Origin of the sequence: Escherichia sp. MOD1-EC6300 (genome assembly GCF_002965045.1) — a bacterium.
Classification (GTDB): domain Bacteria; phylum Pseudomonadota; class Gammaproteobacteria; order Enterobacterales; family Enterobacteriaceae; genus Escherichia; species Escherichia coli_F.
Genome location: NZ_PTRH01000004.1, coordinates 1 through 228392 on the forward strand (window position 1 = coordinate 1; position 228392 = coordinate 228392).

Genomic DNA, 228392 nt, shown 5'->3' on the forward strand with positions numbered 1-228392 from the left:
CCAGTGTCAGAAGAGGTCGTTACCGGAAGACGCCGCGAAACACGCCCTTCGTTCTGCCAGAGCCTGAGCCATTTGAACAGGAGGTTATCATTGATATCGTGTTCCCGGGCGATACGGGCAACAGAGGCTCCTGGTTGCAAAGCCAGTTTAACCATTTGAAGTTTAAAATTATTTGAAAATGATCTGCGGGGTTCTGCGGATAATGTTTTTTGCTCCATAACAGGCATCCACTAGTTTGAAAAGGTGGGCACCTACGTTACCAATACTGGCTTAATGGCTACATACGGCAGTCGGTTTACGCTTACGAAGTTGCGTAGAGAAGGGGTCAATAATTGAGTCAAAAAAGGAACGCGGCCGTCAGATTAAAGCCGCGGGACAAAGTCCATAATTTCCAAGAGTTGTTGAATTTCCCAGCTTTTTTGAAAGCCTTTGTATCATACTAACAAGTAAAAAAGGTTTAAATACCAAAATTAACCTGTATTTTTTATAAGTCTTACCATTGTACGATTTACACAGTTTCTGCTCCTCCTTGTTGATAGTGGAAAGGGTGCATTGTGCACTTGCGTAAACATTTATGACGCGTTGATGTCCATGGTTCACATTTCCTTGTCAGGGGATCGACTTATTTGCGGCGAGGCATCATTCGTAACAGAGTATTATCTTTCTGAATGTAGTGATGAAAGAGTGCTGCGCCAGCGTGAGCTGCGATTAAAAAGTAACCTATATTTGCCCAGGTTTCGTGAATATTTTTTATCAGTGCTTTAATTTCGCTGTTTGGGGTAACAAAGGGAGACACATTGAAAGCAAGGAAACTCCACGATTTTCCACTGTAAGCCATCAAAGCAATCCCCAGCAGAGGAAGTGCAAGGAAGGTTATATAAAGCATGATGTGCATTAGCGAAGCCGCTTTCATTTGCCAGGCAGGTGGCGGTGGCACAATAGAAGGATCACTATAACGGTGTTTTATAATCAGGCGTGAAAACATTAACACCCAAACGAATATACCCGCATTGTAATGTGTTTCTCGCATCAGCAGATAAGTACTACTACCTTTAGGAAACCAGCCACGGAGTTCCATCGCGGCATAGGTTATTGCAACGAAAAGCAGCGTTATCCAATGTAAATAAATTTGAGTTTTTGAGAATCGGTTCATTTTTGTAGCTCCTGTAATTTTTACAGTCAAGCTATCCCACGAACCTTAAAAATTCCTTATACAGATGTGGTTTTAAGAATTTGTTATTTAAAAAATTGATAGTGCACATTGTAACCAGCCAATATAAGCAATGGCGTGAGCACAGGTATCTTTCTCTGTTGGCCGTATTGTGTATGGAATCCGTTATTGGTTAACTCAATGCGGGTTAGCTTATTAATATACAGACACGTCATAGTGATGAGCGTGTCTGTAGCTAGCTTGCGTTCAGTGGCGCTTGTGGATGGACCAGTGGCAGTTATGATGACTTACTAAAGCGGCATCGAGGCGTTATCATGAGAATACTCAATGAGACATCATTTCCTCGACCACTTCTTCGCTACTCAACTGATATGGATAATACGTTGGCCAGTTTTCCATTTCATTTAATAAAGATTGCTGTGAATCATTACCCATAAAAATATGAAAATGAGATGATTTTCGTGGTGCAATTATATGATCGCTAAATTGTATATATTTAGGGGCTTTGCTTTCAGGATCTTTACATTCGAATAAGTAACGAACGCCTTTCTTGCCTGATTTATAGGTGAGTATTTTGTATCCATCGTAATCATATTTACAGGATGTTGTTTCATTATTTCTATGGAATTCAACAATGCCGTCCTCAATGCCAATCATCTCGATATCTGTTGCATAACCTTTGTGATAATAATCTTTAATTTCAGCAAATGTTTTAGTTTTATCTGCATCCGCTTTCTTCTGAAAGACGGGGTCAAGTTTGCCACTTTGCAGTAAAGGATAAACGGATTGCCAGACTCCATCCCAGTCACTGAGCGTTCGGTTTTGTACATTGGCATCATCAAAAACACCATTAGCAGCTTTTTGTTCGACCTCTGTTAAGGGTTTGCCGTGTGAGTGATGACCATGCGAAAAGGCAGGAGCGCTAACAATAAAGACACCTAAAGCAACAGCCAGTTTGTGAAGACGAATCGCCAAAACAGTTTCCTCCAGAGTCATTGTATATGATGTGTAATGTTATATTGTAACGTATGGCAAAATGCAACAACTCTTAGGAGATGAGAGCATAGTTTTCTCAGGTGTACTTATCTATCTTATTGAAATAAAATGAATTATATTGATAATTTGAGGTTGATGACAAACGAAACATAATCTGATGTGATCTGCGTAGGCCGGATAGGGCGCTCGCGCCGCATCCGGCAGGGATAACGCGTACTTTGTCGGCAATATGAAGTTATACAGATAATTTGTTGTGAACCTGCTTGCGTAACCGGTTAAAAAGGGAACGCAACTTCTTATACCGTAAGGCTAAAAGCAGTACAGCCAGCCCAGCGTAGATGAGCGGCTGCGGTGAAATAATCTTCACTGACCACAGATAATGTATTGGGGCCAGGATCGCGACAAGATAGACGAAATTATGCAACTGTTGCCAGTGCTTGCCGAGTTTTCGCTGCATCGCCTGGGTTGAAGTGAACGCTAAAGCAAGCAAAATTACCCAGCTGATAATACCTAACGTTAAATAAGGCCGGGTAATTAACTCCTTACCTAATAACGCCAGATTATTCACGCCCAGCTCCAGCAATGCGTAACTGGTTAAATGCAGTGTCGCCCAGGCAAAGCACCATAAGCCTAACAGGCGGCGAGTGCGTATCAATAACGGCTGTTTTGCGTAGCGTGCCAGAGGTGTGATTAACAAGGTCGCCAGCAAAAATTTCAGTGCAGTGCGACCGGTAAAATGCTGAATATCTTTCACCGGATCGGCACCCAGTCCACCGTGATTGATCGCCCAGACCAGCCAGAGAAACGGCAACAATCCGGCAAGATGCAGGCTAACTTTCAGCCATGTCACCTGTTTTGCTGTCAGACGCATTCAGAAATTCTCCCGCAAATCCAGGCCACGATACAGCGATGCCACCTGGTCGGCGTAACCATTAAACAGTAGCGTTGGCTGGCGCTGAACATCGAGGATGCCGCCTGAACCAATAAATCGTTCGGTAGCCTGTGACCAGCGCGGGTGATCAACATGCGGATTAACGTTGGCGTAAAAACCGTATTCGTCAGGCGCTGCCAGATTCCAGGTGGTTGGCGGACGCTCGCGGGTCAGCTTAATACTGACTATCGATTTAATCCCTTTAAAGCCATATTTCCACGGCACAATCAGTCGTACCGGCGCGCCATTTTGTGGCGGTAACGCCTTGCCATAAACACCCACGGTCATCAGTGTGAGCGGATGCATTGCTTCGTCGAGACGCAATCCTTCGACATAAGGATATTTCAGCCCACCGCCGATAAAGCGGTCCTGCTGGCCTGGCATCTGTTCCGGTGCATAAATTGTTTCGAAAGCGACATACTTCGCATTGCTGGTGGGTTCGGCAAGCGCCAGCAATTTGTGCAGCGGAAAACCAATCCACGGCACCACCATCGACCACGCTTCCACGCAGCGCATACGATAAATACGCTCTTCCAGCGGGAAGCGACGGGTTAAGTCATCATGATCGAGGGTCAATGGTTTTGCCACTTCGCCGCTGATTTTCAGTGTCCATGGATCGGTTTTCAGGCTACCAGCATTAGCGGCGGGATCGGCTTTATCCAGCCCGAATTCATAGAAGTTGTTATAACCGGAAACTTTATCTGCTGGCGTCAGTGGCAGGTTATTTTGCCAGGCGGCAGGCTTGCTGAACTCCAGCGGTTTTCCGGCGGGGGCGGGCGGGCGATCGTTCCCTTTAAACCAGCTAAGCAGATCGGCATGCGCAGCGTGAGGCAAAGAAAGTGCAGCTGCGCTGATGCCCAGTGCTTTTAACACCTGTCGACGCTTCATAAAGAATACCGACTCGGCCGTAACATCTGATTCTTTTAAAAATTGATTCTTTTTCATAAGCCATCACACTTTTTTGTCGTTAGCCAGCAAGAGCCGTTTACTGTTAATCTGTCAGGGAGTGTCCTCCCTAACAGTAGCAGAGATCTGCTTTTACATATTTATGCATTAACTGCCACGATAGGTTGAATACCCATATTGGCTAAGTAATAAAGGCACATGATAATGCTCGTTCACTTTATTAATATGAAATTCAACGGGGATCTCAGGGAAGAAACTTTCAAGATTTTGTTTCTTGAAATAGTCCCCGGTTTTAAATACGACACGGTAATCGCCCGTAGTTGTAGTTTGCTCGGGCCACAGTGCCTTAATTCGTCCATCCTTATCTGTTTTGGCGGTATTAAGTTGTAACCAGCCGTTGTCCGCTTTCTTTTCAAGAGTGACTGTCACGTCGGCAGCGGGTTTTCCGGTTTGCTGGTTCAAAATGTGCACGCTAAGAATGTTTTGTTGTGCGGCATAAACCAAAGAAGGTAATGAAAATGCTGCCGTTACTACGGAGAGTACTAAATAACGCTTTAACATGTTTATATCCTTGTCATGTGAATGAGTTTTGAGGATAGCGAAAAAGCGGCCAGGGTAACCTTACAGCAGCATTACAATTTTGTAATGAACCAGGCTGTTTCTATAACATATGATTTATGGCATATTATTTTCATGAAGATTTTACTTATTGAAGATAATCAAAGGACCCAGGAGTGGGTAACGCAGGGGCTTTCCGAAGCGGGTTATGTCATCGATGCCGTTTCTGATGGCAGAGATGGGCTTTATCTTGCGCTGAAGGATGATTATGCATTGATCATTCTGGATATTATGCTTCCGGGTATGGATGGCTGGCAGATCTTACAAACGTTAAGAACAGCAAAGCAAACCCCTGTTATTTGCCTTACTGCAAGGGATTCTGTCGATGACAGAGTCAGAGGGCTGGACAGTGGGGCAAATGATTATCTGGTAAAACCTTTTTCATTTTCTGAGTTGCTGGCAAGGGTTCGGGCACAATTAAGGCAACATCACGCTTTGAATTCAACATTAGAAATCAGTGGCTTAAGAATGGACTCTGTTAGTCATAGTGTGAGCAGGGACAATATCAGTATTACACTGACGCGCAAGGAGTTTCAGTTACTTTGGCTACTGGCCTCCAGAGCTGGCGAAATTATACCCAGAACGGTTATTGCGAGTGAAATTTGGGGAATCAACTTTGATAGTGATACCAATACGGTGGACGTCGCCATTCGCAGGCTCCGCGCAAAAGTTGATGATCCTTTTCCTGAAAAGCTAATTGCCACAATCCGGGGGATGGGCTATTCATTCGTAGCGGTAAAAAAATAATGAAAAGACTATCTATAACCGTCCGTTTAACCTTGCTTTTTATATTGCTACTGTCTGTTGCTGGCGCCGGAATTGTCTGGACTCTCTATAATGGCCTGGCAAGTGAGTTGAAATGGCGCGATGATACAACACTCATTAACCGGACAGCGCAGATCAAGCAGTTGTTAATTGATGGGGTAAATCCAGATACGTTACCTGTGTACTTTAACCGGATGATGGATGTTAGTCAGGATATCTTGATTATTCATGGTGATAGCATCAATAAAATTGTTAACCGGACAAATGTCAGTGATGGCATGTTAAATAACATACCTGCTAGTGAGACAATCAGCGCAGCTGGCATTTACAGAAGCATTATTAATGATACAGAGATAGATGCTTTACGAATTAATATTGATGAAGTTTCGCCATCATTAACGGTTACTGTGGCTAAATTGGCTTCAGCCAGACATAACATGCTTGAACAGTATAAAATTAATAGCATTATAATTTGCATTGTCGCCATTGTACTTTGCTCAGTATTAAGTCCGCTGTTAATCAGAACGGGATTACGAGAGATCAAAAAGTTGAGTGGTGTAACGGAAGCGCTGAATTATAACGATAGCCGAGAGCCTGTTGAGGTTAGCGCATTACCGAGAGAACTAAAACCTCTTGGGCAGGCGTTGAATAAAATGCATCATGCTTTAGTCAAAGATTTTGAGCGTCTAAGTCAGTTTGCTGACGATCTCGCTCATGAACTTAGAACGCCAATTAATGCATTACTGGGTCAGAATCAGGTTACGCTCAGTCAAACCAGAAGTATCGCTGAATATCAAAAAACAATTGCCGGAAACATTGAAGAGCTGGAAAATATTTCGCGGTTAACAGAGAACATACTGTTTCTTGCCAGGGCAGATAAAAACAATGTTTTGGTGAAACTGGACTCGCTTTCTCTCAATAAGGAAGTCGAAAATTTGTTGGACTATCTTGAATACCTTTCAGACGAGAAAGAGATTTGCTTTAAGGTCGAGTGCAATCAGCAAATCTTTGCGGATAAAATTTTACTACAACGAATGTTATCGAATCTTATTGTTAATGCCATTAGATATTCGCCAGAAAAATCGCGTATTCATATAACCAGTTTTCTTGATACCAACAGCTATCTTAATATTGATATCGCCAGCCCTGGAACGAAAATTAATGAGCCTGAAAAACTCTTCCGTAGATTTTGGCGGGGAGATAATTCGCGTCATTCCGTAGGTCAGGGACTAGGCCTTTCTTTAGTCAAAGCGATTGCCGAATTGCATGGGGGAAGTGCTACGTATCACTATCTCAATAAGCATAATGTGTTCCGGATTACGTTACCGCAAAGAAATTAACATAGGGCTTCAGTACGCCATAAATTAACCGTGAAAAAACGCAGCCACGTCGTGAGTACTAACGCGGCCGCGATTGATTATGCGCTTACATTCAAACGTAACAGGGATTAACCCGCGTAAGCTGCCAGCATTTCTGTTGCTATGGTTACGATCATTTAAACCAACTCCAACCTGACGATCTGAACGATCAGAGTTTGAATATGCAGCACCCAGACTTAAACCGAAGTCGAAGTCGTAGGATGTTGACATACCGAAACCATCACCATTTTCTTTGGAAAGGCTACGGCCATCACCACTACCGGAACCTTCCTGCCCGAATGGTCCACCACTTTCATTATTACCCTGATATTGCAAAGCAAAGTTCAAGCCATCGACCTGACCAAAGAAGCCATTGTTACGGTAGGTTGCAACACCATTAGCACGACCGTTCATGAAGTTGTCAGCGCCAGCATAGGTATCGCCACCAAATTCTGGCAGCATATCGGTCCATGCTTCTACGTCATATACGACACCGTAGTTACGACCATAGTCGAAAGTACCATTCTGACCAAAGCCTAAACCTGCAAATGCCAGACGCGTTGCGGTATTACCCTTGTCGCTTTCAGGACCGTTTGCGCCAATGTTAAATTCCCACTGACCATAACCAGTGAATTGATCAGCGATCTGAGTTTCACCTTTGAAACCGATACGGGCATATGACATGTCGCCATCGCTGCCAGAATCATCAGAGAAGTAGTGCAGACCCACTACTTTTCCGTACAAATCCAGTTTATTACCATCTTTATTATAGACTTCAGCCGCATTTGCTGCGCCAGCAACTAATAACGCCGGGACCAGCATTGCCAGAACTTTTCTTTTCATTATGTATTCCCTTGTGATTATAATCTTCATGAATATATCAATAAGTGCCGTTATCCAAAAAAAAGCACATTTGGATACTATTCTATGAAGTTCATTTTATTTTAAGGATTACATGTAACAAATGTATTTAAAAGATATCAAAATGTTTCTAATCTATTTAATATAATTCAGAATTATGAATTCTAAATATAAATATTCATGAAAATTATAAATGTATATCAATATGTTATGAGTTGAGCGGAAACATAGGGGGTATCAATGATTGTTGCGCCAAACGGCTGGTGTGATCAGGCGCACATTAATGAAGGCATAAAAAAAAGCCGGCATCATGCCGGCCCAAAAAATATAAACAAGACGATAAAAGGCTAATAACGGAAGCATCATGACACAGAATAATAAAAAGGTATAATTGTAATCAGTGCTAATATATTGATTAAATGAATTAATAAAGCCGATATCAAAGATAAATAAAATCGCTCAAAACGATTTTTCCTGTATTCACTGCCGTTGCGCAAAATTTATCTATTTGTTCAAAAAATGATTGAGTCTTGACTGGCTCATCCAATGTGGAAAAATGTGACTTTTATCACATAATAGTACTAAGTCTGAATTTTCCGGGTTATCTCAAAATGGAATACGGTTCGACAAAGATGGAAGAGAGACTCTCTCGCAGCCCTGGCGGCAAACTGGCTTTGTGGGCTTTCTATACATGGTGTGGCTATTTCGTCTGGGCAATGGCGCGTTACATCTGGGTGATGAGCCGGATTCCCGATGCCCCCGTGTCGGGATTTGAAAGCGATTTAGGCTCTACCGCGGGAAAGTGGTTAGGGGCACTGGTCGGATTTTTATTTATGGCTCTGGTCGGGGCATTGTTAGGCAGCATTGCCTGGTACACCCGACCTCGTCCCGCACGTAGCAGACGCTATGAATAAAAACTGCTAAGGTGGCGACTCTTTGGCAACGGAGCGCGTATGGACTTACAACACTGGCAGGCACAGTTCGAAAACTGGTTGAAAAACCATCATCAGCACCAGGACGCGGCCCATGACGTGTGTCATTTTCGCCGCGTCTGGGCTACGGCACAGAAGCTGGCGGCAGATGACGATGTCGATATGCTGGTGATTTTAACCGCCTGTTATTTTCACGATATTGTGAGCCTGGCGAAAAATCATCCGCAAAGGCAGCGTTCTTCAATCCTGGCGGCAGAAGAGACGCGTCGCCTGCTCCGTGAAGAGTTCGAGCAATTTCCGGCGGAGAAAATCGAGGCCGTTTGTCATGCCATTGCCGCTCACAGTTTCAGCGCGCAAATCGCCCCCTTAACAACGGAAGCTAAAATCGTCCAGGATGCGGATCGGCTGGAAGCCCTGGGGGCGATTGGCCTGGCGCGCGTGTTTGCCGTTTCAGGGGCATTGGGCGTGGCGCTGTTTGATGGTGAAGATCCGTTCGCACAGCATCGCCCGCTTGATGATAAACGCTACGCGCTGGATCATTTCCAGACTAAGTTGCTGAAGCTACCGCAAACCATGCAAACCGCAAGAGGCAAGCAGCTGGCGCAGCACAACGCGCATTTTTTAGTCGAGTTTATGGCGAAGCTCAGTGCCGAACTGGCGGGGGAGAATGAAGGTGTCGATCACAAGGTGATAGATGCGTTTTCACCCGCGGGATAAGCGCGTGGCCCTAAATGGCTGTAATTATGTTAACCTGTCGGCCATCTCAGATGGCCGGTTAAATCTATGCAGGAAAATATATCAGTAACCGATTCATACAGCACCGGGAATGCCGCACAGGCAATGCTGGAGAAACTGCTGCAAATTTATGATGTTAAAACGCTGGTGGCGCAGCTTAATGGTGTGGGTGAGAATCACTGGAGCGCGGCAATTTTAAAACGTGCGCTGGCGAATGACTCGGCATGGCACCGTTTAAGTGAGAAAGAGTTCGCCCATCTGCAAACGTTGTTACCCAAACCACCGGCACATCATCCGCATTATGCGTTTCGCTTTATCGATCTATTTGCCGGAATTGGCGGCATCCGTCGCGGTTTTGAATCGATTGGCGGACAATGCGTGTTTACCAGCGAATGGAACAAACATGCGGTACGCACTTATAAAGCCAACCATTATTGCGATCCGGCGACGCATCATTTTAATGAAGATATCCGCGATATCACCCTCAGCCATAAAGAAGGCGTGAGTGATGAGGCGGCGGCGGAACATATTCGTCAACACATTCCTGAACACGATGTTTTACTGGCCGGTTTCCCTTGTCAGCCATTTTCGCTGGCTGGCGTATCGAAAAAGAACTCGCTCGGGCGGGCGCACGGTTTTGCCTGCGATACCCAGGGCACGTTGTTCTTTGATGTGGTGCGCATTATCGACGCGCGTCGTCCGGCGATGTTTGTGCTCGAAAACGTCAAAAACCTGAAAAGTCACGACCAGGGTAAAACGTTCCGCATCATCATGCAGACGCTGGACGAACTGGGCTATGACGTGGCTGATGCAGAAGATAACGGGCCGGACGATCCGAAAATCATCGATGGCAAACATTTCCTGCCGCAGCACCGTGAACGCATCGTGCTGGTGGGTTTTCGTCGCGATCTGAATCTGAAAGCCGATTTTACCCTGCGTGATATCAGCGAATGTTTCCCTGCACAGCGAGTGACGCTGGCGAAGCTGTTGGACCCGATGGTCGAGGCGAAATATATCCTGACGCCGGTGCTGTGGAAGTACCTCTATCGATATGCGAAAAAACATCAGGCGCGCGGTAACGGCTTCGGTTATGGAATGGTTTATCCGAACAATCCGCAAAGCGTCACGCGTACGCTGTCTGCGCGTTATTACAAAGATGGCGCGGAAATTTTAATCGATCGCGGCTGGGATATGGCCAAAGGTGAGAAAGACTTTGACGATCCGCAGAATCAGCAACATCGTCCACGTCGGTTAACGCCTCGGGAATGCGCGCGCTTAATGGGTTTTGAAGCGCCGGGAGAAGCGAAATTCCGCATTCCGGTTTCGGACACTCAGGCCTATCGCCAGTTCGGTAACTCGGTGGTCGTGCCGGTCTTTGCCGCGGTGGCAAAACTGCTTGAGCCAAAAATCAAACAGGCGGTGGCGTTGCGTCAGCAAGAGGCACAACATGGCCGACGTTCACGATAAGGCCACTCGCAGCAAAAATATGCGCGCGATTGCCACGCGTTATACGGCGATAGAGAAGTGCCTCGCCAGTCTGTTAACCGGGCAGGGCCTGGCGTTTCGCGTTCAGGACGCCAGTCTGCCCGGACGTCCGGATTTTGTCGTTGATGAATATTGTTGCGTGATATTTACCCACGGCTGCTTCTGGCACCATCATCACTGCTATCTGTTTAAAGTGCCTGCGACTCGAACCGAGTTCTGGCTGGAGAAGATAGGTAAAAATGTTGAGCGCGATCGCCGCGATATCAGTCGCTTGCAGGAACTCGGCTGGCGCGTATTGATTGTCTGGGAGTGCGCGTTACGTGGGCGCGAGAAGCTGACGGATGAAGCGCTTAGCGAGCGTCTGGAAGAGTGGATCTGCGGCGAAGGTGCCAGCGCGCAGATCGACACGCAGGGGATTCATTTACTCGCTTGATGCGTCCTGAATAACTGGCGTAACTACGGGTTTTGCCGGGAAGAGATATTTTCCCAACGTGACCAGTACCACCGCGAAGACAATTACGCCGAGCGCCAGCCATTCAATCTTCGACAGCGTTTCTCCGCCCAGTCCCGTACCCAGCAAGACCGCGACCACCGGGTTAACGTAGGCGTAACTGGTGGCGAGAGCCGGACTGACGTTGCGGATTAAATACATATAAGCGTTAATGGCGATAATCGAACCAAACAGCGCCAGATAGCCGACCGCAAGGAAGCCTGAAAGGGAAGGGAGCGCCGTCAGTTTTTCACCTGCAATCATCGACGCGATCATTAACACCACGCCTGCCGCCAGCATCTCAATCGCACCCGCCATCATCCCTACAGGTAAGGTAATGCGCGAGCCATAAACCGAGCCAAACGCCCAGCTAATCGAGCCGATTAAAATCAGAATCGCGCCCCACGGATTGCCGCTTAAATTTCCACCGCTATTGAGCATGATGATTCCGGCAAGCCCAATGGCGATACCCACCCATTCCAGTTTGCGCGTTTTAATGCCAAACAGGCGGCTGAAGCACAGGGTAAAGAGGGGCACGGTTGCAACCACTACGGCGGCGATGCCGGAAGGAACATTTTGATGTTCGGCAACCGTCACCATGCCATTACCGACAGCCAGCAATAACAGGCCAATCAGCGCGGCATTGAGCAGAGGACGTAGCGGGGGGAGTTTGTGTCCGCGCAGTAGTAAAAATGCCAGCAATAAAATACCGGCTGCCAGGAATCGAACGCCCGCCATCATTAACGGAGGCCAGCTTTCCACGCCAATCCGAATGACAAAATAGGTTGAGCCCCAAATGATATACAACGCAAACAGCGCGCCAAAAAGCGGTAATAACTGGCGGAAACGCATAATCCCTCACGGTGGAAATAAAAAGGTGGTTCATAGTAAACGTGAAAATCATTCTGCTGGCGAGAGATATAATTGCACTTGATTGTTAAAAAAATGTTAACCTGTGAAGCAAGTATCAGAGCTGCCGTTTTTGCTTCATACTTACACCCTTCAACAATAAAAATGAGAGGGAATGCTTTTGGCCGGGAGTAGTTTACTGACGTTGCTCGATGATATCGCCACACTGCTGGACGATATCTCCGTGATGGGCAAACTGGCGGCGAAGAAAACCGCCGGTGTATTAGGGGATGACTTATCGCTCAATGCGCAACAAGTTTCAGGCGTGCGGGCCAACCGGGAACTTCCCGTGGTCTGGGGCGTGGCGAAAGGATCGCTGATTAATAAAGTGATTCTGGTGCCGCTGGCGCTGATCATCAGTGCGTTTATCCCGTGGGCGATTACGCCTCTGTTGATGATTGGTGGCGCGTTTCTCTGCTTTGAAGGAGTAGAGAAAGTGCTGCATATGCTGGAGGCGCGTAAACATAAAGAAGATCCGGCGCAGAGCCAGCAGCGTCTGGAGAAGCTGGCGGCGCAGGATCCGCTGAAGTTTGAAAAGGACAAAATAAAAGGGGCGATTCGTACCGATTTTATATTGTCTGCCGAAATCGTCGCCATCACGCTGGGGATTGTGGCCGAAGCGCCGTTGCTTAATCAGGTGCTGGTGCTTTCAGGCATCGCGCTGGTAGTGACCGTGGGCGTCTACGGTCTGGTAGGGGTTATCGTTAAGATTGATGACCTGGGGTATTGGCTGGCGGAAAAATCCAGCGCGCTGATGCAGGCATTAGGTAAAGGATTATTGATTATCGCGCCCTGGCTGATGAAAGCGTTATCGATTGTCGGCACGCTGGCGATGTTCCTCGTCGGCGGCGGGATTGTGGTACATGGTATTGCGCCGCTGCATCACGCCATTGAACATTTCGCCGGGCAGCAAAGTGCAGTGGTGGCGATGATATTACCGACTGTTTTAAATCTGATTCTTGGATTTATCATCGGCGGCATCGTGGTGCTGGGAGTGAAAGCCGTAGCGAAAATACGCGGTCAGGCACATTAATACTCGCACAGGCTATTATGCAAAATTCGCCATCTTCAACTAAGGTGAACAAGTTTCACTCGAAAAAAGGAGGCGAGTATGAGCTTTATGGTTAGTGAGGAAGTTACGGTTAAAGAGGGCGGCCCGCGGATGATTGTCACCGGATACTCCAGCGGTATGGTTGAGTGTCGTTGGTATGACGGTTACGGGGTCAAGCGGGAAGCTTTTCATGAAACCGAGCTTGTTCCGGGGGAGGGAAGTCGTCCTGCGGAAGAAGTTTGAAAGGGTATCATTAACACCCGACCGGATGTGGCGCTCACGTCGCATCCGGTCGGGTGTGCCAGTGTCTGCACTGAATTGCCTGATGCGACGCTATCGCGTCTTATCATGCCTACGTTATAAAACTATCGATGTCTGTCGCGTCTTATCATGCCACCATTATAAAATTATCGCTGTTTTGCGGTACGCTATCGCCAGGTTATGCCAGAATCATAAAAAGCAGGTTGGGAGTCGTCAGGGTGCAGCACGAGACAAAAATGGAAAACCAGAGCTGGTTGAAAAAACTCGCACGCCGCCTGGGGCCTGGTCATGTCGTTAATCTCTGCTTTATCGTGGTATTGCTTTTTTCCACCTTGCTCACCTGGCGTGAAGTAGTGGTGCTGGAAGATGCCTATATCTCCAGCCAGCGTAATCATCTGGAAAACGTAGCCAACGCGCTCGATAAGCATTTGCAGTATAACGTCGACAAACTGATCTTTTTGCGTAATGGCATGCGCGAAGCTCTCGTAGCGCCACTGGATTTCACTTCACTGCGTAATGCTGTAACCGAGTTCGAACAGCATCGCGACGAGCACGCCTGGCAAATTGAACTCAACCGACGACGCACCCTGTCAGTCAATGGCGTATCGGATGCATTAGTCAGCGAGGGGAATCTCCTGTCTCGCGAAAATGAAAGCCTCGACAATGAAATTACCGCTGCACTGGAAGTTGGTTACTTGCTGCGACTGGCGCACAACACCTCGTCGATGGTTGAACAGGCGATGTATGTCTCGCGTGCCGGATTTTACGTTTCGACGCAGCCGACCTTATTTACGCGCAATGTACCAACGCGTTATTACGGCTATGTCACCCAACCCTGGTTTATCGGCCATTCGCAACGAGAAAATCGTCACCGCGCGGTACGCTGGTTTACTTCGCAACCGGAACACGCCAGCAATACTGAACCGCAGGTTACCGTCAGTGTTCCAGTAGACAGTAATAACTACTGGTATGGCGTGCTGGGGATGAGTATTCCCGTGCGTACCATGCAGCAATTTTTAAGAAACGCCATCGATAAAAACCTCGATGGTGAGTATCAGCTCTATGACAGTAAGCTGAGATTTTTGACCTCTTCCAATCCTGACCATCCAACAGGGAATATTTTTGATCCTCGTGAACTGGCCTTGCTGGCGCAGGCGATGGAACATGACACGCGGGGCGGCATTCGTATGGACAGTCGCTATGTTAGCTGGGAACGTCTGGACCATTTCGACGGTGTGCTGGTGCGCGTCCATACGTTAAGCGAAGGCGTGCGCGGCGATTTCGGCAGTATCAGCATTGCATTAACCCTGCTGTGGGCGCTCTTTACCACCATGTTACTCATCTCCTGGTATGTGATTCGCCGGATGGTTAGCAACATGTATGTTCTGCAAAGCTCGTTGCAGTGGCAGGCGTGGCACGACACCTTAACGCGTTTATATAACCGTGGCGCACTGTTCGAAAAAGCCCGTCCGCTCGCTAAATTGTATCAGACGCACCAACATCCTTTTTCTGTCATTCAGGTCGATCTTGACCATTTTAAAGCGATTAATGACCGCTTTGGTCATCAGGCGGGCGACCGTGTTCTTTCTCATGCTGCCGGATTAATTAGCAGTTCCTTGCGTGCGCAGGACGTTGCCGGGCGGGTCGGTGGTGAGGAGTTTTGTGTGATTCTGCCAGGCGCGAGTCTGACGGAGGCTGCGGAGGTCGCAGAACGTATTCGCCTGAAGCTAAATGAAAAAGAGATGTTGATCGCCAAGAGTACGACGATACGCATCAGTGCCTCGCTGGGGGTAAGTAGCAGCGAGGAAACCGGTGATTATGATTTTGAACAACTCCAGTCACTGGCTGACCGTCGGCTTTATCTCGCTAAACAGGCCGGGCGTAATCGGGTATGCGCGAGCGATAACGCTTAACGAGCGGAGAAAAAATGGTCCAGCCCTTCACGCCAGCCTTCCGGTCCTTCACGCTGCGTTCGCCAGACGCGGGTCGGATCCTCATCATGCAGATGCACCCCTTCACGGTTTAGCCCTTTCACAATCACCGCGTAATCCATTACCTCCAGTAAGGGCGCATCGTTTGGCCCATCGCCCAGGCCAAGTGTGGTTGGGCGTTTGCCTGATAATTGTTGATAGGTCGCGATAATCCAGTTGGCGGCCTGATCTTTTCCGGCAGAGGCATCCAGGACGTGCCAGAAGCGCGCACCCTGCATAAACTGTAAGCCCAGTTCGTTCAGACGAGCGGTAAATTGTGCCATACGCTCGTCACTGTCGCGCCAGATTAGCGTTACCGACGCCTCATGCAGCTGCGTCAGCGCCGCCTGGCTACGGCTTAATCCCGTCCATTCGGCGATGGTTGCATCGTCGACATCATCGAAAGTCGTGAATTTAAAATGTTCTTTCTCGCGTAGCGTATTTAAAACCTGGCTGATTTCGCCATGGCTAATACCTGAGATGATGCGTGGAAAACCGTCTATATCCTGCCATTGTTCAGCAAGCTGGATCACTGCGCCATTTTCGGCAATCAGCGGTAACCCTTGTAGCCCCAACGTTTTTTGCAAGTACAGCATTTCCGCTGAAGTTTTACTGCTACAGAGAATGACGGGAACATTCGCTTCGCGTAAACGGCTGAGCCAGGGGGCAGCCGGTTGCCAGTCATAACTATGACTGTCCAGCAGGGTGCCATCAAGATCGCTAAAAACCAGTAGTGGTTGTTGAATTGAAAACATGGTCGCGCAGTTCTCCCCTTACCAGGATGATTCTCAAAACAGCACAAATAATCAAAGATGATTTTTTCGGGAGCGATCCCGTTGACGCCAGAGCCACCAAGGGGTGACGCACGTCACATTTCTATTCATAAGTAGCGTTAATCATTCATATCGCGAATATTTTCTTGTCAGCGAAAAAAATTGCGGATAAGGTGATGAACACATCAGATTTCCTGGTGTAACGAATTTTTTAAGTGCTTCTTGCTTAAGCAAGTTTCATCCCGACCCCCTCAGGGTCGGGATTTTTTATTGTGCATTCAACGATTCACTTCAGAGACGCTGAAGTCATGAATATCCAGTTCGAAGGCATCCGCCAATTCACGCCATGTATGATATTCACGTCCATCGACGCTAACGTGTTCAGAATCGTTCTGGCTGCGATGAACTTCGCTTTCGCTAATTTCATTGATCGCCGCCAGCAGGGCATCGACATCGACGCTGACCTCACGTTTTGCGGTATCGCTGTACTCTTTTGCGGTTTTCATCATCTTTCCTCGCAACCGTTACTCTGTTGTTGCCGCCAGTCGTTAAGTCCGCCTGGCATCTCTTAAGTATAGACCGTCGAGAAAATCAGCACTCGCGCGCGCCTGGCGCTGCCAGAAAAACGAAATTGTTCTACACTGGCACAAAGCCACAGGAGGAAAACGATGAAGGTGAATGATCGGGTAACAGTCAAAACGGATGGCGGTCCGCGTCGTCCTGGCGTGGTACTGGCAGTTGAGGAGTTTAGTGAAGGCACAATGTACCTGGTTTCGCTGGAAGACTACCCGCTCGGCATCTGGTTCTTTAATGAAGCAGGGCATCAGGACGGTATCTTTGTGGAGAAAGCAGAGTAATCTTATTCAGCCTGACTGGTGGGAAACCACCAGTCAGAATGTGTTAGCGCATGTTGACAAAAATACCATTAGTCACATTATCCGTCAGTCGGACGACATGGTAGATAACCTGTTTATTATGCGTTTTGATCTTACGTTTAATATTACCTTTATGCGATGAAACGGTCTTGGCTTTGATATTCATTTGGTCAGAGATTTGAATGGTTCCCTGACCTGCCATCCACATTCGCAACATACTCGATTCGGTTCGGCTCAATGATAACGTCGACATATTTAAAAAAGAGGTTATCGTTGTCTCTTTTTTCAGAATATCGCCAAGGATATCGTCGAGAGATTCCGGTTTAATCGATTTAGAACTGATCAATAAATTTTTTCTGACCAATAGATATTCATCAAAATGAACATTGGCAATTGCCATAAAAACGATAAATAACGTATTGGGATGTTGATTAATGATGTGCTTGATGCGCTGACTGTTAGAAGCATCATGGATGAAACAGTCCTCATTAATAAACACCACTGAAGGGCGCTGTGAATCACAAGCTATGGCAAGGTCATCAACGGTTTCAATGTCGTTGATTTCTCTTTTTTTAACCCCTCTACTCAACAGATACCCGGTTAAACCTAGTCGGGTGTAACTACATAAATCCATAATAATCGTTGACATGGCATACCCTCACTCAATGCGTAACGATAATTCCCCTTACCTGAATATTTCATCATGACTAAACGGAACAACATGGGTCACCTAATGCGCCACTCTCGCGATTTTTCAGGCGGACTTACTATCCCGTAAAGTGTTGTATAATTTGCCTGGAATTGTCTTAAAGTAAAGTAAATGTTGCGATATGTGAGTGAGCTTAAAACAAATATTTCGCCACAGGAGTATCCTGGAAGATGTTCGCAGGTATTATTTTTCGGATAATCCTTAGGATAACATGATAAACGTTACGGAATTATATTAATGGCAATTCACTAATAATATCAGCCAGCAAATTAAAAATTTCACTGAATAAATGTTCGCAAAAAGGCGCAATTAACGGCATTAATGCCGCCATTAAAGAGATACCGACAGTCAGAGTTAATGGAAATCCAATAACAAAAATGGATAATTGCGGGGCCATACGATTCAGTAAACCTAATGCCATATTCAGGGTCAGCAGCAGAGTAATGAGCGGTAACGCCAGCATCAGCCCGTTAAGGAAAATCAAACTCCCCGCTTTGGTGAGTGCCAGAAACGCATTGCTGTTCAACGGTTCGCCACCAATTGGCAGGGTGTGAAAGGTATCGACCAGCAGTGAAATCAACCATAAATGACCGTTAAATGTCAGGAACAGCAGTAACGCCAGCATATCCATGATACGCGCTAAAACGGGCATATTGAGATGGCTGGCTGGATCGACAAAAGTCGCAAATGACAGCCCCATTTGCAGACCGATAATTTCGCCAGCGGTTCGCACAGCGGCAAAGGCAAATTGCATGGTAAAACCAAGCGCAACGCCGATCAGGATCTGCTGCACGGCCAGCCACAGAGCAAAGAACGAAAAAACAGGAACATCGTTGGCAGGTAATGATGGGGCAATAGCGAACGTGATCATCATTGCCAGACCCAGTTTTACCCGTTTCGGCACGCTGCGTTCGCTCAGAATTGGCGCGGTAGAAATGAGCGCCAGCACGCGCAGTAACGGCCAGAAGTAGAGGCTTAACCAGGAAAGCCATTGATCGCTTGTCACCTGCATCATTGTACGGGCTACCCGATGATATACGGCAGGTTAGTGAACAAGGTGCGGACGTAATCCAGCAACAGATTGAGCATCCACGGTCCGGCAATAATAATGGCAATAAATACGGCGATGATTTTTGGTATAAACGACAGCGTCATTTCGTTGATCTGTGTGGCGGCCTGCAAAATACTGATGATAAGGCCCGTGACCAGCGCCACCAGCAACAGCGGGGCAGCTAGTGCCAGCGCGACTTTCATCGCTTCAGTCCCCATCATCATGACCGATTCAGGTGTCATTTTGCCTCTCTAGCTGTAAAAGCTCTGCGCCAGCGAACCGACCAGCAATTGCCAACCATCCACCAGTACAAACAGCATCAGTTTAAAGGGCAGAGCAATGGTGGCGGGGGGGACCATCATCATCCCCAATGCCATCAACACGCTGGCAATCACCAGGTCGATAATCAAAAAAGGGATGAAAATCGTGAAGCCTATCTGAAATGCGGTTTTCAACTCGCTGGTCACGTAGGCCGGGAGCAAAATGCGCATCGGCACGGCTTCAGGTCCCTGCAACGGGCCGGTATTCGCCAGTCTGGCAAACAACCCTAAATCCGCCTCACGGGTCTGACGCAGCATAAACTCACGCAGCGGCTGCGCCCCTTTTTCCAGCGCCTCCTGCATTGATATTTTCTCTTCGCTGAATGGCTGGTACGCATCGACATAAATTTTATCGATCACCGGCGACATAATAAAAAAGGTCAAAAACAGCGCCAGTCCCAGCAATACCTGGTTAGGTGGCGCGGAGGGCGTTCCCAGCGCGTTACGCAATAAACCAAAAACAATAATGATGCGGGTGAAACTGGTCATCATTAGTAAAATTGCCGGAATAAACGTCAACGAGGTGATGAACACCAGCGTCTGCACCGGGAGCGACCAGCTTTGTCCACCGCCAGGCAGCGGCTGGCTGGTGATACCCGGCAGTTGCGCGAAGGCGAGGGGCGTAACCAGACAGAGAAGGACAGGTGCGACAGACAACAAACGACGCATCAGGATCTCCCGCTACGCTTAAGCAAGTTTTTCATGACCGACTGAAAATCGGTCTGCGGTATCTCTTCCGTTGGTGCTGAAGGGGGAAGTTTATGCAGCAGATTGATTTGCCCTGCGGTAACGCCGAGCACCAGCCGTGCATCTTCCACATCGACCACCACGACCCGTTCACGCGCGCCCAGCGAAGTACTGGCACTAATTTTCAGACCGTTAACGCCAGTGCGTTTAGGGGCAAATCCCAGCCGTTTTACCAGCCAGGCAGCAGCGAGGATCAGGGCAATAATGGCGATGAGTGCGCCGCTCACCTGCAGCAGTGGCGCAGCAGAAACCGGCGCGGAAGATTGCACAGTAGTGTGGTTATTCATCACTAACGGCTCAGGCGGCGCATTCGCTCAGACGGAGTAATGATATCGGTGATCCGCACGCCATATTTATCGGCAACGACCACCACTTCGCCCTGGGCAATTAAATAACCGTTGATCAGAATATCCAGTGGTTCGCCCGCCAGACCGTCCAGCGCCACGACGGACCCTTGCGTCAGACGCAACAGCTCTTTGATGGTCATCCGCGTACGGCCCAGCTCGACGGTCAGCTTGACCGGAATATCCATTATCAGGTCGATATCCTGCAACGTTCCGCTGACATCACCACCGCCAAATTGCTGGAACACCGCGTCGGCAGCGCTTTTGCTGCTGGTTGATTTTTGTTCGCTCAACGCTTCAGCCCACAGATCGTCCATTGCGCCGTTGTTGTCATCGGCCGGATTATTCATGTCACTCATTTGGGCTGTTCCTCGTTCAGAGAATTTAAAATCGGGTTAATCAAATGTTCTATCCGTAACGCATACTGACCGTTGAGAGTGCCGTACTGACTGGTCAGCACCGGGACGCCGTCAACATGGGCGATGATGCGATCGGGTTTTTCTATCGGCAGGACGTCGCCGGGTTTCAGTTTTAAAATCTGCGACAGGCGTAGCGAGATATCGGCAAAGTTGGCGACCAGCTCCAGCTGTGAATGCTGCACCTGGCGCACCAGGTTATCGCGCCAGTTCTGATCTTCATTACGCGAGTTTTCCAGCGGCGGGTTAACCAACAATTCCCGTAGCGGCTCGATCATGCTGAATGGCAGACAGATATTAAATTCGCCGGTCAGGTTGCCAATCTCCACATGGAACGGCGTGTTAACCACAATGTCGTTCGGCGAGGTGGTGATATTGGTAAATTTCACCTGCATTTCCGAACGCACGTACTCAACTTCCAGCGGATTAATCGCCTTCCAGGCGTCGCTATAGCCTTCAAGCGCCAGCTTTAACATGCGGTTGATGACGCGCTGTTCGGTATGGGTAAACTCGCGACCTTCCACTTTGGTCGGGAAGCGTCCATCGCCGCCAAACAGGTTATCCACGGCGATAAACACCAGACTCGGTGAAAACACCACCAGCCCTGTGCCGCGCAGCGGTTTCAGATGGATAAGGTTCAGGTTGGTCGGCACCGGCAGGTTGCGGGCAAATTCATGGTACGGCTGAATGCGGATGGCCCCGACGGTTATATCCGGGCTACGACGCAGCAGGTTGAACAGCCCCATACGAAAATGGCGGGCAAAGCGCTCATTAATGATTTCCAGCGCCTGCAAACGTTCGCGCACAACCCGTCGTTGGGTATTCGGATCGTACGGACGAATGTCACTTTCGCCGCTAACACTGGCTGTCGGTTCGTCTTTGACTTCGCTGTCACCATTCAACAGCGCATCAATTTCAGCTTGAGAAAGAATACTATCGCCCATGTCGTTATCGCAGAATAAAAGCGGTATACAGCACGTCGGTGACATCCTGTTTCGGTTGCCCGGCAACAAGCGGGGTGGAAAGCGTGGTTTTAATCTCGGCAATCAGGTTTTTCTTGCCTTCTTCTGTCGCCAGTACGGCAGCATCCTGACGCGAAAACAGTAACAGCAAACGGCTACGGACTTCCGGCAAATACTCACTCAGCCGCGAGCGGGTAGCTTCATCTTTCAGGCGCAGGGTTATGCCGATATAAAGCACGCGATCCGCATCGCCCAAATTGACCGTAAAGGTATCCAGCGCATAGAAGACCGGGGAGGGCACGACGCGTTGCTGCGCTTTGTCGTCAGCGGCAACCTGATGCGAATGCCAGTAGCTGTAACCTGCGCTGGCACAGGCCGCGAGGGTAATGAATACCAGAATCGGGATCCAAAGCGATCGCTTGCTTTTCTTGCTTATCGCGTAATCAGTCATGTGTTGCGGTCTTCCTGTGTCGCTACTGCTTATCGGCTAATTATCCTGCGTCTTGAGCGCAACAAAGCGGGGAAAAGACGCGGATTACGGTGCTACCTCTGACGTTAGGCGAAAATATCAACGCTGCTGTTGCCTGTTACACGTACTTGTAAAGAGACGGGAACCGGAAGCGTATCGTCGTCTTCCACCGCCAGAGGTTCATGGTTTGCTGTGCGTTGGCTTTGCTGTTGCTGGGAAGCGGCCTGCTGCTGACCACTAAAGCTTTCGCCACTGATGTTGCTTTGCCCTAACTGAATGCCACTTTCGGCCAGCTGCGTTCGCAGTACCGGAAGCGCTGCTTCCAGGGCGGCGCGTACGTGTTGATGCGGTGAAACCATCTGGATTTGCGCCTGGTTATCATCCACTTTGAGGGAGATTTGCACTTCACCTAAATCCTGCGGGTGCAGACGCAACTCTGCACTTTGTTGCCCCTGGCGGGTGAACAGCGAAATATGCTGGCTTAATGATTGTTGCCATTCGTGAGAACCCAGCGGTGCACTCAACACAGGCGCGGCGACGGTGGGCAGTGGCTGTGTCTGGTGTGGAGTGATTAGCGGGCTGGCGGCAGCGGTCACCGGTGAAGGTGTGCTGATGACTTCCGCTTTACTCTGGGCTTCTGCTACCAGCGGTGTTAATGGCTGAGCTGGCGTGCCGGGGGCATCATCAGGCTGTGCTGTTGTGAGTTGCGCAGAAGTCAGTTTTGTGAAGAGCGTTGGTTTCTCTGCCGGTAACACGGTTGACGGCACATCAGTCACTTTGGGCGTATTGTCAAAACCCGGCAACATCGCAAAAAGGGCGCTCAGGCTTGCGGTGACGTCTTCATTCAGATCATCCGCTTTTTCGTCTTTTGCCGTATTGTTGCCAGCCACCGCAGCCAACGTCATCGTTTGAGCGGTGGTTAATGGTGTTGATGTGGATTGTTCGTCGTTGATGACAGGCGGTGTTTCATCCACAGGGATCAGTAAATCCGCTTGTTGCGCATCGGCAAGAATCTCGCTGACCAGCGGCTCGCCTTTTGTCGTGGGCTTATCTGTTGCCACCAGCAACTGGGGGGCCGCTTTGTCGGTAGTTGTCTCGCCTGCTAATGCTTCGCTCAACAACGCGAGAAAATCTTGTGCAGCATCGCTGGCTTTGCCGCCAGGCAATGTGGTGGTGTCAACGTCGGCGGTAATTAAGGGCGCTAAGCGAATCATTCAGGTTTCCTCATGGCGGCGCGCTGGGCGAACTCATCCATCTTTTTCTGATCGAGGCGGTTTTCTGCAAGCAGTGCCGCCGTGGATTGCCGTTCCTGCAGTGTCTGCCAGGCCTGCAAACGTTGTTTCTTTTCTCGCCAGCTGTTCAGGGCAATGTCAACTTTCTGCGTCCACTGATTAAGTTGCTGGCGATGCTGAGTAATGGCTTTTTCCAGCGTCTGGATAAACTGCTGATAGTTGATCCAGCGGTTGCTGGTCATCCCGGCACTCATATCGCTGTTGAGGTTATTGCGATATTCATTCTGATAATCGATCAGCATTTTGAGCTGTTCTTCCGCCTGCTGACACCCGCGACGCATTTCACCCAGCAGGCGCGCGGCATCCTCTACCTCTTTTTCTGCCAGATCTTTCAGGGTCGCCAGCGCGCCATGTTCTGCCATCTGCCGTTATCTCCTGGGTTATGACACTGTCGGGAAAATACGCTCCAGCCCCTGGAGAGACGCTTCCCAGTCCGCACGTTCAAAAATGCCTTGTTGCAAATAGCCCTCCAGCTGCGGCCACAGGGCGATGGCTTTATCGAGCATCGGATCGCTGCCTTTGGCATACGCGCCGACGCTAACCAGATCGCGGTTACGCTGAAAACTCGACAACAGCTGTTTGAAGGTGCGCACTCGCGCGTAATGTTGCTCACTGATCAACGCCGTCATTGCGCGGCTGATCGACGCTTCAATATCGATAGCCGGATAGTGCCCGGCTTCCGCCAGTCGGCGAGACAGCACAATGTGACCGTCGAGGATTGCCCGCGCAGAGTCGGCAATGGGGTCCTGCTGGTCATCGCCCTCGGTGAGCACGGTATAAAACGCGGTAATCGAGCCGCCGCCGCTAATGCCATTTCCGGCACGCTCGACCAGTGCCGGTAATTTGGCAAACACCGACGGGGGATAACCTTTGGTGGCGGGGGGTTCGCCAATCGCCAGCGCAATTTCACGCTGGGCCATCGCGTAGCGGGTGAGGGAGTCCATAATCAGCAACACATGCTGACCACGATCGCGAAAATCTTCGGCAATGCGCGTGGCATAGGCGGCACCTTGCATTCGCAGAAGCGGAGAGACATCTGCCGGAGCGGCAATCACTACTGAGCGTGCACGCCCTTCGGCACCGAGGATATTCTCAATAAAATCTTTTACTTCGCGCCCTCGTTCACCAATCAAACCCACGACAATGACATCGGCGCGGGTGTAACGGGCCATCATCCCCAGCAGCACACTTTTACCAACGCCGGACCCGGCAAACAGCCCCATACGCTGCCCACGCCCAACGGTAAGCAGGGCATTGATTGGGCGCACGCCAGTGTCCAGCACATGTTCAATCGGTGTACGTTGCAATGGGTTAAATGGTGGGGTAATCAGCGCACCGGTTTCCGTCGTATCGGGGGAGGGGAGGCCATCGAGCGGTTTACCGCTGCCGTCCAGAACGCGACCTAATAACGCCGGACCGAGCGGCAACTGTTTGCCGCTTTGCAGCCCTTCTGCCGAAATGTTTTTGGCATAAACACGCGCGCCGGGCAGGACACCTTCGACTTCCTCCAGCGGCATTAAAAACAGCCGTTGACCGTTAAAGCCAACGACTTCGCTTTCTACTTCGTGCGTTTCGCTGCCGTTCTGGCGCTCAATAACACAGGTTGCGCCGAGCGGCAATTGTAATCCGGTGGCTTCCAGCACCAGCCCGGTAGCGCGAGTTAATCGCCCGTAGCGACGTACCGCAGGCAACTGCGCCATTTTGGCTTCAAAGTTATCCAGCGTGGTTAGCCAGCGAGTCAGGCGCGTGGTCATTACACCACTCCTGGTGCTGCCAGACGGCAGAGTTCTTGCCAGCGAGTGGCGACACTGGCGTCGAGATCGCCTTCATCGGCGGAGACTTTACAGCCGCCAGGATGGAGGGTGGGATCGCCCCGCAAGCGCCAGCCATGCAAACTTAAGGTAGCGCCGAGCATATCATCCACACGTTGCAGATCATCCGGGTGCACGCGCAGCTGTGGTTTACCGCTGAATAACGGTTCTTGCTGCAACAACTGTTGGATCTGTTTGATCAGTGCCGAGTTATCCACTGTTGGCGTCTGACCGATGACCTGACGTGCTGCCTCCAGCGCCATCTGCATCAGGCGCGAAGCAATCACACTATCAAGCGCATCAAGGGTAGTTTGAAATTCGCTGACCAGTTGCTGCATCCGGGCATGAATTGGCGCTTGTTGAGACTTCGCCTCTGCCAGACCTTGCTCCAGCCCCTGGGCCAGTCCTTCCTGATAGCCCTGCTTATGACCTTGCTGGCGACCTTCGGCAATACCCGCCTGATAACCTTGCTCATGGGCCTGCATTTGCAGTTGCGCCAGTTGCTGCTCAAGGCTGGGTTCGGCCTCTTCAATGATGGTTTCTTCCGGCTCGACCATGGGCACAAACTCTGCCTGTGGTGGCGCGAGATCGTCCGGCGTCCAGGTTTTCCACGGCAGATTATCAGACATAGGTATCCTCGCCGCTGCCAATTACCATCTCGCCAGTTTCGGCAAGGCGGCGCACAATCAGCAGAATCGCTTTCTGTTCGTTTTCCACCTGCGACAGACGCACCGGACCACGGTTGGCGAGATCGTCGCGCAGAATATCGGCGGCACGCTGCGACATATTGCGCAGGAATTTCTCGCGCAGTGGCTGCTCGGCCCCTTTCAGCGCGATCAACAGCGATTCGGAATCTACTTCCTGCAACAGACGCTGAATGCTGCGATCGTCGACATCCACCAGATTCTCGAACAGGAACATCTCGTCGATGATTTTCTGCGCCAGTTCGCCGTCGAATTCGCGCACGGCGGTAATAACGGCTTCTTCCTGCTGAGTTTTCATCAGGTTGATAATTTCGGCTGCCGTTCTCACGCCGCCCATTTTGCTGCGCTTGAGATTCTGACCGTCGAGCAAGCCATTCAGTACTTCGGTCAGCTCCGCCAGCGCGGCTGGCTGCACGCCGCCAAAGGTGGCGATACGCAACATCACGTCGTGGCGCAGACGTTCATCGAACAACGCCAGAATATCGGCGGCCTGGGCGCGCTTCAGATGCACCAGAATGGTGGCGATAATTTGCGGATGCTCATCGCGAATCAGATCGGCGGCACTCTGCGGCTCCATAAAGTTGAGCGTTTCAATACCGCTGGCGGTATCGCGAGTTTCGAGAATATCTTCCAGCAGGCTGGCGGCACGTTCTTCACCCAGAGCTTTGACCAATACCGAACGCAGATAATCGTTGGCGTTGATATTCAGTGCGGCAAACTGTTCAGCTTCTTGCTCAAATTCCGCCAGCACATCGGTTAGCTGCTTGTTGGAGATCTGCGTGACGTTCGCCATTGCAGCGCTAAGAGTTTGCACTTCGCGCTGGGAGAGGTGCTTGAACACCTCTGCCGCCCGGTCTTCGCCAATGGTCATCAGCAGGATGACGCTTTTATCGGTGCCTGTCAGGTTACTCATGATCGTTATTTATCCACTGGCGAATGACCAGCGCCACCACGCGCGGATCGTTATCAGACATTTCACGGATACGCTGGCTCATGACTTCTGCCCCCAGACGTTGGTTAGCGCGTCGTTGTTGGAGTTGTTCGTCTTTGCTCAGGCGGACTTCCACCGCATCTTCCACTTCCTCACGGGCCTGCGCCTGTTGCTGTACAGCTTTCATCGCCTCGGCGCGACGTGTTAACTGCGGGCGTACCGCTTTCCGCCACAGCAGCCACGCCACCAGCAGTACCAGCAACCAGCGACCGGCAGCCAGCAACTGATCGATAAACGCTTGCTGTTGCCAGAACGGCAGTTCTCCGCCGCTTTCGTCACTGCTATTGAACGGCGAGTTAACGACATTGAGCGAGTCACCGCGTTTTTCAGAAAAGCCCATCGCCTCGCGGGTCAGATCTTCAATTTGCTTCATCTGTTCGTTGCTGAGAGGCAATGGTTTACCGTCTGGCAAGGTTTTGTAATTCACCACTACCGCGACTGACAGACGTTGCACATCGCCCACGTTCATTTTGGTATGACGAATGGTGCGATCGACTTCGTAGTTACTGGTTTCATTCCGCTGTGTGCTACGCGGCCCGCTATTGCTGGTGGTGCTCGCCTGCTGCTGGCGGTTATTTTGATTTGCCGGAGGCGTGCTGATTGGCGCGTTATTCGCAGGTGCCGGTTGATTCGACAACGCCCCCGGTACGCCGCCCGGATAACCGGAACCGCTTTGCTCGCTCTCATTAAGCTGGCGTGAACGAAGCGCCGCATGAGATTCATCACCGTTAGGGCGATACTGTTCTTCCGTTTGTTCTTTACTGGCGAAGTCCAGCTGCGCCGTGACCTGGGCGTGAATATTACCGTTACCAACAATAGGCGACAGGATTGCTTCAATACGCCGCTGAATACGGCCTTCGACATCGCTGGCATATTTCAACTGAGCATCATTAAGATCGCGCCCGCTGGTATTGGACTGGGTTAACAGATGTCCGCCCTGATCCACCAGCGTGACGTTTCCCGGCGGCAGACCAGCAACGGCGCTGGAAACCAGATGCACAATGGCGCTAATTTGCCCTTCATCGAGTGCGCGGCCGGGTAACAGATTTACCGTCACCGATGCAGAAGGGGATTTTTGTTCACGGACGAATAAAGACGGTTTCGGCATTGCCAGATGTACGCGCGCCCCTTTTACCGGGCCGATAGTTTCGATGGTACGAGAAAGCTCGCCTTCCAGCGCCCGCTGATAATTCACCTGTTCGCTGAACTGGCTGATACCAAACTTTTCCTGATCGAGTAGTTCAAAACCGACCGCGCCGCCTTTGGGCAAACCTTGTTGTGCCAGGCGCAGACGCAGTTCGTGAACTTTATCTGCCGGAACTTCAATAGCGCCGCTGGCTTCGCTGAAGCGGTAAGGAATATTCATTTGCGTCAGTTGGCTGACAATTGCGCCACCATCCTGATCGGAAAGATTGCTGAATAATGTGCGGTAGTCGGGGGCTTTCGCCCACAGGATCAGTGCGACCATGACCGCCACTGCCGCGGAACCGGCAACAATCAATGGAATTTTCGGATTCGCACGCAGGCGATTAAGCCACTCAAGAGATTTTGTCTGGGCTGCAGTCGCATTCATCGCGCACCTCGTGGCTGATGATGGACGGCGTTATTGGCAAAGTGGAACAAGACTCACTCCCGGGTCAGCAAACTCGAAAAATTGACGCTCCCATTATTTGTGCTTTCGTTTTTTTCTATCCGCCAATAAACCCGTTTTTTTGTTGCTATTTAGCGCCTTTGTCTTATTGACTTACTGGTAGGCTTTGCTACCAGAAATTATCCGGGAGACGAAAATGTCAGCGATACAGGGGATTGAAGGGGTTATCAGCCAGTTACAGGCTACGGCGATGAGTGCGCGTGCGCAGGATTCACTGCCGCAACCGTCCATTAGTTTTGCCGGGCAGCTGCACGCCGCGCTCGATCGCATAAGCGATACACAAACAGCCGCCCGCACGGAGGCAGAAAAATTCACCCTCGGTGAACCCGGCGTGGCGTTAAACGATGTGATGACCGATATGCAAAAAGCCTCAGTTTCTATGCAAATGGGGATTCAGGTGCGTAATAAGCTGGTGGCGGCGTATCAGGAAGTGATGTCCATGCAGGTGTAGGTTTTGTAACCTGTTGTTAATTACTTCCAATCTCACCGCTTGGGGCATGGATGGGGCAAACTCACTCAATTTCTGGTTTAAAATGGAAACCTGATTCTGAAAGTTTTCTGCCATCCACGATCCGTATACGCGATAACCCCTCTGAACATCAGAGTGTCTCTTTTAACACTCATCACCACGTCGGATGTTGCTACGACCGCAGACGCAACAGTAACGTTTGAATAATTTAATCTTTGTTGATGTTTTTATTCATATTCCGGGCGATAGATATGAGCGATTTTTGATAGTGGTAATTTTATTGTGTTTTAGAATGCTCCCTGGGCAATATAATTTATTAAACAGGAGTGTAAATGTTTCCATTAAATGATCTTTCGTTAAAAACTCAGTCGGTTCAATTAAATAAAGTCACATCTAATACTGAATCTACGATAAAACAACATGAGTTAGTATCTGATGATGCAATCATAAATGAATTATCAAGTGAGTTAGTCAGTTGTCTTGGAAATGGTAAGTTTACACCAATTAGTGAAGACAGCAAATTATTTAATATGCTGTCAGAATTTAAGTTATTGCACTCAGAATATTTCGAATGGGGTGATTATAGTCTCTGGTTTCAAGATTTCTCGATTTATAATAAGATAGGTTTTATCATGATAGAAAAAAATCAGGGAACTGGTAACCCACCCATTCGGCATAAATTAGAGTTTATATCGACTAATATTGCAGAGTTTCTAGACAACTTTACGAAAATTACAGATTCCAGACTTTGCAAAGGTTTCAGTGACTGGGCTAATTCAGTCAAAGAAGGCGCATCGAATGACTTCAAAAAAAATGTGGATATAGCATTGGTGAGATTGTTTAAATGTGTTGAACTCCACAATAGTAAACTTGACTTAACAGATCTTCACTTGGGGTCTTTGCCACCTCTTCCATCCTGGATTGAGGTGCTTTATCTTCGTCATAATGGCCTTGCCACAATACAGGTTCCCAAATTCTGCAAAGAATTAGAGCTCGATTTCAATAATTATATGGTATTTCCAAAAGTATCCGATGGAATTACCCAGGTCTCCGTAGATAATAATCTGATATCGCGTGTTGACTCATCTCCGTCAAAGGCTATGACAATTTCTATTTATCGCAATAAAATATGGTAAATACCAGCAATGCCTGAGACTACTAAGCTGTTTAATTGTGGCGATAATAAGATAAAAGAAATTCAATACTTCCCAAATCATCTGGAGAAAGCACGTATGGAGTGTGATATTGAGGTTGTCTCTGCGATATATAGCAATAAAGAATTACTTTTTAAAGAATGTAATTCTTTTGAAGAGACATTTTTATATCATGGACTTTGACAGGGATTTGCTATGAAAGATCGCAGCGAAAATATATTGTTACGAATCCCGCTGATTATGATAAATATTCCGATATGGTTAAAAAGTATGTAATAGATGGTGAGGAACTCATAATTAAATATTATATGTAAGTAATTAGGCGCAATTGTGTCACTGGAATAGAGGTTTCTTGTGACACATTTTAGTTCATCAATAATCTCCAGGGTTAACAGACAGGTTGAATTAACGCTGCGCCCTGGTTTTTGACATTACCCACCGCGCGCAATACCGGATGCCAGGAGAACTGCTTTGCTGGCACACAACCACTGACCGCGATTTCTGAGGCTTCTTTACCGCTAATCTCTTGCCGCATCCATTCCTGTGCAGCTTCTGGCGACAGAACCAGCGGGCGGCGGTCATGAATATCTACCAGACCCTGGTCTGCTGCTGCAGTGACAATTAAAAATCCTTCGGCTTCGTCACCGCGCTCAAACGGTGTGCTACCTATCGCGGCCATAAAAACAGGTTGTCCATCAGCGCGATAGATAAAATAAGGCTGTTTTTTGTCGCCTTCTTTTTTCCACTCAAACCAGCCATCGGCAAAACAGATTGCCCGACCATGTTGCCAGAGCGGTTTAAACATACGACTGGTGGCCGCAGTTTCTACGCGGGCGTTAATCAGCGGCGGTTTATCCCACCATCCGGGAGCATATCCCCAGAAAACCGGATCCAGATGAAGGTGTTCATCACGTTCACTGAGCAGAAGAACTTTGGTTCCCGGCGCGACGTTGTATCTGCCAATGGGTTCGGGATCGTAGGGAATATCGCGTTCAATATCTTCCGCGAGAAGCGCAAGGTAATCTTCACGCGTTTGGGATTGGGCAAAGCGTCCACACATAGAAACCTCCTGAGATCATACTGAAAAGAATAGGATAGGGGGCGGGTAAAATCTATGTGTCAGAGGCAACGATGTTCCCGCTGTGGGCCACAGCGGGAATGAGGGATTACTTCTGAATTAAATAACGAATGGTCGGCCCGTCTTGCTGAATATCCAGCACCGTATAGCCGTGATTACGCGCATCCAGTGGAATATTATTGATCGACTGTGGACAGTCGCTCACCACTTCCAGGATTTCCCCTTTTTTTAACTGCGGCATCGCCTCAAGAGTTGCGACTGCCGGATAAGGGCAGGGTTCACCCACCATATCAAGGCGGTAATCAGGAACGATATTTTTCATGCGATCTCCTTAGCAGTCTGCGGTGCCGCACGGCGGAAGAAGCGTTTTTCCCAGCCGATAATCAACATCAGCGCAGTAAACAACAGCAAATATGTCACCAGCAGGCCACCCATCGGGCCAAAGGTTTTCAGCAGGTTGATTTTGTCCCAGTCGGTGGCCAGCGCCGGAGCGAAATCATCCCAGTAATACGCCAGAATCGTCGAGCCGATCACATTGCCCAGACCGACCCACCAGTAGTGCACCTGACCTTCTACCGCGCGGTACATCCAACCGGTTTCGCAGCCGCCTGCCAGCACGATGCCAAAACCAAACAGTAAACCACCAATTACCGCGTTTGGTCCCGCCCACATGATTTTGGGTTCAACACCTAACTGTACGTAACTGAAGATCCCGATGGCACTTACCGCCATACCGATAATGATTGCTTTAGCCATATGGGTACGTCCGGTGATCCACATATCGCGGAACGCCGAAGTAAAGCAGATTTGCGCACGTTCAATCAGTAAACCAAAGCCGACGCCAAACAGCATTGCCAGCCCCAGTTTGGGTTGGTTCATCGCCGTGAGCAGCGCCCAGCCCAGCATACCGAAAAAGACCAGCATCCCGAGACGAAAACGACGCCGCGCCTGATCCGGTTTTTGCGTCAGCGGTGAGGCGGCAGAAACTTTCTGCATTTTCACGGGAATACGGAAGATGGGCAGCAGGGTAAAGCGTGCGCCAAACCATGAACCAATGGCAGTGGCGATGGCAAAGAACCAGGCATGCAGCGAGAACTGAGGAATACCGGTAAAGAACGCCGCCAGGTTACAGCCCATTGCCAGACGCGCGCCAAAACCAGCGATAATACCGCCAATGATGGCCTGCATAATGCGGATACGGCTGCGTGGCATGCGCAGTTTGACATTGTTGGCCCACAGCGCTGCGGCAAAGCAGCCGCCAAACATGCCGAGGATCATCATCCCGTCGATGCGGGTTAATGGCGATCCTTCCAGATGGATAATTTTAAAATAACCCCACTCTTCAGCATGGACGCCAAACAGCTGCAGGAGCTGACCGCCCCAACGGGTAAATTCACCCGTGACAGCCCAAAAGGTGCCAGTAATGCCAAAATAGTAAGTGGAGAGAATACCCGCCGCGATGACCGCAGGGATGGGTGCCCAGAATTTAATCAACCAGGCGTGTTTGAATTGCTGCCATGACATGAATGTAGCCTCTGAACTCAGAAGGTTTGAAACAAGAATCGCGAATCATACATCATGCAAATTTATTTTCGGGGTAATAATTCACAAAAATAATAGTTAGATCAAATTTCTCTCTGAACTTTGAAAGGCTGGCGACATCAGGGCTTTAATGCCACAATCCTCTTTTCTTCTCATGCAGGACGAATGATGAAAAAACTCGCAATTGCAAGCGCGCTCATGTTGCTGGCGGGCTGTGCCGAAGTCGAAAACTATAACAATGTCGTGAAAACCCCCGCGCCGGACTGGCTGGCGGGCTACTGGCAGACCAAAGGGCCGCAACGTGCGCTGGTCAGTCCGGAAGCGATAGGCAGCCTGATTGTCACTAAAGAGGGCGATACCCTGGATTGCCGTCAGTGGCAGCGGGTGATTGCCGTGCCGGGCAAGTTGACATTGATGTCTGATGATCTCACTAACGTTACCGTAAAACGTGAGCTGTACGAGGTTGAGCGTGACGGTAACACCATTGAGTACGATGGTATGACGATGGAGCGTGTGGATCGCCCGACGGCAGAGTGTGCCGCCGCGCTGGATAAAGCGCCGTTACCGACGCCACTGCCGTAATGAAATCTCCCCGGCTTGCCGCCGGGGATGAATTTAAATCACCTCTTCGATAACCCACACGCTGACGCTGCCGCCGTTGCAAAAGAAGGTCGCTTCGCCGTTTTCGTCGGTCACTACGCTCTCTTGCCGATTCCCCAGAAAATCACGCCAGGTTTTATTGCCGTAATTCTCTCCCAGATGAATGGTTTTTTCGCCATCATCCCCGTTCGACATGACCACCACGCAGCCGGGATATTCGTCAGTGCCACTGCGGCTAAAGGCAATGCAGTTCGGATGGTCGAAAAATAACGTCTGTACACCGTGGGCGAAACGCTGACGGGCGAGAATTAACTCATCAAGCTGTTCGATTATTGGCATATCTATCGGATAGGTTTGCCCGTCACCACCGACATCTTCGTAATGCGCACCGTAGAGGTCCGGATAGAACACCGAAGGAACGCCATTTTCCCGCAACAAAATTAGAGCATACGCCAGCGGTTTAAACCACGGTTCGACCGGTGCTTCGAGGGCTTGCAATGGTTGGGTGTCGTGATTGGCAACGAGCGTCACGGCGTGGAAAGGATCGGCTTCCACTAATGTACCCGTGAAAATCTGCGTCATGTCGTAGTCGCGCCCCATGCGCGATGCTTCATGGAATTTCATCTGCAGCGGCGCATCGAACAGCATGGTTTTGCCTTCCACCTGATCAATATACGTTTGCAGTTTATCGACTTCATGCGACCAGTACTCTGCCACAATAAACAGCGGCTTTGGCGCAACTTCCTGTACGTGTTCGATCCACTCTTTATAAAACCACGCCGGAATATGTTTGACCGCATCAAGACGAAAACCGTCGCATTGCGTTTGTTCCATCACCCAGCGCGCCCAGTATTTAATCTCTTCCGTCACGGCATGATTGCGAAAATCGATATTCTCGCCCATCAGATAATCGAAATTACCTAATTCATCATCAACCTGATCGTTCCAGCCTTCGCCGGTGTAGTCGTTAACAATTTTAAATATGCCATCTTCATCAGGGTTTTCGATATGGTCGATACCGCTAAAACATTTGAAATCCCAGATAAACTGCGAGTATTGCCCGGCACGGGCGGGGAAGGTGTAACGCGTCCAGCCTTCACACTCAATGATTTCTTCGTCAATTTGCGTACGGTCATCAGCATTTACACGCTGCACGCGAATAGCTTCTTTTTCATCCGCGCCCATTTTGTGGTTGACTACCACGTCCAACAGCACCGCAATGTCATTACGTTTCAGGGCGTCAATGGCGGCCAGCAGTTGTGCTTTATCGCCATATTTAGTAGGGATGCTGCCTTTCTGATCAAACTCGCCTAAATCAAATAAATCATAGGAGTCGTAGCCGACCGAATACCCGCCCGATGCGCCTTTATAGGCGGGCGGCAACCAGACCATATTGATACCAATATCATTAAAACCGTCGGCGCGCTCGGCCAGTTCAGGCCAGAGCTTACCGCCTTCCGGGTAATACCAGTGAAAACATTGTAACAGCGTGGGATTACGCATTCTTCGACTCCATTCAAGGGGAACATTAGAAGCGTAGCCGTAATCAGATTATTCGCGAGCCATTGGCTCTTTAAGATTCAAAAGAGGTTATCCTGCGGAGCCAGCACAAAGCCACCCTGATCGCCATAGGCACTTAACACCGATTTTTGCACCGATGACTGACCGACCAGTTTCGCCAGTTCATCCATCCGAATCTGTAATAACTGCTTTACCTTGCTTTCGTTGTCGAGAATCAGGCGCAGCATCGGGCGGAGCTGCTCCTGCATCGTGGTGGACGGGGCAACCTCTTCAGTCAGGTGTGCGATCTCCTGCACCGCATTCACATACGCCATTTCGCTGGCGATGAGTTCGTCCCATTGTTCTTCTGTCGCCAGGCGTAACATGAGCTGGCTTTTTTCGACGAGTTGTTGCCAGGCGAAATACAAATGCGGTGCATTGTTCATCAGACTGGGTCCTGAATCAAAGAAGGGGTGAGTAAAGACTCTTTCCAGGCATCGGCAATATTGCGCATTAATGCTTCCACTTCTTCGACTGCGGAGACATCGTTGCGTAAATTGGCTTGCAGCAAGCGCCTGACCATATAGCTATAAAGAGCAATCAAGTTTTGGGTTAGTTCGTCTTTGCTCTCTTCATCAAGACTCACCCGCAGCCCGTTCTCAATGATGTTGATCGCTTTTGACAAAGAGACGCCTTTGCCTTGCTGATTGTTGTCCTGCATAAACAGGCGCGCTCTAACCAGTGCGCTCAGCACTCCATCAAATAGCATGGTGACCAGCTGTTGCTGGCTGGCGCTCATTACGGCGCTTTCGACGCCAATTTGTGCATAGGCCTGGGTGCCTTTTGCCGCGTACATAGTTTCTCCTGAAGATTATTTCGAGTTGCTATTTGAGGTGTCGAACTGCTGTGTCAGATAGCTACTGGTGGAGTTAAGCGAGTTCATTAACACATCTAATTGGGTGAACTGGGCTTTATAGCGCGTCATTAAGGTATCGATACGCTCACTGGCTGCGTTGTACTGGTCGGTCAAATTATTCAGCGTTTTGCTGACGCCATCTTTTGCGGCCTGGATTATCCCGGTGGAAGAGAGCCAACTGGTCAGGTTGCTACTAATGCCGGTAGTTACCCCTGTACTTTTACCGTCACCTATAAACATTTCACCGATGCCTGCGGCATCTTTTTTTAGTGCCGTTTGCAGTTTGTCGGTCGCGATTTCCAGCTTGCCGGTACTGGCATCGCTGGTAATGCCAATCTGTGCCAGCGTTTTATAGTTTGAACTGCTGTGAGTATTGGCGAGCAAGGTTTTAAGCTGAGTCTGGATGGTACGCAGTGTGGAGTCACCAAGTAATGCTCCATTACTGGAGTCCTGACTTTCTGCTCCGGCATCGACAGCGGTGTATTTGGTTAAGCTACTGAATGTATCCTGCAATGTGTTATAGGCATCCACCCATGCTTTGACTACATTTTCAGCTTTGGATGTGTCTTTACTGATGGTCAGTGTCTGATTACCGGTGGTGACGTCATTCAGGTTGAGTGTGATATCTTCCAGCGCGTCGCTGATAGTGTTACTGCTGTTTTCAATCTCAACGTTATTGACTGTCAGTTTGGCGTTTTGCGCGGTGACGCTTTCAATCATGCCATTGCTGCTATCACCCGACGTTCCGTTGTAACCCATAAAACTTTCCAGGGCGCTGTCGCCGCTGACGCTAAGTTTCATAGCGTTATCGTTGCCCGTATCGTTAGCGGTGATGGACAGACGATATTCGCCGTTTCCCACATTGATGATACTGGCGCTGACACCAGCTTTGGCGTTGTTAATGGCATCGCGAATGCCGGAAAGTGACGAGTTAGCCGCGCTGATATCAATCGTGACCGGATCTTTACCGCCGCCTTGCTGGATGGTCAGTACGCTATCGCTGGTGGCGATGGCAGCTTTACTGTCTTTTTGACTAATTTTTGTGGTCAGCGTTTGTGCCTGCGCCAGTTGGCTAACGCTAATGGTGTATTTCCCGGCAATCGCGCTGCCCGTGGTGGTGGCGCTGAAAGCCGATGAACTGCTGGTGGTTGAAGTGGCGGTAAATAAATCGGCTTTATTCAGTGCTGTGTTGGCTGTCTGGAAACTCTCTAGTGCACTTTTCAGCGTCCCGTAGGCGCTCAGTTTCGCGGTGTAAGAGCTTTGCTGTTTTGATATCGGCGTCAGGGTAGATTTTTCTGCCGCCTCCAGACTGTCAAGGATGCTGCTTAAGTCCAGCCCCGACCCAACCCCAAGCGTTGAAATACTAGCCATATAAATTCCTTAATCATGCGACGTATAGAACGAATACCGGGGTTATCGGCGTAAGCGGGGCAAAGTTTACGATTTATTTTTTGGCTTAATGACACGAACAGCAACGAGGAAGGGGAGTATTTCGACCGCTAGAAAAAAATTCTAAAGGTTGTGAGTGACCAGACGATAACAGGGTTGACGGCGACGAAGCCGAAGGGTGGAAGCCCAATACTTAAACCGTAGACTTGAAAACAGGAAAATGAATCATGGCACAAGTCATTAATACCAACAGCCTCTCGCTGATCACTCAAAATAATATCAACAAGAACCAGTCTGCGCTGTCGACTTCTATCGAGCGCCTCTCTTCTGGTCTGCGCATTAACAGCGCTAAAGATGACGCTGCGGGCCAAGCGATTGCTAACCGCTTCACTTCTAACATCAAAGGTCTGACTCAGGCCGCACGTAACGCCAACGACGGTATTTCTCTGGCGCAGACCACTGAAGGCGCACTGTCTGAAATCAACAACAACTTGCAGCGTGTTCGTGAACTGACCGTTCAGGCCACTACCGGTACTAACTCTGATTCTGACCTGTCTTCAATACAGGACGAAATCAAATCCCGTCTCGATGAAATTGACCGCGTATCCGGTCAGACTCAGTTCAACGGCGTTAATGTTCTTTCCAAAGATGGTTCAATGAAAATTCAGGTTGGTGCGAATGATGGTCAAACTATCTCCATCGATCTGAAGAAAATTGATTCTTCAACTTTGGGGCTGAATGGCTTCTCAGTTTCTAAAAACTCTCTTAATGTCAGCAATGCTATCACATCTATCCCGCAAGCCGCTAGCAATGAACCTGTTGATGTTAACTTCGGTGATACTGATGAGTCTGCAGCAATCGCAGCCAAATTGGGGGTTTCCGATACGTCAAGCCTGTCGCTGCACAACATCCTTGATAAAGATGGTAAGGCAACAGCTGATTATGTTGTTCAGTCAGGTAAAGACTTCTATGCTGCTTCTGTTAATGCCGCTTCAGGTAAAGTAACCTTAAACACCATTGATGTTACTTATGATGATTATGCGAACGGTGTTGACGATGCCAAGCAAACAGGTCAGCTGATCAAAGTTTCAGCAGATAAAGACGGCGCAGCTCAAGGTTTTGTCACACTTCAAGGCAAAAACTATTCTGCTGGTGATGCGGCAGACATTCTTAAGAATGGAGCAACAGCTCTTAAGTTAACTGATCTGAATTTAAGTGATGTTACTGATACTAATGGTAAGGTAACCACAACTGCGACTGAGCAATTTGAAGGTGCTTCAACTGAGGATCCGCTGGCGCTTCTGGATAAAGCTATTGCATCAGTCGACAAATTCCGGTCTTCTCTAGGTGCCGTGCAGAACCGTCTCGATTCCGCTATCACCAACCTGAACAACACCACCACCAACCTGTCTGAAGCGCAGTCCCGTATTCAGGACGCCGACTATGCGACCGAAGTGTCCAACATGTCGAAAGCGCAGATCATCCAGCAGGCAGGTAACTCCGTGCTGTCTAAAGCGAACCAGGTACCGCAGCAAGTTCTGTCACTGTTACAAGGCTAATGGCCTTAACCTGCCTGACCCCGCCACCGGCGGGGTTTTTTCTGTCCGCAATTTACCGATAACCCCCAAATAACCCCTCATTTCACCCACTAATCGTCCGATTAAAAACCCTGCAGAAACGGATAATCATGCCGATAACTCATATAACGCAGGGCTGTTTATCGTGAATTCACTCTATACCGCTGAAGGTGTAATGGATAAACACTCGCTGTGGCAGCGTTATATCCCGCTGGTGCGTCACGAAGCATTGCGCCTGCAGGTTCGACTGCCCGCGAGCGTGGAACTTGACGATCTGCTACAGGCGGGCGGCATTGGGTTACTCAATGCCGTCGAACGCTATGACGCCCTACAAGGAACGGCATTTACAACTTACGCAGTGCAGCGTATCCGTGGCGCTATGCTGGATGAACTTCGCAGCCGTGACTGGGTGCCGCGCAGCGTGCGACGCAACGCGCGTGAAGTGGCACAGGCAATAGGGCAACTGGAGCAGGAACTTGGCCGCAACGCCACGGAAACTGAGGTAGCGGAACGTTTAGGGATCGATATTGCCGACTATCGCCAAATGTTGCTCGACACCAATAACAGCCAGCTCTTCTCCTACGATGAGTGGCGCGAAGAGCACGGCGATAGCATCGAACTGGTTACTGATGATCATCAGCGAGAAAATCCGCTACAACAACTGCTGGACAGTAATCTGCGCCAGCGGGTGATGGAAGCCATCGAAACGTTGCCGGAGCGCGAAAAACTGGTATTAACCCTCTATTACCAGGAAGAGCTGAATCTCAAAGAGATTGGCGCGGTGCTGGAGGTCGGGGAATCGCGGGTCAGTCAGTTACACAGCCAGGCCATTAAACGGTTACGCACTAAACTGGGTAAGTTATAACGTCAGTAAATGCCGCACTTTAATTTTGACTACCAGGAGTTCTTAATGATGGTGCAGCACCTGAAAAGACGGCCATTAAGCCGCTATCTTAAAGACTTTAAACACAGCCAGACCCATTGCGCGCATTGCCGTAAATTACTCGACCGCATTACCCTCGTTCGCGACGGCAAAATAGTGAATAAAATCGAGATTTCCCGCCTGGACATGCTGCTTGATGAAAATGGCTGGCAAGTGGAACAAAAATCATGGGCGGCATTGTGCCGATTCTGCGGTGATTTACATTGCAAAACGCAGAGTGATTTTTTCGATATTATCGGCTTTAAGCAATTTCTTTTTGAGCAAACTGAAATGAGCCCTGGTACGGTGCGTGAATATGTCGTTCGTCTGCGCCGTTTGGGGAATCATCTACACGAGCAAAATATTTCCCTCGATCCGCTGCAGGACGGTTTCCTTGATGAAATCCTCGCCCCGTGGCTGCCCACCACCAGCACCAACAATTACCGCATCGCATTACGGAAGTATCAACACTATCAGCGTCAAACGTGTACCGGACTTGTGCAGAAATCCTCCAGCCTGCCTGCTTCTGATATATATTAAATAAGAATAAGATGTAGCGGAGTTGTTTTTGTGTTTACAAACAATGGCTCTACACTGCAAACAGACATAACAACATTCGGGGTAAATATGAAATTAGCACATCTGGGACGTCAGGCATTGATGGGTGTGATGGCCGTAGCGCTGGTTGCGGGCATGAGCGTTAAAAGTTTTGCAGATGAAGGTCTGCTTAATAAAGTTAAAGAGCGCGGCACGCTGCTGGTAGGGCTGGAAGGCACTTATCCGCCGTTCAGTTTTCAGGGAGATGACGGCAAATTAACCGGTTTTGAAGTGGAATTTGCCCAACAGCTGGCAAAACATCTTGGCGTTGAGGCGTCACTAAAACCGACCAAATGGGACGGTATGCTGGCGTCGCTGGACTCTAAACGCATTGATGTGGTGATTAATCAGGTCACCATTTCTGACGAGCGCAAGAAAAAATACGATTTCTCTACCCCTTACACCATTTCCGGTATTCAGGCGCTGGTGAAAAAAGGTAACGAAGGCACCATTAAAACAGCTGCTGATCTGAAAGGCAAAAAAGTGGGTGTCGGTCTGGGCACCAACTATGAAGAGTGGCTGCGGCAGAATGTTCAGGGCGTCGATGTGCGTACCTATGATGATGACCCGACCAAATATCAGGATCTGCGCGTAGGCCGTATCGATGCGATCCTCGTTGATCGTCTGGCGGCGCTGGATCTGGTGAAGAAAACCAACGATACGCTGGCAGTAACCGGTGAAGCATTCTCCCGTCAGGAGTCTGGCGTGGCGCTGCGTAAAGGAAATGAAGACCTGCTGAAAGCGGTGAATGATGCAATTGCGGAAATGCAAAAAGACGGCACTCTGCAAGCTCTTTCCGAAAAATGGTTTGGTGCTGATGTGACCAAATAATCAGCATAATGACAAAAAAGGGCGCTTTCACTAGCGCCTTTTTTATTTACGCGTTTTCAGCGTGCATAATAAGAAAATCACAACAACACACATCGGAGGCTGTTATGCCACTGCATAATTTAACCCGTTTTCCACGGTTGGAGTTTATCGGCGCGCCAACGCCGCTCGAATATCTGCCGCGCTTTTCTGATTATCTTGGACGGGAAATTTTCATCAAACGGGATGACGTCACACCCATGGCAATGGGCGGCAATAAATTACGTAAGCTGGAATTTCTCGCGGCAGATGCTCTGCGTGAAGGTGCCGATACGCTGATTACTGCCGGGGCGATCCAGTCTAACCATGTGCGCCAGACTGCCGCAGTTGCGGCGAAACTCGGTCTGCACTGCGTGGCGCTGCTGGAAAATCCTATTGGCACAACCGCAGAAAACTATTTAACCAACGGCAATCGTTTGTTGCTGGATCTGTTCAATACCCAGATTGAAATGTGCGACGCACTGACCGATCCCAATGCCCAACTGGAAGAGCTGGCGACGCGAGTCGAAGCACAAGGCTTTCGCCCGTATGTCATTCCGGTTGGCGGTTCTAATGCTCTGGGCGCGCTGGGTTATGTGGAGAGTGCGCTGGAAATTGCGCAACAGTGTGAAGGGGCGGTTAATATTTCGTCGGTGGTGGTCGCATCGGGCAGTGCCGGAACTCACGCCGGACTGGCTGTTGGGCTGGAACACCTGATGCCTGAAAGCGAACTGATTGGCGTGACCGTGTCGCGTTCCGTTGCCGATCAATTGCCGAAAGTGGTTAACCTACAACAGGCGATTGCGAAAGAACTGGAGCTGACCGCATCAGCGGAAATTTTACTCTGGGATGACTATTTTGCACCTGGCTACGGCGTGCCGAACGACGAAGGCATGGAAGCAGTGAAATTGCTGGCGCGGCTGGAAGGCATTCTGCTTGATCCTGTGTATACCGGAAAAGCGATGGCGGGTCTGATTGACGGTATCAGTCAGAAACGTTTCAAAGATGAAGGGCCGATTCTGTTTATTCATACCGGCGGTGCGCCTGCGCTGTTCGCCTATCATCCCCACGTTTAGCTCCGGAAACGCTCATGCAAGAAAGTATACAACTGGTTATTGATTCCTTGCCGTTCCTGCTGAAAGGTGCTGGGTATACGCTGCAACTCAGTATCGGCGGCATGTTTTTTGGCTTACTGCTCGGGTTTATTCTCGCGCTGATGCGCCTGTCGCCAATCTGGCCCGTGCGCTGGCTGGCGCGTTTTTATATCTCTATTTTTCGTGGTACGCCGCTCATCGCACAACTGTTTATGATCTATTACGGCCTGCCGCAGTTTGGTATCGAATTAGATCCCATTCCGTCAGCAATGATTGGTCTGTCGTTGAACACTGCCGCCTATGCTGCCGAAACGCTGCGCGCCGCCATTTCTTCTATTGATAAAGGTCAGTGGGAAGCGGCAGCCAGTATTGGTATGACGCCGTGGCAGACCATGCGTCGCGCGATTTTGCCACAGGCGGCGCGTGTGGCGTTGCCGCCGCTGTCGAACAGCTTTATCAGCCTGGTAAAAGATACGTCGCTGGCCGCGACAATCCAGGTGCCGGAGCTGTTCCGTCAGGCGCAGTTGATTACCTCGCGTACGCTGGAGGTGTTCACCATGTATCTGGCGGCTTCGCTCATCTACTGGATCATGGCGACTGTGTTATCGACGTTGCAGAACCATTTTGAGAATCAACTTAATCGCCAGGAGAGAGAACCAAAATGAGTGCCATTGAAGTTAAGAACCTGGTGAAAAAATTCCACGGTCAGACGGTGCTGCACGGTATCGACCTCGAGGTAAAGCCTGGCGAAGTGGTGGCAATTATCGGTCCGAGTGGTTCCGGCAAAACCACGTTGCTACGCAGCATAAATCTGCTGGAACAACCCGAAGCGGGAACGATCACCGTTGGCGATATCACTATTGATACTGCACGTTCATTAAGTCAGCAAAAATCGCTGATTCGCCAGTTGCGTCAGCACGTCGGGTTTGTCTTCCAGAACTTTAATTTGTTTCCGCATCGTACGGTGCTGGAGAACATTATTGAAGGGCCGGTGATCGTCAAAGGCGAACCGAAAGAAGAGGCCACGGCGCGCGCTCGCGAGCTGTTGGCGAAAGTTGGGCTGGCCGGTAAAGAAACCAGCTATCCACGTCGTTTGTCTGGCGGTCAACAGCAGCGTGTTGCGATTGCGCGTGCGCTGGCAATGCGTCCTGAGGTGATTTTGTTTGACGAGCCAACGTCAGCGCTGGATCCAGAGCTGGTGGGCGAAGTCCTGAACACCATCCGTCAGCTGGCGCAGGAAAAGCGCACGATGGTGATTGTGACGCACGAAATGAGCTTTGCCCGGGATGTTGCGGACCGGGCGATTTTTATGGACCAAGGGCGGATAGTCGAGCAGGGGGCAGCAAAAGCGTTATTTGCCGATCCCCAGCAGCCTCGCACCCGCCAGTTCCTCGAGAAGTTTCTGCTGCAATAATAAGAAAAAATCAGCCCCGACGATTCACCTGTCGGGGCGGGACGCTATTTCAAGCGTGATAAAACTGCTTAACAAATCAGCATAACTCATTAATAACATAAGAGAATGTGATGGCTTGCAAAAGTAATTCATTGCCTGAATAATATAAATTATATATAAATCTTATTTATGTGATAGTTTGAATTATCATTATAAATGATACTCACTCTCAGGGGCGTTGCGGTTTACTATGCAGGATACGGATTTTTTCAGCTGGCGTCGCACGATGCTGTTGCGTTTTCAGAGGATGGAGGCCGCAGAAGAGGTCTACCATGAAATAGAGCTTCAGGCTCAGCAGCTGGAGTACGATTACTATTCGTTATGTGTTCGCCACCCGGTACCATTCACGCGACCTAAAGTGGCTTTCTACACCAATTACCCTGAGGCGTGGGTTAGTTATTATCAGGCAAAAAACTTTCTCGCAATTGATCCGGTGCTGAACCCTGAAAACTTTAGTCAGGGCCATCTAATGTGGAATGATGACTTATTCAACGAAGCACAGCCGTTATGGGAAGCCGCGCGCGCACATGGTTTACGCCGCGGTGTCACTCAGTATTTAATGCTGCCAAACCGGGCGCTGGGCTTTTTGTCCTTTTCCCGTTGCAGCGCGCGCGAAATACCCATTCTTAGTGATGAACTGCAATTAAAAATGCAGTTACTGGTGCGCGAAAGTCTGATGGCTCTGATGCGTTTAAATGATGAAATAGTGATGACGCCAGAGATGAATTTCAGCAAGCGCGAAAAAGAAATTCTGAGGTGGACGGCGGAAGGGAAGACATCAGCAGAGATAGCGATGATTTTGTCAATCTCTGAGAATACGGTCAATTTCCATCAGAAAAACATGCAGAAAAAAATCAATGCACCGAATAAGACCCAGGTTGCCTGTTACGCGGCCGCTACTGGCTTAATTTGATCTCTTTTCTTTCTGCGTGTCAGATGCAAAAACCGGCTGAAAGGCACGTTCTCAGCCGGTTTTATATTACTGACGGTAGGCTTGTTTAATTTGCTTAACCGTTTTGGAAAATACTGCAGCCTGGGTTTCGTCTTCGATCAGCGCAAGCTGTTTTTCCATCTTTAACATCACGCGGCCCGCGTCAGCTTGTCCCATCGCCTGCAGCATCAGCGTCAGCATCGCTTTCAGGCAGGAGACTTCATTTGCCAGTTCTTGATTATTCTCGGCAGTAGAAAAATCAGGCGTACTCATTTATTTTCCTCGTCATGTTGCAATGAAAATTTGCGGTGAAAAATGTTAAGGCGGCGGAGTATACCATAAGCTTTGCTAAAAATAGCAGTGGTTGTTTTTTGAGCGTGATATCAACAGTGCTATAAAATACGTTAATATAATGACCAATAAATATTTTTATCATGAATGTTTTTTGCCCGTATTGTTCGGGTTAATTAATGTTACATATTCAGCGGGCTGATTTTCATTTTTGCTGAATAAAGTCAATTTTTGTCACATTTCATCGCCGGGCTTACTGTGAAACGATCCGGTAAGCCGTTGGTGACGGGCGTGACCATAACTGTGGACAATCGAATTGACAAAAACGAGAGAAAAATCGAATACCCACCATTTTTAACGTTTCAAAGTTGCAATAAAAACCGCTAATATACGAATGACTAACTATCAGTAGCGTTATCCCTATTTCTGGAGATATTCCTTTGATCAACGTTCTACTTGTTGATGACCACGAACTGGTGCGCGCAGGGATACGACGCATTCTGGAAGATATAAAGGGTATAAAAGTCGTCGGTGAGGCATCGTGCGGTGAAGACGCCGTTAAGTGGTGCCGGACAAATGCCGTTGACGTGGTGCTAATGGACATGAGTATGCCGGGCATTGGCGGTCTTGAGGCGACGCGTAAAATCGCGCGTTCCACAGCTGATGTCAAAATCATCATGCTTACCGTCCATACAGAAAACCCTTTACCAGCGAAAGTCATGCAGGCCGGTGCTGCGGGCTACCTCAGCAAAGGCGCGGCTCCGCAGGAAGTCGTGAGTGCGATCCGTTCTGTCTATTCAGGGCAGCGTTACATTGCTTCTGATATCGCTCAACAAATGGCGTTAAGCCAGATCGAACCAGAAAAAACAGAAAGCCCATTTGCCAGTTTGTCTGAACGTGAATTGCAGATTATGCTGATGATCACCAAGGGCCAGAAGGTCAATGAGATCTCAGAACAGCTCAATCTCAGTCCGAAAACGGTGAACAGCTACCGCTATCGTATGTTCAGTAAACTAAACATTCATGGCGATGTTGAGCTGACTCACCTGGCAATTCGCCATGGTCTGTGTAATGCGGAGACATTATCAAGTCAGTGAGTGATCAGTTTGACGCAAAAGCGTTTTTAAAAACCGTAACCAGCCAGCCTGGCGTTTATCGCATGTACGATGCTGGTGGTACGGTTATCTATGTCGGCAAAGCGAAAGACCTGAAAAAACGGCTTTCCAGCTATTTCCGTAGCAACCTCGCTTCGCGCAAAACCGAAGCGCTGGTCGCCCAGATCCAGCAAATTGATGTAACGGTTACTCATACAGAAACCGAAGCGCTGTTGCTGGAACACAACTACATCAAACTCTATCAGCCGCGTTACAACGTTTTACTACGCGATGATAAATCTTATCCCTTTATCTTCCTGAGTGGCGATACCCATCCGCGTCTGGCGATGCATCGTGGTGCGAAGCATGCTAAAGGTGAATATTTCGGCCCGTTCCCGAATGGCTATGCCGTACGTGAAACACTGGCGCTACTGCAAAAGATTTTCCCCATTCGCCAGTGCGAAAACAGTGTTTATCGCAATCGCTCGCGTCCGTGTCTGCAATATCAGATAGGACGTTGTCTGGGGCCGTGCGTTGAAGGACTGGTGAGTGAAGAAGAATACGCTCAGCAGGTCGAGTATGTGCGCCTGTTTTTGTCTGGCAAAGATGATCAGGTGCTTACGCAACTGATTAGCCGTATGGAAACTGCCAGCCAGAATCTGGAGTTTGAAGAAGCTGCACGTATTCGCGACCAAATTCAGGCGGTGCGACGCGTCACCGAAAAACAGTTTGTTTCCAATACCGGCGACGACCTTGACGTTATTGGTGTGGCGTTCGATGCGGGCATGGCTTGTGTCCACGTATTGTTCATTCGTCAGGGCAAAGTGCTCGGCAGCCGCAGCTATTTCCCGAAAGTGCCTGGCGGTACGGAACTGAGCGAGGTGGTGGAAACCTTCGTAGGTCAGTTCTATTTACAAGGCAGCCAGATGCGCACCTTACCGGGTGAGATCCTGCTCGATTTTAATCTTAGCGATAAAACGCTGCTCGCCGATTCCCTTTCAGAACTGGCGGGACGCAAGATTAATGTTCAAACCAAACCTCGCGGCGATAGGGCGCGTTATCTGAAACTCGCGCGCACCAATGCGGCGACGGCCTTAACCAGCAAACTTTCGCAGCAATCTACCGTTCACCAGCGACTGACCGCGCTTGCCAGCGTGTTGAAATTGCCGGAAGTGAAGCGGATGGAGTGCTTTGACATCAGCCATACCATGGGCGAACAAACCGTCGCTTCCTGTGTGGTGTTTGATGCTAACGGCCCGCTGCGTGCGGAGTATCGGCGCTATAACATTACTGGCATCACGCCGGGCGATGATTATGCGGCGATGAATCAGGTGCTGCGTCGGCGTTATGGTAAAGCCATTGACGACAGTAAGATCCCGGATGTGATCCTTATCGACGGCGGCAAAGGCCAGCTTGCGCAGGCGAAAAATGTCTTCGCCGAACTGGATGTCTCATGGGATAAAAATCATCCGCTGCTACTTGGCGTTGCCAAAGGAGCAGATCGTAAGGCTGGGCTGGAAACGCTGTTCTTTGAGCCGGAAGGTGAGGGATTCAGTTTGCCGCCAGATTCTCCCGCGCTGCATGTTATCCAGCATATTCGCGATGAATCACACGATCACGCGATTGGCGGGCACCGTAAAAAACGGGCGAAGGTCAAAAATACCAGTTCCCTGGAAACCATTGAAGGCGTCGGGCCAAAACGCCGGCAAATGTTGTTGAAATATATGGGCGGTTTGCAAGGTTTACGTAACGCCAGCGTCGAGGAAATTGCAAAAGTGCCGGGTATTTCGCAAGGTCTGGCAGAAAAGATCTTCTGGTCGTTGAAACATTGATGTCTCTGTAGCAACATAGGGGTAATCTTACTGACAACAGATAGTTACCCGTCATTATGCAATTTAATATCCCTACGTTGCTTACACTGTTCCGTGTCATCCTTATCCCATTCTTTGTATTGGTCTTTTATCTGCCTGTCACCTGGTCGCCGTTTGCCGCCGCGCTCATTTTCTGCGTCGCGGCGGTGACTGACTGGTTCGATGGTTTTCTGGCACGCCGCTGGAACCAGAGTACCCGGTTTGGTGCTTTCCTTGACCCTGTCGCAGATAAAGTTCTCGTGGCTATCGCCATGGTGCTGGTAACCGAGCATTATCACAGCTGGTGGGTGACCTTACCGGCGGCAACGATGATCGCCCGTGAAATTATTATTTCTGCGCTACGCGAATGGATGGCGGAGTTGGGTAAACGCAGTAGCGTGGCTGTCTCCTGGATTGGGAAAGTGAAAACTACGGCCCAGATGGTGGCGTTGGCCTGGCTGCTGTGGCGTCCGAACATTTGGGTTGAGTACGCCGGTATTGCACTTTTCTTTGTGGCTGCGGTACTGACTCTGTGGTCAATGTTGCAATATTTGAGCGCTGCGCGTGCAGATTTGCTTGATCAGTGATCGTTTCGGTGCAATTTTCAGCAAACGATCAAAAGTGGTGAAAAATATCGTTGACTCATCGCGCCAGGTAAGTAGAATGCAACGCATCGAACGGCGGCACTGATTGCCAGACGATAATAAAATCAAGTGATTAACTGATTGCTTGATGAATGCGGGAATAGCTCAGTTGGTAGAGCACGACCTTGCCAAGGTCGGGGTCGCGAGTTCGAGTCTCGTTTCCCGCTCCAGTTTAAAAGGCATCGGCGTCAGCGGATGTCTGGTTGAAAGGCCTGAAGAATTTGGCGCGTTAACAAAGCGGTTATGTAGCGGATTGCAAATCCGTCTAGTCCGGTTCGACTCCGGAACGCGCCTCCACTTTCTTCCCGAGCCCGGATGGTGGAATCGGTAGACACAAGGGATTTAAAATCCCTCGGCGTTCGCGCTGTGCGGGTTCAAGTCCCGCTCCGGGTACCATGGGAAAGATAAGAATAAAATCAAAGCAATAAGCAGTGTCGTGAAACCACCTTCGGGTGGTTTTTTTGTGCCTGCAACTTGTCGTTACACCCTCCTTAATTTTTAATCATCGGCAAAGCCACTCAAAAAGTATCTCTGATACGGACCGGCATGTAAGATAGGTGCTGGCGAGTTGAGATCCACAAGGAAAAGCGTATGAAAACGGGACCGTTAAACGAAAGTGAGTTGGAATGGCTGGACGATATTCTGACCAAATACAACACTGACCACGCCATCCTTGATGTGGCGGAGCTGGACGGTTTATTGACGGCGGTGTTGAGTTCTCCGCAAGAGATTGAACCGGCACAGTGGCTGGTTGCCGTGTGGGGTGGGGCTGACTATGTGCCGCGCTGGGCGTCAGAGAAAGAGATGACGCGCTTTATGAACCTGGCTTTTCAACATATGGCCGATACCGCAGAGCGTCTGAACGAATACCCGGAGCAGTTTGAGCCGTTATTCGGCTTGCGAGAAGTTGATGGCAGCGAGCTGACGATTGTTGAGGAGTGGTGCTTTGGCTATATGCGGGGCGTGGCACTTTCTGACTGGTCAACATTGCCCGATTCGTTAAAACCAGCGCTGGAGGCGATTGCGCTGCACGGTACTGAGGAAAACTTCGAGCGGGTAGAGAAGATGTCGCCAGAAGCGTTTGAAGAGAGCGTAGATGCCATTCGACTGGCGGCGCTTGATCTACATGCGTACTGGATGGCGCATCCGCAGGAAAAAGCTGTTCAGCAACCGATCAAAGCAGAAGAGAAACCGGGGCGTAACGATCCTTGCCCGTGCGGTAGTGGTAAGAAATTTAAGCAGTGCTGCCTGCATTAAGAAGTCAAATTGGGTGTCAGCGTTAATTCTGGCACCCAATAAGGAATTTGAGGCTATCTAATCACCCCACTTCTGGTAACAACCCTGCCGCAATCAAAAATTGCACGCCAATCACAGCAATACCACAGAGAAACACCACCACCAGCGCCGGACGACCACCTTTGACCCGGTAACCCGCTTGAGGATTGTGCTTTCTGCTTTGCCAGGTCAACAGCGAAGGGATAATCAATGCCAGTACCGCCAGCGCCACACCGGCGTAACCCAGCGCCATCACAAATCCTCGTGGATAAAACAGTGCAAACGCCAACGGCGGCAGAAAGGTAATTGCACCAGTTTGCAATCTTCCACCAACGGTATTTGAACGCTGAAACAAATCAGCCAGATAATCAAATAAGCCTAACGCAACGCCGAGAAATGACGTGGCGAGGGCTAAATCAGCAAATAAATGCACTGCCAGCTCAACATGCGGAGAGGCCACCATTTCGCGTAACGCCTGTAGCAGCCCGTTTAATCCGGCATGATTAGTCAGCAATCCCATAAAGGTTGTTGAATCAATGCTGCCAAGCGTCGCCACCTGCCAGAAAATATATGCCACCAGGGGGATCGCACTACCGGTTATAAACACCCAGCGTAGCTTACGAATGTTGCCATCCATATAGCTGACAATACTCGGCACGCTACCGTGAAAACCAAACGACGTAAAAATCACCGGGATTGCAGACAGTGCCAGCCCCTGTTGCAACGGCAGGGTTAAAAGATTCACTTTGTGAATATGCGGTAGCAGCAATACCAGCATCACCACCAGAAAAATAATTTTGGCGCTGAACAGAAAACGGTTAAATAAATCGACCAGCGATGTTCCAACACAAACCACGCCACCGGCAACAAAAGTGAACAACAGCACGCCAGCGGTTGCCGACATTGAAATACCTGTCCAGTCGCTGATGCTGGAGGCCAACAATTCACCGGCACCGCTGATGTATGCCGCAGTCAGAGCATACATTAAGAACATCATACTGAAGCCCGTCAGCCATTGACCGTAGCGTCCCAGATAGCGTTTTGCCAGCGTGCCCAGACCGGTATCTGCCGGAACATGCTGGTACACCTCCAGCAGTAATAGCGCCGTGTAGCACATCAACGCCCAAAGCCCAATCAACAAGATTAACGTAACGCTAAAACCAACACCGGCCGCAGCCAGCGGCATTGCCAGCATGCCTGCGCCAATTGTGGTTCCCGCCACGATAAAAACACTTCCCAGGGTTCTGTTTTTCACGCTTTCTTCTGTCCTGACGATCTTTATGAGTGATATCTGCGGCGCAGGTTAAGGCATAACGGCTGCTTCGTCAAACCGACGTTACATATGGTGTAAATATAAATGTACAATAAAAAGCATTCAGTCCTGCGCTGGCGCAAAGTCTTCATAAGCGGTAATCGCTACGCTAGGCTTTTTTTTGAGGAGGAACGATGGACTCTATTCACGGTCATGAAGTGTTAAATATGATGATTGAATCAGGCGAGCAATATACGCATGCCAGTCTGGAAGCTGCGATTAAAGCGCGTTTTGGTGAACAGGCACGTTTTCACACTTGCTCGGCAGAAGGGATGACATCGGGAGAGCTGGTAGCGTTTCTGGCAGCAAAAGGCAAATTTATACCTTCAGAAGAAGGTTTTTCGACCGATCAGAGTAAGATTTGCCGTCACTGATTTGAAACGGCGGCAGAAACCTGCCGCCGGAGAGCATTAGTTTTGTGTGTCGAGGGTAGAGAGTTCTTTGTCGATAAAATACAGACCTTCGCCGCTTTTGCCTGCCAGGCTTAATTTATCAATAATCGATTTGAACAGTTTCTCTTCTTCATGCTGCTCAGAAACATACCACTGCAGGAAATTAAATGTTGGGTAGTCCTGATTGGTCATTGCAGCATGAGCCAGTTCGTTAATTTTCTGGGTGATTAATTGTTCGTGTTTATAGGTTTCCTGGAATAATTCATCAAGTGAGGAATATTCAGCAAACGGAGATTCAACGGTATTAATACGCGGTAAATTGCCGGTATCAGTCAGGTAATCAAACAGACGCTGCATATGCGTCATCTCTTCCTGGGCGTGACGGCGCAGGAACGCGGCAGCACCTTCGAAGGTATGATAGCTGCACCAGGCGCTCATTTGCTGATAAAGCAGTGAAGAGTACAGTTCCAGGTTCATCTGCTCATTAAGTTTTTCAATCATTTCTGGTTTCAGCATGATAGTGCTCCACAAAGGTTATATTTGTTGCTGTGGCGTCACTATAATTTGTTATTTTATTATTTGCAAAAGGTAAAATATAAACTTCAATTATTAAAAATACGAATGGGAATAAAACGCATTACCGCTATTTCTTTAATCAGCGAAGATCCCCTCGCTGATTAAAATATTTAGAGAAAGACAGGGAAGGCGGAATGATGGCACTGATATGACAAAGTGAATTCCGTATTCAAACATAAGGAACCCGTAAAAAGGCTACAGTTACCTACTGGCTGACCAAAGGGGATCGCGTGGGTATAGCCTTCCTGCTGGCATGCGCGATCGGCGATCCCGCGACTGACATAACGATCGGTATGGGCATGCTGCAAAAAAGCCTGGTCATAAACCAACCGTACAATACCTGTTGCCGCGTCAACTTCGCTCACATGGGCCTGGCGAGTAACCGTACACCCCGCCAGCGTTATTAATGAAAGAGTCAGAATCAGAAGTCTCATGGTCCAGCCAGAAGAGTAAGAGAAAGCACTATTTTACGCGTTACAGCGCTGCGACAATGGCCGGAAAAGACGCCTGGCAGGCGCTATTTCTTGCCATCTGTAGGTGTCAGAAATAGGGGGGCTGTTTTTTGATTATCATTTTTATAACATTAAAGGGGTATTTATGTGATTTGTATCACATAAAGATTGATTTTTGTGATGGTTGTCATATTATAAGCGCAAAGACAATAACACCTGTATAACAAATGGTCGGAGTGCCGCGATGAAACTGCGCAAAATCCTGAAAAGTATGTTCAATAACTATTGCAAGACGTTCAAAGACGTACCGCCAGGCAATATGTTCCGATAACAAAAAACCTGCTCCGGCAGGTTTTTTTGTGTCCTGATGACGGTGGATGTGACTATCGCTGAAGATGTGAAGCCGCTACTATAACGGCTTTCAAAATGCTATCAGGAGTTTACGATGTCCCAGCCGCTGAATGCCGATCAGGAACTGGTTTCTGATGTGGTTGCTTGCCAGTTGGTTATCAAACAAATTCTGGATGTTCTCGATGTAATCGCGCCCGTTGAAGTTCGTGAAAAAATGTCCAGTCAGCTGAAGAATATCGACTTTACTAACCATCCCGCCGCCGCAGACCCGGTCACCATGCGGGCAATCCAAAAAGCCATCGCGCTGATTGAACTCAAGTTTACCCCACAGGGCGAATCCCATTAAAAAACCGCTGCTTCAAAAAGATGAGGCAGCGGTTTCTCAAAAACTTCATCGGCGCAATGCATTAGCGCCGATGTATGATCAATGCAGCTGATGCGACACGACATTCAGAACATGTTGGTCGGTCTGCACTGGGCACATACCCGCAAGTTTCGCACTGCGCACTTCATCAAGAATGGTTTGCAGCAACAGGCCATCATGCTGCTGTTCTTTTTCCAGATCGCGCAGGAAATTGACGGTTGAATCATCATTCAGTTCTTTCGCTTCATCGGCTAACTGTGCCAACGTACTAGAACGTTGCTCGTATTCTTCCATCGTTTTTTGGAACAGTTCTTCCAGAGAGTTCAGTTTTTCACCGGGAACATCAATGGCTTTAACGATGGGGGTAGCGCCGACACTCTTCATAAAGTTAAACATGCGCATCATTTGGGTCACATTACTCTGTGCCTGGGCGCGAAGGAAAGTGGCGGTGCCGTTCAGACTCTGTTCATAACACCAGTTACTCAGGTGAAGGTAGAGATTGGATGCGTAAAACTCGCGGTTCATTTGAGAGTTGAGTTTGAGAAGCATTCCAGCGGTTGCCATACCTAATATCCTTATATCCAGAAGTGGAGAGGTGCAAGATAAATCAAAACACCATAATTACTGTTTGCAGAATAATTCCTTTCTGCCGGTCCGAAATGTGATCGTGGAGTCAATTCTGACGATGATCTGAAATAAGAATAACGTCTGAACGGGTATAAGAAAATGCTTAAATCATCAAGTTTATATATTTTTACATTTCATTGATGAAATCAATGTAACTGCAATGAATTTTAATGATAGTGCTTTTTGTATCTTGTTGATATTAATCAATGAATTTGAATTCATGATGAAGTGATGATTTTATAAAACGTTTTTTCATTTTTGCGAGATGGCTCTCATTATACGTGTTCTGTTAATTAATGAGCACGGTGATAATTAATGGCTAAATGAATGACGCGCATTTCCCACATCTTTGAGTTGCGGTTATTACGCCATTTCAAAAGCTCAACGTCAGGTAATGCGGCCTATTGACTGGTTAAAAAGAAGACATCCCGCATGGGTACCAAAGACAACAAGGATTTCCAGGCTAATCTTATGGATTAATCTGCTGTGCATTCGACAATTTGTCTGACAAATTGGCTTTCCCTTATGTCTTTTCCCGCTAAATTTATGCACGTTCTCACTGTAATTCTGCGATGTGATATTGCTCTCCTATGGAGAATTAATTTCTCGCTAAAACTATGTCAACACAGTCACTTATCTTTTAGTTAAAAGGTAATGCTTTGTTTTCCGATTAATTTAACGAATGTCATTCGTTTTTGCCCTACACAAAACGACACTAAAGCTGGAGAGAACCATGCACAAATTTACTAAAGCCCTGGCAGCCATTGGTCTGGCAGCCGTTATGTCACAATCCGCTATGGCGGAGAACCTGAAGCTCGGTTTCCTGGTGAAGCAACCGGAAGAGCCGTGGTTCCAGACCGAATGGAAGTTTGCCGATAAAGCTGGGAAGGATTTAGGGTTTGAGGTTATTAAGATTGCCGTGCCGGATGGCGAAAAAACATTGAACGCGATCGATAGCCTGGCCGCCAGTGGCGCAAAAGGTTTCGTTATTTGTACTCCGGACCCGAAACTCGGCTCTGCCATCGTGGCGAAAGCGCGTGGCTACGATATGAAAGTCATTGCCGTGGATGACCAGTTTGTTAACGCCAAAGGTAAGCCAATGGATACCGTTCCTCTGGTGATGATGGCGGCGACCAAAATTGGCGAACGTCAGGGCCAGGAACTGTATAAAGAGATGCAGAAACGTGGCTGGGATGTCAAAGAAAGCGCGGTGATGGCGATTACCTCCAACGAACTGGATACGGCTCGTCGCCGTACTACGGGTTCTATGGATGCGCTGAAAGCTGCAGGATTCCCGGAAAAACAAATTTATCAGGTACCTACCAAATCTAACGACATCCCCGGGGCATTTGACGCTGCCAACTCAATGCTGGTTCAACATCCGGAAGTTAAACATTGGCTGATCGTCGGTATGAACGACAGCACCGTGCTGGGCGGCGTACGCGCGACGGAAGGTCAGGGCTTTAAAGCGGCCGATATCATCGGTATCGGTATTAACGGTGTGGATGCGGTGAGCGAACTGTCTAAGGCACAGGCAACCGGCTTCTACGGTTCCCTGTTGCCAAGCCCGGACGTACATGGTTATAAGTCCAGCGAAATGCTTTACAACTGGGTAGCAAAAGGTGTTGAACCGACCAAATTCACCGAAGTTACCGACGTGGTGCTGATCACGCGTGACAACTTTAAAGAAGAACTGGAGAAAAAAGGTTTAGGCGATAAGTAATTTGCCGGAAAAATTCCCCTCTGCATGATGCAGAGGGGGTGTGAACGACCAGTGATTCACGGAGACGTTATGCAACAGTCTACCCCGTATCTCTCATTTCGCGGCATCGGTAAAACGTTTCCCGGCGTTAAGGCGCTGACGGATATTAGTTTTGACTGCTATGCCGGTCAGGTTCATGCGTTGATGGGTGAAAATGGCGCAGGAAAATCAACTCTCTTAAAAATCCTCAGCGGCAACTATGCGCCAACCACGGGTTCTGTAGTGATTAATGGGCAGGAAATGTCCTTTTCCGACACGACCGCAGCACTTAACGCGGGTGTGGCGATTATTTACCAGGAACTGCATCTCGTGCCGGAAATGACCGTCGCGGAAAACATCTATCTCGGCCAGCTGCCGCATAAAGGCGGCATTGTGAATCGCTCATTGCTGAATTATGAGGCGGGTTTACAACTTAAACATCTTGGTATGGATATTGACCCGGACACGCCGCTGAAATATCTCTCCATTGGTCAGTGGCAGATGGTTGAAATCGCCAAGGCGCTGGCGCGTAACGCTAAAATTATCGCCTTTGATGAGCCAACCAGCTCCCTTTCTGCCCGCGAAATCGACAATCTTTTCCGCGTTATTCGTGAACTGCGAAAAGAGGGGCGGGTGATCTTATACGTTTCTCACCGTATGGAAGAAATATTTGCCCTCAGCGATGCCATCACTGTCTTTAAAGATGGACGTTATGTCAAAACCTTTACCGATATGCAGCAGGTTGACCACGACGCGCTGGTGCAGGCGATGGTCGGGCGCGACATTGGCGATATCTACGGCTGGCAACCGCGTAGTTATGGCGAGGAGCGCCTGCGTCTTGATGCTGTGAAAGCACCAGGCGTGCGTACGCCAATAAGTCTGGCGGTTCGCAGTGGTGAAATTGTTGGGCTGTTTGGTCTGGTAGGGGCGGGGCGTAGCGAATTAATGAAAGGCATGTTTGGCGGGACGCAAATCACCGCCGGTCAGGTTTATATCGACCAACAGCCGATCGATATTCGTAAACCGAGCCACGCCATTGCCGCAGGCATGATGCTCTGCCCGGAAGATCGCAAAGCGGAAGGCATTATTCCCGTGCACTCCGTTCGCGACAATATCAACATCAGTGCCAGACGTAAACATGTGCTCGGCGGTTGTGTAATCAACAACGGTTGGGAAGAAAACAATGCCGATCACCACATTCGTTCGCTCAACATCAAAACGCCGGGCGCGGAGCAACTGATCATGAATCTCTCAGGCGGAAATCAGCAAAAAGCCATTCTGGGCCGCTGGTTATCGGAAGAGATGAAGGTCATTTTGCTGGATGAACCTACGCGCGGCATTGATGTTGGCGCTAAGCACGAAATATATAACGTAATTTATGCGCTGGCGGCGCAGGGCGTGGCGGTGCTGTTTGCCTCCAGCGACTTACCTGAAGTCCTCGGCGTTGCCGACCGGATTGTGGTGATGCGGGAGGGTGAAATCGCCGGTGAATTGTTACACGAGAAGGCAGATGAGCGTCAGGCACTGAGCCTTGCGATGCCTAAAGTCAGCCAGGCAGTTGCCTGAGTAAGGAGAGTATGATGTCTTCTGTTTCTACATCGGGTTCTGGCGCACCTAAGTCGTCATTCAGCTTCGGGCGTATCTGGGATCAGTACGGCATGCTGGTTGTGTTTGCGGTGCTTTTTATCGCCTGTGCCATTTTTGTCCCGAACTTTGCCACCTTCATTAATATGAAAGGTTTGGGCCTGGCAATTTCCATGTCGGGGATGGTGGCTTGTGGCATGTTGTTCTGCCTTGCTTCCGGTGACTTTGACCTTTCTGTCGCCTCCGTAATTGCCTGTGCGGGTGTCACCACGGCGGTGGTTATTAACCTGACTGAAAGCCTGTGGATTGGCGTGGCAGCGGGCTTGTTGCTGGGCGTTCTCTGTGGCCTGGTCAATGGCTTTGTTATCGCCAAACTGAAAATAAATGCTCTGATCACGACACTGGCAACGATGCAGATTGTTCGAGGTCTGGCGTACATCATTTCAGACGGTAAAGCGGTCGGTATCGAAGATGAAAGCTTCTTTGCCCTTGGTTACGCTAACTGGTTCGGTCTGCCTGCGCCAATCTGGCTCACCGTCGCGTGTCTGATTATCTTTGGTTTGCTGCTGAATAAAACCACCTTTGGTCGTAATACCCTGGCGATTGGCGGGAACGAAGAGGCTGCGCGTCTGGCGGGTGTACCGGTTGTTCGCACCAAAATTATTATCTTTGTTCTCTCTGGCCTGGTATCTGCGATAGCCGGAATTATTCTGGCTTCACGTATGACTAGTGGGCAGCCAATGACGTCGATTGGTTATGAGCTTATTGTTATCTCCGCCTGCGTTTTAGGTGGCGTTTCTCTGAAAGGTGGCATCGGAAAAATCTCATATGTGGTGGCAGGTATCTTAATTTTAGGCACCGTGGAAAACGCCATGAACCTGCTTAATATTTCTCCTTTCGCGCAGTACGTGGTTCGCGGCTTAATCCTGCTGGCAGCGGTGATCTTCGACCGTTACAAGCAAAAAGCGAAACGCACTGTCTGATGCTTTTTTCCACAACAATTTAACGTTTTTTCCCACCACAGCCAGCCGCCACAACGGTTGGCTGTTCTTCGTTGCAAATGGCGACCCCCGTCACACTGTCTATACTTACATGTCTGTAAAGCGCGTTCTGCGCAAAACAATAAGAAAAGAGAAGGAGGAGAACCGGGTGACAGAACCGTTAACCGAAACCCCTGAACTATCCGCGAAATATGCCTGGTTTTTTGATCTCGATGGAACGCTGGCGGAAATCAAACCGCATCCCGATCAGGTCGTCGTACCTGACAATATTCTGCAAGGACTTCAGCTACTGGCAACCGCAAGTGATGGTGCATTGGCATTGATATCAGGGCGCTCAATGGTGGAGCTGGACGCACTGGCAAAACCTTATCGCTTCCCGTTAGCGGGCGTGCATGGGGCGGAGCGCCGTGACATCAATGGTAAAACGCATATCGTTCATCTGCCGGATGCGATTGCACGTGATATTAACGTGCAACTGCATACGGTCATCGCACAGTATCCCGGTGCGGAGCTGGAGACGAAAGGGATGGCTTTTGCACTGCATTATCGTCAGGCTCCGCAGCATGAAGACGCATTAATGACATTAGCGCAACGTATTACTCAGATCTGGCCACAAATGGCGTTACAGCAGGGAAAGTGTGTTGTCGAGATCAAACCGAGAGGTACCAGTAAAGGTGAGGCGATTGCAGCCTTTATGCAGGAAGCTCCCTTTATCGGGCGAACTCCCGTATTTCTGGGCGATGATTTAACCGATGAATCTGGCTTCGCAGTCGTTAACCGACTGGGCGGAATGTCAGTAAAAATTGGCACAGGCGCAACTCAGGCATCATGGCGACTGGCGGGTGTGCCGGATGTCTGGAGCTGGCTTGAAATGATAACCACCGCATTACAACAAAAAAGAGAAAATAACAGGAGTGATGACTATGAGTCGTTTAGTCGTAGTATCTAACCGGATTGCACCACCAGACGAGCACGCCGCCAGTGCCGGTGGCCTTGCCGTTGGCATACTGGGGGCACTGAAAGCCGCAGGCGGACTGTGGTTTGGCTGGAGTGGTGAAACAGGGAATGAGGATCAGCCGCTAAAAAAGGTGAAAAAAGGTAACATTACGTGGGCCTCTTTTAACCTCAGCGAACAGGACCTTGACGAATACTACAACCAATTCTCCAATGCCGTTCTCTGGCCCGCTTTTCATTATCGGCTCGATCTGGTGCAATTTCAGCGTCCTGCCTGGGACGGCTATCTACGCGTAAATGCGTTGCTGGCAGATAAATTACTGCCGCTGTTACAAGACGATGACATTATCTGGATCCACGATTATCACCTGTTGCCATTTGCGCATGAATTACGCAAACGGGGAGTGAATAATCGCATTGGTTTCTTTCTGCATATTCCTTTCCCGACACCGGAAATCTTCAACGCGCTGCCGACATATGACACCTTGCTTGAACAGCTTTGTGATTATGATTTGCTGGGTTTCCAGACAGAAAACGATCGTCTGGCGTTCCTGGATTGCCTTTCTAACCTGACCCGCGTCACGACACGTAGCGCAAAAAGCCATACAGCCTGGGGCAAAGCGTTTCGAACAGAAGTTTACCCGATTGGCATTGAGCCAAAAGAAATAGCCAAACAGGCTGCCGGGCCACTGCCGCCAAAACTGGCGCAACTTAAAGCGGAACTGAAAAACGTACAAAATATCTTTTCTGTCGAACGGCTGGATTATTCCAAAGGTTTGCCAGAGCGTTTTCTCGCCTATGAAGCGTTGCTGGAAAAATATCCGCAGCATCATGGTAAAATTCGTTATACCCAGATTGCACCAACGTCGCGTGGTGATGTGCAAGCCTATCAGGATATTCGTCATCAGCTCGAAAATGAAGCTGGACGAATTAATGGTAAATACGGGCAATTAGGCTGGACGCCTCTTTATTATTTGAATCAGCATTTTGACCGTAAATTACTGATGAAAATATTCCGCTACTCTGACGTGGGCTTAGTGACGCCACTGCGTGACGGGATGAACCTGGTGGCAAAAGAGTATGTTGCCGCTCAGGACCCAGCCAATCCGGGCGTTCTTGTTCTTTCGCAATTTGCGGGAGCGGCAAACGAGTTAACGTCCGCGTTAATTGTTAACCCCTACGATCGTGACGAAGTTGCAGCTGCGCTGGATCGTGCATTGACTATGTCGCTGGCGGAACGTATTTCCCGTCATGCAGAAATGCTGGACGTTATCGTGAAAAACGATATTAACCACTGGCAGGAGTGCTTCATTAGCGACCTAAAGCAGATAGTTCCGCGAAGCGCGGAAAGCCAGCAGCGCGATAAAGTTGCTACCTTTCCTAAGCTTGCGTAGGAGCGGTTAATCTCCCGTAAGTGGAACTAACAGCACATCGACCTCACTTGAGGCAATCACTCTTTTCGCCGAGCAGGATGCTCGCGAAAAGAAACTGTGATTGTGATTACCGCAAATCACCAAATCGAAATGATATTTGCGACAAACTTCCAGAATATGTTCGCTTAACTCACCGTAGGCAATAAACGTCTTGTCAACGGGATACCCCGCATCCTGAATTAACTTATCAAGAAAGCTTTGCGTTTCTTCCTGCATCACGCTGCGTAAATCTTCAAGCATCGGCGCAGCTAATTGATTGTACATTTCCGGGTCGGAAGCGAGAGTAATTAAACTGATGTGTCCCTTTACTGGCCTGGCGATAGATACCGCTTTTGCCAGCAGTTGCTGACTTTCCGGTGTAACCGCAACAGCGACAAGAATATTGCTATAGCTCATAACCTGTTCCTTATTCTGTGAACTTCAGGTGACATTAAAGCTTTACTCCTAATGGAGAAACGACGCAATCCCAACTCAGTCAAACAGGTAAATATTAGTCTGATTATTAGTAAAGACAATTAATCAATCACTCTCGGTGATCATATGATTTCAACTGTAATTATAAGAAAATAATGTACTGATTCCCCGCATTAAACAAGTGGTTAATATATGCAAAACATTTTATTAACATTAAGTTGATTGTTGCCTTTCTTTGTATTTAATTAGTTTGTTGTGCGGTAAGTGTCTGTTTAAAAATAGCTTATCTGGTATTGCATGAAAGTGATTATTTATAGTAGATGATTATTTACGGTGAGTTATTTTAACTGTGCGCAACATCCCATTTCGATTATTCCTGTTTCATTTTTGCTTGCTAGCGTAGCGAAAAACTTTTTAACAGATTGAAATACACCCAAAACAAAAGTATGACTTATACATTTATGTTAAGTAATTGAGTGTTTTGTGTGATCTGCATCACACATTATTGAAAATCGCAGCCCCCCTCCGTTGTATGTGCGTGTAGTGACGAGTACAGTTGCGTCGATTTAGGAAAAATCTTAGATGAGTGTAAAGACCCCCTTCTATTTGTAAGGACTTATTAAACCAAAAAGGTGGCTCTGCTTATTGCAGCTTATCGCAACTATTCTAATGCTAATTATTTTTTACCGGGGCTTCCCGGCGACATCACGGGGTGCGGTGAAACCGCATAAAAATAAAGTTGGTTATTCTGGGTGGGAATAATGCATACCTCCGAGTTGCTGAAACACATTTATGACATCAACTTGTCATATTTACTACTTGCACAGCGTCTGATTGTTCAGGACAAAGCGTCCGCTATGTTTCGTCTCGGCATAAATGAAGAAATGGCGACAACATTAGCGGCACTGACTCTTCCGCAAATGGTTAAGCTGGCAGAAACCAATCAGCTGGTTTGTCACTTCCGTTTTGACAGCCACCAGACGATTACTCAATTGACGCAAGATTCCCGCGTTGACGATCTCCAGCAAATTCATACCGGCATCATGCTCTCAACACGCTTGCTGAATGATGTTAATCAGCCTGAAGAAGCGCTGCGCAAGAAAAGGGCCTGATCATGAGTGAAAAAAGCATTGTTCAGGAAGCGCGGGATATTCAGCTGGCAATGGAATTGATCACCCTGGGCGCTCGTTTGCAGATGCTGGAAAGCGAAACACAGTTAAGTCGCGGACGCCTGATAAAACTTTATAAAGAACTGCGCGGAAGCCCACCGCCGAAAGGCATGCTGCCATTCTCAACCGACTGGTTTATGACCTGGGAACAAAACGTTCATGCTTCGATGTTCTGTAATGCATGGCAGTTTTTACTGAAAACCGGTTTGTGTAATGGCGTCGATGCGGTGATCAAAGCCTACCGTTTATACCTTGAACAGTGCCCGCAAGCAGAAGAAGGACCGCTGCTGGCATTAACCCGTGCCTGGACATTGGTGCGGTTTGTTGAAAGTGGATTACTGCAACTTTCCAGCTGCAACTGCTGCGGCGGCAATTTTATTACCCACGCTCACCAGCCTGTTGGCAGCTTTGCCTGCAGCTTATGTCAACCGCCATCCCGGGCAGTAAAAAGACGTAAACTTTCCCAGAATCCTGCCGATATTATCCCACAACTGCTGGATGAACAGAGAGTACAGGCTGTTTAACTGATACGATGTGGCGCAACATTCCAGCAGCGGTAACGACGTACCGCTGCTTTTTTTTGCCCCAATCGCGCGTTAACGCCTGACGACTGAACATCCTGTCATGGTCAACAGTGGAAGGATGATGTCGTGCTTATCTTATTAGGTTACCTGGTTGTTCTCGGTACAGTTTTCGGCGGTTATTTGATGACCGGTGGAAGCCTTGGAGCACTCTATCAACCCGCTGAACTGGTGATTATTGCCGGTGCAGGGATTGGGTCGTTTATCGTCGGCAATAATGGCAAAGCGATTAAAGGCACGCTGAAGGCGCTGCCGTTGCTGTTTCGTCGCTCCAAATACACCAAAGCAATGTATATGGATCTGCTGGCTCTGCTTTATCGGTTGATGGCGAAATCGCGGCAGATGGGGATGTTTTCGCTGGAACGTGATATTGAAAATCCCCGTGAGAGCGAGATCTTCGCCAGCTACCCACGCATCCTCGCGGATAGCGTCATGCTTGATTTTATCGTCGATTATCTGCGCCTGATTATCAGCGGTCACATGAACACCTTCGAAATCGAAGCCCTGATGGATGAAGAGATTGAGACGCACGAAAGCGAGGCAGAAGTCCCGGCGAACAGTCTGGCGCTGGTCGGGGACTCACTTCCGGCGTTTGGTATTGTCGCGGCTGTAATGGGGGTCGTTCACGCGTTAGGTTCAGCCGATCGTCCTGCCGCCGAGCTGGGGGCGCTTATCGCACATGCGATGGTGGGGACTTTCCTCGGCATTTTATTGGCTTACGGATTTATTTCCCCATTAGCGAGTGTTTTACGTCAGAAAAGCGCCGAAACCAGCAAAATGATGCAGTGCGTCAAAGTCACACTGCTTTCTAATCTGAACGGTTACGCACCGCCTATCGCCGTTGAGTTTGGTCGCAAAACGCTCTATTCCAGCGAACGTCCGTCGTTTATTGAACTGGAAGAGCATGTGCGTGCGGTGAAAAATCCGCAACAACAGACGACAACCGAGGAAGCATGAAGAATCAAGCGCATCCGATTATTGTCGTCAAACGACGCAAAGCCAAAAGCCACGGGGCAGCACATGGATCGTGGAAGATTGCTTATGCCGACTTTATGACCGCGATGATGGCCTTTTTTCTGGTGATGTGGCTGATCTCCATCTCCAGCCCAAAAGAGTTGATTCAGATTGCGGAGTACTTCCGGACTCCACTGGCGACTGCGGTTACGGGCGGCGATCGCATTTCTAATAGCGAAAGCCCAATTCCCGGCGGTGGCGATGATTACACCCAAAGCCAGGGGGAAGTGAATAAGCAGCCGAACATCGAAGAGTTGAAAAAACGCATGGAGCAAAGTCGATTGCGGAAATTGCGGGGTGATCTCGACCAGTTGATAGAGTCCGATCCGAAACTGCGGGCGTTACGTCCACATCTCAAAATCGATCTGGTCCAGGAAGGTCTACGTATTCAGATCATCGATAGCCAGAATCGCCCGATGTTTAGAACCGGCAGTGCCGATGTCGAACCCTATATGCGCGACATTCTGCGCGCCATCGCGCCTGTACTGAACGGTATTCCCAACCGTATTAGCCTTTCAGGTCATACCGATGATTTTCCCTACGCCAGCGGTGAGAAAGGTTACAGCAACTGGGAGCTTTCTGCCGATCGGGCCAATGCATCCCGCCGCGAACTGATGGTCGGCGGGTTGGATAGCGGCAAAGTATTACGTGTCGTCGGCATGGCGGCAACGATGCGCTTAAGCGATCGCGGACCTGATGATGCCGTCAACCGTCGCATCAGCCTGCTGGTTCTGAACAAACAAGCCGAACAGGCCATTTTGCATGAAAACGCCGAAAGCCAGAATGAGCCAGTAAGCGCCCTGGAAAAACCTGAGGTTGCACCACAGGTCAGTGTTCCCACAATGCCATCAGCCGAACCGAGGTGACAGCGTGAGCATGGATATAAGCGATTTTTATCAGACATTTTTTGATGAAGCGGACGAACTGTTGGCTGATATGGAGCAGCATCTGCTGGTTTTGCAGCCGGAAGCGCCAGATGCCGAACAATTGAATGCCATCTTTCGGGCTGCCCACTCGATCAAAGGAGGGGCAGGAACTTTTGGCTTCAGCGTTTTGCAGGAAACCACGCATCTGATGGAAAACCTGCTCGATGAAGCCAGACGAGGTGAGATGCAACTCAACACCGACATTATCAATCTGTTTTTGGAAACGAAGGACATCATGCAAGAACAGCTCGACGCTTATAAACAGTCGCAAGAGCCGGATGCCGCCAGCTTCGATTATATCTGCCAGGCCTTGCGTCAACTGGCATTAGAAGCGAAAGGCGAACCGCCATCCGCAGTGACCCGATTAAGTGTGGTTGCCAAAAGTGAACCGCAAGATGAGCAGAGTCGCAGTCAGTTGCCGCGACGAATTATCCTTTCGCGCCTGAAGGCCGGCGAAGTCGACCTGCTGGAAGAAGAGCTGGGGCATCTGACAACGTTAACTGACGTGGTGAAAGGGGCGGATTCTCTCTCGGCAATATTACCGGGCGATATCGCCGAAGATGACATCACAGCGGTACTCTGTTTTGTGATTGAAGCCGATCAGATTACCTTTGAAACAGTAGAAGTCTCGCCAAAAATATCCACCCCACCAGTGCTTAAACTGGCAGCCGAACAAGCGCCAACCGGTCGCGTGGAGCGGGAAAAAACGACGCGCAGCAGTGAATCCACCAGCATCCGTGTAGCGGTAGAAAAGGTTGATCAATTAATTAACCTCGTCGGCGAGCTGGTTATCACCCAGTCCATGCTTGCCCAGCGTTCCAGCGAACTGGACCCGGTTAATCATGGTGATTTGATTACCAGCATGGGGCAGTTACAACGTAACGCCCGTGATTTGCAGGAATCAGTGATGTCGATTCGCATGATGCCGATGGAATATGTCTTTAGTCGCTATCCCCGGCTGGTGCGTGATCTGGCGGGAAAACTCGGCAAGCAGGTAGAACTGACGCTGGTGGGCAGTTCCACCGAGCTCGACAAGAGCCTGATAGAACGCATTATCGACCCGCTGACCCACCTGGTACGCAATAGCCTCGATCACGGTATTGAACTGCCAGAAAAACGGCTCGCCGCAGGTAAAAACAGCGTCGGAAATTTAATTCTGTCTGCCGAACATCAGGGCGGCAACATTTGCATTGAAGTGACCGACGATGGGGCGGGGCTAAACCGTGAGCGAATTCTGGCAAAAGCGGCCTCGCAAGGTTTGACTGTCAGCGAAAACATGAGCGACGACGAAGTCGCGATGCTGATATTTGCACCAGGCTTCTCCACGGCAGAGCAGGTCACCGACGTCTCCGGGCGCGGCGTCGGCATGGACGTCGTTAAACGTAATATCCAGGAGATGGGCGGTCATGTCGAAATCCAGTCGAAGCAGGGTACTGGCACTACGATCCGCATTTTACTGCCGCTGACGCTGGCCATCCTCGACGGCATGTCCGTACGCGTTGCGGATGAAGTTTTCATTCTGCCGCTGAATGCTGTTATGGAATCACTGCAACCCCGTGAAGCCGATCTCCATCCACTGGCCGGCGGCGAGCGGGTGCTGGAAGTGCGGGGTGAATATCTGCCCATCGTCGAACTGTGGAAAGTGTTCAACGTCGCGGGCGCGAAAACCGAAGCTACCCAGGGAATTGTGGTGATCTTACAAAGTGGCGGTCGCCGCTACGCCTTGCTGGTGGATCAATTAATTGGTCAACATCAGGTTGTAGTTAAAAACCTTGAAAGTAACTATCGCAAAGTCCCCGGCATTTCTGCTGCGACCATTCTTGGCGACGGCAGCGTGGCACTGATTGTTGATGTCTCCGCCTTGCAGGCGATAAACCGCGAACAACGTATGGCGAACACCGCCGCCTGAATGAGTAAAAAGGTAACAATATGACCGGTATGACGAATGTAACAAAGCTGGCCAGCGAGCCGTCAGGCCAGGAATTTCTGGTATTTACCCTTGGTGATGAAGAGTACGGTATTGATATCCTGAAAGTGCAGGAGATCCGTGGCTACGATCAGGTAACACGGATTGCGAACACGCCAGCGTTTATCAAAGGCGTCACGAATCTGCGCGGCGTTATTGTGCCGATTGTTGACTTACGAATTAAGTTCAGCCAGGTGGATGTGGACTATAACGACAACACGGTAGTTATCGTCCTGAATCTCGGACAGCGGGTGGTCGGCATCGTGGTTGACGGCGTTTCAGACGTGCTTTCATTGACGGCGGAGCAAATTCGTCCGGCACCAGAGTTTGCCGTGACGCTTTCAACAGAATATCTCACTGGACTGGGCGCACTGGGCGACCGTATGTTGATTCTGGTGAACATCGAAAAACTGCTGAACAGCGAAGAGATGGCGCTGTTAGATAGCGCGGCGTCAGAAGTGGCGTAATTCTCCTGATTTCCTCAATTGAAATGAACCCGATGATCTGCGCATCGGGTTTTATTTCAATTTCGCGGCGGGTGGCATCAGCAATAAAGTTTCCCCCTTCCTTGCCGATAACGAGATCAACTTGTTTTCAGGAAGGTGCCTTATGATTAACCGTATCCGCGTAGTCACGCTGTTGGTAATGGTGCTGGGGGTATTCGCACTGTTACAGCTTATTTCCGGCAGTCTGTTTTTTTCTTCCCTTCACCATAGCCAGAAGAGCTTTGTGGTTTCCAATCAATTACGGGAACAGCAGGGCGAGCTGACGTCAACCTGGGATTTAATGCTGCAAACGCGCATTAACCTGAGTCGTTCAGCGGTGCGAATGATGATGGATTCCTCCAATCAACAAAGTAATGCCAAAGTTGAATTGCTCGATAGCGCCAGGAAAACATTGGCCCAGGCCGCGACTCATTATAAAAAATTCAAAAGCATGGCACCGTTACCTGAAATGGTCGCTACCAGTCGTAATATTGATGAAAAATATAAAAACTATTACACAGCGTTAACTGAACTGATTGATTATCTTGATTATGGCAATACTGGAGCTTATTTCGCTCAGCCAACCCAGGGAATGCAAAATGCAATGGGCGAAGCGTTTGCTCAGTACGCCCTCAGCAGTGAAAAACTGTATCGCGATATCGTCACTGACAACGCAGATGATTACCGATTTGCCCAGTGGCAACTGGCGGTTATCGCGCTGGTGGTGGTATTGATTCTGCTGGTGGCGTGGTATGGCATTCGCCGTATGTTGCTTACACCGCTGGCAAAAATTATTGCTCATATTCGCGAAATCGCCGGTGGTAACCTGGCGAATACCCTGACCATTGACGGGCGCAGTGAAATGGGCGACCTGGCGCAGAGCGTTTCACATATGCAACGCTCTTTGACTGACACAGTCACTCATGTCCGCGAAGGTTCAGATGCCATCTATGCCGGTACCCGTGAAATTGCGGCGGGCAACACCGATCTTTCCTCCCGTACTGAACAGCAGGCATCCGCGCTGGAAGAAACTGCCGCCAGCATGGAGCAGCTCACCGCGACAGTGAAGCAAAATGCCGATAACGCCCGCCAGGCCTCGCAACTGGCGCAAAGTGCCTCCGACACCGCCCAGCACGGCGGCAAAGTGGTGGATGGCGTAGTGAAAACGATGCATGAGATCGCCGATAGTTCGAAGAAAATTGCCGACATTATCAGCGTTATCGACGGTATTGCCTTCCAGACTAATATCCTCGCGCTGAATGCCGCGGTTGAAGCCGCGCGAGCGGGTGAACAGGGCCGTGGTTTTGCCGTGGTGGCGGGCGAAGTGCGTAATCTTGCCAGTCGTAGCGCCCAGGCGGCAAAAGAGATCAAAGCTCTCATTGAAGACTCCGTCTCGCGCGTTGATACCGGTTCGGTGCTGGTCGAAAGCGCCGGGGAAACAATGAACAATATCGTCAATGCTGTCACTCGCGTGACTGACATTATGGGCGAGATTGCATCGGCATCGGATGAACAGAGCCGTGGCATCGATCAAGTCGCATTGGCGGTTTCGGAAATGGATCGCGTCACGCAACAGAACGCATCGCTGGTGCAGGAATCAGCTGCCGCCGCAGCTGCGCTGGAAGAACAGGCAAGTCGTTTAACGCAAGCGGTTTCCGCGTTTCGTCTGGCAGCCAGCCCACTCACCAATAAACCGCAAACACCATCCCGTCCTGCTAGTGAGCAACCACCGGCACAGCCACGACTGCGAATTGCTGAACAAGATCCAAACTGGGAAACATTTTGACGAGTATTTACTAACGCGGTCATTGCCGCCTGATGGGGAGCGTTGATGTTTAATCGTATTCGAATTTCGACCACGCTGTTTTTAATTTTGATTCTCTGCGGGATCTTGCAGATTGGCAGTAACGGCATGTCTTTTTGGGCATTTCGCGACGATTTGCAACGACTGAATCAGGTCGAGCAGAGCAATCAGCAACGTGCGGCATTAGCGCAAACTCGGGCGGTAATGTTACAGGCCAGTACCGCGCTGAACAAAGCAGGCACTCTGACAGCGCTTAGCTATCCGGCGGATGACATTAAAACGTTGATGACGACGGCGCGCGCCAGTCTGACGCAATCCACCACGCTGTTTAAAAGTTTTATGGCGATGACTGCGGGCAACGAGCACGTCAGGGCATTGCAAAAAGAGACGGAGAAAAGTTTTGCCCGCTGGCACAACGATCTCGAACATCAGGCGACCTGGCTTGAAAGTAATCAACTTTCGGATTTCCTCACTGCGCCGGTGCAGGGATCACAGAATGCGTTTGACGTTAACTTTGAGGCCTGGCAGCTGGAGATCAACCATGTGCTGGAAGCCGCCAGTGCGCAAAGCCAGCGTAACTATCAGATTTCGGCGCTGGTGTTTATCAGCATGATTATTGTTGCGGCGATCTACATCAGCAGTGCGCTGTGGTGGACGCGCAAGATGATTGTTCAACCACTGGCCATTATCGGTAGCCATTTTGACAGCATTGCTGCGGGTAATCTGGCGCGTCCGATTGCGGTATATGGTCGTAATGAGATCACCGCCATTTTTGCCAGCCTGAAGACCATGCAGCAGGCTTTGCGTGGGACGGTGAGTGATGTGCGTAAGGGAAGCCAGGAGATGCACATTGGGATCGCGGAGATTGTCGCAGGCAATAACGATCTCTCAAGTCGTACCGAACAGCAGGCGGCATCGCTGGCACAAACGGCCGCCAGTATGGAGCAATTAACCGCCACGGTAGGGCAAAACGCCGATAACGCACGACAGGCGTCGGAACTGGCAAAAAATGCCGCGACAACGGCGCAGGCGGGCGGTGTTCAGGTCAGTACCATGACTCACACCATGCAGGAGATCGCCACCAGCTCGCAAAAAATTGGCGACATTATCAGCGTTATCGACGGAATTGCTTTCCAGACCAATATTCTGGCCCTGAATGCGGCAGTGGAAGCGGCTCGCGCCGGAGAGCAGGGGCGTGGTTTTGCGGTAGTGGCAGGTGAAGTGCGCAATCTTGCCAGCCGTAGCGCGCAGGCAGCAAAAGAGATCAAAGGGCTGATCGAAGAGTCAGTCAATCGTGTCCAGCAGGGTTCGAAACTGGTGAATAACGCCGCCGCGACCATGACCGATATTGTCAGTTCGGTGACCCGCGTGAACGACATTATGGGAGAAATTGCTTCGGCCTCGGAAGAACAACGGCGGGGGATTGAGCAGGTTGCGCAGGCTGTCAGCCAGATGGATCAGGTGACACAGCAGAACGCCTCGCTGGTAGAAGAAGCGGCGGTGGCAACGGAACAACTGGCGAATCAGGCCGACCATCTTTCGTCGCGTGTGGCGGTATTTACCCTTGAAGAACATGAAGTAGCACGACATGAGTCGGCGCAGTTACAAATTGCGCCAGTGGTATCCTGAAGTGATTGAGAAGGCGCTATGACTTCATCTCTGCCCTGTGGGCAAACGTCTTTATTGTTACAGATGACCGAGCGCCTGGCGCTTTCCGACGCGCATTTTCGGCGGATAAGTCAATTGATATATCAACGAGCCGGGATCGTTCTGGCTGACCATAAACGCGACATGGTTTACAACCGACTGGTTCGTCGTTTGCGTTCGCTGGGACTGACGGATTTCGGTCATTATCTGAACTTGCTGGAATCTAATCAGCACAGCGGTGAGTGGCAGGCGTTTATCAATTCGCTGACCACGAATCTGACGGCATTTTTCCGTGAGGCACATCATTTCCCTCTGCTCGCGGATCACGCACGTCGCCGTTCTGGCGAGTATCGCGTATGGAGCGCGGCGGCTTCGACCGGCGAAGAGCCGTACAGCATTGCGATGACGCTGGCTGACACATTGGGCACCGCGCCCGGACGCTGGAAAGTGTTTGCCAGTGATATCGACACCGAAGTGCTGGAAAAAGCCAGAAGCGGTATCTATCGCCATGAAGAGTTGAAAAACCTGACGCCGCAGCAACTGCAACGGTATTTCATGCGAGGGACGGGACCGCATGAAGGGCTGGTACGCGTGCGTCAGGAGCTGGCGAACTATGTTGATTTTGCCCCGCTGAATCTACTGGCGAAACAGTACACCGTGCCGGGGCCGTTTGATGCGATCTTCTGTCGTAACGTCATGATCTACTTCGATCAAACTACCCAGCAGGAGATTTTGCGCCGCTTTGTTCCGCTCCTTAAACCCGACGGATTGCTGTTTGCGGGTCACTCTGAAAACTTTAGCCACCTCGAGCGCCGCTTCACGCTGCGTGGTCAGACGGTGTATGCGCTAAGTAAGGATTAACGATGAGCAAAATCAGGGTGTTATCTGTCGATGATTCGGCACTGATGCGCCAGATCATGACAGAAATCATCAACAGCCATAGCGACATGGAAATGGTGGCGACCGCGCCTGATCCGCTGGTCGCGCGTGACTTGATTAAGAAATTCAATCCCGATGTGCTGACGCTGGATGTTGAAATGCCGCGGATGGACGGACTGGATTTCCTCGAAAAATTAATGCGTTTGCGTCCAATGCCCGTTGTGATGGTTTCTTCCCTGACCGGCAAAGGATCAGAAGTCACGCTGCGCGCGCTGGAGCTGGGGGCAATAGATTTTGTCACCAAACCGCAACTGGGTATTCGCGAAGGAATGCTGGCGTACAGCGAAATGATTGCTGAAAAGGTGCGTACAGCAGCAAAGGTGAGCCTTGCAGCACATAAGCCATTGTCGGCACCGACAACGCTGAAGGCAGGGCCGTTGTTGAGTTCTGAAAAACTGATTGCGATTGGTGCTTCAACGGGTGGAACTGAGGCAATTCGTCACGTACTGCAACCGTTGCCGCTTTCCAGCCCGGCACTGTTAATTACCCAGCATATGCCGCCCGGTTTCACCCGCTCTTTTGCCGACAGACTTAATAAGCTTTGCCAGATCGGGGTTAAAGAAGCCGAAGACGGGGAACGTGTTTTGCCGGGGCATGCCTATATTGCGCCGGGCGATCGGCATATGGAGCTGGCGCGTAGTGGCGCAAATTACCAAATCAAAATTCATGATGGCCTGGCGGTTAACCGTCATCGGCCTTCGGTAGATGTGTTGTTCCATTCTGTCGCCAAACAGGCGGGGCGTAATGCGGTTGGGGTGATCCTGACCGGTATGGGCAACGACGGCGCGGCGGGAATGTTGGCGATGCGTCAGGCGGGGGCATGGACCCTGGCGCAAAACGAAGCAAGTTGCGTGGTGTTCGGCATGCCGCGCGAGGCCATCAATATGGGTGGTGTCTGCGAAGTGGTCGATCTTAGCCAGGTAAGCCAGCAAATGTTGGCAAAAATTAGTGCCGGACAGGCGATACGTATTTAAATCAGGAGTGTGAAATGGCGGATAAAGAACTTAAATTTTTGGTTGTGGATGACTTTTCCACCATGCGACGCATAGTGCGTAACCTGCTGAAAGAGCTGGGATTCAATAATGTTGAGGAAGCGGAAGATGGCGTCGACGCTCTCAATAAGTTGCAGGCAGGCGGTTATGGATTTGTTATCTCCGACTGGAACATGCCCAACATGGATGGCCTGGAATTGCTGAAAACGATTCGTGCGGATGGCGCGATGTCGGCATTGCCAGTGTTAATGGTGACTGCAGAAGCGAAGAAAGAGAACATCATTGCTGCGGCGCAAGCGGGGGCCAGTGGCTATGTGGTGAAGCCATTTACCGCCGCGACGCTGGAGGAAAAACTCAACAAAATCTTTGAGAAACTGGGCATGTGAGGATGCGACTATGATGCAACCATCAATCAAACCTGCTGACGAGCATTCAGCTGGCGATATCATTGCGCGCATCGGCAGCCTGACGCGTATGCTGCGCGACAGTTTGCGGGAACTGGGGCTGGATCAGGCCATTGCCGAAGCGGCGGAAGCCATCCCGGATGCGCGCGATCGTTTGTACTATGTTGTGCAGATGACCGCCCAGGCTGCGGAGCGGGCGCTGAACAGTGTTGAGGCGTCACAACCGCATCAGGATCAAATGGAGAAATCAGCAAAAGCGTTAACCCAACGTTGGGATGACTGGTTTGCCGATCCGATTGACCTTGCCGACGCCCGTGAATTGGTAACAGATACGCGACAATTTCTGGCAGATGTACCCGCGCATACCAGCTTTACTAACGCGCAACTGCTGGAAATCATGATGGCGCAGGATTTTCAGGATCTCACCGGGCAGGTCATTAAGCGGATGATGGATGTCATTCAGGAGATCGAACGCCAGTTGCTGATGGTGCTGTTGGAAAACATCCCGGAACAGGAGTCGCGTCCAAAGCGTGAAAATCAGAGTTTGCTTAATGGACCTCAGGTCGATACCAGCAAAGCCGGTGTGGTAGCCAGTCAGGATCAGGTGGACGATTTGTTGGATAGTCTTGGATTTTGATTTGTATTGCCTGATGTGGCGTGACCACGTCATATCAGGCGGTCTGATAAGGCGATGACGCCGCATCCGACAAACGCACACTATGCTTGATGTGTGGCAGCAAAAGCCCTAAATCCCGCCTGTTTTGCCCCTTACTCAAACCATTGAACGCTTTGCGCTCTGGCATCATTTACGCTTAATACTCTTTCCAGGATTGGCGACGTGTCTGACGAGAGCGACGACAAAACAGAAGCCCCCACTCCTCACCGACTAGAAAAAGCGCGGGAAGAGGGGCAAATCCCGCGTTCCCGTGAACTGACCTCACTGCTGATTTTGCTGGTGGGCGTTAGTGTTATCTGGTTTGGCGGTGTGTCGCTGGCCCGTCGATTGTCGGGCATGCTCTCCGCTGGGCTGCATTTTGATCACAGTATTATCAATGACCCGAATCTGATCCTCGGGCAGATTATTCTGCTGATCAGAGAAGCCATGCTGGCGCTGCTGCCACTGATTAGCGGCGTGGTGCTGGTGGCGCTCATTTCTCCGGTCATGCTGGGAGGGCTGGTATTTAGCGGCAAATCCTTGCAGCCGAAGTTTTCCAAACTCAACCCGCTACCGGGCATAAAACGGATGTTCTCGGCACAGACTGGCGCGGAGTTGCTTAAAGCAATTTTGAAAACCATCCTGGTTGGCAGCGTGACGGGGTTTTTTCTCTGGCATCACTGGCCGCAGATGATGCGCTTAATGGCCGAGTCTCCGATTACCGCCATGGGTAATGCGATGGATTTGGTAGGGCTATGCGCACTGCTGGTGGTGCTTGGTGTCATTCCAATGGTGGGATTTGACGTCTTTTTCCAAATCTTCAGCCACCTGAAAAAGCTGCGAATGTCGCGGCAGGATATTCGTGATGAGTTCAAACAAAGCGAAGGCGACCCCCATGTTAAAGGGCGGATCCGTCAGATGCAGCGAGCTGCCGCACGGCGTCGGATGATGGCCGATGTGCCGAAAGCGGATGTCATTGTCAATAACCCGACCCACTATTCGGTAGCGTTGCAGTATGACGAAAACAAAATGAGCGCACCGAAAGTGGTCGCTAAAGGTGCAGGGCTGGTCGCGCTGCGCATTCGTGAAATTGGCGCTGAAAATAACGTCCCGACGCTTGAAGCGCCGCCGCTGGCGCGAGCGCTGTATCGACATGCGGAGATTGGTCAACAAATCCCGGGTCAACTGTACGCCGCGGTGGCGGAAGTGCTGGCCTGGGTCTGGCAACTGAAACGCTGGCGTCTGGCTGGTGGACAGCGCCCTGTACAACCTACTCATCTTCCGGTGCCGGAAGCCCTGGATTTTATTAACGAGAAACCGACCCATGAGTAATCTGGCCGCGATGCTGCGCCTGCCCGCAAACCTGAAATCGACACAATGGCAGATCCTTGCCGGACCGATTTTGATCCTGTTGATCTTGTCGATGATGGTGCTGCCACTGCCCGCATTCATACTCGACCTGTTGTTTACCTTCAATATTGCCTTGTCGATCATGGTGTTGCTGGTGGCGATGTTTACCCAGCGCACGCTTGAGTTTGCTGCGTTTCCGACCATTCTGTTGTTTACCACGCTGTTGCGTCTGGCACTTAACGTGGCTTCAACCCGTATCATTTTAATGGAAGGGCATACCGGCGCAGCGGCGGCAGGGAAGGTGGTTGAAGCGTTCGGTCACTTCCTCGTTGGTGGCAATTTCGCTATCGGTATCGTGGTGTTTGTCATTCTCGTGATCATCAACTTTATGGTCATTACCAAAGGTGCCGGGCGTATCGCAGAAGTGGGTGCGCGCTTTGTTCTCGATGGTATGCCGGGTAAGCAGATGGCGATTGACGCCGACCTTAACGCCGGATTGATTGGTGAAGATGAGGCGAAAAAACGCCGCTCCGAAGTGACTCAGGAAGCCGATTTTTACGGCTCAATGGACGGGGCAAGTAAGTTTGTTCGCGGCGATGCCATCGCCGGGATCCTCATCATGGTCATTAACGTTGTCGGCGGATTGCTGGTCGGTGTGCTGCAACATGGCATGAGCATGGGACATGCGGCGGAAAGTTATACGCTATTGACCATTGGTGACGGTCTGGTAGCACAAATTCCGGCGCTGGTGATTTCTACCGCCGCGGGGGTTATCGTTACGCGCGTCAGCACTGATCAGGATGTTGGCGAACAGATGGTGAATCAGCTTTTCAGTAACCCGAGCGTTATGTTGTTAAGCGCCGCCGTGCTCGGTTTACTCGGCCTGGTGCCTGGAATGCCGAACCTGGTATTTTTGCTGTTCACTGCCGGATTACTGGGGCTGGCCTGGTGGATCCGCGGACGCGAACAAAAAGCGCCTGCCGAACCAAAACCGGTAAAAATGGCAGAGAATAATGCCGTTGTCGAAGCAACGTGGAACGATGTTCAACTGGAAGATTCTCTGGGAATGGAAGTGGGTTATCGCCTGATCCCGATGGTCGATTTTCAGCAGGATGGTGAACTACTGGGTCGTATTCGCAGTATTCGCAAGAAATTTGCTCAGGAAATGGGCTTTCTGCCGCCGGTAGTACACATTCGCGACAATATGGATCTGCAACCTGCCCGCTACCGTATTTTGATGAAAGGCGTGGAGATAGGCAGTGGTGATGCATATCCGGGGCGCTGGTTGGCAATAAACCCAGGTACCGCAGCTGGAACGTTACCAGGAGAGGCGACCGTCGATCCGGCGTTTGGTCTGAATGCTATCTGGATTGAAAGTGCGCTAAAAGAACAGGCGCAGATTCAAGGTTATACCGTGGTTGAGGCCAGCACGGTGGTGGCTACGCATCTTAACCACCTCATAAGCCAGCATGCCGCAGAGCTGTTTGGTCGTCAGGAGGCGCAACAGCTGCTGGATCGTGTCGCTCAGGAGATGCCAAAGCTGACGGAAGATCTCGTTCCTGGCGTCGTCACGCTCACCACACTGCATAAAGTGCTGCAAAATCTCCTCGATGAAAAAGTCCCGATTCGCGATATGCGCACTATTCTCGAAACGCTGGCGGAACATGCGCCCATCCAAAGCGATCCACATGAATTAACCGCCGTCGTGCGCGTGGCGTTAGGACGGGCTATAACCCAGCAGTGGTTTCCTGGCAAAGATGAAGTCCATGTTATTGGCCTCGATACACCGCTGGAACGTTTGTTACTACAGGCCTTGCAGGGTGGGGGCGGACTGGAGCCTGGGCTGGCGGATCGTTTACTGGCACAAACTCAGGAAGCGCTATCCCGTCAGGAGATGCTGGGTGCGCCGCCAGTATTATTGGTGAACCACGCGCTGCGACCATTATTGTCTCGCTTCCTGCGTCGCAGCCTGCCGCAGTTAGTGGTGCTGTCGAATCTGGAACTATCAGATAACCGACATATCCGTATGACGGCGACGATTGGCGGCAAATAATGAGAGCCTTATTAGCAATATTATTGTTTCCGCTGCTGGCGCAAGCCGCCGGGGAGGGGATGTGGCAGGCGAGCAGTGTGGGCGTTACGTTGAATCACCGTGGTGAATCGATGTCGTCAGCGCCTCTTTCTTCGCGACAACCTGCATCAGGATTGATGACGCTGGTTGCGTGGCGTTATCAGCTTATCGGCCCAACTCCCGTAGGGCTGCGGGTTCGCTTGTGTTCACAATCTCGTTGTGTCGAATTAGAGGGGCAGAGCGGAACCACCGTGGCCTTTTCCGGTATACCGGCGGCAGAACCGTTGCGATTTATCTGGGAAGTGCCTGGCGGCGGGCGGTTAATTCCGCCGCTAAAAGTACAACGTAATGAAGTGATTGTGAATTATCGCTGAAGGACAAATAAAAATTACGCGCTCGCGGCATGTTTAATAACTCAGTGAAAAAGGCTCGATGTTTTGTTGCAATTATTTATCAGGAATAGCTTGCAACAAAACATGCCAAAAATATGTGAATTATCCTCTTGTCAAAGGGCTTGGATAAAAATCTTCAGAGTTACGGTATAACTGCAACTGGCGAGTTCGCGTATTGGTCTGTATGATCATACATGAGAGCCATTCTGATTCAGAATAAGGGGCACTTAAATCCTGAACGTCTTCATTTGAAAGGATTAATTCACATTCTTTGTCCCTAAAATCCAGCCAGGCTCGTTGTGATTTTTTAAGCAAGTTAAGTTGTTCGGTATCAGGTTTTTTGACACCTGTGCGTGGTACTTGTTCTATATAACGATAAGCTTCACCATAAGCTTTATTTAATTGCGCATCGACGAGATTGTATTCTTGTCGCAGGCATGATTTGATCACGTTAATGTCAGTATCATCATCTGAATTTTTTTGCCAACAATCTTTGATGGCTGAAATGTCATGGTCATTGACTATAACCGTATCTTCTGCGTAAGCCTGGCAAGAGATAATGCCTAATGTTAATACAAGAAATTTAAACACTGCGGTATTCCTTAAATTCAACCGTTATCGTTTCCCTGGGGCCGGATATTACGCTTCTGGCCTCTTATCCAACAGTGAGAAAACAGTGGCATGTCCATTTTCAGAATACATTTAGATGGCAATAAAAAAGCCTGATCAGGTAACCCTGATCAGGCTTCACTCTCACGAAAAATCGATTACATACGCTCTACTGTCTCAATACCCAGCGTATCCAGGCCCAGCTTCAGCGTCTTCGCCGTCAGTTGTGCCAGTTTCAGACGACTGTTACGCACTTCTTCGTTTTCTGCGCTGAGGATCGGGCAGTGCTCGTAGAAGCCAGAGAACAGACCGGCCAGATCGTACAGGTAAGCACACATCACGTGCGGCGTGCCTTCACGGGCAACCACAGTGAGGGTTTCTTCAAACTGCAGCAGGCGAGCTGCCAGTTGTGCCTCACGATCTTCACGGATGATTACCGGGGCTGCAGCCAGTTGCTCTTCGTCAATTTCTGCTTTACGGAACACGGACAATACACGCGTGTAAGCATACTGCATGTATGGCGCGGTATTACCCTCAAACGCCAGCATGTTGTCCCAGTCGAAGATGTAGTCAGTGGTACGGTTTTTGGAGAGATCTGCGTATTTAACCGCACCAATACCAACCGCATTAGCCAGTTTTTCCAGCTCATCGGCTGGCATATCCGGGTTCTTCTCTGCCACCAGACGGCGTGCGCGTTCCAGGGCTTCATCCAGCAAATCGGCCAGTTTCACCGTACCGCCAGCACGCGTTTTGAACGGTTTGCCGTCTTTGCCCAGCATCATGCCGAACATATGATGTTCCAGCGGTACGGATTCCGGCACATAGCCTGCTTTACGGACGATCGCCCACGCCTGCATCAGGTGTTGATGCTGGCGGGAGTCGATGTAATACAGCACGCGATCGGCATGCAATGTTTCATAACGATATTTTGCACAGGCGATATCAGTGGTGGTGTAGAGATAGCCGCCATCTTTCTTCTGAATGATCACGCCCATCGGTTCGCCTTCCTTGTTTTTGAACTCATCAAGGAATACGACGGTTGCGCCTTCGCTTTCTACAGCCAGACCTTTGGCTTTGAGATCAGCCACGATACCCGGCAGCATCGGGTTGTACAGGCTTTCGCCCATCACGTCATCACGGGTCAGCGTCACGTTCAGACGATCGTAGGTGATCTGGTTCTGCGTCATGGTGATGTCGACCAGTTTGCGCCACATCTCACGGAAGTATTCGTCACCGCTTTGCAGTTTTACCACGTAGTTACGTGCACGCTCAGCGAACGCTTCATCTTCATCGTAATGCTTTTTCGCATCGCGGTAGAAACCTTCAAGATCAGCCAGCTCCATTTCACCGGCATTTTCCTGCTGCTGCTTTTCCAGCCATGCAATCAGCATACCGAACTGAGTGCCCCAGTCGCCGACGTGGTTTGCGCGAATCACTTTGTGACCGAGGAACTCCAGAGTACGCACTGCTGCGTCGCCAATAATGGTAGAGCGCAGGTGACCGACGTGCATCTCTTTCGCCACGTTTGGCGCAGAGTAGTCAACCACAATGGTCTGTTTTTCTGGCGTAGCAACACCGAGACGATCGGACGCCAGCGCCTGCTGAACATGTTCAGCCAGGAATGCCGGATCAAGGAAAATGTTGATAAAGCCTGGTCCGGCGATCTCAACCTTGCTGGCGATACCGTTAAGATCCAGATGAGTCAGCACCTGCTCTGCTAATTGTCGCGGTGCCATACCCAGTTTTTTAGCAACTGCCATCATGCCGTTAGCCTGATAGTCGCCGAACTGAACTTTTGCTGACTGACGAACCTGCGGTTCGCAATCCGCAGGCGCGCCTGCCGCAATCATGGCCTGACGGACTTTTTCTGAGAGAAGAGCCTGAATATTCACCGGAATACCTTACATTGATGAAGCGAGCAAAAATTGCCCGCACCAGTTAGAGAAATTAGGGCGGGAGTATACTGCAAATGGCTGTTTTCGTCAGCAACGTGCGCGTGGCGTATTGCCGTTTTCACCATTGCATCAGAAGTGGCGTGAAATCAGCGGTTGGTTGGCGCAGGGCAACAGGGTAAATTAACGCTTTTACTGAAAGACGAAGAGTGATTATGGCGAACTGGCAATCTATCGACGAGCTGCAGGATATTGCATCGGATTTACCGCGATTTACCCACGCATTAGATGAACTTTCCCGCTGTCTGGGGTTGGATATCACTCCACTGACTGCCGATCACATTTCTTTGCGTTGCCATCAAAACGTTACCGCTGAACGCTGGCGTCATGGGTTTGAACAGTGCGGCGAGCTTTTGTCAGAAAATATGATCAATGGCAGGCCGATTTGTCTGTTTAAATTGCATGAACCGGTACAGGTTGCGCACTGGCAGTTTTCAATTGTAGAGCTACCGTGGCCTGGGGAAAAACGTTACCCGCACGAAGGTTGGGAACATATTGAAATCGTTCTGCCAGGTGATCCTGAAACGTTGAATGCCCGTGCGCTGGCATTGCTTTCTGATGAAGGACTCAGCCTTCCGGGGATCTCAGTTAAAACCAGTTCGCCAAAAGGTGAGCATGAGCGATTACCGAATCCGACGCTGGCGGTCACCGATGGCAAAACGACCATTAAATTTCATCCGTGGTCCATTGAAGAGATCGTTGCCAGCGAGCAGTCGGCGTAATTAAGGAGCAAAAATGGCATTACTGGAAATTTGCTGTTACAGCATGGAATGCGCGCTAACGGCGCAGCAAAACGGCGCAGACAGAGTTGAATTATGCGCAGCCCCAAAAGAGGGGGGCTTAACGCCGTCGTTGGGGGTATTGAAATCCGTGCGCCAGCGGGTGACGATCCCTGTGCATCCAATTATTCGCCCACGCGGTGGTGATTTTTGCTACAGCGACGGTGAGTTTGCCGCCATTCTTGAGGATGTGCGCACAGTCCGCGAATTAGGTTTTCCTGGACTGGTGACGGGCGTTCTCGATGTTGACGGGAATGTCGATATGCCACGAATGGAAAAAATAATGGCTGTTGCCGGTCCGCTGGCAGTGACTTTTCATCGCGCCTTCGATATGTGCGCTAACCCTTTAAATACACTCAATAATCTTGCGGAATTGGGCGTTGCTCGGGTACTGACATCAGGGCAAAAATCAGACGCACTGCAAGGTTTATCAAAAATTATGGAACTTATTGCCCATGGTGATGCTCCAATCATTATGGCCGGAGCAGGAGTCCGTGCAGAAAACCTGCACCACTTCCTCGATGCCGGAGTGCTGGAAGTCCATAGCTCCGCGGGAGCGTGGCAAGCCTCACCAATGCGTTATCGTAATCAAGGATTGTCCATGTCATCAGATGCACACGCGGACGAGTATTCGCGTTATGTCGTAGACGGGGCGGCGGTTGCTGAAATGAAAGGAATCATTGAACGCCGTCAGGCCAAATGATTTTTACCGTTGCATCATGTCGCCCAATATGATGCTTGCTCGTACCAGGCCCCTGCAATTTCAACAGGGGCCTTTTTTTATCCCCGAGAAGTATAAAAAACGAACGATTTCTGTGATCAGTTGAGCGCGTGACAGTGCGCATAGCGTTGTGCTAAAAATTTTTATATATTCATATTAATTATGTAATTTAAATTACTAAAACTGACAAATATATATTCTAAATAACAACTGGGTTATTCCTTAGCAATTAATGATTACATTGTAATAAATCATATTCTTTATCGATTATTTCAGGCAGTGTTGTGCCGAATTATGCAAGCGGTCAATTCGTTGTATATTTAATTATACAATGATTTCGGTGTTCTGGAATTAATTAGAGGAATCTATGCGAGGGAAAAAACGCATTGGGTTATTATTTTTGCTGATAACGGTTGTGGTTGGTGGCGGCGGGTTATTACTGGCGCAAAAAGCCTTACATAAAACGTCGGATACCGCATTTTGCCTTTCCTGCCACTCAATGAGTAAACCTTTTGAGGAATATCAGGGAACTGTCCATTTTTCTAACCAGAAAGGGATACGTGCGGAATGTGCCGATTGCCATATTCCAAAGTCAGGGGTGGATTATTTATTTGCTAAATTAAAAGCTTCTAAAGATATTTATCATGAATTTGTTAGCGGCAAAATAGACAGTGACGATAAGTTCGAAGCGCATCGTCAGGAAATGGCCGAAACAGTATGGAAAGAATTAAAAGCAACTGATTCTGCAACGTGTCGTAGTTGCCATTCTTTTGATGCCATGGATATTGCCTCGCAAAGTGAATCTGCGCAGAAAATGCATAACAAAGCGCTAAAGGACGGCGAAACCTGTATCGATTGTCATAAAGGCATTGCCCATTTTCCACCAGAAATAAAAATGGATGACAACGCGGCGCATGAGCTGGAAAGTCAGGCCGCTACTTCAGTTACCAATGGCGCACATATTTATCCTTTCAAAACTTCTCGCATAGGCGAGCTGGCTACCGTGAATCCTGGTACCGATCTCACCGTCGTTGATGCCAGTGGCAAACAGCCGATCGTTCTGTTGCAGGGTTATCAAATGCAGGGCAGTGAAAACACGCTCTACCTGGCCGCAGGTCAACGGCTGGCGCTGGCCACATTAAGTGAAGAAGGTATCAAGGCGCTAAGGGTAAACGGGAAATGGCAGGCTGATGAATACGGCAATCAATGGCGTCAGGCGTCTTTACAGGGTGTGCTTACCGATCCCGCATTAGCGGACCGTAAACCGCTATGGCAATACGCTGAAAAACTTGACGATACCTATTGTGCTGGTTGCCATGCACCTATCGCCGCTGACCATTACACCGTCAATGCATGGCCGTCCATTGCCAAAGGAATGGGTGCGCGAACCAGCATGAGCGAAAACGAACTGGACATTTTGACGCGGTACTTCCAGTACAACGCCAAAGATATTACCGAGAAACAGTGATCCTCGTTGATCAGGGAGGAAGTTATGACATTAACAAGACGTGAATTTATTAAACACAGCGGTATTGCCGCTGGGGCGCTGGTGGTGACATCGGCTGCACCGTTACCCGCATGGGCAGAAGAGAAGGGCGGCAAAATCCTCACCGCAGGCCGTTGGGGAGCGATGAACGTAGAAGTGAAGGACGGCAAGATTGTTTCTTCAACAGGCGCGCTGGCGAAAACCATACCAAACTCCTTACAGTCTACAGCGGCGGATCAGGTACATACAACGGCGCGTATTCAGCATCCGATGGTGAGAAAAAGCTATCTCGATAATCCACTACAACCGGCGAAAGGTCGTGGCGAAGATACCTATGTACAGGTGAGCTGGGAACAAGCATTAAAACTGATTCATGGGCAACACGATCGTATTCGTAAAGCTAACGGACCATCGGCCATTTTTGCCGGATCTTACGGCTGGCGCTCTTCTGGCGTGTTACATAAAGCGCAAACCTTACTGCAACGTTATATGAATCTTGCGGGCGGTTATTCAGGGCATAGCGGCGATTATTCAACCGGGGCGGCACAGGTAATCATGCCGCACGTGGTGGGTTCCGTGGAGGTGTATGAACAGCAGACCTCCTGGCCACTGATTCTGGAAAACAGTCAGGTGGTGGTGTTGTGGGGGATGAACCCGCTGAATACCTTAAAAATTGCCTGGAGCAGTACCGATGAGCAAGGGCTGGAATACTTCCATCAGCTGAAAAAATCTGGCAAACCAGTGATTGCTATCGACCCTATTCGTTCCGAAACTATTGAGATCTTTGGCGACAATGCTACCTGGATCGCGCCAAATATGGGCACCGACGTGGCGCTGATGTTGGGGATTGCACATACCCTGATGACACTAGGCAAACACGATAAAGTGTTCCTTGAAAAATACACCACCGGGTATCCGCAGTTTGAAGAGTATCTGACAGGTAAGAGCGATAATACGCCGAAGAGCGCGGCCTGGGCGGCGGAAATTAGTGGCGTACCGGAAGCGCAGATAGTCAAACTCGCTGAACTGATGGCGGCAAATCGCACAATGCTGATGGCAGGCTGGGGAATTCAGCGCCAGCAATATGGTGAACAGAAACACTGGATGTTGGTGACTCTGGCGGCGATGTTAGGGCAGATAGGTACACCGGGCGGCGGTTTTGGTTTCTCTTATCATTACTCCAACGGCGGCAACCCGACGCGTGTTGGCGGCGTGCTGCCCGAAATGTCTGCGGCTATAGCCGGACAGGCCAGCGAGGAAGCTGATGATGGCGGAATGACGGCGATTCCTGTCGCCCGTATTGTTGATGCGCTGGAAAATCCTGGCGGCAAATATCAGCATAACGGTAAAGAACAAACGTATCCGAATATCAAAATGATCTGGTGGGCGGGTGGCGGTAACTTTACCCATCACCAGGATACTAATCGTCTGATTAAAGCATGGCAGAAACCGGAGATGATCGTCGTTTCTGAATGCTACTGGACCGCAGCTGCTAAACATGCAGATATCGTATTACCGATCACCACATCGTTTGAGCGCAATGACTTGACGATGACCGGTGATTACAGCAACCAGCATATTGTACCGATGAAGCAGGCTGTCGCTCCGCAATTTGAAGCGCGTAACGATTTTGATGTGTTTGCCGATCTTGCTGAATTACTCAAACCTGGCGGAAAAGAGATCTATACCGAAGGTAGAGATGAAATGGCGTGGCTGAAATTTTTCTATGATGCCGCTCAGAAAGGTGCGCGTGCGCAACGCGTGACTATGCCGATGTTTAATGCTTTCTGGCAGCAAAATAAACTGATCGAAATGCGCCGCAGCGAGAAGAACGAACAGTACGTTCGTTATGCTGATTTCCGCGCCGATCCAGTGAAAAACGCGCTGGGTACGCCAAGCGGCAAAATTGAGATCTACTCTAAAACGCTGGAAAAATTTGGCTATAAGGATTGTCCGGCACACCCAACCTGGCTTGCGCCTGATGAGTGGAAGGGTACCGCCGACGAGAAGCAGTTGCAGCTTCTGACCGCGCATCCGGCACACCGTTTACACAGTCAGCTTAACTATGCTGAGCTGCGTAAAAAATATGCGGTTGCCGATCGTGAACCGATCACTATTCACACCGAAGATGCTGCTCGCTTTGGTATTGCGAATGGCGATCTGGTGCGTGTCTGGAACAAACGTGGTCAGATTCTGACAGGCGCAGTGGTGACTGACGGGATCAAAAAAGGCGTGGTATGCGTGCATGAAGGTGCATGGCCAGATCTGGAAAATGGCTTGTGTAAAAACGGCAGTGCGAACGTGTTAACGGCGGATATCCCCAGCTCTCAGCTGGCAAATGCCTGTGCCGGTAACTCTGCGCTGGTGTATATCGAAAAATATACGGGCAATGCACCGAAGTTAACGGCGTTTGATCAGCCAGCTGTTCAGGCATAAGACGTGAAAAGCGCCCGGAAACGGGCGCTAAATTTTTACGGCTTACGCGCAATCAACACCGCGCGTTTAGGTGCCGGATAACCTTCCACCGTTTTACTCGGATCATGTGGATTAAGAAAATCGGCCAGCGATTCGGTGACCATCCATTCGGTGCGTCGCTGCTCTTCGGTCGTGGTAACGCTCACATCCGCAATGCGGATATCAACAAAACCACACTTCTTCAGCCAGTTTTTCAACGCCAGGGCTGACGGGATGAAATAAACATTACGCATTTGCGCGTAACGATCGCCTGGCACCAGGACGGTATTTTCATCGCCATCAATAACCAGTGTTTCCAGCACCAGTTCACCTTCATTCACCAGTTGATCTTTTAACTGCCAGAGATGCTCCAGCGGTGAACGACGATGATAAAGTACGCCCATCGAAAAGACGGTATCAAAGGCTTTCAGTGCCGGAAGTTGTTCAATACCTAACGGCAGCAGATGCGCGCGCTGATCGTTACCCAGCAGTTTACGCACCGCTTCAAACTGGCAAAGAAACAGTTGCGTAGGGTCGATCCCCACCGCGAGGTGCGCACCTGCGCCAATCATGCGCCACATGTGATAACCGCTGCCGCAGCCGACATCAAGAATGGTGCGCCCGGTTAAATCAGAAAGATGGGGCAGAACACGATCCCATTTCCAGTCAGAACGCCATTCGGTATCGATGTTCACGCCATACAGTGAAAACGGCCCTTTGCGCCACGGCATAAGGTTGCGCATCAGTGTTTCAATGCGCTTAATCTGCCCGGCGCTCAGTGGCTCTTCGCTTTCTGCCGTCACGCTATGTAGTAAATCAAGACGATACGGTTTAATTTCAGGCAGAAATTCCACCGCATTGGACCACTGTTTAAACAGACCGTGCTGCTGTTCGCGCTGCCAGCTGGCAATCTGCGCGGGCAGCGTTTCCAGCCAGTGTGAAAGATGATTTTTGGCAATCAGAGAATAAAAGTTACCAAAGTCGATCATGCAGCGTCCTCTGCTTTTAATGCCACCAGTGAACCAAAGTTAAAGCACTGGAACCATAGCTCGCTATGTTCAAAACCGGCTTGATGCAGGCGAGCTTTATGTGTTTCCACGGAATCGGTCAGCATCACATTTTCCAGCATGCTGCGCTTCTGGCTGATCTCCAGTTCGCTGTAACCGTTGGCACGTTTAAAGTCGTGGTGCATGTTGAACAGCAGTTCACCAACTTTGGCATCTTCGAAACTGAATTTTTCTGAAAGCACCAGCGCGCCGCCCGGATTCAGCCCTTGATAAATTTTATCCAGTAACGCCTGACGTTCTGAAGGTTCCAGGAATTGCAGGGTAAAATTCAGCACAACCATCGATGCGTTTTCAATGGTGATATCGCGAATATCACCTTCAATAACGTCTACTGGCGTAGGGGCTTTATAAGCGTCAATATGACGACGGCAGCGTTCAATCATCGCCGGAGAGTTGTCGATGGCGATAATTTTGCAATTATCATGATGAATATTGCGACGCACAGAGAGCGTCGCCGCGCCCAGAGAACAACCCAGATCGTAAACCTGCGTACCAGGTTGAACGAAGCGTTCGGCTAACATACCAATCATGGAAATAATATTGGAGTAGCCGGGAACGGAACGCTGGATCATATCCGGGAAGACTTCGGCTACCCGTTCATCAAAGGTCCAGTCGCCAAGTCTGGCGATAGGGGCAGAAAATAGCGTGTCGCGGTGAGACATAACGTAAAAATCCGGGAAAAAGAAAGTGGCGTATTGTGCGCTAACGCAGGGAGAAAACCAACTCCCAGGGCATATACCAAAGATTCGCCAGCACCATCAGCAACAGCGCACACCAGGTGGCGCTCATGCCAGAACGTCGCCAGCGGAACAGACGGTGATGAAAACCGTAATAATGCATCAGACGACCAGCAAGCAAAACGATGCCGCAAATATGCACCATCCAGGTTTCGGCGCCATTCATTTCCATAAACAGCATCAACACAATCGCGATGGGAATATACTCCACCGCGTTACCATGAATGCGAATAGCGCTTTGCAGTTCGCTAAAACCGCCGTCACCATAGGCAACGCGGTACTGCATACGCAGGCGAACGACATCAAAAGAGAACTTCATTAATAACAACGCACTTAAAACGGCATACAGCGCGCTTACCATACAAACTCCCTTTAAAATGGCCGATGGCACCTGTCTATGATAGGTGGCAAATTCAGAAAAGAGAAGATTGCTGTGGAATAGCCGGAACTGCTCCGATCTCTGGAAGTGTTTTACGTAAGCCTTCCCACAGGGTATGTACCAGTTCCGGTGCCTGGGCAATATCTGGCGTATGTAAAAAAAGATAAGGCGTAGTGGTCTGATGCCACTGCGCTAATTTTTGTAACCAAACCTGAAACAACTCTCGGTTTTGCGTCATATCATCACTACCGATAAAACGGATCAGCGGATTTGTCGCCGTCAGCACAGCATGTACGGGAACTTTAGGTTTTTTCCGTTGAGCGTCGCGAATAGCTTCACTGTGTGGGCGTGCTGCATGAACCGGGCGGCTGTCTAAAATCACCCGATTAACGCCGCGCTGATGTAAACCGCGATTAAGTGTTTGTTCCTCTTCCCCTTTGGCGAAAAACTGTGGATGGCGGACTTCCACACCATAATTAAACTCGCCGGGAAGAGAGTCGAGAAAATGCCAAAGCGCAGGCAGATCCCGTGGGCCAAATGTGGCAGGCAGTTGCAGCCAGTATTGCCCAATGCGCGGAGCCAGCGGTGACAAGCGAGTCAAAAATTCAGTTACTAAATCATCGCAATGCCGTAATGCTGCCTGATGCGAAATGGTCGCCGGAAACTTAAAACAGAAGCGAAAATTATCTGTGGTCTGCTCACGCCAGCGCAGGACAACCTCGGATTTCGGCAGGGCGTAAAGCGTGGTGTTGCCCTCCACACAGTTAAAGTGGCGGGCATACTCTTCAAGGCTGGTGATCCCCAACCGCACCCATTTAGGATGCGACCATTGCGGCAGACCGATGTAAATCATAATGCGTTGAGGATCTCTTCCACACTGCGCACACGGGCGATGCGTGGGTAGATATGGTTGATGCTGTTATTGTGCTGCTCGGCGCTGGCGGCGCTGCAGGCGTCTTCGGCAATCACCAGATTAAAACCGAGTTCCCAGGCATTGCGGGCGGTGGATTCAACACCGATATTGGTCGAGATCCCACATAATACTATTGTATCGATACCCCGGCGGCGTAATTGCAACTCCAGATCCGTACCGTAAAACGCACCCCATTGACGTTTGATGATTTCGATATCGCTGTCGGTTGCACCTAATGCAGCAGGATGTTGCCACCAGTTTTCGGGCAACACTTTAGCGGGGGAGGGGGCATCAACCGGCTGTTTTAATGCTTCGGCGTAATCGGTAGACCAACCAACGCGCACCAGAAACACGGGCTGACCGTTCGCGCGAAATTTCGCCGCCAGCTTCCCTGCTCGATTAACCACCTCATCGGCAGTATGAGGACCACCGGCAAAAGGTAAGATGCCTTCTTGTAAGTCAATTACCACCAGCGCAGTGGTTTTAGCATTCAGTTCAAGCATGTTGTCTCCTGATAAAACAAAATCGTGCCTTTCACCTTAATGCGATTAGCCGATGGCGGAACGACAAATTTTGTTAATTTTTATGAGTTCGGGCAACACCTTTATAGCAAACTGGCGTAGAGTCTGATTTCAGGCCCGATATAAAGTGGTAACGAGGCGTTCCAGCGCGGGCCAGGCTCTTACGGTGCGGCAGAATTTCCAGTATAATAGCCGCCTTTTTTCATTCAGTTGTGACATACAGCTAACGCTGCGACTTGGTCACCTGCGCAGCAGGGGGCATCCGCCGGCAGCTAAGTTAAGGGATATCTCATGCGTACAGAATATTGTGGACAGCTCCGTTTGTCCCACGTGGGGCAGCAGGTGACTCTGTGTGGTTGGGTCAACCGTCGTCGTGATCTTGGTAGCCTGATCTTCATCGATATGCGCGACCGCGAAGGTATCGTGCAGGTATTTTTCGATCCGGATCGTGCGGACGCGTTAAAGCTGGCCTCTGAACTGCGTAATGAGTTCTGCATTCAGGTCACGGGCACCGTACGTGCGCGTGACGAAAAAAATATCAACCGCGATATGGCGACCGGCGAAATCGAAGTGCTGGCCTCCTCGCTGACCATCATCAACCGCGCAGACGTTCTGCCGCTTGACTCTAACCACGTCAACACCGAAGAAGCGCGACTGAAATACCGCTACCTCGACCTGCGTCGTCCGGAAATGGCTCAGCGCCTGAAAACCCGCGCTAAAATCACCAGCCTGGTGCGCCGTTTTATGGACGACCACGGCTTCCTTGACATCGAAACTCCGATGCTGACCAAAGCCACGCCGGAAGGCGCACGTGACTACCTGGTGCCTTCTCGTGTGCACAAAGGGAAATTCTACGCACTGCCGCAGTCTCCGCAGCTGTTCAAACAGCTGCTGATGATGTCTGGTTTTGACCGCTACTATCAGATTGTAAAATGCTTCCGTGACGAAGACCTGCGTGCTGATCGTCAGCCTGAATTCACCCAGATCGATGTGGAAACCTCTTTCATGACCGCGCCGCAAGTGCGTGAAGTGATGGAAGCGCTGGTACGCCATTTGTGGCTGGAAGTGAAGGGCGTGGATCTGGGCGATTTCCCGGTAATGACCTTTGCAGAAGCAGAACGCCGTTATGGTTCTGATAAACCGGATCTGCGTAACCCGATGGAACTGACTGACGTTGCCGATCTGCTGAAATCCGTTGAGTTCGCGGTATTCGCAGGTCCGGCGAACGATCCGAAAGGCCGCGTTGCTGCTCTGCGTGTTCCGGGTGGCGCATCGCTGACCCGTAAGCAGATCGACGAATACGGTAACTTCGTTAAAATCTACGGCGCGAAAGGTCTGGCGTACATCAAAGTTAACGAACGTGCGAAAGGTCTGGAAGGTATCAACAGCCCGGTAGCGAAGTTCCTCAACGCTGAAATCATCGAAGCCATCCTGGATCGTACTGCCGCGCAAGATGGCGATATGATTTTCTTCGGTGCCGATAACAAGAAAATTGTTGCCGACGCGATGGGCGCATTGCGTCTGAAAGTGGGTAAAGACCTTGGTCTGACCGACGAAAGCAAATGGGCACCGCTGTGGGTTATCGACTTCCCGATGTTTGAAGACGACGGTGAAGGCGGCCTGACGGCAATGCACCATCCGTTCACCTCACCGAAAGACATGACGGCGGCAGAGTTGAAAGCTGCACCGGAAAATGCGGTGGCGAACGCTTACGATATGGTCATCAATGGTTACGAAGTGGGCGGTGGTTCTGTGCGTATCCATAATGGTGATATGCAGCAGACGGTGTTTGGCATTCTGGGGATCAACGAAGAGGAACAGCGCGAGAAATTCGGCTTCCTGCTCGACGCCCTGAAATACGGTACTCCGCCGCACGCAGGTCTGGCATTCGGTCTTGACCGTCTGACCATGCTGCTGACCGGTACCGACAACATCCGTGACGTTATCGCCTTCCCGAAAACCACGGCGGCAGCGTGTCTGATGACCGAAGCGCCAAGCTTTGCTAACCCGACTGCTCTGTCCGAGCTGAGCATTCAGGTTGTGAAGAAGGCAGAGAATAATTGATATGACTTATAAGCGTCCCGTTTCTATTCTGGTGGTTATTTATGCGCAAGATACGAAACGGGTGCTGATGTTACAGCGGCGTGATGATCCCGATTTCTGGCAGTCGGTAACCGGCAGTGTGGAAGAGGGGGAAACCGCGCCGCAAGCCGCCATGCGCGAAGTAAAGGAAGAGGTCACCATTGATGTTGTCGCTGAACAACTGACCTTAATTGACTGTCAGCGCACGGTGGAGTTTGAAATTTTTTCACATTTACGTCATCGCTATGCGCCGGGCGTAACGCGTAATACGGAATCTTGGTTCTGTCTTGCACTCCCGCACGAGCGCCAGATCGTTTTCACTGAACATCTGGCCTACAAGTGGCTTGATGCGCATGCTGCGGCGGCGCTCACTAAGTCATGGAGCAACCGGCAGGCGATTGAACAGTTTGTAATTAACGCTGCCTGAACAGGCAGGGCTACCTGGAGATATTTTTATGGCAGGTCATAGTAAATGGGCCAACACCAGACATCGTAAAGCTGCGCAGGATGCTAAGCGCGGTAAAATCTTCACTAAAATCATTCGTGAGCTGGTAACCGCGGCTAAGTTGGGCGGTGGCGATCCGGATGCTAACCCGCGTCTGCGAGCAGCTATTGATAAAGCACTGTCTAACAACATGACCCGTGACACCCTGAACCGCGCAATTGCCCGTGGTGTGGGTGGTGATGATGATGCAAACATGGAAACCATCATCTACGAAGGTTACGGTCCTGGCGGCACGGCAATCATGATTGAATGTCTGTCTGATAACCGCAACCGTACCGTTGCTGAAGTGCGTCACGCATTCAGCAAATGTGGCGGTAACCTCGGTACTGATGGTTCCGTAGCCTATCTGTTCAGCAAAAAAGGCGTGATCTCCTTTGAGAAAGGCGATGAAGACACCATCATGGAAGCAGCTCTGGAAGCTGGTGCTGAAGATGTTGTGACCTATGATGATGGCGCGATTGACGTCTACACTGCATGGGAGGAAATGGGCAAAGTACGCGACGCTCTGGAAGCTGCAGGTCTGAAAGCAGACAGCGCGGAAGTTTCCATGATCCCGTCCACCAAAGCTGATATGGATGCAGAAACCGCACCGAAACTGATGCGTCTGATCGATATGCTGGAAGATTGCGACGACGTGCAGGAAGTCTACCATAACGGTGAAATCTCTGATGAGGTTGCAGCGACTCTCTGATGAGGCCTGCTAAACAGCAAAACGGAGACGCGTGATGGCTATTATTCTCGGCATTGACCCGGGTTCGCGCGTGACCGGCTATGGCGTCATCCGCCAGGTGGGCAGGCAGCTGTCCTACCTGGGTAGCGGATGTATACGCACCAAAGTAGATGATTTACCGTCTCGTCTTAAGCTCATCTATGCGGGCGTGACGGAAATCATCACCCAGTTCCAGCCTGATTATTTCGCCATTGAACAAGTCTTTATGGCTAAAAATGCCGACTCGGCCCTGAAGCTGGGGCAGGCGCGTGGCGTGGCGATTGTGGCGGCGGTGAATCAGGAATTACCGGTATTTGAATACGCGGCACGTCAGGTAAAACAAACGGTGGTAGGTATTGGTAGTGCCGAAAAAAGCCAGGTGCAGCATATGGTCCGCACTTTGCTGAAACTGCCCGCTAACCCGCAGGCGGACGCCGCCGATGCGCTGGCAATTGCCATCACCCACTGCCACGTTAGTCAGAATGCGATGCAGATGAGCGAATCGCGGCTGAACCTGGCGAGAGGGCGACTGCGTTAAGTTATACCGCCTCGGTCAATTCAGGCTGAGGCGTTCCTACTCCCTCCGCATGAATCAACACCAAACCCGGATGATGCCACAAACTGGCTGGCGTGACGGTTTTACGCTCCCACGGAATCGAACCTAAAAACCAGAATTTCCAGAAAGTGAGTTTTGCATTCGGATTGCTGTTTAGCAGTTCTCCAAACGTCTCAATTTCACCCACCGGGATACATAGCGCCTCTTTATAAATATCAAAAACGAATTTTGAACAGAACTGGCGGGAAGATTCGTATTTAAAACCGGTGTGGTAGAACTTATGCAACCGGGCAGGGACCTTTTCGACAAGAGCAAGTTTCTGCTCTGCGGTTAAACCTCCTGCCAGGCGGCGAACACCGTAGCGTTGATCGGTCGACCGTTCAATAAATCGTGACAAAGTTGTGATTGTGGAGAGCGGAACTCGACTCTCCGCAACCAGGTAATCATCACCGTCATGTCCGATGATTATCCCCACATGGTTGCTCCAGCATTTCGAGGCTGCAGAGATTTGCCCAAACAGGCGAGCACCGATGCAGGTAAAAACAATATCACCGGTTTCATATTTAGCTGGGTAATTTATTTTCACTATATCAATCCATTATTTATATATAAAACAGCATCTATCTTTCGTGATGGTAAAGCATTAGCATTGTATTGTAATAATGACAAGGAATGTTTTATGCGGTTATTTATTAATGTGATAATTATAGTTTCGATCAGTCAATGCGTGAATGTATTTGCTCAAGATAATGTCATTCGCTATCCCTGGCGATATGGACGTATTTCTTTAAATGAGAATAATGAGTTTGTGCCTCAAATTATTCATATGCGTGATGATATCTACGGCGTGGGTGAAGCTGGTGCAAGCCTTAACGATGCGAGAATGGCGCAAAGTGGTGTCACCGTGAGGCTTAGCGTTATACAGCAGGGGCAGGTGGTGAATGCTTTACTGGATTTCTACAATAGCAATAATCAACCTGCTTATATCTTTGAAGGTGGTTTGATGCCTTGCAATAAAGCCTTTGACATCACAACAAGCAACATTGTCCTTGATGGGATGTGTGGAATTTATGATGGGGTCGATGGCTGGCAAGTTATTCCTGCGGGTGATCATTATAAAGAATCATTTTCACTCACTCAGGCTTTTGAATTTCTGCCGGGAAAACATCATTATAAAATTAATGCCGGAAGTTTTATCATCAGAGTGGGGGATGATATTTTTGCAAGAGAGGACGCCGAAAGCATTCTTTTTAATTTGATTAACTGGCGATATGGCTATGTGCTAAAAAGTTATGAAAGGGTGTCGAAGGGGGATTTGATGGCAGGATATTATGCTCTGTATGAATACTCAGGCGCTGACATAATTGATGAGTATGATATTTACTCAAACCAGGTGTCGATTGATCTTAATGGTGACGAGTTAGCACATACGGAGTCCTATCAGTGGCGAATTGATAGCGGAATGATCCCGCAAAAATTCAGCGTTCAGGGACTCGCTGAATGAATCGTCCTCTACCTGCTTGCCAGATACAGAGGCGCGGATGAATTTATCAAGCGTATTCAATCAGCTTTTAATCTCATTTGCTCTTGCCGGGACGTTGATATTAAGCAGCTATCTCATGAAAGCTCACTACCCACGTTTCAGGAAGCCAATTGCGCTCTTTTACTTCTTTTTAGCGATTTATACCAGTTATGCTGCCGTTCAGGAGTATGAGTACCACCGCAATAGCTTGACTACGCTCGCAAAAGTTTCTTCGATTCGTTATACCAGTAATTTTAAGCGTAGCGCCTCGCACTCCTGCAATTTACTGCGGGGAGGAAGGATTGATTGCTCGGGGCTGTATGCCTATGACCTGACCTGGCAGATTGACGGTAAGACCTGGAATTTGCATGTTGAGGACAAGCGTATAAAACCAGGAATCACCATGTGCGTGAAGGTTGTAAAAGATCGCCCCGCCATCGGGAAACCCTGTGAAAACGTGTTTTTCAATATCAGCCCTTTGCCGATTCTGATAGCTATATGGGCAATAAGCGCATTTATATTTGCGGTCTTACTCCTTCACCAACTAAAAAAATGCCGCGAATGGAAGCACGCCAGCAAGGAACGTGGAAAAATTGGCCATTAGAAGTCAAAGAAAGAGTGCGATGTAAGGTGATTCATAGAAAATTTCAGATACCGTGAGCCAAAGGATTATCAGTTCTGAAATGATTTAATATCATCCCTCGCTGGATATCTATCCAGCATTTTTTTATCATACAGCATTATCTTTGATTCATTACGCAGGAGCGTCATGTGATAGGCAGACTCAGAGGCATCATCATTGAAAAACAACCCCCGCTGGTATTAATTGAAGTGGGCGGCGTAGGCTATGAAGTGCATATGCCGATGACCTGTTTTTATGAACTCCCTGAAGCGGGTCAGGAAGCGATCGTTTTCACCCACTTTGTGGTGCGTGAAGACGCGCAACTGCTGTACGGTTTTAACAATAAACAAGAGCGCACGTTGTTCAAAGAGTTGATCAAAACCAACGGCGTTGGGCCTAAACTGGCATTGGCAATCCTCTCCGGAATGTCAGCGCAGCAGTTCGTTAATGCCGTTGAGCGTGAAGAAGTGGGGGCTCTGGTGAAACTGCCGGGTATTGGCAAAAAAACCGCCGAACGCTTGATTGTTGAAATGAAAGACCGATTTAAAGGTTTGCATGGCGATCTCTTTACGCCAGCTGCCGACCTGGTACTCACGTCACCTGCCAGCCCGACGACCGACGATGCTGAACAGGAAGCGGTTGCCGCGCTGGTGGCGCTGGGCTATAAACCACAAGAAGCAAGCCGCATGGTGAGCAAAATCGCTCGCCCTGACGCCAGCAGTGAAACATTAATTCGCGAAGCCCTACGCGCCGCGTTATGAGGTAAAGGATGATTGAAGCAGACCGTCTGATTTCTGCCGGTACCACTTTGCCGGAAGATGTGGCAGATCGCGCCATTCGCCCTAAATTACTGGAAGAGTATGTTGGTCAACCGCAGGTTCGTTCACAGATGGAGATTTTCATCAAAGCAGCGAAACTGCGCGGCGATGCCCTCGATCATCTGTTGATTTTTGGTCCTCCGGGTTTAGGTAAAACTACGCTTGCCAACATTGTCGCCAATGAAATGGGCGTGAATTTACGCACGACTTCCGGTCCAGTACTGGAAAAGGCGGGCGATCTGGCAGCGATGCTCACTAACCTTGAACCGCATGACGTGCTGTTTATTGATGAGATCCACCGTCTTTCACCAGTGGTGGAAGAGGTGTTGTATCCGGCAATGGAAGACTACCAACTGGATATTATGATTGGTGAAGGTCCGGCGGCACGCTCCATTAAAATTGACTTGCCGCCGTTTACTCTGATTGGTGCAACCACGCGCGCAGGTTCGCTGACATCACCGCTGCGCGATCGTTTTGGTATTGTGCAACGTCTGGAGTTTTATCAGGTGCCGGATCTGCAATATATCGTCAGTCGTAGTGCCCGTTTTATGGGGCTTGAGATGAGTGACGATGGCGCGCTGGAAGTTGCTCGCCGGGCGCGTGGTACGCCACGTATTGCCAACCGTCTGCTGCGTCGTGTTCGCGATTTTGCCGAAGTGAAGCACGATGGCACCATCTCGGCGGATATCGCCGCCCAGGCACTGGATATGCTGAATGTTGATGCTGAAGGTTTCGATTATATGGACCGCAAATTGTTGCTGGCGGTAATCGATAAGTTCTTTGGTGGGCCGGTAGGCCTGGATAACCTGGCGGCAGCCATTGGTGAAGAACGTGAAACCATTGAGGATGTACTGGAACCTTATTTGATTCAGCAAGGCTTTTTGCAGCGTACACCGCGCGGGCGTATGGCGACAGTGCGGGCGTGGAACCACTTCGGCATCACGCCACCAGAAATGCCTTAAGTTGAATAAGGCATTCAAGCCGCTTCCGACATTGGCGATAAGCCTGATGCGACGCTGTTCGCGTCTTATCAGGCCTACCAAAAGTAGCGAACCGTAGGTCGGATAAGGCGCTCGCGCCGCATCCGACAAATGTGTTCAGCGACAGATTAGCTGGCCTGCTTTTTCATCATACTGATAATAAATAACAGTGCCGCACATAGCACTACCGACGGACCCGCCGGCGTATCGTAAAATGCGGAAAAGGTTAAACCGCCAGTTACTGCCACCATTCCCACCAAAACAGCGACACCGGCCATCTGTTCCGGCGTGCGGGCAAAGCGACGCGCTGTAGCTGCAGGAATAATCAGCAGCGAAGTAATAATCAACGCGCCGACAAATTTCATCGCTACACCAATCGTCAATGCTGTCACCAACATCAACAACAATTTCACGCGCTGTAATTTCACACCATCAACAAACGCCAGATCCGGGCTAATCGTCATTGACAGCAAATTGCGCCATTGCCAGAACAGAATCGCCACTACGATGACCACGCCAATCGCAATAGAGATGAGATCTTCTGGCGTCACTGCCAGCAAATCACCGAACAGGTAAGCCATCAAATCAACACGAATGTTAGACATCAGACTAACGACCACCAGGCCCAGCGACAGGGCACTGTGCGCCATAATCCCTAATAACGTATCGATCGCCAGCTGTGGGCGCTTCTCCAGCCATACCAGACCGCCCGCCAGCAGCAGCGTAACGGCAATTACCGCATAGAATGGATTCACGTCCAGCAACAAACCAAACGCGACGCCAAGTAATGAGGCATGAGCCAGTGTATCACCGAAATAAGACATACGACGCCAGACCACAAACGAACCCAGCGGACCCGCGGCACAGGCGAGCATGATCCCGGCTAACCAACCAGGAAATAGTAATTCAATCATGAGCGATCATTTCCCCGACGCAGAACAATTCGCCCCTGTAAATCGTGACGATGATTATGATGATGGCGATAGATACCCAGCTGTTCAGCTCCACGAGGACCAAACATTGAAATAAACTCCGGATGCAGGGAAACAACTTCCGGTGTGCCGGAACAACAAATGTGGTGATTCAGGCAAAGCACTTCATCGGTTTTTGCCATTACCAAATGCAGATCGTGAGAGACCATTAAAACGCCACAATCCAGTTCGCGACGCAGTTGGTCAATAAGGTCATACAGCGCTACCTGACCATTTACATCCACGCCCTGAGTGGGTTCATCCAGCACTAATAATTGCGGTCGATTTAACAATGCTCGTGCTAACAATACACGCTGTGTTTCGCCACCCGAGAGCTTTTGCATCGGTGCGTTAATCAGATGCCCGGCCTGGACACGTTTCAGTGCAGGCAAAATATCTTCTTTATGTGTGCCAGGGCGTAAGCGTAAAAATCGATTTACGGTCAGTGGCAATGTGGTGTCGAGATACAGCTTCTGCGGTACGTAGCCGATGCGCAGTTTTCCGTTGCGCTTGATAACCCCTTCATCGGGTGTTACCAGTCCGAGCACTACCCGTACCAGTGTCGACTTACCTGCGCCATTTGGCCCAAGTAAAGTCAAAATTTTTCCAGGTTTAAGTTCCAGCGACACATCAGAGAGGACGCGGCGTTGGCCAAAAGAAACCGAGACATTTTCCAGGGAAACCAGACTTGTCATGTTAATTTTAGTCTTGCAGTAGTCATGAAATGTTATAATATCACACTTCTCATATTCATTACGATGATTGGTCGCATTATGTTACATAAAAAAACGCTTCTTTTCGCAGCATTATCCGCCGCTCTCTGGGGTGGTGCAACACAGGCCGCAGATGCTGCCGTTGTCGCTTCGCTTAAACCCGTTGGGTTCATTGCTTCTGCCATTGCTGATGGGGTAACAGAAACGGAGGTTTTACTACCTGACGGCGCTTCAGAACATGATTATTCACTGCGTCCATCAGATATAAAACGCTTACAGAACGCGGACTTAGTCGTTTGGGTTGGCCCGGAGATGGAAGCGTTCATGCAAAAACCGGTAAGTAAATTACCTGAAGCGAAACAGGTAACGATTGCGCAGCTAGAGAATGTGAAACCGCTGCTGATGAAAAGTATTCACGGCGATGATGATGATCACGACCACGCGGAAAAAAGTGACGAAGATCACCATCACGGCGATTTCAACATGCATCTTTGGCTTTCCCCAGAGATAGCGCGGGCTACAGCGGTTGCAATCCATGGAAAATTAGTGGAACTTATGCCGCAAAGTCGAGCCAAACTTGACGCCAACCTGAAGGATTTTGAGGCACAATTAGCCTCAACCGAAAAGCAGGTTGGTAACGAGCTCGCGCCGCTCAAGGGGAAAGGTTATTTCGTTTTTCACGATGCTTACGGCTATTTCGAAAAACAGTTCGGACTGACACCGCTTGGTCATTTTACCGTTAACCCTGAGATTCAACCTGGCGCGCAGCGTTTACATGAAATAAGAACACAGTTGGTTGAGCAAAAAGCAACCTGCGTTTTTGCTGAGCCACAGTTCAGGCCAGCGGTCGTTGAGAGCGTCGCACGAGGGACATCCGTTCGTATGGGAACGTTGGATCCCCTGGGGACGAATATCAAACTGGGTAAAACAAGCTATTCAGAATTCCTGAATCAATTAGCCAACCAGTATGCGAGCTGCCTGAAAGGAGATTAATGAGGAAGTGATTACGTGCAACAGATAGCCCGCTCTGTCGCCCTGGCGTTTAATAATTTACCGCGACCACACCGCGTTATGTTGGGGTCGCTCACCGTTCTTACTCTGGCCGTCGCTGTCTGGCGGCCCTATGTTTATCACCGCGATACCACGCCAATTGTCAAAACCATTGAGCTGGAACAGAACGAAATTCGTTCGCTCTTACCTGAAGCCAGTGAGCCGATTGATCAAGCTGCACAAGAAGATGAAGCCATTCCCCAGGATGAACTGGATGACAAAATCGCCGGTGAAGCGGGCGTGCATGAATATGTTGTTTCCACTGGCGATACGCTAAGCAGCATTCTCAATCAGTATGGTATTGATATGGGGGATATCACCCAACTGGCTGCTGCTGACAAAGAATTGCGTAACCTGAAAATCGGTCAACAACTTTCCTGGACATTAACCGCGGACGGCGAATTGCAGCGCCTTACCTGGGAAGTATCTCGTCGGGAAACCCGAACCTATGACCGTACTGCCGCTAACGGTTTTAAAATGACCAGCGAAATGCAGCAAGGAGAGTGGGTCAACAATCTGCTGAAAGGTACCGTCGGGGGAAGCTTTGTTGCCAGCGCCAGAAACGCCGGTTTAACCAGCGCCGAAGTGAGCGCAGTGATTAAAGCCATGCAGTGGCAAATGGATTTCCGCAAACTGAAAAAAGGCGATGAATTTGCGGTGTTAATGTCACGAGAAATGCTTGATGGCAAACGTGAGCAAAGCCAACTGCTGGGCGTACGTTTGCGTTCAGAAGGTAAAGATTATTACGCAATCCGCGCTGAAGATGGCAAATTCTACGATCGTAACGGTACTGGTCTGGCGAAAGGATTCTTGCGATTCCCGACGGCGAAACAGTTCCGTATCTCGTCTAACTTTAACCCGCGTCGTACTAATCCGGTGACTGGTCGTGTTGCGCCACACAGAGGTGTTGATTTCGCCATGCCACAGGGTACGCCAGTGCTTTCAGTGGGTGACGGTGAAGTGGTGGTTGCCAAACGCAGTGGCGCAGCAGGTTATTATGTGGCTATTCGTCATGGTCGTAGCTACACCACGCGTTATATGCACTTGCGTAAGATTCTGGTGAAACCAGGACAGAAAGTGAAACGTGGCGACCGTATCGCGCTTTCCGGTAATACTGGGCGTTCAACCGGGCCGCATTTGCACTATGAAGTCTGGATCAACCAGCAGGCCGTAAACCCGTTGACGGCAAAACTGCCGCGTACCGAAGGACTGACTGGATCCGATCGTCGCGAATTCCTGGCGCAGGCCAAAGAGATTGTGCCGCAGCTACGGTTTGATTAATTAACATCCATTCGCAGCCGGTACGCAGTCAGTACCGGCTTTTTTATTTGGTGCGAGGCAAGTTGCGCCGCTACACTATCACCAGATTGATTTTTGCCTTATCCGAAACTGGAAAAGCATGGAAACGAAAAAAAATAATAGCGAATACATTCCTGAGTTTGATAAATCCTTTCGCCATCCTCGCTACTGGGGAGCATGGCTGGGCGTAGCAGCGATGGCGGGTATCGCTTTAACACCGCCAAAGTTCCGCGATCCCATTCTGGCACGGCTGGGACGTTTTGCCGGACGACTGGGAAAAAGCTCACGCCGTCGTGCGTTAATCAATCTGTCGCTCTGCTTTCCAGAACGTAGTGAAGCTGAACGCGAAGCGATTGTTGATGAGATGTTTGCCACTGCGCCGCAAGCGATGGCAATGATGGCTGAGTTGGCAATACGCGGGCCGGAGAAAATTCAGCCGCGCGTTGACTGGCAAGGGCTGGAGATCATCGAAGAGATGCGGCGTAATAACGAGAAAGTGATTTTTCTGGTGCCGCACGGCTGGGCCGTCGATATCCCGGCCATGCTGATGGCCTCGCAAGGGCAGAAAATGGCAGCGATGTTCCATAATCAGGGCAACCCGGTTTTTGATTATGTCTGGAACACGGTGCGTCGTCGCTTTGGCGGTCGTCTGCATGCGAGAAATGATGGTATTAAACCATTCATCCAGTCGATACGTCAGGGCTACTGGGGATATTATTTACCCGATCAGGATCATGGCCCCGAGCACAGTGAGTTTGTTGATTTCTTTGCCACCTATAAAGCGACGTTGCCCGCGATTGGTCGTTTGATGAAAGTGTGTCGTGCGCGCGTTGTACCGCTGTTTCCGATTTATGATGGCAAGACGCATCGTCTGACGATTCAGGTGCGCCCACCGATGGATGATCTGTTAGAGGCGGATGACCATACGATTGCGCGGCGGATGAATGAAGAAGTCGAGATTTTTGTTGGTCCGCGACCAGAACAATACACCTGGATATTAAAATTGCTGAAAACTCGCAAACCGGGCGAAATCCAACCGTATAAGCGCAAAGATCTTTATCCCATCAAATAAAAAAAGCCTCTCGCGAGGAGAGGCTTCCGCCGTGTGATAAGTTCAAGTTTGCTTCAGAAGATTCGAAATCTGTTGAACTATCATTGAACTGTAGGCCGGATGAGGCGTTTTCGCCGCATCCGGCAACGTACTTACTCTACCGTTAAAATACGCGTGGTATTAGTAGAACCCACGGTACTCATCACGTCGCCCTGGGTGACAATCACCAGGTCACCAGACATCAAGTAACCTTTATCGCGCAGCAGATTAACCGCTTCGCTGGCAGCTGCTACGCCGTCATTAGCGCTATCAAAGTGCACCGGCGTAACGCCACGATAGAGAGCAGTCAGATTCAGCGTACGTTCATGGCGCGACATAGCGAAAATCGGCAGACCGGAGCTGATACGGGAGGTCATCAGAGCGGTACGACCCGATTCGGTCATAGTGATGATCGCCGTAACGCCTTTCAGGTGGTTAGCCGCGTACATTGCTGACATGGCGATAGCTTCTTCCACATTGTCGAACTGAACGTCCAGACGGTGTTTAGAAACGTTGATGCTCGGGATTTTTTCAGCACCCAGGCAAACACGCGCCATGGCTGCAACGGTTTCTGAAGGATACTGACCAGCAGCAGTTTCTGCAGACAGCATCACAGCGTCAGTACCATCCAGAACGGCGTTTGCTACGTCCATGACTTCTGCACGCGTCGGCATCGGGTTAGTAATCATTGACTCCATCATCTGGGTCGCAGTGATTACCGCGCGGTTTAGTTGACGTGCACGACGGATCAACGCTTTCTGAATGCCGACCAGTTCCGGGTCGCCAATTTCCACACCGAGGTCGCCGCGAGCAACCATTACCACGTCAGAGGCGAGGATGATGTCATCCATTGCATCCTGGCTGCAAACGGCTTCCGCACGTTCAACCTTGGCAACAATTTTCGCATCACATCCTGCATCGCGTGCCAGCCGACGGGCATAGTTCAGATCTTCGCCGCAGCGTGGGAAGGAGACGGCCAGGTAATCTACGCCAATTAACGCCGCAGTCTTAATGTCTGCTTTGTCTTTTTCGGTCAGCGCTTCAGCCGACAAACCGCCGCCAAGTTTGTTGATACCTTTATTGTTGGAGAGGGGACCACCGACGGTCACTTCGGTGAACACTTTCATGCCCTGAACTTCCAGTACTTTTAACTGAACGCGACCATCGTCCAGCAGCAGGATGTCACCAGGCACGACGTCAGCAGGCAGGCCTTTGTAGTCGATACCGACTTTTTCTTTATCGCCTTCACCTTTACCCAGGTTGGCGTCGAGCAGGAATTTATCCCCAATATTGAGGAAAACTTTGCCTTCTTTAAAGGTGGATACACGGATTTTGGGCCCCTGGAGGTCACCCAGAATAGCCACATGACGCCCCAGTTTTGCGGCAATCTCACGAACTTTATCCGCGCGCATTTTGTGATCTTCAGGAGAGCCGTGAGAAAAGTTCATCCGTACAACGTTTGCACCCGCAGCGATAACTTTCTCAAGGTTATTATCGCGATCTGTTGCTGGGCCTAACGTGGTAACGATTTTTGTTCTGCGAAGCCTTCTGGACATGTAATACTCCGTTGACTGAAACAACCAGGTGTTGCTTGAACATGAAATCCGAATGAAATAACGCCGTTATGGCGATAAAGTAATCTCATTCGGATGTCGTATAAGATTAGAACAGTGACAGTCGTTTTTAGCGATCGTCACTTAAATTAAGTAACTGCTTATCAAAACGCGATTCCTTCAGCGCTTCCTTGACCCGCTTCAAGTTATCTCTGAATTTTGCACCGCGTCGCAAAGTAAAACCTGTTGCCAGCACATCTATCACGGTCAGCTGTGCAAGTCGAGAAACCATGGGCATATAAATGTCAGTATCTTCCGGTACATCGAGGGTAATTGCCAGCGTTGCTTCTCGGGCAAGCGGGGTACCCGCAGAGGTGAGGGCAATCACCATGGCGTCGTTTTCGCGTGCCAACTGCGCCAACTCGACCAGATTTTTTGTTCTTCCAGTGTGAGAAATCAGCACCACCACGTCTCCGTCGCTACAATTCATACAACTCATGCGTTGCAGCACGATATCATCGGAGTACACCACCGGAACATTAAAACGAAAGAACTTATTCATCGCATCGTGGGCAACGGCAGCAGAAGAGCCTAATCCAAAAAACGCGATTTTTTTGGCCTGAGTGAGCAAGTCGACGGCGCGGTTAACGGCAGATTTATCCAGTGAATGACGGACATGATCGAGCGTCGCCATTGCCGACTCAAATATTTTTCCCGTGTATGATTCAACGCTGTCATCTTCATTGACGTTGCGATTAACATAGGGGGTGCCATTCGCCAGACTTTGTGCCAGATGCAGTTTAAAATCAGGAAAACCGCGCGTGTCCATACTGCGACAGAAACGATTCACCGTCGGTTCACTAACATTGGCCTCCAGCGCCAGAGCAGCAATACTCGAATGGATCGCGTTATCGGGCGAAGCCAGAATGACCTCGGCAACTTTGCGCTCTGATTTGCTCAAATGTTCCAGCTGAGACTGGATTTTTTCCAGCATATTCATGATGTAAAGAGACTCACGGGTAATGACGATTTCCGCACTGAAAGAAATCGAAATGCAGTTTTGTCAGATATTACGCCTGTGTGCTGTGTTAATGACAAAAGCAGATAAAAAAGTTGTTATTTTTTTTCATAACATGATCAGTGTCAGATTTTTACCCAATGGAAAACGATGATTTTTTTATCAGTTTTGCCGCACTTTGCGCGCTTTTACCGTAATCGCACGGGTGGATAAGCGTTTACAGTTTTCGCAAGCTCGTAAAAGCAGTACAGTGCACCGTAAGAAAATTACAAGTATACCCTGGCTTAAGTACCGGGTTAGTTAACTTAAGGAGAATGACATGGCGGTAACGCAAACAGCCCAGGCCTGTGACCTGGTCATTTTCGGCGCGAAAGGCGACCTTGCGCGTCGTAAATTGCTGCCTTCCCTGTATCAACTGGAAAAAGCCGGTCAGCTCAACCCGGACACCCGGATTATCGGCGTAGGGCGTGCTGACTGGGATAAAGCGGCATATACCAAAGTTGTCCGCGAGGCACTCGAAACTTTCATGAAAGAAACCATTGATGAAGGTTTATGGGACACCCTGAGTGCACGTCTGGATTTTTGTAATCTCGATGTCAATGACACAGCTGCATTCAGCCGTCTCGGTGCGATGCTGGATCAAAAAAATCGTATCACCATTAACTACTTTGCCATGCCGCCCAGCACTTTTGGTGCAATCTGCAAAGGGCTTGGCGAGGCAAAACTGAATGCTAAACCGGCACGCGTAGTCATGGAGAAACCGCTGGGGACGTCGCTGGCGACCTCGCAGGAAATCAATGATCAGGTTGGCGAATACTTCGAGGAGTGCCAGGTTTACCGTATCGACCACTATCTTGGTAAAGAAACGGTGCTGAACCTGTTGGCGCTGCGTTTTGCTAACTCCCTGTTTGTGAATAACTGGGACAATCGCACCATTGATCATGTTGAGATTACCGTGGCAGAAGAAGTGGGGATCGAAGGGCGCTGGGGCTATTTTGATAAAGCCGGTCAGATGCGCGACATGATCCAGAACCACCTGCTGCAAATTCTTTGCATGATTGCGATGTCTCCGCCGTCTGACCTGAGTGCAGACAGCATCCGCGATGAAAAAGTGAAAGTACTGAAGTCTCTGCGCCGCATTGACCGCTCCAACGTGCGCGAAAAAACCGTACGCGGGCAATATACTGCGGGCTTCGCCCAGGGCAAAAAAGTGCCGGGATATCTGGAAGAAGAGGGCGCGAACAAGAGCAGCAATACGGAAACCTTCGTGGCGATCCGCGTCGATATTGATAACTGGCGCTGGGCCGGTGTGCCATTCTACCTGCGTACTGGTAAACGTCTGCCGACCAAATGTTCTGAAGTTGTGGTCTATTTCAAAACACCTGAACTGAATCTGTTCAAAGAGTCGTGGCAGGATTTGCCTCAGAATAAACTGACTATCCGTCTACAACCTGATGAAGGCGTGGATATCCAGGTACTGAATAAAGTTCCTGGCCTTGACCACAAACATAACCTGCAAATCACCAAGCTGGATCTGAGCTATTCAGAAACCTTTAATCAAACGCATCTGGCAGATGCCTATGAACGTCTGCTGCTGGAAACCATGCGTGGTATTCAGGCACTGTTTGTACGTCGTGATGAAGTAGAAGAAGCCTGGAAATGGGTGGACTCCATTACTGAGGCGTGGGCGATGGACAATGATGCGCCGAAACCCTATCAGGCCGGAACCTGGGGACCGGTTGCCTCGGTGGCGATGATTACTCGTGATGGCCGTTCCTGGAATGAGTTTGAGTAATATCTGCACTCATCCTTTATGGTTATTTTACCGGTAACATGATCTTGCACAGATTGTAGAACAATTTTTACACTTTCAGGCCTCGTGTGGATTCACCCACGAGGCTTTTTTTATTACACTGACTGAAACGTTTTTGCCCTATGAGCTCCGGTTACAGGCGTTTCAGTCATAAATCCTCTGAATGAAACGCGTTGTGAATCATCCTGCTCTGACAACTCAATTTCAGGAGCCTTTATGAATCCACAATTGTTACGCGTAACAAATCGAATCATTGAACGTTCGCGCGAGACTCGCTCTGCTTACCTCGCCCGGATAGAACAAGCGAAAACTTCGACCGTTCATCGTTCGCAGTTGGCATGTGGTAACCTGGCACACGGTTTCGCTGCCTGCCAGCCAGAAGACAAAGCCTCTTTGAAAAGCATGTTGCGTAACAATATCGCCATCATCACTTCCTATAACGACATGCTCTCCGCACACCAGCCTTATGAACACTATCCAGAAATCATTCGTAAAGCCCTGCATGAAGCGAATGCGGTTGGTCAGGTTGCGGGCGGTGTTCCGGCGATGTGTGATGGTGTCACCCAGGGGCAGAATGGAATGGAATTGTCGCTGTTAAGCCGCGAAGTGATTGCGATGTCTGCGGCGGTGGGGCTGTCCCATAACATGTTTGATGGTGCGCTGTTCCTCGGTGTGTGCGACAAGATTGTCCCCGGGCTGACGATGGCAGCCCTGTCGTTTGGGCATTTGCCTGCGGTGTTTGTGCCGTCAGGTCCGATGGCAAGCGGTTTGCCAAATAAAGAAAAAGTGCGTATTCGCCAGCTTTATGCCGAAGGTAAAGTGGACCGCATGGCGCTGCTGGAGTCAGAAGCTGCGTCTTATCATGCGCCGGGAACATGTACTTTCTACGGTACTGCCAACACCAACCAGATGGTGGTGGAGTTTATGGGGATGCAGTTGCCAGGCTCTTCTTTTGTTCATCCGGATTCACCGCTGCGCGATGCTTTGACCGCTGCCGCTGCGCGCCAGGTTACACGCATGACCGGCAATGGTAATGAATGGATGCCGATCGGTAAGATGATCGATGAGAAAGTGGTGGTGAACGGTATCGTTGCACTGCTGGCGACCGGTGGTTCCACTAACCACACCATGCACCTGGTGGCGATGGCGCGCGCGGCTGGTATTCAGATTAACTGGGATGACTTCTCTGACCTTTCTGATGTTGTACCGCTGATGGCACGTCTCTACCCGAACGGTCCGGCCGATATTAACCACTTCCAGGCGGCAGGTGGCGTACCGGTTCTGGTGCGTGAACTGCTCAAAGCAGGCCTGCTGCATGAAGATGTCAATACGGTGGCAGGCTTTGGTCTGTCTCGTTATACCCTTGAACCATGGCTGAATAATGGTGAACTGGACTGGCGGGAAGGGGCGGAAAAATCACTCGACAGCAATGTGATCGCTTCCTTCGAACAACCTTTCTCTCATCATGGTGGGACAAAAGTGTTAAGCGGTAACCTGGGCCGCGCGGTTATGAAAACCTCTGCCGTGCCGGTTGAGAACCAGGTGATTGAAGCGCCTGCGGTTGTTTTTGAAAGCCAGCATGACGTTATGCCGGCCTTTGAAGCGGGTTTGCTGGACCGCGATTGTGTCGTTGTTGTCCGTCATCAGGGGCCAAAAGCGAACGGAATGCCAGAATTACATAAACTCATGCCGCCACTTGGTGTATTATTGGACCGGTGTTTCAAAATTGCGTTAGTTACTGATGGACGACTCTCCGGCGCTTCAGGTAAAGTGCCGTCAGCTATCCACGTAACACCAGAAGCCTACGATGGCGGGCTGCTGGCAAAAGTGCGCGACGGGGACATCATTCGTGTGAATGGACAGACAGGCGAACTGACGCTGCTGGTAGACGAAGCGGAACTGGCTGCTCGCGAACCACACATTCCTGACCTGAGCGCGTCACGCGTGGGAACAGGACGTGAATTATTCAGCGCCTTGCGCGAAAAACTGTCCGGTGCCGAACAGGGCGCAACCTGTATCACTTTTTAAGACGACAAATTTGTAATCAGGCGAGAGAAAACTCTGATGAAAAACTGGAAAACAAGTGCAGAATCAATCCTCACCACCGGCCCGGTTGTACCGGTTATCGTGGTAAAAAAACTGGAACACGCGGTGCCGATGGCAAAAGCGTTGGTTGCTGGTGGGGTGCGCGTTCTGGAAGTGACTCTGCGTACCGAGTGTGCAGTTGACGCTATCCGTGCTATCGCCAAAGAAGTGCCTGAAGCGATTGTGGGTGCCGGTACGGTGCTGAATCCACAGCAGCTGGCAGAAGTCACCGAAGCGGGTGCACAGTTCGCAATTAGCCCGGGTCTGACCGAGCCGCTGCTGAAAGCTGCTACCGAAGGGACTATTCCTCTGATTCCGGGGATCAGCACTGTTTCCGAACTGATGCTGGGTATGGACTACGGTTTGAAAGAGTTCAAATTCTTCCCGGCTGAAGCTAACGGCGGCGTGAAAGCCCTGCAGGCGATCGCGGGTCCGTTCTCCCAAGTCCGTTTCTGCCCGACAGGTGGTATTTCTCCGGCTAACTACCGTGACTACCTGGCGCTGAAAAGCGTGCTCTGCATCGGTGGTTCCTGGCTGGTTCCGGCAGATGCGCTGGAAGCGGGCGATTACGACCGCATTACTAAGCTGGCGCGTGAAGCTGTAGAAGGCGCTAAGCTATAAAAGTCAAAATGCCCGATCGTGAATCGGGCATTTTTGTAGCGTTTTTCGCCGGGGTTAAGCTTGTACTTTTACCTGTGCTGCGGCGTGCTTTGCGCGCTCAATCGCTTCATCAACACTCTCAGCGGTCGCCAGCGCTACACCCAGACGACGGCTGCCATCAATTTCCGGCTTACCAAATAAACGAATCTGCAAACCTGCCCCTACGGCATTCTGCACATTATTAAACGTGACATTCTGACTGGTCAGTTGTGGCAGGATAACGGCAGAAGCTGCAGGGCCATACTGGCGGATCCCGCCAACCGGAAGTCCGAGGAAAGCACGCACATGCAGGGCAAATTCCGAGAGATCCTGAGAAATTAACGTCACCATCCCGGTATCATGTGGGCGAGGGGAGACCTCACTGAAAATCACCTCATCACCACAGACAAACAGCTCGACACCAAACAGCCCATAACCGCCCAGTGCCAGCACCACTTTACGGGCAATCTCTTGCGCACGTTCCAAAGCCAGCTGGCTCATTTGCTGTGGTTGCCAGGATTCACGATAGTCGCCATCTTCCTGGCGATGACCTACCGGTGCACAGAAATGGACGCCATCCACCGCGCTGACGGTTAGCAGGGTAATTTCGAAATCAAACTTAACGACGCCTTCAACAATTACGCGGCCCGCTCCGGCGCGACCGCCTTGCTGAGCGTACTCCCATGCATGAGCAAGTTGCTCTGCAGAACGAATAAACGTCTGCCCCTTGCCGGAGGAACTCATCACCGGTTTAACAATACAGGGGTAGCCAATGGCGGCAACCGCCTCGCGGAAAAGGTTTTCGTTATCGGCAAAACGATAAGTGGAAGTGGGCAGCTGCAGCTCTTCTGCCGCCAGGCGACGGATACCCTCGCGATTCATCGTTAATTTCGTTGCGCGAGCGCAGGGGACAACATTCACTCCTTCCTCTTCAAGTTGGATCAGCATATCGGTGGCAATAGCTTCGATCTCCGGCACGATATAATGCGGTTTTTCCAGTTCAACCACACGACGTAATGCATCACCATCAAGCATATTAATGACATGGGAGCGATGCGCGACATGCATAGCTGGCGCGTCGGTATAGCGATCGACGGCAATCACCTCTACGCCGAGACGCTGACACTCGATGGCCACTTCTTTACCCAGTTCACCGGAGCCTAATAACATCACGCGAGTTGCTGCCGGACGCAGCGCAGTGCCTAATAACGTCATAAAAAATATCCCCTGATTAATTCCGCGCGCAGTATAAACGAAAACGTTTGCGCGTGTCTTTATTGTTGATGTTGATTTCCCAATCTAGAAGAAATATACTGTATAAAATCACAGTTATTATGAGAGGCTGCAAATGGCGGTTGAAGTTAAATACGTAGTCATTCGTGAGGGCGAAGAGAAAATGTCGTTTACCAGCAAAAAGGAAGCCGATGCTTATGACAAAATGCTTGATACGGCGGATCTGCTTGACACCTGGCTGACAAATTCTCCAGTGCAAATGGAAGACGAGCAACGTGAAGCCCTTTCGCTATGGCTGGCAGAACAAAAAGATGTGCTGAGCACCATTCTGAAAACCGGCAAATTACCGTCCCCACAGGTCGTCGGTGCTGAATCCGAAGAGGAAGATGCCTCACACGCGGCCTGAAGCAACTTGCGCTCCTGACAATTTGTACCATGCTTTCTCCTGAATCATTGTGCTATGGAGAAAAACATGAAAAAAAGAGGGGCGTTTTTAGGGCTGTTGTTGGTTTCTGCCTGCGCATCAGTTTTCGCTGCCAATAATGAAACCAGCAAGTCGGTCACTTTCCCAAAGTGTGAAGGTCTGGATGCTGCCGGAATTGCCGCGAGCGTAAAACGTGATTATCAACAAAATCGCGTGGCGCGCTGGGCAGATGATCAAAAAATTGTCGGTCAGGCCGATCCTGTGGCATGGGTCAGTTTGCAGGACATTCAGGGTAAAGATGATAAATGGTCAGTACCGCTAACCGTGCGTGGTAAAAGTGCCGATATTCATTACCAGGTCAGCGTGGACTGCAAAGCGGGAATGGCGGAATATCAGCGGCGTTAATGGCCTCTGATAATTCGATTGACCGTCGGCGGATGCGGCGCGAGTGCCTGGTCCGCCCTACAAGGCACTTCAATCGTAGGCCTGGGAAGACGCAACAGCGTCGCATCGGGCAATCAGCATCAAACAATGCCACTCAAAACGTCAAATTACGTTCACCTAAAATACCCTTATCACCTGATATACAGTGAACACCTTACCTGGCGCGAATTTCTTTGAATAACGGCCTGCCGACCCGCTTATTTGCGCATCTTTTGTCTCGATATACATTTTCTGACATCCTCATCCGCTATGCTACAGGCACTAAAAATGGTTATTGAGGAGCAAATATGGCTAACTGGTTAAATCAACTGCAATCCCTGCTTGGGCAAAGCAGTTCTTCTACCTCCTCGTCTGCGGATCAGGGATTGGGCAAACTTTTAGTGCCTGGCGCATTAGGCGGACTGGCTGGGCTGCTGGTCGCAAATAAATCAGCACGTAAACTTCTTACGAAATATGGCACCAACGCGTTGCTGCTTGGCGGCGGAGCAGTAGCGGGTACGGTGCTGTGGAATAAATACAAAGATAAAATTCGCGCGGCGCATCAGGACGAACCGCAGTTTGGCGCGCAAAGTACGCCGCTGGATGAGCGTACGGCACGTTTGATCCTTGCGCTGGTCTTTGCCGCTAAAAGTGATGGTCATATTGATGCCAGAGAACGTGCGGCAATCGACCAGCAATTGCGTGAAGCCGGCGTGGAAGAGCAGGGGCGTTTACTCATTGAGCAGGCAATCGAACAACCGCTGGATCCACAACGCCTGGCTACCGGGGTCCGCAATGAAGAAGAGGCGCTGGAAATCTATTTCCTGAGCTGCGCGGCTATTGATATTGACCATTTTATGGAACGCAGTTACCTGAATGCACTGGGTGACGCGCTGAAAATCCCCCAGGATGTTCGTGAAGGCATTGAACGAGATCTCGAACAGCAAAAACGTACTTTGGTGGAATAATTCCGCTCTCTGGATAGCCTGAAGTTGACTATTTCGGGCTATCCAGAACCGCACAGCCATTTGAACTGGCTGATCTTCTCTGTCTGCATAACATTCGAAATCCGCGCCATTACCTGTCATCATCTAAGCAATGACTCCCCTGTTTCGCTTGCATCCCCGGTGAGTTTTGCCACCCTTATAAGATGTTTCAACCAGAAAGAACAATAACATGCTACCAAAAGCCGCTCGCATTCCCCACGCCATGACGCTTCATGGCGATACGCGCATCGATAATTACTACTGGCTGCGGGACGATACGCGTTCTCAGCCGGAAGTCCTGGACTACCTGCAGCAAGAAAATAGTTACGGTCATCGGGTGATGGCCTCGCAACAAGCCTTACAGGATCGCATCTTAAAGGAAATCATCGACCGCATTCCGCAAAGAGAAGTTTCTGCTCCCTACATCAAAAATGGCTACCGCTATCGGCATATTTATGAACCAGGCTGTGAATATGCTATCTACCAGCGTCAATCGGCGTTCAGCGAAGAGTGGGATGAGTGGGAAACATTGCTCGATGCCAACAAGCGCGCGGCGCACAGTGAGTTTTATTCGATGGGCGGAATGGCGATTACGCCCGATAACACCATTATGGCACTGGCAGAAGATTTTCTTTCCCGACGCCAGTACGGCATTCGTTTTCGTAATCTGGAAACAGGTAACTGGTATCCGGAACTGCTGGATAACGTTGAACCCAGCTTTGTCTGGGCGAATGACTCCTGGACGTTTTACTACGTACGTAAGCATCCGGTGACGCTGCTGCCTTATCAGGTCTGGCGTCACGCCATCGGTACGCCGGCATCGCACGATAAACTGATTTACGAAGAAAAAGACGATACCTATTACGTCAGCCTGCATAAAACGACGTCGAAGCACTATGTTGTCATTCATCTGGCCAGCGCCACAACCAGTGAAGTTCGCCTGTTGGACGCGGAAATGGCCGATGCTGAGCCGTTTGTTTTTCTGCCACGCCGCAAAGATCACGAATACAGCCTTGATCACTACCAGCAGCGGTTTTATCTGCGTTCCAACCGCAATGGTAAAAACTTTGGCTTATACCGTACCCGTATGCGTGATGAACAACAGTGGGAAGAGTTAATTCCGCCACGCGATAACATTATGCTGGAAGGGTTTACGCTGTTTACCGACTGGCTGGTGGTTGAAGAGCGTCAGCGCGGGTTAACCAGTTTGCGCCAAATCAACCGCAAGACCCGGGAAGTCATTGGCATTGCCTTTGATGATCCGGCCTATGTGACCTGGATTGCCTACAATCCAGAACCTGAAACCGCGCGATTGCGTTATGGTTATTCTTCCATGACCACACCAGATACTTTGTTTGAACTGGATATGGATACCGGTGAGCGTCGTGTATTAAAACAAACGGAAGTTCCCGGTTTTGATGCGGCGAATTACCGCAGTGAACACCTGTGGATAGTCGCCCGTGATGGCGTCGAAGTCCCGGTTTCGCTGGTTTATCATCGCAAACATTTTCGCAAAGGACACAACCCGCTACTGGTGTATGGCTACGGTTCTTACGGCGCAAGTATTGATGCTGATTTCAGTTTTAGCCGCTTGAGTTTGTTGGATCGTGGATTTGTCTACGCCATTGTCCATGTTCGCGGCGGTGGTGAGCTGGGGCAACAATGGTACGAAGACGGAAAATTTCTGAAGAAGAAAAATACGTTTAATGATTATCTTGATGCCTGCGATGCATTGTTAAAACTGGGCTATGGCTCTCCTTCGCTCTGTTATGCGATGGGCGGGAGTGCGGGGGGCATGTTGATGGGCGTTGCAATTAATCAACGCCCGGAATTGTTCCACGGCGTTATCGCCCAGGTACCGTTTGTTGATGTTGTAACAACAATGCTTGATGAATCAATTCCTCTTACCACCGGCGAATTCGAAGAGTGGGGGAATCCGCAGGATCCGCAATATTACGAGTACATGAAAAGCTACAGCCCCTATGACAACGTCACCGCACAGGCTTATCCGCATTTACTGGTAACGACTGGTTTACACGATTCTCAGGTGCAATATTGGGAACCGGCAAAATGGGTCGCTAAATTGCGCGAGCTGAAAACCGATAACCATCTTTTATTGCTCTGTACCGACATGGACTCAGGCCATGGCGGTAAATCTGGTCGCTTTAAATCGTACGAAGGCGTAGCGATGGAATATGCTTTTCTGGTCGCGCTGGCGCAGGGAACATTACCCGCTAAGCCAGCAGATTAAGTATTTTCCAGATAATGCTTCAGTGTTAAACGCAGTTCCGGGCTCATGCTGTCCAGGTTATTAAATAACCAGCGCAGATAGCCCGGATCGCGTTCGGCAACGTCGGAAACCGCTTTGCCACGGTATTTGCCAAAGGTGAAGGTCGTCATCAACGATGGACGTCCGGTGATATCGGCCATCTGTTCTGCCGTCCAGCCGGAGGTGTTCATAATATCGATAAGCAACGCAGCGGTGATATAACAGTCATACAACGCGCGGTGATGATGCAGGCCCGGCGGCGTCTGTACATTGAGCTTCCGTGTTTTATATAACGCCATATTGCTGTACTTGATCCCTGGCCACAGACGACGGGCCAGTTTCATAGTGCAAATCCACTCACCGGGCATCTCAGGCAGTACGCGGCGGTCAAAGCTGGCGTTGTGCGCGACATACCATTCACTACCGTAATAGTGCGGGATCACATCTTCAATCCACGGTTTATCGGCGACCATGGCTTCGGTGATGCGATGAATCGCCATCGCCTGTGGACTAATAGGACGATCGGGGCGCACCAGGTGGCTCATGGGGTTGACGATTTTTCCGTCAATGACATCAACAGAGGCAATCTCAACGATCCCTCCCTGCAAACCGCAGGTTTCTGTATCGATAATGCGCAACATGGCATGCTCCAGGCCGAAAAAGCCTAGCGTAATGGAATGATATCGCCTTGCCAACCCTGTGATGAACGCTGACCGACTAACAATAATGAACCACGATCGGCGCGAACGATGAGACGACCATGTTCATCCCATAGTGCACTGTTACCACGGGCATTTGCCATCAGCACGGCAATTGAGTACTGATGTGAAAAAAATTGTAAGCGGCGGGTAGATGCCAGTAGGTCGGGTTCCCCCAGACATTGCCCTGTCGTAAACAGTGAACAGGTCGGGTCCATATCCATACCTTCCGGTTGTTCATCGACCACCGTGATGGTTCTGGAACGACGGCCCAGACATGCACCATGACTCTGATGGTAGATCCCTGGCGTTTTTCGCCACGGTGCGAACACCGCAATTCCACGAATAAAGCGATCGTTATATTCAACGGGAAGGCCGGCAATGATGGTCATTCGCAAGGTCGTTGCAGCATAACAAAGCGGGTCTAACAGCGAGAGATCGGGTGGGGCAGGAAGGGCACGTCGCGAATAATCACACCCCAGTAAAGAAAGCGATGGAAAAACTAACAGCTGACATTGTTGCCTGGCGGCGGCCCTCACAAACTCCAGATGATGAGCTACCTGTTCGGTCAGTGAGGTTTTACGAGGCTCATATTGCGCTGCTGCAACTTTCCAGAACGACATAATGACTTCCTTTTCAAAATGACTGCAAATTATGGGTGCGGTTTAGAAAATACTCATAATTTAGCAGGCGTTATGTAAGAAAGTGTAACTCTGTATAAGTTTTATTTAAGTTTGGGCTCGTAAGGTAAACGTGACAGATTGACCGAAGCCAAACGGTGGGCGATAAGCCGCTCGCGAAACCAGCTGCGCAAATGTTCAGGCTGTTCACGTTCAACCGCTTCAGCGATCACCGGCATATTGTAGCGTTCTTTAAATGCCACCCCGGCTGCCGCCAAATCGACATTCACTTTATCCATTTCTGTTTGATCCAGTTTAGCCAGATTCTTCAGCATTCTTAATCTCCTCATCATTCGCGGGCAAAAGTTACTAAGAGTGAGCCTGGATGGCAAGCCGGAATTGATGATCCTCGACTCAGACATTAGACAAGGTTATGCTCTGTAAAAAAGTTATTACAAAAAGGAATAGATAATATGACTTCAACTGCACGCTCCCTTCGCTACGCGCTGGCAATCCTGACCACTACGTTGGTGACACCTTCCGTCTGGGCACATGCGCATTTAACGCATCAGTATCCTGCGGCAAACGCGCAAGTGACAGCTGCCCCGCAGGCAATCACTTTAAACTTCTCGGAAGGCGTTGAAACAGGATTCAGTGGTGCAAAAATCACGGGGCCAAAAAACGAAAATATTAAAACATTACCGGCGAAGCGGAATGAGCAGGACCAAAAGCAACTGATTGTTCCACTGGCCGATTCGCTGAAACCCGGAACCTACACCGTTGACTGGCATGTTGTTTCGGTGGACGGGCATAAAACGAAAGGACACTACACCTTTAGCGTGAAATAAATCATGCTGGCGTTTACCTGGATCGCGCTGCGATTTATCCATTTCACCTCGCTGATGCTGGTTTTTGGCTTCGCAATGTACGGTGCCTGGCTGGCCCCCTTAACGATTCGTCGCTTGCTGACGAAGCGTTTTCTGCGTTTACAACAGCACGCTGCCGTCTGGAGTTTGATCAGTGCCACTGCGATGCTCGCCGTTCAGGGCGGGTTGATGGGAACGGGATGGTCAGATGTATTTTCGCCAAACATTTGGCAGGCTGTTTTGCAAACGCAGTTTGGTGGCGTCTGGTTATGGCAAATTGTTCTCGCCCTCGTAACGTTGATCGTCGCCCTTATGCAACCGCGGAATATGCCACGTTTGCTGTTTATGCTCACTACCGCGCAATTTATTCTGCTGGCGGGAGTCGGGCATGCGACGCTGAATGAAGGGGTAACGGCGAAAATCCATCAGACTAATCACGCGATTCACCTGATCTGTGCGGCGGCGTGGTTTGGAGGATTACTTCCGGTGCTCTGGTGTATGCAACTCATCAAAGGCCGTTGGCGACACCAGGCTATTCAGGCGCTGATGCGTTTTTCCTGGTGCGGGCATTTTGCGGTGATCGGCGTACTGGCAAGCGGCGTGCTTAATGCATTGTTGATTACCAGATTTCCCCCCACGCTTACGACTTACTGGGGCCAACTCTTATTGCTCAAAGCCATCCTGGTGATGATTATGGTGGTCATCGCGCTGGCTAATCGTTATGTTCTTGTACCGCGCATGAGGCAGGATGAAGATCGTGCGGCTCCCTGGTTTGTGTGGATGACTAAACTCGAATGGGCGATAGGTGCGGTAGTGCTGGTGATCATCAGCCTGCTTGCGACTCTCGAACCTTTTTGATGGATTACGAAAATGATGAAAAAAAGTATTCTGGCGTTTCTGTTACTCACCAGTTCTGCAGCGGCGCTGGCGGCACCGCAGGTGATTACCGTCAGTCGTTTTGAAGTGGGTAAAGACAAATGGGCATTTAACCGCGAAGAGGTGATGCTGACATGCCGACCGGGCCATGCGTTGTATGTTATTAATCCGAGTACCCTCGTGCAGTATCCTTTGAACGATATCGCACAAAAGGAAGTCGCCAGCGGGAAGACCAATGCCCAGCCCATTTCGGTGATTCAGATTGATGATCCTAACAATCCAGGTGAAAAAATGAGTCTGGCACCGTTTATAGAGCGAGCTGAAAAACTCTGTTAATTACCTAAAATAGCCTTTTGATTTCCAATAAAAAACCGCCTCAGTTCTTTCACCAGAACAGGCGGTTTTTAACATTTAAGCTGATGACCATCACGCTTTTTATTGACCATTTTGCACGCAAACTGGAAAACCTGGCGTCGTCATCTATTCTTAAAGGGCAAGGCAACTAAGCCTGCATTAATGCCAACTTTTAGCGCACGGCTCTCTCCCAAGAGCCATTTCCCTGGACCGAATACAGGAATCGTGTTCGGTCTCTTTTTATCTGTTAAAAGCCAGAAGCATTCCCTTCGCTGACTTTATAGTCAACCATAACACACACTCTACTGTCTGAGTCCAGCGTTTTTTAACATTCTTGTTAAGATTATGTGATCTTTAGCCCGGGAGGAAAATATTGATGAAACAGCCTGCGCCCGTTTATCAGAGAATTGCGGGTCATCAATGGCGACATATCTGGCTTTCAGGCGATATACACGGTTGTCTTGAGCAGTTGCGCCGCAAATTATGGCATTGTCGTTTTGATCCGTGGCGAGATTTACTTATCTCAGTGGGAGACGTTATCGATCGTGGGCCGCAAAGTTTACGTTGCCTGCAGTTACTGGAACAACATTGGGTTCGTGCGGTAAGAGGCAATCATGAACAGATGGCGATGGATGCGCTGGCATCCCAGCAGATGTCTTTGTGGTTGATGAATGGCGGCGACTGGTTTATTGCGCTGGCAGATAATCAACAGAAACAAGCGAAAACGGCGCTGGAAAAATGTCAGTATTTGCCCTTTATTCTTGAAGTACACAGTCGCACCGGCAAACATGTTATTGCCCATGCCGATTATCCGGATGATGTTTATGAATGGCAAAAGGACGTCGATTTGCATCAGGTCTTGTGGAGCCGCTCACGATTACGTGAAGGCCAAAAAGGGCAGGGAATTACAGGTGCTGATCATTTCTGGTTTGGTCATACACCGTTGCGCCATCGCGTGGATATTGGCAACCTGCATTATATTGATACCGGTGCTGTCTTTGGGGGAGAACTGACTCTTGTGCAATTGCAATAATTAAAAATCACCGTACTCCTGTGCAGGTCGCCAGAAACCATCTATAAAATCCTCAATCGGAAAACAACCGCCATGGCGGATCCGTTGATCGCTCATAGAATAAAGACACTGTTGTTCCGTGTTGTAGACATCCACAACAATATCTTCACAACCGCCATCCAGGTAGCAAACAAAAAGTACCAGCGCGAACATTTCATCCCCGAAGTGTGGTGCCGTACCGTTAAGTTTAGGAGAGATTTTACAACGGGGGAATAACCAGGACAAATAACCCGCCATGCCGACGGGTTCTTTTTGGATCAGGCAAGACGCATAATCCAGGCATCAGATTGTTGATCGTAACGGGTACGGTAAAGGACAGAGTGTTCGCCATTTAGCAGGGCAGGGATACTGGTTTCAGCATCCCAGGCATCCAGTTGCATACATAAATCGGGGTCTGATTTACAAGGAATGGTTAACGTTCGATCACCCGGCGATTCGCCGTGTAATTCGCCGTCGTCGATTTCAAAAGCGCCTATGCGCACACTGGTTTTCATCTTCGTGCTCTCCATTTAGCTGCCGGTTGTGGTACGACCAGTCCGATCGCACCATTTTTCAGCCTAGTTGAGGCAGCCGAATGTGCCAGTCAAAAAGTGCGCTTTTTTTGTGCGCTATCAGGCGTTACCTGTAAAAAGTTTCCCGTCCCGCACCAGTTCACGCGGGTAGCTGTTTTTCAGTCGCGAACCAATCCGTTTGGCTAAACCAATCGGCTGATGCTGGAAAGTAACCAATACATCATCCGCTACTGGCGCGGCTTGCGGGTAAACATCGCGCCCGCGATACCATTCTTCCGCTTCCTGCGGTGTCAGTTCAAAAGCGTTCACATTGTCGGGGGAGGCAAGGGCAATAACCGCTTCATGCTGCCAGCGATAACCTTTGTTATGTGTTTCGGCAAGTTTAATCCCCAACCGAGAAAATCGGACTTTACCGATCAAGGCTTCAATGCCCACCGGGAACAACCACAGTTCTTTGTCGCGTTGCCAGAGTCGCAGGTTTCCATCCCAGTTTAAGCCAACACTTGCAGCCGCCTGACGAATTTGACCGGCTTCGCGATCTTTCACCGGGCTAAACGGGAAATTGCCCACTTTGTATTTTGGGGCGGGAAAGACGGGGATCGCCTGAGTTTTACGCAGACGAGCAACGAAGAAGCCTTCGCAGTCGTAAATTTGTGGGAAAACATGCAAAAAGCCTTCTTCGGTCAGCGCCTTATTTGCACCAGGGAAGAGATCGCCAAGCGGTAAAAACTCTACTGCGTCGGGGTAAGTCTCTTTCAGCCACCGGCAGACGGCTTCATTTTCTTCCTGGTTTAAGGTACAGGTCGAGTAAACCAGCGTACCGCCAGGGCGTAATGCATGAAAGGCGCTGTCGATCAGTTCCCGTTGGGTAGCTGCGATTTCCTGATTGCTTTCTGGTGACCAGTTTTTTAGCGCATCGGGATCTTTACGCACCACGCCTTCGCCGGAGCAGGGAGCGTCCAGCAAAATGGCATCGAACATTTCTGGTAATGCCGCACCAAATACACGGCCATCAAAATGCGTGAGCGCAACATTACGGATGCCACAGCGGCTGATATTGGCATGTAACACTTTTACCCGACTGGCGGAAAACTCATTGGCAAGGATCGCCCCTTCGTTATTCATCCGCGCGGCAATTTGCGTCGTTTTGGAGCCGGGCGCGGCAGCGACATCCATCACCCGCTGTGGTGCATTACCGTCAGCAAACAAGGCGGCGACGGGCAACATTGAACTGGCTTCCTGAATATAAAACAGGCCACTTAAATGCTCGGCGGTACTACCCAATGGCAAGGCATCTTCATCGTCGCGTTCAATCCAGAAACCTTCTTCACACCACGGAATTGGCGTAAGCGTCCAGCCATAAGGGGCGGTTAATTGCAGGAAATCAGCAACGGAGATTTTCAGCGTATTAACGCGAATACTGCGGCGCAACGGGCGCTGACAGGCGGCAAGAAAATCATCAAATGAGAGCGTCGAAGGCATTGCTTCGCGCATTTGTGTCAGAAAGGCGTCCGGGAAATAAACGGTGTGTTGGGCCACGAGCATGTACCACTGGCAAAAAAACAGGCACGCAGTTTAGCATAAACGCTCCGGCGCAGGCACGCCGGAGCAGTGGGCATTATTTGGGAAGCGCTGTTCCCCATTCACGCCACTCTTTCGGTTCACTTTCCTGCAACAGGAAGTGCTTGCCTTCCTGGGCTTTCGGTGCCAGCGGCGTACCCGGAGGCGTAGCGAAGGCGATGCCGCCACGGATAAACTGGTTAAAGGTGCCGGTTTTCACGACGCCGCCCGTCAGACCAAAGTCCAGACTGTAACCCGATGCCAACCAGAAGACGGAATTGTTACGCACCAGGTGTTGATAGCGTTTACTGATGCGCATCGCAATCATCACGCGATCTGACAATGTCCCCAGCGTCATTCCGGTAACCGTACCGACTTCCAGACCACGGAACAGCACAGGCGTACCGATGCCTAACGAACCGGCTTCCGGCGCTTCAACAATAATGCTTAAGCCATCCAGGTAACGCGAATCAGTTATGGTGGCCTCTTGTAATTCAAAGTCGCGGCGAGGATTGCCCCGGCCTGGTTCGACGTTGATATACGGCTGGAGGATAGTATCAAGATGCTCAACGCCAGCTGCCGAAATTTGCGGTGTGACCACTGAGAAGCGTGTACCACCGCGTGCAAAGGTCTGGACATATTCCGGATAGAGTACCGCCTTTGCCTGTACTTCATTGCGCGCGGTAATCAGATCCAGCGTCTGGATTTGCCCGATATCAATACCGAGATAGCGAATTGGCATCCCGACCGCCAGTTTTCCGGCATCGAAAGCGTGAAGCGTAATTTGCCCTCCAACCGCACGGGCCGCTGTTTCGGAAGCATACAGAATTCGCTTGTCGCCTTTACGCTGACTGGCGCTGGCACCGCTGAGGTTATCGAAGCTAATAGCTCCCTTTAATGCTCTGGAGAGCGGGGATGCCTGTACAGTCAGACCACTACCATTTAGCTGAACTTTCGCCCCACCTTCTGCCCAGAACACGCTGTTGCTGGTCAGAAGGTTGCTATACTCCGGCTTAATATGCAGATCGATATCAAACGCGTTAGCTCGCGGACGCACAGTAATAACTTCACCAACTTCAAATTTACGGTATAGCACTACCGATCCTGCCTGCACATCCGGCAGCGTCTCTGCACTCAAACTCACGGTTGTGGTGGGTAAATCGCTAAGGCTGTTCTCCAGCGCTTTTTCCAGATTGGCATACAGTGGATAGCTGGCTTTCATCTCGCCTTTATCGCCTGGCAGAATACGTATCCCGCCGTTAATCCATTCTGAGGCGCTGGCACCGAGAAACTCAACGCCATCCAGCCCCACCTTCACGTCGACACGGCTGTTGACGACAAATTTGCTATCGCCTTTTACCAGTTCGCGATGCTGAGGCTCGATGGCGACGGTAAAGGTGACGCCTTTGCTGGTGAGTTTACGATCGATAACCTGGCCTACCTGCACGCCGTGAAGAATGAGCGGCTGACCAGCATCAATGCCGTAACTTTCTGGTGCTGTCAGGGTCAGTGTCAGAACATCCGGCTCTTGTAGCAGGGCTTTTTCGCCAGGAACAACAATAAACTCTTTACGTGGCTCACCGTCGCCCGGCACCAACTCGAAGGTTTTGCCGGTCAGCAAGGCACTGAGATTAGCATCGCTAAGGGATAATTTTGGATTACGTAATTCGATGCGGGTATTTTCCCGTAACAGCGTGACGACGCTGGGATCAACGGTCATTTCCCCAGTGACTTTACCACCAGGATTTAAATCCAGTTTAGTCAGCTGTCCGACTTCCAGCCCCTGATACATTAACGGCGTCGAGTCGGCGGTTAATCCGGCCCCACTCGGCAGTTCCAGTTTTATTATTACGCCACGCTGGCTGTGGGCCAGATCTTCATACAGACCAAAGGTATCTTCCGCCTCGGCAGGTTTCGACTCTTCAGGTGAATCGAAGGCAATCGCACCGTTAACCAGTGCCGCCAGACTTTCCAGTTTCACCTTCGCACCACTGATACTGACGTTGGCATCAACGCCAGAAACGTTCCAGAAACGGCTACCTTTTTTCACCAGATCGGTAAAACGCCGCTCGATCAGGACATCTATCACCACACCTTGTTTATTGGGATTGATGGCATAGTCGTAGACTTTACCCACCGGGATCTTGCGGAAATAGACCAGTGAACCACTGTTCAGTGAACCGAGATCGGGGGCTTGCAGGTGGATCATCAGATCGCCATTATCCAGCCGATATTTCGGTTGGGTATCGAGTGCGACAAAGTGATCCTGCTCTTTACCTTTACCCGGCATCATGCCGATATAGTTACCCCCGACGAGGGCGTCCAGCCCGGAGACACCTGCCAACGAGGCTTTTGGCGTCACCAGCCAGAACTGTGTCTCCTCGCGCAGCGCATCTTTCATATCGGACTTGATGCTGACTTTGACTTCAATCTTACGAAGATCGTCGCTCAGGCTGATATCCTGCACTGTTCCGACCTCAACGCCCTGATAACGAACAGGTGTGCGGCCCGGGACGATACCGTCCGCCGACATAAAGTCGATGGTGACGGTATTACCCCGATCCTGATAACTGTCCCAAATCAGCCAACCGGCAATCATAAGCGCGATGAACGGCAGCAGCCAGAAAGGTGAGATACGGCGTTTATTTTTAATCTGCGCTTCAGTCGTCGAAGCGGGCGTTTCCTGACTCATGTGCATCCCAAAGTAAGCGGCTGTCCAGCCATTCCACAGCAAGAATAGTCAAAATTACCGCTGCGCCGAAATAAAACGCAGCCGGTCCCATAGTAAAAGCGAGGATCTGATCGCGATTAATTAGCGACATGGTTAAAGATATGACAAACAGGTCGAGCATCGACCAGCGACCGATCCAGGTCACCATCCGCAGTAACAGAATGCGTGTGCGTAAACCTTGCTGGCATTTAAAATGAATGCTCAACAGTAAAGTGAACATGACGATCACTTTGGTAAATGGCACCAGAATACTGGCGATAAACACGATTCCGGCGACCGCAATGTTGCTACTTGCCAGCGACATAATCCCGGAAAGAATCGTATCTTCCTGCCGCCCACCATTCAGATAAATGATAGAAATAGGTAACAGGTTGGCAGGTAACAACAACACGATTGATGCTAACAGCGCCGCCCAGCACTTTTGCAGACTATGACGGCGACGCAGGCGTAGCGGGATATGGCAACGCGGGCAGCGACCACGCTGATCGGGATAGCCGGTAAAATGGCATCCCAGGCAGACACGAAGTTTCTCGTCCCTACGCGTAGCGGGGCGCTGTGGATAAAATCGCGCCCACAGTTCCTCGACATTAAGATGTGACAACGTCACCGTGGTCAATATCACTAATGCAACAAAAGAGAACAGACCAATACCCGCCTGAATGTGCGCATAATCCTGCACCTTTATAGAAGCAACGCCAATACCGACCAGATAGATGTCCAGCATCACCCACTCTTTCAATCGCTCAAGCATCAGCAGTACCGGGCGTAGATTCATTCCCAGTCGGTTACCAAACCATAAATAAGCTATGGAGGTCACCAGAATAAGGGGGGCACCAATAACGCAAAAAAAGACCATCGCCCCCGTTATTGCATCGCCCTGTTTGGTCATTTGCCAGATGCCTTGCATGACATTGGCGTCAATACGAATACCTAACAGCCAGATATGCAACAGCGGTTCGCCCCAGGCAAACGGCATCAGCAACAGCATGGTGAATGCCATTGCTGCCAGGCGCGTTAGCGACCAGTCGCGCCCGTCACGAATTTTTGCCTGACAGCGCGGACAATAGGCACTTTGATGAGAGTTTATCTCGGGTAGGCTAAACAGCATGTCACATTGCGGGCAACGTTGGTAATCACCACGCGGCAGTTCCTCGCAAATTGCCCTCACTGTTATCTTTTTTGTCGGCGTAATTTGTGGTGTGTTAAGAGCCATGACGTGCCAAATGTAATAAGAATTAACATTAATCTTAACCCATGATGGGAATGATCTTGAGCATTAACGCATTTAATGCTTATTTTAATAGGCTGGCAGTTCCAGGTAAGACAACCAAGTGATTACATAATGAACAAAACAGAATTTTACGCGGATTTAAACCGTGACTTTAACGCGCTGATGGCGGGAGAAACCAGTTTTCTGGCAACGCTTGCGAACACCAGTGCGTTGTTATATGAGCGTCTCACTGACGTAAACTGGGCAGGTTTTTATTTACTTGAGGACGAGACGTTGGTTCTCGGACCGTTTCAGGGCAAAATTGCTTGTGTACGCATCCCCGTCGGGCGCGGTGTGTGTGGCACTGCAGTTGCCCGTAATGAAGTGCAGCGAATCGAGGATGTTCACGCTTTTGACGGACATATTGCCTGTGATGCAGCAAGTAATTCTGAAATTGTCCTGCCGCTGGTGGTGAAAAATCAGATTATTGGTGTTCTCGATATCGACAGTACCGTCTTTGGTCGCTTTACAGACGAGGACGAGCAGGGCTTACGTCAGCTTGTGGCACAGCTTGAAAAGGTGCTTGCAATGACGGATTACAAAAAATTCTTTGCGAGCGTCGCAGGATAATCAACGGATAACGTAGCATTTACTGATGGCGTCATTATAATGACGCCTGTTCATGCCTGCGCTTGTTGGCTACGTCCGTTGTAATCAGGAAATTTCATGGAAAATCAACCTAAGTTGAATAGCAGTAAAGAAGTAATCGCGTTTCTGGCCGAACGTTTTCCCCACTGTTTCAGTGCGGAAGGTGAAGCGCGTCCGCTGAAAATCGGTATTTTTCAGGATTTGGTCGATCGTGTTGCCGGGGAAATGAACCTGAGCAAAACGCAATTGCGATCCGCTTTACGTCTCTATACCTCGAGCTGGCGTTACCTTTACGGTGTTAAACCCGGCGCAACGCGTGTCGATCTTGACGGCAACCCATGCGGTGAGCTGGACGAGCAACATGTAGAGCATGCTCGCAAGCAGCTTGAAGAAGCGAAAGCACGTGTTCAGGCACAGCGTGCTGAGCAGCAAGCGAAAAAACGCGAAGCTGCCGCAGCTGCTGGTGAGAAAGAAGACGCACCGCGCCGCGAACGCAAGCCACGTCCGACCACGCCACGCCGCAAAGAAGGCGCTGAGCGTAAACCACGTGCGCAAAAGTCGGTAGAGAAAGCGCCAAAAACAGCAAAAGCACCTCGCGAAGAACAGCACACCCCAGTTTCTGACATTTCAGCTCTGACTGTCGGACAAGCCCTGAAGGTGAAAGCGGGTCAAAACGCGATGGATGCCACCGTATTAGAAATCACCAAAGACGGCGTCCGCGTCCAACTGAATTCGGGTATGTCTTTGATTGTGCGCGCAGAACACCTGGTGTTCTGAAACGGAGGCCGGGCCAGGCATGAACATGTTTTTTAGGCTTACCGCGTTAGCTGGCCTGCTTGCAATAGCAGGCCAGACCTTCGCTGTAGAAGATATCACGCGTGCTGATCAAATTCCGGTGTTAAAGGAAGAGACGCAGCATGCGACGGTGAGTGAGCGCGTAACGTCGCGCTTCACCCGTTCTCATTATCGCCAGTTCGACCTCGATCAGGCATTTTCGGCTAAAATCTTTGACCGCTACCTGAATCTGCTCGATTACAGCCACAACGTGCTGCTGGCAAGCGATGTTGAACAGTTCGCGAAAAAGAAAACCGAGTTAGGCGATGAACTTCGTTCAGGCAAACTCGACGTTTTCTACGATCTCTACAATCTGGCGCAAAAGCGCCGTTTTGAACGTTACCAGTACGCTTTGTCGGTACTGGAAAAGCCGATGGATTTTACCGGCAACGACACTTATAACCTTGACCGCAGCAAAGCTCCTTGGCCGAAAAACGAGGCTGAGTTGAACGCGCTGTGGGACAGTAAAGTCAAATTCGACGAGTTAAGTCTTAAGCTGACAGGAAAAACGGATAAAGAAATTCGTGAAACTCTGACTCGCCGCTACAAATTTGCCATTCGTCGTCTGGCGCAAACCAACAGCGAAGATGTTTTCTCGCTGGCAATGACGGCGTTTGCTCGTGAAATAGACCCGCATACCAACTATCTTTCCCCGCGTAATACCGAACAGTTCAACACTGAAATGAGTTTGTCGCTGGAAGGTATTGGCGCAGTGCTGCAAATGGATGATGACTACACCGTTATCAATTCGATGGTGGCAGGTGGCCCGGCAGCGAAGAGTAAAGCTATCAGCGTTGGTGACAAAATTGTCGGTGTTGGTCAAACAGGCAAGCCGATGGTTGACGTGATTGGCTGGCGTCTTGATGACGTGGTTGCCTTAATTAAAGGGCCGAAGGGCAGTAAAGTTCGTCTGGAAATTTTACCTGCTGGTAAAGGGACCAAGACCCGTACTGTAACGTTGACCCGTGAACGTATTCGCCTCGAAGACCGCGCGGTTAAAATGTCGGTGAAGACCGTCGGTAAAGAGAAAGTTGGCGTGCTGGATATTCCTGGCTTCTATGTGGGTTTGACAGATGATGTCAAAGTACAACTGCAGAAACTGGAAAAACAGAATGTCAGCAGTGTGATCATCGACCTGCGTAGCAATGGCGGTGGGGCGTTGACCGAGGCAGTATCGCTTTCAGGCCTGTTTATTCCTGCAGGTCCGATTGTTCAGGTTCGTGATAACAACGGTAAAGTTCGTGAAGACAGCGATACCGACGGTCAGGTCTTCTATAAAGGCCCGCTGGTGGTGCTGGTTGACCGCTTTAGTGCTTCGGCTTCAGAAATCTTTGCTGCGGCAATGCAGGATTACGGTCGTGCGCTGGTTGTGGGTGAACCGACATTTGGTAAAGGCACTGTCCAGCAGTACCGTTCATTGAACCGTATTTACGATCAGATGTTACGTCCTGAATGGCCAGCTTTGGGTTCTGTTCAATACACGATCCAGAAATTCTATCGCGTTAACGGCGGCAGTACGCAACGTAAGGGCGTAACGCCAGACATCATCATGCCGACAGGTAATGAAGAAACGGAAACGGGAGAGAAATTTGAAGATAACGCGCTGCCGTGGGATAGCATTGATGCTGCAACCTATGTGAAATCAGGCGATTTAACGGCCTTTGAACCGGAGTTGCTGAAGGCGCATAATGCGCGTATCGCGAAAGATCCTGAGTTCCAGAACATCATGAAGGATATCGCGCGCTTCAACGCCATGAAGGACAAGCGCAATATCGTTTCTCTGAATTACGCGGTGCGTGAGAAAGAGAATAATGAAGATGATGCGACGCGTCTGGCGCGTTTGAACGAACGCTTTAAACGCGAAGGTAAACCGGAGTTGAAGAAGCTGGATGATCTACCGAAAGATTACCAGGAACCGGATCCTTATCTGGATGAGACGGTGAATATCGCACTCGATTTGGCGAAGCTTGAAAAAGCCAGACCCGCGGAACAACCCGCTCCCGTCAAGTAACATCAATCAGGCACAAGAAATTGTGCCTGATTTTTTAACAGCGGCAAGATGCCGTAAATCAGATGCTACAAAATGTAAAGTTGTGTCTTTCTGGTGACTTACGCACTATCCAGACTTGAAAATAGTCGCGTAACCCATACGATGTGGGTATCGCATATTGCGTTTTGTTAAACTGAGGTAAAAAGAAAATTATGATGCGAATCGCGCTCTTCCTGCTAACGAACCTGGCCGTAATGGTCGTTTTCGGGCTGGTACTGAGCCTGACAGGGATACAGTCGAGCAGCGTTCAGGGGCTGATGATCATGGCCTTGCTGTTCGGTTTTGGTGGTTCCTTCGTTTCGCTTCTGATGTCCAAATGGATGGCATTACGATCTGTTGGCGGGGAAGTGATCGAGCAACCGCGTAACGAAAGGGAACGTTGGCTGGTCAATACTGTAGCAACCCAGGCTCGTCAGGCGGGGATCGCTATGCCGCAAGTGGCTATCTACCATGCGCCGGACATCAACGCTTTTGCAACCGGTGCGCGCCGTGATGCCTCTCTGGTTGCTGTCAGCACCGGTTTGTTGCAGAACATGAGCCCGGATGAAGCTGAGGCGGTAATTGCTCACGAAATCAGTCACATCGCCAATGGTGATATGGTCACCATGACGCTGATTCAGGGCGTGGTGAACACCTTCGTTATCTTTATTTCACGTATTCTGGCGCAGCTGGCTGCTGGCTTCATGGGCGGTAACCGTGACGAAGGTGAAGAGAGCAACGGCAACCCACTGATCTACTTTGCCGTCGCGACGGTGCTGGAACTGGTGTTTGGTATTCTGGCGAGCATTATCACCATGTGGTTCTCGCGTCACCGTGAATTCCACGCCGATGCGGGTTCAGCAAAACTGGTTGGTCGTGAGAAAATGATTGCCGCGCTGCAACGTCTGAAAACCAGCTATGAACCACAAGAAGCAACCAGCATGATGGCTTTCTGTATTAACGGGAAGTCGAAATCGCTCAGTGAGTTGTTCATGACTCACCCGCCGCTGGATAAACGTATTGAAGCTCTGCGTACGGGTGAATACCTGAAGTAATATGAAGTAAATACTAAAAAGCGCGTCCTGATCGACGCGCTTTTTTTATGCCCTGGATCGTGGCTGGGTAATACGTAAGCCACTGACACAGGCAGCAATCACTGCCAGAATAGCCGCAGCCATCAGCGAGACGTGTGTACCATTATCACCAAACTGATTTAGCATCAGCGCCACCAGCGCCGCGCCACTACTCTGACCCAATAGACGAGCCGTCCCTAACATGCCACTGGCCCCACCGCTACGTTCGCGCGGAGCGGAGGTAATAATGGTGTGGTTATTGGGTGACTGGAATAAGCCAAATCCAGCGCCACATAAGATCATCGGCCAGATAATATTGATATCCGCAGGTGACGCGGGCAGCAGAACCAGGGAAAAAAGCCCCGCAGCCATGATGAACAACCCTAAAGCACCCAGCAATCCTGCATGTACGCGTTCAATCAAATAGCCTGCCAGCGGAGCCATCACCATTGTTGCTAACGGCCACGGTGTCAGAAGTAAACCTGTTTCGACTTCACTACGCCCGAGCACGGTTTGCAGGTAAAAGGGCAGGGAAACCATTGCCAGCATTTGTGCGCAGAAAGAGCAAACAGATGTGCAAATAGAAAGCGAAAACAGCGGGATACGCAGTAAATCCACCGGTAGCAGCGGTACGGGAAGAGAAAGCTGGCGGCGAATAAAGAAAATACCAACGACAACCATTACCACCAGTTCCGCGCCAATCAACGTCAGCGATTGCCCCTGAGCGAAACCACTCAATGCAGTAATAAGCAGGCCGAAGGTTAACGCGTTCATCACGGCGCTGGGCAGGTCGAAACGGGGTTTACTGGCACGAGAGCCATTGGGTGGCAGAAAACGCATGGCCAGAAGCAGGGCGATAATACCCAACGGTACGTTGATTAAAAATAACCATTTCCAGGATGCGATGGAGAGGATTGCTGCAGCAATTGTCGGCCCGGCAGCAGAAGAGACGGCAACAATAAACGAGTTTATGCCCATCCCTCTACCCAGAAAACGTTGTGGATAGATCAGGCGGATAAGTGCGGTATTAACGCTCATCAACGCTGCACCGCCGAAACCTTGTATGACACGCGCAAGGGTGAGCATTTGTAGCGAATCAGAAAGGGCGCAGAACAGTGAAGACAACAGAAAAACGACCAGACCGCATTTATAAATACGTCGATAGCCAAACATATCGCCCAGAAACGAAAACGAGAGCAGGGAGATGACAATGGCGATTTGATAGGCGTTCACTACCCAGATGGAACTGGCCGGTGTGGCATGAAGGTCTGTGGCGATTGTTGGCAAGGCGACGTTGGCGATTGCGCCGTCAAGCACAGCCATCGAAATACCAATCACAATGGTTAATATCGCACCGTATCGCTGGGGCAATGGCAGGCCGTCGGCCTGAACTTTTGGCATAGGAATTTTATATCTTTGGTGAATAATCAACAGGGGTAAGATTCTAGCACTGATATTCACGGTGGATGTCGCAGAATTGTAACTAACCGGCAAAAGATGGATTGCGACCACCCAGGTGCGAAATTATAATAAAAAACAGTTCTGATTTTTATAAAACACTCGCAATGAGGTGATAAATGGCTAATGCAGATCTGGATAAACAGCCTGATTCTGTATCTTCCGTGCTGAAAGTTTTTGGCATTTTGCAGGCGCTGGGTGAAGAGCGCGAAATAGGGATAACCGAGCTGTCGCAGCGCGTCATGATGTCAAAAAGCACCGTTTATCGCTTTTTACAGACCATGAAAACCCTGGGTTATGTGGCGCAGGAAGGGGAGTCGGAGAAATATTCGCTGACCCTGAAATTGTTTGAACTGGGCGCTCGTGCGTTACAAAACGTCGATTTAATTCGTAGTGCAGATATCCAGATGCGTGAGATCTCCCGCCTGACCAAAGAAACGATCCACCTCGGTGCTCTCGACGAAGACAGTATTGTTTACATCCACAAAATTGACTCTATGTACAATTTGCGCATGTATTCACGGATTGGGCGTCGTAATCCGCTGTACAGCACCGCGATTGGTAAGGTACTGCTGGCATGGCGCGATCGCGATGAAGTGAAGCAAATTCTTGAGGGCGTGGAGTATAAACGCAGTACCGAACGGACCATCACCAGTACAGAAGCGTTATTACCCGTTCTGGACCTGGTGCGCGAGCAGGGGTATGGCGAAGATAACGAAGAGCAGGAAGAAGGACTGCGTTGCATTGCGGTTCCGGTATTTGATCGCTTTGGCGTGGTCATTGCCGGTCTGAGCATCTCCTTCCCGACGTTGCGTTTCTCTGAAGAGCGTTTACAGGAATATGTCGCAATGTTGCATACCGCGGCGCGCAAAATTTCTGCCCAAATGGGTTATCACGACTATCCGTTCTGATGAGAGTAAGAACCTGTCTGAATATCAAACAGACAGGTTCTTTATTTAGCATGAGAAAAATAAAGTTGAAGGTGGCGTTATATTAAACGCACTTGCGATAAGAATATTTTACTTATGAGTGAGAATCTGATTATTTATTACCCTTAACCATTATCGACCACAATATTGCTTTTACGTAACAACGGGCAATCTGTTATCCCCAGAAAACCACTTTTAGTGTGCAGGTATTGTACCGTGCTGGTGCCTCTGGCGGTCAGATAGGTACATTGCAAACCTAATCCCGCGGCATTCTCTTTGCTTCCAATCAAAACGCCATATCCGCTGAGTAATAATCCTATCCATACCAGTGCTATCAGCATAACTGTGCGAATGATGAATCGCATTACAACCTCTTCTCTTTTTATGTTCGCTTAATCGTAGCGGCAATATGCGCTGAAGCAAGCGACTCATTCTGAAAAAGCACGAATATCGACATAGTTAGGCGCTGTTTAACTAACACATGCTAGTTTAATGACATAAGGTAGGTGAAACGGAGATTGGAGTGAAAAAGTTTCGATGGGTCGTTCTGGTTGTCGTGGTGTTGGCTTGCTTGCTGCTTTGGGCGCAGGTATTCAACATGATGTGCGATCAGGATGTACAATTTTTCAGCGGAATTTGTGCCATTAACCAGTTTATCCCGTGGTGATATCATTTTTTCAGCACTAGATTTTCTTCCTCTCCAGCAGTGGTAGAATAGCGCCTCTACTCAGAGGTGGTGAAATGAACGAAGTTGTAAATTCAGGCGTGATGAACATTGCGTCTTTGGTTGTATCGGTGTTGGTTCTTCTTATCGGGCTCATCTTGTGGTTTTTTATCAATCGTGCCAGTTCACGAACTAACGAACAGATTGAACTGCTTGAGGCGTTGCTGGATCAGCAAAAACGTCAAAATGCACTGTTACGTCGTTTGTGCGAAGCAAACGAACCTGAGAAAGAAGATAAAAAGACCGTTGAGAGTCAAAAATCGGTTGAAGACGAAGATATTATTCGTCTGGTCGCCGAACGGTAATCCTTCCTCAATCTTGAGTAACCCCGTCGTTGAAGGGTTACTCAATTCATCCTGATTATACGCACTGTCATGGTGCAACTGCTTCAAATTAAAACTCTGGTCTGACTTCAAATAATTATCATATTATTTATTTGCGTAACGGGATATCAGAAAAAGATATTTAGCCCATTAATTTATTAGGATGTTTACATCGGATTTGTGATTAAGCGTGTTATTATTTATTAGCGAAACGTTTCTCTCTTGATTTTTTTGCGCATTCATCAATTTTTCTTATTTTAAATTTACAATATCTTTGGCGATTGACTTCTCTTTGGGGTGATTGATAGCCGTTAACTGACTGTTTTATGAGAAAAAGTGATATAACTTTTTATTCATTGCATAGCAGAAAATGTGATATTGCACGCACTATGTAATAACTTCTCCCATTGGCCTGGAACAACTGAACTTATTGAACTATGTTAGAAAATACGTCAGTTTAAGTATCTGCCTGAACTGGCAAGGTTAAGCACAATGATATATCGGCGCGTATTCCGTTGCATAAGTGTGCAAAAAAAGTGGAAGACGTATCGAGATTTGTGCGTCTGATCGAGACATGTTTAAAAATGGCTTGCCATAATTAACGTTGTATGTGATAACAGATTTCGGGTTAAACGAGGTACAGTTCTGTTTATGTGTGGCATTTTCAGTAAAGAAGTCCTGAGTAAACACGTTGACGTTGAATACCGCTTCTCTGCCGAGCCTTATATTGGTGCCTCATGCAGTAATGTGTCAGTTTTATCTATGTTATGCCTGCGGGCGAAGAAAACAATCTAAGGAATTTTTCAAATGGCAAAGATTAAAGGTCAGGTTAAGTGGTTCAACGAGTCTAAAGGTTTTGGCTTCATTACTCCGGCTGATGGCAGCAAAGACGTGTTCGTACACTTCTCCGCTATCCAGGGTAATGGCTTCAAAACTCTGGCTGAAGGTCAGAACGTTGAGTTCGAAATTCAGGACGGTCAGAAAGGTCCGGCAGCTGTTAACGTAACAGCTATCTGATCGAATCCACTGATCTGAAGTGTGAAGACACTTCAATCTCGCTATAAAGCCTCGTCGAATGCGAGGCTTTTTACTTTGTTTTATCTTCGCTCCTGGCGTTCGGATATTTGCCCGCCGCGTGATTCGCGTTACACTTGCGGCCTTTAGTATCCTGCCGGAGTTGTCATGTCGTTTTCCTGTCCACTTTGCCATCAGCCTCTTTCGCGTGAAAAAAACAGCTATATCTGTCCCCAGCGACATCAGTTTGATATGGCGAAAGAAGGGTATGTCAATTTGCTGCCCGTTCAGCATAAACGGTCTCGTGATCCGGGCGACAGCGCGGAAATGATGCAAGCACGCCGCGCATTCTTAGATGCCGGACATTATCAGCCACTGCGTGATGCAATTGTCGCCCAACTGCAGGAACGGCTTGATGAAAAGGCCACGGCGGTGCTGGATATTGGCTGTGGTGAAGGGTATTACACACACGCATTTGCCGATGCGTTGCCCGAAATCACCACGTTTGGCCTGGATGTCTCGAAGGTAGCGATAAAAGCGGCGGCGAAACGCTATCCGCAGGTCACTTTTTGTGTTGCTTCCAGCCACCGTTTGCCGTTTTCCGATACCAGTATGGACGCCATAATACGTATTTACGCGCCGTGTAAAGCAGAAGAGTTAGCGCGAGTAGTGAAGCCTGGCGGTTGGGTCATTACTGCCACGCCGGGACCGCGACATTTGATGGAGCTGAAGGGGCTGATTTACAATGAAGTACATCTTCATGCACCTCATGCAGAACAACTCGAAGGTTTTACATTACAGCAGAGTGCTGAGTTGTGTTATCCGATGCGTCTTCGCGGTGATGAAGCCGTCGCATTATTGCAGATGACGCCGTTTGCCTGGCGTGCGAAGCCAGAAGTCTGGCAAACACTGGCAGCAAAAGAAGTGTTCGACTGCCAGACGGACTTTAATATTCACCTCTGGCAGCGTTCTTATTAACCGTGGAAGTGCGTCCAGAGGATCTGGACGCCGATGCCGATCAGCACCAACCCGCCGAGAATTTCTGCTTTTTTCCCAATAATTGAGCCAATAAAGCGACCAACCATCATCCCTAATGTCGACATAATCAAGGTTGCACAACCAATGGCCAATGCGGTCGCGATAATGTTGACCTGCAGGAAGGCGAGACCAACACCCACAGCCATGGCATCCAGGCTGGTGGCAATCGCGGTGGTTACCAGTAGCCAGAAACCGTGTCGACGGCGCGGTTCTTCATCTTCATCATCTGCGCCACGAAAACCCTCAATAATCATTCGCCCGCCGAGGAATATCAGCAGCACAAACGCAATCCAGTGGTTCCATTCAAGGACAAACCGGCTGGCTAACATGCCCATTCCCCAGCCGATCAGCGGCGTCAGGGTTTCGACGGCACCAAAAATAAGGCCGGTTCGCAACGCTTCAGAAAATTTCGGTTTATGGAGGGTGGCACCTTTACCGATTGATGCAGCAAATGCATCCATCGACATACCAAACGCAAGAAGAACAGTAGCAGTGATATTCATGACAACGTCCTGACCGGGGTATCCATAAAACACATCATCGCCCCCAGCAAACATGCATACATGAACAACAAACCGCGATGATTTTCGCGTTCATGCAGGCATAGCGATTGATGTGCATATGGTCTCGCCTGACTGAAAGTGTTCAGTCCGTACGTGCCACGTTTTGCAACGAGTATGTTGACACGTACATTTCCGGAATCTGGAAATCGGCTACTCCCCAAATGAGGGCGCAACATTAACATATTTTTAGAATATAAAACAACTGTTGGGATATATTATTTCAGCAGTTAATTGATAACGATTTTCATTTAGATTTATATATCAATGAAACGTTAAAATAAATAACAAATAAGGGATGGGATAATATAGCCTAAGCTATGTCTGATTATTTAAAATACAGCAAGCATAGCTTTGGCTAAATTCATAACTTATTGAGTGGAAACAAGAAGTTTATAAATTTTCTCCAGGTCGTCGATATTTCGAACGCGGATTAACAGCCGGCGCTGTTCTAATTGCATCACTAACACGCCATCTTCAGACAAGTTCATCGCTTTAATTCGACTATATTCAATCCAGACATTGGCGAAGAAAAAACCTTTTTGTTTAAAGATGATCTTCGGAACGCGGATCCAGAAAATATAAAACCCCATTAGAGCCAGTGCACTTAATAACCATGTCGTTATTTGCGCGCCATGATTCGTGACGTTGTTATAGATAAGAATGACAATCAGTCCTACGAAGATAACGCTGTCGATGCGGCCACGTCGGAGCAAAGGAATTGCCAGCAGGGTGGGGCCGTTGCGGCGGGGCATGATGAACTGATCGTAGATCGCGAAGGTCAGGAGTGCGGCGATGAAAAGAATCAGTACCAGGTCCGTGATTGTCATTAATCCTCCAGATAAAAAAACGGGGCCAAAAGGCCCCGGTAGTGTACAACAATCTTACAGTCCCAGCAGGCCGCAAGCGTAACCAGCGATACCGATGACGAAGAAGCCAACGATGATCCACAGCGGATTAACTTTTTTGCGCAGCAGCCACATACAAGCAAAGGTCAGCAGCAGTGGTACCAGGCCCGGCATTAACTGGTCAAGAATAGTCTGGACAGTGGTAACGTGTTCTTTGCCCGTCTGGTCAGTAATGCGAGAGACAACCAGCGGGATGTTGACATGTGTCCACTTGTTAACCAATGCCCCCATGACAAACAGGCCGAGAATAGACGCCCCTTCCGTCAGTTTTTGCAGGAAGCCGCCACCCATATCTTTAACGATATCGATACCTTTGGAGTAACCATACGCTACGCCGTAGTAACGGGTTGCCAGACGCACCAGGTTAAACAAGATGAAGAACAGCAGCGGACCTAACAGGCTGCCGCTCATTGCGATACCGGCACCCAGTGCTGCAAATACCGGACGTACGGTTCCCCAGAAGATCGGGTCGCCTACACCAGCCAGCGGCCCCATCAAACCGACTTTGATACCGTTGATAGCACCGTCATCGATCTCTGCGCCATTAGCACGCTGTTCTTCCAGCGCCAGGGTTACGCCGAGAATCGGCGCAGCCACGAACGGCTGGGTGTTAAAGAACTCCAGGTGACGGCGAATAGCTTGTTTACGAGCTTCGTTGTTCTCAGGGTAGAGGCGACGAATTGCCGGTACCATAGAGAAGCAGAAACCCAGTGCCTGCATACGTTCGAAGTTCCATGAACCCTGGAAGAGGTTAGAACGCAGGAAGACGCCACGAATATCACTTTGAGTGAGTTTTTTCTCGGTGGTAGTTTGAGTTGTATCAACCATTTCGCTCACCTGTTAGTCCAGTTCGTTATCGAGATCGTTGTTACCAGCGGCCTGAGCAGGCGCACCGGCTACGCGGTTGTATTTCGGGCTAAGTTGGATGTAGAGCACTGCCATAACAGTACCAATCACACCCAGAGCAACCAGGTTAAAGTTGGTGAATGCTGCGGTTACGAAGCCGAGGTAGAAGAACGGCATCAGGTAGCCAGCACGCATCATGTTGATAACCATCGCATAACCAACCACCACGATCATGCCACCGGCGATATTCAGACCATTGGTCACCACTTCCGGAATCGCATTCAGCATGTTCTGGACTTCGCTGGTACCAACAGACAGCGCAACGATGACGGCCGGAATAGCCACACGCATTGCTTGCAGGAACAGAGAAGAAACGTGGATCCAGGAAATCGCTGTCAGGTTGCCGTTATCAGCAGCCTTATCCGCAGCGTGCTGGAAAGCAACGGTAATAGTACGAACGATGATGGTCAGTACCTGACCTGCAGCAGCCAGAGGGATTGCCAGTGCGATACCCGCACCAATGCTCTGATGACCTGCGATAACCAGAATGGTAGAAATGATAGAAGCCAGAGCGGCGTCAGGCGCAACGGCAGCACCGATGTTCATCCAGCCCAGCGCGATCATTTCCAGCGTACCACCGATAATAATACCGGTTTTCATATCGCCAAGAACGATACCCACCAGGGTACACGCGATTAGCGGACGGTGAAACTGAAATTCATCGAGGATTGATCCCATACCTGCGATACAGGCTACGATAAATACCAGCACAATTTGAAGAGTGGTAATCTCCATTGTACTTCTCCTGTTTACGTAAGACTTAAGTGTGAAAACTGAGTGATAATCAACACAATACGTTACTTATCGATTTTGCTGATCAGATCCATCATTTTCAGTTTCGGATCGGTGGAAACCTTACGGACTTCCAGCTCAATACCGCGCGCATTCAGTTTCTTGAACGCCTCGATATCTTTTTCATCAACCGAAACCGCGTTATTCACCTGGGTTTTACCCTGACGGAATGCCATACCACCGACGTTAACAGAGGTGATTTTCACGCCGCCTTCAACGAGACGCTCAACATCTGTTGGGTTGGTAAATAACAGCATTACGCGTTCGCCAGCATATTTCGGGTTGTTGTAGACGCGAATCATTTTGGCAACATCAACTACGTGTGCTGTTACGCCCGGAGGTGCAACCTGGGTGAGCAGTGTCTTACGAACGGTATCCGCAGCCACTTCATCACTAACAACAATAATACGGGAGACATTGGTTTCTTTGGTCCAACGGGTGGCGACCTGACCGTGAATCAGACGGTCGTCGATACGCGCAAGGCCAATAACCATGTAGTCGTTTGGTCCCATTGGTTTTGCCGGAGTTGGAGCCGCTTTTGGTGCTGCGGCAACGGGTGCTGGCGCGGCTTTTTCAACCGGTTTGGCTTTCAGTGCTTTCACGCCTTCACGGCCTGTTTCTACTGCCAGAGCCACCAGTTCATCAAAGCTTGGGTCATCATCACGGGCCATTAACGTTTCCACGAGCATTGGAATGTTAACGCCTGCAATGACTTCATAATGCTCTTTGTCGACGACAATGCGGCTGGCAGCATTGAACGGGCTGCCTCCCCATGTATCAACGAGAAACAGCACGCCTTTAGTGGTGTCGAGTTTTGCCAACTGAGCGTTGTACTTTTCAATCAGCGTTTCGGCATTTTCACCTGGAACGAAATCGATCCAGCCGACGTTTTCCTGCTCGCCTAACAGCATTTCTGCCGTTTTAAGCAACTGCTCTGCAGCCCAACCATGTGTGCCTATAACAATAGCAATGGTCACTTGCTACCTCCTTTATTATCGTTAACACCTCAACGTGCCAGATGTATTTTTGAATCGTCGTCCACAATCGAATCGATTCAGATAAGGGCTACAACCAAAAACCCCTGCGTTTCGCGATTTATTTTAGATATCGAAAAAATTATTTTATGTGATGAAGATCCGTAATTTAACTTTCGATTAGCAGAAATTTCGAAAGGTAAAATATCCTTGTCACATTCGTTTGCAAAGGAAGGTAAATCTTTGCCAAATCAGATGTGTCTCTGATATGTTTAACTCCCGTTTAACAACCATGGAGTATGGGGCAGTAGCCCGCAGTATGGATCGTCACCGACGTCATTTCAGCATCAGGCCTTTTAACGCCTGCTTTTCTGGCACTTTATGCCGCACCTTTCGTTTGCCTTTTGTCGTTACGCCTGCATTATTTCTGGCGCCGAATAGCTATTCCTTAAGCAGGAGCTTGTCATGGAATTCTTAATGGACCCCTCAATTTGGGCGGGGCTACTCACGCTTGTTGTTCTCGAAATTGTGCTGGGTATCGATAACCTGGTCTTCATCGCCATTCTTGCTGACAAACTGCCGCCAAAACAACGCGATAAAGCGCGTTTGCTGGGATTATCACTGGCGCTGATTATGCGTCTGGGGCTGCTGTCGCTGATTTCATGGATGGTCACGCTGACCAAACCGCTCTTTACCGTCATGGATTTCTCCTTCTCCGGACGCGACCTGATTATGTTGTTCGGGGGGATATTCTTGCTGTTCAAAGCAACAACCGAACTGCATGAACGGCTGGAAAACCGCGATCATGATTCCGGCCACGGTAAAGGCTACGCCAGTTTCTGGGTGGTCGTCACACAGATCGTCATCCTTGACGCCGTCTTCTCGTTGGATGCGGTGATTACTGCTGTAGGGATGGTTAACCATCTACCGGTGATGATGGCTGCGGTGGTGATTGCGATGGCGGTCATGTTGCTGGCATCGAAACCGCTGACGCGATTTGTTAATCAGCATCCAACGGTAGTGGTGCTCTGTCTGAGCTTCCTGTTAATGATTGGTCTGAGTCTGGTGGCAGAAGGTTTCGGTTTCCACATTCCGAAAGGTTACCTGTATGCCGCGATTGGCTTCTCGATCATCATCGAAGTGTTTAACCAGATTGCGCGTCGCAACTTTATTCGTCACCAGTCGACTTTGCCGCTGCGTGCGCGTACTGCCGATGCCATCCTGCGTTTGATGGGCGGGAAACGTCAGGCCAATGTTCAGCACGATGCCGATAACCCGATACCGATGCCGATCCCGGAAGGTGCGTTTGCCGAAGAAGAACGTTACATGATTAACGGTGTATTGACGCTGGCGTCGCGTTCTCTGCGCGGGATCATGACGCCGCGCGGTGAAATAAGCTGGGTTGACGCTAATCTCGGGGTGGATGAAATCCGTGAGCAGCTGCTCTCCTCACCGCACAGTCTGTTCCCGGTATGTCGCGGTGAACTGGATGAAATCATCGGTATCGTACGTGCTAAAGAACTGCTGGTGGCGCTCGAAGAAGGTGTTGATGTGGCGGCGATTGCTTCGGCGTCTCCGGCGATTATCGTCCCTGAAACCCTTGACCCGATCAACCTACTGGGCGTGCTGCGTCGTGCTCGCGGGAGCTTCGTTATCGTGACCAACGAGTTTGGTGTGGTACAAGGCCTGGTCACGCCGCTGGATGTGCTGGAAGCCATTGCGGGTGAATTCCCGGACGCTGACGAAACGCCGGAAATCATTACCGATGGTGACGGCTGGCTGGTAAAAGGCGGTACAGATTTGCATGCCTTGCAGCAGGCGCTTGATGTTGAGCACCTTGCCGATGACGATGATATCGCGACGGTCGCGGGCCTCGTGATCTCGGCAAATGGTCACATTCCCCGTGTGGGCGATGTGATTGATGTAGGGCCACTGCATATCACCATCATTGAAGCCAATGATTATCGTGTTGATCTGGTTCGCATTGTTAAAGAGCAACCGGCGCACGATGAAGATGAGTAAGCGTTAACGTAACGGCATAACGGGCGTGATATGTCCATTATGCCGGGCGGGCGGCGGTTGGCTGCCCGCCAGCCATTTGGGAAAATCACGTAGCGGCATCGGCTGTGCGTACAAATACCCTTGCAAAATATGCACGCCATGACGGCGCAAATACTTCGCCTGTTCTTGTGTTTCCACACCCTCCGCCACCAGTTCAATATTCAGTCTTTGCCCCAGTGCGATGATGATATCGGTCACCGTCGAGTTAACCGCGTCAGAACCTATAGCTGCGGTAAATGACTTATCAATTTTCAGCACGTCAGGACGTAATGTTTCAAGCCAGGAAAATGAACTGTTGCCGGTGCCGAAGTCATCAATCGCCAGTTTGACGTTTTTACGATGCAGCTCGCGGGCAATCCGATAATCAACATCCAGTAAGGCATCGCGTTCGGTGATTTCGAGGATCAGTTGCTGAATCGGGTGAGCGCTAAACCAGTACTGATTGAGATCTTTTATCAGCACACCACGGCGAAAATGGCTGGGTGCGACGTTAATGCCAACATGAAACTGACTACTCATTGGGAAAACATGCCGCTGACGGATGGTTTCTGCCATCACATAGCGGGTCAGTGGCACAATTAAATGATGTTCTTCCGCGATAGGAATAAACACATCCGGTGAAATCCAGCCCTGACGTGGATTGTTCCAGCGCAGCAAAATCTCTACACCAATACATTGCTGGCTGCGCGCATTAAGCAAAGGCTGGCAGAACAATTCGAACTCATGTTGCGCCAGGCCCAGATTGATTTCACGGGAAAAACTCATCCGGTAAGCGGTCGCCAGCCAGGCGATATAGCCCACAAGTAAACTTAGCAGCACCGCCAGCGGTAATTGTGTTGGAAGATAGTGCCATGCCAGCGCCGTAGCCCCCGGACCATTAACGTTAATGGTAAAAGGAAAGCGTTGCGAAGAAACATGATAGTTTTCATTGTCTTCAGGTTGCGGAAGGGAATCTACCAGCCCATTACCATAGAGCAAATGCCGATCGTCCACCGTCAGGCTGGCGCTACTGATTTGCGGCAGTTGTGGCTCAAGCAGCATTGCCGCCAGTAAGTCGATGTTGATCATCTCCATGACCCCAGCATTGCTACTGCCCGCTGCAGGCGTCCATTGAATCAAAACCGGACTGCCTTTAATCAGGGCATGGTCGGTCGTCAGTCGTAAAAGTGGTTGCGGTGCAGGAAGTTCAGCCAGAATGTCCACGACGGGCACATTGCGATAACCAAAAATGCTGGAGCAATAAAGTGTGCCGTCTTGCACCAGGCCAATGGATCGCACAGTTTGGAGTTTTGCCGCCTGTTTACGTAATGGCAAATGGGCGACAGAGCAGGGCAGACCAATTAGCGGAAGTAAGACTTCGCTACCTGCCTGTAGGGGAAGCAGTACTTTATCTAATTCCTCTACAGCGTGATTGGCGAATTGTACTACCCGTTGTTGATTTAAGTTACGCTGTGAAATAAATCGCACGCTCAGGGTCGAAGCGAGCGTAACGAGTGCGCAAATCGTACAAACAATCATTCGATTACGGCGATAGGTTTTAATGATCCGTTGTGCTTTTTGCATGCGGGCCACCCTGTAAGCGTATGGCGACAAACGCCTGACGCAACAGTGGAAGTGTAGTGGGGAAAATTACAGCAGACGAGAAAGCAGGGATAAATTCGCCCATCCGTTGCAGATGGGCGAGGATAAAGTATTAGTCACACTGGACTTTAATTGCCAGACCACCACGAGACGTTTCGCGGTACTTGGCGTTCATGTCTTTACCGGTTTCGTACATCGTTTCGATGACTTTATCCAGCGAGACGCGCGGCGCACTGGTGCGACGCAGGGCCATCCGCGCGGCGTTAATCGCCTTGACTGACGCAATGGCGTTACGTTCAATGCACGGCACCTGAACTTGCCCTGCAACAGGGTCACAGGTCAGACCGAGGTTGTGCTCCATGCCAATTTCCGCTGCCACACAAACCTGTTCCGGGCTACCGCCCAACAGCTCGGCAAGGCCCGCAGCAGCCATTGAACAGGCAACACCCACTTCGCCCTGGCAACCGACTTCCGCACCGGAAATAGAGGCGTTCATTTTATACAGTGCACCAATCGCGCCCGCAGCCATAAAGTAACGGGTATAGATGTCCGGGCTAACCGATTCAATAAAGTGGTCATAATAAGCCAGCACTGCCGGAACAATGCCACAAGCACCGTTGGTTGGCGCAGTTACCACACGACCACCGGCGGCGTTTTCTTCGTTAACTGCCAGCGCAAACATGTTTACCCAGTCAATGACATTCATCGGATCGTTAGACAGTTTATCGCTGGAAACCAGCATCCGGCGCAGGGCCGACGCACGACGCGGCACGCGCAGCGGGCCTGGCAGTACGCCTTCGGTGTTCATCCCGCGATCGATACATGCCTGCATGGTTTGCCAGACATGCGCGAAATACTCGTCGATCTCTTTCTTGCTGTGCAGCGCCAGTTCGTTCTGCATAGCGAGACCAGACAGCGAATAGCCGGTTTCATTACAGTACGCGAGCAGTTCGGTGGCAGATTTGAACGGATACGGCACGCTCACTTCGTTGGCGGCATCCTGACCAAAGTGTTCTTCATCGACGATAAAACCGCCGCCGATGGAATAATAAGTTTTGCTGTAGACGACTTCATCGCCGTTATAGGCGTGGATTTGCATACCGTTTTCATGCAGCGGCAGGTTGCCGTTATGAAAACGCATCCCGTTGTCGCGCGGGAAATCCACTTCATGCCGTCCCTGTGCCAGCAGCAGACGTTCGCGCTCTTCTACGTCGCGAATAAAACCGGGAATACTGTCGATATCCACGGTGGCAGGTTCGTTACCTGCAAGACCCATAATAATGGCGATATCGGTGTGGTGGCCTTTACCCGTCAGCGACAGTGAACCATAAACGTCCACGGCAACGCGAGTAACGCTATCCAGTAAGCCTTTTTCGACCAGATCATCGACGAACTGTTTACCCGCCTTCATAGGCCCTACGGTATGGGAAGATGAGGGACCAATCCCCACCTTAAACATGTCGAATAGACTAATCACGATAATACTCCTGACAAGGTGACTGGACTTCCAGTAACGAACGAATAACAGCGCATAGTGTAAGAGGGAACGCGGCGACTGGCTTAACTATTCACATGAATTAAACTAATCAAAAACCGCGATTTAACTAATATTGCGATGATTGTCTCAAGTAGTGTTTTGTAGATGTAAAGATAAGTATAGTCAGGGTTTCACACCAATTTGCAGCGCCAGCTCACGAATTATGCCTGCGGTCATTCCCCATACAAAATACTGTTCATACCAGGACAGCCATACCCGATGTGAATCGCCACGGCGGTAGATATCTAACGGGTGATAACGGCCTAAATGCAGCGCCTGGGCGAGGGGCATTTCAAACACAGCGGAGACTTCATCTTCACTGGCGCGATACGGTAGATCGGGCGGGATAATGCCGACCACCGGGGTTACCTGGTAGCCAGTTACGCTATCGACGGGCGGCAGCACGCCGATAACTTCAACGGCGGAAGGCGGTATAGCGACCTCTTCTTCAGCTTCGCGCAGCGCGGCGGCGATAACTGATGTGTCCGTGTCATCGACTGCACCTCCAGGGAATGCCACTTGTCCGGCGTGTTTACGCAGATGAATCGAACGCTGAGTCAGCAACAACCCCGGTTGCGGTCGGCGGACGATGGGGATTAACACGGCAGCCTGACGATGATTTAGGTTTTCCCGGTTAATTTGCGGGCGCAAAAGTTGAAAACGCGATAAAAAATCATCAAGCGTCAGGCTACGGTATTCCACGTCTTACTTCTCCAGTTGGCGTAATATCTTATTAACTTTATCAAAAGTTTCCTGATATTCCGCTTCTTCCTGGCTATCGGCGACAATTCCACCGCCCGCAGAGCAGTATATTTGTCCGTTAATGGCAGTCAGCGTGCGGATAGTAATGCTGGTATCCATGTTGCCGCAAAAGCTCAAATAGCCAATGCTGCCGCACCAGGCATTGCGTCGCTGCGGTTCCAGTTCGTCGATAATTTCCATAGCCCGTACTTTCGGTGCTCCAGTTATTGAGCCACCAGGAAAAGCTGCGCGCAGCAGATCGCTGGTGTGTAACTGTTCTGGTAGTTGCGCCGTTATGGTGCTGACCAGATGATGCACGGCAGGGAAGGGTTCCACCACGAACAGCTCTGGTACTTTTACCGAACCTGCTACGGCAACACGACCGATATCATTACGCATTAAATCGACAATCATCAGATTTTCGGCACGATCTTTCGCTGAGTTCGCCAGTTTTTCTGCTTGTTTGCTATCTTCCTGAGGATCGGGCAGGCGTGGTAGCGTGCCTTTAATCGGGCGGGTCTGGATTTCACTATTATCACAAAGAATAAACCGCTCTGGCGAAAGGCTTAAAATCGCGCCCTGTTCAAGACGTAAAAAAGCGCTAAATGGCGCGCGGTTGGCCTGATTAAGCTGAAGGAATGCCTGCCATTCATCGCCAGAATAGGTCGCATGGAAACGCTGGGCGAGATTCACCTGATAGCAATCACCGCTGTGCAGATATTCCTGTACCTGGCGAAATTTTTCGCCGTACAGCTCGCGGGTCATATTGGATTGCCAGTCGGAAGTGAGCGTGAAATCTTCCTGCGGCGAGAATTGCTGGCTTTCCAGCCAGGCCCGACGGGCATTGACATCATTATGACTCAGCAAAGAAACTGTTTGACGCTGGTGGTCGACAATGAGCGCCCAGTCGTAGATACCCACAGCCATATCCGGCAGAACGATATCTTGCTGCGCAATTTCTGGCAGTGACTCAAAACGGCGGCCCAGATCGTAGCCAAACAACCCCAGCGCGCCGCCCTGAAATGGCAAATCTTCGTTATGCGCTGGGCGAATGTCTGCGCGATCCAGCACCTGCTGGAGCACCTGTAGCGGGTCATCAGTGGTCGTTGTGCGTTTTTCGCTTTCACTAACAACGGTTTCTTTAGCGAAAGTAGTCAAAGTACAAATCGGCTCGGCGACCACAATATCAAAGCGGCTATATGGATGATCGGCATAGCCGGAGTGTAAAAGCATCGCCCACGGCAGGTGGCTTAAGCGGGAGAAATAAAATTCAGCGGCGTCCTGACGCCAGGGTAAAGTAATCACAGCGGGAGATAACGTCTTCATCAGTCCTGACTCTACTGGCTAAGTGCCGGGTAGCATGAAATAATTAGCGCCAACAATTTAGCAGGAGTTAACAATGTTTGCAGGTTTACCTTCACTCACCCATGAACAGCAGCAAAAAGCCGTCGAGCGGATCCAGGAACTGATGGCACAAGGGATGAGCAGCGGCCAGGCAATCGCGTTGGTGGCCGAAGAGCTGCGTGCCAACCACTCTGGCGAACGAATTGTGGCGCGTTTTGAGGATGAAGACGAGTAAGACTCTAATCCGTATTGATTTCGTTATAGAAGCCGATGATTATTTGATTGTGAGAAAAAGGACGCTTTTTATATGTGGTTAAAAGCGTCCTGCCCCATTTATGCTGATGTAAATTTAACTCAGACCAGTGCTTTTAGTTCTTCCTGCATATATGTTGAAAAGTATTCAGGATTTTTAATCACAGAGCGTTCACCAGACTCCATTTTTTTTGCCCATCCAACCATTTTTTCCGTGAACCCAGGGTTCCAGCCTTCCTGGTCAGCTCGCGCCGTAATATCAGCGGCACTCGCGGGTACTCCCAGTTCTTTCAAATATTTAAAGATTCCCTTCGCCGTGCTTTCATTCATCGAACTTGGTGTTGGCGCTGATACATCCATGGCACCAATGAAATCCAGGGCTTTATCTATTACAGCAGGCATATTCTTATCCTTAAAATTAACCATGTTATCGATAAGGCTATATATGACCTTAATTTGCATCTAATATCAAAGGGATTATAACGATATGGCACGAGTTAACCTGTTGACATTCAGGTGTTTTAAAGGTAGCAGCTCATGGTGTGTTATCCAGTAAGAGGGAGAAAATTAACGGTCAGTTCTCACGCTATAACCAGATGTTCAGCTAAGAAAGAAAACCAGAGATGCTAATCGAAGGGCGAACACAACGGCATTGTTATGTTTATTTATATAGTTAGTTTTATAGCTAAAATTGAAATTATAAAAATAAATAATGAATTAGCAGGAGCATCAACAGTAATATCTTAATCTCTGGTCGATTTATGTAAAACCGACCAGTATTATCGATAAATTATCGTCTGACTTATTTTGCTTCGATAAAGCTTACACCGCAGCCACAATCTTAATTTCAACTTTATACTTCGGGTTCATCAAACCCGCTTGTACCGTGCAGCGCACCGGCGCATGACCCGCGACAACCCAGGCATCCCACGCTTTATTCATCGCCGCGAAGTCGTTTTTATCAGCCAGGAAAATGGTGGCATCCAGAATGCTCGATTTATTGCTGCCCTGTTTTTCCAGCACGGCGTCAATCTGCGCCAGCGTGTTGGCGGTTTGCTCAAAGGCATTGGCGTCGAGGTTTTCCGGTACACCAGTGTAGTAGAGCGTGTTGTTGTGGATTACTACATCAGACCAGCGGGCTTCAGCATCGATACGAACGATAGTCATCATTTTGTCCTCATTATCCTTCCATTTTCGTGCTGCAAAGACTGCCACAATGTGAGGTCGCCGTCACCACTTCAACTGGCGAAAGCGCCCTCATCCTGACATAATCCCTGTTCAAATCAACAGGGGGTAGTGTGACGGACGATTTTGCACCAGACGGTCAGCTGGCGAAAGCGATACCAGGCTTTAAGCCGCGAGAACCACAGCGTCAGATGGCGGTAGCCGTCGCCGGGGCGATAGATAAAAGCCAGCCGCTGGTGGTGGAGGCCGGAACCGGTACGGGCAAAACCTACGCTTACCTGGCCCCTGCGCTGCGGGCGAAAAAGAAAGTCATTATCTCGACCGGTTCAAAAGCGTTGCAGGATCAGCTCTACAGCCGCGATTTGCCAACGGTTTCAAAGGCGTTGAAATATACGGGCAACGTGGCGTTGCTGAAAGGGCGCTCTAACTACCTCTGCCTCGAACGTCTCGAACAGCAGGCGCTGGCGGGTGGCGATCTACCGGTACAAATTTTAAGCGATGTGATCCTGCTGCGCTCCTGGTCTAATCAAACAGTCGATGGTGATATCAGCACCTGCGTCAGCGTGGCGGAAGATTCACAGGCGTGGCCGCTGGTCACCAGCACCAACGACAACTGCCTTGGCAGCGACTGCCCGATGTATAAAGATTGCTTTGTGGTCAAAGCACGCAAAAAAGCGATGGACGCCGATGTGGTGGTGGTAAACCATCATCTCTTTCTGGCGGATATGGTGGTGAAAGAGAGTGGATTTGGCGAACTGATCCCGGAAGCTGACGTGATGATCTTCGACGAAGCCCACCAACTGCCTGACATTGCCAGCCAGTATTTTGGTCAGTCACTCTCCAGTCGACAACTGCTCGACCTGGCAAAAGACATCACCATCGCCTACCGCACCGAATTAAAAGACACCCAGCAGTTACAAAAGTGCGCCGACCGCCTTGCCCAGAGCGCGCAGGATTTTCGCCTGCAATTAGGTGAGCCAGGTTATCGTGGCAACCTGCGCGAACTGTTAGCTAATCCGCAAATTCAGCGAGCATTTTTACTGCTCGATGACACCCTGGAACTTTGTTATGACGTGGCGAAACTGTCGCTGGGGCGTTCCGTCTTGCTGGATGCGGCATTTGAGCGCGCCACGTTGTATCGTACGCGGCTGAAACGGCTAAAAGAGATCAATCAGCCGGGCTACAGCTACTGGTACGAATGCACTTCGCGCCATTTTACTCTGGCACTCACGCCGCTTAGCGTGGCGGATAAATTCAAAGAATTAATGGCGCAAAAACCAGGTAGCTGGATCTTTACCTCAGCAACGCTGTCGGTGAATGACGATCTGCATCATTTTACCTCGCGGCTTGGCATTGAACAGGCAGAGTCGTTGCTGTTACCCAGCCCGTTTGATTACAGCCGCCAGGCGTTACTCTGTGTGCCGCGCAACCTGCCGCAAACCAATCAACCGGGCTCCGCACGGCAACTGGCGGCAATGTTGCGACCGATCATCGAAGCTAACAACGGTCGTTGTTTTATGCTTTGTACCTCGCACGCCATGATGCGCGATCTGGCCGAGCAGTTCCGCGCTACCATGACGCTTCCCGTGTTGTTGCAGGGGGAAACCAGCAAAGGCCAACTGCTACAGCAGTTTGTCAGCGCCGGTAACGCGCTGCTTGTGGCGACCAGCAGTTTCTGGGAGGGGGTGGACGTGCGTGGCGATACATTGTCACTGGTGATTATCGACAAGTTGCCGTTTACCTCCCCGGATGACCCGTTGTTAAAAGCGCGCATGGAAGATTGCCGTTTGCGCGGTGGTGACCCGTTCGATGAAGTACAACTGCCGGATGCGGTCATTACTCTCAAGCAGGGAGTAGGGCGACTGATTCGCGACGCCGACGATCGAGGGGTTTTGGTGATTTGCGACAATCGGCTGGTGATGCGCCCTTACGGCGCGACGTTTCTCGCCAGTCTGCCGCCAGCGCCGCGCACCCGTGACATTGCCCGTGCGGTTCGTTTCCTTGCGATACCATCCTCCAGGTAATTTGTGATGGAGTATGGTATGATGCGCGCCTTTTTATTGATCTAAGCACGAAGACCCATGCGAATTCTGGCTATCGATACCGCGACAGAGGCCTGCTCTGTCGCCCTGTGGAACGACGGCACTGTCAACGCTCATTTTGAGCTTTGCCCTCGTGAACATACTCAACGAATCTTACCGATGGTGCAGGATATCCTGACCACCAGCGGAACTTCCCTGACGGACATAAATGCTCTGGCTTACGGGCGCGGCCCCGGTAGCTTTACCGGCGTGCGCATTGGTATTGGCATTGCGCAAGGGCTGGCGCTTGGCGCGGAATTACCGATGATTGGCGTCTCCACGCTAATGACGATGGCGCAAGGGGCGTGGCGCAAAAACGGCGCAACCCGCGTGCTGGCAGCCATTGACGCGCGAATGGGCGAAGTTTACTGGGCCGAATATCAGCGTGATGAAAATGGTATCTGGCACGGTGAAGAAACCGAAGCCGTACTCAAACCTGAACTCGTTCATGAACGGATGCAACAGCTTTCCGGCGAATGGGTGACGGTAGGGACGGGCTGGCAAGCCTGGCCGGATCTCGGTAAAGAGAGCGGTTTGGCCCTGCGCGATGGCGAAGTGTTACTGCCCGCTGCAGAAGATATGCTGCCGATTGCTTGTCAGATGTTTGCCGAGGGTAAAACGGTGGCGGTGGAACATGCCGAACCGGTTTATTTACGTAACAACGTCGCATGGAAGAAACTTCCGGGCAAAGAATGAATCTTAAGAGTATGCCCTGAGAAAAAAAGGAGTCGCATCATGGCGGTTCAAAAGAATGTTATCAAAGGCATACTGGCAGGTACGTTTGCGCTAATGCTCAGCGGTTGTGTCACTGTGCCGGACGCCATTAAAGGCAACAGTCCCACGCCGCAACAAGATTTAGTTCGGGTAATGAGTGCGCCGCAGCTGTACGTTGGTCAGGAGGCACGCTTTGGCGGCAAAGTGGTTGCGGTACAAAACCAGCAAGGGAAAACCCGCCTGGAAATTGCCACCGTACCGCTGGACAGTGGAGCCAGACCGACGCTGGGAGAACCTTCTCGCGGTCGCATTTATGCCGATGTGAACGGTTTTCTGGATCCGCTAGATTTTCGTGGACAATTGGTCACGGTAGTTGGACCAATCACCGGTGCGGTTGACGGCAAAATCGGCAACACGCCCTATAAATTTATGGTGATGCAGGTAACGGGTTACAAACGTTGGCATTTAACCCAGCAGGTGATTATGCCGCCTCAGCCGATTGATCCATGGTTTTATGGCGGTCGTGGCTGGCCCTATGGCTACGGTGGATGGGGCTGGTATAATCCCGGCCCCGCGAGAGTACAAACTGTTGTAACTGAATAATTGCTTGTTTTTAAAGAAAAAGAAACAGCGGCTGGTCCGCTGTTTCTGCATTCTTACGGTAAAGATAAAAATAAATAGTGACGCGCTTCGCAACCTTTTCGTTGGGTAATTATCAAGCTGGTATGATGAGTTAATATTATGTTAACAGCATGTATATCATTTGGGGTTGCGATGACGACGAACACGCATTTTAGAGGTGAAGAATTGAAGAAGGTTTGGCTTAACCGTTATCCCGCGGACGTTCCGACGGAGATCAACCCTGACCGTTATCAATCTCTGGTAGATATGTTTGAGCAGTCGGTCGCGCGCTACGCCGATCAACCCGCGTTTGTGAATATGGGGGAGGTGATGACCTTCCGCAAACTGGAAGAACGCAGTCGCGCGTTTGCCGCTTATTTGCAACAAGGGTTGGGACTGAAGAAAGGCGATCGCGTTGCGTTGATGATGCCTAATTTATTGCAATATCCGGTGGCGCTGTTTGGCATTTTGCGTGCCGGGATGATCGTTGTAAACGTTAACCCGTTGTATACCCCGCGTGAGCTGGAGCATCAGCTTAACGATAGCGGCGCATCAGCGATTGTTATCGTGTCTAATTTTGCCCACACTCTGGAAAAAGTGGTTGATAAAACCGCCGTTCAGCACGTTATTCTGACCCGTATGGGCGATCAGCTATCCACGGCAAAAGGCACGGTAGTCAACTTCGTTGTTAAATACATCAAGCGTCTGGTGCCGAAATACCATCTGCCAGATGCCATCTCATTTCGCAGCGCACTGCATAACGGCTACCGGATGCAGTACGTCAAACCCGAACTGGTGCCAGAAGATTTAGCTTTCCTGCAATATACCGGCGGTACCACTGGTGTGGCGAAGGGCGCGATGCTGACTCACCGCAATATGCTGGCGAATCTGGAACAAGTTAACGCGACTTATGGGCCGCTGTTGCATCCGGGCAAAGAGCTGGTGGTGACGGCACTGCCGCTGTATCACATTTTTGCTCTGACCATTAACTGCCTGCTGTTTATTGAACTGGGTGGGCAGAACCTGCTTATCACTAACCCGCGCGATATTCCGGGGTTGGTAAAAGAGTTAGCGAAATATCCGTTTACCGCGATAACCGGCGTTAACACCTTGTTCAATGCGTTGCTGAACAATAAAGAGTTCCAGCAGCTGGATTTCTCCAGTCTGCATCTTTCTGCAGGCGGTGGTATGCCTGTTCAACAAGTGGTGGCTGAACGTTGGGTGAAACTGACCGGACAGTATCTGCTGGAAGGTTATGGCCTGACCGAGTGTGCGCCGCTGGTCAGCGTTAACCCGTATGATATTGATTATCATAGTGGTAGCATCGGTTTGCCGGTGCCGTCGACGGAAGCCAAACTGGTGGATGATGATGATAATGAAGTACCACCGGGTCAACCGGGTGAGCTTTGTGTCAAAGGACCGCAGGTGATGCTGGGTTACTGGCAGCGTCCGGATGCTACCGATGAAATCATCAAAAATGGCTGGTTACACACCGGCGATATCGCGGTGATGGATGAAGAAGGATTCCTGCGCATTGTCGATCGTAAAAAAGACATGATTCTGGTTTCCGGTTTTAATGTCTATCCCAACGAAATTGAAGATGTCGTCATGCAGCATCCTGGCGTACAGGAAGTCGCAGCTGTTGGCGTACCTTCCGGCTCCAGTGGTGAAGCGGTGAAAATCTTCGTAGTGAAAAAAGATCCATCGCTTACCGAAGAGTCACTGGTGACCTTTTGCCGCCGTCAGCTCACGGGCTACAAAGTACCGAAGCTGGTGGAGTTTCGTGATGAGTTACCGAAATCTAACGTCGGAAAAATTTTGCGACGAGAATTACGTGACGAAGCGCGCGGCAAAGTGGACAATAAAGCCTGAGCGTTAAGTCAGTCGTCAGACGCCGGTTAATCCGGCGTTTTTTTTGACGCCCACTAAAGAGAATACAATTTGAATTACCAAATGATTACCACGGACGATGCGCTGGCTTCTTTGTGTGAAGCCGTCCGTGCCTTTCCGGCGATAGCCCTGGATACTGAATTTGTTCGTACGCGCACCTATTACCCGCAACTGGGTCTAATTCAACTTTTTGATGGTGAGCATCTGGCGCTAATTGATCCTCTCGGGATCTCCGACTGGTCACCGCTGAAAGCGATACTGCGCGATCAGTCCATCACAAAATTTCTCCATGCGGGCAGTGAAGATCTGGAAGTGTTCCTCAATGTCTTTGGCGAATTACCACAACCCCTGATTGACACGCAAATCCTTGCTGCCTTCTGCGGACGCCCGATGTCATGGGGTTTTGCTTCCATGGTGGAAGAGTATTCCGGCGTTACGCTGGACAAGAGTGAATCGCGCACCGACTGGCTGGCCAGACCGCTGACTGAACGTCAGTGTGAATACGCAGCGGCGGATGTCTGGTATCTGTTACCGATCACCGCAAAGCTTATGGTAGAAACGGAGGCCTCCGGCTGGCTACCTGCGGCGCTGGATGAATGCCGCCTGATGCAAATGCGTCGTCAGGAAGTCGTTGCACCGGAAGATGCCTGGCGTGATATCACCAATGCCTGGCAGTTACGCACACGCCAGCTAGCCTGTTTGCAACTGTTAGCCGACTGGCGACTGCGCAAGGCGCGGGAGCGCGATTTGGCAGTGAACTTTGTTGTGCGTGAAGAGCATTTGTGGTCGGTAGCACGTTATATGCCGGGAAGTCTTGGCGAACTGGATAGCCTGGGCTTATCCGGTAGCGAAATCCGCTTTCACGGTAAAACGCTGCTGGCGCTGGTGGAAAAAGCGCAGACATTGCCGGAAGAGGCCTTACCGCAGCCGATGCTTAACCTGATGGACATGCCGGGTTATCGTAAAGCGTTTAAAGCGATTAAGTCGCTGATTACTGACGTGAGCGAAACACACAAGATCAGCGCCGAATTGCTGGCATCGCGTCGGCAAATCAACCAGCTGCTGAACTGGCACTGGAAACTGAAACCGCAGAACAATTTGCCGGAGCTGATTTCCGGCTGGCGTGGTGAGCTGATGGCGGAAGCATTACACAATTTATTGCAGGAATATCCACAGTAAAATCTTCCGAAGCCGGACTGGGCGCGCTCAGCGCCACATCCGGCTTCGGCAAACTACAAATCCAACACCAGGCGTTTACCCTTCGCGCGTGAACAACAGATCAACATACTTTGCTGGCTGGCACGCTCTTCATCGCTAAAATACTGATCCCGATGGTCAGCTTCACCTTCCAGTATTGCCGTTTCGCAGGTTCCGCATACCCCTTCACGACATAAACATTCCACTTTCGCTGCTTTACTATTTTCAATAACCTGCAAAATAGTCATCTCTTCCGGCACCACAAACTCTTTTCCGGAACGGGCAAGCACCAGCGTAAATGCATCGCCGGTTTTGTCTTCGATAGCAAATTGCTCAAAGTGCAGCGTATCGGTGGCGATGTCCAGACGCGCAGCTTCACTTCTTACCGCCTCATTTAGCGCCTCGGGGCCACAGGTATAAACATGTGTGCCAGGTTCGATATCCGCCAATAATCGCGCTAATTCCAGTCGTGTTCCGGTTGATGAATGATGCAAATGGACTTTCTCGGCCTGCGGATGCTGGACTAGCTCATCACGAAATGCGCAACTTTCTGGATTTCGCGAGCAGTAATGTAACTGCCAGTCGACGTCGCTGTATTGCAACTCTGCCATGTGCGACAGGAAAGGGGTGATACCAATACCGCCCGCGATAAATAGATGCTTTCTGGCCGAGGGAATTAGCGCAAACAGATTATTAGGCGTCGAAATGGTCAACCGATCGCCTGCTTTCACCTGCTGATGCAAAAAGCGCGAACCACCGCGCGAGTTTTCTTCCAGCCGAACGGCAATCTGATAACGAGACGTATCGAGTGGCGAACTCAGCAGTGAGTACGCATTGCTGTACTGGTTATCACCATCGCTCATCTGCACAATGATGTGACTTCCTCCAGTAAACGCAGGTAATGGTTTGCCATCGGTTGCCACCAGCGTGAAGCGTTTCACCTGTTCGGTAAGGGGGTCAACCTGACTCACCTGTACTTCAAACATTTGATAGTCTGACATTGCTGTACTCCATCAAAAATCAGCCCAGCGGCGGAAAATACCGCCGCCGATGTCATTAGTCCTTAAACACCTGCGCCAGCAGATTATGGAAATGGGCGATACCATGTTCGGAAATGCCACTACCGCTACTGTCGGCCATGATGCGCCCCTGACCACGGTAGCCACGCGATTTCAGCCCTTTCTGTACGCTTTCAACCAGACGTAAATCTTCCGGGCGGAACACATCGCGATACCACTCAATCAACGATTTTTGCTCGTCAGTTAACTCTTTATTGGTGAAGTAAATATCGTAGTTTTGCAGGGTGGTTTCAGAATCTACAGGGAATTCATAAATGACCGTCATCATCCCTTTGATCGGTGTGACGTTCAGCATGGTGCACGGCCACAGCCAGAAACCGTGGAATGCCGCATCCGTACCTTCTTCAAATTTAAAAGATTGTTCGGATGGTTTGGCAAAGCCGTATTGCAGCGTCCAGTTGCCGTGCATGGTGTGCCAGTAACGGTCAACCTGAACGGAGTCAGAAAAGCCTGGATGTGCCGGACCACAGTGATAGCACTCAAGATAGTTATCGACAATGTTCTTCCAGTTGGCAGGCGTGCGGGTGGTAAAGCGGGCCGCTAGTTTCAGATCGTGGACTTCCGGGCAGGCTTCCAGCACTTTTGCCCCCAGACCAGGTAACTGATCTTCCACGCTGGTGGCGTTAGGGTCCATGTTGATGAAGACGAATCCGGCATACTCTTCCAGACGCACCGGGACCAGTTGCGCTTTGTCGCTGTCGAAATTAGCGACGTTTTCGCAGTTACGCGCATGGGCCAGGTTGCCATCGAGTTTGAATGCCCAGGCGTGATACGGGCAGGTAATCACATTTTTCGCTTTCCCTTCGCCGCTCAATAACTGATGACCACGGTGCGGGCAAACGTTATAGAACGCGCGCAAAACCTTATCACGACCGCGTACCAGAACAATGCTTTCGCCAATGATCTCACGCGTCACGTAATCATTGGCATTCACCAGTTCGCTATTGTGAGCGACGCAAATCCAGCTTTTGGCGAAGACGTTCTCTTTTTCATGTTCAAAGGCGTTCTGATCGGTATAGAAACGGGCCGGAATAGTCCATGCTTCTTGCGGGTTGGCGCAAAAATTTTCAGGTAGTACTAAGTCAGGGCTCAGATTGCTCATAGGGATACCTTTATCGTTAGGATGATGGCGTTCAGTTGTCGCCTTTGAATACCGTTCCTGCCGGGATCAGCGGATTTTTTTCCGATGCTTCTACCGGTGTCTGCGGGAGATAATCTTCAACTTGATGAGCCGGGATATCGGCGTAATCCTGCTTCAGCCAGCGAATAAATCCACCGACTTTCACCAGTAAAATAACGAGGAAGGGCAGGGCTGTTAGTACCACAGTGGTTTTCATGGTTTCCAGCGATGCGCCAGTAAATAAGATAGACAGTGGGATCAGGGTGATCACCACGCACCAGAATAGGCGAAGACCACGGTCAGGGTCGTCACCTTCCTGAAGATTTCGCGTACTGGTCGCCGCCATAGTGTAGGCCACCGCATCCATATGCGAGGCAAGGAAAATAATCATCACGCCCAGGTATGCGGCGAGGAATAATTTACCGGCTGGCAATGACATCAGAACTTGTTGAACGGCAGTTTCACCGCCCAACGTTTCCAGCACTTGCGGGACGTTGATCACGCCATTGATAAACTGATGAATAGCATAGCTTTCCATTACGCCGAAGAAGAACCAGCAGCCGACGGTGCTTCCGAGGATCAAGCCCCAAATAACTTCTTTGATCTTACGACCACGCGATACGCGAGTGACAAACATTGCTACGCCGGGCGTGTAAGAGATCCACCAGAGCCAGTAGAAAACGGTCCAGTTGCGGGTAAATAAACCATCGCCAAGTGGATCGGTAAATAAACTCATTTGCAGGAAGTTTTGGGTGGTCAGGCCGATGGCATTGATGATGCTGTTGGTAATAAATTCGGTTGGGCCGACAATCAGGACCAGCAATGGCAGAAGGAACGCCCCCCAGCCGACCATTTTGCTCAGACGTTGCAAACCGTTGTTGATACCAATCCACGAGCTTAGGCAAAAAATGCCGCCGGAAAGCAGGATAACAAAAGCCTGAACGGTGAAGTTATCTGGTAAACCGGTCAGTGCGGAAAGTCCACGAGTAAAGGTTGCGGCGGTGACGACCAGGGAAATAGTCAGCGCACCGACAGTGGCGATCAGGAACATCAAATCAACCAGTTTTCCCCACGGGCCTTGCGGACGAACGCCGGTAATAGCAGCAATAATGCCGGAAAGGCTCAGCCCTTTATTTTTCCGCACATGAAAGTGATAAGCCATGATTAATGAGGCCAGCGTATAAGTTGCCCAGGCGCTGATGCCCCAGTGGAAGAAGGAGTAGGGAACGCTAAATTCGAGTGCCTGTTGTGAACGCGGTGCGATATTTAATCCAGGCGTTTGATAATAATAGGCCCATTCAGCAACCCCCCAATAAAGCGTAGAAGAACCTAAACCTGCACAAATAAACATAAACAGCCAGGAGAGCGTGCTGTATTCCGGTTTTCCTTCGCCAAGACGAATATTGCCGTATTTACTGGTGGCTAAATAAATCACCAGTCCCATTGCCAGCAAAACCAATACCTGTACGGCGGAACCTAACGTACGCGTGACAAAAGTGTATATAGCGTTGGCCGCGTCGGCCGATTGTTGTGGGAAAAGGCTTAATGCAGCTGCGATGAAAAGAATGGCCACCAGGCTGATGCTTATCAACGGCACATCTTTTTTCTTAACATTGCTCATCATGAGTCATCTCCTGGGCATAAAAGCCCGTCTCTGGCTTTTGCCAGTTGTAATTATTTGCAGGGTATGAGTTGTATGTTGTGTTTAACAAATTGATTATTTACATGTTACATAAATTAAACAATTAAGAATACGGAAAGCCATAAAACACGAAACGGAAACAATAAAAGGTGAAATGACGCAGGTTATTTACTGCAAAGAACGAATAAAAAAACCGCGTCAGTGACGCGGTTCAAATAAACTGGTTTGACCTTAACGCAAAATAATTTTGCAAATCGCGTCGGCAACCTGTGGCGTGGTGGCATTGCCTTTCATATCAGGTGTTTTCGGACCGTGAGCAATCACTTCTTCAATCGCGGCCAGAATACCGTTGTGTGCTTGCCGGAAACGCTCATCGCCATTGCCGAGGAAATCAAGCATCATTGCACCGGCCCAAATCGTGGCGATAGGGTTAGCAATATTTTTCCCGTAGATATCCGGCGCGGAACCGTGGACTGGCTCGAAGAGCGACGGGAAAGTGCGTTCCGGATTCAGGTTGGCGGATGGGGCAATGCCGATGGTGCCGGTGCAGGCCGGGCCAAGATCGGAAAGAATATCGCCAAACAAATTAGACGCCACCACCACATCGAAGCGTTCCGGCTGCATCACAAAACGTGCGCAGAGAATATCAATATGCTGCTTGTCCCAGCGGATCTCCGGGTAATTCTCAGCCATTGCTTCCACTCGCTCATCCCAGTACGGCATGCTGATGGCTAAACCGTTCGATTTAGTGGCAGAAGTTAGCGTCTTACGTGGGCGGCTTTGCGCAAGTTCAAAGGCATAGCGCAAAATACGATCGACACCACGACGAGTAAATACCGATTCCTGAATGACGACTTCATGCTCTGTACCTTCATTCACTCTACCGCCGAGCGAGGAATATTCGCCTTCGGTGTTTTCCCTGACCACGTAAAAATCGATGTCGCCAGGCTGTTTTCCCGCCAGCGGGCAGGGAACGCCAGGAAAGAGACGAACCGGGCGCAGGTTGACGTACTGGTCGAACTCACGACGAAATTTCAGCAGCGAACCCCACAACGAAATATGGTCCGGAACGGTATCCGGCCAGCCGACGGCACCAAAATAGATGGCGTCGAAACGGCTAAGTTGCTCATGCCAGTCGTCCGGCATCATTTTACCGTGATGGCTGTAATACTCGCAGCTCGCCCACTCCATTTGCTCAAAACTCAAGGCGAAGCCCCAGCGCTCAGCGGCAGCCTGTAACACGCGAATCCCTTCAGGAAGGACTTCTTTGCCAATCCCGTCTCCCGGGATCGCAGCAATACGCATCGTTTTCATCATTGGGTTCTCACTTCCTGACCATCAAAATTGACAATACCCTCATCCTATAATTGACTGAAAAGGAATTAATCCCCGTAACTGGTGAAACATAAAACACGAATCATGAATAATTTACCGCTGCTGAACGATTTGCGCGTCTTTATGCTGGTGGCTCGCCGGGCTGGTTTTGCCTCCGTGGCAGAAGAATTGGGTGTTTCACCGGCTTTTGTCAGCAAACGCATTGCCTTGCTGGAACAAACGCTAAATGTGGTGTTGTTACACCGTACCACCCGCCGCGTCACTATTACCGAAGAAGGAGAGCGGATTTATGAATGGGCGCAGCGGATTTTGCAGGATGTCGGCCAGATGATGGACGAGCTTTCTGACGTGCGTCAGGTGCCGCAGGGGATGTTGCGTATTATCAGCAGCTTTGGTTTTGGACGGCAGGTGGTGGCTCCGGCGTTATCGGCGTTGGCGAAGGCGTATCCGCAACTGGAGTTACGTTTTGATGTGGAAGACCGACTGGTCGATTTGGTCAATGAAGGTGTTGATCTCGATATTCGTATTGGTGATGACATTGCACCTAACTTAATCGCCCGCAAACTGGCGACCAATTACCGTATTCTCTGCGCATCGCCGGAATTTATTGCGCAATATGGCACGCCGAAACATTTAACCGACCTTTCTGCATTGCCGTGCCTGGTCATTAAAGAGCGCGATCATCCTTTTGGTATCTGGCAATTACGCAATAAAGAAGGCCACCATGCGATTAAAGTCACCGGCCCGCTGTCGTCTAATCATGGAGAAATTGTTCATCAGTGGTGTCTTGATGGTCAGGGGATTGCGCTACGCTCCTGGTGGGATGTCAGCGAAAATATTGCCAGTGGTCATTTAGTGCAAGTGCTACCGGAGTATTACCAGCCAGCAAATGTCTGGGCCGTTTATGTTTCAAGGCTGGCGACGTCAGCGAAAGTGCGGATAACGGTAGAATTTTTACGCCAGTATTTTGCCGAGCACTACCCGAATTTTTCACTGGACCACGCCTGATTAATGATTCAATTATCGTGTTGATATCAGGTTAAACCCTGATTTTCTCCTTTCTAAGCCGCTAGAGATTGGTTAGCATATTCACCTTTAATCGCGCATGATCGATAGATAATTAAAGAGGTTAATGTGTTCGCTGAATACGGGGTACTGAATTACTGGACCTATCTGGTTGGAGCCATTTTTATTGTGTTGGTGCCAGGGCCAAATACCCTGTTTGTACTCAAAAATAGCGTCAGTAGCGGTATCAAAGGCGGCTATCTTGCGGCCTGTGGCGTATTTATTGGCGATGCAGTATTGATGTTTCTGGCATGGGCCGGAGTGGCGACATTAATTAAAACCACCCCGATATTATTCAACATTGTACGTTATCTCGGTGCGTTTTATTTGCTCTACCTGGGGAGTAAAATTCTCTACGCGACCCTGAAGGGTAAAAATAGCGAGGTCAAATCCGACGAGCCCCAATACGGTGCCATCTTTAAGCGCGCGTTAATTTTGAGCCTGACTAATCCGAAAGCCATTTTGTTCTATGTGTCGTTTTTTGTACAGTTTATCGATGTTAATGCCCCACATACGGGAATTTCATTCTTTATTCTGGCGACGACGCTGGAACTGGTGAGTTTCTGCTATTTGAGCTTCCTGATTATTTCTGGTGCTTTTGTCACGCAGTATATACGTACCAAAAAGAAACTGGCTAAAGTGGGCAACTCACTGATTGGTTTGATCTTTGTGGGTTTCGCCGCCCGACTGGCGACGCTCCAGTCCTGATGCATTCAGCCCGCGTTGTCGCGGGCTTCCAACCTGTAATCCTCCCTGATTCTTCTCTGATACGGTGCTAAATAGTAACCAATAAATGGTATTTAAAATGCAAATTATCAGGCGTACCCTGAAACGGCTGAAATAAACCGTTTTCAGCGCATTCACCGAAGGAGGGAAAAGGATGCTGCAAATCCCACAGAATTATATTCATACGCGCTCAACGCCTTTCTGGAATAAACAAACTGCGCCTGCCGGAATATTCGAACGTCATCTTGATAAAGGAACGCGCCCAGGGGTATACCCACGCCTTTCCGTTATGCATGGGGCGGTCAAATATCTCGGCTACGCTGATGAACACAGTACAGAGCCTGATCAAGTGATCCTTATCGAAGCGGGGCAGTTTGCGGTGTTCCCTCCAGAAAAGTGGCACAACATTGAAGCCATGACTGACGACACTTATTTCAACATTGACTTCTTCGTTGCTCCTGAAGTCCTGATGGAAGGCGCGCAACAACGAAAAGTCATTCATAACGGGAAATGAATCATGGGCAAAGCAACGTATACCGTGACCGTCACCAATAACAGTAATGGCGTTTCTGTCGATTATGAAACAGAGACGCCGATGACTTTGCTGGTGCCAGAAGTGGCGGCTGAAGTGATAAAAGATCTGGTGAATACCGTGCGTTCTTATGACACGGAAAACGAACATGATGTTTGTGGTTGGTAATTATCACTGATCGTAGATGGCGCAATTTCTGCGCCATCGCAAAAAAATCCTCCGTGATGCTTGTCACAAATCTTGCCCTCCTGATGTTGTGCTATGCTTTTTATCAGCGACTAACCCGCTAATGCAAAACAGATAAGTGAGGAAACAATGGGCATTCTGTCATGGATTATTTTTGGGCTTATTGCCGGTATTCTGGCGAAGTGGATCATGCCAGGTAAAGATGGTGGTGGATTCTTTATGACTATCCTGCTGGGGATAGTCGGTGCCGTAGTCGGCGGATGGATCAGCACGCTGTTTGGCTTTGGTAAAGTCGATGGCTTCAATTTTGGCAGCTTCGTGGTTGCCGTTATTGGTGCGATTGTCGTGCTGTTTATCTACAGAAAGATCAAAAGTTAACGCGTAAATTGCACAAAGGCTGCACACAGGCAGCCTTTGCTATTTTTTAGATGTGACGTTACCACCATCCCAACTCAGTGCCGAGAACGACAATAATCGCTACGCCCATCATAATAATCGTTGTTTTTTTCATCTTTATGCTCCCGGGGCAGCATAGCCGCCAATAAAAAACCATGCTAAAAATACGACCGCTGTAATAAAGATTACAACCGGAAAAATAATACCGATTCGCATGTTATCACCAATCAAAAGGATGTGAATACGCCTCAGGAATGTAGCGCTGAATGCGCGACAAAAGGTGTTTTCTGTTTGTGTTTTTTCTCCTGATACATCGCGATATCGGCAGCATGCAGGGCGCTGTCTGCATCGGTCGTTTCAGGATCGACTTCTACTATGCCAAGACTGGCACCAGGATAATACAAATCAACATCACCTAAGTGATATTCTCCGCGTATTTGCTGTTGAATACGTTCTCGCAGCGATGGAATATCCGCATTCTCATTGTTCAGTGAAACAACCAAAAACTCATCACCGCCGAGACGACCAATAACTTCGCCATTTTGCTGGAGCGTATTAAGGCGCTCGCCAACCTGAATAAGAAACAGATCGCCACTATTATGACCAAAACGATCATTGATTAATTTGAAGTTATCCAGATCGATAAATGCGATCATTATCTTATGGTTAAGATGCCTCGCAAGAGAAAACAGCGTCGTCAGGTTTTCAAAAATCGCCCGCCGATTCGGTAGCCCGGTTAACGAGTCGGTATACGATTGCGCAATCAGTGCGGCATTGGCTTCGCGCAGCTGTTCAACCAGCGCCTCTTTTTGAATATATTGTGCAATCAGTCCGGCGAATAACTGCAAAACCTGTTCCGCGCGTTCACTCCACTGGCGCTTCTCACTGCTGGCGGCGCAAAGCGTGCCATAGAATGATCCATCCGGTAAGTGAATTGGCGTGCTCAGAAATGTGGTGATGCCAAGATTGCGTGCCGCAATACAGTCGCCCCAACGGTCGGGGACTTCATCGCTGAAAAAGCAGTTTTCATCAATGGCGCGTTTGCATAACGAGTAATCCCACGAGACGGTAAAATTCTCCGGGATGTGCATTTTCTGGCTGTTACGGGCAAACATTATATGCTGCAGGCGCGCTTCGACATCCACTTTGGTCAGGTAGGTTGATTCCATATCAGTGACCATTTCCAGCATCTCCAGAAGCTGTCGGACCAGGCTTTCCAGTGACTGTTCTTTGGCAAGGGATTGCGAGACGCGGGCGATAATCTGATCTGACACGAAACAACTCCAGGATACGGCGGGTAAATGCTGATTATTTAATCTTTGCAGGCATGATAAAACATCAACAACAAAGATGAAACAAGGCGTAATATGATTTGAGTGAATGTAATAAAAATAGTGCTGCAAAACAAAACGATACCGCGATACTCTAAGCCTGGATAAATATGTGAGATCAATAAATGAAAATTATCAGTTTTGTTCTGCCTTGCTTGCTGGTCCTGGCTGGTTGTTCAACCCCTTCTCAGCCAGAAGCACCTAAACCGCCGCAGATTGGTATGGCAAATCCGGCGTCGGTCTATTGCCAGCAGAAGGGCGGGACGCTCATTCCTGTGCAGACAGCGCAAGGGGTCAGCAACAATTGCAAATTACCGGGCGGTGAAACGATTGATGAATGGGCATTGTGGCGACGGGACCATCCGGCTGGTGAAAAATAACCGCCGGATGCTGCACTAAAATCACAAGCTACGTAGCCAGTCTGCCAGCACCAGCGCATGGTTCTGCGTGGTGTTTTTTGCTGAGTAGAGCAGGGTTAGCGGCTGTTTTTTGGCGATGTCTGCCAGCCGCTTTCCTTCTTGCTCGTGTTGCGCCAGTTCTGCAAGATATTGCTCGCGAAAGGTTGCAAAATCGACGACTTCGCCGTGAAAGGCTTTGCGCAGTTCCGTTGACGGCGTGATTTCTTTATCCCACTCATCAAGGGCTAAATCGGTTTTTTTGATACCACGCGGCCAGAGGCGGTCGACCAGTACGCGATAACCATCGCTCTGTTCAGCCGGATCATAAACGCGTTTGCACTGAATATTCATCGTATTTGTTCTCCTTTTCACGCATGATTTGTCACGTCACTATAGCACCGGATATTAGCGAATTTCTTTGTCTCTTCCGGCGCAAAGTCCGAAAATCGCCATCAGTAGTGAAAGTATTGCAACTCCCATCAGTGGTACGGACCAGTCACCGTTAGCATCGTGTATTTTGCCCATCAGCGGCGGCCCACAGGCTGCCAGCAAATACCCGACGGATTGTGCCATCCCCGAGAGTGCCGCCGCCTGATGCGCCGAACTTGCCCTCAGACCAATGAACGTCAACCCCAGTATCATTGTTGCGCCGGAACCAAAACCGAAAAGCAGAGTCCAGGTGATCGCGTGTGCTGGCATAAAGCAGAGCCCAACCGCGCCCACTGCGCACATCAAGGCAACGAACGCTGCAATACCACGCTGATCTTTCACATGATGTAAGAAAAGTGGGATCAGCAAACCGGGAGCTGCTGTGGCTAGTTGCAGCAAACCATGCAGTGAACCCGCCTGTGCTTCGCTATAGCCGTGACTGATGAGGATCGCCGGAAGCCAGCCAATAATCACGTAATAGACGAGTGAGTTGATCCCAAGAAACAATGTTACCTGCCAGGCAAGCGGCGAACGCCAGATACCCCGAGTATGTAAGGCGCGTGAGGTACTCAAATTTGCATGTTGTTGACTTCGCCACTGTGGCAGCCATAAAAAAAGAGCCAGCAGAGGAAAACACATCAGCATGAGCAACGCGCCTTGCCAGCCAAAACCGTTCAAAGCCAGCGGCACGACCATAGCCGATCCCAGTGCCGCCGCAGCTCCCATTGTCAGGGAATATGCGCCGGTAAGTCTGGCGACGGAATGAGGGAAATCGCGTTTAATTAATCCTGGCAGTAAGACATTGCCTAATGCAATCCCACCGCCAATGACCGCTGTACCGCCAAATAATAAGTAAGGCGAAGGGAGAGAGCGAATTGCAATACCAGCACAGATCAAAAGTAACGCGGCAAACAGGCTACGTTCCATACCAAAACGTCGCGCCACCGGGGCGGCCAGCGGTGAGATTAGCGCAAAGGCTAATAATGGCAGGGTGGTCAATAAGCCGGTTTGCGCCGTCGTTAGCGAGTAAGCGGAACGAATCGTATCCAGTAACGGTGCTGCGCCGGTAAAGGTGACGCGTAATGTTGTGGCAATCATCAGAATGCCAGCGATAAGGACAATCCTGTTTTTACCGCTTAATGAAGTTGAACAGGTCATATGCTTCTCATTGTTACAAACGAGGCTGTACCTTACCGTTTTTATTGTTATGTTGAATCAAGCTAAAATGACAAAATATCGCTAAATTCGGACAAAATGATGCACAGGTTGAATCTCAATGGCTATGAACCCGACCGACACCATGAAGCCGCGGTCGCATTTTGTATTCACGCCGGAACGGATGAGTTAACCAGTTCTGTACATAAGCACCGCAAAGGGCAGTTGATACTGGCACTACATGGTGCAATTACCTGTACGGTGGAAAATGCTTTGTGGATGGTGCCGCCACAATATGCGGTTTGGATACCGGGCGGGGTGAAACATAGCAATCAAGTGACAGCTAACGCTGAACTCTGTTTTCTGTTTATCGAACCCAGCGCAGTGACAATGCCGACAACATGTTGCACATTGAAAATATCGCCCTTATGCCGGGAATTAATTTTAACCCTGGCAAACAGGACGACGACTCAGCGTGCTGAGCCGATGACCCGCAGATTAATTCAGGTCCTGTTTGATGAACTCCCTCAGCAGCCACAACAACAGCTGCACCTGCCCGTTTCTTCTCATCCTAAAATCCGCACGATGGTGGAGATGATGGCGAAAGAGCCCGTCGAGTGGGGCTCATTGGGGCAATGGGCTGGCTTTTTTGCGATGAGTGAACGCAATCTTGCCCGGCTGATAGTGAAAGAGACGGGGTTGAGTTTTCGCCAGTGGCGTCAGCAGTTACAGCTGATTATGGCGCTTCAGGGATTAGTAAAAGGCGATACAGTACAGAAAGTTGCACATACGCTGGGGTATGATTCAACAACGGCCTTTATTACTATGTTTAAGAAAGGCCTGGGGCAAACGCCAGGCCGATATATTGCGGGATTAACTACTGTTTCCCCACAATCAGCGAAACCAGACCCGCGGCAATAAGCGGGCCAACCGGTACGCCGCGAAACAGCGCCACGCCCAAAACAGTGCCCACCAGCAGCCCGGCGACCAGTTGCGGCTGGCTGCCCATTAACGTCACGCCGCGCCCACCTAGCCAGGAGACAATAACGCCTACTGCAATTGCCACCAGCGATTTCCAGTTCAGAAATGAGTGAATCAGGGTTGAGGGCGGTAGCGTCCCGCTGGCGATGGGGGCCATAACGCCAATCGTCAGAATGATTATCCCGATACTTAGCCCCTGTTTTTCAATCCACGGGAAAAAGGTGCTTAACGGTGTGACGCGGACAATGATTAACACCAGAATTGAAACGGCGACAGTGGTGTTATGACTGATAAAGCCCAGCGCAGCTAACCCGAGCAGGATCAGCAAAGTGACATCAAACATCGTGGTTTCCTTGCCAAAAAATAATAAGCCTGCTTACTTTACGCTTGCTGCAGGAAGGAAGTAGAAAATCTTTACGTTTTTTGCATAAAAAATCAGGCGAACTGTCATCAAACTGCCATTTGTACACGCTATCAATAACGTGAAAACAGTTATCTCCCGGGGCATACCATGAACGATCAAATGTTCGTTGAGACACTGATTATCACGTCATCGTTTTTTGTTATTGCTGTTGTGCTAGTTTTGTCCGTTCTGCTTATTGAACGGACAGGCTAGTTACGCAGTGCGGCGGAAATTCACCAGTTCTGGTTTCGCAATGCGCAGATAATCCGCAGTTTTCAAAATAACGGATTTATTCAGCATGCCTGCATTAAAGGCGATTTCATCGAATCGCTCGAAGAGCAATGGGTCGGCGACCAGTTTGAGTTTTGGATGGAAGCTGAAAGGGGGGATCGCGCCAAAGACACAGCCTGTGAGTTCATCGACTTCCGCCGGGCTGGCCAACGAAGCGCGTAATCCGCCTATATGGATGGCAAGTTGGCTCAGATCGGCCTGTTGATCGGCAGCGAGGATCGCCAGAACATGTTGATTTACGCCATTGCCTTTGACTTTACATACCAGTGCCTTAGCCCCCTGGCCTAAAGCGGTGCCACGAATTTCTGACACCGCTTCGCATTTACCTACCGCCTCATGGGTAACGACGCGGAAGTCAGCTCCTTCTTGTGATAATAAAGCGATTAACCGCTGATGCGTCACGCTTCCTTTAGCCATTTCAGTCATTTCATGCTCCTGAGATTACAAGCAAACAACCACAGAAGATTATCATGAACGGCTGTTTTTGTTCTGCTTATTGACATATAAACGCTCATCGGAAGCTTTATACGCATCATGTAACGTATCGTTTTCTTTCATCGCATAAATACCGGAAGAGAAGCCGATCTCTTTCTGCGGCGCGATATGTTGCAGACGTTTTTCGATACGTTCAGGCAGTTGTGCTGCAATTTGCGGCGTCGAATCGACAAGAATGATGCAGAATTCATCGCCACCGAGTCGGATGGCATAATCACTTTTACGAATCGACTGTTTAATCGCCTGAGCTAATAACGTAATCGCTAAATCTCCTTCCTGATGACCGAGCGTGTCATTTATTTGCTTTAACTTGTCCATGTCAATTGCAATAAACATCACCGAAGAACCAGATTGCACCAGTTTTTGCAACCGCTGCTCCAGTTCAGGGGTTAATATTTTGCGATTATACAGTCCGGTCATCGCATCACTAATATTTTCTCGCGACACATTTTGGTATAAACGGAAGTGCATCCGCACCATATTCAGCAAAATTAACGCCGTCAAAATCCAGAACAGAACGCTTTTCCACGAAGATGTGATAAAGTAAAGAATATCAATGGATAACGATACACGAATGCCGCCCGGTAAGTCATGGACGTAACTGACATACTGGAACAGATTATCTTCGCTCTGGTTGATGATAATGTCGCGCCCAGAATCTGTATCGGTTAGCGTGACATTGAGAAAACGCCAGAGGAGAGGGCGGTCATGCGTGTAAAAGATATTCCGCAGATTGTTTTTGTTAATATCCAGCAGCACAATTCCTTTTAGCTGCCCTGCAACATACACTGGCGTCAGCAAACTCATCACGTTCTGTTTAGTACGCTGATCCTGGTAAATGCTCGATAATACGGTGCGACCGGTAAAAACTTTTTCAATATCTTTGCGATCGATGCCAATGCTTCCTGACTGCAGGAAGGACCAGTTATTCATCGCAAAGTACTCAACATTAACCGGCTCATAAAAATAGACATAGAGGTCATTGAGATCGAGATAATAGTGAAATTTCTCTTCGGCCATTCCAAGACCTGAACCATAATCATCCTGGTGGCGGTTGCCTTCCACTGCCTGATCAAAAGCGGGTAATAGTGCCGCAGCTTCCACAATTGTGTCGCAGTCAGTGGATGCGGTTTGTAGTGTACCGTGTAAGCCCGTGTACTTATGGGCAGTCAGGTTTAAACCATGGGTATTATTGGCAGACTCAAAAGCCTCGCAGATGGCGCGCCGCTGTTCTGGCGACACTTCCGACTGCTCAGCAGCGAGAGCGCGCATCACATGCGCGGCAATGCTCTGATTCTGATACTTATCATAAAGAAAGGAGGAGTCTGCTCTCTGCACGATATAGCGCAGATAGGCACTCATTGCTCTGTCGCTGGCGACAAGTTCAAAAATAAGGAAGGAAGATGTCAGCACAATGACACTTGCGGCGATAAAATGCCGGAGCATTCTATGGTGCAATTTCATGATAAATGGCACTCCTTCGGTTAGTGAAACGAGAAAACCAGATAAAGTTCGATTGCGGCCTGGCACAGGGGCGCTAATTATACTCATCTCTGCGCCGCTGGGGAGGGGAAATTTAGGGGTAATAGTAATAAATTGTATGCAAAAGCCACGCAAAAAGCATGGCTCTGAATATTTTTGCACTTAAATATGATGAATAATCACTTTGTTGCCCCCCTCGCTTTTCGCTTCGCGTAAGGCTTTATCTGCTTCCGTCATGACAAGCGAGATATTACGCGTGTCACCCGTTGAAAAAACCGTGCCAATACTGATGGTCATTTGTTCAGGAACATCATATCTGTTACTAAAACCGGTCAGGAGTTCGACATTTTTACGCATACGTTCCGCAATGATTTTTGCCTGGGCACTATTGAGTTCGGTAAATAGCAAGCCAAACACCTCACCCTCCAGTCGCGCTAAAATATCATCGGGGCGGATGCTTTGCTGGATAATATCGACAATTGAAACCAGCACTTTATCACCCACACGATGTCCCCATTGGGCATTGATGCGCTTGAACTGATTAATATCAACCAGCATGACACAAAAGTCCTTAACAACAGGTCGCGACAATAATGACTCTACGCTGTTGAAAAAGTAGCGCCGATTATAAATATTGGTCAGTACATCATGAACTGCCAGTTTGCTGGAGAGTTGCAGTTCCTGAAAAATGTTATAAATCAGAAAAGACACAACAAACAGTTTACTGGAAACTTCAATCCCGCGACTGATATACCAGATGGTGTAATTATACTCATCCAGAGTCAGTAGAAGTAAGTTGCAGCATAGCGATGCCAGACATAATAATGCTATTAACGGCCATAGTTCGCTGGCTAATCGTGTACGCATGATAATAAAGAACAGTAAAAATGCCCACAAACAAACCAATATTTTTGTATAGTTGATTCCCCAGGTCGCAGTATGGTTGTCCGGACAGTAATCGACGACATACAAAGAATAGTCAGCGTTATAACTGCTCAGATTGTGTGCCAGAAGGGGAAAAACTAAAAAAGGAATCAGCGCCAGCAACAGAATGCCAGTTTTTTTGTTATTGTTGTCAAGGATGTTGTCTTTCCCATAACAAAAGAGCGCCAGCGAGGTTAAACAAATGAAACTGAGTTGGCGGAAAATATAGAAAATAGAAACATCATTCGACTTTGTCTGGATCAGTGTACTGCCGTTGATTGGTTTATGGATAATTACAATGGTTTCAACTAAATAGATAAGGCCACTTAAAAATGCAAGGCTTAAAATGAGTGTTGGTAAAATTTGTTTGTTAGTGAAATACTTCATTAACATGAAAAGAAAAATGACGGCGTTAAGGAAAAACAAAGCCACAACAACCATCAGGTAATTCATCTGTGGGATGAGTTTTACATTGGTGTTTTCGTTATATAAGGTAGTAATGCAAAATAAAATTAACGTCAGCAATAAGCTGAAAATAAAAAAGCCTTGAGCTTTTAATTTTTGTGTACCCATAGAAGCCATAAAAAGGAGAGCAATGTGAGTGCTGGATTTTATTGATGGCAGAGATATATGGTTTTGACCAAGATCAATTTTCGTTGACGATAAAAAATAATTAAAGAATAACCCCAGGGAAATACGTGTTGACCGAATCATTTTTCCGAATGATTGTTTTCTGAAACTAAATTGTGTAAAGGTTATGCTGTCATATTTAAAGCGATTGTAAGCTAATGTATGTAATAAATGAGATAATTTACAGTGAGCTAAAAATCAGCCAGGCGATAATGACCCGGCTGACAGTTTTAGTCTTTAGCTGTTGCATTTTGTTTATGAAATAGTTCACGGAACACCGGATAAATATCATCCTGGTCGCGGATATGCTGCATCGCAAAATTGTCGAAAGTAGATTGCAGATGTTCATATTCTCGCCACAGTGTCTGATGAGCGCGACGGGTAATTTCGATATAGCTGTAATAACGAACAACGGGCAATAATTTTTTCGCCAGGATTTCATGGCAAAGTGGAGAGTCATCGGCCCAGTTATCGCCGTCCGATGCTTGTGCCGCGTAAATATTCCATTGCGCCGGGTTATAACGCTCTTTCACCACCTCATCCATCAGTTTCAGGGCGCTGGAAACAATGGTACCGCCAGTTTCCTGTGAGTAGAAAAACTCATGTTCATCGACTTCTTTCGCCTGGGTATGGTGCCGGATGTAAACGACTTCCACGTTCTTATACGTTCTGCTAAGGAACAGATACAGCAGAATATAAAAACGCTTAGCCATATCTTTAGTGGACTGATCCATTGAACCCGAAACGTCCATCAGGCAAAACATCACTGCCTGGCTGGAGGGATCGGGTCGTTTTTCGTAGTTCTTGTAACGTAAATCGAAGGTGTCAATAAAAGGGACGCGTTCAATTTTGGCACGTAATTCTGCAATTTCTTTGCGCAGACGTTCCTCTTCCAGTAGTTGCGCAGGCTCACTGTTGCTGATGATGGCCAAATTCTCTTCCAGCGCATGAAGTTCCCGCCGCTTGCCCGCCGTCATGGCTGTGCGTCGCGCCAGTGAGTTCTGCAATGAACGCACAACGCTGATATTGGCAGGAACGCCGTTAGCGGTATAACCCGCCCGATGCGTTTTATATTCGGTCAGCTGGCGTTGTTGGTTTTGTTTCAGATTCGGTAAGGCCAAATCTTCAAAGAGCAGATCAAGATACTCATCTTTCGAAATCTGAAAGACAAATTCATCCTGACCTTCACCATCCTGGCTGGCCTGGCCCTGACCACTGCCGGAACCACCGCCGCCGCCCTGGGGGCGTTCAATGCGGTCATTCTGGACGAAATGGTCATTGCCCGGATGAACGCGGTGGCGCAGGCCGCCACGTCCCTGATGAAACATCGGTTCGCTAATATCTTCCGTTGGAATGGATACGGACTCGCCGCTGTCGACGTCAGTCACCGAACGCTTATTAATGGCCTCGGAGATCGACTGTTTAATTTGCGCTTTATAACGGCGTAAAAAACGCTGGCGATTCACCATGCTTTTGTTTTTGCCGTTCAGACGCCGGTCAATAAACCAGGTCATATGCCCCCCGTACTACATTTGCCAACTGTTTGCTACGCCTGTGTTGCCGCTTCTCTGGCCCACGGTTCGCTGTCGTTGTAGGCCCGGTAGCATGCGTACCGGGCCATGGTTGTTAAGACGATTTACGTACGCGCAAATACCATTCGCACAGTAAACGCACCTGTTTACGGGTGTAGCCTTTTTCCATCATACGGTCGACAAAATCGTCGTGTTTCTTCTGCTCGTCGGTTGACGTTTTGGCGTTAAACGAAATAACCGGCAACAGCTCCTCGGTATTAGAGAACATTTTCTTCTCAATAACCGTGCGCAGTTTTTCATAGCTGGTCCAGTTCGGATTGCGTCCGCTGTTATTCGCTCTGGCGCGCAGTACGAAGTTGACAATCTCGTTGCGGAAATCTTTTGGATTACTGATCCCCGCCGGTTTCTCAATTTTCTCCAGCTCAGCGTTGAGAGATTCGCGGTCAAATAGCTGCCCGGTATCCGGGTCGCGATACTCCTGATCCTGAATCCAGAAATCTGCATACGTGACATAACGGTCAAAAATGTTTTGTCCATATTCAGAATAGGATTCAAGATACGCAGTCTGAATCTCTTTACCGATAAACTCAGCATATTTCGGAATCAAGTAACCTTTCAGGAACTCGAGATAACGCTCAGCCTGCTCCTGAGGGAACTGCTCGCGCTCGATCTGCTGTTCCAGGACGTAGAACAGATGAACAGGGTTTGCTGCCACTTCCACGTGGTCGAAGTTGAACACGCGAGAGAGGATCTTAAACGCAAAACGCGTGGACAGACCGTTCATCCCTTCATCAACGCCTGCGTAGTCACGATATTCCTGATACGACTTGGCTTTCGGATCGGTGTCTTTCAGACTTTCGCCATCATAAACCCGCATCTTCGAATAAATGCTGGAGTTTTCCGGCTCTTTCAGACGCGAAAGAATGGAAAAACGAGACAGCGTTTCCAGCGTGCCAGGTGCGCATGGGGCGTGAGTCAGTTCACTGTGATTAAGCAATTTCTCGTAGATTTTGATCTCTTCGGAAATACGCAAGCAATATGGCACCTTCACGATATAAACACGATCGAGGAAGGCTTCGTTGTTCTTGTTATTACGGAAAGTGACCCATTCGGATTCGTTCGAATGGGCGAGAATAATCCCGTTAAACGGCAGGGCGGAGATACCTTCCGTCCCGTTGTAGTTACCTTCCTGAGTGGCGGTTAACAGGGGATGCAGCACTTTAATCGGTGCTTTAAACATCTCGACAAACTCCATGATCCCCTGGTTGGCGCGGCATAGTGCACCGGAATATCCGTAGGCGTCCGGATCGTTCTGCGCGTAGTGTTCGAGTTTACGGATATCGACTTTCCCTACCAGCGCTGAGATGTCCTGGTTGTTCTCATCGCCAGGTTCCGTTTTGGCGATAGCAATTTGTTGCAGAATTGACGGCCAGACCTTTACCACCCGGAACTTAGTAATATCGCCACCAAATTCATGCAGGCGTTTTGCTGCCCACGGCGACATGATGGTGCCAAGATAGCGTCGAGGAATGCCATACTCTTTTTCCAGAATCTGCGCATCTTCTTGCGGATTGAAAAGACAGAACGGATGATCGTTGACCGGGCTCCGCTCACCGTTAGCGCTTAATACATAGATCGGCACGAGCTGCATTAATGATTTCAGTCGCTCAGCAAGCGATGATTTACCCCCACCCACAGGCCCCAGCAGATACAGGATTTGTTTCTTCTCCTCCAGCCCCTGAGCCGCGTGTTTCAGATAAGAGACAATCTGTTCAATCGCGTCTTCCATGCCGTAAAACTCTTCAAAGGCCGGGTAACGTGCAATGACCCGGTTAGAAAAGAGTCGAGAAAGTCTGGGTTCCTGGGCTGTATCGACCATGACAGGCTCACCGATAGCCATCAATAGCCGCTCAGCCGCGTTGGCATAAGCACTGCGATCTTGCCGACAAGTGGTAAGAAACTCCTGCAGTGTGAACTCTTCGTCCTTGGCAGCTTCATATCGCTGGCGATAGTGATCGAATATATTCATGGTATGCCGTCCTTTCGTTTTTTAGCACAGGTTAAGAGCCGTTCATATGAATAGTAGAGGCTCCCGGAAGAGGTAAACTGAACGACGTCTCTTGCTAAAACACAGCAACTCTCATGCCATTTTATCGACGATGAGAACAACGTGCCCGGTGATACACCTTCAAAATTAAGCGTAGATGGCAAATGGAAAACTTGCCTGCACGGCTTTCTTAATTTCAATGGCATATCAACAACTCATCCATAAAATTTGCATAATTAATGTAAAGACCAGGGTCGCCAGTAACGCGTAATTCATTTGGCTGTAAGCGTGGTGTCATCTGCGTCAGGAAAATTAAACAGTTACTTTAAAAAATGAAAACGTAAAAAGGTTGGGTTTCGATGTATTGACGGGTAAACTTTGTCGCCCGCTAAACATTTGTTTAAGGAATGATTAATTGTGACCAAACTCAAACTTCTGGCACTTGGAGTGCTTATCGCAACGTCTGCAGGCGTAGCGCACGCTGAAGGTAAATTTTCCCTGGGCGCAGGCGTAGGTGTCGTTGAACACCCATATAAAGATTACGATACCGATGTTTACCCAGTACCGGTAATCAACTATGAAGGCGATAACTTCTGGTTCCGTGGCTTAGGTGGTGGTTACTACCTGTGGAATGACGCAACGGATAAACTTTCAATTACCGCTTACTGGTCGCCGCTTTACTTCAAAGCTAAAGACAGTGGCGATCACCAAATGCGTCACCTGGATGACCGTAAGAGCACCATGATGGCTGGTCTGTCTTATGCTCACTTTACCCAGTACGGTTACCTGCGTACCACCCTGGCTGGCGATACCCTGGATAACAGCAACGGCATCGTCTGGGATATGGCCTGGTTGTATCGTTACACCAACGGTGGCCTGACCGTGACTCCGGGTATTGGTGTGCAGTGGAACAGCGAAAACCAGAACGAATACTATTATGGCGTATCGCGCAAAGAGTCTGCGCGCAGCGGTCTGCGTGGCTATAACCCGAATGACAGCTGGAACCCTTACCTGGAGCTAAGTGCCAGCTACAACTTCCTCGGCGACTGGAGTGTTTACGGCACCGCACGCTACACTCGTCTGTCTGATGAAGTTACTGACAGCCCGATGGTAGATAAATCCTGGACTGGCCTGATTTCTACCGGGATCACCTACAAATTCTGATAATGCATCTTTCCAGGGCATTTTGTGCATAAAAACAGGGCGTAACGCCCTGTTTTGCATTACGGTGGTGCTATACCTGGGAGGAAACAATGCAACAAAAAATGATTCAATTTAGTGGCGATGTCTCACTGCCAGCCATAGGGCAGGGAACATGGTATATGGGCGAAGATGCCAGTCAGCGTAAAACAGAAGTTGCTGCACTACGCGCGGGCATTGAACTCGGTTTAACCCTCATTGATACCGCCGAAATGTATGCCGATGGCGGTGCCGAAAAAGTGGTTGGGGAAGCATTAATCGGTCTGCGTGAGAACGTCTTTCTCGTCTCTAAAGTCTATCCGTGGAATGCTGGCGGGCAAAAAGCGATAAATGCATGCGAAGCCAGTTTACGCCGTCTCAATACTGATTATCTCGATCTCTACTTATTACACTGGTCTGGCAGTTTCGCTCTCGAAGAGACTGTCGCAGCGATGGAAAAATTGATCGCCCAGGGAAAAATCCGCCGCTGGGGCGTTTCTAACCTTGATTATGCCGATATGCAGGAACTCTGGCAGCTGCCGGGGGGAAATCAGTGTGCCACTAATCAGGTGCTTTACCATCTCGGTTCACGAGGGATTGAGTACGATCTACTGCCCTGGTGCCAGAAACAGCAGATGCCGGTGATGGCTTACAGTCCATTAGCCCAGGCCGGCCGGTTGCGCAATGGACTGTTAAAAAATGCGGTAGTCAACGAAATTGCACATGCTCACAATATCAGTGCGGCACAAGTATTGTTGGCGTGGGTAATCAGCCATCAGGGTGTGATGGCGATTCCAAAAGCGGCAACTGTCGCACATGTCCAACAAAATGCGGATGTGCTTGAGGTTGAACTTTCGTCAGCGGAATTAGTTATGCTGGACAAAGCGTATCCGGCACCAAAAGGAAAAACTGCGTTGGATATGGTGTGATGTTGATACGTGCCGGATGCATCGCACCCGGCACACAATATTAACGCAAATTAACGTTTCGCAACGCGAATGGATTGCGCCAGATGTGCAGGTTTCTCTTTGGTGACTTTTTGCGTTTCTGAAGCGTATGCCGTTTCTACACAAACAAAGGTCTTGTAGCCATCATCCGGCATATCGCCCATGCTAACTGAAAGCGCCGGTCCTGGGTTCCAGCCTACAACGTTCAGATGATGCTGGTGGCCTACGGCGATAATACGATTCAGCGCTTCGTCATTAATTACGCTGCAATCTTGCGGATTCAGATACACGCGATCGGTACGGTCAGGGAAGGTCTGAATACCGTCGGTCAGTACATCTTCTTTCGCGTCATTTACTTTATCAATGAAGCGATCGCCTAGTCCACTGACGCTTACCTTAGCGATATCACCCACGTTAAAGTAGGTATGCAGAGCAGAGGTAGTTTCAAATTCGCCGTGTGCTTCAAGATCGATTTCACAGGTTTTACCCACGTGGAAATGCGCTAACAGCGTAAAGTCGTGCGGCCAGAATTTTTTCGTCTCTTCGCTTTGTGTCAATTCAAAAGTCAGCGCTACACCATCAGCATCTTCACGATGTGATTTCAGCGTCCACGGCAGGTTGCGGGCAAAACCGTGCGCAGGCAGACCTTGTTGTGCAGCCGGACCAAACCACGGCCAGCAAACCGGTATGCCACCGCGAATGGCGACGCCATTTTTGAACGGTGTGTTGTTACTCAACCACAGAACTTCTTCTGCACCCGCAGGTTTCCACGAGAGAAGGTGTGCGCCCTGTAATGCAAAAGAGGCTTTTACCTGGGGATGATCGACCACAATGAGGTCCAGTTCATCCAGTTTACGACGGGAGAGGACAGGGGAGATTTGTTCGATGACCGGAAGGGCAAAAATTTTCTTAATCATGACGCAGTCCTTTAACTTCATTTTATCAGGTAAAAAAAAGAGCGACCGAAGTCGCTCTTTTTAGATCACAGAGTCATCTCAACTTATTTGGAGATGTGAGCGATCAGGTCCAGAACTTTGTTGGAGTAACCGGTTTCGTTGTCGTACCAGGATACCAGTTTCACGAAGTTGTCGTTCAGAGCGATACCCGCTTTAGCATCGAACACGGAAGTGCAAACTTCGCCGTTGAAATCGGTAGATACTACGTCATCTTCGGTGTAGCCCAGAACGCCTTTCATTTCGCCTTCAGCAGCAGCTTTAACGGCAGCTTTGATCTGCTCGTAAGTTGCAGCTTTTTCCAGACGAACGGTCAGGTCAACTACGGATACGTTCGGGGTCGGAACGCGGAACGCCATACCAGTCAGTTTGCCATTCAGTTCTGGCAGTACTTTACCTACAGCTTTAGCAGCACCGGTAGAGGATGGGATGATGTTCTGGGAAGCACCACGGCCGCCGCGCCAGTCTTTGTGAGACGGGCCGTCAACGGTTTTCTGAGTAGCGGTAGTAGCGTGAACGGTGGTCATCAGACCTTCGATGATGCCGAAGTTATCGTTGATAACTTTAGCCAGCGGAGCCAGGCAGTTGGTGGTGCAGGAAGCGTTAGAAACGATGTCCTGACCAGCATATTTGTCGAAGTTAGCGCCTTTAACGAACATCGGAGTGTTGTCTTTAGACGGACCAGTCATAACCACTTTTTTCGCACCAGCGGTGATGTGTTTACGAGCAGTTTCGTCAGTCAGGAACAGACCAGTTGCTTCAGCGACAACGTCAACACCAACTTCGTCCCATTTCAGGTTAGCCGGATCACGTTCAGCGGTAACACGGATTTTTTTACCGTTAACGATCAGATGACCGTCTTTCACTTCAACGGTACCGTCGAAACGGCCGTGAGTGGAGTCATATTTCAGCATGTATGCCATGTAATCAGCGTCTAACAGGTCGTTGATTGCAACGATCTCGATGTCAGAACGTTTCTGAGCAGCACGGAAAACAATGCGACCGATACGGCCAAAACCGTTGATACCTACTTTGATAGTCATATATTCCACCAGCTATTTGTTAGTGAATAAAAGGTTGCCTGTAAAATTACAAAAACCTTACGCAGCGTCAAGCGGAATCGTGTCAATCATTGCGACAAATCAATCCTGTGCCTAAGCATTATGCGACTGACTCGCCTCACTCTTCCTTTGGGCTTGAGACCACATGGGGTCGGCGCCCCGAATTTTAAAGGGCAATTACGATAAAAATGTGATTTTCATCACGATTTAGGTGCAGCCATTTCGTCGAGATCAAGTTTAGGACAAAATTTTGCCAGTTGGTGTTAATGTTTTGTTAGAATCAGTCACGTAATGTGAGCACGATTAAAGTGAGATGTGAGCAAATGGCTAATAAACCTTCGGCAGAAGAACTGAAAAAAAATTTGTCCGAGATGCAGTTCTACGTGACGCAGAATCATGGGACAGAGCCGCCATTTACGGGTCGTTTACTGCATAACAAGCGTGACGGCGTATATCACTGTTTGATCTGCGATGCCCCGCTGTTTCATTCCCAAACCAAGTATGATTCCGGCTGTGGCTGGCCCAGTTTCTACGAACCGGTGAGTGAAGAATCCATTCGTTATATCAAAGACTTGTCACATGGAATGCAGCGCATAGAAATTCGTTGCGGTAACTGTGATGCCCATCTGGGGCATGTCTTCCCCGACGGGCCACAGCCAACGGGTGAACGTTATTGTGTTAACTCAGCCTCTTTACGCTTTACCGATGGCGAAAACGGCGAAGAAATCAACGGTTGAAAAAACGATTCAGCAACTTATTCCACAGGAGCGGAAAATTTATGAATCTTGATGACATTATCAACAGCATGACGCCTGAGGTATACCAGCGTTTGTCGACAGCCGTTGAACTGGGTAAGTGGCCAGATGGCGTTGCGCTGACCGAGGAACAAAAAGAGAACTGCCTACAGCTGGTGATGCTGTGGCAAGCCCGCCATAATACCGAAGCACAGCATATGACAATTGACACACATGGTCAGATGGTTATGAAGAGCAAACAACAGTTAAAAGAAGATTTTGGTATCTCAGCAAAGCCTATTGCCATGTTTAAATGATTGAATTATTCAGCTTTTTGAGTCTGTTATTAAGTGCGAACAAAAATACTTGTTTGACGTCTTGATTGTTCGATTTAGCGGTTGATAGGTTAAATGCAACACTGACGAGTATAACCTGGCCTACGATGTCAATGAGGAAATGTAGGCCAGAGATGTATTCAACTAATATTACTCCTGCGTCTCTTCCCAGTCTGCCAGCGTATATAGCGTTGCCCCAGCTGCTGACATCTCCATAAACGCGTGCGCACTGTCCTGTGGCTGGATATTCACGCCACGACAACCATCGGTAATCACATTAACCTTATAACCTAACTGTAACGCGTCCAGCACGGTAAACTTCACGCAATAGTCAGTAGCCAGGCCCATAATGATCAATTCATCGATTTCATGATCGCGTAACCAGTCATCGAGCGTGGTTTTCTGCCGACGGCCGTTATCAAAAAAGGCACTGTAACTGTCAACTAAAGGATTTTCGCCTTTATGGAACACCGCTGCGATCGCTTTTTGGTTCAGTAACGGATGTAATTGTGCGCCTTCACTGTTCTGCACACAGTGATCTGGCCAGAAGGTTTGTGGCAAACCGTCGAGTTGGCCTGGCGTATAAGGCTCTACACCGTGCTGACTGGCAAAACTGCCGTGATTCGCCGGGTGCCAGTCTTGACTGGCGATAACCGCTTCACCGCGCGACTGGCACCAGTCAATCAGGCGGTTAGCGACATCCACCGTACTGTCACCTTCCGGCACGGCGAGCGCGCCACCAGCACAGAAATCATTTTGTAAATCGACCAGTAACAGGGCGCGAGGGGGCATTGCAGTCTCCTTAATCATCCGGCGTCAGTTCGCCGCGCAGGTTTTGGCTCATGGCCTTGCGAATGGTTTCAGTATCCAGTTCCTGGCTAAGCAGGTAATGCAGTTTGGTTAGCGTGGCTTCTACAGTCATATCTGCACCGCCAATAACGCCGGCATGGGCGAGGGCGTTACCAGTGGCATAACCCCCCATGTTCACTTTGCCGGACATACATTGTGTCAGGTTGACTACCACAATTCCGCGATCGCTGGCTTCTTGTAATTCTTGCAGGAAGGCTTTGTTTTGTGGCGCATTACCCACGCCATATGAGCGCAGAATCAATGCCTTCACCGGTTGGCGCAGAAAATTGCGCACGACGTCAGCAGAAATCCCTGGATAAATCGTCACTACGCCAATCGGTTGTGGGGTGATTGGATGAACGATCAATTCCCCTTCACCGTGCGGGGCGGGTGGCGTATTCAAACGACGAATATGGATACCTGCTTCCAGTAACGGAGGAAGGTTTGGAGAGGCAAACGCATCAAAACCATCGGCATGGGCTTTGGTGGTACGGTTGCCACGATAAAGTCGATTATTAAAAAAGAGAGTTACTTCGTTGATAGGATAATTCGCCGCAACGTACAACGCATTCAGCAGATTAATTTGTCCGTCAGAGCGTAACTCAGCCAGCGGGATTTGTGACCCTGTCACAATGACCGGTTTACCGAGATTCTCGAGCATGAACGACAGCGCAGAGGCGGTATACGCCATCGTGTCGGTGCCGTGCAGAATGACAAAACCATCATAGTCGTCATAATGCGCTTTAATATCTTCAGCAATATGCTGCCAGTCTTCTGGCGTCATATCTGAAGAGTCCATCAGCGGCGTATATTCATGAATGGTGAAATCTGGCATCTCCGGGCGATGGAATTCCGGCATCAGCGCCAGTTGGCGTTGTAGATGACCTGACACCGGAATATAACCCTGCTCGGAACGCTGCATCCCGATGGTCCCGCCCGTGTAGGCGACGTAAATTGATTTCTTTTGCATGATATTGATATGAATGATATCGAAAGAGCAAAAGTATATACGTGAGGGGCAGCGAGCGCACCTGGATACTCTGTGGATATGAGAAAAGTCCGGCAGAACGGAGGGATTAGTGTCCCGCCGGAGAAAAGTGGTTAATCCTGCAACGCATAGGTTACGGTGGTTACTACGCGTACCGTTTTATTAATCGCCGTAGGATCATCTTCATCACTGCCACTGGCGAAGATCTGGAACACGCCTTGTGAGGCATCGCTAATTGACCCCACCTGGCTACCTGAGTCCGTTGCAAATTGTAATGCTGCGTTGCGTGCATCTTTGGTGGCGGCGGCAATCATCTCAGCGCGCAGTGCGCCAATACCATTAAAGCGATAGGCGACTTTGCTCTCAGCGATAGCGCCCTCCGTAGCGACTTGCAGTTCGTTTAATTTCGCGACGACTTTTTCGACAGCAGCAACATTATGGGTTTTTATCGTCACTGACCCGTCTGCGTTATAGCGTGGCATTGTGGGATCATCTTTCAGATAAAAGGAATCTGTTCGCTTGCTTGTCCATTGGCCCAGGGTTATCTCTTTCTCGTTAATCCCCTGAGCATTGAGTTCGGCAACAATTTTTTTCTGCGCGTCTTCCAGTTTCGGGAACAGTTCGCCGGGAATATTACCCTTAAAGTTAATCGCAATTGTTAATTCTGCCGTATCTGCGCGAACTTCTTTTTCAGAAAGCCCACGCACATTTACATAACGGTTATTGGTTTTTAAATGTTTAACACCATCGCCAACAAAATAACCACAGGCGCTAATCCCCAGTCCGAGGACGATAGCGGCAATTAAAGAGGGGGCCTTATTCACTGATGACTCCATATCAGATGCTAAATGAGCAAGGGAATGTAGTGGAGAGAGGGAGTGAAAGACAGTCCGATTCAGGAGTGTGGCCGACAGCATATCGGCCACATTTTTGCAGGATTTAACGCACGTTGGCGCAGGTCAGGCAAAACGCATAACGGTTTTGTGGGTCGTTAAACGCTGCCAGCTTGTCGCTTTCACTTTTAACGGTAGAGGCTACCGAGGCCAGCGGTGCAGGTAACATGGCCTGGAACGCATCTGGCAACATTGCCCGGACAGAACCAGACATATTGTCCATCACTTTGTCGAAGAAGGTCGGTTCATCAACGTAGTATTCCAGATGCCACTGTTTCACTTTTGCCAGCTCTGCTGCTTTGGCAACCGCATCATCGAAATCTCCGAGACTATCGACCAGCCCGTTAGCTTTTGCATCCTGACCGGTCCAGACGTGGCCCTGGGCGATTTTATCAATCTGCTCCGGCGTCGAATGACGCGCATCAGCAACCAGCGTGATAAAGCGTTTATAGCCATTCTCAATGCTTAACTGCATCATCTGCTGCGCTTCCGGCGGCAGTGCCTTGGTGATAGAAACATCCGCCAGCGGTGAAGTTGAGACGCCATCGGTATGAACACCAATCGAATCCAAACTATTTTCTACGGTAGTGATCACGCCGAAGATACCGATAGAACCGGTCAGGGTGCTGGGGTTAGCCACAATGTAATTAGCTGGCGTGGAAATCCAGTAACCACCAGATGCCGCCATGCCGCCCATCGATACAACCACAGTCTTACCCGCTGCCCTGGCGGCTGCCAGTTCAGCGCGAATCACTTCAGAGGCGGTAACGCTGCCGCCAGGGCTATTAACACGCAGAACAATCGCTTTCACTTTCGGGTCAAGGCGAGCGTCGCGGATTTGTGCCGCAGTGGTATCACCGCCAACATTCCCCTGAGTTTCCTCGCCATCCATAATTGCGCCATTCGCGAAGACGACACCGATGCTGTCACCGGTATCTGCCGGCGTTTTCAATGCGTAATCGTAATAACTGATGGCGCGATAATTTTTATCAGTCTTACTCCAGCCGAACTCTTTGGTCAGAGCTTTTTCGATTTCGGCACTTGATGCCAGTGCATCGACCAGCTTGTTTTCCAGCGCATATTTCGCGGTATCGCCACCTGTTTTGGTTAAACCCTCAAGCAACCCTTGCGCACCAGGGAATACCTGCTGAGCAGGGATCTGCCGGTTAGCGGCAACAGTATTCAGATAGTTTTGCCACAGCTCACCGATCCAGCGGCTGTCAGCTTCGCGGGCTGCCGGTGACATATCATCACGAATAAACGGTTCAACGGCAGATTTATACGTACCCACGCGGAACACATGGGTGGAGACTTTCAGCTTATCCAGTAACGATTTGTAGTACAGACCGTTGGTAGCAAAACCGTGCAGATCCACCACGCCTTGTGGAGATAGCCAAATTTTGTTGGCGAAACTGGCGAGATAATATTGCCCCTGGCTGTAGTTCTCGCCTATGGCATAAACTGGCTTCCCGCTGTCACGAAACTCTTTCAGGGCTTTGCCGATGTACTGCATAGACGGCTGGTCGCCGCCTGCGAAGTTTTTCAGATCCATCACGATACCGGTGATATTGCGGTCGTCCTTCGCCTGGCGAATGGTGTTGACGATATCAAACAGTGAGTTTTCCTGCAGACGGTCGGAACTGGCACCAAGGAGCTGGCGGCTTAGCTTACTAAACCGCTGAGAACTGTCGGGTTTATCGACGATTACACCAGATATGTCCAGCAGCAGCGCGCCACGACTGGCCGTTTCTTTCGAATCACCACCTCTGACCTGCATCCAGATCCCCACACCAACCAGTACGAGAAAAATAAAGAACAGGTTAAGTACCATTTCACGGACGAAATTCAGCAGACGCCACGTCCATTTAAAAAATCCGGCAATAAATCGCCAAAGGGTTCGCATGTATTCTCCCAACTTAAGGTCACACCTGTCACAGGCGCAATAGATGTGGTTATCGTAATGACCCAACCGGCACTTGTCAGCAGGAATTGCGGACTGTGCTGTAACAAAATCCACTCTCGTGTTAATTTTGTGAATAAATATCATGACAGGAGTTAATCAAATGGATGCACTCGAACTATTGATCAATCGCCGTAGCGCCTCCCGCCTGGCTGAACCTGCGCCAACGGGTGAACAACTGCAAAACATCCTGCGTGCGGGTATGCGTGCCCCGGACCATAAGTCCATGCAACCGTGGCATTTTTTTGTGATTGAAGGGGAAGGACGCGAGCGTTTCAGCGCATTATTGGAACAGGGGGCGATTGCTGCCGGTAGTGATGACAAAGCTATCGACAAAGCGCGTAATGCGCCGTTCCGCGCACCGCTCATCATAACGGTGGTGGCAAAATGCGAAGAAAATCATAAAGTCCCGCGCTGGGAACAGGAAATGTCTGCGGGATGTGCGGTCATGGCGATGCAAATGGCAGCAGTTGCCCAGGGGTTTGGCGGTATCTGGCGCAGTGGCGCATTAACTGAAAGTCCGGTAGTGCGTGAAGCATTCGGTTGCCGTGAGCAGGATAAAATTGTCGGTTTTCTCTACCTTGGTACGCCGCAGTTGAAAGCATCTACGTCGATAAACGTCCCGGACCCGACGCCGTTTGTGACTTATTTCTGATAATTGTCGCGAAACTGTCTGGATTGTGAGCAAAGGCGCAGGAATTCAGACACTCTCACTTATCACTTCATGGAATGAGGGTTACCATACCCGGATTGCATTGACAGGAGATGTCCATGAGCGAGAACTCGATTCGTTTGACCCAATACAGCCACGGTGCAGGTTGCGGCTGTAAAATTTCCCCAAAAGTGTTGGAGACCATCCTGCACAGTGAGCAGGCGAAGTTTGTTGATCCGAATTTGCTTGTGGGTAATGAAACCCGCGACGATGCGGCGGTGTACGATCTGGGCAATGGCACCAGCGTTATCAGTACCACCGACTTCTTTATGCCGATCGTTGATAATCCTTTCGATTTTGGCCGCATTGCGGCGACTAACGCCATCAGCGATATCTTCGCGATGGGTGGCAAACCGATTATGGCGATTGCGATCCTCGGCTGGCCTATTAACAAACTTTCCCCTGAAATTGCCCGCGAAGTAACCGAAGGTGGACGCTATGCATGCCGTCAGGCGGGTATTGCGCTGGCTGGCGGTCACTCCATCGATGCGCCGGAGCCGATTTTTGGTCTGGCGGTAACGGGGATCGTACCGACCGAGCGGGTGAAGAAAAACAGTACTGCACAAGCCGGATGCAAACTGTTCCTGACGAAACCGCTGGGAATTGGCGTTCTTACTACGGCTGAGAAAAAATCACTGCTGAAACCAGAACATCAGGGACTAGCGACGGAAGTGATGTGCCGGATGAATATTGCAGGCGCGTCCTTTGCCAACATCGAAGGCGTAAAAGCGATGACTGACGTGACTGGTTTTGGTCTGCTGGGGCATTTGAGCGAAATGTGTCAGGGTGCTGGTGTGCAGGCGCGAGTCGACTATGACGCGATCCCGAAACTGCCGGGGGTTGAAGAGTACATTAAGTTGGGCGCAGTGCCTGGCGGCACCGAACGTAACTTTGCCAGCTATGGGCATCTGATGGGTGAAATGCCGCGTGAAGTGCGCGATCTGCTGTGCGATCCGCAAACTTCTGGCGGTCTGCTGCTGGCGGTCATGCCGGAAGCAGAAAATGAGGTCAAAGCTACAGCCGCCGAGTTTGGCATTGAACTGACGGCGATTGGCGAACTGGTGCCAGCGCGCGGCGGTCGTGCCATGGTTGAGATCCGTTAATTCAATGCGGTTGTTTATTGCCGAAAAACCGAGTCTGGCGCGCGCCATTGCTGATGTCCTGCCCAAACCGCACCGGAAAGGCGATGGCTTTATCGAGTGCGGTAATGGCCAGGTGGTGACCTGGTGTATCGGTCACCTGCTTGAGCAGGCGCAGCCAGACGCCTACGACAGTCGCTATGCGCGCTGGAACCTGGCCGATCTCCCCATTGTCCCGGAAAAGTGGCAATTACAGCCACGACCCTCCGTGACCAAACAACTTAATGTGATCAAACGCTTCCTGCATGAAGCCAGCGAAATCGTTCACGCCGGGGACCCGGATCGCGAAGGACAATTGCTGGTGGATGAAGTGCTGGACTACCTGCAACTGGCACCGGAAAAGCGCCAGCAGGTACAGCGTTGTTTGATAAACGACCTGAACCCGCAGGCGGTTGAGCGGGCGATCGATCGTCTTCGCTCCAATAGCGAGTTTGTACCACTGTGCGTTTCTGCGCTGGCGCGAGCACGAGCCGACTGGTTATACGGCATCAATATGACCCGCGCGTACACCATTCTCGGTCGTAATGCGGGTTATCAGGGCGTGCTTTCCGTGGGACGCGTGCAGACGCCCGTGCTCGGGCTGGTGGTGCGCCGCGATGAAGAAATTGAAAACTTCGTGGCTAAAGACTTCTTTGAAGTCAAAGCGCATATCGTGACACCTGCCGATGAGCGGTTTACCGCTATCTGGCAACCGAGCGAAGCGTGTGAACCGTACCAGGATGAAGAAGGGCGCTTGTTACATCGTCCGCTGGCGGAGCATGTAGTTAACCGCATTAGTGGTCAACCGGCTATTGTCACCAGCTATAACGATAAACGGGAATCAGAATCCGCGCCGCTGCCGTTTTCGCTTTCGGCGTTGCAGATTGAAGCGGCAAAACGCTTTGGTCTGAGCGCGCAGAATGTGCTTGATATTTGCCAGAAGCTGTACGAAACGCACAAGCTAATCACTTATCCGCGTTCCGATTGTCGCTATTTGCCAGAAGAACATTTTGCCGGACGCCACGCGGTGATGAATGCTATCGGCGTCCATGCGCCGGATCTGTTGCCGCAACCAGTGGTAGATCCAGATATACGCAACCGCTGTTGGGATGACAAAAAGGTCGATGCGCACCACGCCATCATCCCGACCGCGAGGAGTTCTGCCATCAACCTGACGGAAAACGAGGCGAAGGTCTATAACCTGATTGCTCGTCAGTATTTGATGCAGTTCTGTCCGGACGCGGTGTTCCGCAAGTGTGTTATCGAACTGGAAATAGCCAAAGGCAAATTTGTCGCTAAAGCCCGTTTTCTAGCTGAAGCAGGCTGGCGCACGCTGTTAGGCAGCAAAGAGCGCGATGAAGAAAACGACGGCACGCCACTGCCTGTGGTGGCGAAAGGCGATGAGTTGCTGTGTGAAAAAGGTGAAGTGGTAGAGCGGCAAACCCAGCCGCCGCGCCATTTTACCGATGCAACACTGCTTTCGGCGATGACCGGGATCGCGCGCTTTGTGCAGGACAAAGATCTGAAAAAGATCCTTCGTGCCACCGATGGTCTGGGGACAGAAGCGACTCGCGCCGGGATTATTGAACTGCTGTTCAAGCGAGGCTTCCTGACCAAAAAAGGGCGCTATATCCACTCCACCGACGCCGGAAAAGCATTATTCCATTCGCTGCCAGAGATGGCGACGCGACCGGACATGACCGCGCACTGGGAATCGGTGCTGACGCAAATCAGCGAAAAGCAGTGTCGCTATCAGGACTTTATGCAACCGTTGGTGGGGACGCTGTATCAGTTGATTGATCAGGCCAAACGTACGCCGGTGCGGCAGTTTCGCGGCATAGTGGCTCCAGATGGCGGAGAAGGAAATAAAAAGACTTCATCACGTAAGCGAGCAGCGAAAAAAAGCCCGCCATCAGCAGAGGCGGGCAGTGGAGTGATAATGTAATGCTCTGATGCAGTCAGTTTTCGTAGGCCAGATAAGGCGTTCACGCCGCATCTGGCATAAACGCCTGAAACGGCGCTAATGACTTAAATCACCCCCTGCGCCAGCATCGCATCGGCAACCTTCACAAAACCGGCAATGTTCGCGCCCTGCACGTAGTTGGTTTGCTCACCTTCACCACCATGCTCAACACAGGCATGGTGGATATCCAGCATGATGTGATGCAAACGTGCGTCAACTTTCTCGGCTTTCCAGCCCAGGCGCGCAGCGTTTTGCGCCATTTCCAGGCCGGATGTAGCTACGCCACCAGCATTAGCCGCTTTACCCGGTGCAAACAGTACGCCTGCCTGCTGGAACAGTTCAGTCGCTTCGATGGTGGTCGGCATATTTGCCCCTTCGGCGACGGCTTTAACGCCATTGGCGATAAGCTGATGCGCGGCGTCTACATCCAGTTCGTTCTGGGTGGCGCAAGGCAGGGCGATATCAACCGGTACAGACCACGGCTGTTGGCCTTCGAGATAGACCAGGCCAAATTCTTTGGCGTAATCTGCCACTCGACCATCGCGGCTGGCTTTGATTTCGATAAGACGTGCCAGTTTCTCTTTAGTGAATCCGCTTTCATCAACGACAGTGCCACTGGAATCTGACGCAGTAATCACACGGGCACCAAATTCCATCGCTTTTTCGATAGCGTACTGAGCGACGTTGCCGGAGCCAGAAACGGAAACGCGCATCCCTTCAAAACCCATACCGTGGCGTTTTAGCATTGCTTCTGTGAAATAAACCAGACCGTAGCCGGTTGCTTCCGGGCGAATAAGACTGCCGCCAAAAGAAAGCCCCTTACCGGTGAAGACGCAGGCGGTATTGTTGGAGAGCTTTTTCATCATCCCCGCCATAAAGCCGACTTCACGACCACCAACGCCGATATCACCTGCCGGAACGTCGGTATCCGCGCCCAGGTGGCGATACAGTTCAGTCATCAGGGCCTGGCAAAAACGCATCACTTCACCTTCGCTTTTTCCTTTCGGATCGAAATCGCTGCCACCTTTACCACCGCCCATCGGCAGGGTAGTCAGGGCATTTTTGAAGGTTTGCTCGAAGCCGAGAAATTTGAGAATGGAGAGGTTAACTGACGGATGGAAACGCATACCGCCTTTGTACGGGCCGATGGCGGAGCTGAACTGCACGCGCCATGCACGGTTGACCTGTACCTGGTTGCGATCGTCAACCCATACCACGCGAAACTGGATCACGCGCTCCGGTTCAACCAGACGCTCCAGTAATGACATTTGGCGATATTTTGGATTTTGTTCAAGAAAAGGCCAGAGTGTGGTCATTACTTCACGAACGGCTTGCGCGAACTCGGTTTGATTCGGGTCGCGCTTTTGGACATGGTTGAGGAATGACTCCAGAGAATATGTCTGATCCATAGATATAAAACCCTTATATATTAATACGATTATGCTTATGTTGTTTATGTCATGTGCTTTTGCAGTTTTCGACTATACCATCAAGAATGTGACGGTAAGCAAGAAAAAAATGACTCACGAAAGCAAATTAATAACGGGAGAAATCTCATAACCAAAAGCGATAACTCAGACGCTAAAGTTTTGCCGCCAGGCTACCGTTATCAGTAACAGAGACAAAAACGTTAAGGAGTTCCCTGTGAGTCGAGCATTGTTCGCCCTAGCATTGGCATTTCCATTCATTGCACTGGCTAACCCGCATTATCGTCCGGACGTGGAGGTAAACGTACCGCCTGAAGTATTCAGTTCAGGCGGGCAGTCAGCGCAGCCCTGTAATCAGTGCTGCGTCTATCAGGATCAAAACTATTCTGAAGGGGCGGTAATTAAAGCCGAAGGAATACTGCTGCAATGCCAGCGGGATGACAAAACTCTTGGCACTAATCCGCTGGTCTGGCGGCGCGTAAAGCCATAAACGCCTTTAATAGTGGAATGTCAGCAGGGGCCAGCGGATATTGCAGCGCCTCTTCAGGTGAGCACCAGACCAGCGCCTGATGTTCATGTGCCTGTAACGTCCCGTGGAAGTGGGGTATGTGCCAGGCATGAAGATGGATAATCCGCCCCGAAACTTCTCGCTGATGGCTGGCAACATACTCACCCACAGTTGCTTCGATGCCCAATTCTTCGCGTAACTCACGCACCAGCGCCTGCCGCTGGCTTTCATCCGGTTCGACTTTACCACCAGCAAATTCCCATAATCCCGCTTGATCGCTATGCGTAGGGCGTTGCGCGATTAAAATTTTGTCATCCTGTTCGATGATGGCGGCAACAACATCAATCATTTTCATAAATTACACACGGTCGAATACAGGAAAAATGCCATAATATCCGCAGTGTTGCTCAATCAGAAAGGCTTTATATTTAAGGAGTGCCTGTGTTAGACCGCCATCTTCATCCCCGAATTAAACCTTTGTTGCATCAGTGTGTGAAGGTGCTGGATAAACCCGGCATTACGCCAGATGGTTTAACATTAGTGGGATTTGCCATCGGCGTGCTGGCACTGCCGTTTCTGGCGCTGGGCTGGTATCTGGCGGCGCTAATCGTCATTTTGTTGAACAGGCTGCTTGATGGTCTGGACGGCGCGTTGGCGCGGCGAAGAGGACTTACCGACGCGGGTGGCTTTCTCGATATTTCTCTCGATTTTCTTTTTTACGCACTGGTGCCTTTTGGGTTTATCCTCGCCGCACCGGAGCAAAACGCGCTGGCAGGCGGCTGGCTGCTGTTTGCGTTTATCGGCACGGGCAGCAGTTTTCTCGCTTTTGCTGCGCTGGCGGCGAAACATCAGATTGATAATCCCGGTTATGCGCATAAATCGTTTTATTATCTGGGCGGGTTAACCGAAGGCAGCGAGACGATTTTGCTGTTTGTTCTGAGTTGCCTCTTGCCAGCTTATTTTCCGTGGTTTGCGTGGGTATTTGGTGCGTTGTGCTGGATGACGACCTTTACGCGGGTGTGGAGTGGGTATCTGACGCTGAAGTCGCTCCAGCGCCAGTAATTGCAATGTTATTTGCTGCTGTCCGGGCCGCGCTCACCGGTTGCTACGGGATTTTTCGGATCGCTGCTCCATTCGTACCAGCCGCCGTCGTAAACGGAGACGTTATTCCAGCCCATTGCTCGTGCGTACATAAAGGTTTCGGACGCGCGCCAGCCGGTGCCGCAGTAGAATGAAACTTGCTGATCTGGTTTGATATTCCATGCTTTCCACATAGCGGCAATATCATCGGCGCTACGCATGGTGCCATCCGGGTTATGGAAATCCTCCATATGCGTCGAGTCGCTACCAGCGTGTCCCCAACGGGCTCCGGCTATTTCACCTTTTGGCTTAATATAGCTGTAACCACTGGTCGTACCGATAAATTCTGGCCACGAACGAATGCTCACCAGCGATGCATCCTGGCGATGCAGCAGCCCACGGGCCTGTTCCATATCAAGCATCAACTGCGGTTGCGCCGGGATCTTCACGCCGAAATCCGGTTCAGCTTTCACTTTCGGTGGCGTTCCGCGCTCAACAGGCAGTCCCGCGTCGGACCAGGTTTGCCAGCCGCCGTCCAGCAGGCGCACATCTTTCACCCCTGCATAGAGCATAATCTGTGCTACACGCGCTGCTGCGTATACATCACGACCATATAGAATCACCGTGGTGTCATGACGAATGCCATGCTTTGCCAGCATCGCTTTCAGTTGTTCATCAGAGACTTTATTCCACAGCGGTTCGCTTTCCACTTCATTGGTATCGATGTAATCCGCGCCGGGAATATGGCTGATAAGGTAAAGCTTAGGAGCGCCCCAGGCCGCTTCAATGACTTTCCAGTCACCGGCAGGTTTCGCCGTAACCTCTTTACCCTGTTGCAGGTCATGCAGCCATTGCGGATAAACCAGCTGCTCAAAGTGCGGCAGTTTTTGCAGACGGGAAGGTTCGCTTAGCGCGTCACTCAGGATGGAGATATGCGTAAAACCTGCTTTTTGCAGTCGCGTTTTGACGGCGTCGACATCTTTGTCATTACCGTACAGCGCCACCGGAGCGTCGGTTTTCAGGTTATGTTGCTTGATCCACGCGTTGAGCTGTTCGGTGCTCATTTTGTCGAGCCAGCTAGCAGAGAGGTTTAAGGCGGCAGGTTCATGACCGGAAGGGCCATTTAAGGTTTGTGGCCAGCCGTTATAAAACGCGCTGGGGCGAGTATCTATCGCTTTGCCATTTTGTTGTTGAAGCTGGTCAAGAGTAAGAGGCTTCGCCAGTTCAGCGGCCCACGAAGAAGCGCAAGCCAGCCCTAAAGCCATTGCCAGCGCGGTCATTTGAGAAACACGTTTCATCGAAAATCCCGACATTGTAGTTTTGAGTGCGCCATTCTGAACTGACACATTGGGAAAAACTTTGCGTTATCGCAGTTTGTTGTAATTTTCTGACCACTGCGCCATATCCAGAACAGAACTATCAGCAGGAACATCCTGGAGATCGTGCGTTACCTGAACGACGGGGATCGCCAGTTCGCGAACTTCGCTGAACACCCACTGGCGAAAATTATCGCGCAGAGCCACATCAAGACGGCTGAACGGCTCATCCAGGAGTAACGCTTTTGGCTGGGCGAGAAGGGCGCGTAGCAGAGCAACGCGCGCTCGCTGACCGCCAGACAAAGTGGCAGGATCCTGATGGAAAGCTCCGTCAAGGCCTGAACGCTCAAGTGCATCATTCACGGCATTACGTCGGGCATTCCCCTTAAGTGTCTCCGGTAGCGCCAGCAGTAAATTTTGCCCGACGCTGAACTGGTCAAATAACAGTGCATCCTGGAAAAGAATGCCAATCTGACGCTGTGCGGTGGGTAGCATGTCAATCCGTTGCTCATTGAGCCATAGCTCACCTGCACAAGAAAACTGTCCGGCCAGCGCACCAATCATCCATGAAAACAGTGTAGATTTTCCACAGCCAGACGGCCCCATTAACGTGACAATGTCACCTTTATCCACCGTAAAGTTAACGTTTGTCAGCAAGCGGCTTTCTGGTAAACGTAGCGAAACATTTTTCACGCAGAGCATTAGCGGAGTCCTTGTCTGACATAACCTACCCATTTTGCGACTAACGCGGTCAGGGCAAAAATAATAAGCGGCAACAGTAGTTGCCATAAAGCCTGGGCGGCGAGAATGCCGTTGCTGCCGCCGCTGCTTAATGCCACCGCTTCAGTGGTGAGTGTCGGAAAACGCCCCGCGCCCAGCCACAGCGTCGGCATATACTGCGCAATACTGACTGAAAATCCCACCGCGAAGGTAATCAGCGCAGGGCGCAACATGAGTGGGCATTTCACGTAAAAGAAGATTTTGGCCCGCGACCAGCCCAGTGTTTGCGCAATCAAAATTAACCGTGAATCAATGCGCTGCCAGGCGGGTTGCAGGATAAACAGCATCCACGGCATTACCCACAGCAGATGCCCCCAGACCACCGCTGTCCAGTTCCCATCTATGTTCAGCCATAGCGCCAGCATGTACTGGCCCGCCACCAGCGGCAGAGCGGGTAATAAAATGGGCAACCAGAGCCACAACTGGCGACGCTTTGCCCCCCATTCCAGCCACAGCAGTAACAGGACCAAAGCGATAAACGTCGCCACCAGCCCCATTGTCAGGCTGTTGATGAGCGCTTCACTATTGATCGTCGACTGATCCGCGAGGATCGCCAGCAGAGCCACACAGAGCACACCGGTTAAGGGTAAAAAAATCGCCAGTGTATTACCGGGTAATAAAGGAGTGGCGTGCTTACGAACGCCATCTTCCTGGGGGATCGTGCGTCGCCAGGCGCGCCATAACAGATAACCAAGCAAAACGTAGGCGGCGAGTAACAGCATCAGCAGCAGACTGGCAAGCGCGCCTTTTGTCTGTTGGTCAATGCCACCCTGGGTTAGCCACTGCCAGCTAATTACCGCCAGCGTCGGTGGATTACCCGGCCCGAGAATAATTGCCATATCCACGACCGACAACGACCATGCCACAATAGCCAGCATCGCCATTGCCAGTGCAGGCGCGACGGAGGGCAACAACAACCAGTTCAGACATTGCCAGCGGCTGTAGCCCAGCGAATCCAGTACAATAACCTGCTGCAACAGCCGTTTCTCGCTCAATACTGCCGCTAAGATCCACAGCAGAAATGCGCTTTCTTTCACCGCCAGGGTAAGGCCCAGCCCAATACCCAATTTATCCATCGGCGGAGTGAGAAAAGGAAAAACCTGATAAACCAGGCCACCTTCAGCAAACAGCAACAGGGCGCTGGTGGCAAAAGCCACATGGGGAATGGCGAGCAGCCACGGCAGACGGGCGCACATACGCTGCCATTTCGGCCCAGGCCACAGCGCCATAACTACCAGCAGGGCAATCGTCAATGCGCCGAGCGCCGCGATGGTTGTTGACACCAGCGTCGCCAGTAATGCCTGCGGTAGCTGCGGATCGGCAAATAACGCCTGCCAGTGTGCCAACGACAAAGCAGGCGATATCAGCGTGAACGCCGCCGGGATCAGCGGTGCATAAATCACCGCCACCATCGCCCACAGCAACAAGATTAATGCGTACCGTAACGGTGTAGCCATTCTTGTTCCAGCGCATTTACCCAACCTGCGTGCGGTTCAGCCAGTACCGGCGGCAGATCCTGCGGCATTCTTGATTGCAATATTTCGCGCTGCCCGTCAGGCAGTTTTTGTGGATCGAGAACCGATGGATCGCCCCAGACAGCAGGGTCTGCTTTACGTAGCTGTGCATCAGGTGAGAGCAGGAAATTGGCAACCACCTTCGCCGCAGCACTGGCATTCGCGTTGGCAGGAACGGTGACGAAATGCACGTTGCCAATCATCCCCTCGCGAAAGCCAAAACTGTAACTGCTTGCCGGCAAATCGCCACTGGCGATTTTTTGCTGGGCATGTGCAGGATTAAAGGTCAGCGACAGGCGCAATGTGCCAGTTTTCAGCAGAGCATCCATCCGCGCGGGCGAAGGTGGGAAATCCTTTCCTTCGCGCCATAGATACGGATGCAGCGCATCAAGATATTGCCACAAGGGCGCAGTGATACGGGCGAAAGTCGCATCGTTCGGCGCTTCTTTTAATGCTGCGGGATCTGGCGTCAGCATAATCAGTAACTGTTCAAGAAATGCGGTGCCAGTAAAGTCTGGCGGGCGCGGATAGGTAACCGTGCCAGGATTGGCTTTAGCGAATTCCAGTAAGGCTTGCGGTGTTTGTGGTGGCAGTGGCGTAACATCGCGGCGGGCGATAAACGTCAGTTGTGCGCCGCCCCACGGCGATTCTGCGCCTTCGACAGGTACAGAAAAATCTTCCCGTACCGGCAGTTGTGTATCGACATAACGCCAGTTTGGCAGAGTCTCAGCCCAGCCGGTTTGCAGTAAATTGGCCTCTTTTAAGGTGCGGAAGTTTTCGCCGTTCACCCAGAGCAGATCCACCGAACCGCCTGTCTCGCGCCCGGCTGCGGCTTCGGTCTGAATGCGCTTCACCGCGTCTGCGGCATCCGCCAGGCGGACAATCTTCAGGTTTATATCATAATGGGTTTTCATCTCGCCGCTAACCCAGTCGAGATAGCGGTTAATTGCGGTATCGCCGCCCCAGGCGTTAAACCAGACGGTTTGCCCTTTGGCCTCATTTTTAACTTCCTGCCAGTCACTGGCATGTGTTGCCAGAGAAAACAGCGATAACAATCCCAGCAACCACCCACAATGGCGCATCATCTCTCCTTAAGAACGTTTTTCAGGAATACGGCACAGCCCCTGAGCGGGAATGTCCATGGCAGAATTAAAACGGGCTGACAGATTTTGCAGGCCGATCAATGCCGTCAGTTCGGTGAGCGCCTGGGCGTCAAAATGCGTAGCCAGTCGGGTACGCAGGGCTGCATCGACTGTTGGCGGCGTTACGCTTGCGGCTTCGGCGTACTCCAGCGCCAGCCGTTCTTCATCGCTAAAGAGCGGGCTTTGCCGCCAGTCAGCCACTGCCAGCAGTTTATCGGTGCTGCCAGTGCGCTCGGCGACTTTCATACTGGTGATATCCACGCAAAACTCACACAGGCACATTTGCGCAATGCGCGCGCTGACAAGCGATCGCACTACCGGATCGAGCGGTGAGCGTTTACGCTCCAGCCAACCGACAAACATCGACACCAGATAAAAGATAAACGGGATCCGTCCCCACCAGCGAATTGGACTTAGCACCTCGCCGTAATGGCGACGATGCAGCCACGCCTGCGGACGTAAACTTAAAGGAATTTTGCTAAGCGGTGGTAAACCCATCAGGCATTCCTCTTCTGGCGTTCAAGCCATATTTTTTTCGCCATAAAAATCACCACGGTCAGGGCAAACAGAATAAACAGTCCGGTGACAAACCAGAAGGTACCGCCCGTTAACATACTGCCCGCCCAGGAATAAACAATAGTCGCCGGTAACTGACCAAGCCCGGTGGCGATAAAAAACGAGCGAAAACGTATTGACGTCAAACCGGCAGCATAGCTGATTGGATCGAAAGGGACAAAAGGCAATAACCGGCATACCAGGATAGTGTGTTTGCCGTAGCGAGTGAAAAAGCCGTCCATACTGTCAAGCACGGTTTTACCGGTTAATTTTTCCACCACTTCGCGGCCCATCACTCTGGCAATAAAAAAGCATAGCGCCGCGCCCGCCATAGAACTGGTCCACGACAGCAAGCCACCCCAGAACGCACCGAACAGCGAGGCATTGGCAAAGGTGATCAAAAATGCAGGCAGCGGTGCAGCAATGGCCTGTAAAATCATCAACATGAACGAGACAACTGCTGCCAGTGCGCCGTAAGACTGAATAAAGCGTTCTATACCCTGTTGGTCCACGGCGGCAAACGCCGCAACGCTGCGATTGATAAACTGATGGACGCCGGGAAGCAGTGCCCATGCCAGCAGCATAGCGAACAACAGGATGATGAGGGTTATACGGTAGTACCAGATTTTACGCGATTGCATCTTCATCATCCTTTATCGTGGCTTTATTCGGTGATTTTAAAGGTAACCGTAGCCAGCGTGTTATCTGCCGGGAGAACCGAGGCATTGCCTTTGAATTGCACTTCACCACGTTTTTCCACCGCACCATAAGTGTATGTTGCATTGCTGACGATGCCGACCGGGCAGCTATCCAGACATACCAGGCAGCCCGTTTTCTTCTCTTCTGCGGCGGCTAAATTACCGCCAAAGCGCATGTCCAGTTTTTTACCGTTATTGTCGACAATCACCTCATCGAATGAATACGCTTTTGCTGCCCCTTGCCAGTTGACCGAAATATCCAGTTTGCTGCCCGCTACATGAGTCGTTTCTTTATTCTCCATGGTCATGTTTTCGCCCGGGATACCACCGGCTTGTTTCAGTGCTTCATAAAATGCTTTCGGGGTCGCATAACCCATAAACAGCGATTTATGTCCGTTGGAGCCATCTTTAAACACTATGCCGTGTCGAGTGTCGTCTGTCAGGAAACGGCCATTAATTTGTACCAGCATGGTGACCGTATGGTTATTGTTATCGACACGCAGTGGTTGGCTGTCTGAAAGCCCGTCGTATTCCACTTTTGCTGCCGCATTCTCTTTTTGATCGCAGCCACTAAGCCCGGCAACGGCCAGTAAACACAGTGCAGCCAGTCCTTTTTTCCATGACGCTGAATAATGTTGCAACATCGTTCTATCCTTCATTTTTGGGGTGAGTAAGTGGGCTGCGGCGCGAAGCAGACAGATCCACGTGTTTGTGTCGGGCGTAGAGTTTGGCAAGCTGGACGAGAATAAACAGTGCCAGGCCCGCCAGACAGAGTTGTAAAATAAAGCGCAGCGTAATGCCTTCACTGGCGAGATCGCTGGCCATCACGGTATAAATAACGATACCGGGCAGGGTAGTGAGTGCCGAAATAAAGGTATAAGGCCAGAAGGCGATAGTGGTTAATCCGTAGGCGTAATTTTGAATATTGTAAGGAAACAGCGGGATTAAGCGGGTAAGAATTAAAAAATCGATACCGTTATGTGCAATGCCTTTTTCAATGGCCTGGAAGGTATGGCTGTGACCAACGTATTTCAGCAATAAATCGCGCCCCAAAAAGCGTGCCAACAGGAATGAACTCGAGGAGGCCAGCGTGGCGGCAATTAATGATAGTAGTGTCCCTAAGATCGGGCCAAAAACTATGCCTCCAGCGATCACCAGTATGCTTCCTGGTAACAGAAAGAGGGTGGCAATGATGAATAACACAATATAAAGGCAATAACCGAACAATCCGCTCTGGCGAATGAGAGTTTGTAAGTGGGGTAAATCGGTGAGCAGATCGAATAAACCGCAAGCGTGGATAGCGTAAATGACCAGCGCAAAAATAAAACAGGCAAAAAGAAATTTACGCTCAGCGTTCATTGTGGAGTTTCCTATATCAAACTTGATAATAGAGAAGTGGTCAGACAACTAAAAACGCAGTGACGGTATAACAAAGGACGGCAGGCAACAAATCATTACTGACAGTTTGTTGATTTTTCTCAAGGTTAATTCTCCTGACTCCGTTTGAGTCAGGAGAGCAGCTAAATTAGCGGCGGAAGGTCGCCCAGACGGGGGCGTGATCGGACGGTTTTTCCATGCTGCGAATTTCATAGTCGATGCCGGTTTCTACGCAACATTCTGCCAGCGGTTGGCTGGCGAGAAGCAGGTCGATGCGCAGACCACGGTTATCGTCAAAACCTTTTGAGCGGTAATCAAACCATGAGAAACGATCTGCTGTTTGCGGATTCGCATGGCGGAAGGTATCGACCAACCCCCAGCTCATCAGTCTCTCCATCCATTCGCGTTCCTCCGGAAGGAAAGAACATTTTCCGGTACGCAGCCAGCGCTTACGGTTCTCTTCGCCAATGCCAATATCCAGGTCGGTAGGACTGATATTCATATCGCCCATAATCAGCACCGGATTTTCACGCTTGAGTTCGGTTTCCAAATAATTTTGCAGATTCTGATAAAACTGCGCCTTCGCCGGGAATTTTATCGGATGGTCGCGGCTTTCACCCTGCGGGAAGTAACCGTTGATCACGGTGACATTGCCCAGCGGCGAGGGGATTTCCGCCATAATAATTCGCCGTTGTGCCTCTTCGCCGTCGTCAGGGAAGCCGCGACGCACAGCAATCGGCGTCTCTTTGGTCAACAATGCCACGCCGTAATGGCCTTTCTGCCCGTGATAAAACACGTTGTAGCCGAGCTTTGCCACCTCTTCGAGCGGAAACATATCGTCATGAACTTTTGTCTCCTGCAGGCCAATCACATCCGGCTGGTGCTTTTCGACAATGGCTTCAAGCTGGTGAGGTCTGGCGCGCAGGCCGTTGATATTAAAAGAGACAAATTTCATAGTCGCTGCCATTTATTCAGATAAAGAGTGCGTGGATGGTAGCAGAATTTCGCTTTGCTTACCGCCTGTTGTTAAGTGATTTGATCGATGGTTGTTAATGATGTCAACGATGGCGCAAAAATTGCCCGCTTTTGGTGCGCGCTGCGTCAGAATGGCGCAGTAATTTCCAGTAAATTTCGTCAATGATCACAATTCCAGAATTATATTTTACTTTTGCATAATATTGCGTTTTTTATTCTTTCTATTCACCATCATCGCAAACATATTCACTTTTTATGCACTTTAAATGCATAGCGTACAGTTATAACTCCTTGATTATCAGTTAATCGCCCCCTTTTATGCACTTTTATCACTGGCTGGCACGAACCCTGCAATCTACATTTACAGCGCAAACATTACTTATTATTAACATATAAATAACGAATCATTTACTGTAGAGGTCGCTATGTCTCAGCCAATTACGCGTGAAAACTTTGATGAATGGATGATACCTGTTTACGCTCCGGCACCATTTATTCCGGTACGTGGCGAAGGTTCGCGCTTGTGGGATCAGCAGGGGAAAGAGTATATCGACTTCGCGGGTGGCATTGCGGTGAACGCACTGGGCCATGCGCACCCGGAACTGCGCGAGGCGCTGAACGAACAGGCGAGTAAGTTCTGGCATACCGGTAATGGTTACACCAACGAGCCGGTACTGCGACTGGCGAAAAAATTGATCGACGCCACTTTTGCCGATCGCGTGTTCTTCTGTAACTCTGGTGCGGAAGCCAATGAAGCGGCGCTAAAACTGGCGCGTAAATTCGCTCACGACCGCTTCGGCAGCCATAAGAGCGGTATCGTGGCGTTTAAAAATGCGTTTCATGGTCGCACGCTATTTACTGTCAGTGCGGGTGGGCAGCCAGCCTATTCACAGGATTTTGCGCCACTGCCGCCGGATATTCGTCATGCTGCATATAACGATATTAACTCTGCCAGTGCGCTGATTGACGACTCTACCTGTGCGGTGATTGTCGAACCCATTCAGGGAGAAGGTGGTGTGGTGCCAGCCAGCAACGCATTTTTACAGGGACTTCGCGAACTGTGTGACCGCCACAACGCATTGCTGATTTTTGATGAAGTACAAACGGGCGTCGGGCGTACCGGGGAACTGTATGCCTATATGCACTACGGCGTGACGCCCGATCTGTTAACTACCGCCAAAGCACTGGGCGGCGGTTTCCCCGTTGGCGCTCTGTTGGCAACCGAAGAATGCGCCAGCGTGATGACCGTTGGCACTCATGGCACCACCTATGGCGGCAATCCGCTGGCCTCGGCGGTGGCAGGCAAAGTGCTGGATCTCATCAACACGCCAGAGATGCTTAATGGCGTAAAACAGCGTCATGACTGGTTTGTTGAGCGTCTTAATACCATTAATCACCGCTATGGTTTGTTCAGTGAAGTTCGCGGCTTAGGTCTTTTAATTGGCTGTGTACTGAATGCTGATTACGCCGGGCAAGCGAAACAAATTTCTCAGGAAGTGGCGAAAGCAGGAGTGATGGTACTGATTGCGGGTGGCAACGTGGTGCGTTTTGCACCAGCGCTCAATGTCAGCGAAGAAGAGGTGACAACCGGGCTGGATCGTTTTGCTGCGGCCTGTGAACGCTTTGTGAGCGGAGGTTCATCATGATGGTCATCCGTCCCGTTGAACGCACTGATGTCTCAGCGTTAATGCAGCTTGCCAGCAAAACGGGCGGCGGCCTGACGTCGCTTCCCGCCAATGAAGCCACGCTTTCGGCGCGTATCGAAAGGGCAATCAAAACCTGGCAAGGCGAACTGCCCAAAAGTGAGCAGGGTTATGTATTTGTACTGGAAGATAGTGAGACAGGCACTGTGGCGGGAATTTGCGCTATAGAGGTAGCGGTTGGTCTGAATGATCCCTGGTATAACTATCGCGTCGGCACGCTGGTTCACGCCTCAAAAGAGCTAAATGTCTATAACGCGTTACCGACGCTGTTTCTCAGTAATGATCACACCGGCAGCAGCGAGTTGTGCACGCTATTTCTCGACCCGGAGTGGCGCAAAGAGGGCAACGGTTATTTGCTGTCGAAATCGCGCTTTATGTTTATGGCGGCTTTTCGCGACAAGTTTAATGACAAAGTGGTCGCCGAAATGCGCGGGGTGATAGACGAACACGGCTATTCACCGTTCTGGCAAAGCCTCGGTAAACGCTTCTTTTCGATGGATTTTAGCCGCGCCGATTTTCTCTGCGGCACCGGGCAAAAGGCGTTTATTGCAGAACTGATGCCGAAACATCCGATCTATACCCACTTTTTATCCCAGGAAGCGCAGGACGTCATCGGTCAGGTACATCCGCAGACCGCGCCTGCCCGCGCGGTGCTGGAGAAAGAAGGTTTTCGCTACCGTAACTATATCGACATTTTTGACGGCGGGCCGACGCTTGAGTGTGACATCGACCGCGTGCGAGCCATTCGTAAAAGTCGGCTGGTGGAAGTGGCAGAAGGGCAGCCTGCGCAGGGCGAATTCCCGGCCTGCCTGGTCGCCAATGAAAATTATCACCATTTCCGCGTGGTGCTGGTGCGTACCGATCCAGCGACCGAGCGTTTGATTTTAACCGCCGCACAACTGGATGCCCTCAAATGCCACGCAGGGGATCGCGTTCGTCTGGTGCGCCTGTGCGCAGAGGAGAAAACAGCATGACTTTATGGATCAACGGTGACTGGGTGACCGGCCAGGGTGCATTGCGTGTGAAGCGTAATCCGGTATCGGGCGAGGTGTTATGGCAAGGCAATGATGCCGATGCCGCTCAGGTCGAGCAGGCTTGTCGGGCTGCCCGAGCGGCGTTTCCGCGCTGGGCACGACTCTCCTTTGGCGATCGTCAGGTAAGAGTTGAACGCTTTGCCGGATTGCTGGAAAGCAATAAAGCCGAATTAACCGCGATTATTGCCAGAGAAACCGGTAAGCCGCGCTGGGAAGCGGCAACCGAAGTGACGGCGATGATCAATAAAATCGCGATATCAATTAAGGCGTATCACGTTCGTACCGGCGAGCAGCGTAGCGAAATGCCGGACGGCGCGGCGAGCCTGCGCCATCGTCCACACGGTGTGCTGGCGGTGTTTGGGCCGTATAATTTCCCCGGGCATCTGCCGAACGGGCATATCGTTCCGGCATTGCTGGCAGGTAACACAATTATCTTTAAACCCAGCGAACTGACACCGTGGAGCGGCGAAGCGGTAATGCGCTTATGGCAGCAGGCTGGCTTGCCGCCGGGCGTACTAAACCTGGTGCAGGGCGGGCGTGAAACAGGGCAGGCGCTGAGTGCGCTGGAGGATCTCGACGGCTTGCTGTTTACCGGCAGCGCCAATACCGGCTACCAGTTACATCGCCAGCTCTCTGGTCAGCCGGAGAAAATTCTCGCCCTTGAGATGGGTGGTAATAACCCACTAATAATCGATGAGGTGACGGATATCGATGCCGCTGTCCATCTGACTATTCAGTCAGCATTTGTCACTGCCGGGCAACGGTGTACCTGCGCCCGCCGTTTATTGCTTAAAAGCGGGGCGCAGGGCGATGCATTTCTTGCCCGTCTGGTTGCCGTCAGCCAGCGATTAACGCCGGGCAACTGGGACGATGAACCCCAACCGTTTATTGGCGGGCTGATATCAGAGCAGGCCGCACAGCAGGTGGTTACTGCCTGGCAGGAGCTGGAAGCGATGGGTGGACGAACCCTACTTGCGCCACGTTTACTGCGCGCAGGAACATCATTGCTGACGCCGGGGATCGTTGAAATGACGGGCGTTGCTGGCGTGCCGGATGAAGAAGTGTTCGGGCCACTATTGCGCGTCTGGCGTTATGACAATTTCGATGAAGCGATTCGAATGGCGAATAACACCCGCTTTGGCCTCTCTTGCGGGCTGGTTTCCTCCAGGCGGGATAAGTTCGAGCAACTGTTACTGGAAGCGCGAGCAGGGATTGTTAACTGGAACAAACCGCTTACCGGTGCTGCCAGTACCGCGCCATTCGGCGGTATTGGCGCTTCAGGTAACCATCGCCCCAGTGCCTGGTATGCCGCCGATTACTGCGCCTGGCCGATGGCAAGCCTGGAGTCAGACTCGTTAACGTTGCCCGCCACGCTTAACCCCGGTCTGGATTTTTCCGAGGAGGTGGAGCGATGAACGCCTGGGAAGTCAATTTCGACGGACTGGTGGGGCTGACGCATCATTACGCGGGCTTGTCGTTTGGTAATGAAGCTTCTACCCGTCATCGTTTTCAGGTGTCTAACCCGCGACTGGCGGCGAAACAGGGCTTACTGAAAATGAAAGCCCTTGCCGATTTGGGATTTCCCCAGGCGGTTATCCCACCGCACGAGCGCCCGTTTATTCCGGTTTTACGTCAGTTGGGATTCAGTGGTAGCGATGAGCAGGTACTGGAAAAGGTTGCACGTCAGGCACCGCATTGGCTTTCCAGCGTCAGTTCCGCTTCGCCAATGTGGGTAGCCAATGCGGCAACGGTCGCGCCATCCGCCGATACGCTGGATGGCAAAGTGCATCTCACCGTTGCCAACCTGAACAATAAATTTCACCGTTCGCTGGAAGCCCCCGTCACCGAATCGCTGTTAAAAGCGATTTTCAACGAGGAGAAAAAATTCGCTATCCATTCGGCGTTGCCACAGGTGGCCTTGCTCGGTGACGAGGGGGCGGCAAACCACAATCGTCTCGGCGGCCATTATGGTGAACCGGGTATTCAGCTTTTTGTCTACGGGCGAGAAGAGGGCAATGTTTCCCGACCTTCCCGCTATCCGGCGCGGCAGACCCGCGAAGCCAGCGAAGCGGTGGCAAGGCTGAATCAGGTGAATCCCCAACAGGTGATTTTCGCCCAGCAAAACCCGGACGTTATCGACCAGGGCGTTTTTCATAATGATGTGATTGCCGTAAGTAACCGTCAGGTGCTGTTTTGCCATCAGCAGGCGTTCGCTCGCCAGGCGCAATTACTGGCAAACCTGCGTTCGCGGGTCAATGGTTTTATGGCGATAGAAGTTCCGGCGGCACAGGTTTCCGTGTCGGATGCGGTGTCTACGTATCTGTTTAACAGCCAGTTACTGAGTCGCGATGATGGTTCCATGATGTTGGTGCTGCCTCAGGAGTGTCAGGAACACGCAGGAGTATGGCGTTATCTCAATGAACTCCTTGCCGCTGACAACCCGATTAGCGAACTAAAAGTTTTTGATTTACGTGAAAGTATGGCAAACGGCGGCGGCCCGGCGTGCCTGCGGTTGCGCGTGGTGTTGACAGAAGAAGAACGCCGGGCGGTGAATCCGGCGGTGATGATGAACGATACGCTGTTTAATGCGCTCAATGACTGGGTGGAGCGTTACTACCGCGATCGTCTTACTGCGGCGGATCTGGCTGATCCGCTGCTGCTGCGCGAAGGGCGGGAAGCACTGGATGTATTGAGCCAATTACTGAATCTCGGTTCGGTTTATCCGTTCCAGCGCGAGGGAGGGGGCAATGGATAATTTTCTTGCTCTGACCTTAACGGGTAAAAAACCGGTTATCACCGAGCGAGAAATCAACGGCGTTCGCTGGCGCTGGCTGGGCGATGGCGTGCTGGAACTGACGCCATTAACGCCACCGCAAGGTGCGCTGGTGATTTCAGCGGGAATACACGGTAATGAGACGGCACCTGTGGAGATGCTGGACGCGTTGCTTGGCGCAATATCTCACGGCGAGATCCCGTTACGTTGGCGGCTGCTGGTGATCCTCGGGAATCCTCCTGCGCTGAAGCAAGGGAAACGTTATTGCCATAGCGATATGAACCGAATGTTTGGCGGACGTTGGCAGCTATTTGCTGAAAGCGGGGAAACCTGTCGCGCGCGCGAACTGGAACAGTGCCTGGAAGATTTTTATGACCAGGGCAAAGAATCTGTGCGCTGGCACCTTGATCTACATACCGCAATTCGTGGCTCCTTGCATCCGCAGTTCGGTGTATTACCGCAACGCGACATTCCCTGGGACGAGAAATTTCTGACGTGGCTGGGGGCGGCGGGGCTGGAGGCACTGGTGTTCCATCAGGCGCCTGGTGGTACGTTTACCCATTTCAGCGCCAGACATTTTGGCGCGCTGGCCTGTACGCTGGAACTCGGCAAAGCGTTGCCCTTTGGGCAAAACGATCTTCGCCAGTTTGCAGTCACTGCCAGCGCAATTGCTGCGCTGCTATCTGGTGAGAGTGTCGGTATCGTGAGAACGCCGCCGCTCCGTTATCGGGTGGTTTCGCAAATTACTCGCCACTCGCCGTCCTTCGAAATGCATATGGCAAGTGACACGCTGAATTTTATGCCGTTTAAGAAAGGAACGTTGCTGGCGCAGGACGGTGAGGAACGTTTTACCGTAACCCATGATGTAGAGTATGTGTTATTCCCTAATCCGTTGGTAGCGTTGGGATTACGCGCGGGATTAATGCTCGAAAAAATAAGCTAATACTTACCCGCAGAAATCATTCTGCGGGTATTAAGTTACTTTCTTATAAATTAATACAGATTAATCCTGGTTATTTGCTTTATTTATCACCAGTCATCCGGTATAGTTCTTCATAATCTCTGCAAAATCATCATGTTGTAATATTCTCTCATCACTCTCCATCAAATTTTCTTTTTTTCTCCATAATTGGCGCAAAAGTGTTTTTTACACTTTCATTGTTTTACCGTTGCTCTGATTAATTGACGCTAAAATCAGTAAAGTTAATCTCGTCAACACGGCACGCTACTTAAGAAAGCCGTAATAAATAACTGAAAGGAAGGATATAGAATATGCGTAAATTAACTGCACTGTTTGTTGCCTCTACCCTGGCTCTTGGCGCGGCTAACCTGGCCCATGCCGCAGACACCACTACCGCAGCACCGGCTGACGCGAAGCCGATGATGCACCACAAAGGCAAGTTCGGTCCGCATCAAGACATGATGTTCAAAGACCTTAACCTGACCGACGCGCAGAAACAGCAGATCCGCGAAATCATGAAAGGCCAGCGTGACCAGATGAAACGTCCGCCGCTGGAAGAACGCCGCGCAATGCATGACATCATTGCCAGCGATACCTTCGATAAAGCAAAAGCTGAAGCGCAGATCGCAAAAATGGAAGAACAGCGCAAAGCTAACATGCTGGCGCACATGGAAACCCAGAACAAGATTTACAACATCCTGACGCCGGAACAGAAAAAGCAATTTAATGCTAATTTTGAGAAGCGTCTGACAGAACGTCCAGCGGCAAAAGGTAAAATGCCTGCAACTGCTGAATAATCTTTCAGCCAAAAAACTTAAGACCGCCGGTCTTGTCCACTACCTTGCAGTAATGCGGTGGACAGGATCGGCGGTTTTCTTTTTTGTTCTCAAACAGATGCAAAAAAAGCCTGATCGCCACTAACGTAAATCACCCGAGTTGCCGATAACCATCCACGGTTACCTGAACGATAACAATGAAAAGAACGGGCCGGGAGCGAGTATGGAATACTTTGATATGCGTAAAATGTCGGTGAATCTGTGGCGAAATGCTGCCGGTGAAACGCGCGAAATTTGCACTTTCCCACCGGCAAAACGTGATTTTTACTGGCGTGCCAGCATTGCATCCATCGCGGCGAATGGGGAGTTTTCTTTGTTTCCAGGTATGGAAAGGATAGTGACGTTGCTGGAAGGCGGCGAGATGTTCCTTGAAAGCGCAGACCGCTTTAACCATACCTTAAAACCGTTACAGCCTTTTGCCTTTGCGGCGGACCAGGTGGTTAAAGCGAAACTGACGGCAGGGCAGATGTCGCTGGATTTCAACATCATGACACGCCTGGATGTCTGTAAGGCGAAAGTCAGAATTGCCGAACGTACGTTTACTACCTTTGGCTCACGCGGCGGGGTAGTGTTTGTCATTAACGGGGCGTGGCAATTGGGCGATAAACTGCTCACTACCGACCAGGGCGCGTGCTGGTTCGATGGCAGGCACACCCTGCGGCTTTTACAACCGCAAGGTAAACTGTTGTTCAGTGAAATCAACTGGCTCGCTGGTCATTCGCCGGATCAAGTTCAGTAATTTCATAGTTACCGGAAAGCAGCGGCTTACAAAGAATTTTATAACCGTCGTGATCAAACCCGGCGGGTGTCCGAATTAACATTGTCGCTTCTTCCAGCGAATTAACCGCCCCCAGCCACAGCCAGTTTTGAATAATATGATATTGAGTCATTTCCGGGTGCTGTTCTTTCAGTGCCACCGCACCTTGCCAAGGCCAACACACCACCCGCAAACGCTCCAGAGCCTGGCGCAAGCGTAGCGCATGATCGTCATGGCTCTCTTTACCGCAACACGCCCCGGCGCAACGTTTTAATGCAGAACGAAAACATGCACGCCCGCGGCTTAACGGTTCCAGTCCCAACAGGCCATAACAAAGTTTTTGTTCATCAGCGATGGTCTGCAATGCTTGTAAAGCTGCGCGCCTATTGGCAAACAGGCCAAACAGGTTGGGGGCTCGTGAAAAATCCACCTCTTTGGCATACACCACATCGACGCGCTTTTCATTTAATTGCAGAGCACAGAGCTGGCGATTGCGGCGCAACCGTTTATTAAATAGCGGCTGCTGCTCTTTGATTAATCGCGCTTCAAGGAGCAGTGCGCCGATTTCACCGGCGGTACATATCCAGCTGATGCGTCGGGATTGTCGCAGCATGGCGGCTTCATCCGGGGTACGTAAATGAGAAAGGACGCGGCTGCGGATGTTAATGCTTTTGCCGATATAGAGCGGCATGGTGTCACTTTCGCCATGAAACAGATACACCCCTGGTCGGGTGGGTAAGTCATTAAGGAATGAACGTAAATGTTCGGGATATTCATAAATTGCCGCAGCTTCAAATTCGAGCCGCGGAGAAGTTAAACGCCGTACCACTGTTGACTCCGAGTGCTGGTTATCTATCCAGTGTAACAGGCGGGGAGCGATTAAAAAAGAGGCGGGTCGATGACAAAGGTTACACCATGAGACGTGCTACGCCTGTCAGGCCTATTCGACTCCTGCAATGTATTGAATTTGCATAGTTTTGTAGGTTGAATAAGGCGTTCACGCCGCATCCGGCGTGAACAAAGTACTCTTTTTCGCACAAACCAAATGTGCAAATTATTACTTTTTCCAGAAATCATCGAAAACGGTAATTGGCGGACGGCGTTTATGTTCGGTTTTCAGATACCAGTTCTCTATTGTTCTGGCGACCTGTTCAGGTAGGTTTTTCCCTTCCAGATAGTCGTCGATATTGTCATAGGTCACGCCGAGTGCCACTTCATCTGGCAGAGAAGGGCGATCATCTTCCAGATCGGCCGTTGGGGCTTTCTTATAAAGATGTTCCGGACAACCTAATGCCGCCAGTAACTGTTTACCCTGACGTTTGTTGAGGCGATACAGCGGATTAATGTCCGTACCGCCGTCACCATATTTAGTGAAGAATCCGGTAATGGCTTCTGCTGCATGATCGGTGCCCACCACGACACCGCTGGTCATACCCGCAATGCTATATTGTGCTTTCATCCGCTCACGCGCTTTTTCATTGCCACGGACAAAATCACTTAATTCAACACCCGCTTCGCGCAGCGCCTGTTCGCTGGCCAATACCGCGCCCTTGATATTAACGGTTAATACGCGATCCGGTTGAATAAAGGCAATGGCATCCTGACAATCTTGTTCGTCGGCCTGAACACCATAGGGCAGGCGTACGGCAATAAATTGCAGCGATTCGTTGCCGGTTTCCTGGCGCAGCTCATTAATCGCCATCTGGCACAGCTTACCGGCAAGCGTGGAGTCCTGACCGCCGCTGATCCCGAGCACCAGTGATTTAATGAACGGATAAGTTTGCAGGTAGCTTTTCAGAAAATCGACACTACGACGAATTTCCTCTTCAGCATTAATCTGCGGTTTTGCGCCCAGCGCCTTTATTATTTGTTGTTGCAATGTCATTGAACCCCTCCAGACAGAAAAGACAAAACGTCCTTAAAGCTAACCCGTTGCTACTGAAACGACAAGCGACAGCGGGCTGAATGGTGGTTAAAACGTCATACAGGAATCCTCTGAAAGCGGAGCCGTTTCGTTCACGGGCTTGAAAAAGCGCCCAATGTATTCCAGGCTTATCTAACACGCTGATAAACAAGAGGACGGAATATGAACAAGAATATGGCAGGAATTCTGAGTGCAGCGGCGGTATTAACCATGCTGGCGGGTTGTACGGCTTATGATCGTACCAAAGACCAGTTTGTACAGCCTGTGGTGAAAGACGTCAAAAAAGGCATGAGCCGGGCGCAGGTTGCACAAATTGCGGGTAAACCTTCGTCTGAAGTGAGCATGATTCATGCTCGTGGTACTTGCCAGACCTACATCCTGGGTCAACGTGATGGTAAAGCAGAAACCTACTTTGTCGCGTTAGATGATACCGGACATGTCATCAACTCCGGTTATCAGACCTGTGCTGAATACGACACTGATCCACAGGCTGCGAAGTAATCACTTCGTCTGAAAGCTTGAGTAACAACGGAAACCGGCCATTGCGCCGGTTTTTTTTGGCCTGTGTTCTTAATTATCTTCGCGAATTATTTGCCCGAAATGTGAAGAGGGTCATAACCACAGGTCAAGGAGAGACAATTTATAAGGTCAAAGAAATACTATTGCTCAGGTCTATACCGTATACTCCTTTCAGCCACAAAAAAAGTCATGTTGGTTTCGCAAGTTACCCAGAGCATGGAAGCAGGTTAAGGCTTGCGGAGTGTCTGGCTGACAGATAATCGTCGATGAGGGCAGTTTTATGGAAAAGAAACACATTTATCTGTTTTGTTCTGCGGGCATGTCTACCTCTTTACTGGTATCAAAAATGCGCGCACAGGCAGAAAAATATGAAGTTCCGGTCATTATTGAAGCATTTCCGGAAACACTGGCTGGTGAAAAAGGTCAGAATGCCGATGTCGTGTTATTAGGGCCGCAGATTGCTTATATGTTGCCCGAAATCCAGCGTTTGTTACCCAACAAACCGGTTGAAGTAATTGACTCGCTGCTTTATGGCAAAGTCGATGGTTTAGGCGTGCTTAAGGCTGCGGTTGCAGCGATTAAAAAAGCCGCAGCAAATTAATTTATTTTAAATTTTCCCGTCAAAGAGTTATTTCATAAATCAATACCGCAATATTTAAATTGCGGTTTTTAAGGGTATTTTTCTATGAGTAATGTTATTGCATCGCTTGAAAAGGTACTCCTCCCTTTTGCAGTTAAAATAGGAAAGCAGCCACACGTTAATGCAATCAAAAATGGCTTTATTCGCTTAATGCCGTTAACCCTTGCGGGGGCCATGTTTGTATTAATTAACAACGTTTTTCTAAGCTTTGGGGAGGGGTCGTTTTTTTATTCCTTAGGTATTCGCCTGGATGCCTCAACCATTGAAACACTTAATGGTCTGAAAGGTATTGGCGGCAACGTATATAACGGAACATTAGGGATAATGTCTTTAATGGCACCGTTCTTTATTGGCATGGCACTGGCAGAAGAGCGTAAAGTCGATGCGCTGGCGGCTGGGTTGTTATCCGTTGCAGCATTTATGACCGTCACCCCATATAGTGTCGGTGAGGCCTATGCGGTTGGCGCAAACTGGTTAGGTGGGGCGAATATCATCTCCGGGATTATTATTGGCCTGGTGGTGGCAGAAATGTTTACCTTTATTGTCCGCCGTAATTGGGTCATTAAATTGCCCGACAGCGTACCTGCTTCAGTATCGCGTTCCTTTTCGGCATTAATTCCCGGCTTTATTATTCTTTCCGTGATGGGGATTATTGCCTGGGCGTTGAATACCTGGGGTACCAATTTCCATCAGATCATTATGGATACCATCTCAACCCCGCTGGCATCGTTGGGTAGCGTGGTGGGCTGGGCCTATGTGATCTTTGTTCCACTGCTCTGGTTCTTTGGTATTCACGGCGCGCTGGCGCTGACCGCACTGGACAACGGCATTATGACGCCGTGGGCGCTGGAAAATATCGCGACCTATCAGCAATATGGTTCCGTCGAAGCGGCGCTGGCAGCCGGTAAGACCTTCCATATCTGGGCCAAGCCGATGCTGGACTCCTTTATTTTCCTCGGTGGCAGTGGTGCGACGTTAGGTCTAATTCTGGCTATCTTTATCGCTTCTCGCCGTGCTGATTATCGTCAGGTGGCAAAACTGGCGCTGCCGTCCGGCATCTTCCAGATTAACGAACCGATTCTGTTTGGTCTGCCAATTATCATGAACCCGGTGATGTTTATTCCGTTTGTACTGGTACAACCGATTCTGGCGGCAATCACCCTCGCAGCGTACTACATGGGCATTATTCCTCCGGTGACCAATATTGCACCGTGGACCATGCCAACCGGTCTGGGAGCCTTCTTTAACACCAACGGTAGCGTCGCTGCATTGCTGGTCGCACTCTTCAACCTTGGTATCGCAACGTTAATTTATCTGCCCTTTGTTGTGGTGGCTAACAAAGCACAAAACGCGATTGATAAAGAAGAGAGTGAAGAAGATATTGCTAATGCCCTGAAATTTTAATCGATACCGGTACGGGTAACGCTGTACCGGGAATAAATGAGGAACGATATATGATGGATCTTGACAATATTCCTGATACGCAAACAGAAGCTGAAGAGCTGGAAGAAGTGGTGATGGGACTTATCATCAACTCCGGACAAGCGCGCAGCCTGGCGTATGCCGCACTGAAACAGGCGAAGCAGGGCGATTTTGCCGCAGCAAAAGCCATGATGGATCAGTCACGGATGGCATTGAATGAAGCGCATCTGGTACAGACGAAACTGATTGAAGGCGATGCGGGCGAAGGTAAGATGAAAGTGAGTCTGGTGCTGGTCCACGCTCAGGATCATTTAATGACGTCCATGCTTGCGCGTGAACTGATTACTGAATTAATTGAGCTTCATGAAAAACTGAAGGCATAAGGAGTCGATGATGCAGCCAGTGATTAACGCGCCGGAAATTGCCACTGCCCGAGAACAGCAGTTGTTTAATGGCAAAAACTTCCATGTGTTTATCTACAACAAAACTGAGAGTATCAGCGGACTGCATCAGCACGACTATTATGAATTTACTCTGGTATTAACCGGGCGTTATTTCCAGGAGATTAACGGTAAGCGCGTGTTACTGGAACGGGGCGATTTTGTTTTTATTCCGTTAGGTTCGCACCATCAAAGTTTTTATGAGTTTGGTGCCACGCGCATATTGAACGTTGGGATCAGTAAACGCTTTTTTGAGCAGCATTACCTGCCGTTGTTGCCTTATTGCTTTGTTGCTTCACAGGTATACCGGACCAATAATGCTTTTCTCACCTATGTGGAAACAGTGATTTCTTCATTGAATTTCCGTGAAACAGGGCTGGAAGAGTTTGTTGAGATGGTTACTTTTTATGTCATTAACCGTTTACGTCATTACCGCGAAGAACAGGTGATTGATGATGTACCGCAGTGGCTGAAAAGTACGGTAGAAAAGATGCATGATAAAGAGCAGTTTAGTGAATCGGCGCTGGAGAATATGGTGACGTTGTCAGCCAAATCACAGGAATATTTGACGCGAGCGACCCAACGATATTATGGCAAAACGCCAATGCAGATTATTAATGAAATCCGTATTAATTTTGCCAAAAAACAACTGGAAATGACTAACTATTCAGTGACAGACATTGCGTTTGAGGCCGGTTATAGTAGCCCGAGTTTGTTTATTAAAACGTTTAAGAAATTAACGTCCTTTACGCCTAAGAGCTATCGTAAGAAATTGACTGAATTTAATCAGTAAGTCGTTATACCTGACAATTAACATATCTGTCCTGTTGCTGGATTATTTATGTCCGGGGGCAGATATGCCAGATATCAGTATTCTGTACTGAAGGGAGAAATTATGAGCCAGAAATTAAAAGTCGTCACTATTGGTGGCGGGAGCAGCTATACCCCGGAGTTACTGGAAGGATTTATTAAGCGTTATCACGAATTACCTGTCAGCGAATTATGGCTGGTGGATGTTGAAGGTGGTAAAGCTAAACTTGATATTATTTTTGATCTCTGCCAACGGATGATTGATAACGCTGGCGTCCCGATGAAGCTTTATAAAACGCTGGATCGCCGCGAAGCATTGAAAGATGCTGATTTCGTTACTACCCAACTGCGCGTAGGCCAATTACCGGCGCGCGAACTGGATGAACGTATTCCATTAAGTCATGGTTATCTTGGTCAGGAAACTAACGGTGCGGGCGGTTTGTTTAAAGGTCTGCGTACCATTCCGGTGATTTTTGACATCGTAAAAGATGTCGAAGAACTTTGTCCGAATGCATGGGTGATTAACTTTACTAACCCGGCGGGAATGGTCACTGAAGCCGTCTATCGTCATACCGGATTTAAACGCTTTATCGGCGTGTGTAATATTCCGATCGGCATGAAGATGTTTATTCGCGATGTTCTGACTCTGAAAGACAGCGATGATTTATCTATCGATTTGTTCGGCCTCAACCATATGGTGTTCATTAAGGATGTGCTGGTAAATGGCAAATCACGCTTTTCCGAATTGCTTGATGGTGTGGCATCCGGGCAGTTAAAAGCATCTGGCGTTAAAAATATTTTCGATCTGCCATTTAGCGAAGGCTTAATTCGTTCTCTGAATCTGTTGCCGTGTTCTTATTTGCTTTATTACTTCAAGCAAAAAGAGATGCTGGCTATTGAAATGGGCGAATACTACAAAGGCGGCGCACGTGCGCAGGTAGTACAGAAAGTCGAGAAACAACTTTTTGAGCTATATAAAAACCCGGAGTTGAATGTTAAGCCGAAAGAGCTGGAACAGCGCGGTGGGGCTTATTACTCTGATGCAGCGTGCGAAGTGATCAACGCTATCTACAACGACAAGCAAGCAGAACATTACGTTAATATCCCGCATCATGGGCATATTGATAATATTCCGGCAGACTGGGCGGTAGAAATGACCTGTACGCTGGGGCGCGATGGCGCGACGCCACATCCGCGCATTACGCATTTCGATGATAAAGTGATGGGGCTGATTCACACCATCAAAGGTTTCGAGATTGCTGCCAGCAACGCCGCACTTAGCGGGGAATTTAACGATGTGTTACTGGCGCTAAACCTTAGTCCGTTGGTGCATTCCGATCGCGATGCTGAGCTGCTGGCACGCGAGATGATTCTGGCGCACGAGAAATGGCTGCCAAATTTTGCCGACTGCATCGCAGAGCTTAAAAAAGCACATTAACCGAGGCTGATTATGGAACGCTTACTGATTGTTAATGCCGATGATTTTGGCTTAAGCAAAGGTCAGAACTACGGCATTATCGAGGCCTGTCGCAATGGGATTGTCACGTCGACGACGGCGCTGGTGAATGGGCAGGCTATTGACCATGCAGTGCAGTTGAGTCGTGATGAACCGAGTCTGGCCATAGGGATGCACTTTGTCCTTACTATGGGCAAGGCACTGACAGCTATGCCGGGGTTAACCCGCGATGGTGTGCTGGGAAAATGGATCTGGCAGTTGGCAGAAGAAGATGCTTTACCGCTGGAAGAAATTACTCAGGAGCTTGCCAGTCAGTATTTGCGTTTCATTGAGCTATTTGGACGCAAACCTACGCATCTTGATAGCCATCATCATGTGCATATGTTCCCGCAGATTTTCCCGATTGTTGCCAGGTTTGCGGCTGAAGAGGGGATAGCGTTGCGCATCGACCGTCAGCCGCTATCTAACGTTGGTGATTTACCGGCTAATCTGCGCAGTTCGCAGGGATTCAGTAGCGCGTTTTATGGTGAAGAGATTAGCGAGACACTGTTCCTGCAAGTGCTTGATGACTCCAGTCATCGCGGCGAGCGCTCTCTGGAAGTGATGTGCCACCCGGCGTTTATCGATAATACGATTCGCCAGAGTGCTTATTGCTTCCCTCGGTTAACGGAACTGGATGTGCTGACTTCAGCGTCGTTGAAATATGCGATTGCTGAGCGTGGTTATCGGTTGGGTAGTTATCTTGATGTGTAAGTAAGGTGGTAAGGTCACTCCCCAGGGGGCGTGACCTTATCCATATTTACGCCGGGATTTTGTCAATCTTAGGAATGCGTGACCACACGCGGTGTGCTGCCATCAGCGTTAACAGTTCATCCATAAAACTACCATCGGCGCTGTCAGCTTCCACCATCCCTTCTTCACCCTGGTCAGCGACCTTGATTGTTGCTTTAAACTTGCGCGCGTCTCCCGCCAGCGCAATCGGTTTAAGGTGTTTGTAGGCTTCCATCAGGTAGTAGTTGGCATCGCCGTTGTCAGCGATATCCGCGATATTGCCGCAAGGGACAATAACCGCATCGACCGTCAGCGAAGGCGCTCCGGCAAATGTAGCGGCTATAGGCAGCACCGTACCGTCATCCGCAGTCACTTCACCCATTCGGGAGTAGAGCAGTTTGGCATGAACGCCTTTGGCCTTCAGCGCCTTGAGAATGGTCAGAAGGTCTGCCGATCTCACTTCACCATTAAGCAAAATCGCTACCACGCGACCTTTTACATCACCGTCAGGAATGGCGTACAGACTTAAGGATGGATCCTTTTTCAGACCGTTGACGTCCGGAGGCGGGGTGATATTCAGCTGGTCGTCAGTCAGTTCGATACCGAGATTTTTCGCCACCGCCTGGGCCAGAGTGAGATCAATATGCGCCAGCTGGTCAACAACGCGCTCACGAATATACGGACGAACTACTTTGCTTAACTCAAAGCTGAAACCATCGACAATATGGCGCTGCTCGAATGGCGTCTGACTTAGCCAGAACAGGCGCGGATGGGAATAATATTCGCCAAACGATGGACTGCGCTCGCGAACTTTATTTCCTTCCATGCGTTCCTGGTATGATTCAAAACCGCCACGTTTCGGCCCTGGCGGTGTTTCGCGCGGCCAGTTATCGTTGATCGAGTTCGGTTCGTAATTCGCCGGGTTAGTGTCGATCCCCATACGATGCATGCCGTCACGCTGGAAATTATGGTAAGGGCAGGTCGGGCGGTTAATCGGAATCTCATGGAAATTTGGTCCGCCAAGACGACTGATTTGTGTATCGGTATAAGAGAACAAACGCCCCTGCAACAGCGGATCGTTGGTGAAATCCAGACCGGGGACAATATGCCCAGGATGGAAAGCCGCCTGTTCGTTTTCGGCAAAGAAGTTATCCGGATTACGATTAAGCACCATTTTGCCAACACGCTGAACGGGCACCAGTTCTTCCGGGATAAGTTTAGTTGGATCAAGAAGGTCGAAGTCGAACTTAAATTCATCTTCTTCAGGAATCAACTGGAAGCCCAGTTCGTATTCCGGGAAATCGCCTGCTTCGATGGCTTCCCACAACTCGCGGCGGTGGAAGTCCGGGTCACGTCCGGTTAGTTTTTGTGCTTCATCCCAAACCAGTGAGGCTTTACCGGCCAATGGTTTCCAGTGGAAACGTACGAACGTCGCTTTCCCTTCGGCATTAATCAGGCGGAAGGTGTGAATACCGAAGCCTTCCATGGTGCGATAGCTGCGCGGGATACCACGATCCGACATGGCCCACATCACGTTATGCAGAGTTTCAGGTTGCAGAGAAACATAATCCCAGAAAGTATCGTGGGCGCTTTGCCCTTGTGGAATTGCCCAGTGTGGTTCTGGTTTTACCGCATGAACAAAATCGGGGAATTTATGCGCATCCTGGATAAAGAAGATTGGCGTGTTATTGCCAACAAGGTCAAAAATACCCTCTTCGGTATAGAACTTGGTGGCAAAGCCACGGATATCACGCACGGTATCGGCAGAGCCAGCACCACCCTGAACGGTAGAGAAACGTACAAATACTGGGGTGATTTTGTTCGGATCTGAGAGGAAATCCGCTTTGGTAATATCGCTTAAGCTTTTATATGGCTGGAAATAACCGTGAGCGGCTGATCCGCGTGCATGAACAATACGTTCCGGGATGCGCTCATGGTCAAAGTGAGTGATTTTCTCGCGCAGAATAAAATCTTCCAGCAGTGTTGGGCCACGGCTACCGGCGCGTAGGGAGTTTTGATCATCGGCGATGCGTACACCCTGGTTGGTGGTCAGTGCATAATTTTCACTGCCTTTACGCACGTCCTCCAGGGAGTTCAGCTTTTCATTACGTGTATCAGGGGCTTTCAGACTCCCTGGCGCGGTTGGCTGCGCTCCCGGTGGCGTCGGTTCAGCCGCTGGACGATGGGAACCGTCCTCAGGTGCCAGTGAGTCCATCCCCGGTTTCGCTTCGCTGGAATCGTGTAGTGGTGACTGGTGCTGATGTGGGTTCTTTTCGTTATGTTGCGACATTGAACTCGTCTCCTTAATGTATTACTGAAAGGGCCGCTGTTTTGGTCAAAAAACTCTCTAACTATAGACCACCAGCCAGATCCCGCTTCGGAGACTATTCTGGAAACGGTGTTATGAAATACACGCAAAGCGGGACGTACAGGGGCTAAATCGGCTAAACTACAGTTTTTCTGATTTTTAATATGCGTTTAGTGAAGCCAGTAATGAAGAAACCGCTCCGTCAGCAAAACCGCCAGATTATTAGCTATGTCCCACGCACGGAACCCGCGCCGCCAGAACATGCGATAAAGATGGATTCGTTTCGTGATGTCTGGATGCTGCGTGGCAAATATGTTGCGTTTGTACTGATGGGAGAGTCATTTCTGCGCTCACCGGCGTTTACTGTGCCTGAATCCGCCCAGCGTTGGGCAAATCAGATCCGCCAGGAAGGGGAAGTGACTGAGTAAGGATTACGTACCTCCCGGTTTTGCCGGGTGGTACATGGCCTGAAATTCTGTATTTCGATGCTACATTCATTCAAATCACCTGTAACAAAAAGCTGCCTTTGACGATCTATTGCTATAAATAAGTGATCTTTTTTCTTTAATTGTTTATTTATTTTATAATAGTTAAGTTTAGCTAATCAGAATGAGCTATTTTTGATAGTTCATCCTGTGGCGTTGCCATTAAACTTATATTGTAAATTGCTTAGATTCAAATGAGATAATAATTTTGTTGAAATATGAGGTGGGAGATGTTTTCTACAAACTTAATACAGAGTGATTATGGTAATTTAAATATTAAAAACCTTGCCTTCGACTCTTTTAAAGAAAGGCTGCAGTCTACCATGACAGCACTCACTTTCTTTATATCAACGGGTCAATGTGCCTGCGATGAAATAGCAGAATCAAACTTCAATTATATGATTACCTATATGTCTAACATTAACTATGATGCCTCAAAGCCAGGAGCGCCAGCACTTAGTTTTGATACATATCTGCAGGACAATGTTAAATATAGAGTGATAATTAATAATCTTTATGGTAGTGAAATTAGGATAAGAGGTATTAATGAGAATTTTGTTGGGATGGATTTTACCTGTGAATTCCGACCAGAAAAAATGACCAATTTGATCAATATAAAAAACAGGTTGGTTATTCAGTATTTAAGAACGATATACTATGAACAAAATTATATACATCCTGTTGGGAGCATTTTTGCTGCGATTCAAAAAAATGAGAGTCTCCTAAAGTTTCCTTCGGTAATATCAATGCTTAATGTCAATCTTCTTTTTAATCCACTGAATCTTCCGGGAATGGGAAGTGGTGTGCTTGAAGAGATTATGAGTATTTCAGATAGTTCACTTAGAAAACGTCTTGGGTATGAGGTTTTAAGTTTCTCACTACAAGCACATTCATTGAGTCAGGAATGTATTGATAAGTTAGCCATTTTTTTCGCTGACGATCTGTTTAAATATGAGTCAGTATGCATCGCCGCGATGGAACATTTAAAAAGTAAGGCAACGGCCCCTATACAAAACGGACCGTTGCCAGCATAAGAATTAACGGTGTGCCAGTTCGGCGTCGTCTTCGCTATCCAGAATGGCTTTATCGGTTTGCTTCAGCCACTGGCTGGTCAGCGTGCCAGCGGTCATCGAGCCACTAACGTTTAGCGCCGTACGGCCCATGTCGATAAGCGGTTCAACGGAGATTAACAATGCCACCAGCGTTACAGGCAGGCCCATCGCAGGCAGCACAATCAGTGCGGCGAAAGTTGCGCCACCACCGACACCGGCAACGCCTGCGGAACTAACGGTAACAATACCGACCAGCGTCGCAATCCACATCGGGTCCAGCGGGTTAATGCCAACCGTAGGCGCAACCATCACCGCCAGCATTGCCGGATACAAACCGGCACAGCCGTTCTGACCAATGGTCGCACCGAAAGAGGCGGCGAAACTGGCGATAGATTCAGGTACACCCAGACGACGCGTTTGTGCTTCCACATTAAGCGGGATAGACGCAGCACTGGAACGGCTGGTAAAGGCAAACGTCAGTACTGGCCATACCTTACGGAAGTACTTCAGCGGGCTCACGCCATTAATGCCCAGCAGAAGGCCATGCACTGCAAACATAATCAGAAGACCGAGGTAGGACGCGACAACGAAACTACCCAGTTTGATGATGTCTTGCAGGTTAGAACCTGCAACCACTTTGGTCATCAGCGCCAGAACGCCGTAAGGGGTCAGCTGCATGACCAGGCGAACCAGTTTCATCACCCAGCTTTGCAGGGTATCGATAGCGGTTAAGACGCGTTCACCTTTCGGCGCATCATCCTTCAGCAGCTTCAGCGCAGCTACGCCGAGGAATGCGGCAAAAATTACCACGCTGATAATTGACGTCGGATTGGCTCCGGTCAGATCGGCAAACGGGTTTTTCGGGATAAAGGACAAGACCAGCTGCGGAACGCTCAGGTCAGAGACTTTACCAACATAGTTACTTTCGATGGCGTTCAAACGTGCAGTTTCTGCACCACCCTGAACCAGACCTTCAGCCGTCAAACCAAACAGGTTGGTGACCAGCACACCGACCAGCGCCGCAATCAGCGTGGTAAACAAAAGCGTTCCGATGGTCAGAAAACTGATTTTGCCTAACTGTGATGCGTTATGCAGACGGGCAACCGCGCTCAGAATAGAGGCGAAGACTAACGGCATAACGATCATTTGCAGCAGTTGAACATAGCCGTTACCAACGATGTTAAACCACTGTACAGAATCTTTAAGTACCTGGCTGTCAGAACCATAAATGGTATGCAGGGCGAGGCCAAAAACCACACCCATCACCAGACCCACCAGCACTTTTTTCGCCAGACTCCACTGTTTATGGCGGGTCTGAGCCAGCGCAAACAGCAGTACAACGAACACCACGATGTTCGCAATTAATGGAAAGTTCATCCCCGTTCTCCTGATCTTATTATTTCTATCACTGCGTAGCAGTCATAGTGTTGGCGCAAGATTAACAGAACTGTGAGCTGGCTCTTATATTCAAATGGAATTGCTTATTCCAGAAAGGCGATTTTTGCCTTTTTAGTATTCAACCTGATGCTTAATAAGCCGATGAAACTGGATCTGCAAGGTATTGATCATTTGCGATGACCAACGAACAGCGCTGTTTTCGGGTAATGAATGGGGCATCCATACCGACCAGACAAATAATGCCATGCAGATAAAACGTTCCAGTTGGTTGCCCTTTTGGGGAACCAGGATAGGCAAGCGGAAACGCCAGCGGCATGGCCAGAGCAGGGGAACACCGGCGGGTGTCAGCATATCGGCAAGTATGTGGCTCAAATAACCCAGCACCATGCCCTGCAACGCATCAGCCGGAATGAACCAGCTTTCAGGAACCTTAAGGTAAAAGGTTGCCAGCAGCGCAAATACCGCCAGCAGACTGTGGGTAAAACCACGATGCCCAAAAGCGCGGGCGATCGGTTTTGATATCCACTTTAATCGCTGCCCAAGAAACGACTTTGGGTGATCGATGTCCGGTAACAAACACGTCAGGATTGCGGAAGGGACAATATGCCACCAGTCACCCTGTGCCAGCACGGGCGTCAGCTCGGCATTTTTGGCAAATACCGCACAAGCAATAGAAAAGAGAAGGTGACCTTCCGCCGTCATGATAAAACTCACTAAACTGTCGATACGTACAGTATAGGATTTTTATACAGTGCACGGAAGTAGTGACGGTGTAACTCTTTCTCTTAAATTGACGATTAATCCGCCAGTTGAATGCAAATTCAGATAAAGAACCAGGGGCAGCGTGATAACTGCCCTTGGTTATTAACCGAGAAGGTCTTTTGCGGTGAGTTCTGTCAGCGATGAGAGTTTGACGTTTGCTAATACAAAACGTGGATCATTTTGCGCTTCTGGCGCAGGAACGACGATGGAACGCATGCGGGCTGCTTTAGAGGCGATCATGCCATTTACCGAATCTTCCAGCGCTACGCAGGTCAGTGGGTCAACGCCCAGTTTTGCTGCGCAGTCGAGATATACTTGCGGATGCGGCTTGCTGTAAGGCAATTTTTCAGCCGAGGCGAGGGCATCGAAACTGTCGCGTAAGTCAAACATGGTCAACACTTTTTCCAGCATATGTAGTGGTGACGCGGAGGCCAGTCCCACCAATAAACCTTGTTCTTTGCATAACGCAACGGCTTCACGCACGCCTGGCAATAATGGGCGTGTCTCTTCAACCAGTGAAATGGCACGAGCAATAACCCGTTCAACCACCTCCTGACGGCTCGGCCCATTCCACGGTTGCCGGGCGTACCATAGATCGACCACCATATCGATGCGTAAACCTAAGGTGTCCGGCAGCTCGTTACGACGGGAGATATCCACCCCCAGGCTTGCCATCACATCCAGTTCGGCCCGATCCCATAAAGGTTCTGAGTCGATAAGTAATCCATCCATATCAAAAATTGCAGCAAGAATCTGACGCGGGGTTGACATTACAACCTCTCCTTTAGAGCATTATGTGTAAGGTATTAAGCCGTGCTTATGATTAAGCGCCTATCATATCGCCTTTAAAGAATGGGCGAAAACAGATATCTACAGGTAAACTAAGTGAAACGACGCGTCTTAATCAAGGAGAACTCATGACGTATCAACAAGCTGGACGCATTGCTGTTTTGAAAAGGATTTTAGGTTGGGTGATTTTTATACCTGCATTGATCTCTACATTGATTTCTTTGCTGAAATTTATGAATACCCGGCAGGAAAACCAGGAAGGCATTAATGCGGTCATGCTCGACTTTACTCATGTCATGATCGATATGATGCAGGCGAATACGCCTTTTTTGAATCTGTTCTGGTATAACTCCCCGACCCCCAATTTTAATGGTGGCGTGAACGTTATGTTCTGGGTGATTTTCATCCTGATTTTTGTCGGACTGGCGTTGCAGGATTCCGGTGCCCGGATGAGTCGCCAGGCGCGCTTCTTGCGGGAAGGTGTTGAAGATCAACTCATTCTGGAAAAAGCCAAAGGGGAAGAGGGGCTAACGCGTGAACAAATTGAGTCACGTATTGTTGTGCCGCACCATACTATTTTCCTGCAGTTTTTCTCGCTGTATATCCTGCCGGTTATTTGTATTGCTGCAGGTTATGTGTTCTTTTCCCTGCTGGGGTTTATTTAATCAAAAGGCCGCACGGAGCGGCCATTATCCTCACCCCATATTATGCTGCTAATAATCTATCCAGTGACTGCTGAGCAATAACCAAATGCTGACCGCCAAATAACCTTGCACGATTTAACAGCGTGTAGAGTTGGTAAACCGGTTGACGTTCAAGGAAATCGGCAGGTAGCGGGGATACTGACTGATAGCCGTCATAGATTTGTGGCGGCTGTTCAGTATGCAGCGGTAACATCGCCAGGTCGCACTCTCGGTCACCCCAGTAGCAGGCCGGGTCGAAAATGTACGGGCCATCCGGACCCAGCGCACAGTTGCCGGACCATAAATCGCCGTGCAACAGAGAAGGCTGCGGTTGATGCGAGGCCAGACGCTGCTGAATATGCTCGACGATGGCATCGATATTGCCGAAAGCGATCCCTTTTTCTGCCGCCAGTTCCAGCTGCCAGCCAATCCGTTGTTCAGCAAAAAAAGTTGACCAGCGACGTTGCCAGGTGTTGGGCTGGGGAGTTGTGGAGAGCGCGTTATCGAAATCGAGGCCAAATTGCGGTTGGTCGCTCCATTGATGTAAACGCGCAATTTGCTGACCAAGAATAAATGCGCTATGCGCATCCAGCGGGCGAGGTGGGAGATAATCCATCACCAGAAAACTGTAGTCACGGTCAGCGCCAACTGCCCAAACCTTAGGCACGGTGACGGTTTTACTACGCGACAGTAACTCCAGTTGGTCGGCTTCGGCGGTAAAACCGGGAAGCAGTTCCCTTTCATCACATTTGACGAAAAAGTCACGTCCTGCATAGCGCAAATGCCATGCGGCATGGACTTCTCCGCCAGGCAGTTCATTACGCAGTTCGATTTCGCATTCACCTAACTGCTCGCTCAAAAGACGACTGATTGCCTGCCACATGATGTCTCTCCCATGTTGTCTGCCAGATCATAAGGTTAGCGCAAGAATGCGGTGTAAAAACACGAGCTAACGCACACCACAGACTGATTATTGCCCAAAAACCATTTATTTTCTGTTGCTATTCCATTCCTCCCAGGTCGTGATGGTGATTTCAGGATCTTTGCCGGTTGCACTTTGGGTAAGCCCCGAAACCAGTTCTCTAATTTCTTCTTCACTTTGGGTACTGATAAGTCCAAAAGTGTTAGTCCCCAGCTCATGGATATTTCCATCATCATCCGTCATGGTGAGCAAAAAACCGTCGCGAGTCAGGTAATTATTCAACTCGTTAATTTCAGTCAATGTATCCTCGTGCAACATGACGGTTATGACATAACGGACAAGATCGCCACTGGCCATAGTTCACCCCTTTGTTATCACATGACTTTTGAGCATAGTCGGAGAAACGCGTTGCCGACAGGTTGGTGGTGATTCCCCCAATGCAGGGGGAATGTTTCAGTTAGCGGGAAAGGTAAGCGTAAATTTTTTGTGTATCGTCATGGGAGCACAGGCGTGTTCCCTGATTGAGTGTGGCTGCACTCCCCGCAGCTACGCCAAAACGGACCATCTCTTCAAGAGAGGCATTTTCTGCCAGTTTCAGTGTCATCGCGCCGACCATGCTGTCACCAGCGCCAACGGTGCTCTGGCTTTTCACCGGTGGTGGCACAACCTGAATGCAGTTTTCACTATCAACGCCCAGCGCCCCTTGTGGACCCAGGGAAACGACAACTCGTTTGGCCTTGCCGCTATTAACGATTTCCTGCGCGGCTTTGCGGACATCGTCTGGCTGGGTGAGTTCGCGATTCACCAGCGCACTGAGTTCTTTTTGGTTAGGCTTAACCAACTCGATGTTACCAATCGCCAGTGCTGCACTTAACGCTTCGCCAGAACTGTCGACGATACAGCGGATCCCTTGGTTTTGCGCAGCGGAAATCAGTTGGGTTAATTTTTCTAGCTTCACACCTGGCGGCAGGCTTCCGCTTATGACCAGGATAGCACCGGATTCAATTTCCAGAACTTGCTCTTCAAGCTGGCGAAACTCATCTTCACTTAATGCCGCGCCTGGCATGACAAAACGATACTGCTCACCGCTTACTTCCACATGTACGTGTAAATTCTGTCGGGTCCAGTCTTTGGCTTCTACAGTAGCGACGGGGACATTTTCATCTGCCAACAGTGAAACCAGATGTTCGCCGGTCGCACCACCCGCCGGGAAGATCGCTGTGGCACTGCCTCCAAGATGGGCAATGGCGCGGGCGACGTTGATGCCGCCGCCTCCGGGTTCGAATACCGGTGCGGTACAGCGCAGCTTTCCTTCGGGATAAATTTGCGGGGTAATTGTTGCGCTATCGAGAGAGGGCGCAAGTGTCAACGTATAGATACGTACCATCATTTCCTCCTATAGGCTGATTTCAGTCTGGCACCGAATCAGCGGAAAGTGAAGAAATTAACAATATGATTTATTAGAGCTTTATTTAAAATTTTGCAGATAAATATATATAAATAAAAATCTGTTTTCGCCACATGCTTATTCAAAAAATGAAATAAGAATACATTGCTAAGTTATTCGCGCCTTTTTATAATTCGTTACCTTTCCAGGGACGCTAATCTTTGATCCTTAAGAAAGTTTCCGGGACCGCGAAGGTCTCTTTTTTTGTTGTACGGACTCTTGATAAATGAAGCTTTTGAAGACAGTTCCTGCCATCGTTATGTTGGCGGGGGGCATGTTTGCGTCACTGAATGCAGCTGCCGATGATTCCGTTTTTACTGTCATGGACGATCCTGCCAGCGCTAAAAAACCTTTCGAAGGTAATCTGAATGCAGGATATCTTGCACAATCAGGCAATACGAAAAGCTCCTCACTTACGGCTGACACTACCATGACCTGGTATGGACATACCACTGCCTGGTCGCTGTGGGGGAACGCCAGTAATACCTCTTCTAATGATGAGCGTTCTTCAGAAAAATATGCGGCGGGCGGGCGTAGCCGTTTTAATTTAACTGATTATGACTATTTATTTGGGCAGGCAAGCTGGCTGACAGACCGTTATAACGGCTATCGAGAGCGCGATGTGTTGACCGCGGGTTATGGTCGCCAGTTTTTGAATGGCCCGGTACACAGTTTCCGCTTTGAATTCGGTCCAGGTGTGCGTTACGACAAATATACCGACAATGCCAATGAAACCCAGCCGCTGGGTTATGCCTCCGGGGCTTATGCATGGCAGTTGACTGACAACGCTAAATTTACGCAGGGTGTTTCAGTCTTTGGCGCGGAAGACACAACGCTGAACTCTGAAAGCGCATTAAATGTTGCTATTAATGAACATTTTGGACTGAAGGTGGCTTACAACGTCACATGGAACTCTGAACCTCCAGAGTCTGCACCGGAACATACCGATCGTCGGACAACCTTATCGCTGGGCTACAGCATGTAACATTATCTGCCGGACCGTAGTATGCGGTCTGGCTGTTTTCGTTTGTCACTGCTCATCCCCAAATCATTGCTGCCCAACGTAGCAACAACATAGCGCCACAGATTGCCAGTAGCACCACCACCATCTTCCAGTGTTTTTTATCAAAGCGTTTAGTCGGCATACCAGTGTCCTGCATATCTCTTGTGCGTGATAACGGAGTGTAACAAAAGGGACAGGCAACAAGGGATTTTTTGCAATTGCAGCCGTTGGGTGGCGTTGTGCACCCGGTCACTGTTATTGAGTTTAAAGTATATGTATCAACATATACATCGTAAATATTTAGTTATAAATACGCCTGTAGTTCATCTGGACTAAAGCTCAGGCTTTGGCTGATTACATTTATAGCTGCATAATATGTTTCTACCGTTTTATAATGATTATGATGAATGGCTATATGAACAGCTGATATGTTGTCATAATTTTTAGCGGCCAACAGTGTGAATAACTGATGTTGACTAAAAGAATATTTTTTTGCAAAAGTACACAGCATCGATATATAAGATAGCACGACGTCTTCATTACCCTTGCTCATGGCGATGTATAAAGCAGGGGTTCCATGTGCTGTTGCGCCTTTTAATAAATCCATGATGTTAATTTTACTGAGGTTATATTTAAAGGCGATTTCATAAATTTTTGAGAGGAACCGTGTAACACACAAAGGGTGATTATTTTCCATTGCAGCGAATAATCCTGGTTCACCGTCGTGTATTTTCATTGCTAAAATATCCATTACCAGCTTTTTGTTTAAAAGCTCTTGTGCTATTGGAGTGGTTAATGCATTCAGAAAGATATCGATTATTTCATCGAATCCATACAACATGGAGATATAGAGTCCAGGTGTTTCGTTAGCACTTTTAGTTTGCAGTAATTTAACCAGGTTATCTTCATGAATGATATGATTGTATACCAGTGACTGAATTTCTTGCATAAATATTTTTACGTTGTCAGCATGTCCGTTCATCATAGCCAGAAATAAAGCAGGTGTACCAACGCTATTCTGCGCAGTTATTATTTCAATGATTTCTTTTTCAGGGAGTATGGGTAACTGTTTGAATAATGTAATAAGCTGTTGAGTCTGGCCTGTGGCCATTATTAACAACATTGCCGATGGATGTATAGGGGCAAATGGCATTCGTGATGCAATACCCGCGAAAATTGCCCCTGGAACTCCCTCAGGTAATAGAGGCAGAATAGCAATTGCACAGTTGCGAACATACATATCAGCCCAGGTCTGAGCATCGGGACCTGAACTGATGAACTTATCAAGCGAGAGAAAGCCCCGTGCTGTCCTGTGGGTGCCTCTGACAGCAACGTTGGTATCGTTCGGGTCGTAAACGGACACAACATAATTTAATTGTCCATACGCTGACTGCTTTATTCGTAGCCTTACTGACAAAGTATGATTGTCTATATATAAAATCGCGGACATATGACTGACATTGTTTGCCATCATCCGACAGAAGAAAATATCTAAAGCGAAGCCAAAATCCTTACTCGCGATAACGCGACTACCTGCAGGAGGATGGCGAAGTAATGCTCTGAACTCCGCGTCCCGGACAATAGGGACATGTTGCTGTATGGATTCAACGGAGGAGTAATGTTTAATCAGGTTGACTTTGCCTTTTCCATTTCCCAATGAATCAAGGGCGTATTGTAATGACAGATGGCGACAAAAAATAGCGTCAGAAGGAGATTGCAAAAAAAATGCACTACCATTGAGATTTACTGTTGGTTGTATAGTTTTTTCTCTATGGATGTTTTTTGACAGCTTCATGCAATGGTTACGTTTTTCGGCAGTTGACTGTTCCTGTTCAATATAATCCAGTATGCTTCGCAAATGGTTAGCTTTAATGGGCGTGGTTTCCAGAAGTAAGGAAATGATTTCTTTTTTATAGTGTAATGTAATGAGTATATTTTCTGCATGGATGGGGGAAGTGGCAAAGCTAATGATAAAAAGGGCAGTGGAATAA

241 protein-coding genes, 3 tRNA genes and 4 pseudogenes (1 of these 248 running past the window's edge) are annotated in these 228392 nt (G+C 49.8%); 131 read left to right on the forward strand and 117 right to left on the reverse strand.

All coding sequences use genetic code 11. From position 1 onward, the window contains the following. The 6 genes from BGE37_RS07160 to hiuH all read right to left on the reverse strand — a co-directional run. A partial coding sequence (locus BGE37_RS07160; protein ID WP_157905982.1) for a transposase occupies window positions 1-218 on the reverse strand: 218 nt, incomplete at its 3' end. 404 nt (window positions 219-622) lie between these two features. Further along, window positions 623-1153 carry a cytochrome b gene (locus tag BGE37_RS07170; protein WP_023140060.1) on the reverse strand — a complete coding sequence of 177 codons (531 nt, stop codon included), beginning with the start codon at window positions 1151-1153 and terminating at the stop codon, window positions 623-625. 342 nt (window positions 1154-1495) lie between these two features. Then, window positions 1496-2146 carry a metal-binding protein ZinT gene (gene zinT, locus BGE37_RS07175; RefSeq protein ID WP_001007759.1) on the reverse strand — a complete coding sequence of 217 codons (651 nt, stop codon included), beginning with the start codon at window positions 2144-2146 and terminating at the stop codon, window positions 1496-1498. 256 nt (window positions 2147-2402) lie between these two features. Beyond that, window positions 2403-3038, reverse strand: coding sequence for a protein-methionine-sulfoxide reductase heme-binding subunit MsrQ (gene msrQ, locus BGE37_RS07180; protein WP_001240105.1), 636 nt, complete (start codon window positions 3036-3038; stop codon window positions 2403-2405). Next, entirely contained in the window at window positions 3039-4043 is a 1005-nt protein-coding gene (msrP, locus tag BGE37_RS07185; protein ID WP_000740094.1) for a protein-methionine-sulfoxide reductase catalytic subunit MsrP, read from the reverse strand. Window positions 4044-4151: 108 nt separating this feature from the next. After that, complete coding sequence (gene hiuH / locus BGE37_RS07190; RefSeq protein WP_097432645.1) at window positions 4152-4565, reverse strand: hydroxyisourate hydrolase; 414 nt, start codon at window positions 4563-4565, stop codon at window positions 4152-4154. A 132-nt stretch (window positions 4566-4697) separates the two neighbouring features. On the opposite strand from hiuH, the gene hprR reads away from it, so the two are divergent. Both hprR and hprS read left to right on the forward strand, forming a co-directional pair. Continuing rightward, window positions 4698-5369 (forward strand): response regulator transcription factor HprR, encoded by a 672-nt coding sequence (gene hprR / locus BGE37_RS07195; protein WP_001395354.1) that lies wholly within the window; start codon window positions 4698-4700, stop codon window positions 5367-5369. Next, the gene (hprS, locus tag BGE37_RS07200) at window positions 5369-6727 is read left to right on the forward strand and encodes a two-component system sensor histidine kinase HprS (protein WP_000826792.1); all 1359 of its coding nucleotides are present in this window, start codon (window positions 5369-5371) and stop codon (window positions 6725-6727) included. Before hprR ends, hprS begins: the two co-directional genes overlap by 1 nt. 132 nt (window positions 6728-6859) lie before the next feature. On the opposite strand, the pseudogene BGE37_RS07205 reads toward hprS, so the two are convergent. Then, window positions 6860-7588, reverse strand: a pseudogene (locus BGE37_RS07205) (porin); the annotation flags it as partial. A gap of 650 nt (window positions 7589-8238) precedes the next feature. Here BGE37_RS07205 and drpB point away from each other — a divergent pair. The 4 genes from drpB to vsr all read left to right on the forward strand — a co-directional run bounded on the left by drpB (window position 8239) and on the right by vsr (window position 11191). Continuing rightward, entirely contained in the window at window positions 8239-8520 is a 282-nt protein-coding gene (drpB, locus tag BGE37_RS07210) for a cell division protein DrpB (protein ID WP_001297704.1), read from the forward strand. A gap of 39 nt (window positions 8521-8559) precedes the next feature. Continuing rightward, window positions 8560-9255, forward strand: coding sequence for a phosphohydrolase (locus BGE37_RS07215; protein ID WP_000365561.1), 696 nt, complete (start codon window positions 8560-8562; stop codon window positions 9253-9255). A 66-nt stretch (window positions 9256-9321) separates the two neighbouring features. Continuing rightward, the gene (gene dcm, locus BGE37_RS07220) at window positions 9322-10740 is read left to right on the forward strand and encodes a DNA-cytosine methyltransferase (protein ID WP_050867735.1); all 1419 of its coding nucleotides are present in this window, start codon (window positions 9322-9324) and stop codon (window positions 10738-10740) included. Beyond that, complete coding sequence (gene vsr, locus BGE37_RS07225) at window positions 10721-11191, forward strand: VSPR family DNA mismatch endonuclease (RefSeq protein ID WP_097758128.1); 471 nt, start codon at window positions 10721-10723, stop codon at window positions 11189-11191. Before dcm ends, vsr begins: the two co-directional genes overlap by 20 nt. On the opposite strand, the gene yedA is transcribed toward vsr, so the two are convergent. Further along, window positions 11180-12100: a drug/metabolite exporter YedA gene (gene yedA / locus BGE37_RS07230; protein ID WP_001212228.1), complete on the reverse strand. Its 921-nt coding sequence runs from the start codon at window positions 12098-12100 to the stop codon at window positions 11180-11182. The genes vsr and yedA overlap by 12 nt on opposite strands. A 172-nt stretch (window positions 12101-12272) precedes the next feature. Between yedA and BGE37_RS07235 the strand changes: the two genes are divergently transcribed. The 3 genes from BGE37_RS07235 to dgcQ all read left to right on the forward strand — a co-directional run bounded on the left by BGE37_RS07235 (window position 12273) and on the right by dgcQ (window position 15382). Beyond that, entirely contained in the window at window positions 12273-13190 is a 918-nt protein-coding gene (locus tag BGE37_RS07235) for a DUF808 domain-containing protein (protein WP_000922682.1), read from the forward strand. A 78-nt stretch (window positions 13191-13268) separates the two neighbouring features. Beyond that, window positions 13269-13451 (forward strand): YodC family protein, encoded by a 183-nt coding sequence (locus BGE37_RS07240; RefSeq protein WP_000009306.1) that lies wholly within the window; start codon window positions 13269-13271, stop codon window positions 13449-13451. Between the two features lie 236 nt (window positions 13452-13687). After that, on the forward strand, window positions 13688-15382 hold the full coding sequence (gene dgcQ, locus BGE37_RS07250; protein WP_001564714.1) for a cellulose biosynthesis regulator diguanylate cyclase DgcQ: 1695 nt from the start codon (window positions 13688-13690) through the stop codon (window positions 15380-15382). Here dgcQ and BGE37_RS07255 read toward each other — a convergent pair. After that, window positions 15379-16194, reverse strand: coding sequence for a mannosyl-3-phosphoglycerate phosphatase-related protein (locus tag BGE37_RS07255; protein WP_000491501.1), 816 nt, complete (start codon window positions 16192-16194; stop codon window positions 15379-15381). The two genes, dgcQ and BGE37_RS07255, sit on opposite strands and share 4 nt — an antisense overlap. 296 nt (window positions 16195-16490) lie before the next feature. Continuing rightward, entirely contained in the window at window positions 16491-16718 is a 228-nt protein-coding gene (gene yodD, locus BGE37_RS07260; RefSeq protein WP_000844800.1) for a peroxide/acid resistance protein YodD, read from the reverse strand. Between the two features lie 162 nt (window positions 16719-16880). Between yodD and dsrB the strand changes: the two genes are divergently transcribed. Further along, window positions 16881-17069 carry a protein DsrB gene (dsrB, locus tag BGE37_RS07265; RefSeq protein WP_000867217.1) on the forward strand — a complete coding sequence of 63 codons (189 nt, stop codon included), beginning with the start codon at window positions 16881-16883 and terminating at the stop codon, window positions 17067-17069. 43 nt (window positions 17070-17112) lie between these two features. Here dsrB and rcsA read toward each other — a convergent pair whose 3' ends face one another. From rcsA to fliF, 14 genes are all read right to left on the reverse strand, one after another. Then, complete coding sequence (gene rcsA, locus BGE37_RS07270) at window positions 17113-17736, reverse strand: transcriptional regulator RcsA (protein WP_097758129.1); 624 nt, start codon at window positions 17734-17736, stop codon at window positions 17113-17115. Window positions 17737-18025: 289 nt separating this feature from the next. Further along, complete coding sequence (fliR, locus tag BGE37_RS07275) at window positions 18026-18811, reverse strand: flagellar biosynthetic protein FliR (RefSeq protein WP_097758130.1); 786 nt, start codon at window positions 18809-18811, stop codon at window positions 18026-18028. Between the two features lie 8 nt (window positions 18812-18819). Continuing rightward, window positions 18820-19089, reverse strand: coding sequence for a flagellar biosynthesis protein FliQ (gene fliQ / locus BGE37_RS07280; protein WP_000187358.1), 270 nt, complete (start codon window positions 19087-19089; stop codon window positions 18820-18822). 9 nt (window positions 19090-19098) lie between these two features. Further along, on the reverse strand, window positions 19099-19836 hold the full coding sequence (gene fliP, locus BGE37_RS07285) for a flagellar type III secretion system pore protein FliP (RefSeq protein WP_001515470.1): 738 nt from the start codon (window positions 19834-19836) through the stop codon (window positions 19099-19101). Further along, window positions 19836-20201, reverse strand: a complete 366-nt coding sequence (gene fliO, locus BGE37_RS07290) for a flagellar biosynthetic protein FliO (protein ID WP_094319811.1) — start codon at window positions 20199-20201, stop codon at window positions 19836-19838. Before fliO ends, fliP begins: the two co-directional genes overlap by 1 nt. A 2-nt stretch (window positions 20202-20203) precedes the next feature. After that, window positions 20204-20617 (reverse strand): flagellar motor switch protein FliN, encoded by a 414-nt coding sequence (gene fliN / locus BGE37_RS07295; RefSeq protein ID WP_001282098.1) that lies wholly within the window; start codon window positions 20615-20617, stop codon window positions 20204-20206. Then, complete coding sequence (gene fliM / locus BGE37_RS07300; protein ID WP_001295641.1) at window positions 20614-21618, reverse strand: flagellar motor switch protein FliM; 1005 nt, start codon at window positions 21616-21618, stop codon at window positions 20614-20616. Before fliM ends, fliN begins: the two co-directional genes overlap by 4 nt. 4 nt (window positions 21619-21622) lie before the next feature. Next, entirely contained in the window at window positions 21623-22087 is a 465-nt protein-coding gene (gene fliL, locus BGE37_RS07305; RefSeq protein WP_000133106.1) for a flagellar basal body-associated protein FliL, read from the reverse strand. Window positions 22088-22191: 104 nt separating this feature from the next. After that, a complete protein-coding gene (locus BGE37_RS07310) occupies window positions 22192-23319 on the reverse strand; it encodes a flagellar hook-length control protein FliK (protein ID WP_042966034.1) in 1128 nt (375 codons plus the stop codon). Next, entirely contained in the window at window positions 23316-23759 is a 444-nt protein-coding gene (gene fliJ, locus BGE37_RS07315) for a flagellar export protein FliJ (RefSeq protein ID WP_000807584.1), read from the reverse strand. Before fliJ ends, BGE37_RS07310 begins: the two co-directional genes overlap by 4 nt. Window positions 23760-23777: 18 nt before the next feature. Continuing rightward, on the reverse strand, window positions 23778-25151 hold the full coding sequence (gene fliI, locus BGE37_RS07320; RefSeq protein WP_000213294.1) for a flagellar protein export ATPase FliI: 1374 nt from the start codon (window positions 25149-25151) through the stop codon (window positions 23778-23780). Continuing rightward, complete coding sequence (gene fliH, locus BGE37_RS07325) at window positions 25151-25837, reverse strand: flagellar assembly protein FliH (RefSeq protein ID WP_001282709.1); 687 nt, start codon at window positions 25835-25837, stop codon at window positions 25151-25153. Before fliH ends, fliI begins: the two co-directional genes overlap by 1 nt. Next, window positions 25830-26825, reverse strand: a complete 996-nt coding sequence (gene fliG / locus BGE37_RS07330; RefSeq protein WP_000067950.1) for a flagellar motor switch protein FliG — start codon at window positions 26823-26825, stop codon at window positions 25830-25832. Before fliG ends, fliH begins: the two co-directional genes overlap by 8 nt. After that, window positions 26818-28476, reverse strand: a complete 1659-nt coding sequence (gene fliF / locus BGE37_RS07335; protein WP_000994427.1) for a flagellar basal-body MS-ring/collar protein FliF — start codon at window positions 28474-28476, stop codon at window positions 26818-26820. Before fliF ends, fliG begins: the two co-directional genes overlap by 8 nt. A gap of 214 nt (window positions 28477-28690) precedes the next feature. On the opposite strand from fliF, the gene fliE reads away from it, so the two are divergent. Beyond that, window positions 28691-29005, forward strand: coding sequence for a flagellar hook-basal body complex protein FliE (gene fliE / locus BGE37_RS07340; RefSeq protein WP_001274294.1), 315 nt, complete (start codon window positions 28691-28693; stop codon window positions 29003-29005). A 33-nt stretch (window positions 29006-29038) separates the two neighbouring features. Here fliE and BGE37_RS25940 read toward each other — a convergent pair. After that, window positions 29039-29161, reverse strand: a pseudogene (locus BGE37_RS25940) (integrase); the annotation flags it as partial. A gap of 194 nt (window positions 29162-29355) precedes the next feature. Between BGE37_RS25940 and BGE37_RS07350 the strand changes: the two are divergent. Further along, window positions 29356-30491 (forward strand): annotated as a pseudogene (locus tag BGE37_RS07350) (DUF5503 domain-containing protein). A gap of 74 nt (window positions 30492-30565) precedes the next feature. Here the strand turns inward: BGE37_RS07350 and BGE37_RS07360 are convergent. From BGE37_RS07360 to yedE, 3 genes are all read right to left on the reverse strand, one after another. After that, window positions 30566-31237, reverse strand: a complete 672-nt coding sequence (locus BGE37_RS07360) for an SOS response-associated peptidase (RefSeq protein WP_001543845.1) — start codon at window positions 31235-31237, stop codon at window positions 30566-30568. A gap of 106 nt (window positions 31238-31343) precedes the next feature. Then, entirely contained in the window at window positions 31344-31577 is a 234-nt protein-coding gene (gene yedF, locus BGE37_RS07365; protein WP_000790504.1) for a sulfurtransferase-like selenium metabolism protein YedF, read from the reverse strand. Beyond that, window positions 31574-32779: a selenium metabolism membrane protein YedE/FdhT gene (yedE, locus tag BGE37_RS07370; protein ID WP_000118901.1), complete on the reverse strand. Its 1206-nt coding sequence runs from the start codon at window positions 32777-32779 to the stop codon at window positions 31574-31576. The genes yedF and yedE overlap by 4 nt, the downstream gene beginning before the upstream one ends. A gap of 186 nt (window positions 32780-32965) precedes the next feature. On the opposite strand from yedE, the gene yedD reads away from it, so the two are divergent. Continuing rightward, on the forward strand, window positions 32966-33379 hold the full coding sequence (gene yedD, locus BGE37_RS07380; RefSeq protein WP_000731731.1) for a lipoprotein YedD: 414 nt from the start codon (window positions 32966-32968) through the stop codon (window positions 33377-33379). Between the two features lie 33 nt (window positions 33380-33412). On the opposite strand, the gene amyA is transcribed toward yedD, so the two are convergent. From amyA to fliD, 4 genes are all read right to left on the reverse strand, one after another. Beyond that, window positions 33413-34900: an alpha-amylase gene (amyA, locus tag BGE37_RS07385; RefSeq protein ID WP_001245699.1), complete on the reverse strand. Its 1488-nt coding sequence runs from the start codon at window positions 34898-34900 to the stop codon at window positions 33413-33415. Between the two features lie 77 nt (window positions 34901-34977). Then, window positions 34978-35343, reverse strand: a complete 366-nt coding sequence (fliT, locus tag BGE37_RS07390) for a flagella biosynthesis regulatory protein FliT (RefSeq protein WP_001057840.1) — start codon at window positions 35341-35343, stop codon at window positions 34978-34980. Further along, window positions 35343-35753, reverse strand: a complete 411-nt coding sequence (gene fliS / locus BGE37_RS07395) for a flagellar export chaperone FliS (protein ID WP_000270664.1) — start codon at window positions 35751-35753, stop codon at window positions 35343-35345. The genes fliT and fliS overlap by 1 nt, the downstream gene beginning before the upstream one ends. A gap of 15 nt (window positions 35754-35768) precedes the next feature. Then, the gene (gene fliD / locus BGE37_RS07400; protein ID WP_000146825.1) at window positions 35769-37184 is read right to left on the reverse strand and encodes a flagellar filament capping protein FliD; all 1416 of its coding nucleotides are present in this window, start codon (window positions 37182-37184) and stop codon (window positions 35769-35771) included. Window positions 37185-37429: 245 nt separating this feature from the next. Here fliD and BGE37_RS07405 point away from each other — a divergent pair, with 245 nt between their 5' ends. From BGE37_RS07405 to sdiA, 8 genes are all read left to right on the forward strand, one after another. Next, window positions 37430-38761 carry a FliC/FljB family flagellin gene (locus tag BGE37_RS07405; RefSeq protein WP_000079776.1) on the forward strand — a complete coding sequence of 444 codons (1332 nt, stop codon included), beginning with the start codon at window positions 37430-37432 and terminating at the stop codon, window positions 38759-38761. 163 nt (window positions 38762-38924) lie between these two features. Continuing rightward, window positions 38925-39644, forward strand: a complete 720-nt coding sequence (gene fliA / locus BGE37_RS07410) for an RNA polymerase sigma factor FliA (protein ID WP_001087450.1) — start codon at window positions 38925-38927, stop codon at window positions 39642-39644. 45 nt (window positions 39645-39689) lie between these two features. Further along, window positions 39690-40241, forward strand: a complete 552-nt coding sequence (gene fliZ / locus BGE37_RS07415; RefSeq protein ID WP_001344677.1) for a flagella biosynthesis regulatory protein FliZ — start codon at window positions 39690-39692, stop codon at window positions 40239-40241. An 87-nt stretch (window positions 40242-40328) separates the two neighbouring features. Then, complete coding sequence (gene tcyJ, locus BGE37_RS07420; RefSeq protein ID WP_001295643.1) at window positions 40329-41129, forward strand: cystine ABC transporter substrate-binding protein; 801 nt, start codon at window positions 40329-40331, stop codon at window positions 41127-41129. Window positions 41130-41233: 104 nt separating this feature from the next. After that, complete coding sequence (gene dcyD / locus BGE37_RS07425; protein WP_001128215.1) at window positions 41234-42220, forward strand: D-cysteine desulfhydrase; 987 nt, start codon at window positions 41234-41236, stop codon at window positions 42218-42220. A gap of 14 nt (window positions 42221-42234) precedes the next feature. Then, window positions 42235-42903: a cystine ABC transporter permease gene (gene tcyL / locus BGE37_RS07430; protein WP_001158220.1), complete on the forward strand. Its 669-nt coding sequence runs from the start codon at window positions 42235-42237 to the stop codon at window positions 42901-42903. Continuing rightward, entirely contained in the window at window positions 42900-43652 is a 753-nt protein-coding gene (tcyN, locus tag BGE37_RS07435) for an L-cystine ABC transporter ATP-binding protein TcyN (protein ID WP_001272994.1), read from the forward strand. Before tcyL ends, tcyN begins: the two co-directional genes overlap by 4 nt. A 229-nt stretch (window positions 43653-43881) precedes the next feature. Further along, entirely contained in the window at window positions 43882-44604 is a 723-nt protein-coding gene (gene sdiA / locus BGE37_RS07440; RefSeq protein ID WP_001154265.1) for a transcriptional regulator SdiA, read from the forward strand. A 66-nt stretch (window positions 44605-44670) separates the two neighbouring features. On the opposite strand, the gene yecF is transcribed toward sdiA, so the two are convergent. The 3 genes and pseudogenes from yecF to BGE37_RS25890 form a co-directional block, all read right to left on the reverse strand. Next, a complete protein-coding gene (yecF, locus tag BGE37_RS07445; RefSeq protein WP_000106474.1) occupies window positions 44671-44895 on the reverse strand; it encodes a DUF2594 family protein YecF in 225 nt (74 codons plus the stop codon). Next, complete coding sequence (gene yecU, locus BGE37_RS25095) at window positions 44882-45058, reverse strand: protein YecU (RefSeq protein WP_001307856.1); 177 nt, start codon at window positions 45056-45058, stop codon at window positions 44882-44884. The genes yecF and yecU overlap by 14 nt, the downstream gene beginning before the upstream one ends. Window positions 45059-45140: 82 nt before the next feature. Next, window positions 45141-45212: pseudogene (locus BGE37_RS25890) on the reverse strand (transcriptional regulator); the annotation flags it as partial. Between the two features lie 141 nt (window positions 45213-45353). On the opposite strand from BGE37_RS25890, the gene uvrY reads away from it, so the two are divergent. From uvrY to yecA, 7 genes are all read left to right on the forward strand, one after another. After that, window positions 45354-46010 (forward strand): UvrY/SirA/GacA family response regulator transcription factor, encoded by a 657-nt coding sequence (gene uvrY, locus BGE37_RS07450; protein WP_000611335.1) that lies wholly within the window; start codon window positions 45354-45356, stop codon window positions 46008-46010. Beyond that, window positions 46007-47839 (forward strand): excinuclease ABC subunit UvrC, encoded by a 1833-nt coding sequence (uvrC, locus tag BGE37_RS07455; RefSeq protein ID WP_001283421.1) that lies wholly within the window; start codon window positions 46007-46009, stop codon window positions 47837-47839. The genes uvrY and uvrC overlap by 4 nt, the downstream gene beginning before the upstream one ends. Window positions 47840-47895: 56 nt before the next feature. After that, on the forward strand, window positions 47896-48444 hold the full coding sequence (gene pgsA / locus BGE37_RS07460; RefSeq protein WP_001160187.1) for a CDP-diacylglycerol--glycerol-3-phosphate 3-phosphatidyltransferase: 549 nt from the start codon (window positions 47896-47898) through the stop codon (window positions 48442-48444). Window positions 48445-48595: 151 nt separating this feature from the next. Next, window positions 48596-48671: transfer RNA gene (locus BGE37_RS07465), tRNA-Gly, on the forward strand. Between the two features lie 53 nt (window positions 48672-48724). Further along, window positions 48725-48798, forward strand: a tRNA-Cys gene (locus BGE37_RS07470). Between the two features lie 12 nt (window positions 48799-48810). Further along, window positions 48811-48897 (forward strand) — tRNA-Leu (locus BGE37_RS07475). Between the two features lie 195 nt (window positions 48898-49092). Next, the gene (gene yecA / locus BGE37_RS07480; protein ID WP_000847887.1) at window positions 49093-49758 is read left to right on the forward strand and encodes a UPF0149 family protein YecA; all 666 of its coding nucleotides are present in this window, start codon (window positions 49093-49095) and stop codon (window positions 49756-49758) included. Between the two features lie 61 nt (window positions 49759-49819). Here yecA and tyrP read toward each other — a convergent pair whose 3' ends face one another. Next, window positions 49820-51031: a tyrosine transporter TyrP gene (gene tyrP / locus BGE37_RS07485; RefSeq protein ID WP_105287907.1), complete on the reverse strand. Its 1212-nt coding sequence runs from the start codon at window positions 51029-51031 to the stop codon at window positions 49820-49822. A 191-nt stretch (window positions 51032-51222) separates the two neighbouring features. Here tyrP and BGE37_RS07490 point away from each other — a divergent pair, with 191 nt between their 5' ends. Further along, window positions 51223-51462: a YecH family metal-binding protein gene (locus tag BGE37_RS07490; protein ID WP_000377228.1), complete on the forward strand. Its 240-nt coding sequence runs from the start codon at window positions 51223-51225 to the stop codon at window positions 51460-51462. A gap of 36 nt (window positions 51463-51498) precedes the next feature. Here BGE37_RS07490 and ftnA read toward each other — a convergent pair whose 3' ends face one another. Together ftnA and BGE37_RS07500 are read right to left on the reverse strand one after the other, a co-directional pair. After that, window positions 51499-51996: a non-heme ferritin gene (gene ftnA / locus BGE37_RS07495; RefSeq protein WP_000917208.1), complete on the reverse strand. Its 498-nt coding sequence runs from the start codon at window positions 51994-51996 to the stop codon at window positions 51499-51501. Between the two features lie 170 nt (window positions 51997-52166). Next, the gene (locus BGE37_RS07500; RefSeq protein ID WP_001237867.1) at window positions 52167-52490 is read right to left on the reverse strand and encodes a YecR-like lipofamily protein; all 324 of its coding nucleotides are present in this window, start codon (window positions 52488-52490) and stop codon (window positions 52167-52169) included. Window positions 52491-52752: 262 nt separating this feature from the next. Here BGE37_RS07500 and azuC point away from each other — a divergent pair, with 262 nt between their 5' ends. Together azuC and yecJ are read left to right on the forward strand one after the other, a co-directional pair. Continuing rightward, complete coding sequence (gene azuC, locus BGE37_RS25100; RefSeq protein ID WP_010723106.1) at window positions 52753-52839, forward strand: stress response protein AzuC; 87 nt, start codon at window positions 52753-52755, stop codon at window positions 52837-52839. A gap of 114 nt (window positions 52840-52953) precedes the next feature. Further along, entirely contained in the window at window positions 52954-53205 is a 252-nt protein-coding gene (gene yecJ, locus BGE37_RS07510; protein WP_000082127.1) for a DUF2766 family protein YecJ, read from the forward strand. Between the two features lie 78 nt (window positions 53206-53283). Here the strand turns inward: yecJ and BGE37_RS07515 are convergent, their stop codons facing one another. Then, complete coding sequence (locus tag BGE37_RS07515; protein WP_105287908.1) at window positions 53284-53787, reverse strand: non-heme ferritin-like protein; 504 nt, start codon at window positions 53785-53787, stop codon at window positions 53284-53286. A gap of 796 nt (window positions 53788-54583) precedes the next feature. Between BGE37_RS07515 and araF the strand changes: the two genes are divergently transcribed. The 5 genes from araF to otsA all read left to right on the forward strand — a co-directional run bounded on the left by araF (window position 54584) and on the right by otsA (window position 60524). Next, window positions 54584-55573 (forward strand): arabinose ABC transporter substrate-binding protein AraF, encoded by a 990-nt coding sequence (gene araF / locus BGE37_RS07525; protein ID WP_024226216.1) that lies wholly within the window; start codon window positions 54584-54586, stop codon window positions 55571-55573. A 69-nt stretch (window positions 55574-55642) separates the two neighbouring features. Then, the gene (gene araG, locus BGE37_RS07530) at window positions 55643-57157 is read left to right on the forward strand and encodes an arabinose ABC transporter ATP-binding protein AraG (protein WP_001187818.1); all 1515 of its coding nucleotides are present in this window, start codon (window positions 55643-55645) and stop codon (window positions 57155-57157) included. A 14-nt stretch (window positions 57158-57171) separates the two neighbouring features. Further along, window positions 57172-58158: an arabinose ABC transporter permease AraH gene (araH, locus tag BGE37_RS07535; protein ID WP_000100205.1), complete on the forward strand. Its 987-nt coding sequence runs from the start codon at window positions 57172-57174 to the stop codon at window positions 58156-58158. A 166-nt stretch (window positions 58159-58324) separates the two neighbouring features. Beyond that, window positions 58325-59125 carry a trehalose-phosphatase gene (otsB, locus tag BGE37_RS07540; RefSeq protein ID WP_001302045.1) on the forward strand — a complete coding sequence of 267 codons (801 nt, stop codon included), beginning with the start codon at window positions 58325-58327 and terminating at the stop codon, window positions 59123-59125. After that, on the forward strand, window positions 59100-60524 hold the full coding sequence (gene otsA / locus BGE37_RS07545; RefSeq protein ID WP_001295646.1) for an alpha,alpha-trehalose-phosphate synthase: 1425 nt from the start codon (window positions 59100-59102) through the stop codon (window positions 60522-60524). Before otsB ends, otsA begins: the two co-directional genes overlap by 26 nt. A gap of 6 nt (window positions 60525-60530) precedes the next feature. On the opposite strand, the gene uspC is transcribed toward otsA, so the two are convergent. After that, complete coding sequence (gene uspC / locus BGE37_RS07550; protein WP_000122432.1) at window positions 60531-60959, reverse strand: universal stress protein UspC; 429 nt, start codon at window positions 60957-60959, stop codon at window positions 60531-60533. 779 nt (window positions 60960-61738) lie between these two features. On the opposite strand from uspC, the gene flhD reads away from it, so the two are divergent. From flhD to flhE, 15 genes are all read left to right on the forward strand, one after another. Beyond that, a complete protein-coding gene (flhD, locus tag BGE37_RS07555) occupies window positions 61739-62089 on the forward strand; it encodes a flagellar transcriptional regulator FlhD (protein ID WP_001295647.1) in 351 nt (116 codons plus the stop codon). A 2-nt stretch (window positions 62090-62091) separates the two neighbouring features. Beyond that, entirely contained in the window at window positions 62092-62670 is a 579-nt protein-coding gene (flhC, locus tag BGE37_RS07560; RefSeq protein ID WP_001291603.1) for a flagellar transcriptional regulator FlhC, read from the forward strand. 126 nt (window positions 62671-62796) lie between these two features. Then, window positions 62797-63684: a flagellar motor stator protein MotA gene (gene motA / locus BGE37_RS07565; protein ID WP_000906336.1), complete on the forward strand. Its 888-nt coding sequence runs from the start codon at window positions 62797-62799 to the stop codon at window positions 63682-63684. After that, the gene (motB, locus tag BGE37_RS07570) at window positions 63681-64607 is read left to right on the forward strand and encodes a flagellar motor protein MotB (protein WP_000795630.1); all 927 of its coding nucleotides are present in this window, start codon (window positions 63681-63683) and stop codon (window positions 64605-64607) included. Before motA ends, motB begins: the two co-directional genes overlap by 4 nt. 4 nt (window positions 64608-64611) lie before the next feature. Next, on the forward strand, window positions 64612-66576 hold the full coding sequence (gene cheA / locus BGE37_RS07575) for a chemotaxis protein CheA (RefSeq protein ID WP_021577608.1): 1965 nt from the start codon (window positions 64612-64614) through the stop codon (window positions 66574-66576). A 20-nt stretch (window positions 66577-66596) separates the two neighbouring features. Beyond that, complete coding sequence (gene cheW / locus BGE37_RS07580) at window positions 66597-67100, forward strand: chemotaxis protein CheW (RefSeq protein WP_000147302.1); 504 nt, start codon at window positions 66597-66599, stop codon at window positions 67098-67100. A 142-nt stretch (window positions 67101-67242) separates the two neighbouring features. Continuing rightward, complete coding sequence (gene tar, locus BGE37_RS07585) at window positions 67243-68904, forward strand: methyl-accepting chemotaxis protein II (RefSeq protein ID WP_001297437.1); 1662 nt, start codon at window positions 67243-67245, stop codon at window positions 68902-68904. A 45-nt stretch (window positions 68905-68949) separates the two neighbouring features. Further along, complete coding sequence (gene tap / locus BGE37_RS07590) at window positions 68950-70551, forward strand: methyl-accepting chemotaxis protein IV (protein WP_000483225.1); 1602 nt, start codon at window positions 68950-68952, stop codon at window positions 70549-70551. A gap of 18 nt (window positions 70552-70569) precedes the next feature. Continuing rightward, on the forward strand, window positions 70570-71430 hold the full coding sequence (cheR, locus tag BGE37_RS07595; protein ID WP_000204337.1) for a protein-glutamate O-methyltransferase CheR: 861 nt from the start codon (window positions 70570-70572) through the stop codon (window positions 71428-71430). A gap of 2 nt (window positions 71431-71432) precedes the next feature. After that, complete coding sequence (gene cheB, locus BGE37_RS07600; protein ID WP_021577606.1) at window positions 71433-72482, forward strand: protein-glutamate methylesterase/protein glutamine deamidase; 1050 nt, start codon at window positions 71433-71435, stop codon at window positions 72480-72482. A 14-nt stretch (window positions 72483-72496) separates the two neighbouring features. Continuing rightward, window positions 72497-72886 (forward strand): chemotaxis response regulator CheY, encoded by a 390-nt coding sequence (gene cheY / locus BGE37_RS07605; protein ID WP_000763867.1) that lies wholly within the window; start codon window positions 72497-72499, stop codon window positions 72884-72886. 10 nt (window positions 72887-72896) lie between these two features. Then, on the forward strand, window positions 72897-73541 hold the full coding sequence (cheZ, locus tag BGE37_RS07610; RefSeq protein ID WP_000983609.1) for a protein phosphatase CheZ: 645 nt from the start codon (window positions 72897-72899) through the stop codon (window positions 73539-73541). 201 nt (window positions 73542-73742) lie between these two features. After that, window positions 73743-74891: a flagellar biosynthesis protein FlhB gene (gene flhB, locus BGE37_RS07615; protein WP_001278954.1), complete on the forward strand. Its 1149-nt coding sequence runs from the start codon at window positions 73743-73745 to the stop codon at window positions 74889-74891. Further along, window positions 74884-76962: a flagellar biosynthesis protein FlhA gene (flhA, locus tag BGE37_RS07620; RefSeq protein ID WP_000066967.1), complete on the forward strand. Its 2079-nt coding sequence runs from the start codon at window positions 74884-74886 to the stop codon at window positions 76960-76962. The genes flhB and flhA overlap by 8 nt, the downstream gene beginning before the upstream one ends. Further along, a complete protein-coding gene (flhE, locus tag BGE37_RS07625; protein ID WP_001202066.1) occupies window positions 76962-77354 on the forward strand; it encodes a flagellar protein FlhE in 393 nt (130 codons plus the stop codon). The genes flhA and flhE overlap by 1 nt, the downstream gene beginning before the upstream one ends. A gap of 120 nt (window positions 77355-77474) precedes the next feature. Here flhE and BGE37_RS07630 read toward each other — a convergent pair whose 3' ends face one another. Next, window positions 77475-77963, reverse strand: a complete 489-nt coding sequence (locus tag BGE37_RS07630) for a lysozyme inhibitor LprI family protein (RefSeq protein WP_001370468.1) — start codon at window positions 77961-77963, stop codon at window positions 77475-77477. Between the two features lie 90 nt (window positions 77964-78053). Here BGE37_RS07630 and yecV point away from each other — a divergent pair, with 90 nt between their 5' ends. Continuing rightward, the gene (gene yecV, locus BGE37_RS25560) at window positions 78054-78098 is read left to right on the forward strand and encodes a protein YecV (protein WP_211180499.1); all 45 of its coding nucleotides are present in this window, start codon (window positions 78054-78056) and stop codon (window positions 78096-78098) included. 41 nt (window positions 78099-78139) lie between these two features. On the opposite strand, the gene argS is transcribed toward yecV, so the two are convergent. Next, on the reverse strand, window positions 78140-79873 hold the full coding sequence (argS, locus tag BGE37_RS07635) for an arginine--tRNA ligase (protein ID WP_001025314.1): 1734 nt from the start codon (window positions 79871-79873) through the stop codon (window positions 78140-78142). Window positions 79874-80088: 215 nt separating this feature from the next. Here argS and BGE37_RS07645 point away from each other — a divergent pair, with 215 nt between their 5' ends. From BGE37_RS07645 to torZ, 4 genes are all read left to right on the forward strand, one after another. Continuing rightward, window positions 80089-80655: a VOC family protein gene (locus tag BGE37_RS07645; RefSeq protein WP_105287909.1), complete on the forward strand. Its 567-nt coding sequence runs from the start codon at window positions 80089-80091 to the stop codon at window positions 80653-80655. Window positions 80656-80668: 13 nt separating this feature from the next. Next, window positions 80669-81415 carry a copper homeostasis protein CutC gene (gene cutC / locus BGE37_RS07650; RefSeq protein ID WP_001185745.1) on the forward strand — a complete coding sequence of 249 codons (747 nt, stop codon included), beginning with the start codon at window positions 80669-80671 and terminating at the stop codon, window positions 81413-81415. 385 nt (window positions 81416-81800) lie between these two features. Continuing rightward, window positions 81801-82901, forward strand: coding sequence for a NapC/NirT family cytochrome c (locus BGE37_RS07655; protein ID WP_105287910.1), 1101 nt, complete (start codon window positions 81801-81803; stop codon window positions 82899-82901). A 24-nt stretch (window positions 82902-82925) separates the two neighbouring features. After that, a complete protein-coding gene (torZ, locus tag BGE37_RS07660; RefSeq protein WP_105287911.1) occupies window positions 82926-85355 on the forward strand; it encodes a trimethylamine N-oxide reductase TorZ in 2430 nt (809 codons plus the stop codon). 35 nt (window positions 85356-85390) lie between these two features. On the opposite strand, the gene cmoB is transcribed toward torZ, so the two are convergent. The 5 genes from cmoB to BGE37_RS07685 are packed head-to-tail and all read right to left on the reverse strand — an operon-like array spanning window position 85391 to window position 88972. Then, entirely contained in the window at window positions 85391-86362 is a 972-nt protein-coding gene (cmoB, locus tag BGE37_RS07665) for a tRNA 5-methoxyuridine(34)/uridine 5-oxyacetic acid(34) synthase CmoB (RefSeq protein ID WP_105287912.1), read from the reverse strand. Beyond that, window positions 86359-87102: a carboxy-S-adenosyl-L-methionine synthase CmoA gene (gene cmoA, locus BGE37_RS07670; RefSeq protein WP_000019597.1), complete on the reverse strand. Its 744-nt coding sequence runs from the start codon at window positions 87100-87102 to the stop codon at window positions 86359-86361. Before cmoA ends, cmoB begins: the two co-directional genes overlap by 4 nt. 40 nt (window positions 87103-87142) lie before the next feature. After that, the gene (locus BGE37_RS07675; protein ID WP_000252980.1) at window positions 87143-87538 is read right to left on the reverse strand and encodes an MAPEG family protein; all 396 of its coding nucleotides are present in this window, start codon (window positions 87536-87538) and stop codon (window positions 87143-87145) included. A 52-nt stretch (window positions 87539-87590) separates the two neighbouring features. Beyond that, the gene (locus BGE37_RS07680; RefSeq protein WP_000639288.1) at window positions 87591-88409 is read right to left on the reverse strand and encodes a DUF72 domain-containing protein; all 819 of its coding nucleotides are present in this window, start codon (window positions 88407-88409) and stop codon (window positions 87591-87593) included. Then, on the reverse strand, window positions 88406-88972 hold the full coding sequence (locus tag BGE37_RS07685; protein WP_032184429.1) for a hydrolase: 567 nt from the start codon (window positions 88970-88972) through the stop codon (window positions 88406-88408). Before BGE37_RS07685 ends, BGE37_RS07680 begins: the two co-directional genes overlap by 4 nt. A gap of 309 nt (window positions 88973-89281) precedes the next feature. Between BGE37_RS07685 and aspS the strand changes: the two genes are divergently transcribed. From aspS to ruvC, 4 genes are read left to right on the forward strand one after another with little or no spacing between them, the layout of a single operon-like run. Beyond that, a complete protein-coding gene (aspS, locus tag BGE37_RS07690) occupies window positions 89282-91054 on the forward strand; it encodes an aspartate--tRNA ligase (protein WP_001258663.1) in 1773 nt (590 codons plus the stop codon). Next, complete coding sequence (gene nudB / locus BGE37_RS07695; protein WP_077626310.1) at window positions 91047-91499, forward strand: dihydroneopterin triphosphate diphosphatase; 453 nt, start codon at window positions 91047-91049, stop codon at window positions 91497-91499. Before aspS ends, nudB begins: the two co-directional genes overlap by 8 nt. A gap of 28 nt (window positions 91500-91527) precedes the next feature. Continuing rightward, window positions 91528-92268 (forward strand): YebC/PmpR family DNA-binding transcriptional regulator, encoded by a 741-nt coding sequence (locus BGE37_RS07700; RefSeq protein WP_000907234.1) that lies wholly within the window; start codon window positions 91528-91530, stop codon window positions 92266-92268. Window positions 92269-92302: 34 nt separating this feature from the next. Then, window positions 92303-92824, forward strand: a complete 522-nt coding sequence (ruvC, locus tag BGE37_RS07705) for a crossover junction endodeoxyribonuclease RuvC (protein WP_001295503.1) — start codon at window positions 92303-92305, stop codon at window positions 92822-92824. Window position 92825: 1 nt separating this feature from the next. Here the strand turns inward: ruvC and BGE37_RS07710 are convergent, their stop codons facing one another. Next, window positions 92826-93428: a YebB family permuted papain-like enzyme gene (locus BGE37_RS07710; RefSeq protein ID WP_105278994.1), complete on the reverse strand. Its 603-nt coding sequence runs from the start codon at window positions 93426-93428 to the stop codon at window positions 92826-92828. Between the two features lie 93 nt (window positions 93429-93521). On the opposite strand from BGE37_RS07710, the gene BGE37_RS07715 reads away from it, so the two are divergent. The 4 genes from BGE37_RS07715 (at window position 93522) to ruvB (ending at window position 96766) form a co-directional block, all read left to right on the forward strand. Next, the gene (locus tag BGE37_RS07715) at window positions 93522-94346 is read left to right on the forward strand and encodes a hypothetical protein (protein WP_231347586.1); all 825 of its coding nucleotides are present in this window, start codon (window positions 93522-93524) and stop codon (window positions 94344-94346) included. A gap of 37 nt (window positions 94347-94383) precedes the next feature. Continuing rightward, window positions 94384-94968, forward strand: a complete 585-nt coding sequence (locus BGE37_RS07725; protein ID WP_001054410.1) for a hypothetical protein — start codon at window positions 94384-94386, stop codon at window positions 94966-94968. Between the two features lie 167 nt (window positions 94969-95135). Beyond that, on the forward strand, window positions 95136-95747 hold the full coding sequence (gene ruvA, locus BGE37_RS07730; RefSeq protein WP_000580328.1) for a Holliday junction branch migration protein RuvA: 612 nt from the start codon (window positions 95136-95138) through the stop codon (window positions 95745-95747). Window positions 95748-95755: 8 nt separating this feature from the next. Next, window positions 95756-96766, forward strand: coding sequence for a Holliday junction branch migration DNA helicase RuvB (gene ruvB, locus BGE37_RS07735; RefSeq protein ID WP_000568522.1), 1011 nt, complete (start codon window positions 95756-95758; stop codon window positions 96764-96766). A 146-nt stretch (window positions 96767-96912) separates the two neighbouring features. Here the strand turns inward: ruvB and znuB are convergent, their stop codons facing one another. Together znuB and znuC are read right to left on the reverse strand one after the other, a co-directional pair. Further along, the gene (znuB, locus tag BGE37_RS07740; protein ID WP_000571478.1) at window positions 96913-97698 is read right to left on the reverse strand and encodes a zinc ABC transporter permease subunit ZnuB; all 786 of its coding nucleotides are present in this window, start codon (window positions 97696-97698) and stop codon (window positions 96913-96915) included. Continuing rightward, window positions 97695-98450, reverse strand: coding sequence for a zinc ABC transporter ATP-binding protein ZnuC (gene znuC / locus BGE37_RS07745; RefSeq protein WP_000202996.1), 756 nt, complete (start codon window positions 98448-98450; stop codon window positions 97695-97697). The genes znuB and znuC overlap by 4 nt, the downstream gene beginning before the upstream one ends. Before the next feature lie 78 nt (window positions 98451-98528). On the opposite strand from znuC, the gene znuA reads away from it, so the two are divergent. The 3 genes from znuA to lpxM all read left to right on the forward strand — a co-directional run bounded on the left by znuA (window position 98529) and on the right by lpxM (window position 101889). Next, a complete protein-coding gene (gene znuA, locus BGE37_RS07750) occupies window positions 98529-99461 on the forward strand; it encodes a zinc ABC transporter substrate-binding protein ZnuA (protein WP_032184796.1) in 933 nt (310 codons plus the stop codon). A 15-nt stretch (window positions 99462-99476) separates the two neighbouring features. Next, on the forward strand, window positions 99477-100799 hold the full coding sequence (gene mepM / locus BGE37_RS07755) for a murein DD-endopeptidase MepM (RefSeq protein WP_032184424.1): 1323 nt from the start codon (window positions 99477-99479) through the stop codon (window positions 100797-100799). Window positions 100800-100917: 118 nt separating this feature from the next. After that, complete coding sequence (gene lpxM, locus BGE37_RS07760; RefSeq protein ID WP_010364183.1) at window positions 100918-101889, forward strand: lauroyl-Kdo(2)-lipid IV(A) myristoyltransferase; 972 nt, start codon at window positions 100918-100920, stop codon at window positions 101887-101889. Window positions 101890-102020: 131 nt separating this feature from the next. Here the strand turns inward: lpxM and pyk are convergent, their stop codons facing one another. Together pyk and hexR are read right to left on the reverse strand one after the other, a co-directional pair. After that, window positions 102021-103463: a pyruvate kinase gene (gene pyk, locus BGE37_RS07765; RefSeq protein ID WP_000091148.1), complete on the reverse strand. Its 1443-nt coding sequence runs from the start codon at window positions 103461-103463 to the stop codon at window positions 102021-102023. A 127-nt stretch (window positions 103464-103590) separates the two neighbouring features. Beyond that, entirely contained in the window at window positions 103591-104460 is an 870-nt protein-coding gene (gene hexR / locus BGE37_RS07770; RefSeq protein WP_001056701.1) for a DNA-binding transcriptional regulator HexR, read from the reverse strand. Between the two features lie 337 nt (window positions 104461-104797). Here hexR and zwf point away from each other — a divergent pair, with 337 nt between their 5' ends. The 3 genes from zwf to kdgA all read left to right on the forward strand — a co-directional run bounded on the left by zwf (window position 104798) and on the right by kdgA (window position 108997). After that, the gene (zwf, locus tag BGE37_RS07775; protein WP_000301727.1) at window positions 104798-106273 is read left to right on the forward strand and encodes a glucose-6-phosphate dehydrogenase; all 1476 of its coding nucleotides are present in this window, start codon (window positions 104798-104800) and stop codon (window positions 106271-106273) included. A gap of 234 nt (window positions 106274-106507) precedes the next feature. Further along, window positions 106508-108319, forward strand: a complete 1812-nt coding sequence (gene edd / locus BGE37_RS07780) for a phosphogluconate dehydratase (protein ID WP_032184422.1) — start codon at window positions 106508-106510, stop codon at window positions 108317-108319. A 36-nt stretch (window positions 108320-108355) separates the two neighbouring features. Then, window positions 108356-108997 carry a bifunctional 4-hydroxy-2-oxoglutarate aldolase/2-dehydro-3-deoxy-phosphogluconate aldolase gene (gene kdgA, locus BGE37_RS07785; protein ID WP_000800512.1) on the forward strand — a complete coding sequence of 214 codons (642 nt, stop codon included), beginning with the start codon at window positions 108356-108358 and terminating at the stop codon, window positions 108995-108997. Window positions 108998-109051: 54 nt separating this feature from the next. On the opposite strand, the gene purT is transcribed toward kdgA, so the two are convergent. Further along, window positions 109052-110230 (reverse strand): formate-dependent phosphoribosylglycinamide formyltransferase, encoded by a 1179-nt coding sequence (gene purT / locus BGE37_RS07790; RefSeq protein WP_105287913.1) that lies wholly within the window; start codon window positions 110228-110230, stop codon window positions 109052-109054. Between the two features lie 133 nt (window positions 110231-110363). Here purT and yebG point away from each other — a divergent pair, with 133 nt between their 5' ends. The 4 genes from yebG to ptrB all read left to right on the forward strand — a co-directional run bounded on the left by yebG (window position 110364) and on the right by ptrB (window position 114332). Then, the gene (gene yebG / locus BGE37_RS07795; protein ID WP_000257738.1) at window positions 110364-110654 is read left to right on the forward strand and encodes a DNA damage-inducible protein YebG; all 291 of its coding nucleotides are present in this window, start codon (window positions 110364-110366) and stop codon (window positions 110652-110654) included. Window positions 110655-110720: 66 nt separating this feature from the next. Further along, the gene (gene yebF, locus BGE37_RS07800; RefSeq protein WP_001295500.1) at window positions 110721-111077 is read left to right on the forward strand and encodes a protein YebF; all 357 of its coding nucleotides are present in this window, start codon (window positions 110721-110723) and stop codon (window positions 111075-111077) included. Between the two features lie 326 nt (window positions 111078-111403). Next, window positions 111404-112063 (forward strand): tellurite resistance TerB family protein, encoded by a 660-nt coding sequence (locus BGE37_RS07805; protein ID WP_105287914.1) that lies wholly within the window; start codon window positions 111404-111406, stop codon window positions 112061-112063. Between the two features lie 208 nt (window positions 112064-112271). Beyond that, on the forward strand, window positions 112272-114332 hold the full coding sequence (ptrB, locus tag BGE37_RS07810; RefSeq protein ID WP_105287915.1) for an oligopeptidase B: 2061 nt from the start codon (window positions 112272-112274) through the stop codon (window positions 114330-114332). On the opposite strand, the gene exoX is transcribed toward ptrB, so the two are convergent. The 3 genes from exoX to holE form a co-directional block, all read right to left on the reverse strand. Next, on the reverse strand, window positions 114329-114991 hold the full coding sequence (gene exoX / locus BGE37_RS07815; protein ID WP_000944256.1) for an exodeoxyribonuclease X: 663 nt from the start codon (window positions 114989-114991) through the stop codon (window positions 114329-114331). The two genes, ptrB and exoX, sit on opposite strands and share 4 nt — an antisense overlap. Before the next feature lie 23 nt (window positions 114992-115014). Then, window positions 115015-115671: a carbon-nitrogen hydrolase family protein YobB gene (gene yobB, locus BGE37_RS07820; RefSeq protein WP_032184416.1), complete on the reverse strand. Its 657-nt coding sequence runs from the start codon at window positions 115669-115671 to the stop codon at window positions 115015-115017. A gap of 101 nt (window positions 115672-115772) precedes the next feature. Next, on the reverse strand, window positions 115773-116003 hold the full coding sequence (gene holE / locus BGE37_RS07825) for a DNA polymerase III subunit theta (RefSeq protein WP_000916763.1): 231 nt from the start codon (window positions 116001-116003) through the stop codon (window positions 115773-115775). Window positions 116004-116141: 138 nt separating this feature from the next. On the opposite strand from holE, the gene yobA reads away from it, so the two are divergent. The 4 genes from yobA to pphA all read left to right on the forward strand — a co-directional run bounded on the left by yobA (window position 116142) and on the right by pphA (window position 118797). Further along, complete coding sequence (gene yobA, locus BGE37_RS07830; protein ID WP_000204701.1) at window positions 116142-116516, forward strand: CopC domain-containing protein YobA; 375 nt, start codon at window positions 116142-116144, stop codon at window positions 116514-116516. Window positions 116517-116519: 3 nt separating this feature from the next. Then, the gene (copD, locus tag BGE37_RS07835) at window positions 116520-117392 is read left to right on the forward strand and encodes a copper homeostasis membrane protein CopD (RefSeq protein WP_000879324.1); all 873 of its coding nucleotides are present in this window, start codon (window positions 116520-116522) and stop codon (window positions 117390-117392) included. Window positions 117393-117404: 12 nt separating this feature from the next. Further along, on the forward strand, window positions 117405-117746 hold the full coding sequence (locus BGE37_RS07840; RefSeq protein WP_000976467.1) for a YebY family protein: 342 nt from the start codon (window positions 117405-117407) through the stop codon (window positions 117744-117746). A 394-nt stretch (window positions 117747-118140) separates the two neighbouring features. Continuing rightward, on the forward strand, window positions 118141-118797 hold the full coding sequence (gene pphA / locus BGE37_RS07845; RefSeq protein WP_000812737.1) for a protein-serine/threonine phosphatase: 657 nt from the start codon (window positions 118141-118143) through the stop codon (window positions 118795-118797). Here the strand turns inward: pphA and BGE37_RS07850 are convergent, their stop codons facing one another. The 5 genes from BGE37_RS07850 to yebS all read right to left on the reverse strand — a co-directional run bounded on the left by BGE37_RS07850 (window position 118798) and on the right by yebS (window position 124852). Beyond that, on the reverse strand, window positions 118798-118989 hold the full coding sequence (locus BGE37_RS07850) for a YebW family protein (RefSeq protein ID WP_001296140.1): 192 nt from the start codon (window positions 118987-118989) through the stop codon (window positions 118798-118800). It abuts the gene before it with no gap. Window positions 118990-119093: 104 nt separating this feature from the next. Beyond that, window positions 119094-119330, reverse strand: coding sequence for a YebV family protein (locus BGE37_RS07855; RefSeq protein ID WP_001295499.1), 237 nt, complete (start codon window positions 119328-119330; stop codon window positions 119094-119096). Between the two features lie 117 nt (window positions 119331-119447). After that, complete coding sequence (gene rsmF, locus BGE37_RS07860; protein WP_105287968.1) at window positions 119448-120887, reverse strand: 16S rRNA (cytosine(1407)-C(5))-methyltransferase RsmF; 1440 nt, start codon at window positions 120885-120887, stop codon at window positions 119448-119450. A 79-nt stretch (window positions 120888-120966) separates the two neighbouring features. Then, window positions 120967-123600, reverse strand: a complete 2634-nt coding sequence (gene yebT, locus BGE37_RS07865) for a lipid-binding membrane homeostasis protein YebT (protein ID WP_105287916.1) — start codon at window positions 123598-123600, stop codon at window positions 120967-120969. Beyond that, window positions 123569-124852, reverse strand: coding sequence for a membrane integrity lipid transport subunit YebS (gene yebS / locus BGE37_RS07870; RefSeq protein ID WP_105267302.1), 1284 nt, complete (start codon window positions 124850-124852; stop codon window positions 123569-123571). The genes yebT and yebS overlap by 32 nt, the downstream gene beginning before the upstream one ends. 129 nt (window positions 124853-124981) lie before the next feature. Between yebS and msrC the strand changes: the two genes are divergently transcribed. The 4 genes from msrC to htpX all read left to right on the forward strand — a co-directional run bounded on the left by msrC (window position 124982) and on the right by htpX (window position 129415). Continuing rightward, complete coding sequence (msrC, locus tag BGE37_RS07875) at window positions 124982-125479, forward strand: L-methionine (R)-S-oxide reductase (RefSeq protein ID WP_001043890.1); 498 nt, start codon at window positions 124982-124984, stop codon at window positions 125477-125479. A 96-nt stretch (window positions 125480-125575) separates the two neighbouring features. Further along, window positions 125576-126274 carry an RNA chaperone ProQ gene (gene proQ / locus BGE37_RS07880; protein ID WP_039020727.1) on the forward strand — a complete coding sequence of 233 codons (699 nt, stop codon included), beginning with the start codon at window positions 125576-125578 and terminating at the stop codon, window positions 126272-126274. Window positions 126275-126293: 19 nt separating this feature from the next. After that, window positions 126294-128342: a carboxy terminal-processing peptidase gene (gene prc, locus BGE37_RS07885; RefSeq protein WP_001055790.1), complete on the forward strand. Its 2049-nt coding sequence runs from the start codon at window positions 126294-126296 to the stop codon at window positions 128340-128342. A 191-nt stretch (window positions 128343-128533) separates the two neighbouring features. After that, entirely contained in the window at window positions 128534-129415 is an 882-nt protein-coding gene (htpX, locus tag BGE37_RS07890; RefSeq protein WP_000984517.1) for a protease HtpX, read from the forward strand. 45 nt (window positions 129416-129460) lie between these two features. Here the strand turns inward: htpX and BGE37_RS07895 are convergent, their stop codons facing one another. Then, window positions 129461-130834, reverse strand: a complete 1374-nt coding sequence (locus tag BGE37_RS07895) for an MFS transporter (RefSeq protein ID WP_001354729.1) — start codon at window positions 130832-130834, stop codon at window positions 129461-129463. Between the two features lie 176 nt (window positions 130835-131010). On the opposite strand from BGE37_RS07895, the gene kdgR reads away from it, so the two are divergent. Continuing rightward, window positions 131011-131802, forward strand: a complete 792-nt coding sequence (gene kdgR / locus BGE37_RS07900) for a DNA-binding transcriptional regulator KdgR (RefSeq protein ID WP_032184413.1) — start codon at window positions 131011-131013, stop codon at window positions 131800-131802. A gap of 143 nt (window positions 131803-131945) precedes the next feature. Here the strand turns inward: kdgR and BGE37_RS07905 are convergent, their stop codons facing one another. Continuing rightward, entirely contained in the window at window positions 131946-132185 is a 240-nt protein-coding gene (locus BGE37_RS07905; protein ID WP_001211011.1) for a YobH family protein, read from the reverse strand. Window positions 132186-132343: 158 nt separating this feature from the next. Here BGE37_RS07905 and mgrB point away from each other — a divergent pair, with 158 nt between their 5' ends. From mgrB to rlmA, 5 genes are all read left to right on the forward strand, one after another. Next, window positions 132344-132487 (forward strand): PhoP/PhoQ regulator MgrB, encoded by a 144-nt coding sequence (gene mgrB / locus BGE37_RS07910; protein WP_000714550.1) that lies wholly within the window; start codon window positions 132344-132346, stop codon window positions 132485-132487. A 74-nt stretch (window positions 132488-132561) separates the two neighbouring features. Continuing rightward, a complete protein-coding gene (locus BGE37_RS07915; protein ID WP_105287917.1) occupies window positions 132562-132849 on the forward strand; it encodes a YebO family protein in 288 nt (95 codons plus the stop codon). Between the two features lie 669 nt (window positions 132850-133518). Then, the gene (locus BGE37_RS07925; RefSeq protein ID WP_001295496.1) at window positions 133519-133662 is read left to right on the forward strand and encodes a DUF2627 domain-containing protein; all 144 of its coding nucleotides are present in this window, start codon (window positions 133519-133521) and stop codon (window positions 133660-133662) included. Between the two features lie 12 nt (window positions 133663-133674). Further along, the gene (cspE, locus tag BGE37_RS07930; protein WP_001062678.1) at window positions 133675-133884 is read left to right on the forward strand and encodes a transcription antiterminator/RNA stability regulator CspE; all 210 of its coding nucleotides are present in this window, start codon (window positions 133675-133677) and stop codon (window positions 133882-133884) included. A 165-nt stretch (window positions 133885-134049) separates the two neighbouring features. Next, the gene (gene rlmA, locus BGE37_RS07935) at window positions 134050-134859 is read left to right on the forward strand and encodes a 23S rRNA (guanine(745)-N(1))-methyltransferase (RefSeq protein ID WP_000010109.1); all 810 of its coding nucleotides are present in this window, start codon (window positions 134050-134052) and stop codon (window positions 134857-134859) included. On the opposite strand, the gene mntP is transcribed toward rlmA, so the two are convergent. The 5 genes from mntP to manX all read right to left on the reverse strand — a co-directional run bounded on the left by mntP (window position 134856) and on the right by manX (window position 139062). Continuing rightward, the gene (mntP, locus tag BGE37_RS07940) at window positions 134856-135422 is read right to left on the reverse strand and encodes a manganese efflux pump MntP (RefSeq protein WP_001296134.1); all 567 of its coding nucleotides are present in this window, start codon (window positions 135420-135422) and stop codon (window positions 134856-134858) included. The genes rlmA and mntP overlap by 4 nt on opposite strands. A 428-nt stretch (window positions 135423-135850) precedes the next feature. Beyond that, the gene (locus BGE37_RS07950) at window positions 135851-136309 is read right to left on the reverse strand and encodes a DUF986 family protein (protein WP_000156290.1); all 459 of its coding nucleotides are present in this window, start codon (window positions 136307-136309) and stop codon (window positions 135851-135853) included. Between the two features lie 54 nt (window positions 136310-136363). Beyond that, window positions 136364-137215 carry a PTS mannose transporter subunit IID gene (gene manZ / locus BGE37_RS07955; protein ID WP_000228655.1) on the reverse strand — a complete coding sequence of 284 codons (852 nt, stop codon included), beginning with the start codon at window positions 137213-137215 and terminating at the stop codon, window positions 136364-136366. Between the two features lie 12 nt (window positions 137216-137227). After that, window positions 137228-138028: a PTS mannose transporter subunit IIC gene (manY, locus tag BGE37_RS07960; protein ID WP_000406926.1), complete on the reverse strand. Its 801-nt coding sequence runs from the start codon at window positions 138026-138028 to the stop codon at window positions 137228-137230. A 62-nt stretch (window positions 138029-138090) separates the two neighbouring features. Then, on the reverse strand, window positions 138091-139062 hold the full coding sequence (gene manX, locus BGE37_RS07965; protein WP_000150550.1) for a PTS mannose transporter subunit IIAB: 972 nt from the start codon (window positions 139060-139062) through the stop codon (window positions 138091-138093). A gap of 316 nt (window positions 139063-139378) precedes the next feature. On the opposite strand from manX, the gene BGE37_RS25810 reads away from it, so the two are divergent. Both BGE37_RS25810 and yoaE read left to right on the forward strand, forming a co-directional pair. Next, entirely contained in the window at window positions 139379-139537 is a 159-nt protein-coding gene (locus tag BGE37_RS25810) for a protein YoaL (RefSeq protein WP_269218577.1), read from the forward strand. Continuing rightward, window positions 139525-141081 (forward strand): CNNM family cation transport protein YoaE, encoded by a 1557-nt coding sequence (gene yoaE / locus BGE37_RS07980; RefSeq protein WP_000394971.1) that lies wholly within the window; start codon window positions 139525-139527, stop codon window positions 141079-141081. The genes BGE37_RS25810 and yoaE overlap by 13 nt, the downstream gene beginning before the upstream one ends. Window positions 141082-141084: 3 nt before the next feature. On the opposite strand, the gene BGE37_RS07985 is transcribed toward yoaE, so the two are convergent. The 4 genes from BGE37_RS07985 to pabB form a co-directional block, all read right to left on the reverse strand. Further along, window positions 141085-142683, reverse strand: coding sequence for an EAL domain-containing protein (locus tag BGE37_RS07985; protein WP_001353154.1), 1599 nt, complete (start codon window positions 142681-142683; stop codon window positions 141085-141087). 130 nt (window positions 142684-142813) lie between these two features. Continuing rightward, window positions 142814-144178 carry an L-serine ammonia-lyase gene (gene sdaA / locus BGE37_RS07990; RefSeq protein ID WP_000624298.1) on the reverse strand — a complete coding sequence of 455 codons (1365 nt, stop codon included), beginning with the start codon at window positions 144176-144178 and terminating at the stop codon, window positions 142814-142816. A 183-nt stretch (window positions 144179-144361) separates the two neighbouring features. After that, on the reverse strand, window positions 144362-144940 hold the full coding sequence (locus BGE37_RS07995; protein ID WP_105287919.1) for a CoA pyrophosphatase: 579 nt from the start codon (window positions 144938-144940) through the stop codon (window positions 144362-144364). Between the two features lie 3 nt (window positions 144941-144943). After that, entirely contained in the window at window positions 144944-146305 is a 1362-nt protein-coding gene (gene pabB, locus BGE37_RS08000; protein WP_105276938.1) for an aminodeoxychorismate synthase component 1, read from the reverse strand. A gap of 73 nt (window positions 146306-146378) precedes the next feature. Here pabB and BGE37_RS08005 point away from each other — a divergent pair, with 73 nt between their 5' ends. Continuing rightward, window positions 146379-146558 (forward strand): YoaH family protein, encoded by a 180-nt coding sequence (locus BGE37_RS08005; protein WP_000457334.1) that lies wholly within the window; start codon window positions 146379-146381, stop codon window positions 146556-146558. A 119-nt stretch (window positions 146559-146677) separates the two neighbouring features. Here the strand turns inward: BGE37_RS08005 and BGE37_RS08010 are convergent, their stop codons facing one another. Then, on the reverse strand, window positions 146678-146977 hold the full coding sequence (locus tag BGE37_RS08010) for a DUF1889 family protein (RefSeq protein ID WP_001111990.1): 300 nt from the start codon (window positions 146975-146977) through the stop codon (window positions 146678-146680). A gap of 420 nt (window positions 146978-147397) precedes the next feature. After that, on the reverse strand, window positions 147398-147742 hold the full coding sequence (locus BGE37_RS08015) for a RidA family protein (RefSeq protein ID WP_001354727.1): 345 nt from the start codon (window positions 147740-147742) through the stop codon (window positions 147398-147400). 131 nt (window positions 147743-147873) lie between these two features. Between BGE37_RS08015 and BGE37_RS08020 the strand changes: the two genes are divergently transcribed. From BGE37_RS08020 to rnd, 5 genes are all read left to right on the forward strand, one after another. Continuing rightward, a complete protein-coding gene (locus tag BGE37_RS08020) occupies window positions 147874-149784 on the forward strand; it encodes an ATP-dependent DNA helicase (protein ID WP_105276939.1) in 1911 nt (636 codons plus the stop codon). A gap of 57 nt (window positions 149785-149841) precedes the next feature. Next, window positions 149842-150537 carry a tRNA (adenosine(37)-N6)-threonylcarbamoyltransferase complex dimerization subunit type 1 TsaB gene (gene tsaB / locus BGE37_RS08025; RefSeq protein ID WP_001220973.1) on the forward strand — a complete coding sequence of 232 codons (696 nt, stop codon included), beginning with the start codon at window positions 149842-149844 and terminating at the stop codon, window positions 150535-150537. Window positions 150538-150576: 39 nt separating this feature from the next. Beyond that, window positions 150577-151158, forward strand: a complete 582-nt coding sequence (gene yeaY / locus BGE37_RS08030; protein WP_032303203.1) for a Slp family lipoprotein YeaY — start codon at window positions 150577-150579, stop codon at window positions 151156-151158. A gap of 204 nt (window positions 151159-151362) precedes the next feature. Further along, complete coding sequence (gene fadD, locus BGE37_RS08035) at window positions 151363-153048, forward strand: long-chain-fatty-acid--CoA ligase FadD (protein WP_000758422.1); 1686 nt, start codon at window positions 151363-151365, stop codon at window positions 153046-153048. A gap of 81 nt (window positions 153049-153129) precedes the next feature. Continuing rightward, window positions 153130-154245: a ribonuclease D gene (gene rnd / locus BGE37_RS08040; protein ID WP_123057322.1), complete on the forward strand. Its 1116-nt coding sequence runs from the start codon at window positions 153130-153132 to the stop codon at window positions 154243-154245. Window positions 154246-154298: 53 nt separating this feature from the next. On the opposite strand, the gene yeaX is transcribed toward rnd, so the two are convergent. The 4 genes from yeaX to dmlA all read right to left on the reverse strand — a co-directional run bounded on the left by yeaX (window position 154299) and on the right by dmlA (window position 159421). Then, a complete protein-coding gene (gene yeaX, locus BGE37_RS08045) occupies window positions 154299-155264 on the reverse strand; it encodes a carnitine monooxygenase reductase subunit YeaX (protein ID WP_105276940.1) in 966 nt (321 codons plus the stop codon). A 55-nt stretch (window positions 155265-155319) separates the two neighbouring features. Continuing rightward, window positions 155320-156444 (reverse strand): carnitine monooxygenase, oxygenase subunit YeaW, encoded by a 1125-nt coding sequence (gene yeaW, locus BGE37_RS08050; protein WP_105287920.1) that lies wholly within the window; start codon window positions 156442-156444, stop codon window positions 155320-155322. A 31-nt stretch (window positions 156445-156475) separates the two neighbouring features. Then, on the reverse strand, window positions 156476-158086 hold the full coding sequence (gene yeaV, locus BGE37_RS08055; RefSeq protein WP_105287921.1) for a BCCT family transporter YeaV: 1611 nt from the start codon (window positions 158084-158086) through the stop codon (window positions 156476-156478). 249 nt (window positions 158087-158335) lie between these two features. Continuing rightward, window positions 158336-159421: a multifunctional D-malate/3-isopropylmalate/tartarate dehydrogenase gene (gene dmlA / locus BGE37_RS08060; protein WP_105287922.1), complete on the reverse strand. Its 1086-nt coding sequence runs from the start codon at window positions 159419-159421 to the stop codon at window positions 158336-158338. 102 nt (window positions 159422-159523) lie between these two features. On the opposite strand from dmlA, the gene dmlR reads away from it, so the two are divergent. The 5 genes from dmlR (at window position 159524) to BGE37_RS08085 (ending at window position 162326) form a co-directional block, all read left to right on the forward strand. After that, window positions 159524-160447, forward strand: a complete 924-nt coding sequence (gene dmlR, locus BGE37_RS08065; protein ID WP_001353156.1) for a DNA-binding transcriptional regulator DmlR — start codon at window positions 159524-159526, stop codon at window positions 160445-160447. A gap of 126 nt (window positions 160448-160573) precedes the next feature. Further along, window positions 160574-161212, forward strand: a complete 639-nt coding sequence (gene leuE, locus BGE37_RS08070) for a leucine efflux protein LeuE (RefSeq protein WP_105276943.1) — start codon at window positions 160574-160576, stop codon at window positions 161210-161212. Between the two features lie 172 nt (window positions 161213-161384). Beyond that, the gene (gene yeaR / locus BGE37_RS08075) at window positions 161385-161744 is read left to right on the forward strand and encodes a DUF1971 domain-containing protein YeaR (RefSeq protein WP_000939322.1); all 360 of its coding nucleotides are present in this window, start codon (window positions 161385-161387) and stop codon (window positions 161742-161744) included. 3 nt (window positions 161745-161747) lie between these two features. Beyond that, a complete protein-coding gene (locus tag BGE37_RS08080; protein ID WP_000513737.1) occupies window positions 161748-161930 on the forward strand; it encodes a DUF1869 domain-containing protein in 183 nt (60 codons plus the stop codon). A 147-nt stretch (window positions 161931-162077) separates the two neighbouring features. Continuing rightward, window positions 162078-162326 (forward strand): GlsB/YeaQ/YmgE family stress response membrane protein, encoded by a 249-nt coding sequence (locus BGE37_RS08085; RefSeq protein ID WP_000512153.1) that lies wholly within the window; start codon window positions 162078-162080, stop codon window positions 162324-162326. Window positions 162327-162384: 58 nt separating this feature from the next. On the opposite strand, the gene yoaJ is transcribed toward BGE37_RS08085, so the two are convergent. From yoaJ to dgcP, 3 genes are read right to left on the reverse strand one after another with little or no spacing between them, the layout of a single operon-like run. After that, a complete protein-coding gene (gene yoaJ, locus BGE37_RS08090; protein ID WP_001386836.1) occupies window positions 162385-162459 on the reverse strand; it encodes a protein YoaJ in 75 nt (24 codons plus the stop codon). A gap of 2 nt (window positions 162460-162461) precedes the next feature. Continuing rightward, window positions 162462-162560: a YoaK family small membrane protein gene (locus BGE37_RS08095; RefSeq protein WP_001219350.1), complete on the reverse strand. Its 99-nt coding sequence runs from the start codon at window positions 162558-162560 to the stop codon at window positions 162462-162464. 32 nt (window positions 162561-162592) lie between these two features. Further along, complete coding sequence (gene dgcP, locus BGE37_RS08100) at window positions 162593-163618, reverse strand: diguanylate cyclase DgcP (protein ID WP_024212062.1); 1026 nt, start codon at window positions 163616-163618, stop codon at window positions 162593-162595. Window positions 163619-163800: 182 nt separating this feature from the next. On the opposite strand from dgcP, the gene yoaF reads away from it, so the two are divergent. After that, a complete protein-coding gene (gene yoaF / locus BGE37_RS08105) occupies window positions 163801-164055 on the forward strand; it encodes a DUF333 domain-containing lipoprotein YoaF (RefSeq protein WP_000691930.1) in 255 nt (84 codons plus the stop codon). 21 nt (window positions 164056-164076) lie between these two features. Here the strand turns inward: yoaF and BGE37_RS08110 are convergent, their stop codons facing one another. Together BGE37_RS08110 and nimT are read right to left on the reverse strand one after the other, a co-directional pair. After that, window positions 164077-164424 (reverse strand): DUF488 domain-containing protein, encoded by a 348-nt coding sequence (locus BGE37_RS08110; RefSeq protein WP_001025381.1) that lies wholly within the window; start codon window positions 164422-164424, stop codon window positions 164077-164079. A 54-nt stretch (window positions 164425-164478) separates the two neighbouring features. Next, window positions 164479-165660, reverse strand: coding sequence for a 2-nitroimidazole transporter (nimT, locus tag BGE37_RS08115; RefSeq protein ID WP_000128490.1), 1182 nt, complete (start codon window positions 165658-165660; stop codon window positions 164479-164481). A gap of 96 nt (window positions 165661-165756) precedes the next feature. Here nimT and nimR point away from each other — a divergent pair, with 96 nt between their 5' ends. Next, on the forward strand, window positions 165757-166578 hold the full coding sequence (nimR, locus tag BGE37_RS08120; RefSeq protein ID WP_105287923.1) for a DNA-binding transcriptional regulator NimR: 822 nt from the start codon (window positions 165757-165759) through the stop codon (window positions 166576-166578). Here the strand turns inward: nimR and BGE37_RS08125 are convergent. After that, window positions 166535-166981, reverse strand: a complete 447-nt coding sequence (locus tag BGE37_RS08125) for a DUF441 domain-containing protein (protein WP_000460707.1) — start codon at window positions 166979-166981, stop codon at window positions 166535-166537. The two genes, nimR and BGE37_RS08125, sit on opposite strands and share 44 nt — an antisense overlap. A gap of 168 nt (window positions 166982-167149) precedes the next feature. On the opposite strand from BGE37_RS08125, the gene yoaI reads away from it, so the two are divergent. Continuing rightward, a complete protein-coding gene (gene yoaI, locus BGE37_RS08130; RefSeq protein ID WP_032193887.1) occupies window positions 167150-167254 on the forward strand; it encodes a small membrane protein YoaI in 105 nt (34 codons plus the stop codon). Here yoaI and yeaK read toward each other — a convergent pair whose 3' ends face one another. From yeaK to yeaG, 5 genes are all read right to left on the reverse strand, one after another. Further along, entirely contained in the window at window positions 167255-167758 is a 504-nt protein-coding gene (gene yeaK, locus BGE37_RS08135) for a mischarged aminoacyl-tRNA deacylase (RefSeq protein ID WP_105287924.1), read from the reverse strand. A 42-nt stretch (window positions 167759-167800) separates the two neighbouring features. Next, on the reverse strand, window positions 167801-169291 hold the full coding sequence (dgcJ, locus tag BGE37_RS08140; RefSeq protein WP_088541816.1) for a diguanylate cyclase DgcJ: 1491 nt from the start codon (window positions 169289-169291) through the stop codon (window positions 167801-167803). A gap of 180 nt (window positions 169292-169471) precedes the next feature. Beyond that, entirely contained in the window at window positions 169472-170947 is a 1476-nt protein-coding gene (locus BGE37_RS08145) for a sensor domain-containing diguanylate cyclase (RefSeq protein WP_105287925.1), read from the reverse strand. Between the two features lie 146 nt (window positions 170948-171093). Continuing rightward, window positions 171094-172377, reverse strand: coding sequence for a YeaH/YhbH family protein (locus tag BGE37_RS08150; RefSeq protein WP_000219686.1), 1284 nt, complete (start codon window positions 172375-172377; stop codon window positions 171094-171096). Between the two features lie 112 nt (window positions 172378-172489). Further along, window positions 172490-174424 (reverse strand): protein kinase YeaG, encoded by a 1935-nt coding sequence (gene yeaG, locus BGE37_RS08155; RefSeq protein ID WP_001019882.1) that lies wholly within the window; start codon window positions 174422-174424, stop codon window positions 172490-172492. Window positions 174425-174859: 435 nt separating this feature from the next. On the opposite strand from yeaG, the gene mipA reads away from it, so the two are divergent. Together mipA and yeaE are read left to right on the forward strand one after the other, a co-directional pair. Further along, window positions 174860-175606: a scaffolding protein MipA gene (gene mipA, locus BGE37_RS08160; RefSeq protein WP_032303190.1), complete on the forward strand. Its 747-nt coding sequence runs from the start codon at window positions 174860-174862 to the stop codon at window positions 175604-175606. A gap of 89 nt (window positions 175607-175695) precedes the next feature. Next, window positions 175696-176550 carry a methylglyoxal reductase YeaE gene (gene yeaE / locus BGE37_RS08165; RefSeq protein ID WP_001353161.1) on the forward strand — a complete coding sequence of 285 codons (855 nt, stop codon included), beginning with the start codon at window positions 175696-175698 and terminating at the stop codon, window positions 176548-176550. Between the two features lie 50 nt (window positions 176551-176600). Here the strand turns inward: yeaE and BGE37_RS08170 are convergent, their stop codons facing one another. Both BGE37_RS08170 and gapA read right to left on the reverse strand, forming a co-directional pair. Continuing rightward, on the reverse strand, window positions 176601-177485 hold the full coding sequence (locus tag BGE37_RS08170) for a D-hexose-6-phosphate mutarotase (protein ID WP_088541827.1): 885 nt from the start codon (window positions 177483-177485) through the stop codon (window positions 176601-176603). Window positions 177486-177568: 83 nt separating this feature from the next. Continuing rightward, window positions 177569-178564, reverse strand: a complete 996-nt coding sequence (gapA, locus tag BGE37_RS08175) for a glyceraldehyde-3-phosphate dehydrogenase (RefSeq protein ID WP_000153502.1) — start codon at window positions 178562-178564, stop codon at window positions 177569-177571. Between the two features lie 341 nt (window positions 178565-178905). Between gapA and msrB the strand changes: the two genes are divergently transcribed. Both msrB and BGE37_RS08185 read left to right on the forward strand, forming a co-directional pair. Further along, window positions 178906-179319 (forward strand): peptide-methionine (R)-S-oxide reductase MsrB, encoded by a 414-nt coding sequence (gene msrB / locus BGE37_RS08180; RefSeq protein ID WP_001284618.1) that lies wholly within the window; start codon window positions 178906-178908, stop codon window positions 179317-179319. Between the two features lie 41 nt (window positions 179320-179360). Next, on the forward strand, window positions 179361-179633 hold the full coding sequence (locus BGE37_RS08185; RefSeq protein WP_001354719.1) for a YeaC family protein: 273 nt from the start codon (window positions 179361-179363) through the stop codon (window positions 179631-179633). 168 nt (window positions 179634-179801) lie between these two features. Here the strand turns inward: BGE37_RS08185 and pncA are convergent, their stop codons facing one another. The 4 genes from pncA to sppA form a co-directional block, all read right to left on the reverse strand. Then, window positions 179802-180443 carry a bifunctional nicotinamidase/pyrazinamidase gene (pncA, locus tag BGE37_RS08190; RefSeq protein WP_001135079.1) on the reverse strand — a complete coding sequence of 214 codons (642 nt, stop codon included), beginning with the start codon at window positions 180441-180443 and terminating at the stop codon, window positions 179802-179804. A gap of 10 nt (window positions 180444-180453) precedes the next feature. Further along, on the reverse strand, window positions 180454-181470 hold the full coding sequence (ansA, locus tag BGE37_RS08195; RefSeq protein WP_001170162.1) for an asparaginase: 1017 nt from the start codon (window positions 181468-181470) through the stop codon (window positions 180454-180456). Between the two features lie 131 nt (window positions 181471-181601). Next, complete coding sequence (locus BGE37_RS08200) at window positions 181602-182312, reverse strand: SIMPL domain-containing protein (protein ID WP_001030438.1); 711 nt, start codon at window positions 182310-182312, stop codon at window positions 181602-181604. Window positions 182313-182427: 115 nt separating this feature from the next. Further along, window positions 182428-184284 (reverse strand): signal peptide peptidase SppA, encoded by a 1857-nt coding sequence (gene sppA / locus BGE37_RS08205; protein WP_105287926.1) that lies wholly within the window; start codon window positions 184282-184284, stop codon window positions 182428-182430. Window positions 184285-184444: 160 nt separating this feature from the next. On the opposite strand from sppA, the gene BGE37_RS08215 reads away from it, so the two are divergent. The 3 genes from BGE37_RS08215 to topB all read left to right on the forward strand — a co-directional run bounded on the left by BGE37_RS08215 (window position 184445) and on the right by topB (window position 188116). Further along, window positions 184445-184996, forward strand: a complete 552-nt coding sequence (locus BGE37_RS08215; RefSeq protein ID WP_000339269.1) for an NAD(P)H nitroreductase — start codon at window positions 184445-184447, stop codon at window positions 184994-184996. 116 nt (window positions 184997-185112) lie between these two features. Then, window positions 185113-186156, forward strand: coding sequence for a selenide, water dikinase SelD (selD, locus tag BGE37_RS08225; protein ID WP_001298241.1), 1044 nt, complete (start codon window positions 185113-185115; stop codon window positions 186154-186156). 4 nt (window positions 186157-186160) lie between these two features. After that, a complete protein-coding gene (gene topB / locus BGE37_RS08230; protein ID WP_105287927.1) occupies window positions 186161-188116 on the forward strand; it encodes a DNA topoisomerase III in 1956 nt (651 codons plus the stop codon). A gap of 83 nt (window positions 188117-188199) precedes the next feature. On the opposite strand, the gene gdhA is transcribed toward topB, so the two are convergent. Beyond that, window positions 188200-189543 carry an NADP-specific glutamate dehydrogenase gene (gene gdhA / locus BGE37_RS08235; protein ID WP_000373043.1) on the reverse strand — a complete coding sequence of 448 codons (1344 nt, stop codon included), beginning with the start codon at window positions 189541-189543 and terminating at the stop codon, window positions 188200-188202. 235 nt (window positions 189544-189778) lie between these two features. Between gdhA and BGE37_RS08240 the strand changes: the two genes are divergently transcribed. Continuing rightward, window positions 189779-190051 carry a YnjH family protein gene (locus BGE37_RS08240; RefSeq protein ID WP_032184381.1) on the forward strand — a complete coding sequence of 91 codons (273 nt, stop codon included), beginning with the start codon at window positions 189779-189781 and terminating at the stop codon, window positions 190049-190051. Here the strand turns inward: BGE37_RS08240 and BGE37_RS08245 are convergent. After that, window positions 190017-190424: a pyrimidine (deoxy)nucleoside triphosphate diphosphatase gene (locus tag BGE37_RS08245; protein WP_032184380.1), complete on the reverse strand. Its 408-nt coding sequence runs from the start codon at window positions 190422-190424 to the stop codon at window positions 190017-190019. The two genes, BGE37_RS08240 and BGE37_RS08245, sit on opposite strands and share 35 nt — an antisense overlap. A gap of 86 nt (window positions 190425-190510) precedes the next feature. Here BGE37_RS08245 and BGE37_RS08250 point away from each other — a divergent pair, with 86 nt between their 5' ends. Beyond that, window positions 190511-191131 (forward strand): CDP-alcohol phosphatidyltransferase family protein, encoded by a 621-nt coding sequence (locus BGE37_RS08250; RefSeq protein ID WP_001353164.1) that lies wholly within the window; start codon window positions 190511-190513, stop codon window positions 191129-191131. An 8-nt stretch (window positions 191132-191139) separates the two neighbouring features. Here BGE37_RS08250 and ynjE read toward each other — a convergent pair whose 3' ends face one another. The 9 genes from ynjE to xthA all read right to left on the reverse strand — a co-directional run bounded on the left by ynjE (window position 191140) and on the right by xthA (window position 199486). After that, a complete protein-coding gene (gene ynjE / locus BGE37_RS08255) occupies window positions 191140-192447 on the reverse strand; it encodes a thiosulfate sulfurtransferase YnjE (protein ID WP_032184379.1) in 1308 nt (435 codons plus the stop codon). A gap of 66 nt (window positions 192448-192513) precedes the next feature. Further along, on the reverse strand, window positions 192514-193167 hold the full coding sequence (locus tag BGE37_RS08260; protein ID WP_032184378.1) for an ATP-binding cassette domain-containing protein: 654 nt from the start codon (window positions 193165-193167) through the stop codon (window positions 192514-192516). After that, the gene (locus BGE37_RS08265; protein WP_105287928.1) at window positions 193167-194702 is read right to left on the reverse strand and encodes an ABC transporter permease subunit; all 1536 of its coding nucleotides are present in this window, start codon (window positions 194700-194702) and stop codon (window positions 193167-193169) included. The genes BGE37_RS08260 and BGE37_RS08265 overlap by 1 nt, the downstream gene beginning before the upstream one ends. Continuing rightward, window positions 194675-195841, reverse strand: coding sequence for an ABC transporter substrate-binding protein (locus BGE37_RS08270; protein ID WP_105287929.1), 1167 nt, complete (start codon window positions 195839-195841; stop codon window positions 194675-194677). The genes BGE37_RS08265 and BGE37_RS08270 overlap by 28 nt, the downstream gene beginning before the upstream one ends. Before the next feature lie 9 nt (window positions 195842-195850). Continuing rightward, a complete protein-coding gene (locus BGE37_RS08275; protein ID WP_000524104.1) occupies window positions 195851-196399 on the reverse strand; it encodes a carboxymuconolactone decarboxylase family protein in 549 nt (182 codons plus the stop codon). After that, window positions 196399-197106, reverse strand: coding sequence for a TVP38/TMEM64 family protein (locus BGE37_RS08280; RefSeq protein WP_000977148.1), 708 nt, complete (start codon window positions 197104-197106; stop codon window positions 196399-196401). Before BGE37_RS08280 ends, BGE37_RS08275 begins: the two co-directional genes overlap by 1 nt. Before the next feature lie 14 nt (window positions 197107-197120). Then, window positions 197121-197798, reverse strand: a complete 678-nt coding sequence (gene ydjY, locus BGE37_RS08285) for a lipoprotein YdjY (RefSeq protein ID WP_105267332.1) — start codon at window positions 197796-197798, stop codon at window positions 197121-197123. Between the two features lie 4 nt (window positions 197799-197802). Then, a complete protein-coding gene (locus BGE37_RS08290; RefSeq protein ID WP_001353166.1) occupies window positions 197803-198513 on the reverse strand; it encodes a TVP38/TMEM64 family protein in 711 nt (236 codons plus the stop codon). Between the two features lie 166 nt (window positions 198514-198679). Continuing rightward, window positions 198680-199486 (reverse strand): exodeoxyribonuclease III, encoded by an 807-nt coding sequence (gene xthA / locus BGE37_RS08295; RefSeq protein WP_032184371.1) that lies wholly within the window; start codon window positions 199484-199486, stop codon window positions 198680-198682. A 445-nt stretch (window positions 199487-199931) separates the two neighbouring features. On the opposite strand from xthA, the gene astC reads away from it, so the two are divergent. The 7 genes from astC to ves all read left to right on the forward strand — a co-directional run bounded on the left by astC (window position 199932) and on the right by ves (window position 207552). Then, window positions 199932-201152: a succinylornithine/acetylornithine transaminase gene (astC, locus tag BGE37_RS08305; RefSeq protein ID WP_105287930.1), complete on the forward strand. Its 1221-nt coding sequence runs from the start codon at window positions 199932-199934 to the stop codon at window positions 201150-201152. Continuing rightward, a complete protein-coding gene (gene astA / locus BGE37_RS08310; protein WP_000989455.1) occupies window positions 201149-202183 on the forward strand; it encodes an arginine N-succinyltransferase in 1035 nt (344 codons plus the stop codon). Before astC ends, astA begins: the two co-directional genes overlap by 4 nt. Beyond that, window positions 202180-203658, forward strand: coding sequence for a succinylglutamate-semialdehyde dehydrogenase (astD, locus tag BGE37_RS08315; protein ID WP_105287931.1), 1479 nt, complete (start codon window positions 202180-202182; stop codon window positions 203656-203658). Before astA ends, astD begins: the two co-directional genes overlap by 4 nt. Beyond that, a complete protein-coding gene (astB, locus tag BGE37_RS08320) occupies window positions 203655-204998 on the forward strand; it encodes an N-succinylarginine dihydrolase (RefSeq protein WP_105287932.1) in 1344 nt (447 codons plus the stop codon). The genes astD and astB overlap by 4 nt, the downstream gene beginning before the upstream one ends. Then, window positions 204991-205959, forward strand: coding sequence for a succinylglutamate desuccinylase (astE, locus tag BGE37_RS08325; RefSeq protein WP_105278821.1), 969 nt, complete (start codon window positions 204991-204993; stop codon window positions 205957-205959). Before astB ends, astE begins: the two co-directional genes overlap by 8 nt. Window positions 205960-206288: 329 nt before the next feature. After that, a complete protein-coding gene (gene spy, locus BGE37_RS08330) occupies window positions 206289-206774 on the forward strand; it encodes an ATP-independent periplasmic protein-refolding chaperone Spy (RefSeq protein WP_001228981.1) in 486 nt (161 codons plus the stop codon). A gap of 202 nt (window positions 206775-206976) precedes the next feature. Beyond that, complete coding sequence (gene ves / locus BGE37_RS08335) at window positions 206977-207552, forward strand: environmental stress-induced protein Ves (protein WP_001353168.1); 576 nt, start codon at window positions 206977-206979, stop codon at window positions 207550-207552. On the opposite strand, the gene cho is transcribed toward ves, so the two are convergent. Both cho and nadE read right to left on the reverse strand, forming a co-directional pair. Beyond that, complete coding sequence (gene cho / locus BGE37_RS08340) at window positions 207512-208399, reverse strand: excinuclease Cho (protein ID WP_105287933.1); 888 nt, start codon at window positions 208397-208399, stop codon at window positions 207512-207514. The two genes, ves and cho, sit on opposite strands and share 41 nt — an antisense overlap. A 228-nt stretch (window positions 208400-208627) precedes the next feature. Continuing rightward, on the reverse strand, window positions 208628-209455 hold the full coding sequence (gene nadE, locus BGE37_RS08350; protein WP_105287934.1) for an ammonia-dependent NAD(+) synthetase: 828 nt from the start codon (window positions 209453-209455) through the stop codon (window positions 208628-208630). Window positions 209456-209656: 201 nt separating this feature from the next. On the opposite strand from nadE, the gene osmE reads away from it, so the two are divergent. From osmE to chbG, 7 genes are all read left to right on the forward strand, one after another. Then, complete coding sequence (osmE, locus tag BGE37_RS08355; RefSeq protein WP_001039044.1) at window positions 209657-209995, forward strand: osmotically-inducible lipoprotein OsmE; 339 nt, start codon at window positions 209657-209659, stop codon at window positions 209993-209995. Window positions 209996-210293: 298 nt separating this feature from the next. After that, complete coding sequence (gene chbB / locus BGE37_RS08365) at window positions 210294-210614, forward strand: PTS N,N'-diacetylchitobiose transporter subunit IIB (RefSeq protein WP_000412169.1); 321 nt, start codon at window positions 210294-210296, stop codon at window positions 210612-210614. 84 nt (window positions 210615-210698) lie between these two features. Next, window positions 210699-212057, forward strand: a complete 1359-nt coding sequence (gene chbC / locus BGE37_RS08370) for a PTS N,N'-diacetylchitobiose transporter subunit IIC (protein WP_000073041.1) — start codon at window positions 210699-210701, stop codon at window positions 212055-212057. 50 nt (window positions 212058-212107) lie between these two features. Further along, window positions 212108-212458: a PTS N,N'-diacetylchitobiose transporter subunit IIA gene (gene chbA / locus BGE37_RS08375; protein ID WP_000968919.1), complete on the forward strand. Its 351-nt coding sequence runs from the start codon at window positions 212108-212110 to the stop codon at window positions 212456-212458. Between the two features lie 7 nt (window positions 212459-212465). Beyond that, window positions 212466-213308 carry a transcriptional regulator ChbR gene (chbR, locus tag BGE37_RS08380; protein ID WP_000983653.1) on the forward strand — a complete coding sequence of 281 codons (843 nt, stop codon included), beginning with the start codon at window positions 212466-212468 and terminating at the stop codon, window positions 213306-213308. A 102-nt stretch (window positions 213309-213410) separates the two neighbouring features. After that, window positions 213411-214763: a 6-phospho-beta-glucosidase gene (celF, locus tag BGE37_RS08385; protein ID WP_105287935.1), complete on the forward strand. Its 1353-nt coding sequence runs from the start codon at window positions 213411-213413 to the stop codon at window positions 214761-214763. A 12-nt stretch (window positions 214764-214775) separates the two neighbouring features. After that, the gene (gene chbG / locus BGE37_RS08390; protein WP_032184358.1) at window positions 214776-215534 is read left to right on the forward strand and encodes a chitin disaccharide deacetylase; all 759 of its coding nucleotides are present in this window, start codon (window positions 214776-214778) and stop codon (window positions 215532-215534) included. 46 nt (window positions 215535-215580) lie between these two features. On the opposite strand, the gene katE is transcribed toward chbG, so the two are convergent. After that, a complete protein-coding gene (gene katE / locus BGE37_RS08395) occupies window positions 215581-217842 on the reverse strand; it encodes a catalase HPII (RefSeq protein WP_105287936.1) in 2262 nt (753 codons plus the stop codon). Window positions 217843-218024: 182 nt separating this feature from the next. Here katE and cedA point away from each other — a divergent pair, with 182 nt between their 5' ends. Beyond that, on the forward strand, window positions 218025-218288 hold the full coding sequence (cedA, locus tag BGE37_RS08400; RefSeq protein WP_001241561.1) for a cell division activator CedA: 264 nt from the start codon (window positions 218025-218027) through the stop codon (window positions 218286-218288). 287 nt (window positions 218289-218575) lie between these two features. Next, window positions 218576-219379 carry a hypothetical protein gene (locus tag BGE37_RS08405; RefSeq protein WP_105282128.1) on the forward strand — a complete coding sequence of 268 codons (804 nt, stop codon included), beginning with the start codon at window positions 218576-218578 and terminating at the stop codon, window positions 219377-219379. A 3-nt stretch (window positions 219380-219382) separates the two neighbouring features. Here the strand turns inward: BGE37_RS08405 and tcyP are convergent, their stop codons facing one another. The 3 genes from tcyP to hxpB form a co-directional block, all read right to left on the reverse strand. Beyond that, window positions 219383-220774 carry a cystine/sulfocysteine:cation symporter gene (gene tcyP, locus BGE37_RS08410; protein WP_001010714.1) on the reverse strand — a complete coding sequence of 464 codons (1392 nt, stop codon included), beginning with the start codon at window positions 220772-220774 and terminating at the stop codon, window positions 219383-219385. A 132-nt stretch (window positions 220775-220906) separates the two neighbouring features. Beyond that, window positions 220907-221497 carry a metal-dependent hydrolase gene (locus BGE37_RS08415; RefSeq protein WP_001295408.1) on the reverse strand — a complete coding sequence of 197 codons (591 nt, stop codon included), beginning with the start codon at window positions 221495-221497 and terminating at the stop codon, window positions 220907-220909. 162 nt (window positions 221498-221659) lie between these two features. Further along, window positions 221660-222328, reverse strand: a complete 669-nt coding sequence (gene hxpB / locus BGE37_RS08420; RefSeq protein ID WP_000106834.1) for a hexitol phosphatase HxpB — start codon at window positions 222326-222328, stop codon at window positions 221660-221662. Between the two features lie 146 nt (window positions 222329-222474). On the opposite strand from hxpB, the gene BGE37_RS08425 reads away from it, so the two are divergent. Continuing rightward, the gene (locus BGE37_RS08425; RefSeq protein ID WP_000222172.1) at window positions 222475-223011 is read left to right on the forward strand and encodes a YniB family protein; all 537 of its coding nucleotides are present in this window, start codon (window positions 222475-222477) and stop codon (window positions 223009-223011) included. 40 nt (window positions 223012-223051) lie between these two features. Here BGE37_RS08425 and BGE37_RS08430 read toward each other — a convergent pair whose 3' ends face one another. From BGE37_RS08430 to pfkB, 3 genes are all read right to left on the reverse strand, one after another. Next, entirely contained in the window at window positions 223052-223912 is an 861-nt protein-coding gene (locus BGE37_RS08430; protein ID WP_105287937.1) for a fructosamine kinase family protein, read from the reverse strand. 105 nt (window positions 223913-224017) lie between these two features. Then, a complete protein-coding gene (gene ghoS, locus BGE37_RS08435) occupies window positions 224018-224308 on the reverse strand; it encodes a type V toxin-antitoxin system endoribonuclease antitoxin GhoS (RefSeq protein ID WP_000146149.1) in 291 nt (96 codons plus the stop codon). 100 nt (window positions 224309-224408) lie between these two features. Further along, a complete protein-coding gene (gene pfkB, locus BGE37_RS08440; protein WP_105276966.1) occupies window positions 224409-225338 on the reverse strand; it encodes a 6-phosphofructokinase II in 930 nt (309 codons plus the stop codon). 286 nt (window positions 225339-225624) lie between these two features. Between pfkB and BGE37_RS08445 the strand changes: the two genes are divergently transcribed. Continuing rightward, the gene (locus BGE37_RS08445) at window positions 225625-226383 is read left to right on the forward strand and encodes a DUF481 domain-containing protein (RefSeq protein ID WP_105276967.1); all 759 of its coding nucleotides are present in this window, start codon (window positions 225625-225627) and stop codon (window positions 226381-226383) included. A gap of 52 nt (window positions 226384-226435) precedes the next feature. Here BGE37_RS08445 and yniD read toward each other — a convergent pair whose 3' ends face one another. Together yniD and espL1 are read right to left on the reverse strand one after the other, a co-directional pair. Next, window positions 226436-226543 (reverse strand): small membrane protein YniD, encoded by a 108-nt coding sequence (yniD, locus tag BGE37_RS08450; protein ID WP_001142445.1) that lies wholly within the window; start codon window positions 226541-226543, stop codon window positions 226436-226438. A 162-nt stretch (window positions 226544-226705) separates the two neighbouring features. Then, window positions 226706-228392 carry the 3' portion of a type III secretion system effector EspL1 gene (espL1, locus tag BGE37_RS08455; RefSeq protein WP_105287938.1) on the reverse strand. 212 nt of this gene lie beyond the right edge of the window, so only the last 1687 of its 1899 coding nucleotides appear in the window; its start codon lies beyond the right edge, outside the window; it ends in the stop codon at window positions 226706-226708.

Excerpts from the sequence above, each read along its gene's own strand:
- flhA (WP_000066967.1), top strand. The coding sequence starts at position 74,884 with ATGAGTAATCTGGCCGCGATGCTGCGCCTGCCCGCAAACCTGAAATCG.
- BGE37_RS07675 (WP_000252980.1), bottom strand. The coding sequence starts at position 87,538 with ATGGTAAGCGCGCTGTATGCCGTTTTAAGTGCGTTGTTATTAATGAAG.
- BGE37_RS08125 (WP_000460707.1), bottom strand. The coding sequence starts at position 166,981 with ATGTTTGATGTCACTTTGCTGATCCTGCTCGGGTTAGCTGCGCTGGGC.
- yebT (WP_105287916.1), bottom strand. The coding sequence starts at position 123,600 with ATGAGTCAGGAAACGCCCGCTTCGACGACTGAAGCGCAGATTAAAAAT.
- msrC (WP_001043890.1), top strand. The coding sequence starts at position 124,982 with ATGAACAAAACAGAATTTTACGCGGATTTAAACCGTGACTTTAACGCG.
- cheB (WP_021577606.1), top strand. The coding sequence starts at position 71,433 with ATGAGCAAAATCAGGGTGTTATCTGTCGATGATTCGGCACTGATGCGC.
- yodD (WP_000844800.1), bottom strand. The coding sequence starts at position 16,718 with ATGAAAACCGCAAAAGAGTACAGCGATACCGCAAAACGTGAGGTCAGC.
- hprS (WP_000826792.1), top strand. The coding sequence starts at position 5,369 with ATGAAAAGACTATCTATAACCGTCCGTTTAACCTTGCTTTTTATATTG.
- chbB (WP_000412169.1), top strand. The coding sequence starts at position 210,294 with ATGGAAAAGAAACACATTTATCTGTTTTGTTCTGCGGGCATGTCTACC.
- tcyJ (WP_001295643.1), top strand. The coding sequence starts at position 40,329 with ATGAAATTAGCACATCTGGGACGTCAGGCATTGATGGGTGTGATGGCC.
- htpX (WP_000984517.1), top strand. The coding sequence starts at position 128,534 with ATGATGCGAATCGCGCTCTTCCTGCTAACGAACCTGGCCGTAATGGTC.
- cmoA (WP_000019597.1), bottom strand. The coding sequence starts at position 87,102 with ATGTCTCACCGCGACACGCTATTTTCTGCCCCTATCGCCAGACTTGGC.
- astD (WP_105287931.1), top strand. The coding sequence starts at position 202,180 with ATGACTTTATGGATCAACGGTGACTGGGTGACCGGCCAGGGTGCATTG.
- spy (WP_001228981.1), top strand. The coding sequence starts at position 206,289 with ATGCGTAAATTAACTGCACTGTTTGTTGCCTCTACCCTGGCTCTTGGC.
- cedA (WP_001241561.1), top strand. The coding sequence starts at position 218,025 with ATGCGTTTAGTGAAGCCAGTAATGAAGAAACCGCTCCGTCAGCAAAAC.
- hprR (WP_001395354.1), top strand. The coding sequence starts at position 4,698 with ATGAAGATTTTACTTATTGAAGATAATCAAAGGACCCAGGAGTGGGTA.
- BGE37_RS07490 (WP_000377228.1), top strand. The coding sequence starts at position 51,223 with ATGGACTCTATTCACGGTCATGAAGTGTTAAATATGATGATTGAATCA.
- copD (WP_000879324.1), top strand. The coding sequence starts at position 116,520 with ATGCTGGCGTTTACCTGGATCGCGCTGCGATTTATCCATTTCACCTCG.
- znuA (WP_032184796.1), top strand. The coding sequence starts at position 98,529 with ATGTTACATAAAAAAACGCTTCTTTTCGCAGCATTATCCGCCGCTCTC.
- BGE37_RS07895 (WP_001354729.1), bottom strand. The coding sequence starts at position 130,834 with ATGCCAAAAGTTCAGGCCGACGGCCTGCCATTGCCCCAGCGATACGGT.
- gapA (WP_000153502.1), bottom strand. The coding sequence starts at position 178,564 with ATGACTATCAAAGTAGGTATCAACGGTTTTGGCCGTATCGGTCGCATT.
- BGE37_RS08415 (WP_001295408.1), bottom strand. The coding sequence starts at position 221,497 with ATGACGGCGGAAGGTCACCTTCTCTTTTCTATTGCTTGTGCGGTATTT.
- yebF (WP_001295500.1), top strand. The coding sequence starts at position 110,721 with ATGAAAAAAAGAGGGGCGTTTTTAGGGCTGTTGTTGGTTTCTGCCTGC.
- dmlA (WP_105287922.1), bottom strand. The coding sequence starts at position 159,421 with ATGATGAAAACGATGCGTATTGCTGCGATCCCGGGAGACGGGATTGGC.
- BGE37_RS07655 (WP_105287910.1), top strand. The coding sequence starts at position 81,801 with ATGCGAGGGAAAAAACGCATTGGGTTATTATTTTTGCTGATAACGGTT.
- yeaR (WP_000939322.1), top strand. The coding sequence starts at position 161,385 with ATGCTGCAAATCCCACAGAATTATATTCATACGCGCTCAACGCCTTTC.
- yobA (WP_000204701.1), top strand. The coding sequence starts at position 116,142 with ATGACTTCAACTGCACGCTCCCTTCGCTACGCGCTGGCAATCCTGACC.
- sppA (WP_105287926.1), bottom strand. The coding sequence starts at position 184,284 with ATGCGAACCCTTTGGCGATTTATTGCCGGATTTTTTAAATGGACGTGG.
- ruvC (WP_001295503.1), top strand. The coding sequence starts at position 92,303 with ATGGCTATTATTCTCGGCATTGACCCGGGTTCGCGCGTGACCGGCTAT.
- BGE37_RS07405 (WP_000079776.1), top strand. The coding sequence starts at position 37,430 with ATGGCACAAGTCATTAATACCAACAGCCTCTCGCTGATCACTCAAAAT.
- fliM (WP_001295641.1), bottom strand. The coding sequence starts at position 21,618 with ATGGGCGATAGTATTCTTTCTCAAGCTGAAATTGATGCGCTGTTGAAT.
- BGE37_RS07715 (WP_231347586.1), top strand. The coding sequence starts at position 93,522 with ATGCGGTTATTTATTAATGTGATAATTATAGTTTCGATCAGTCAATGC.
- astB (WP_105287932.1), top strand. The coding sequence starts at position 203,655 with ATGAACGCCTGGGAAGTCAATTTCGACGGACTGGTGGGGCTGACGCAT.
- rlmA (WP_000010109.1), top strand. The coding sequence starts at position 134,050 with ATGTCGTTTTCCTGTCCACTTTGCCATCAGCCTCTTTCGCGTGAAAAA.
- proQ (WP_039020727.1), top strand. The coding sequence starts at position 125,576 with ATGGAAAATCAACCTAAGTTGAATAGCAGTAAAGAAGTAATCGCGTTT.
- BGE37_RS07985 (WP_001353154.1), bottom strand. The coding sequence starts at position 142,683 with ATGCAAAAAGCACAACGGATCATTAAAACCTATCGCCGTAATCGAATG.
- cmoB (WP_105287912.1), bottom strand. The coding sequence starts at position 86,362 with ATGATCGACTTTGGTAACTTTTATTCTCTGATTGCCAAAAATCATCTT.
- aspS (WP_001258663.1), top strand. The coding sequence starts at position 89,282 with ATGCGTACAGAATATTGTGGACAGCTCCGTTTGTCCCACGTGGGGCAG.
- yeaG (WP_001019882.1), bottom strand. The coding sequence starts at position 174,424 with ATGAATATATTCGATCACTATCGCCAGCGATATGAAGCTGCCAAGGAC.
- cheZ (WP_000983609.1), top strand. The coding sequence starts at position 72,897 with ATGATGCAACCATCAATCAAACCTGCTGACGAGCATTCAGCTGGCGAT.
- yedD (WP_000731731.1), top strand. The coding sequence starts at position 32,966 with ATGAAAAAACTCGCAATTGCAAGCGCGCTCATGTTGCTGGCGGGCTGT.
- nimR (WP_105287923.1), top strand. The coding sequence starts at position 165,757 with ATGATGCACAGGTTGAATCTCAATGGCTATGAACCCGACCGACACCAT.
- BGE37_RS08270 (WP_105287929.1), bottom strand. The coding sequence starts at position 195,841 with ATGCGCCATTGTGGGTGGTTGCTGGGATTGTTATCGCTGTTTTCTCTG.
- fliE (WP_001274294.1), top strand. The coding sequence starts at position 28,691 with ATGTCAGCGATACAGGGGATTGAAGGGGTTATCAGCCAGTTACAGGCT.
- msrQ (WP_001240105.1), bottom strand. The coding sequence starts at position 3,038 with ATGCGTCTGACAGCAAAACAGGTGACATGGCTGAAAGTTAGCCTGCAT.
- ruvB (WP_000568522.1), top strand. The coding sequence starts at position 95,756 with ATGATTGAAGCAGACCGTCTGATTTCTGCCGGTACCACTTTGCCGGAA.
- kdgR (WP_032184413.1), top strand. The coding sequence starts at position 131,011 with ATGGCTAATGCAGATCTGGATAAACAGCCTGATTCTGTATCTTCCGTG.
- BGE37_RS08425 (WP_000222172.1), top strand. The coding sequence starts at position 222,475 with ATGACGTATCAACAAGCTGGACGCATTGCTGTTTTGAAAAGGATTTTA.
- chbC (WP_000073041.1), top strand. The coding sequence starts at position 210,699 with ATGAGTAATGTTATTGCATCGCTTGAAAAGGTACTCCTCCCTTTTGCA.
- manZ (WP_000228655.1), bottom strand. The coding sequence starts at position 137,215 with ATGGTTGATACAACTCAAACTACCACCGAGAAAAAACTCACTCAAAGT.
- yecF (WP_000106474.1), bottom strand. The coding sequence starts at position 44,895 with ATGAGTACGCCTGATTTTTCTACTGCCGAGAATAATCAAGAACTGGCA.
- ves (WP_001353168.1), top strand. The coding sequence starts at position 206,977 with ATGGAATACTTTGATATGCGTAAAATGTCGGTGAATCTGTGGCGAAAT.
- nadE (WP_105287934.1), bottom strand. The coding sequence starts at position 209,455 with ATGACATTGCAACAACAAATAATAAAGGCGCTGGGCGCAAAACCGCAG.
- yobB (WP_032184416.1), bottom strand. The coding sequence starts at position 115,671 with ATGTCGTTCTGGAAAGTTGCAGCAGCGCAATATGAGCCTCGTAAAACC.
- BGE37_RS07645 (WP_105287909.1), top strand. The coding sequence starts at position 80,089 with ATGGCGAACTGGCAATCTATCGACGAGCTGCAGGATATTGCATCGGAT.
- yecJ (WP_000082127.1), top strand. The coding sequence starts at position 52,954 with ATGTCCCAGCCGCTGAATGCCGATCAGGAACTGGTTTCTGATGTGGTT.
- BGE37_RS08005 (WP_000457334.1), top strand. The coding sequence starts at position 146,379 with ATGTTTGCAGGTTTACCTTCACTCACCCATGAACAGCAGCAAAAAGCC.
- BGE37_RS07310 (WP_042966034.1), bottom strand. The coding sequence starts at position 23,319 with ATGATTCGCTTAGCGCCCTTAATTACCGCCGACGTTGACACCACCACA.
- BGE37_RS08290 (WP_001353166.1), bottom strand. The coding sequence starts at position 198,513 with ATGAACGCTGAGCGTAAATTTCTTTTTGCCTGTTTTATTTTTGCGCTG.
- BGE37_RS07840 (WP_000976467.1), top strand. The coding sequence starts at position 117,405 with ATGATGAAAAAAAGTATTCTGGCGTTTCTGTTACTCACCAGTTCTGCA.
- BGE37_RS08405 (WP_105282128.1), top strand. The coding sequence starts at position 218,576 with ATGTTTTCTACAAACTTAATACAGAGTGATTATGGTAATTTAAATATT.
- tsaB (WP_001220973.1), top strand. The coding sequence starts at position 149,842 with ATGCGAATTCTGGCTATCGATACCGCGACAGAGGCCTGCTCTGTCGCC.
- BGE37_RS07925 (WP_001295496.1), top strand. The coding sequence starts at position 133,519 with ATGTGTGGCATTTTCAGTAAAGAAGTCCTGAGTAAACACGTTGACGTT.
- cutC (WP_001185745.1), top strand. The coding sequence starts at position 80,669 with ATGGCATTACTGGAAATTTGCTGTTACAGCATGGAATGCGCGCTAACG.
- edd (WP_032184422.1), top strand. The coding sequence starts at position 106,508 with ATGAATCCACAATTGTTACGCGTAACAAATCGAATCATTGAACGTTCG.
- nimT (WP_000128490.1), bottom strand. The coding sequence starts at position 165,660 with ATGACCTGTTCAACTTCATTAAGCGGTAAAAACAGGATTGTCCTTATC.
- vsr (WP_097758128.1), top strand. The coding sequence starts at position 10,721 with ATGGCCGACGTTCACGATAAGGCCACTCGCAGCAAAAATATGCGCGCG.
- yeaV (WP_105287921.1), bottom strand. The coding sequence starts at position 158,086 with ATGATGAGCAATGTTAAGAAAAAAGATGTGCCGTTGATAAGCATCAGC.
- celF (WP_105287935.1), top strand. The coding sequence starts at position 213,411 with ATGAGCCAGAAATTAAAAGTCGTCACTATTGGTGGCGGGAGCAGCTAT.
- manY (WP_000406926.1), bottom strand. The coding sequence starts at position 138,028 with ATGGAGATTACCACTCTTCAAATTGTGCTGGTATTTATCGTAGCCTGT.
- astA (WP_000989455.1), top strand. The coding sequence starts at position 201,149 with ATGATGGTCATCCGTCCCGTTGAACGCACTGATGTCTCAGCGTTAATG.
- prc (WP_001055790.1), top strand. The coding sequence starts at position 126,294 with ATGAACATGTTTTTTAGGCTTACCGCGTTAGCTGGCCTGCTTGCAATA.
- fliP (WP_001515470.1), bottom strand. The coding sequence starts at position 19,836 with ATGCGTCGTTTGTTGTCTGTCGCACCTGTCCTTCTCTGTCTGGTTACG.
- BGE37_RS07360 (WP_001543845.1), bottom strand. The coding sequence starts at position 31,237 with ATGTGTGGACGCTTTGCCCAATCCCAAACGCGTGAAGATTACCTTGCG.
- yeaY (WP_032303203.1), top strand. The coding sequence starts at position 150,577 with ATGGCGGTTCAAAAGAATGTTATCAAAGGCATACTGGCAGGTACGTTT.
- chbG (WP_032184358.1), top strand. The coding sequence starts at position 214,776 with ATGGAACGCTTACTGATTGTTAATGCCGATGATTTTGGCTTAAGCAAA.
- lpxM (WP_010364183.1), top strand. The coding sequence starts at position 100,918 with ATGGAAACGAAAAAAAATAATAGCGAATACATTCCTGAGTTTGATAAA.
- BGE37_RS08080 (WP_000513737.1), top strand. The coding sequence starts at position 161,748 with ATGGGCAAAGCAACGTATACCGTGACCGTCACCAATAACAGTAATGGC.
- mntP (WP_001296134.1), bottom strand. The coding sequence starts at position 135,422 with ATGAATATCACTGCTACTGTTCTTCTTGCGTTTGGTATGTCGATGGAT.
- msrP (WP_000740094.1), bottom strand. The coding sequence starts at position 4,043 with ATGAAAAAGAATCAATTTTTAAAAGAATCAGATGTTACGGCCGAGTCG.
- BGE37_RS07215 (WP_000365561.1), top strand. The coding sequence starts at position 8,560 with ATGGACTTACAACACTGGCAGGCACAGTTCGAAAACTGGTTGAAAAAC.
- yoaI (WP_032193887.1), top strand. The coding sequence starts at position 167,150 with ATGAACGATCAAATGTTCGTTGAGACACTGATTATCACGTCATCGTTT.
- yeaX (WP_105276940.1), bottom strand. The coding sequence starts at position 155,264 with ATGTCAGACTATCAAATGTTTGAAGTACAGGTGAGTCAGGTTGACCCC.
- astE (WP_105278821.1), top strand. The coding sequence starts at position 204,991 with ATGGATAATTTTCTTGCTCTGACCTTAACGGGTAAAAAACCGGTTATC.
- flhC (WP_001291603.1), top strand. The coding sequence starts at position 62,092 with ATGAGTGAAAAAAGCATTGTTCAGGAAGCGCGGGATATTCAGCTGGCA.
- dmlR (WP_001353156.1), top strand. The coding sequence starts at position 159,524 with ATGAATAATTTACCGCTGCTGAACGATTTGCGCGTCTTTATGCTGGTG.
- motB (WP_000795630.1), top strand. The coding sequence starts at position 63,681 with ATGAAGAATCAAGCGCATCCGATTATTGTCGTCAAACGACGCAAAGCC.
- BGE37_RS08150 (WP_000219686.1), bottom strand. The coding sequence starts at position 172,377 with ATGACCTGGTTTATTGACCGGCGTCTGAACGGCAAAAACAAAAGCATG.
- purT (WP_105287913.1), bottom strand. The coding sequence starts at position 110,230 with ATGACGTTATTAGGCACTGCGCTGCGTCCGGCAGCAACTCGCGTGATG.
- fliQ (WP_000187358.1), bottom strand. The coding sequence starts at position 19,089 with ATGACACCTGAATCGGTCATGATGATGGGGACTGAAGCGATGAAAGTC.
- dsrB (WP_000867217.1), top strand. The coding sequence starts at position 16,881 with ATGAAGGTGAATGATCGGGTAACAGTCAAAACGGATGGCGGTCCGCGT.
- BGE37_RS07905 (WP_001211011.1), bottom strand. The coding sequence starts at position 132,185 with ATGCGATTCATCATTCGCACAGTTATGCTGATAGCACTGGTATGGATA.
- amyA (WP_001245699.1), bottom strand. The coding sequence starts at position 34,900 with ATGCGTAATCCCACGCTGTTACAATGTTTTCACTGGTATTACCCGGAA.
- BGE37_RS07855 (WP_001295499.1), bottom strand. The coding sequence starts at position 119,330 with ATGAAAACCAGTGTGCGCATAGGCGCTTTTGAAATCGACGACGGCGAA.
- fliD (WP_000146825.1), bottom strand. The coding sequence starts at position 37,184 with ATGGCTAGTATTTCAACGCTTGGGGTTGGGTCGGGGCTGGACTTAAGC.
- ftnA (WP_000917208.1), bottom strand. The coding sequence starts at position 51,996 with ATGCTGAAACCAGAAATGATTGAAAAACTTAATGAGCAGATGAACCTG.
- BGE37_RS07255 (WP_000491501.1), bottom strand. The coding sequence starts at position 16,194 with ATGTTTTCAATTCAACAACCACTACTGGTTTTTAGCGATCTTGATGGC.
- fliI (WP_000213294.1), bottom strand. The coding sequence starts at position 25,151 with ATGACCACGCGCCTGACTCGCTGGCTAACCACGCTGGATAACTTTGAA.
- yoaE (WP_000394971.1), top strand. The coding sequence starts at position 139,525 with ATGGAATTCTTAATGGACCCCTCAATTTGGGCGGGGCTACTCACGCTT.
- xthA (WP_032184371.1), bottom strand. The coding sequence starts at position 199,486 with ATGAAATTTGTCTCTTTTAATATCAACGGCCTGCGCGCCAGACCTCAC.
- pabB (WP_105276938.1), bottom strand. The coding sequence starts at position 146,305 with ATGAAGACGTTATCTCCCGCTGTGATTACTTTACCCTGGCGTCAGGAC.
- BGE37_RS08245 (WP_032184380.1), bottom strand. The coding sequence starts at position 190,424 with ATGAAAATGATTGATGTTGTTGCCGCCATCATCGAACAGGATGACAAA.
- tcyN (WP_001272994.1), top strand. The coding sequence starts at position 42,900 with ATGAGTGCCATTGAAGTTAAGAACCTGGTGAAAAAATTCCACGGTCAG.
- yoaF (WP_000691930.1), top strand. The coding sequence starts at position 163,801 with ATGAAAATTATCAGTTTTGTTCTGCCTTGCTTGCTGGTCCTGGCTGGT.
- flhE (WP_001202066.1), top strand. The coding sequence starts at position 76,962 with ATGAGAGCCTTATTAGCAATATTATTGTTTCCGCTGCTGGCGCAAGCC.
- rnd (WP_123057322.1), top strand. The coding sequence starts at position 153,130 with ATGATTACCACGGACGATGCGCTGGCTTCTTTGTGTGAAGCCGTCCGT.
- azuC (WP_010723106.1), top strand. The coding sequence starts at position 52,753 with ATGAAACTGCGCAAAATCCTGAAAAGTATGTTCAATAACTATTGCAAG.
- astC (WP_105287930.1), top strand. The coding sequence starts at position 199,932 with ATGTCTCAGCCAATTACGCGTGAAAACTTTGATGAATGGATGATACCT.
- BGE37_RS07240 (WP_000009306.1), top strand. The coding sequence starts at position 13,269 with ATGAGCTTTATGGTTAGTGAGGAAGTTACGGTTAAAGAGGGCGGCCCG.
- msrB (WP_001284618.1), top strand. The coding sequence starts at position 178,906 with ATGGCTAATAAACCTTCGGCAGAAGAACTGAAAAAAAATTTGTCCGAG.
- yniD (WP_001142445.1), bottom strand. The coding sequence starts at position 226,543 with ATGCCGACTAAACGCTTTGATAAAAAACACTGGAAGATGGTGGTGGTG.
- hiuH (WP_097432645.1), bottom strand. The coding sequence starts at position 4,565 with ATGTTAAAGCGTTATTTAGTACTCTCCGTAGTAACGGCAGCATTTTCA.
- otsA (WP_001295646.1), top strand. The coding sequence starts at position 59,100 with ATGAGTCGTTTAGTCGTAGTATCTAACCGGATTGCACCACCAGACGAG.
- katE (WP_105287936.1), bottom strand. The coding sequence starts at position 217,842 with ATGTCGCAACATAACGAAAAGAACCCACATCAGCACCAGTCACCACTA.
- yecU (WP_001307856.1), bottom strand. The coding sequence starts at position 45,058 with ATGATAAAAATATTTATTGGTCATTATATTAACGTATTTTATAGCACT.
- BGE37_RS08215 (WP_000339269.1), top strand. The coding sequence starts at position 184,445 with ATGGATGCACTCGAACTATTGATCAATCGCCGTAGCGCCTCCCGCCTG.
- tap (WP_000483225.1), top strand. The coding sequence starts at position 68,950 with ATGTTTAATCGTATTCGAATTTCGACCACGCTGTTTTTAATTTTGATT.
- topB (WP_105287927.1), top strand. The coding sequence starts at position 186,161 with ATGCGGTTGTTTATTGCCGAAAAACCGAGTCTGGCGCGCGCCATTGCT.
- dcyD (WP_001128215.1), top strand. The coding sequence starts at position 41,234 with ATGCCACTGCATAATTTAACCCGTTTTCCACGGTTGGAGTTTATCGGC.
- ghoS (WP_000146149.1), bottom strand. The coding sequence starts at position 224,308 with ATGGCCAGTGGCGATCTTGTCCGTTATGTCATAACCGTCATGTTGCAC.
- exoX (WP_000944256.1), bottom strand. The coding sequence starts at position 114,991 with ATGTTGCGCATTATCGATACAGAAACCTGCGGTTTGCAGGGAGGGATC.
- ynjE (WP_032184379.1), bottom strand. The coding sequence starts at position 192,447 with ATGAAACGTGTTTCTCAAATGACCGCGCTGGCAATGGCTTTAGGGCTG.
- sdiA (WP_001154265.1), top strand. The coding sequence starts at position 43,882 with ATGCAGGATACGGATTTTTTCAGCTGGCGTCGCACGATGCTGTTGCGT.
- BGE37_RS07235 (WP_000922682.1), top strand. The coding sequence starts at position 12,273 with ATGCTTTTGGCCGGGAGTAGTTTACTGACGTTGCTCGATGATATCGCC.
- BGE37_RS08110 (WP_001025381.1), bottom strand. The coding sequence starts at position 164,424 with ATGAATATTCAGTGCAAACGCGTTTATGATCCGGCTGAACAGAGCGAT.
- flhD (WP_001295647.1), top strand. The coding sequence starts at position 61,739 with ATGCATACCTCCGAGTTGCTGAAACACATTTATGACATCAACTTGTCA.
- znuB (WP_000571478.1), bottom strand. The coding sequence starts at position 97,698 with ATGATTGAATTACTATTTCCTGGTTGGTTAGCCGGGATCATGCTCGCC.
- BGE37_RS08275 (WP_000524104.1), bottom strand. The coding sequence starts at position 196,399 with ATGGGTTTACCACCGCTTAGCAAAATTCCTTTAAGTTTACGTCCGCAG.
- zwf (WP_000301727.1), top strand. The coding sequence starts at position 104,798 with ATGGCGGTAACGCAAACAGCCCAGGCCTGTGACCTGGTCATTTTCGGC.
- ptrB (WP_105287915.1), top strand. The coding sequence starts at position 112,272 with ATGCTACCAAAAGCCGCTCGCATTCCCCACGCCATGACGCTTCATGGC.
- znuC (WP_000202996.1), bottom strand. The coding sequence starts at position 98,450 with ATGACAAGTCTGGTTTCCCTGGAAAATGTCTCGGTTTCTTTTGGCCAA.
- yebG (WP_000257738.1), top strand. The coding sequence starts at position 110,364 with ATGGCGGTTGAAGTTAAATACGTAGTCATTCGTGAGGGCGAAGAGAAA.
- yebS (WP_105267302.1), bottom strand. The coding sequence starts at position 124,852 with ATGGCTCTTAACACACCACAAATTACGCCGACAAAAAAGATAACAGTG.
- BGE37_RS08015 (WP_001354727.1), bottom strand. The coding sequence starts at position 147,742 with ATGACTATCGTTCGTATCGATGCTGAAGCCCGCTGGTCTGATGTAGTA.
- yeaW (WP_105287920.1), bottom strand. The coding sequence starts at position 156,444 with ATGAGCAATCTGAGCCCTGACTTAGTACTACCTGAAAATTTTTGCGCC.
- pyk (WP_000091148.1), bottom strand. The coding sequence starts at position 103,463 with ATGTCCAGAAGGCTTCGCAGAACAAAAATCGTTACCACGTTAGGCCCA.
- BGE37_RS25810 (WP_269218577.1), top strand. The coding sequence starts at position 139,379 with ATGGATCGTCACCGACGTCATTTCAGCATCAGGCCTTTTAACGCCTGC.
- BGE37_RS08265 (WP_105287928.1), bottom strand. The coding sequence starts at position 194,702 with ATGGCTACACCGTTACGGTACGCATTAATCTTGTTGCTGTGGGCGATG.
- BGE37_RS08430 (WP_105287937.1), bottom strand. The coding sequence starts at position 223,912 with ATGTGGCAGGCAATCAGTCGTCTTTTGAGCGAGCAGTTAGGTGAATGC.
- pfkB (WP_105276966.1), bottom strand. The coding sequence starts at position 225,338 with ATGGTACGTATCTATACGTTGACACTTGCGCCCTCTCTCGATAGCGCA.
- cheY (WP_000763867.1), top strand. The coding sequence starts at position 72,497 with ATGGCGGATAAAGAACTTAAATTTTTGGTTGTGGATGACTTTTCCACC.
- tcyP (WP_001010714.1), bottom strand. The coding sequence starts at position 220,774 with ATGAACTTTCCATTAATTGCGAACATCGTGGTGTTCGTTGTACTGCTG.
- BGE37_RS07950 (WP_000156290.1), bottom strand. The coding sequence starts at position 136,309 with ATGACAATCACGGACCTGGTACTGATTCTTTTCATCGCCGCACTCCTG.
- selD (WP_001298241.1), top strand. The coding sequence starts at position 185,113 with ATGAGCGAGAACTCGATTCGTTTGACCCAATACAGCCACGGTGCAGGT.
- BGE37_RS07915 (WP_105287917.1), top strand. The coding sequence starts at position 132,562 with ATGAACGAAGTTGTAAATTCAGGCGTGATGAACATTGCGTCTTTGGTT.
- BGE37_RS08010 (WP_001111990.1), bottom strand. The coding sequence starts at position 146,977 with ATGCCTGCTGTAATAGATAAAGCCCTGGATTTCATTGGTGCCATGGAT.
- kdgA (WP_000800512.1), top strand. The coding sequence starts at position 108,356 with ATGAAAAACTGGAAAACAAGTGCAGAATCAATCCTCACCACCGGCCCG.
- BGE37_RS07850 (WP_001296140.1), bottom strand. The coding sequence starts at position 118,989 with ATGTTCGCGCTGGTACTTTTTGTTTGCTACCTGGATGGCGGTTGTGAA.
- chbR (WP_000983653.1), top strand. The coding sequence starts at position 212,466 with ATGATGCAGCCAGTGATTAACGCGCCGGAAATTGCCACTGCCCGAGAA.
- BGE37_RS07170 (WP_023140060.1), bottom strand. The coding sequence starts at position 1,153 with ATGAACCGATTCTCAAAAACTCAAATTTATTTACATTGGATAACGCTG.
- yedF (WP_000790504.1), bottom strand. The coding sequence starts at position 31,577 with ATGAAAAATATCGTTCCTGATTACCGCCTTGATATGGTGGGTGAACCC.
- dgcJ (WP_088541816.1), bottom strand. The coding sequence starts at position 169,291 with ATGAAATTGCACCATAGAATGCTCCGGCATTTTATCGCCGCAAGTGTC.
- yecA (WP_000847887.1), top strand. The coding sequence starts at position 49,093 with ATGAAAACGGGACCGTTAAACGAAAGTGAGTTGGAATGGCTGGACGAT.
- dcm (WP_050867735.1), top strand. The coding sequence starts at position 9,322 with ATGCAGGAAAATATATCAGTAACCGATTCATACAGCACCGGGAATGCC.
- fliF (WP_000994427.1), bottom strand. The coding sequence starts at position 28,476 with ATGAATGCGACTGCAGCCCAGACAAAATCTCTTGAGTGGCTTAATCGC.
- fliN (WP_001282098.1), bottom strand. The coding sequence starts at position 20,617 with ATGAGTGACATGAATAATCCGGCCGATGACAACAACGGCGCAATGGAC.
- BGE37_RS08145 (WP_105287925.1), bottom strand. The coding sequence starts at position 170,947 with ATGATTCGGTCAACACGTATTTCCCTGGGGTTATTCTTTAATTATTTT.
- fliZ (WP_001344677.1), top strand. The coding sequence starts at position 39,690 with ATGATGGTGCAGCACCTGAAAAGACGGCCATTAAGCCGCTATCTTAAA.
- chbA (WP_000968919.1), top strand. The coding sequence starts at position 212,108 with ATGATGGATCTTGACAATATTCCTGATACGCAAACAGAAGCTGAAGAG.
- ansA (WP_001170162.1), bottom strand. The coding sequence starts at position 181,470 with ATGCAAAAGAAATCAATTTACGTCGCCTACACGGGCGGGACCATCGGG.
- fliR (WP_097758130.1), bottom strand. The coding sequence starts at position 18,811 with ATGATGCAGGTGACAAGCGATCAATGGCTTTCCTGGTTAAGCCTCTAC.
- rcsA (WP_097758129.1), bottom strand. The coding sequence starts at position 17,736 with ATGTCAACGATTATTATGGATTTATGTAGTTACACCCGACTAGGTTTA.
- cheR (WP_000204337.1), top strand. The coding sequence starts at position 70,570 with ATGACTTCATCTCTGCCCTGTGGGCAAACGTCTTTATTGTTACAGATG.
- BGE37_RS07515 (WP_105287908.1), bottom strand. The coding sequence starts at position 53,787 with ATGGCAACCGCTGGAATGCTTCTCAAACTCAACTCTCAAATGAACCGC.
- yedA (WP_001212228.1), bottom strand. The coding sequence starts at position 12,100 with ATGCGTTTCCGCCAGTTATTACCGCTTTTTGGCGCGCTGTTTGCGTTG.
- BGE37_RS07500 (WP_001237867.1), bottom strand. The coding sequence starts at position 52,490 with ATGAGACTTCTGATTCTGACTCTTTCATTAATAACGCTGGCGGGGTGT.
- hxpB (WP_000106834.1), bottom strand. The coding sequence starts at position 222,328 with ATGTCAACCCCGCGTCAGATTCTTGCTGCAATTTTTGATATGGATGGA.
- BGE37_RS07680 (WP_000639288.1), bottom strand. The coding sequence starts at position 88,409 with ATGATTTACATCGGTCTGCCGCAATGGTCGCATCCTAAATGGGTGCGG.
- cheW (WP_000147302.1), top strand. The coding sequence starts at position 66,597 with ATGACCGGTATGACGAATGTAACAAAGCTGGCCAGCGAGCCGTCAGGC.
- araG (WP_001187818.1), top strand. The coding sequence starts at position 55,643 with ATGCAACAGTCTACCCCGTATCTCTCATTTCGCGGCATCGGTAAAACG.
- drpB (WP_001297704.1), top strand. The coding sequence starts at position 8,239 with ATGGAAGAGAGACTCTCTCGCAGCCCTGGCGGCAAACTGGCTTTGTGG.
- fliS (WP_000270664.1), bottom strand. The coding sequence starts at position 35,753 with ATGTACGCGGCAAAAGGCACCCAGGCCTATGCACAAATTGGCGTCGAA.
- BGE37_RS08185 (WP_001354719.1), top strand. The coding sequence starts at position 179,361 with ATGAATCTTGATGACATTATCAACAGCATGACGCCTGAGGTATACCAG.
- BGE37_RS08260 (WP_032184378.1), bottom strand. The coding sequence starts at position 193,167 with ATGCTCTGCGTGAAAAATGTTTCGCTACGTTTACCAGAAAGCCGCTTG.
- pphA (WP_000812737.1), top strand. The coding sequence starts at position 118,141 with ATGAAACAGCCTGCGCCCGTTTATCAGAGAATTGCGGGTCATCAATGG.
- fliL (WP_000133106.1), bottom strand. The coding sequence starts at position 22,087 with ATGACTGATTACGCGATAAGCAAGAAAAGCAAGCGATCGCTTTGGATC.
- tar (WP_001297437.1), top strand. The coding sequence starts at position 67,243 with ATGATTAACCGTATCCGCGTAGTCACGCTGTTGGTAATGGTGCTGGGG.
- BGE37_RS07700 (WP_000907234.1), top strand. The coding sequence starts at position 91,528 with ATGGCAGGTCATAGTAAATGGGCCAACACCAGACATCGTAAAGCTGCG.
- BGE37_RS08280 (WP_000977148.1), bottom strand. The coding sequence starts at position 197,106 with ATGATGAAGATGCAATCGCGTAAAATCTGGTACTACCGTATAACCCTC.
- pgsA (WP_001160187.1), top strand. The coding sequence starts at position 47,896 with ATGCAATTTAATATCCCTACGTTGCTTACACTGTTCCGTGTCATCCTT.
- fliG (WP_000067950.1), bottom strand. The coding sequence starts at position 26,825 with ATGAGTAACCTGACAGGCACCGATAAAAGCGTCATCCTGCTGATGACC.
- torZ (WP_105287911.1), top strand. The coding sequence starts at position 82,926 with ATGACATTAACAAGACGTGAATTTATTAAACACAGCGGTATTGCCGCT.
- araF (WP_024226216.1), top strand. The coding sequence starts at position 54,584 with ATGCACAAATTTACTAAAGCCCTGGCAGCCATTGGTCTGGCAGCCGTT.
- yedE (WP_000118901.1), bottom strand. The coding sequence starts at position 32,779 with ATGTCATGGCAGCAATTCAAACACGCCTGGTTGATTAAATTCTGGGCA.
- osmE (WP_001039044.1), top strand. The coding sequence starts at position 209,657 with ATGAACAAGAATATGGCAGGAATTCTGAGTGCAGCGGCGGTATTAACC.
- tcyL (WP_001158220.1), top strand. The coding sequence starts at position 42,235 with ATGCAAGAAAGTATACAACTGGTTATTGATTCCTTGCCGTTCCTGCTG.
- gdhA (WP_000373043.1), bottom strand. The coding sequence starts at position 189,543 with ATGGATCAGACATATTCTCTGGAGTCATTCCTCAACCATGTCCAAAAG.
- BGE37_RS08170 (WP_088541827.1), bottom strand. The coding sequence starts at position 177,485 with ATGATTAAGAAAATTTTTGCCCTTCCGGTCATCGAACAAATCTCCCCT.
- BGE37_RS08445 (WP_105276967.1), top strand. The coding sequence starts at position 225,625 with ATGAAGCTTTTGAAGACAGTTCCTGCCATCGTTATGTTGGCGGGGGGC.
- fliH (WP_001282709.1), bottom strand. The coding sequence starts at position 25,837 with ATGTCTGATAATCTGCCGTGGAAAACCTGGACGCCGGACGATCTCGCG.
- BGE37_RS07725 (WP_001054410.1), top strand. The coding sequence starts at position 94,384 with ATGAATTTATCAAGCGTATTCAATCAGCTTTTAATCTCATTTGCTCTT.
- fliO (WP_094319811.1), bottom strand. The coding sequence starts at position 20,201 with ATGAATAACCACACTACTGTGCAATCTTCCGCGCCGGTTTCTGCTGCG.
- fliJ (WP_000807584.1), bottom strand. The coding sequence starts at position 23,759 with ATGGCAGAACATGGCGCGCTGGCGACCCTGAAAGATCTGGCAGAAAAA.
- BGE37_RS07805 (WP_105287914.1), top strand. The coding sequence starts at position 111,404 with ATGGCTAACTGGTTAAATCAACTGCAATCCCTGCTTGGGCAAAGCAGT.
- araH (WP_000100205.1), top strand. The coding sequence starts at position 57,172 with ATGTCTTCTGTTTCTACATCGGGTTCTGGCGCACCTAAGTCGTCATTC.
- uspC (WP_000122432.1), bottom strand. The coding sequence starts at position 60,959 with ATGAGCTATAGCAATATTCTTGTCGCTGTTGCGGTTACACCGGAAAGT.
- hexR (WP_001056701.1), bottom strand. The coding sequence starts at position 104,460 with ATGAATATGCTGGAAAAAATCCAGTCTCAGCTGGAACATTTGAGCAAA.
- BGE37_RS08095 (WP_001219350.1), bottom strand. The coding sequence starts at position 162,560 with ATGCGAATCGGTATTATTTTTCCGGTTGTAATCTTTATTACAGCGGTC.
- fliT (WP_001057840.1), bottom strand. The coding sequence starts at position 35,343 with ATGAACAATGCACCGCATTTGTATTTCGCCTGGCAACAACTCGTCGAA.
- yeaE (WP_001353161.1), top strand. The coding sequence starts at position 175,696 with ATGCAACAAAAAATGATTCAATTTAGTGGCGATGTCTCACTGCCAGCC.
- pncA (WP_001135079.1), bottom strand. The coding sequence starts at position 180,443 with ATGCCCCCTCGCGCCCTGTTACTGGTCGATTTACAAAATGATTTCTGT.
- BGE37_RS08085 (WP_000512153.1), top strand. The coding sequence starts at position 162,078 with ATGGGCATTCTGTCATGGATTATTTTTGGGCTTATTGCCGGTATTCTG.
- holE (WP_000916763.1), bottom strand. The coding sequence starts at position 116,003 with ATGCTGAAGAATCTGGCTAAACTGGATCAAACAGAAATGGATAAAGTG.
- ydjY (WP_105267332.1), bottom strand. The coding sequence starts at position 197,798 with ATGTTGCAACATTATTCAGCGTCATGGAAAAAAGGACTGGCTGCACTG.
- BGE37_RS07685 (WP_032184429.1), bottom strand. The coding sequence starts at position 88,972 with ATGCTTGAACTGAATGCTAAAACCACTGCGCTGGTGGTAATTGACTTA.
- yeaK (WP_105287924.1), bottom strand. The coding sequence starts at position 167,758 with ATGACTGAAATGGCTAAAGGAAGCGTGACGCATCAGCGGTTAATCGCT.
- cspE (WP_001062678.1), top strand. The coding sequence starts at position 133,675 with ATGGCAAAGATTAAAGGTCAGGTTAAGTGGTTCAACGAGTCTAAAGGT.